General features: G+C 60.2%; 195 protein-coding genes and 5 pseudogenes (1 of these 200 cut by a window edge). 131 read left to right on the plus strand and 69 right to left on the minus strand.

The genetic code is table 11. From position 1 onward, the window contains the following. Together NLM31_RS05090 and NLM31_RS05095 are read left to right on the plus strand one after the other, a co-directional pair. On the plus strand, positions 1-137 hold the 3' portion of the coding sequence (locus tag NLM31_RS05090) for a TOMM precursor leader peptide-binding protein (RefSeq protein WP_254128212.1). The gene continues 2,104 nt to the left of window position 1, outside the view; the window shows 137 of its 2,241 coding nt (coding positions 2,105-2,241); its start codon lies beyond the left edge, outside the window; the stop codon is at positions 135-137. A gap of 93 nt (positions 138-230) precedes the next feature. Beyond that, on the plus strand, positions 231-1,607 hold the full coding sequence (locus tag NLM31_RS05095) for a SagB family peptide dehydrogenase (protein ID WP_254135217.1): 1,377 nt from the start codon (positions 231-233) through the stop codon (positions 1,605-1,607). A gap of 720 nt (positions 1,608-2,327) precedes the next feature. On the opposite strand, the gene NLM31_RS05100 is transcribed toward NLM31_RS05095, so the two are convergent. Further along, positions 2,328-2,609, minus strand: a complete 282-nt coding sequence (locus tag NLM31_RS05100) for a hypothetical protein (RefSeq protein WP_254191661.1) — start codon at positions 2,607-2,609, stop codon at positions 2,328-2,330. Positions 2,610-2,882: 273 nt separating this feature from the next. Between NLM31_RS05100 and NLM31_RS05105 the strand changes: the two genes are divergently transcribed. The 13 genes and pseudogenes from NLM31_RS05105 to NLM31_RS05165 all read left to right on the plus strand — a co-directional run. Beyond that, the gene (locus NLM31_RS05105) at positions 2,883-3,896 is read left to right on the plus strand and encodes a YiiX/YebB-like N1pC/P60 family cysteine hydrolase (RefSeq protein WP_254191662.1); all 1,014 of its coding nucleotides are present in this window, start codon (positions 2,883-2,885) and stop codon (positions 3,894-3,896) included. A 95-nt stretch (positions 3,897-3,991) separates the two neighbouring features. Next, entirely contained in the window at positions 3,992-4,771 is a 780-nt protein-coding gene (locus NLM31_RS05110) for a DUF6088 family protein (RefSeq protein ID WP_254128287.1), read from the plus strand. Continuing rightward, complete coding sequence (locus tag NLM31_RS05115) at positions 4,768-5,841, plus strand: nucleotidyl transferase AbiEii/AbiGii toxin family protein (protein WP_254128288.1); 1,074 nt, start codon at positions 4,768-4,770, stop codon at positions 5,839-5,841. The genes NLM31_RS05110 and NLM31_RS05115 overlap by 4 nt, the downstream gene beginning before the upstream one ends. Continuing rightward, positions 5,838-6,695, plus strand: a complete 858-nt coding sequence (locus tag NLM31_RS05120) for a DNA-binding response regulator (RefSeq protein WP_254191663.1) — start codon at positions 5,838-5,840, stop codon at positions 6,693-6,695. The genes NLM31_RS05115 and NLM31_RS05120 overlap by 4 nt, the downstream gene beginning before the upstream one ends. Beyond that, positions 6,692-7,270, plus strand: a complete 579-nt coding sequence (locus tag NLM31_RS05125) for a hypothetical protein (protein WP_254128290.1) — start codon at positions 6,692-6,694, stop codon at positions 7,268-7,270. Before NLM31_RS05120 ends, NLM31_RS05125 begins: the two co-directional genes overlap by 4 nt. A gap of 1 nt (position 7,271) precedes the next feature. Continuing rightward, positions 7,272-10,676 carry a UvrD-helicase domain-containing protein gene (locus NLM31_RS05130; protein WP_254191665.1) on the plus strand — a complete coding sequence of 1,135 codons (3,405 nt, stop codon included), beginning with the start codon at positions 7,272-7,274 and terminating at the stop codon, positions 10,674-10,676. An 82-nt stretch (positions 10,677-10,758) separates the two neighbouring features. Then, on the plus strand, positions 10,759-11,505 hold the full coding sequence (locus NLM31_RS05135) for a multiubiquitin domain-containing protein (RefSeq protein WP_254191666.1): 747 nt from the start codon (positions 10,759-10,761) through the stop codon (positions 11,503-11,505). Then, on the plus strand, positions 11,480-12,652 hold the full coding sequence (locus NLM31_RS05140) for a ThiF family adenylyltransferase (protein WP_254191667.1): 1,173 nt from the start codon (positions 11,480-11,482) through the stop codon (positions 12,650-12,652). Before NLM31_RS05135 ends, NLM31_RS05140 begins: the two co-directional genes overlap by 26 nt. Then, positions 12,649-13,086, plus strand: a complete 438-nt coding sequence (locus tag NLM31_RS05145) for a DUF6527 family protein (RefSeq protein ID WP_254191668.1) — start codon at positions 12,649-12,651, stop codon at positions 13,084-13,086. Before NLM31_RS05140 ends, NLM31_RS05145 begins: the two co-directional genes overlap by 4 nt. Before the next feature lie 70 nt (positions 13,087-13,156). Further along, positions 13,157-15,721 carry a PD-(D/E)XK nuclease family protein gene (locus tag NLM31_RS05150; RefSeq protein WP_254191669.1) on the plus strand — a complete coding sequence of 855 codons (2,565 nt, stop codon included), beginning with the start codon at positions 13,157-13,159 and terminating at the stop codon, positions 15,719-15,721. Positions 15,722-15,869: 148 nt separating this feature from the next. Further along, positions 15,870-19,175, plus strand: a complete 3,306-nt coding sequence (locus NLM31_RS05155) for an exodeoxyribonuclease V subunit beta (RefSeq protein WP_254191670.1) — start codon at positions 15,870-15,872, stop codon at positions 19,173-19,175. A gap of 155 nt (positions 19,176-19,330) precedes the next feature. Then, a complete protein-coding gene (locus NLM31_RS05160) occupies positions 19,331-19,684 on the plus strand; it encodes a hypothetical protein (RefSeq protein WP_254128296.1) in 354 nt (117 codons plus the stop codon). Between the two features lie 19 nt (positions 19,685-19,703). After that, a pseudogene (locus NLM31_RS05165) lies at positions 19,704-20,519 on the plus strand (IS630 family transposase); the annotation flags it as partial. 96 nt (positions 20,520-20,615) lie between these two features. Here NLM31_RS05165 and NLM31_RS05170 read toward each other — a convergent pair. Both NLM31_RS05170 and NLM31_RS05175 read right to left on the minus strand, forming a co-directional pair. Continuing rightward, positions 20,616-21,110: pseudogene (locus NLM31_RS05170) on the minus strand (transposase); the annotation flags it as partial. A 210-nt stretch (positions 21,111-21,320) separates the two neighbouring features. Continuing rightward, a pseudogene (locus NLM31_RS05175) lies at positions 21,321-21,485 on the minus strand (transposase); the annotation flags it as partial. A 113-nt stretch (positions 21,486-21,598) separates the two neighbouring features. On the opposite strand from NLM31_RS05175, the gene ltrA reads away from it, so the two are divergent. Then, entirely contained in the window at positions 21,599-23,422 is a 1,824-nt protein-coding gene (gene ltrA / locus NLM31_RS05180; RefSeq protein ID WP_254191671.1) for a group II intron reverse transcriptase/maturase, read from the plus strand. Between the two features lie 86 nt (positions 23,423-23,508). On the opposite strand, the gene NLM31_RS43270 is transcribed toward ltrA, so the two are convergent. The 13 genes from NLM31_RS43270 to NLM31_RS05240 form a co-directional block, all read right to left on the minus strand. Next, entirely contained in the window at positions 23,509-23,973 is a 465-nt protein-coding gene (locus tag NLM31_RS43270) for a cytochrome P450 (protein ID WP_375167528.1), read from the minus strand. Further along, the gene (locus NLM31_RS05185) at positions 23,952-24,683 is read right to left on the minus strand and encodes a hypothetical protein (protein WP_254191672.1); all 732 of its coding nucleotides are present in this window, start codon (positions 24,681-24,683) and stop codon (positions 23,952-23,954) included. Before NLM31_RS05185 ends, NLM31_RS43270 begins: the two co-directional genes overlap by 22 nt. Before the next feature lie 416 nt (positions 24,684-25,099). Then, entirely contained in the window at positions 25,100-26,623 is a 1,524-nt protein-coding gene (locus tag NLM31_RS05190; RefSeq protein ID WP_254128302.1) for a malonyl-CoA synthase, read from the minus strand. Further along, positions 26,620-28,029: a malonyl-CoA decarboxylase domain-containing protein gene (locus NLM31_RS05195; protein ID WP_254128303.1), complete on the minus strand. Its 1,410-nt coding sequence runs from the start codon at positions 28,027-28,029 to the stop codon at positions 26,620-26,622. The genes NLM31_RS05190 and NLM31_RS05195 overlap by 4 nt, the downstream gene beginning before the upstream one ends. Before the next feature lie 116 nt (positions 28,030-28,145). Continuing rightward, positions 28,146-29,351 (minus strand): diaminopropionate ammonia-lyase, encoded by a 1,206-nt coding sequence (locus NLM31_RS05200; RefSeq protein WP_254128304.1) that lies wholly within the window; start codon positions 29,349-29,351, stop codon positions 28,146-28,148. Between the two features lie 172 nt (positions 29,352-29,523). Continuing rightward, positions 29,524-30,744: a Zn-dependent hydrolase gene (locus NLM31_RS05205; protein ID WP_254191673.1), complete on the minus strand. Its 1,221-nt coding sequence runs from the start codon at positions 30,742-30,744 to the stop codon at positions 29,524-29,526. 81 nt (positions 30,745-30,825) lie between these two features. Beyond that, positions 30,826-31,983: a M20 aminoacylase family protein gene (locus NLM31_RS05210; RefSeq protein ID WP_254191674.1), complete on the minus strand. Its 1,158-nt coding sequence runs from the start codon at positions 31,981-31,983 to the stop codon at positions 30,826-30,828. Positions 31,984-32,014: 31 nt separating this feature from the next. After that, the gene (locus NLM31_RS05215; protein ID WP_375167529.1) at positions 32,015-33,064 is read right to left on the minus strand and encodes an amino acid ABC transporter substrate-binding protein; all 1,050 of its coding nucleotides are present in this window, start codon (positions 33,062-33,064) and stop codon (positions 32,015-32,017) included. A gap of 296 nt (positions 33,065-33,360) precedes the next feature. Further along, positions 33,361-34,053 (minus strand): amino acid ABC transporter ATP-binding protein, encoded by a 693-nt coding sequence (locus NLM31_RS05220; protein WP_254135223.1) that lies wholly within the window; start codon positions 34,051-34,053, stop codon positions 33,361-33,363. A gap of 161 nt (positions 34,054-34,214) precedes the next feature. Continuing rightward, the gene (locus NLM31_RS05225) at positions 34,215-35,354 is read right to left on the minus strand and encodes an amino acid ABC transporter permease (RefSeq protein WP_254191676.1); all 1,140 of its coding nucleotides are present in this window, start codon (positions 35,352-35,354) and stop codon (positions 34,215-34,217) included. 2 nt (positions 35,355-35,356) lie between these two features. Beyond that, the gene (locus NLM31_RS05230) at positions 35,357-36,556 is read right to left on the minus strand and encodes an amino acid ABC transporter permease (RefSeq protein WP_254191677.1); all 1,200 of its coding nucleotides are present in this window, start codon (positions 36,554-36,556) and stop codon (positions 35,357-35,359) included. A gap of 111 nt (positions 36,557-36,667) precedes the next feature. Further along, positions 36,668-37,675, minus strand: coding sequence for an amino acid ABC transporter substrate-binding protein (locus NLM31_RS05235; RefSeq protein WP_254099488.1), 1,008 nt, complete (start codon positions 37,673-37,675; stop codon positions 36,668-36,670). A gap of 180 nt (positions 37,676-37,855) precedes the next feature. Beyond that, positions 37,856-39,292 (minus strand): M20 family metallopeptidase, encoded by a 1,437-nt coding sequence (locus NLM31_RS05240; RefSeq protein ID WP_254128310.1) that lies wholly within the window; start codon positions 39,290-39,292, stop codon positions 37,856-37,858. Positions 39,293-39,641: 349 nt separating this feature from the next. Here NLM31_RS05240 and NLM31_RS05245 point away from each other — a divergent pair, with 349 nt between their 5' ends. Beyond that, on the plus strand, positions 39,642-40,142 hold the full coding sequence (locus tag NLM31_RS05245; RefSeq protein ID WP_254099484.1) for an Lrp/AsnC family transcriptional regulator: 501 nt from the start codon (positions 39,642-39,644) through the stop codon (positions 40,140-40,142). An 11-nt stretch (positions 40,143-40,153) separates the two neighbouring features. On the opposite strand, the gene NLM31_RS05250 is transcribed toward NLM31_RS05245, so the two are convergent. From NLM31_RS05250 to NLM31_RS05260, 3 genes are all read right to left on the minus strand, one after another. Beyond that, complete coding sequence (locus tag NLM31_RS05250) at positions 40,154-43,072, minus strand: FAD-binding and (Fe-S)-binding domain-containing protein (RefSeq protein WP_254191678.1); 2,919 nt, start codon at positions 43,070-43,072, stop codon at positions 40,154-40,156. Positions 43,073-43,271: 199 nt separating this feature from the next. Further along, positions 43,272-45,062, minus strand: coding sequence for an IS1634 family transposase (locus NLM31_RS05255; RefSeq protein ID WP_254191679.1), 1,791 nt, complete (start codon positions 45,060-45,062; stop codon positions 43,272-43,274). A gap of 284 nt (positions 45,063-45,346) precedes the next feature. Beyond that, on the minus strand, positions 45,347-46,051 hold the full coding sequence (locus NLM31_RS05260) for a GntR family transcriptional regulator (protein WP_254099478.1): 705 nt from the start codon (positions 46,049-46,051) through the stop codon (positions 45,347-45,349). 149 nt (positions 46,052-46,200) lie between these two features. Here NLM31_RS05260 and NLM31_RS05265 point away from each other — a divergent pair, with 149 nt between their 5' ends. The 7 genes from NLM31_RS05265 to acdA (NLM31_RS05295) all read left to right on the plus strand — a co-directional run bounded on the left by NLM31_RS05265 (position 46,201) and on the right by acdA (NLM31_RS05295) (position 54,955). Next, complete coding sequence (locus NLM31_RS05265) at positions 46,201-47,382, plus strand: alanine--glyoxylate aminotransferase family protein (RefSeq protein WP_254128312.1); 1,182 nt, start codon at positions 46,201-46,203, stop codon at positions 47,380-47,382. A gap of 585 nt (positions 47,383-47,967) precedes the next feature. Beyond that, positions 47,968-49,554, plus strand: a complete 1,587-nt coding sequence (gene ggt, locus NLM31_RS05270) for a gamma-glutamyltransferase (RefSeq protein WP_254191680.1) — start codon at positions 47,968-47,970, stop codon at positions 49,552-49,554. 582 nt (positions 49,555-50,136) lie between these two features. Then, positions 50,137-51,147, plus strand: a complete 1,011-nt coding sequence (locus NLM31_RS05275) for an SDR family oxidoreductase (RefSeq protein ID WP_254191681.1) — start codon at positions 50,137-50,139, stop codon at positions 51,145-51,147. 341 nt (positions 51,148-51,488) lie between these two features. Beyond that, positions 51,489-52,145 (plus strand): TetR/AcrR family transcriptional regulator, encoded by a 657-nt coding sequence (locus tag NLM31_RS05280; protein WP_254128315.1) that lies wholly within the window; start codon positions 51,489-51,491, stop codon positions 52,143-52,145. Between the two features lie 2 nt (positions 52,146-52,147). After that, complete coding sequence (locus NLM31_RS05285) at positions 52,148-53,146, plus strand: acryloyl-CoA reductase (RefSeq protein WP_254128316.1); 999 nt, start codon at positions 52,148-52,150, stop codon at positions 53,144-53,146. Between the two features lie 17 nt (positions 53,147-53,163). Continuing rightward, positions 53,164-53,739: a peroxidase-related enzyme gene (locus NLM31_RS05290; RefSeq protein WP_254128317.1), complete on the plus strand. Its 576-nt coding sequence runs from the start codon at positions 53,164-53,166 to the stop codon at positions 53,737-53,739. A gap of 13 nt (positions 53,740-53,752) precedes the next feature. Further along, positions 53,753-54,955, plus strand: a complete 1,203-nt coding sequence (gene acdA / locus NLM31_RS05295) for a 3-sulfinopropanoyl-CoA desulfinase (RefSeq protein ID WP_254191682.1) — start codon at positions 53,753-53,755, stop codon at positions 54,953-54,955. A 51-nt stretch (positions 54,956-55,006) separates the two neighbouring features. Here acdA (NLM31_RS05295) and NLM31_RS05300 read toward each other — a convergent pair whose 3' ends face one another. After that, positions 55,007-55,960 carry a LysR family transcriptional regulator gene (locus NLM31_RS05300; protein ID WP_256561047.1) on the minus strand — a complete coding sequence of 318 codons (954 nt, stop codon included), beginning with the start codon at positions 55,958-55,960 and terminating at the stop codon, positions 55,007-55,009. A gap of 96 nt (positions 55,961-56,056) precedes the next feature. Between NLM31_RS05300 and NLM31_RS05305 the strand changes: the two genes are divergently transcribed. Then, positions 56,057-56,254, plus strand: coding sequence for a hypothetical protein (locus tag NLM31_RS05305; protein ID WP_254191683.1), 198 nt, complete (start codon positions 56,057-56,059; stop codon positions 56,252-56,254). 48 nt (positions 56,255-56,302) lie between these two features. On the opposite strand, the gene NLM31_RS05310 is transcribed toward NLM31_RS05305, so the two are convergent. Further along, positions 56,303-56,461 (minus strand): hypothetical protein, encoded by a 159-nt coding sequence (locus NLM31_RS05310; RefSeq protein ID WP_254191684.1) that lies wholly within the window; start codon positions 56,459-56,461, stop codon positions 56,303-56,305. A gap of 268 nt (positions 56,462-56,729) precedes the next feature. On the opposite strand from NLM31_RS05310, the gene NLM31_RS05315 reads away from it, so the two are divergent. The 10 genes from NLM31_RS05315 (at position 56,730) to NLM31_RS05360 (ending at position 66,566) form a co-directional block, all read left to right on the plus strand. Next, entirely contained in the window at positions 56,730-56,876 is a 147-nt protein-coding gene (locus NLM31_RS05315) for a hypothetical protein (protein WP_254191685.1), read from the plus strand. Positions 56,877-57,436: 560 nt separating this feature from the next. Next, complete coding sequence (locus NLM31_RS05320) at positions 57,437-58,672, plus strand: FAD-binding oxidoreductase (RefSeq protein ID WP_254128321.1); 1,236 nt, start codon at positions 57,437-57,439, stop codon at positions 58,670-58,672. Positions 58,673-58,766: 94 nt separating this feature from the next. Beyond that, positions 58,767-59,609 (plus strand): transporter substrate-binding domain-containing protein, encoded by an 843-nt coding sequence (locus NLM31_RS05325; protein ID WP_254128322.1) that lies wholly within the window; start codon positions 58,767-58,769, stop codon positions 59,607-59,609. Between the two features lie 4 nt (positions 59,610-59,613). Beyond that, positions 59,614-60,585 (plus strand): proline racemase family protein, encoded by a 972-nt coding sequence (locus NLM31_RS05330; RefSeq protein ID WP_254128323.1) that lies wholly within the window; start codon positions 59,614-59,616, stop codon positions 60,583-60,585. Positions 60,586-60,596: 11 nt separating this feature from the next. Then, complete coding sequence (locus NLM31_RS05335) at positions 60,597-61,250, plus strand: amino acid ABC transporter permease (protein ID WP_254128324.1); 654 nt, start codon at positions 60,597-60,599, stop codon at positions 61,248-61,250. Further along, on the plus strand, positions 61,250-62,095 hold the full coding sequence (locus tag NLM31_RS05340; protein WP_254128325.1) for an amino acid ABC transporter ATP-binding protein: 846 nt from the start codon (positions 61,250-61,252) through the stop codon (positions 62,093-62,095). The genes NLM31_RS05335 and NLM31_RS05340 overlap by 1 nt, the downstream gene beginning before the upstream one ends. Before the next feature lie 6 nt (positions 62,096-62,101). Then, complete coding sequence (locus NLM31_RS05345; protein ID WP_254128326.1) at positions 62,102-63,001, plus strand: dihydrodipicolinate synthase family protein; 900 nt, start codon at positions 62,102-62,104, stop codon at positions 62,999-63,001. Between the two features lie 160 nt (positions 63,002-63,161). Next, positions 63,162-64,595, plus strand: a complete 1,434-nt coding sequence (locus tag NLM31_RS05350) for an NAD-dependent succinate-semialdehyde dehydrogenase (protein ID WP_254128327.1) — start codon at positions 63,162-63,164, stop codon at positions 64,593-64,595. Positions 64,596-64,631: 36 nt separating this feature from the next. After that, positions 64,632-66,020, plus strand: a complete 1,389-nt coding sequence (locus tag NLM31_RS05355; protein ID WP_254191686.1) for a PLP-dependent aminotransferase family protein — start codon at positions 64,632-64,634, stop codon at positions 66,018-66,020. Positions 66,021-66,179: 159 nt separating this feature from the next. Further along, positions 66,180-66,566, plus strand: coding sequence for a tautomerase family protein (locus NLM31_RS05360; RefSeq protein WP_254128329.1), 387 nt, complete (start codon positions 66,180-66,182; stop codon positions 66,564-66,566). Between the two features lie 273 nt (positions 66,567-66,839). Here the strand turns inward: NLM31_RS05360 and NLM31_RS05365 are convergent, their stop codons facing one another. From NLM31_RS05365 to NLM31_RS05385, 5 genes are read right to left on the minus strand one after another with little or no spacing between them, the layout of a single operon-like run. Then, positions 66,840-68,186, minus strand: a complete 1,347-nt coding sequence (locus NLM31_RS05365; RefSeq protein WP_254128330.1) for an aspartate aminotransferase family protein — start codon at positions 68,184-68,186, stop codon at positions 66,840-66,842. A gap of 14 nt (positions 68,187-68,200) precedes the next feature. Then, complete coding sequence (locus tag NLM31_RS05370; RefSeq protein ID WP_254128331.1) at positions 68,201-69,394, minus strand: phosphotransferase; 1,194 nt, start codon at positions 69,392-69,394, stop codon at positions 68,201-68,203. Beyond that, a complete protein-coding gene (locus NLM31_RS05375; protein ID WP_254128332.1) occupies positions 69,336-70,127 on the minus strand; it encodes an ABC transporter permease in 792 nt (263 codons plus the stop codon). Before NLM31_RS05375 ends, NLM31_RS05370 begins: the two co-directional genes overlap by 59 nt. Then, on the minus strand, positions 70,124-70,921 hold the full coding sequence (locus NLM31_RS05380) for an ABC transporter ATP-binding protein (protein ID WP_254128333.1): 798 nt from the start codon (positions 70,919-70,921) through the stop codon (positions 70,124-70,126). The genes NLM31_RS05375 and NLM31_RS05380 overlap by 4 nt, the downstream gene beginning before the upstream one ends. Positions 70,922-70,931: 10 nt before the next feature. After that, positions 70,932-71,912: an ABC transporter substrate-binding protein gene (locus NLM31_RS05385; protein ID WP_254099436.1), complete on the minus strand. Its 981-nt coding sequence runs from the start codon at positions 71,910-71,912 to the stop codon at positions 70,932-70,934. A gap of 199 nt (positions 71,913-72,111) precedes the next feature. On the opposite strand from NLM31_RS05385, the gene NLM31_RS05390 reads away from it, so the two are divergent. From NLM31_RS05390 to NLM31_RS05405, 4 genes are read left to right on the plus strand one after another with little or no spacing between them, the layout of a single operon-like run. Continuing rightward, positions 72,112-74,196, plus strand: a complete 2,085-nt coding sequence (locus NLM31_RS05390) for a hydantoinase/oxoprolinase family protein (protein WP_254191687.1) — start codon at positions 72,112-72,114, stop codon at positions 74,194-74,196. Positions 74,197-74,207: 11 nt separating this feature from the next. Beyond that, on the plus strand, positions 74,208-75,944 hold the full coding sequence (locus NLM31_RS05395; protein WP_254191688.1) for a hydantoinase B/oxoprolinase family protein: 1,737 nt from the start codon (positions 74,208-74,210) through the stop codon (positions 75,942-75,944). Beyond that, complete coding sequence (locus NLM31_RS05400; RefSeq protein ID WP_254128336.1) at positions 75,941-76,789, plus strand: sugar phosphate isomerase/epimerase; 849 nt, start codon at positions 75,941-75,943, stop codon at positions 76,787-76,789. Before NLM31_RS05395 ends, NLM31_RS05400 begins: the two co-directional genes overlap by 4 nt. 31 nt (positions 76,790-76,820) lie before the next feature. Further along, entirely contained in the window at positions 76,821-77,495 is a 675-nt protein-coding gene (locus NLM31_RS05405) for a TetR/AcrR family transcriptional regulator (RefSeq protein ID WP_254191689.1), read from the plus strand. Between the two features lie 185 nt (positions 77,496-77,680). On the opposite strand, the gene NLM31_RS05410 is transcribed toward NLM31_RS05405, so the two are convergent. The 4 genes from NLM31_RS05410 to NLM31_RS05425 form a co-directional block, all read right to left on the minus strand. Next, on the minus strand, positions 77,681-78,352 hold the full coding sequence (locus NLM31_RS05410) for a hypothetical protein (protein WP_254128337.1): 672 nt from the start codon (positions 78,350-78,352) through the stop codon (positions 77,681-77,683). A 79-nt stretch (positions 78,353-78,431) separates the two neighbouring features. Further along, positions 78,432-79,688 (minus strand): pyridoxal phosphate-dependent aminotransferase, encoded by a 1,257-nt coding sequence (locus NLM31_RS05415; protein WP_254128338.1) that lies wholly within the window; start codon positions 79,686-79,688, stop codon positions 78,432-78,434. Between the two features lie 8 nt (positions 79,689-79,696). Then, positions 79,697-81,259, minus strand: a complete 1,563-nt coding sequence (locus NLM31_RS05420) for an aldehyde dehydrogenase family protein (RefSeq protein WP_254191690.1) — start codon at positions 81,257-81,259, stop codon at positions 79,697-79,699. 35 nt (positions 81,260-81,294) lie between these two features. Beyond that, entirely contained in the window at positions 81,295-82,701 is a 1,407-nt protein-coding gene (locus NLM31_RS05425; protein WP_375143623.1) for a VOC family protein, read from the minus strand. A gap of 150 nt (positions 82,702-82,851) precedes the next feature. Here NLM31_RS05425 and NLM31_RS05430 point away from each other — a divergent pair, with 150 nt between their 5' ends. From NLM31_RS05430 to NLM31_RS42935, 11 genes are all read left to right on the plus strand, one after another. Beyond that, positions 82,852-83,754, plus strand: coding sequence for a LysR family transcriptional regulator (locus tag NLM31_RS05430; protein ID WP_254191691.1), 903 nt, complete (start codon positions 82,852-82,854; stop codon positions 83,752-83,754). A 542-nt stretch (positions 83,755-84,296) separates the two neighbouring features. After that, the gene (locus NLM31_RS05435) at positions 84,297-85,856 is read left to right on the plus strand and encodes an AMP-binding protein (protein ID WP_254191692.1); all 1,560 of its coding nucleotides are present in this window, start codon (positions 84,297-84,299) and stop codon (positions 85,854-85,856) included. A gap of 12 nt (positions 85,857-85,868) precedes the next feature. After that, positions 85,869-86,678, plus strand: a complete 810-nt coding sequence (locus NLM31_RS05440; RefSeq protein WP_254128343.1) for an enoyl-CoA hydratase/isomerase family protein — start codon at positions 85,869-85,871, stop codon at positions 86,676-86,678. 122 nt (positions 86,679-86,800) lie between these two features. Further along, positions 86,801-87,856 (plus strand): hypothetical protein, encoded by a 1,056-nt coding sequence (locus tag NLM31_RS05445; RefSeq protein WP_254099609.1) that lies wholly within the window; start codon positions 86,801-86,803, stop codon positions 87,854-87,856. A 44-nt stretch (positions 87,857-87,900) separates the two neighbouring features. Then, positions 87,901-88,962 (plus strand): ABC transporter substrate-binding protein, encoded by a 1,062-nt coding sequence (locus NLM31_RS05450; RefSeq protein WP_254128344.1) that lies wholly within the window; start codon positions 87,901-87,903, stop codon positions 88,960-88,962. 113 nt (positions 88,963-89,075) lie between these two features. Beyond that, entirely contained in the window at positions 89,076-89,864 is a 789-nt protein-coding gene (locus NLM31_RS05455; protein ID WP_254099605.1) for an ABC transporter permease, read from the plus strand. A 76-nt stretch (positions 89,865-89,940) separates the two neighbouring features. Then, complete coding sequence (locus NLM31_RS05460) at positions 89,941-90,672, plus strand: ABC transporter permease (RefSeq protein WP_254128345.1); 732 nt, start codon at positions 89,941-89,943, stop codon at positions 90,670-90,672. 10 nt (positions 90,673-90,682) lie between these two features. Further along, positions 90,683-91,801 (plus strand): ABC transporter ATP-binding protein, encoded by a 1,119-nt coding sequence (locus NLM31_RS05465; RefSeq protein ID WP_254128346.1) that lies wholly within the window; start codon positions 90,683-90,685, stop codon positions 91,799-91,801. A 4-nt stretch (positions 91,802-91,805) separates the two neighbouring features. Next, entirely contained in the window at positions 91,806-92,618 is an 813-nt protein-coding gene (locus NLM31_RS05470; protein WP_254099599.1) for an IclR family transcriptional regulator, read from the plus strand. A gap of 71 nt (positions 92,619-92,689) precedes the next feature. Next, positions 92,690-93,619 (plus strand): LysR family transcriptional regulator, encoded by a 930-nt coding sequence (locus tag NLM31_RS05475; RefSeq protein WP_254128348.1) that lies wholly within the window; start codon positions 92,690-92,692, stop codon positions 93,617-93,619. A 357-nt stretch (positions 93,620-93,976) separates the two neighbouring features. Beyond that, positions 93,977-94,108, plus strand: coding sequence for a hypothetical protein (locus NLM31_RS42935; protein ID WP_256562434.1), 132 nt, complete (start codon positions 93,977-93,979; stop codon positions 94,106-94,108). A gap of 744 nt (positions 94,109-94,852) precedes the next feature. On the opposite strand, the gene NLM31_RS05480 is transcribed toward NLM31_RS42935, so the two are convergent. The 4 genes from NLM31_RS05480 to NLM31_RS05495 form a co-directional block, all read right to left on the minus strand. Further along, positions 94,853-96,409 (minus strand): AMP-binding protein, encoded by a 1,557-nt coding sequence (locus NLM31_RS05480; protein WP_254191693.1) that lies wholly within the window; start codon positions 96,407-96,409, stop codon positions 94,853-94,855. An 83-nt stretch (positions 96,410-96,492) separates the two neighbouring features. Next, complete coding sequence (locus tag NLM31_RS05485) at positions 96,493-97,464, minus strand: nitronate monooxygenase family protein (protein ID WP_254191694.1); 972 nt, start codon at positions 97,462-97,464, stop codon at positions 96,493-96,495. Between the two features lie 81 nt (positions 97,465-97,545). Further along, entirely contained in the window at positions 97,546-98,760 is a 1,215-nt protein-coding gene (locus NLM31_RS05490) for an ABC transporter substrate-binding protein (RefSeq protein WP_254196136.1), read from the minus strand. 529 nt (positions 98,761-99,289) lie between these two features. Beyond that, positions 99,290-100,696 (minus strand): short-chain fatty acyl-CoA regulator family protein, encoded by a 1,407-nt coding sequence (locus tag NLM31_RS05495; protein ID WP_254191695.1) that lies wholly within the window; start codon positions 100,694-100,696, stop codon positions 99,290-99,292. Here NLM31_RS05495 and NLM31_RS05500 point away from each other — a divergent pair. From NLM31_RS05500 to scpA, 6 genes are read left to right on the plus strand one after another with little or no spacing between them, the layout of a single operon-like run. Beyond that, the gene (locus NLM31_RS05500) at positions 100,683-101,411 is read left to right on the plus strand and encodes a biotin transporter BioY (RefSeq protein ID WP_254191696.1); all 729 of its coding nucleotides are present in this window, start codon (positions 100,683-100,685) and stop codon (positions 101,409-101,411) included. The two genes, NLM31_RS05495 and NLM31_RS05500, sit on opposite strands and share 14 nt — an antisense overlap. Beyond that, positions 101,404-102,936 carry an acyl-CoA carboxylase subunit beta gene (locus NLM31_RS05505; RefSeq protein WP_254191697.1) on the plus strand — a complete coding sequence of 511 codons (1,533 nt, stop codon included), beginning with the start codon at positions 101,404-101,406 and terminating at the stop codon, positions 102,934-102,936. Before NLM31_RS05500 ends, NLM31_RS05505 begins: the two co-directional genes overlap by 8 nt. 7 nt (positions 102,937-102,943) lie before the next feature. Further along, positions 102,944-104,959 (plus strand): acetyl/propionyl/methylcrotonyl-CoA carboxylase subunit alpha, encoded by a 2,016-nt coding sequence (locus tag NLM31_RS05510; RefSeq protein WP_254191698.1) that lies wholly within the window; start codon positions 102,944-102,946, stop codon positions 104,957-104,959. A 54-nt stretch (positions 104,960-105,013) separates the two neighbouring features. After that, positions 105,014-106,123, plus strand: a complete 1,110-nt coding sequence (locus NLM31_RS05515; RefSeq protein WP_254191699.1) for a CaiB/BaiF CoA-transferase family protein — start codon at positions 105,014-105,016, stop codon at positions 106,121-106,123. 59 nt (positions 106,124-106,182) lie between these two features. Beyond that, entirely contained in the window at positions 106,183-108,069 is a 1,887-nt protein-coding gene (locus tag NLM31_RS05520; RefSeq protein ID WP_254191700.1) for a methylmalonyl-CoA mutase family protein, read from the plus strand. A gap of 46 nt (positions 108,070-108,115) precedes the next feature. Then, entirely contained in the window at positions 108,116-110,269 is a 2,154-nt protein-coding gene (scpA, locus tag NLM31_RS05525; RefSeq protein WP_254191701.1) for a methylmalonyl-CoA mutase, read from the plus strand. Between the two features lie 754 nt (positions 110,270-111,023). Here the strand turns inward: scpA and lipA are convergent. Next, a complete protein-coding gene (gene lipA, locus NLM31_RS05530) occupies positions 111,024-111,992 on the minus strand; it encodes a lipoyl synthase (protein WP_254191702.1) in 969 nt (322 codons plus the stop codon). A gap of 637 nt (positions 111,993-112,629) precedes the next feature. On the opposite strand from lipA, the gene aceE reads away from it, so the two are divergent. From aceE to NLM31_RS05605, 15 genes are all read left to right on the plus strand, one after another. Further along, positions 112,630-115,317 (plus strand): pyruvate dehydrogenase (acetyl-transferring), homodimeric type, encoded by a 2,688-nt coding sequence (gene aceE / locus NLM31_RS05535; RefSeq protein WP_375167464.1) that lies wholly within the window; start codon positions 112,630-112,632, stop codon positions 115,315-115,317. 24 nt (positions 115,318-115,341) lie between these two features. After that, entirely contained in the window at positions 115,342-116,910 is a 1,569-nt protein-coding gene (locus tag NLM31_RS05540; RefSeq protein ID WP_254191704.1) for a dihydrolipoyllysine-residue acetyltransferase, read from the plus strand. 16 nt (positions 116,911-116,926) lie between these two features. Continuing rightward, the gene (gene lpdA, locus NLM31_RS05545) at positions 116,927-118,669 is read left to right on the plus strand and encodes a dihydrolipoyl dehydrogenase (protein ID WP_254191705.1); all 1,743 of its coding nucleotides are present in this window, start codon (positions 116,927-116,929) and stop codon (positions 118,667-118,669) included. A 49-nt stretch (positions 118,670-118,718) separates the two neighbouring features. After that, on the plus strand, positions 118,719-120,062 hold the full coding sequence (locus tag NLM31_RS05550; protein WP_254191706.1) for a dicarboxylate/amino acid:cation symporter: 1,344 nt from the start codon (positions 118,719-118,721) through the stop codon (positions 120,060-120,062). Between the two features lie 57 nt (positions 120,063-120,119). After that, positions 120,120-121,292 carry an acetyl-CoA C-acetyltransferase gene (locus NLM31_RS05555; RefSeq protein ID WP_254191707.1) on the plus strand — a complete coding sequence of 391 codons (1,173 nt, stop codon included), beginning with the start codon at positions 120,120-120,122 and terminating at the stop codon, positions 121,290-121,292. Positions 121,293-121,406: 114 nt separating this feature from the next. Further along, positions 121,407-122,132 carry an acetoacetyl-CoA reductase gene (gene phbB / locus NLM31_RS05560; RefSeq protein ID WP_254191708.1) on the plus strand — a complete coding sequence of 242 codons (726 nt, stop codon included), beginning with the start codon at positions 121,407-121,409 and terminating at the stop codon, positions 122,130-122,132. Positions 122,133-122,186: 54 nt separating this feature from the next. Further along, the gene (locus NLM31_RS05565) at positions 122,187-122,534 is read left to right on the plus strand and encodes an acyl-CoA thioesterase (protein ID WP_254191709.1); all 348 of its coding nucleotides are present in this window, start codon (positions 122,187-122,189) and stop codon (positions 122,532-122,534) included. 21 nt (positions 122,535-122,555) lie between these two features. Further along, the gene (gene phaP, locus NLM31_RS05570; RefSeq protein ID WP_254191710.1) at positions 122,556-122,981 is read left to right on the plus strand and encodes a TIGR01841 family phasin; all 426 of its coding nucleotides are present in this window, start codon (positions 122,556-122,558) and stop codon (positions 122,979-122,981) included. A 67-nt stretch (positions 122,982-123,048) separates the two neighbouring features. Beyond that, positions 123,049-125,325: an NADP-dependent malic enzyme gene (locus NLM31_RS05575; protein ID WP_254191711.1), complete on the plus strand. Its 2,277-nt coding sequence runs from the start codon at positions 123,049-123,051 to the stop codon at positions 125,323-125,325. 49 nt (positions 125,326-125,374) lie between these two features. Next, positions 125,375-126,697 carry an NAD(P)/FAD-dependent oxidoreductase gene (locus tag NLM31_RS05580; RefSeq protein ID WP_254191712.1) on the plus strand — a complete coding sequence of 441 codons (1,323 nt, stop codon included), beginning with the start codon at positions 125,375-125,377 and terminating at the stop codon, positions 126,695-126,697. 35 nt (positions 126,698-126,732) lie between these two features. Next, positions 126,733-128,124 carry a cytochrome ubiquinol oxidase subunit I gene (locus NLM31_RS05585; RefSeq protein WP_254191713.1) on the plus strand — a complete coding sequence of 464 codons (1,392 nt, stop codon included), beginning with the start codon at positions 126,733-126,735 and terminating at the stop codon, positions 128,122-128,124. After that, positions 128,121-129,125: a cytochrome d ubiquinol oxidase subunit II gene (locus NLM31_RS05590; RefSeq protein ID WP_254191714.1), complete on the plus strand. Its 1,005-nt coding sequence runs from the start codon at positions 128,121-128,123 to the stop codon at positions 129,123-129,125. The genes NLM31_RS05585 and NLM31_RS05590 overlap by 4 nt, the downstream gene beginning before the upstream one ends. Beyond that, positions 129,118-131,013 (plus strand): ATP-binding protein, encoded by a 1,896-nt coding sequence (locus tag NLM31_RS05595; RefSeq protein ID WP_254191715.1) that lies wholly within the window; start codon positions 129,118-129,120, stop codon positions 131,011-131,013. The genes NLM31_RS05590 and NLM31_RS05595 overlap by 8 nt, the downstream gene beginning before the upstream one ends. Then, the gene (locus tag NLM31_RS05600) at positions 131,003-132,379 is read left to right on the plus strand and encodes a sigma-54 dependent transcriptional regulator (RefSeq protein WP_254191716.1); all 1,377 of its coding nucleotides are present in this window, start codon (positions 131,003-131,005) and stop codon (positions 132,377-132,379) included. Before NLM31_RS05595 ends, NLM31_RS05600 begins: the two co-directional genes overlap by 11 nt. A 132-nt stretch (positions 132,380-132,511) precedes the next feature. Beyond that, positions 132,512-134,230, plus strand: coding sequence for an alpha/beta hydrolase (locus NLM31_RS05605; protein ID WP_254191717.1), 1,719 nt, complete (start codon positions 132,512-132,514; stop codon positions 134,228-134,230). Between the two features lie 427 nt (positions 134,231-134,657). Here the strand turns inward: NLM31_RS05605 and NLM31_RS05610 are convergent, their stop codons facing one another. After that, a complete protein-coding gene (locus tag NLM31_RS05610) occupies positions 134,658-136,199 on the minus strand; it encodes an acyl-CoA synthetase (RefSeq protein WP_254191718.1) in 1,542 nt (513 codons plus the stop codon). A 262-nt stretch (positions 136,200-136,461) separates the two neighbouring features. Between NLM31_RS05610 and NLM31_RS05615 the strand changes: the two genes are divergently transcribed. The 18 genes from NLM31_RS05615 (at position 136,462) to NLM31_RS05705 (ending at position 154,933) form a co-directional block, all read left to right on the plus strand. Continuing rightward, the gene (locus tag NLM31_RS05615; protein ID WP_254191719.1) at positions 136,462-137,136 is read left to right on the plus strand and encodes a TetR/AcrR family transcriptional regulator; all 675 of its coding nucleotides are present in this window, start codon (positions 136,462-136,464) and stop codon (positions 137,134-137,136) included. A gap of 836 nt (positions 137,137-137,972) precedes the next feature. Continuing rightward, positions 137,973-139,121 (plus strand): acyl-CoA dehydrogenase family protein, encoded by a 1,149-nt coding sequence (locus NLM31_RS05625; protein WP_254191721.1) that lies wholly within the window; start codon positions 137,973-137,975, stop codon positions 139,119-139,121. Positions 139,122-139,150: 29 nt separating this feature from the next. Then, entirely contained in the window at positions 139,151-140,326 is a 1,176-nt protein-coding gene (locus NLM31_RS05630) for an acetyl-CoA C-acyltransferase (protein WP_254191722.1), read from the plus strand. 24 nt (positions 140,327-140,350) lie between these two features. Continuing rightward, entirely contained in the window at positions 140,351-141,112 is a 762-nt protein-coding gene (locus NLM31_RS05635) for an SDR family NAD(P)-dependent oxidoreductase (protein WP_254191723.1), read from the plus strand. Continuing rightward, positions 141,109-142,284: an acyl-CoA dehydrogenase family protein gene (locus tag NLM31_RS05640; RefSeq protein ID WP_254191724.1), complete on the plus strand. Its 1,176-nt coding sequence runs from the start codon at positions 141,109-141,111 to the stop codon at positions 142,282-142,284. The genes NLM31_RS05635 and NLM31_RS05640 overlap by 4 nt, the downstream gene beginning before the upstream one ends. Further along, complete coding sequence (locus NLM31_RS05645) at positions 142,281-143,348, plus strand: phosphotransferase (RefSeq protein WP_254191725.1); 1,068 nt, start codon at positions 142,281-142,283, stop codon at positions 143,346-143,348. The genes NLM31_RS05640 and NLM31_RS05645 overlap by 4 nt, the downstream gene beginning before the upstream one ends. Next, positions 143,345-144,121 carry an enoyl-CoA hydratase/isomerase family protein gene (locus NLM31_RS05650; protein WP_254191726.1) on the plus strand — a complete coding sequence of 259 codons (777 nt, stop codon included), beginning with the start codon at positions 143,345-143,347 and terminating at the stop codon, positions 144,119-144,121. Before NLM31_RS05645 ends, NLM31_RS05650 begins: the two co-directional genes overlap by 4 nt. A gap of 13 nt (positions 144,122-144,134) precedes the next feature. After that, a complete protein-coding gene (locus tag NLM31_RS05655) occupies positions 144,135-145,298 on the plus strand; it encodes an acetyl-CoA C-acetyltransferase (RefSeq protein WP_254191727.1) in 1,164 nt (387 codons plus the stop codon). Further along, the gene (locus tag NLM31_RS05660; RefSeq protein WP_254099543.1) at positions 145,295-146,290 is read left to right on the plus strand and encodes a nitronate monooxygenase family protein; all 996 of its coding nucleotides are present in this window, start codon (positions 145,295-145,297) and stop codon (positions 146,288-146,290) included. The genes NLM31_RS05655 and NLM31_RS05660 overlap by 4 nt, the downstream gene beginning before the upstream one ends. Before the next feature lie 54 nt (positions 146,291-146,344). Beyond that, entirely contained in the window at positions 146,345-147,124 is a 780-nt protein-coding gene (locus NLM31_RS05665) for an ABC transporter ATP-binding protein (protein ID WP_375167465.1), read from the plus strand. Beyond that, positions 147,121-147,834: an ABC transporter ATP-binding protein gene (locus NLM31_RS05670; RefSeq protein WP_254191729.1), complete on the plus strand. Its 714-nt coding sequence runs from the start codon at positions 147,121-147,123 to the stop codon at positions 147,832-147,834. Before NLM31_RS05665 ends, NLM31_RS05670 begins: the two co-directional genes overlap by 4 nt. 13 nt (positions 147,835-147,847) lie before the next feature. Beyond that, complete coding sequence (locus NLM31_RS05675; protein WP_254191730.1) at positions 147,848-148,726, plus strand: branched-chain amino acid ABC transporter permease; 879 nt, start codon at positions 147,848-147,850, stop codon at positions 148,724-148,726. Between the two features lie 2 nt (positions 148,727-148,728). Continuing rightward, positions 148,729-149,748, plus strand: a complete 1,020-nt coding sequence (locus NLM31_RS05680) for a branched-chain amino acid ABC transporter permease (RefSeq protein ID WP_254191731.1) — start codon at positions 148,729-148,731, stop codon at positions 149,746-149,748. Between the two features lie 20 nt (positions 149,749-149,768). Beyond that, the gene (locus NLM31_RS05685) at positions 149,769-150,977 is read left to right on the plus strand and encodes an ABC transporter substrate-binding protein (protein ID WP_254191732.1); all 1,209 of its coding nucleotides are present in this window, start codon (positions 149,769-149,771) and stop codon (positions 150,975-150,977) included. A 164-nt stretch (positions 150,978-151,141) separates the two neighbouring features. Then, a complete protein-coding gene (locus NLM31_RS05690; protein WP_254191733.1) occupies positions 151,142-152,287 on the plus strand; it encodes an acyl-CoA dehydrogenase family protein in 1,146 nt (381 codons plus the stop codon). Positions 152,288-152,361: 74 nt separating this feature from the next. Continuing rightward, positions 152,362-153,339: an NADPH:quinone oxidoreductase family protein gene (locus tag NLM31_RS05695; RefSeq protein WP_254191734.1), complete on the plus strand. Its 978-nt coding sequence runs from the start codon at positions 152,362-152,364 to the stop codon at positions 153,337-153,339. Between the two features lie 23 nt (positions 153,340-153,362). After that, complete coding sequence (locus tag NLM31_RS05700) at positions 153,363-154,034, plus strand: nitroreductase (protein WP_254191735.1); 672 nt, start codon at positions 153,363-153,365, stop codon at positions 154,032-154,034. A 122-nt stretch (positions 154,035-154,156) separates the two neighbouring features. Continuing rightward, entirely contained in the window at positions 154,157-154,933 is a 777-nt protein-coding gene (locus NLM31_RS05705; protein WP_254191736.1) for an enoyl-CoA hydratase-related protein, read from the plus strand. A gap of 252 nt (positions 154,934-155,185) precedes the next feature. Here NLM31_RS05705 and NLM31_RS05710 read toward each other — a convergent pair whose 3' ends face one another. Together NLM31_RS05710 and NLM31_RS05715 are read right to left on the minus strand one after the other, a co-directional pair. Then, positions 155,186-156,364: a cytochrome P450 gene (locus NLM31_RS05710; protein ID WP_254191737.1), complete on the minus strand. Its 1,179-nt coding sequence runs from the start codon at positions 156,362-156,364 to the stop codon at positions 155,186-155,188. A 15-nt stretch (positions 156,365-156,379) separates the two neighbouring features. Then, the gene (locus tag NLM31_RS05715) at positions 156,380-157,588 is read right to left on the minus strand and encodes an ABC transporter substrate-binding protein (RefSeq protein ID WP_254191738.1); all 1,209 of its coding nucleotides are present in this window, start codon (positions 157,586-157,588) and stop codon (positions 156,380-156,382) included. A 98-nt stretch (positions 157,589-157,686) separates the two neighbouring features. On the opposite strand from NLM31_RS05715, the gene NLM31_RS05720 reads away from it, so the two are divergent. Beyond that, entirely contained in the window at positions 157,687-158,166 is a 480-nt protein-coding gene (locus NLM31_RS05720; protein WP_254191739.1) for a MarR family winged helix-turn-helix transcriptional regulator, read from the plus strand. On the opposite strand, the gene NLM31_RS43275 is transcribed toward NLM31_RS05720, so the two are convergent. Together NLM31_RS43275 and NLM31_RS05730 are read right to left on the minus strand one after the other, a co-directional pair. After that, entirely contained in the window at positions 158,108-158,671 is a 564-nt protein-coding gene (locus NLM31_RS43275) for a tyrosine-type recombinase/integrase (RefSeq protein WP_375167530.1), read from the minus strand. The two genes, NLM31_RS05720 and NLM31_RS43275, sit on opposite strands and share 59 nt — an antisense overlap. Positions 158,672-158,989: 318 nt before the next feature. After that, entirely contained in the window at positions 158,990-160,168 is a 1,179-nt protein-coding gene (locus NLM31_RS05730; protein WP_254191741.1) for an aminotransferase class V-fold PLP-dependent enzyme, read from the minus strand. Positions 160,169-160,641: 473 nt separating this feature from the next. On the opposite strand from NLM31_RS05730, the gene NLM31_RS05735 reads away from it, so the two are divergent. Together NLM31_RS05735 and NLM31_RS05740 are read left to right on the plus strand one after the other, a co-directional pair. Next, entirely contained in the window at positions 160,642-161,436 is a 795-nt protein-coding gene (locus NLM31_RS05735; RefSeq protein ID WP_254191742.1) for an SDR family oxidoreductase, read from the plus strand. A gap of 98 nt (positions 161,437-161,534) precedes the next feature. Further along, positions 161,535-161,915: a DoxX family protein gene (locus tag NLM31_RS05740; protein WP_254128383.1), complete on the plus strand. Its 381-nt coding sequence runs from the start codon at positions 161,535-161,537 to the stop codon at positions 161,913-161,915. A 129-nt stretch (positions 161,916-162,044) separates the two neighbouring features. Here NLM31_RS05740 and NLM31_RS05745 read toward each other — a convergent pair whose 3' ends face one another. Further along, a complete protein-coding gene (locus NLM31_RS05745) occupies positions 162,045-162,944 on the minus strand; it encodes a LysR family transcriptional regulator (RefSeq protein WP_254128384.1) in 900 nt (299 codons plus the stop codon). 114 nt (positions 162,945-163,058) lie between these two features. Between NLM31_RS05745 and acdA (NLM31_RS05750) the strand changes: the two genes are divergently transcribed. The 5 genes from acdA (NLM31_RS05750) (at position 163,059) to NLM31_RS05770 (ending at position 169,288) form a co-directional block, all read left to right on the plus strand. Then, positions 163,059-164,273, plus strand: a complete 1,215-nt coding sequence (gene acdA / locus NLM31_RS05750) for a 3-sulfinopropanoyl-CoA desulfinase (RefSeq protein ID WP_254191743.1) — start codon at positions 163,059-163,061, stop codon at positions 164,271-164,273. 262 nt (positions 164,274-164,535) lie between these two features. Then, entirely contained in the window at positions 164,536-165,747 is a 1,212-nt protein-coding gene (locus NLM31_RS05755) for a CaiB/BaiF CoA-transferase family protein (RefSeq protein WP_254191744.1), read from the plus strand. Positions 165,748-166,200: 453 nt separating this feature from the next. Further along, complete coding sequence (locus tag NLM31_RS05760; RefSeq protein WP_254108912.1) at positions 166,201-167,535, plus strand: tetratricopeptide repeat protein; 1,335 nt, start codon at positions 166,201-166,203, stop codon at positions 167,533-167,535. Between the two features lie 221 nt (positions 167,536-167,756). Continuing rightward, on the plus strand, positions 167,757-168,545 hold the full coding sequence (locus NLM31_RS05765) for a CoA transferase subunit A (RefSeq protein ID WP_256562044.1): 789 nt from the start codon (positions 167,757-167,759) through the stop codon (positions 168,543-168,545). Further along, entirely contained in the window at positions 168,542-169,288 is a 747-nt protein-coding gene (locus NLM31_RS05770; protein WP_254191746.1) for a CoA transferase, read from the plus strand. The genes NLM31_RS05765 and NLM31_RS05770 overlap by 4 nt, the downstream gene beginning before the upstream one ends. A 76-nt stretch (positions 169,289-169,364) precedes the next feature. Here the strand turns inward: NLM31_RS05770 and NLM31_RS05775 are convergent, their stop codons facing one another. Continuing rightward, positions 169,365-170,243: an aldehyde dehydrogenase family protein gene (locus NLM31_RS05775; protein WP_375167531.1), complete on the minus strand. Its 879-nt coding sequence runs from the start codon at positions 170,241-170,243 to the stop codon at positions 169,365-169,367. 1 nt (position 170,244) lies between these two features. Beyond that, positions 170,245-170,391 (minus strand): annotated as a pseudogene (locus tag NLM31_RS43280) (hypothetical protein); the annotation flags it as partial. A gap of 103 nt (positions 170,392-170,494) precedes the next feature. Here NLM31_RS43280 and NLM31_RS05780 point away from each other — a divergent pair. After that, positions 170,495-171,208 (plus strand): annotated as a pseudogene (locus NLM31_RS05780) (LysR family transcriptional regulator); the annotation flags it as partial. A gap of 34 nt (positions 171,209-171,242) precedes the next feature. Beyond that, a complete protein-coding gene (locus NLM31_RS05785) occupies positions 171,243-172,247 on the plus strand; it encodes an ABC transporter substrate-binding protein (RefSeq protein WP_254191747.1) in 1,005 nt (334 codons plus the stop codon). Between the two features lie 121 nt (positions 172,248-172,368). On the opposite strand, the gene NLM31_RS05790 is transcribed toward NLM31_RS05785, so the two are convergent. Both NLM31_RS05790 and NLM31_RS05795 read right to left on the minus strand, forming a co-directional pair. Continuing rightward, positions 172,369-173,208 carry a nitroreductase family protein gene (locus tag NLM31_RS05790; protein ID WP_254128405.1) on the minus strand — a complete coding sequence of 280 codons (840 nt, stop codon included), beginning with the start codon at positions 173,206-173,208 and terminating at the stop codon, positions 172,369-172,371. A 321-nt stretch (positions 173,209-173,529) separates the two neighbouring features. After that, on the minus strand, positions 173,530-174,459 hold the full coding sequence (locus NLM31_RS05795) for a LysR family transcriptional regulator (RefSeq protein WP_254191748.1): 930 nt from the start codon (positions 174,457-174,459) through the stop codon (positions 173,530-173,532). A gap of 146 nt (positions 174,460-174,605) precedes the next feature. Here NLM31_RS05795 and NLM31_RS05800 point away from each other — a divergent pair, with 146 nt between their 5' ends. The 8 genes from NLM31_RS05800 to NLM31_RS05835 all read left to right on the plus strand — a co-directional run bounded on the left by NLM31_RS05800 (position 174,606) and on the right by NLM31_RS05835 (position 183,676). After that, positions 174,606-175,781, plus strand: coding sequence for an acyl-CoA dehydrogenase family protein (locus tag NLM31_RS05800; protein ID WP_254191749.1), 1,176 nt, complete (start codon positions 174,606-174,608; stop codon positions 175,779-175,781). Between the two features lie 119 nt (positions 175,782-175,900). Continuing rightward, positions 175,901-176,698 carry an ABC transporter ATP-binding protein gene (locus NLM31_RS05805; protein WP_254128408.1) on the plus strand — a complete coding sequence of 266 codons (798 nt, stop codon included), beginning with the start codon at positions 175,901-175,903 and terminating at the stop codon, positions 176,696-176,698. Between the two features lie 71 nt (positions 176,699-176,769). Next, positions 176,770-177,603: an ABC transporter permease gene (locus tag NLM31_RS05810; RefSeq protein WP_375143625.1), complete on the plus strand. Its 834-nt coding sequence runs from the start codon at positions 176,770-176,772 to the stop codon at positions 177,601-177,603. Positions 177,604-177,643: 40 nt separating this feature from the next. Continuing rightward, positions 177,644-178,639 (plus strand): ABC transporter substrate-binding protein, encoded by a 996-nt coding sequence (locus tag NLM31_RS05815; protein ID WP_254191750.1) that lies wholly within the window; start codon positions 177,644-177,646, stop codon positions 178,637-178,639. A 91-nt stretch (positions 178,640-178,730) separates the two neighbouring features. Continuing rightward, positions 178,731-179,900 (plus strand): CaiB/BaiF CoA-transferase family protein, encoded by a 1,170-nt coding sequence (locus NLM31_RS05820; RefSeq protein WP_256561068.1) that lies wholly within the window; start codon positions 178,731-178,733, stop codon positions 179,898-179,900. Between the two features lie 89 nt (positions 179,901-179,989). Next, entirely contained in the window at positions 179,990-181,234 is a 1,245-nt protein-coding gene (locus NLM31_RS05825; protein ID WP_254191752.1) for a CaiB/BaiF CoA-transferase family protein, read from the plus strand. A gap of 105 nt (positions 181,235-181,339) precedes the next feature. Next, positions 181,340-182,494, plus strand: coding sequence for an acyl-CoA dehydrogenase family protein (locus tag NLM31_RS05830; RefSeq protein ID WP_254191753.1), 1,155 nt, complete (start codon positions 181,340-181,342; stop codon positions 182,492-182,494). A 132-nt stretch (positions 182,495-182,626) separates the two neighbouring features. Then, the gene (locus NLM31_RS05835; protein ID WP_254191754.1) at positions 182,627-183,676 is read left to right on the plus strand and encodes an acryloyl-CoA reductase; all 1,050 of its coding nucleotides are present in this window, start codon (positions 182,627-182,629) and stop codon (positions 183,674-183,676) included. A gap of 194 nt (positions 183,677-183,870) precedes the next feature. Here the strand turns inward: NLM31_RS05835 and NLM31_RS05840 are convergent, their stop codons facing one another. The 4 genes from NLM31_RS05840 to metC all read right to left on the minus strand — a co-directional run bounded on the left by NLM31_RS05840 (position 183,871) and on the right by metC (position 188,344). Next, the gene (locus NLM31_RS05840; RefSeq protein ID WP_256561069.1) at positions 183,871-185,022 is read right to left on the minus strand and encodes an NADH:flavin oxidoreductase/NADH oxidase; all 1,152 of its coding nucleotides are present in this window, start codon (positions 185,020-185,022) and stop codon (positions 183,871-183,873) included. 240 nt (positions 185,023-185,262) lie between these two features. Continuing rightward, complete coding sequence (locus NLM31_RS05845; protein ID WP_254191755.1) at positions 185,263-185,571, minus strand: cytochrome c; 309 nt, start codon at positions 185,569-185,571, stop codon at positions 185,263-185,265. Positions 185,572-185,582: 11 nt separating this feature from the next. Further along, positions 185,583-186,782 carry a molybdopterin-dependent oxidoreductase gene (locus tag NLM31_RS05850; protein WP_254191756.1) on the minus strand — a complete coding sequence of 400 codons (1,200 nt, stop codon included), beginning with the start codon at positions 186,780-186,782 and terminating at the stop codon, positions 185,583-185,585. A 398-nt stretch (positions 186,783-187,180) separates the two neighbouring features. Next, positions 187,181-188,344, minus strand: a complete 1,164-nt coding sequence (gene metC / locus NLM31_RS05855; RefSeq protein WP_254191757.1) for a cystathionine beta-lyase — start codon at positions 188,342-188,344, stop codon at positions 187,181-187,183. A 1,332-nt stretch (positions 188,345-189,676) separates the two neighbouring features. Between metC and NLM31_RS05860 the strand changes: the two genes are divergently transcribed. The 5 genes from NLM31_RS05860 to NLM31_RS05880 all read left to right on the plus strand — a co-directional run bounded on the left by NLM31_RS05860 (position 189,677) and on the right by NLM31_RS05880 (position 194,485). Continuing rightward, positions 189,677-190,708, plus strand: a complete 1,032-nt coding sequence (locus NLM31_RS05860) for an amino acid ABC transporter substrate-binding protein (protein ID WP_254191758.1) — start codon at positions 189,677-189,679, stop codon at positions 190,706-190,708. Positions 190,709-190,796: 88 nt separating this feature from the next. Further along, complete coding sequence (locus NLM31_RS05865; protein WP_254191759.1) at positions 190,797-191,984, plus strand: amino acid ABC transporter permease; 1,188 nt, start codon at positions 190,797-190,799, stop codon at positions 191,982-191,984. A 3-nt stretch (positions 191,985-191,987) separates the two neighbouring features. Then, the gene (locus NLM31_RS05870) at positions 191,988-193,148 is read left to right on the plus strand and encodes an amino acid ABC transporter permease (protein WP_254191760.1); all 1,161 of its coding nucleotides are present in this window, start codon (positions 191,988-191,990) and stop codon (positions 193,146-193,148) included. A 60-nt stretch (positions 193,149-193,208) separates the two neighbouring features. Further along, positions 193,209-193,961 carry an amino acid ABC transporter ATP-binding protein gene (locus NLM31_RS05875; RefSeq protein ID WP_254196138.1) on the plus strand — a complete coding sequence of 251 codons (753 nt, stop codon included), beginning with the start codon at positions 193,209-193,211 and terminating at the stop codon, positions 193,959-193,961. Between the two features lie 170 nt (positions 193,962-194,131). After that, a complete protein-coding gene (locus NLM31_RS05880) occupies positions 194,132-194,485 on the plus strand; it encodes a carboxymuconolactone decarboxylase family protein (protein ID WP_254191761.1) in 354 nt (117 codons plus the stop codon). Between the two features lie 113 nt (positions 194,486-194,598). On the opposite strand, the gene NLM31_RS05885 is transcribed toward NLM31_RS05880, so the two are convergent. Next, a complete protein-coding gene (locus NLM31_RS05885) occupies positions 194,599-195,534 on the minus strand; it encodes a LysR family transcriptional regulator (protein ID WP_256561070.1) in 936 nt (311 codons plus the stop codon). A gap of 96 nt (positions 195,535-195,630) precedes the next feature. Here NLM31_RS05885 and NLM31_RS05890 point away from each other — a divergent pair, with 96 nt between their 5' ends. From NLM31_RS05890 to NLM31_RS05905, 4 genes are all read left to right on the plus strand, one after another. Then, entirely contained in the window at positions 195,631-195,828 is a 198-nt protein-coding gene (locus tag NLM31_RS05890; protein ID WP_254191683.1) for a hypothetical protein, read from the plus strand. 171 nt (positions 195,829-195,999) lie between these two features. Beyond that, positions 196,000-196,458 (plus strand): SRPBCC family protein, encoded by a 459-nt coding sequence (locus tag NLM31_RS05895; protein ID WP_254191762.1) that lies wholly within the window; start codon positions 196,000-196,002, stop codon positions 196,456-196,458. 488 nt (positions 196,459-196,946) lie between these two features. Beyond that, entirely contained in the window at positions 196,947-197,147 is a 201-nt protein-coding gene (locus NLM31_RS05900; protein ID WP_254191763.1) for a hypothetical protein, read from the plus strand. 174 nt (positions 197,148-197,321) lie between these two features. After that, positions 197,322-198,563: a GGDEF domain-containing protein gene (locus NLM31_RS05905; RefSeq protein WP_254128426.1), complete on the plus strand. Its 1,242-nt coding sequence runs from the start codon at positions 197,322-197,324 to the stop codon at positions 198,561-198,563. 219 nt (positions 198,564-198,782) lie between these two features. On the opposite strand, the gene NLM31_RS43165 is transcribed toward NLM31_RS05905, so the two are convergent. After that, the gene (locus NLM31_RS43165) at positions 198,783-199,301 is read right to left on the minus strand and encodes a DUF3732 domain-containing protein (protein WP_309143670.1); all 519 of its coding nucleotides are present in this window, start codon (positions 199,299-199,301) and stop codon (positions 198,783-198,785) included. A 230-nt stretch (positions 199,302-199,531) separates the two neighbouring features. Next, on the minus strand, positions 199,532-200,200 hold the full coding sequence (locus NLM31_RS05915; RefSeq protein ID WP_254128428.1) for a tyrosine-type recombinase/integrase: 669 nt from the start codon (positions 200,198-200,200) through the stop codon (positions 199,532-199,534). Between the two features lie 20 nt (positions 200,201-200,220). Between NLM31_RS05915 and NLM31_RS05920 the strand changes: the two genes are divergently transcribed. Together NLM31_RS05920 and NLM31_RS05925 are read left to right on the plus strand one after the other, a co-directional pair. Further along, on the plus strand, positions 200,221-200,805 hold the full coding sequence (locus NLM31_RS05920) for a hypothetical protein (protein ID WP_254128429.1): 585 nt from the start codon (positions 200,221-200,223) through the stop codon (positions 200,803-200,805). A gap of 41 nt (positions 200,806-200,846) precedes the next feature. Next, on the plus strand, positions 200,847-201,392 hold the full coding sequence (locus NLM31_RS05925) for a hypothetical protein (RefSeq protein ID WP_254128430.1): 546 nt from the start codon (positions 200,847-200,849) through the stop codon (positions 201,390-201,392). Between the two features lie 9 nt (positions 201,393-201,401). On the opposite strand, the gene NLM31_RS05930 is transcribed toward NLM31_RS05925, so the two are convergent. Continuing rightward, a complete protein-coding gene (locus tag NLM31_RS05930) occupies positions 201,402-202,364 on the minus strand; it encodes a hypothetical protein (protein ID WP_254191764.1) in 963 nt (320 codons plus the stop codon). 133 nt (positions 202,365-202,497) lie between these two features. Between NLM31_RS05930 and NLM31_RS05935 the strand changes: the two genes are divergently transcribed. The 4 genes from NLM31_RS05935 to NLM31_RS05950 all read left to right on the plus strand — a co-directional run bounded on the left by NLM31_RS05935 (position 202,498) and on the right by NLM31_RS05950 (position 205,457). Next, positions 202,498-203,082, plus strand: a complete 585-nt coding sequence (locus NLM31_RS05935; protein WP_254128432.1) for a hypothetical protein — start codon at positions 202,498-202,500, stop codon at positions 203,080-203,082. Between the two features lie 129 nt (positions 203,083-203,211). Further along, complete coding sequence (locus tag NLM31_RS05940) at positions 203,212-203,676, plus strand: mobile mystery protein A (RefSeq protein WP_254128433.1); 465 nt, start codon at positions 203,212-203,214, stop codon at positions 203,674-203,676. Continuing rightward, positions 203,663-204,262, plus strand: coding sequence for a mobile mystery protein B (locus NLM31_RS05945; protein WP_254191765.1), 600 nt, complete (start codon positions 203,663-203,665; stop codon positions 204,260-204,262). The genes NLM31_RS05940 and NLM31_RS05945 overlap by 14 nt, the downstream gene beginning before the upstream one ends. A gap of 4 nt (positions 204,263-204,266) precedes the next feature. Then, positions 204,267-205,457, plus strand: a complete 1,191-nt coding sequence (locus NLM31_RS05950) for a restriction endonuclease (RefSeq protein ID WP_254191766.1) — start codon at positions 204,267-204,269, stop codon at positions 205,455-205,457. A gap of 73 nt (positions 205,458-205,530) precedes the next feature. Here NLM31_RS05950 and NLM31_RS05955 read toward each other — a convergent pair whose 3' ends face one another. Beyond that, positions 205,531-206,745 carry a TIR domain-containing protein gene (locus NLM31_RS05955; RefSeq protein WP_254128436.1) on the minus strand — a complete coding sequence of 405 codons (1,215 nt, stop codon included), beginning with the start codon at positions 206,743-206,745 and terminating at the stop codon, positions 205,531-205,533. A 150-nt stretch (positions 206,746-206,895) separates the two neighbouring features. Next, the gene (locus tag NLM31_RS05960) at positions 206,896-208,593 is read right to left on the minus strand and encodes a hypothetical protein (RefSeq protein WP_254191767.1); all 1,698 of its coding nucleotides are present in this window, start codon (positions 208,591-208,593) and stop codon (positions 206,896-206,898) included. On the opposite strand from NLM31_RS05960, the gene NLM31_RS05965 reads away from it, so the two are divergent. Next, the gene (locus NLM31_RS05965) at positions 208,594-208,878 is read left to right on the plus strand and encodes a hypothetical protein (RefSeq protein ID WP_254128438.1); all 285 of its coding nucleotides are present in this window, start codon (positions 208,594-208,596) and stop codon (positions 208,876-208,878) included. A 209-nt stretch (positions 208,879-209,087) separates the two neighbouring features. Here the strand turns inward: NLM31_RS05965 and NLM31_RS05970 are convergent, their stop codons facing one another. The 4 genes from NLM31_RS05970 to NLM31_RS05985 form a co-directional block, all read right to left on the minus strand. Beyond that, the gene (locus NLM31_RS05970; protein ID WP_254128439.1) at positions 209,088-209,342 is read right to left on the minus strand and encodes an ATP-binding protein; all 255 of its coding nucleotides are present in this window, start codon (positions 209,340-209,342) and stop codon (positions 209,088-209,090) included. Then, positions 209,339-209,515, minus strand: coding sequence for a hypothetical protein (locus NLM31_RS05975; RefSeq protein WP_254128440.1), 177 nt, complete (start codon positions 209,513-209,515; stop codon positions 209,339-209,341). The genes NLM31_RS05970 and NLM31_RS05975 overlap by 4 nt, the downstream gene beginning before the upstream one ends. A gap of 400 nt (positions 209,516-209,915) precedes the next feature. Beyond that, positions 209,916-210,662 carry a DCL family protein gene (locus tag NLM31_RS05980; protein ID WP_254191768.1) on the minus strand — a complete coding sequence of 249 codons (747 nt, stop codon included), beginning with the start codon at positions 210,660-210,662 and terminating at the stop codon, positions 209,916-209,918. 237 nt (positions 210,663-210,899) lie between these two features. Beyond that, positions 210,900-211,838: an IS481 family transposase gene (locus NLM31_RS05985; RefSeq protein ID WP_254128442.1), complete on the minus strand. Its 939-nt coding sequence runs from the start codon at positions 211,836-211,838 to the stop codon at positions 210,900-210,902. On the opposite strand from NLM31_RS05985, the gene NLM31_RS05990 reads away from it, so the two are divergent. The 3 genes from NLM31_RS05990 (at position 211,837) to NLM31_RS06000 (ending at position 215,212) form a co-directional block, all read left to right on the plus strand. Then, on the plus strand, positions 211,837-212,847 hold the full coding sequence (locus NLM31_RS05990) for a reverse transcriptase domain-containing protein (RefSeq protein ID WP_375167466.1): 1,011 nt from the start codon (positions 211,837-211,839) through the stop codon (positions 212,845-212,847). The genes NLM31_RS05985 and NLM31_RS05990 overlap by 2 nt on opposite strands. 91 nt (positions 212,848-212,938) lie before the next feature. After that, positions 212,939-214,159: an IS701 family transposase gene (locus tag NLM31_RS05995; protein ID WP_254196139.1), complete on the plus strand. Its 1,221-nt coding sequence runs from the start codon at positions 212,939-212,941 to the stop codon at positions 214,157-214,159. 678 nt (positions 214,160-214,837) lie between these two features. Then, a complete protein-coding gene (locus tag NLM31_RS06000; RefSeq protein WP_254191769.1) occupies positions 214,838-215,212 on the plus strand; it encodes a hypothetical protein in 375 nt (124 codons plus the stop codon). Positions 215,213-215,215: 3 nt separating this feature from the next. Here NLM31_RS06000 and NLM31_RS06005 read toward each other — a convergent pair whose 3' ends face one another. From NLM31_RS06005 to rplQ, 5 genes are read right to left on the minus strand one after another with little or no spacing between them, the layout of a single operon-like run. Continuing rightward, a complete protein-coding gene (locus NLM31_RS06005; RefSeq protein WP_254191770.1) occupies positions 215,216-216,151 on the minus strand; it encodes a hypothetical protein in 936 nt (311 codons plus the stop codon). A 41-nt stretch (positions 216,152-216,192) separates the two neighbouring features. After that, positions 216,193-216,816 carry a hypothetical protein gene (locus NLM31_RS06010; RefSeq protein WP_254191771.1) on the minus strand — a complete coding sequence of 208 codons (624 nt, stop codon included), beginning with the start codon at positions 216,814-216,816 and terminating at the stop codon, positions 216,193-216,195. Further along, entirely contained in the window at positions 216,813-217,643 is an 831-nt protein-coding gene (locus NLM31_RS06015; RefSeq protein ID WP_254128445.1) for an ATP-binding protein, read from the minus strand. Before NLM31_RS06015 ends, NLM31_RS06010 begins: the two co-directional genes overlap by 4 nt. After that, entirely contained in the window at positions 217,640-217,933 is a 294-nt protein-coding gene (locus NLM31_RS06020) for a hypothetical protein (RefSeq protein ID WP_254128446.1), read from the minus strand. The genes NLM31_RS06015 and NLM31_RS06020 overlap by 4 nt, the downstream gene beginning before the upstream one ends. A 3-nt stretch (positions 217,934-217,936) precedes the next feature. Beyond that, positions 217,937-218,383 (minus strand): 50S ribosomal protein L17, encoded by a 447-nt coding sequence (gene rplQ / locus NLM31_RS06025; RefSeq protein WP_254128447.1) that lies wholly within the window; start codon positions 218,381-218,383, stop codon positions 217,937-217,939. A gap of 717 nt (positions 218,384-219,100) precedes the next feature. Here rplQ and NLM31_RS06030 point away from each other — a divergent pair. The 3 genes from NLM31_RS06030 (at position 219,101) to NLM31_RS06040 (ending at position 223,308) form a co-directional block, all read left to right on the plus strand. Next, a complete protein-coding gene (locus NLM31_RS06030) occupies positions 219,101-221,197 on the plus strand; it encodes a DNA/RNA non-specific endonuclease (RefSeq protein ID WP_254191772.1) in 2,097 nt (698 codons plus the stop codon). 141 nt (positions 221,198-221,338) lie between these two features. Beyond that, entirely contained in the window at positions 221,339-222,193 is an 855-nt protein-coding gene (locus NLM31_RS06035) for a S1/P1 nuclease (RefSeq protein ID WP_254191773.1), read from the plus strand. A gap of 14 nt (positions 222,194-222,207) precedes the next feature. Then, positions 222,208-223,308: a hypothetical protein gene (locus NLM31_RS06040; RefSeq protein WP_254191774.1), complete on the plus strand. Its 1,101-nt coding sequence runs from the start codon at positions 222,208-222,210 to the stop codon at positions 223,306-223,308. A 50-nt stretch (positions 223,309-223,358) separates the two neighbouring features. On the opposite strand, the gene NLM31_RS06045 is transcribed toward NLM31_RS06040, so the two are convergent. The 3 genes from NLM31_RS06045 to NLM31_RS06055 are packed head-to-tail and all read right to left on the minus strand — an operon-like array spanning position 223,359 to position 225,852. Next, positions 223,359-224,150 carry a hypothetical protein gene (locus NLM31_RS06045; protein ID WP_254191775.1) on the minus strand — a complete coding sequence of 264 codons (792 nt, stop codon included), beginning with the start codon at positions 224,148-224,150 and terminating at the stop codon, positions 223,359-223,361. A 21-nt stretch (positions 224,151-224,171) separates the two neighbouring features. Next, the gene (locus NLM31_RS06050; protein WP_254191776.1) at positions 224,172-224,792 is read right to left on the minus strand and encodes a hypothetical protein; all 621 of its coding nucleotides are present in this window, start codon (positions 224,790-224,792) and stop codon (positions 224,172-224,174) included. Beyond that, the gene (locus NLM31_RS06055; protein WP_254128452.1) at positions 224,752-225,852 is read right to left on the minus strand and encodes a nucleoid-associated protein; all 1,101 of its coding nucleotides are present in this window, start codon (positions 225,850-225,852) and stop codon (positions 224,752-224,754) included. Before NLM31_RS06055 ends, NLM31_RS06050 begins: the two co-directional genes overlap by 41 nt. 264 nt (positions 225,853-226,116) lie before the next feature. Between NLM31_RS06055 and NLM31_RS06060 the strand changes: the two genes are divergently transcribed. Further along, a complete protein-coding gene (locus NLM31_RS06060; RefSeq protein ID WP_254191777.1) occupies positions 226,117-227,664 on the plus strand; it encodes a Fic family protein in 1,548 nt (515 codons plus the stop codon). A gap of 270 nt (positions 227,665-227,934) precedes the next feature. Further along, positions 227,935-228,975 (plus strand): IS110 family transposase, encoded by a 1,041-nt coding sequence (locus tag NLM31_RS06065; RefSeq protein ID WP_254191778.1) that lies wholly within the window; start codon positions 227,935-227,937, stop codon positions 228,973-228,975. 342 nt (positions 228,976-229,317) lie between these two features. Here NLM31_RS06065 and NLM31_RS43285 read toward each other — a convergent pair whose 3' ends face one another. Together NLM31_RS43285 and NLM31_RS06070 are read right to left on the minus strand one after the other, a co-directional pair. Continuing rightward, entirely contained in the window at positions 229,318-229,737 is a 420-nt protein-coding gene (locus tag NLM31_RS43285) for a hypothetical protein (protein ID WP_375143527.1), read from the minus strand. 66 nt (positions 229,738-229,803) lie between these two features. Continuing rightward, positions 229,804-230,064: a hypothetical protein gene (locus NLM31_RS06070; protein WP_254191779.1), complete on the minus strand. Its 261-nt coding sequence runs from the start codon at positions 230,062-230,064 to the stop codon at positions 229,804-229,806. Positions 230,065-230,686: the final 622 nt, after the last annotated feature.

Genomic DNA, 230,686 nt, shown 5'->3' on the forward strand with positions numbered 1-230,686 from the left:
GGGTGCTCGTTCCGGGCCTGCGGCATTTCTATCGCCGCTTTGGGCCAGGCCGGCTTTACGATGTGCCGGTCAAGCTGGGGCTGCTGGATCGTCCGCGGCTGGAAAGCGAACTGACTCCGTTCCTGCCACACACCTGAGGGCTGGCCTCGTTGCGCGCTCCCCGGAAAAAGCCGACCAGGACGAGCGCACCGATCATCGCCGCGCGACTGAACGGCCGTTTCTCCTTTCAAATGCAGGCCGATGGAAGCATCGCCGCCGTCTCGGCCGACTATTCGGTCAGTCTCGGGCAATTCGGCATGGCGGCGATCGACCGTGCCGGACATCTCGTCACCGGCCTGCCGCTCACCGCCCTTGCCGGCAAGAGCGCGCCGGCCAAGCAGCTTCACGCGCTGGTGCAGCGACTGGCGCGGCACGGGCTGCTCGACTATCGCCTGTACTCTCCGCATGATGCGCAAGATCTCGTGGTCATCGAGCCGCAGGTCGCCGAATACTGGCCGGAGCGCGCAAAGCTTTCGAGCGGCGATACGATCGTGTTGTCACGCTTCGCCTATCTGCGCCGGCGCGGGAACGAGATGGTGCTGGAATCGCCGCGCGCTGGCGCGTTATTCCGGATTTGCGATCCCGCCATCGCCGCGACGTTGGCTCGCTTGTCGCAGCCTCACAAGGTCAACGCGCTTCGCAAGCAAGTGGCTTCCCTGAACTCCGATCTGCTCGCCTTGCTGCTCGATAGCCGGATGCTGATCAAGCTCGGGGCGAAGGACGGCGACGGCACGCGAATGAGCGAAGGGGATGGCAATCTCGTGCTCTGGGATTTCCACGACCTGATGTTTCACACCCGGAGCACGGAGGGCCGCCATGCCGATCCGGTCGGTGGCGCCTACGCCTATGCAGGCGCCGTTCCGCCGCTGCCCGCAGTGCGCCCGCTCTGGCCCGGCAGGAAAATCTCCCTCGGCCAGCCGGCCAAGCCGGAGGCGGTGTCGCCTTTCGCAAGACTGTTGCGCGAGCGCCATTCGACACGGGATTTCGACGACCAGCATCCGGTCACGCTCGTCGAGCTCGCGCAGTTTCTCGGCACCACCGCCCGCGTGCTGTCGGAATGGAAGAGCGGCGCCGATTTCGACGAGGGCGTTGAGGTCACCTACAGTTCGAGGCCGTATCCGGCGGCAGGCAGCGCATATGAGCTTGAATTGTACCTGGCGGTCTCGAACTGCGAGGGGCTGGCTCCCGGACTTTATCATTACGACGCCGGCGGCCACGTGCTGGTTGCGATCGACGCCGCTGCCCAGCACCTGCGGGCCCTTTCAATGGCCGCCGAGTTTGCCATGGGCGCGTCCGGTCCGCCGCAAGTCCTGATCACGATCGCCGCGCGTTTCGGACGGATCTCCTGGAAATACTCCTCGATCGCCTATTCGCTGATTCTGAAGGACGTCGGCAGCCTGATCCAGACATTCTACCTGGCGGCGACCGATATGGGCCTCGGCGGCTGCGCCATCGGCACCAGCAACATCGAACAGTTTGCAAAGATGACGGGGCTCGCATTCGATGTCGAAGGCCCGGTCGGCCAGTTCGCACTCGGACGCGGTAGCAAACCGCACGGCGCGGGCTAGTCGGATATCTCCGGATGTCGCCGGCGCAAACCGTAAGGGAGGTTCACCTTCGCCACGGCTGCGGCGGGACAGCCTTCGCTGCTTCGCCGGATCGGCCTTTGTGCGGCGTGGTTCGCGGTCCGTCTTCGCCAAGAGGCTTCGCCGGACACGCTTCGCCCGTTCGGCCTTGCGTGGCTGCGCCACGCGAAGCCCAACGGGCGAAGCGTGGTGCCCCTGGCCGATAACAGCATAGTGCAGTAATTTGTTGAATTTAAAATGGATTTTTTCGTCGATTGTTGCCGATACCGACAGAAATACCGACAAGCTGATGTGCTGTCTTAGCTTGAAAAAATACTTTCAGCGGGTCCTTGGAAGCAGTCCTTGGAAGCAGGGCAGGCCCATGCCGCAATGTCCCAACCGGAATCGAACCTCAGCCGTGACGAGAATTAGTATGCGGGGTGGGGCAGGGCTTCGGGCCAACACTGTTGCGTTGCGCGAGACCGAGCCAAAAGCGCCTGATCGCGCGCCGCTGAACTGGACGTCCAACGACCAAGGCGTGCCAAAGTCAGATGGCGTACAATGTCTGACGAGACAATTTAAAAAGACGCAGCGGATTGTGGGCTGCAATATTGGCACCGCCGGCGACCACTACGAGATTGCGCTCGATCGTGTCGACCCTACTCAACGAGGAGGGCCCGCTCGACGGCGATTTACCGCCGCATCCTACGCAGATCGGCGGGCCTAATTTGCTCTCGTTTCGACCCTCGGCAGCGAAGCGTGATATTTGTCGACGCTGTCGAGGTCTATCATGGTTTTGCCTCCCATCTTGTAGGCCCTAATCCTGGCGTCGCCGATCAGCTCATAAGCCTTAGTCCTTCCGAATTTGCCATAGCGGCAGCCGTCCTTGAACTCGACGAGCCGGCGCCGGTTGTTCTTTTCATTCTCAACCATGATTCCCGCATTTGCTTCGATGATCTCCACGAGAATAAAATAAAGCAGCTCTGAACAAGAAAGGATGTTCATGGCGCGACCTGCGTACCCTGGCGTACAAATCGGACGGACGCGGAAGCGCTGTTGCTAGGACGTGCCTGCCATTCCCAGTGCTCAGTTGGGCCTCCTTGGGCAACGCCCGGTGCAACAGAACTATTCAAACCCATCGCTTTGCGATGTCGATCGTGGAAGCGACAGGAAGCAAGTCGTAGCGCAGAGTGAACAGTTGCGATGTAACGACGCAATCGTGATCAAAGCTTTGCAACACTGGTCGCTGCGCCGGTGCGCAGACATCCGATTGAGCCAATGAAAAAACTGAACCCTCAACGCCTGCAGGTAGGCGATATCATCCTGACGTCGGGCCCGGGCAAGGTGAGCAAAGCCGTCCGGCGCATGACCAAGAGCGAGATTTCTCACGCGATGGTCTACGTCCAACACTCCTCGCTCATCGACGCAACGGCTCATGGCGTCCATTCCAGCAACCTGCAACGGCTCTTCCTGGAAGACGACGCCATCGTCGTCGCCTTGCGGCATCGAACGCCGTTGAGTGAAGAGGTGATCCGGCAAGTCACCGATTTCGTCAGAGCAGCCACCGGGACCGAATACTCCAAGAAAGAGGCGATGGCCGTTGTCGCACGCACGATGCGGCGCGCCGGAAGTCGCAAGCAATTCTGTTCGCGGCTCGCCGCCCAGGCCTATGCTTTCGCTGGGATTAGCTTGGTTCCGGATCCCGACTACTGTAGCCCTGAAGACCTTCGCACCAGCACGCACCTCGTCGAAATTCCCGACGTGGAGCTGCCTGCGTCTAATCAGGAGGTAGCCTTCTGGGAAGCGAGAGCGAACACGCTGGTGGCGATGTCTGAGGCGACGAATGCGGTTCTTAAAGCCGCTCGCAAGCGGTCCGACAGCATTCAAAGCCTCAACGACATCATCGGCTATTTGCTGGCCCATCCCGAGGAGGATCGGCACCTTCGCCGGGCTTACGAGAGATCGGGATATTTGACGGTTTGGCAGCTCGAACTCGCCAAAAGCGGCTGGCAATACCATCTGGAGCTGATGCGGGCGGCAATCGAGCGCGACCCGGCCGGCGCGCCCTCAATGGAGGAGTATTGCCGAGAATTGCTGGGGGATCCGGAGGGCGGGCGGCGGTTCGAGATCAACTATTTGGGCTATCTGGAGCTTGCGAACCGGACCGGACTGAGCACGTTTCGAGTGCTGGCCGAACTCTATGCGCGACTTATGGCCCTGCACCAAATGCGGGTTGAGGCGGCACGGGCGTGGCTCGCGGAAAATGCCGGGAACCGCCAAAAACCTGGGTAATTTCAGCTGGTTCAATTTAGTTGTCCGAATTTTGTATACATATTTCGGACGACTAATTTTGTGTTAAGTCCGAAAAAGCTATACATTTTTCGGACATGACCGAAGACTCACCCGATCTGAAGGCTGCAATCCTGGAGCGAATCCGGGCCGATGTGCCACGCAAGGTTTGGACGCCAACCGACTTCGTCGACCTCGCCTCCCGGGACGCCGTCGATAAGACGTTGCAGCGGCTGACCAACGCCAAAAACCTGAGAAGGGTTGACCGCGGGCTCTATGATCAGCTCGGTTTCAACAGGCTGACCCAGCAGCTCAACCCGCCCGATCCTCGCTCCGTCATCGACGCCGTCGGTCGGCGCGACCAAGCCCGGATGCTCGTCGACGGCATGACCGCCGCCAACGATCTTGGCCTGACCGACGCCGTGCCGGCCAAAATTGTGGTCCATACCGACGCGCGCAAACAACCGATCAAGCTTGGCAATGTCACCATCACTTTCCGTCTAACCGCAGCCAGCAAGCTGTTTTGGGCCGGCCGGCCGGCCATGCGCGTCATCCAGGCACTTCACTGGTTGCGTGATCTCCTGGCCCGTGAAGGCGAGAGTGATCGGGTTAAACAGAAGCTAGCCAAGCTCTTCGACGACCCGTCGGCAGGGCCGCCGCTCAAGGCCGATATCGACGCCGGCAAGACCGCGCTTCCGACCTGGATGTGGGGGTTCCTCAAGCCGCTGATAGAAGGTGACACCAATGTCCAAGATCGGCATGTCGATGCTAACCATGCCGCCGATGATGATGATCATCTCGCCGCCGGCACCCGGCCCAGGGACGACTCAACAAACAAGGTGCAATCAGCCAAGCGCGTCAGGGGCGAGAAAACATGAATCGGGCTTTTGACGAGGTCCTTGCAGCCGGAACGGACGCGATGTTGAGCGCCTTCGATACGACCGCGCAGCGTCTTGGCACCGCATCCCAAAATATCGAAAAGGATTTCTGGGTCTGCTGGACGCTCGACGCCTTGTTCCATGGCTTGAAGGAGGGAGGGCCCCGCCTGCTCTTCAAGGGCGGAACGTCCTTGTCCAAAGGCTTCGGCCTGATCAATCGCTTTTCCGAGGATATCGACGTTACGGTTTTTCGGGACGACATCGGCGAGCCGGCGACCATCGAGGAGCTTAATGCTCTTAGCAACAACAAGCGCCGCGCGCGGCTTGACGCGATCAAGGCGGCCTGCCAGGCCTACATCAATGGCTCCTTGCGCAACGAACTGACGCAGATCCTCGCCGATCGGCTGAAGGCTGCCGGTCTTGACGCAGGCGCCGCACGGGTGGAAGCCGACGACGCCGACGGCGACAAGCAGACGCTTCTGATCTGGTATCCGACGGCGACCCCGAAATCGGATTACATCCGCGCCGCGATCAAGATCGAGTCCGGCGCCAAATCCGCCCTCGATCCAAATAGCGAAGTGCCGATCAAGCCCTATGTCGACGATGATTTGCCTGCGCTCGATCTGACCGTTCCGGCTGTACGGACCGTCGATCCCGAGCGAACCTTCTGGGACAAGGTCGTCATCCTGCACGGCTTGCGGCGCTGGTTCGACAAGCGCGGCGAGCTGCGCGGCGGCGGCCAGCGCGTGTCGCGCCATTATTATGACCTGCATAAGCTGCTTCCGACGCGCGCCGGAGCTTCCGCCATCAAGGACCCGGAGCTCGGAGCCGACTGCGTCGCGCACGCACGGATGTTTTTCAACCGCCCCGATTTCGATCTGGCCAGCGCTGTGCCCGGCTCCTTTGCGCTCGTACCGCATGACGAGATGATCGAGCAGCTGCGCGTCGATTACCGAGCCATGACCGGCATGATCTTCGGCGACCCGCCGGCCTTCGAGGCGGTGCTAGAGAGCGTCACCACACTCGAGGCGCGCCTGAACAAAAGCGCCGGCGGCAGGGCAGTGCGATGAAACGATCGGACGACAATGCTGGCGTACAGCCCCGGGCGGATACGCCGCCGTCAAGCGACGTCGTCGTAACTCCGCTTCGCAAGCGACGCTTGACCGGTGAACTCTATGAACGCGATCCGAAGATGACCGCGCTCATCGCCGAGCTCGCGCTGCTGCCGCGCGACGACCTCGTCGCCAGGACGGCCATCACCAAACGCTCCGAAAAAGCCTACATTCCCAGCGAATGTCTCATCTATTTCATCCGCGCAAGCCGCCGCGACAATAACGAAATCTGGTTCGAGCGGCTCTATCGGATCCTGACCGAGAGGGTCCTGCGCAGTCTGCCCAAGGCTGAGAGCCGAGACGGTAAAACCGAGTCGCTGACGCGCGGAATCGTGCGTGACAAGGTGTTCGGTCGATTTGTCGAGCTGCTTTCGGCGGATCGCACTGACTATGTCGACAAGCTCGACTATTTCGAGGTGCGGTTCGATGGTGCGTTGGCCAGCCTGCGACGGGATGCACAGGAACAGGCTTGGCGCGACGAGAACCGGTCCCAGCCTCTGGAATACGACGAAGACAGCGGGGAACTCTCGGAGGAGGTCGAGACGGCTGCAGGGGCCTACGATCCCTTCGCCGCATCAAATTTCGACGATCCGGCTTACCGGCTGCGTCTGGAGGCGGCGATTGACGCCTTGCCACCAGAACAAAGCAGGATCATTCATATGCTGAGAGAGGGTTACCCCATCGACCCCAAGGATAAAGAGGTCATGTCCATTCCCAAGGCCCTACGCCGGTCCGAAAAGACCGTCCGGACCTACCGTGACAAGGCCTTTGCCGCCATTCGGGCCGCCATGGCCGAAGGAGATGAGCTATGAGTCCTGCTGGCGCACGGCCATCCCGAGAGGACGTGCTCGACGCGTTTGCCGTCGAAACCATCCCTGATCGCGCGACCTTGGAGCGCTATCTCCGGCTTTACCCCGAATATGCGGCCGAACTCGTAGACCTTTCGCGCGAGCTCGGCCGCGAATGCCACGACGAGACGGGACCCCTGACGGCTGACGATTCGAAATTGCTCGATGCTGTCTGGGCGCGCCATGCGGCGGCGCTGCCGACGGCGGCGACCGAACCCTTCGCAGCGCTGACAGCCGATGACTGGCGCAAAGTCGCCCGCCGTCTTGACGTACCCCGACAGGTCGTCACCGCGTTGCGCGAGCGCCGAGTTCTGCTCATCAGCATCCCCAAACGATTTCTCCAGATGTTCGCTGACGCCGCCGGCAGCACCATCGCGCTTGTCGAGGCGGCATGGGGCTCGCCTGAATCGTACCTGGCGCGGAGCTACAAGGCCGACAGCAAGCCCACGGTCGGTGAGCAAGTAACCCTTGAGCAGGTCCTCATCGAGGCCGGCGTCCCGGCGGAGAAGAGGATTCGATTGTTGTCCGAGGCGGACTGACATGGATTGGGTGGAGGTCGCCAGGCAGATTGCTGCTGAGCTTCACGCTCGCCTTGTCGCGGCTGGCGCTGATCCCTGGTCGCCTTACGAGTTTGCTGTCGCCGAGGCCAGCCGACGAGGGATCGACGTCGAGCCGGCAGCGGCGGGAGCAGCGGTGCTGGACGGCGGCCGCGCGACCTTCGTCGCCGCAGACGATCTGATCATCCATGAGAATATTGGCTCTTGCTTCGACCAGGCCTTTCTCGTCGCGCACGAAATTGGCCATGTCGAGCTCGGCGACGATCCAAATGGGGCTGTGGCGGCAGCGACCATCGATCCAGCTCGGGCCGCCGAACCGTCGCCCGTCGGCATGGACCGCGTGGTCGACTATGGGCGCAAGCAACGCCGTGAAGTCCAGATGGACCTGTTCGCGCGCGAGTTGCTGCTCCCCCGTAGTGTCGTAAGGGCACTCCATGTCGACGAGGGGCTTTCGGCGTCCGCCATAGCCGTCAAACTAGGCGCACCATTCGAGATCGTCGCGCAGCAGCTTTTCGACGCTTTGCTGTTGCCGTCGGTCCCGCCGACGGCCGCAGCAGAACATGTTGAGCGACCGCTCAACGCACTACAGGTTGCGGGGGCAACGCATCGCGGTGAAGCCTATCTGCTCGAAGCGGGACCGGGCACCGGCAAGACGCAGACGCTGATCGCGCGGGTCGAAGGCCTTCTGGAAGAAGGCGTCGATCCGAGGCGGATGTTGTTGCTGACGTTTTCGAACAAGGCTGCCGGCGAAATGGCGGAGCGAATTGCACGCAAGCGTCCCGACGCTGCAGCGGCCATGTGGATCGGGACGTTTCACGCATTCGGCCTCGATATCATTCGCCGCTTCCATGCAGAGCTCGGCCTGCCGAAAGATCCGCGGATGATGGATCGGACCGAAGCTGTCGAACTTCTCGAGGAAGAATTCCCGCGCCTGCGTCTCGCGCATTACCGCAATCTTTACGACCCCACCCAGATCATTGCCGACATGCTCGCGGCTGTGTCGCGGGCAAAGGACGAGGTGGTCGACGCCGAGACTTACGCTTCACTTGCTGCCGGCATGCTGTCAAAGGCGCAGACAGCCGATGCCCGTGAAATGGCGGAACGCGCGGGCGAGGTGGCCCGTGTCTATGCCACGTATGAGCAGATGAAGCGCAACGCGCATTGCGTCGACTTTGGTGACCTTGTGACCCTGCCGGTGCAATTGCTCGACAAGGACGCAGCGATCCGCGCGACGTTGCAGGCGCAATATGATCACGTCCTCGTAGACGAGTATCAGGACGTGAACCGCAGCAGCGTGCGATTGCTTGCCGGGCTGCGGCCAGACGGGCGTAATCTCTGGATGGTCGGCGATGCCAAACAGTCGATCTACCGGTTTCGCGGCGCTTCTTCCTTCAACATGACCCGGTTCGGAAAGGAAGACTTTGCCGGCGGCAAACGTGGTCGATTGAAACGCAATTACCGTTCGGTGCCAGAAATCGTCGATGCCTTCTCCAGTTTCGCGACCAAGATGCTGGCTGGCGATGCCGACAGCGGCCTGGAAGCCGACCGAGATGCCAACGGACATCGATCGGAATTGCGCACCGTCCATCGCGCTGAGCAACAGCAAGTCGCCTTGGCTGATGTGATCGGACAGCTCCGCGGCGAAGGCTATGCGTATCGCGACCAGGCCGTTCTCTGCACCGGCAACGAAAAGCTTTCAAAGATCGGCCAGGAATTGGAGCGGCTCGGCGTGCCGGTCCTGTTTCTGGGCAGCCTGTTCGAGCGGGGCGAGGTCAAGGACCTCCTCGCTCTGCTGTCGCTCCTTGTCGACCGTCGCGCCATGGGCCTGGTGCGCATTGCTTGCTGGCCCGAATTCGCCACTTCCTTTGCGGATGTCGTGGCCGTATTCGATCATCTGCGGACGGTCGAGCATACGCCGGGCAGCTGGTTGCGGCAGGACGAGGCGATCGCCGGACTGAGCGAGCCTGGCCGCGCGGCGCTTGCCGCGCTCTCGGCAGCGCTCGACGGCTTCGATCAGACAGCCTCGCCATGGACCGTGCTTGCGACCATCCTTCTTGAGCGCACCCGCATGGCCGCGCGCCTCGGAACGTCGGCGGACCTGGCCGACCGCACCCGTGGCATTGCCATATGGCAGTTCCTGAATTTTGTCCGGGTGCAGCCGGCGGGCCGCGGGCTTCCCATCACGCGTCTGCTCGACCGCGTTCGCAGGCTCGTCCGACTTGGCGATGATCGTGACCTGCGTCAGTTGCCTGCGGCAGCGCAACATCTCGACGCAGTTCGCCTGATGACCATCCATGGTGCGAAGGGTCTGGAGTTCGGCGCCGTGCATATCCCGGGCATGAACAGCGATACCATGCCGCGGACGCCGCTGGCGCCGCCCTGTCCGCCGCCCGACGGCATGGTCACCGGCGCTGAAGGCAGCGCGATCGATGCGTTCCGCGCCGGTCAGGCCGAGGAGCAGGAATGCCTTTTTTACGTGGGCCTGTCCCGCGCCCGTGACCGCCTGTTCCTCTATGCACCGACCGAGAAGAGCAACGGCCACAACAGGCCGGTTTCGCCGTTCCTCGACCGCCTTGGCGGGCATTTGGCGCGCCGTTCGGTCGTTCCCGCCCGACCGCTCCCGGTGGCAGAAGAAGCGCGTGGCATTGACCTGATCGTCGACGGCAAGCTGCGTTTCGGAGCCCCGCAAATCGCGCTTTATGAGTCCTGCCCGCGCCGTTTTTTCTACACCCACGTCCTGCAGGTCGGCGGTCGGCGCACCGCGACCGCCTTCATGCATCTGCATGAGGCTGTCCGCTCGGTCGTCGAGGCTGTCGTCGCATCGGAGGAAATCTTGAGCGAGCAGGCGCTGCAGGACCGGACCGATGCGGCGCTTGCCGAGCAGGGGCTCGCCTTCCACGGCTATCTCACCGATTTTCGCGATCTGGCGCTGGAGATGTTGCGCTTCTTCCTGGACGATCGCGCCGGCGCGGCCGCCGAGCCGCCGGTCGCGCTGGTTCTTTATTTTGGTGGCGAGGAAATCCTGGTCCGGCCCGACGAGGTGCTGGTCCGACCGGACGGCAAGAGAGCCGTGCGCCGGATTCGCACCGGCCACATGCGATCGACCGACGCCAAGGATGTCGGCGCGGCGGCGCTGATCCTGGCCGTCAAGCAGGCCTTCCCAGGCGCCGCCGCGGAACTCGTCTACCTCTCCGACGGGGACACCCACTCTATTTCCCTGTCTGACCGCGAGTTAAGGGGGCGCGAGGACAAGCTGGTCAAGTTCCTCGCTGACATCCGGGCTGGCCGGTTCCCGGCGGAGATTTCGTTCCGCACCTGCCCGAACTGCCCTGCCTTCTTCATCTGCGGCCAGACCCCCGCCGGGCCGGTGAAAAAAAACTTCGCCTGACCTTACCGGTTGGCCGATGTCGCCCCGATTGGACCTTTGGAGCCCGGCACTCGCCGTGGCCAAACCTAAAGGAACCAATCTGATGAACACCAAAGAACTGCTTGACTATGACGACCTCGGCGACGCCCTGCGCGAAGGCCGGCCGCTGCGTCCGGCGCGGGAGTATCGCTTTCTCCTCGCGCAGGGCGATCTGACCTTCCAGCCCCGCCACGTCAGCAATCCGGTGCCGCTGGGCCGCCAGTTGCTCGACGCCGCGGGCCTCGACCCGCAGGGTGGCTACAGCCTCTTTGCCATCATGCCGACCGGCGATTTTGAGGACGTGACGCTCGACGAGCCCTTCGACCTCCGTGCTCGCGGCGCCGAGCGCTTCATCGCCTTTCAGACCGACCGCGATTTCAAGCTCACCCTCAACAAGGAGGAGCTCCGCTGGGGCAAGCCGGCCATCAGCGGCGCGGTGCTCTACGGTCTCGCCAAGCCCGGCGAGGGAGAGGCCGTCTTCCTCGAAATCCCCGGCGGCGAGGATCGCCTGATTGAACCCGGCGATCTCGTCGATCTGACCGAGCCCGGCATCGAGCACTTCATCACGGCGAAGAAGGGTTACGAGATCATCGTCAATTCACGGCCCCGTACCGTGCCGGCGCGCAAGGTCACGTTCGAGGAAATCGTCCAGTTGGCCTTCCCGGGCCAGCACGCGCCGGACGTCGTCTTCTCCATGACCTTCCGCCACGCGGCATCGGTGCCACACGCCGGCGAGCTCGGCGCAGGCGGCTCAGTCGAAGTCAAAAAGAAAGGCACGGTGTTCAATGTCACGCGAACTGTTCAGTCGTAATCAGGACCTCAAGCAGCTGCGGGACGAAGGTTACTTCGTCCAGCAGCAGGGCGGCTCTCTCGTGATGCGGGAAGTGCCCTACGTCGATGCGCACCGCCAGGTGCGCACCGGCACCTTGATCTCCAGCCTCACTCTGGCCGGCGACCAGACGCGAACGCCGGACACCCATGTGGTCCATTGGGACGGCGACTTTCCGTGCAATGCCGACGGAACCCAGATCCAGGGCATCTCCCATGTCGCCGGCGCTTTCGACCTCGGCAACGGCCTCAAGGCGGCATTCGGCTTCTCCAGCAAGCCCGACGGCGGCTATTCGAACTATCACCACAAGATGACGAGCTACGCCAACATCATCGCGGGGCCTGCCGCGGTGCTAAAGCCCGGCGCTACGCCTCGCACCTTCCGCGCGCCAGAGGAGGAGGAAGACAGCGTCTTCAATTATGTCGAGACCGCCTCGGACCGTGTCGGCATCGGCGTCTTGACCGAACGGCTGGTCAATGAGCGCGTCGCCGTCATTGGCGTCGGCGGCACTGGCGGCTACATCCTAGACTTCGTCGCCAAGACGCCGGTCCGCGAGATCCGGCTGTTCGATAGCGACGAGTTCCTGACCCACAACGCGTTCCGCGCGCCGGGCGCGCCGAGCATGGAGGAACTGCGGGAGGCGCCCAAGAAGGTCGATTATCTGAAAGGCATCTACAGCCGGATGCACCGGAATATCGTCGCCCACGACGTCACCCTCGGCGCCGACAACATCCACCTGCTCGACGGCGTCACCTTCGCGTTCCTGTCCCTCGACGCCGGCGAAGCGAAGCGGTTGATCGTCGAGAAACTGGAGGCGATCGGTGCCGCCTTCATCGACGTCGGCATGGGTCTCGAGCTCGACGAAGGTTCCCTCGGCGGCATCTTGCGGGTGACTGCCAGCACGCCGGAGAAGCGCGATCACGCGCGGCAGCGGATCTCCTTCGTCGGCGGTGGCGCTGAGGACATCTACGCCTCCAACATCCAGGTCGCAGACCTCAACGCCATGAATGCAGTCCTCGCAGTCATCAAGTGGAAGAAGATCCGCGGTTTCTACCGCGACCTCGAACACGAGCATCACTGCACGTACACCACCGACGGCAACATGCTGATCAATGGGGACCTCAAATGATCAGATACAAGAAATTGGAGCATCGGTTCGTCGAGCATACCCCCGAATGCCTTCAGCCGGGCATCCTCTATGTTTCGATGGAGTATGCCACGTCGGCCCACAGCTGCTGCTGCGGCTGCGGCGAGGAGGTCGTCGCGCCCTTCACGCCGACAGATTGGAAAATGACATTCGATGGCGAGACCATCTCGCTTCGCCCATCGATCGGCAATTGGACGCTGAAGTGCCGGTCACACTATGTGATCGACCGTGGCAAGGTGATCGAAGCCGGTCCCTGGAGCGATGAGCAGGTCGAAGCCGAACGGCGCCGTGATCGCGCCGCCGAGGCGCGCTTCTACGGCCAGCCGCCACAGGCGGAGCACCCGCCGCAGCCCGCTCAGCCCAAGGCAACGCCAAGCATTTGGCGCCGCGCCTGGCACTGGGTCTCGGGCAGATAGCGACGGGCCCGGCGGCGACCTGCCGCCGGGCTGCCTTATTTGCGCGATTTGGCGCAGGGCCGATGATGGTGTGGGTACGCTGCGCCAGATATCCAAGTCGGTGGGGTTTTTTGATAACGTTGTTGCCGGAAATGGGGACGAGACAGTGGTGATGAGGAGGACGGTTATTGTCCAGGGCGGGCTGGCTTTCGCCACCCGCCGCGCGGCCGCCGCTCGCGATGGCGAGAACGGTCTGCAGATCATGACAATAACGCAATTGGCGGCGCGGCTGGCAGGCGGCTTCCTGCATCAGGTTACAGGCGAGGAGCTTGAATTTGTTGTCGCACGCGCCCTCGATGCAGGCGGCTTCGAGGACATCGAGACCGTTCGGCATCTTCCCGGGATGACGCGCGCCGTCGCACGAACGTTGAGGGCGGCATGGAACGCGGACACCCGTCTGGCTCACGCTCCGGACATTAACGCGCGAATCCGCGATCTTGCTCTGCTTGAGAACCGCGTGCGCGACTTTCTTGTCGGCGGCGCGCGCCTGCCGACGGATCTCCGTGACGAGGGGCGCGCGCGAATGCAATGGGCGCTTGAGGTGTTGGGCCCGGTCTCCATCATGGGGGTACACTTCATCGAGCCGGTCTGGCGACCGATCGTCCATGATCTCTGCGCCATGGCGCCAGTCGTCTGGACCGCGCCGCCCGGCGCCGACACGGCCTGGTTTCGAGGTGAGGTCAGAACGGTGACTGCCGTGACGGCGACGCCCGTCCAGGTCACATGCGCTGATCCGCGCCACGAGGTGCTCGAGGCTTTTCGCTGGGCGCGCGCCTTGATCGCCTCGGGACAAGCCGAGCCCAGTGACATAGCGATCTGTGGCGTCAGCACCGACGAATGGGACGAGTACATTGTCGCGCTGGCGCAAGAGACCGAACTGCCGGTTAGCTTTCCGCACGGCCGGCCGTGTCTCGGCACCACGGATGGACAGCGTTGCGCGGCGCTCGCCGATGTCCTGCTTCACGGCTTGAGCCAAGCCCGTGTGCGGCGTCTGTTTGCTCTGTCAGCAGGTCAGCGAACGGCGCTTGACGCCTTGCCGCGCGACTGGCTGCGCGTGCCGCGCAGCGCGTCGCTGACCTCGGCCGCGGAATGGGGTCGGGCCCTCGACCAACTGACCTTTTCGGATACCGACCCGCGTCCGATTGTGATGCCGCTGTTGACCTTGCTGGAACGAGGAACGGCCGCTGCCGAAGAAGGAGCGGACGTGTTCCTGCGTGGCCGTGCGCGCCGCCTTTGGGAACGAGCGACACGAAGCGCGCCAGCGGCCGCTCTGGAGCTTTCGCTGCGGAAAATCCGTGTCGAGGATGAGCGAGATGCCAGTGACGCCGTGGTCTGGGCGCCAGCATGGCAGCTAGCCGCATCGCCACGCCCTTGGGTTCGTTTGCTTGGACTGACCGAGCGCGGATGGCCGCGCGCGTCCGGCGAAGACCCTCTGCTGCCGGACCATATCGGACCGCTGGGTCCGCTCGACGCCGATCCGCCCGCTGAAGCGGACCGGCGGGCATTCGCCATCATTGCCGCTTGCGCGACACAGGGCATTGTTCTTTCGCGCAGCCGTCGCAACGCGCAGGGCGGTCGGGCGGGCCCGAGCCCGCTCCTGGCTCCGGGCGGCAATGCGCTCGCGCTAGCGCGCACGCGGATCGCAGAGCACGCGGCGAGCGAATCGGACCGACTTACCGCTCGCCCGCAAGAGATAGCGGGGCACCTCGCGACAGGCTCCGCTCTGCAGTGCTGGCAGAGCTGGCACAGACCAGAGTTGACAGCCCATGACGGGCTGCTGGTCGCGGGGCACGCCGTGATCGCCGAAAGCCTCGCGGAGATCCAGTCGCCGACTTCGCTCGCGCGCTTGCTGCGCGATCCGCTGGGCTTTGTCTGGAAATACGCCCTCGGATGGCGTGCACCGGACGACCGGGAGCGTCCACTGATGCTCCCGCCCGACGAGTTCGGCCGGCTGGTCCATGAGCTGCTGCGCCGCGCCGTCGACGCGCTGGAGCCGGTGCCCGGGTTCACCGTGGCCGGCACGGAGGAGATTGAGGGCGCGCTGGCGGCGGCGGTGCGACAAGTGATTGCAGCATGGCCGCTGGAACGGCCGGTGCCCCCCGAGGTGCTCTGGGTCAACACCGTACGCCAGGCATCGGCCTTGGCGCTGGCTGGCCTGACGAACGAGAAATTCACCGAGAGCGGCACGCGCAGCTGGACCGAGGTGCCGTTCGGTGAACATGCCGATCCGCCAAAGGCGGTGAACCCCGATTGGCCATGGGACCCTACGTTGCGGGTCGATGTGCCCGGTACTGCGGTCGCCATTCGCGGGAAGATCGATCGCCTCGACCTGCGCGCCGGCGGTGTCGCTGTCCGTGTGACCGATTACAAGACAGGCGAGCGGCCGGAGAATGCCGCCGACAGAGTCATTGCCGGCGGCGCCGAGCTGCAACGGGTGCTGTACGCCTTGGCATGCCGCCAGCTTCTGTCGGAGGTGCCCGCCATTCGAACCCGGCTCATCTATCTCAAGGACGAACCAGCGATCTTCTTGTTGCCGGATATCGATGACGCAATTGCGCAAACCGCAGCTTCGTCAACGCGGCCGCCGCCGCCTTGACGCGCGGCCATGCTGTCCCAGGGCCGGCGGCCGATGACCGTCTCAACGATCTTCGGCTCGCGCTTCCTGCATCTCCAGCCTACTTCCGCAGAAAGCAGGCTGCATTTGTCGCCGCCGCCGGCGATCTCGCCCGGTTCTGGGAGTTGCCATGAATGAGCTTGCCGACAGCGCCGACCGGCGGCGCGCGCTCACGGTCCTTGATCAAACCTTGCTGGTCGAAGCCGCAGCAGGCACCGGCAAGACCTCGCTGCTGGCCGGGCGCGTGACAATGCTGCTTGCGAGCGGCATCGCACCACGCAACATCGCCGCCATTACATTCACCGAGCTCGCGGCCGGAGAATTGCGCGTGCGCGTGGAGCGGTTCGTCAACGAGCTGCTGAAGGGAACCATCCCTGAAGACCTGGCGCTCGCCGTCGACAAAGCGCTGACTGCGCCGCAGAGAGCTGCACTCATCGCGGCGCGCGCGCGGCTGGACGAACTGACGGCAACCACGATCCATGGCTTCTGCCACAAGCTGCTTCGCAGCTACGCGATCGAGGCGGGCGTCGATCCTGGCGCTGAGGTTCTCGATGCGGTCCAGACCGAGTTTGCCTTTACGACCGTGTTCGAGCGTTGGCTGCGACGGCGTCTCGGCGAGAACGCCGATCCGACCGATCCGGTCGTTGTCATGGCGCGCCGAGACCCAAGGGAAGCGGTCGACACGCTAAAAAAGCTCGGCAAGTTCCGGCGCGACTTTCGGACTGCAAAGCCTCTGCCCCGCGATCTTGCCGAACATGCCGATCTGGAGTTTGTCGAGAGCGTGCGGGAGTTTCGCCGCTGGATCGACGGCACAAAGGCTCCCGACCGGGCGCTCGAAGACGTTGCCGATCTTGAGAGGCTCGCCGCCTTCTTCGCAGGCGCCTTCGATTCTCCTCCGTCGTTCGAGCGGCTCTGGGAGCTTGCCCATCCGCCTCGCGTCAATGCAATGGCCTGGCGCTCCAACGATCTGCGCCCTTATCGGCGCTTGGGGGCCTGGAAATACGTTGCCGGCAAGGAAGGAACGCGCCTCGCAGAGCAGGCCACATCCCACTATGACCAGTGCGCGGCGGAGTTTCGTGCCCTTCTTGGCAGTATCGCGACAGCGCTAGTCGCGACCTTTTCCAGCGCGCTTGATGAGCTCCTTGAAGACTTCGAGGCATACAAGCGCAACGCTGCCGTTCTCGACTTTGACGATCTGCTGCTCGCCACGCGCGCGCTTTTGCGCGGTCACGAGGCTGTCCGGCAAGCGGCGTCGAACCGCTACACGCGAATCCTCGTCGATGAATTCCAGGACACCGATCCGGTGCAGGCTGAGATCCTGTTTCTGATCGCCAGCGCCCCCGGCGCGGCTCCGGCCTGGCAGGCGCGGAAACTGATTCCGGGCAACCTGTTTATCGTCGGCGATCCCAAGCAAGCGATCTACAGATTCCGAGGCGCGGATGTAGCGACCTATATGGAGGCGCGCAAAGCTGTCGAGCGTCAGTTTCCCGACAAGATCCTGCGGATCACGACGAGCTTCCGGTCACGCGGCGAGATCCTAGACCACGTCAATCGCTGTTTCCGCGATCCGTTGGGCCGACAGGCCCCAGGTTACGTCCCCTTGGTGTCCTCGCTCGGTCCAGCAGAGCACGGTTTGCCTTGTGTTATGAAGGCCACGATCCGTATCAGCGAGAAGAGCCGCGCGGCGTTCATACGTGATGAGGAAGCGCGCGCCGTCGCCGACATCTGCGCCCAGCTCATCGGAAACGTCCGCGTGCGGCGATCCGGGGGAGAAAACTCCTTGATTGTGCCCGGCGACATCGCCTTGCTCGCGCCGGTCGGCACCGAGCTCTGGCGTTACGAACGGGCGCTCGAGGAGCGTGGCCTGCCGCTCGTCTCGCTGGCCGGTCGCAACCTCTTCCGGCGCCAGGAAACGCAGGATTTCGTCGCGCTGATCCGGGTGCTGGCGGACCCAGGTGATACGTTAGCACTCGGCGCCCTGTTGCGCGGACCGCTCGTCGGTCTCACCAATCACGAATTGCTCGATATCACGCGAGCGCTCGCGCCAGATGGGACAGAAGATCGCTCGCCGACGCCGAGGTTGACGCTGCAGACACAGCCAGAGCAGATCAACCATCCGCTGGCGCGGGAGACGCTGATCGTACTCCGAGATCTGCGGCGGCGTGTGCGTCGAACGACGCCATTTCTTCTGCTGAGCGAGGCGATCGATCGGCTGCGCGTGCGAGCCACGCTTGCCGCGCGGGGCAGCGATCAGGCCGCGCGGGCTCTGGCTAATCTCGACCTTCTGATGGAGCGCGCACGCCGCTACGGTGTGCGCGGTCTTAAGCAATTGGCGCAGGACATCGACGCTGACTGGGAGGGCGGACCCCTCGGACCCGAGCCCTACGACGAAGCGCGGCTGGATGCGGACCGCGAAGCGATCGAAATCATTACGGTCCACAGCGCCAAGGGCCTCGAATGGCCGATCGTCATTCCGATCAATATGGGATCTGAACTGAGACGGCGCGAGCCATTTATCCACCGCCGTCAAGACGACACGCTGCACTGGGTGCTGGGCGATGTCGTTCCGCCAGCAATCGCGGATGCCATCAGCATCGATGACCAGGACAGTGCAGAGGAGCACGAGCGGCTCCTGTACGTCGCCTGTACGCGGGCAATCGAGATGCTGATCCTGCCGACGTTGTCGGTGCCGCGCGCCAAAAGCTGGGCACACCTTCTCGATCTGGGGCAGGACGATATCCCGGAATGGGATGCTGCGCACTTCTCTCGGCGTCCTCTGGCAAGGGTCGTGGCAGAAGAAAACCATCAGAGCGAAGAGGCGTTTGCAGCTGAGCAAACCTCGATCACGGATGTGTCCCGGCCGATCCGGTGGGTTCGGCCAAGCGACGGCGACGCCGATCGCCTGGTTGAGGTTGCACGGGTCGACGAGGCCGCTGACCCTGACCCCTCGGGTCTTGTGACGGTCAAGGGCAGCGCAATCCGGGGCGCGGTGCTGCACAAGCTGATCGAAGAGGTGTTGACAGGAGAGATCGAGGAGGCGGCAGCTGTTCTGGAAGCCCGAGCCGGCGTCCTCCTCGCGCAGCTGGGCCCGCTAGAAGCGGGAACGGTGCCCGATCCGGTGGAGATGGCCGTGACCGCCTTACGAGCCCTGCGTCTGCCGGGCGTTGCAGAACACCGAGCCGCGCTCGTACCGGAGATCCCCCTCTATGGCGCCCGCGATGCTGGCAGAACCCTGACGGCCGGCCGCGCAGACGCCGTTGCCATCGCAGCCGGCCGAACCGTTCTTGCCTTTGACTGGAAGAGCGACGTGGCCCCGACTGCCGCCGACCGGCAGGCCTATGCCGGGCAGCTGCTGCAGTATCTGGAGGCAGTCGGTGCACCGCTCGGTGCTGTCGTCTATCTGACGCTCGGCGAACTGGACTGGATTGAACGATAAGACGTTCGGGCAGTTTCGAAGGCAGCTTTCAGTTAGACGTATGAGGCCAGTAGTGTTGCTGAAGATGACGCGAGGCAGAGGAATGAAACGGAGAAAATTGGCAACGTCACCGCCGGAATGGCAAGCCCCATCGTGCAACCAACTACGACGGCGCCATGACAGACCGCTGCAATACGCTGCTGAGGGAGATCGTTTCTGATCCGGCGCGTCGGAGAGACATTCTCGCCGATCCGCGAAATCTCCATCGCGAACTATTTGCATCCTTCGTGCCGCCAGGACACGATGAGTATGCCGGGACCTATCGAGGCACGCCGGACACGTCACTCGTCGACCGCAGGATCGTCACCGATAGCCTGATCCAGCCAGGTAGCTATGAATTCTGCATTCCGGCCGAGGTGCCCGCGCGAATGGACCAATTAATACAGCAGACCCGCGCTTGTCTCGCTGATGCTAAACTCGGCGACTATGGCAGACTTCTCGCTCTAGTATCCGCTTTTCTTGGAACGTGAGTCGTGATTCAAGGTCGGGATGATACCCGAAGCAAGAGAAGTCCACCTTTCGAGGAAAGATCGCAAGGTGCTTGAGGCGTGTTGCCGCTCGCCGGTGACATTGCAGCGCGATTTGAAGCGGGCGCGGATAGTTCTGTTGGCGGCGGATGGGCGCAGCACCCGGTCGATCGCCAAGGAAGTTGGGGTCCAGCCGCGGATTGTCAGCCTTTGGCGGCATCGCTATGCCGATCAAGGACTTGAAGGCCTGCAGGACAAGCCGCGGCCCGGCAAGCAGCCGATCTATACGAAGACGACCGACAAGCGGATTCTGAAGCTGCTGGATAAGCCGCCCCCGCAAGGGTTTGCGCGCTGGACCGGTCCTCTGCTGACCGAGGCGCTGGGCGATGTTGACGTCCAATATGTCTGGCGGTTCCTGCGCAACCACAAGATTGACCTCGCGGCTCGCAAATCCTGGTGTGAGAGCAACGACCCGAACTTTACGGCCAAAGCCGCCGATGTCGTTGGCCTTTACGTCGCCCCGCCAGCGAAGGCTATTGTGCTATGCGTGGACGAGAAGCCCTCGATCCAGGCCTTGGAGCGAGCACAGGGCTATCTGAAGTTGCCCAATGGCCGCGCCTTGACCGGCCAGAGCCACGATTACAAGCGGCATGGCACCACAACATTGTTTGCGGCGCTCGAGGTCGCCACCGGAAAGATCATCGCTACGCATTCAAAACGCCGTCGCCGTGTCGAGTTTCTCGATTTCATGAACAGCCTCACCGCGGCCTTTCCAGACCGAAAGCTCCACGTCATCCTCGACAACCTCAACACTCACAAGAAGAATGAGGATTGGCTGTAAGCGCGCTTTTTGACGCACGGTGCAGCATGATCTCCTCGTCTGCGCAGGGCGGGGATTTTGATTGGTGGAGTGTCCCTGTTGGCTTTAAGGCGATCAGCCAGGGTTGATGGTCTCTGCGTGCTTGGCAAAGTTGAATGGCAACAGGTCTTCGATGTCGGCGTCGGGCGGACGCTGCGGCAGTTCAGCGAGCACGTGACATAGCCAGGCGTAGGGCTCAACGTCACAGGCCCGGCATGTCAGCACCAGGCTGTAGATCACCGCGCTGGCCTTTGCGCCGGCGACGGTGTCGCTGAACAACCAGTTTTTTCTTCCGGTCACAAAGGGTCTGATGTCGCGTTCGAGAACATTGTTGTCGATCGGCGCAAGGCCATCATTGGCGTAGCGGGCCAGATAATCCCATTGGTTGCGGGCATAGGCGATGGCCTTGCCGGTCAGGCTTTCGGGCAGCACGTTCGGCGCCTGATCGTCGAGCCAATTTTTGAACGCAGTCAGGACCGGGACGCTGTGCTGCTGGCGCAGCCGCAAGGCGTATTCGGCGCGCGTTTTGCCGTCGGGCGGCGTCTGGCGCGCCAGCCGCTCGACCTCATAACGCCCCAGCGCTTCAATCACCGCCGACAGCAACTGCGCGTCGCCGCCTTCCAGCGAAAGCGTCACGCCGTTGGGCATCGATGCCGTCAGCCGCCCTGCACAGGATCGCTCCGTCGCGCAAACCGGAATAAAAGCTGGCGCAATCGGCGCCCGCGCCTCCGGCTGGTCATCCCCGTTCTGAAGTTGTCGCTTGGCCACCCACTTGCGCAGCAGGTTCGCGTTCACGCCGTGTTGCAACGCCAGCCCCGCCAGCGACACGCCAGGCTGCAGACAGGCCTCGACCAGTCGCTGTTTGCTGGCCGGATCATAGCGACGCCGGCCATTGCACAACACGCCGACCGTCTCAAGTCTCAAAGGTTCTTCTGGAGTGATCATCGATGGTGTCCACCTCGCTCATGGTGGACACCTCATCCCATCCCCGCGCTCAACTGCATAGGTGCGTAGAAAGGAGCGCTTAGTGCGGCTGCAAAGCCGATGAAAGATAGTTGATGAAAGTTCAATACGGAGAAGAAGTGGCGAATCACTCTGACCCCGAGTCATGCGACGAACGCCGCGAGGTGTGCGTCGAAGCGTTGACAGGGGAAACCGGCAGGCCAGCCATCGAGCCGCGAAATGTTCAATCCGGGATGCCGACGCTGTTAAGCGAAGCGGAAGGCAACACGGTGCATGGCGTCAATCGCAAGTCATGCCCCGATCTCGCGCGGTCGGAGACCCTGAGCATGCTGGGAAGTCTTTCATACGGAAGCAGCGAGATCTCATCAGTGTCCAGTGCATATGGGCTGGACGGGGCTGGGAAGGTCTTTGACCACAAGCCAGCCATCAACGCTGATGAGAAGTCGGATACACCCATATTACCGCGGAAGTTGCCGAACAAGGGAGTCGATCCCGCGGAGGCGATGGAGGGAAGGGGTGTAATCGGAAGGAACGCCGACGAAACCCCAGCGTGCCGGACGCAGAGCCGGACTAAACACGCTTCGATGGGAATCGGAGGCGTACGGGAAGCCGCCAAGCGGAATCCGAAGTTGCGTTTCACGGCGCTGATGCACCACATCACTCCGACGCTATTGGTGGAGAGCTTCCATGCGCTCCGCAAGCAAGCGGCAAGCGGTGTGGACGGCGTAACGTGGTACGAATATGAGAAGACACTCAACGGACGCGTGCACGAATTGCATCGGGAAATTCAGTCCGGTGCGTATCGGGCGCAACCGTCCCGACGGGTCTACATTCCGAAGAGTGACGGAAGACTCCGGCCACTCGGGATTGCGGCATTGGAAGAAAAGGTCGTGCAGATGGCCGTGTCCACGGTTCTGAACGCGATCTATGAACAAGACTTCCTCGGTTTCTCATATGGGTTCCGGCAAGGACGGGGACAGCATGATGCGCTGGACGCGTTGTGGGTTGGTATCGACAAGCTGAAGGTCAACTGGATACTGGACGCGGATATTCGCTCGTTTTACGATGAAATCGATCACGGGTGGATGCTTCGCTTCCTGGCACATCGAGTTGGTGATCGGCGGCTGTTGCGACTGATCCGTAAATGGCTGAAAGCGGGCACGATTGAGGACGGCCGCCGCGTAGCATCAACGCGAGGGACGCCTCAAGGCTCAGTAATCAGCCCCGTGCTATCGAACGTTTATCTGCATTACACATTGGATCTATGGGTCCAGCAATGGCGCAAACGAAACGCCAAAGGCGACGTGATCATCGTGCGTTATGCCGACGACAGCGTGATTGGATTCCAGTACGAAGGAGAGGCGCAACGCTTCCTGCAAGAACTGCGGGAGCGCCTCGCCCAGTTTGGCTTGCAACTGCACCCGGAAAAGACGCGGCTGCTACGCTTTGGGCGGTACGCTGCGCAACAATGCCGGGAGCGTGGCATTCGCAAGCCAGCGACCTTCGATTTTCTGGGATTCACACACTGTTGCGGCAGGAGACGCAACGATGGGGGCTTCAAGATCGTCCGTCTGACGATCAAGAAGCGCATGCGCACGACGCTGACGGCTATTCGGGAAACGTTGATGCGACGACGCCATGAATCGGTGGCAGTAGTCGGGCGATGGCTACGGAAAGTGTTACAGGGGTATTGGAACTACCATGCGGTGCCGGGTAACCTGAGACGGTTGGCCGGCTTCCTATGGGAGGTTGGTCGAGCTTGGCGACACGCACTGTTGCGGCGAAGTCAGCGAAACCGCATGCCTTGGGCTCGCTTCCAGAGGCTGCTTCACAAATACCTGCCACCATGCCGTCTTGCGCATCCGCACCCGGATGCGCGGTTCACCGTCACAACATCCGATAGGAGCCGTATGCGGTAGTGCCGCACGTACGGATCTGACCGGGGGGCGATGGGCAACCATCGTCCCTACCGGGACCGAAAGGCCAACGAACCGTGCAGCCAAATCTAGCGGTGAAGGGAAATTTGAAGTTCTCCATACGCATGAATCATATTATTTGGAGTTGGCGTGGCGGAATGAATTTGAATAGTAGAAACTTTGCGGACCAGTGCGTCGAGCATGCAATGACCTTCGAGCCTCGCTAAGGCTGCTCCCGCGCACAAATGCACGCCATGGCCGAACGATAGATGCGGTGTCCCTCCCCGGGAAATATCAAATTTATCGGGCTCGTTCCAGGCGCGGGGGTCCCGATTGGCTGCTGCAAAGAGCAAGAGCACGCGCGCTCCGGCATCGAGCCTGACGCCGTCGAATTCATATGGCTCGGTTGCGACCCGGCAGAATCCACGGACGGGCGTTCCCAATCGAAGTGCCTCATTGTAGGCGTCGGGTATTAATTCGGGTCTTGCCCGAAGCTTGCGCCATTCACTTTCGTTTTGCCCGAGAAGATGGATTACGTGTTGTAGTGAGGAAATCGTCGTATCGAGAGCGCCGCCAGATAGGCGACCATCAAAGTCGCCCCTTGCTGGTAGGTGAGGCGTCCTTGTCCGACTGCGGCGAAGATATGCGCACCGGCACTACCCGGCAACAGCCGGGACGGAAGATCAGGGCTGAACGCATAGGTGAATACCTCTTGCGTTGGCCCTTGCGCAGCACGCCAGCGCTCATTGGGTGGTCCAAACCCATCGAATAGCGCCGAGGCCCACGGCAAAAGTCGGCCGCGATCCTCTTGAGGAATGCCAATCATGTCGCATACGACGCTCAGGGGAAAGGCTTGTGTCAGTTGCTTAACGGCATCGAAAGGACCTACGCCGAGGAGGGTGTCCACTAAAGCATCCGCCTGATCTTGGATTTGCGTCTTGAATTGGGCGAGAGCTGGGGGGGAAAAACGCTCAAGCAGCACAGACTTGAGTTTTCCATGCAGGGGTTCATCGCTGCCAAGTACGCTTCCTTCGCTTTGAGCGTTAACGGCATCGTTCAAACCAACACCTTTCCCCGAGATAAAGATGTGAGGCAAACGAAGGATATTCCTGCACTCCGCGTAGCGGGTGACTGCTGCGGCGTTCAGCCGATCGAACCAAACTAACGCTCCCTGCTCCTGCAGTTGTCGATAAACTGGCCACGGATTAACCAGAACCGAATCCTCGAAGATATCGATTGAACTGCGCTGGATCATCACGGTCATTCGCCCTCCTCCCCGCTACGTCGGTGGAAGAACAAGCGAAAGCTATGTTACAGTCCTTCCCGCGCCCCATCTTAGGACCGAAGCATCTACTCGAGAAACCGATCGTGCAGATGGTTCGTATTGATACGACCGATATTAGACCTCGACAGGACTCATTCGGCTGCCAATAACGTGGGCGCAACATCTTCGCCCGGATGCGCTCGAGCAACTCGCCCTCCGCGTCGGGCGCGTTCTCCGCCATAGCGGCGACAAAGACGCCGTCCAGCTCAAGACATGCGGTCAGCCCGACGCTCGCAGCATAACCGCCACGTCGCGGTCCTTTCTGAAGCGCATAGAATTGCTTGGCTTCCTTGCCGAAGCGCCGAAGCGACTAGCTCGACGATCATGCGCTTAAGCTGGACGTCGTGGCGCGGCGTTCACCCGACCTTGGTCGAATAAAGATCGCTAAACCGCTCACGTAGCAGGCCCTTCTGCACCTTGCCCATAGCATTGCGCGGCAAAGTGTCGACGAAGATGACGCGCTTCGGCTGCTTGAACTTTGCCAGTCGCCCCGACAACGCGTCGAGAATGGCGCGTTCATCGACGGTAGCGCCTGGCGTTCGCACCACTGCAGCGGTGACGCCTTCGCCGAAATCGGCATGCGGAACGCCGACGACGGCGCTTTCGGATACGCCCGGGATCGCATCGATTTCAGTCTCGATCTCCTTTGGGTAGACGTTGAAGCCACCGGTGATGATGAGATCCTTGCCGCGGCCGACGATGTAGAGATAACCACGCGGATCGAGCTTGCCGAGATCGCCGGTTATGAAGAAGCCATCGGCGCGGAATTCGGTCGCAGTCTTCTCCGGCATGTTCCAATAGCCGGCGAACACGTTCGGTCCCTTCACCTCAATCATGCCGACTTCGTCGGTAGCCAGGCCGGAGCTGGTCTTGGGGTCGGTGATGCGGACTTCGACGGAGGGCAGGGGAAGCCCGACGGAGCCGGGGATGCGCGCTCCTTCGTATGGATTGGAAGCGATCATGCCGGTCTCGGTCATGCCGTAGCGTTCGAGTATCTCGTGACCGGTTCTCTCTTTCCAGTCGCGATGGGTTTCCGCCAGTAACGGCGCGGAGCCTGCGATGAACAGCCTCATGTGGGCGGTCGTGCGATCGCTTAAATTCGTGCTCTGCAGCAGGCGGACATAGAAGGTCGGTACGCCCATCAGCACGGTCGCGCGCGCCATCGCCGCGATAATCTGCTCCGCATCGAACTTTGCCATGAACAGGATGCGGGCCCGCGCGGCGAACGTCACGTTGCAGGCCACGAACAGGCCGTGGATGTGATAGATCGGCAGCGCATGGATCAGAAAATCGTCGCGCGAGTATCGCCATTGCTCGACCAGCGTCAGCGCGTTGGAGACCAGATTGCCGTGGGTCAGCATCGCTCCCTTGGAGCGGCCGGTGGTGCCTGACGTGTAAAGGATCGCAGCCAGATCGTCCTTTGCCCGCGGCACGGTATCGAAATCCGCCGGAAAGCTTGCGGCGGCATCGGCGAGTGAACCGTTGCCCTTGTCATCGAGCGTCTCGACCCGGCCGCCAGCCTTAGCGGCTATCGCGCGCAGCTCGCTCTCTTCCCGCGGGTCGCAAACGATCAATGTCGGCTGCGCGTCGCGGACAAAGTATTCGGTCTCCGCCGCGGTGTAGGCGGTGTTGAGCGGCAGATAGACTGCGCCTGAGCGCAGCGTAGCCAGATAAAGCGCGATTGCCTCGACGGATTTCTCGACCTTTGCAGCGACGCGGTGGTTCGGCCCAACGCCGATATTCGCCAGGAAGTTGGCGAACTTGCCGCTTGCGGCAGCGAGCTCGGCATAGCTAAGCCGGACGCCGTTCTCCTTCTCGATGCAGATCGACTGATCGGAAGTTACGGAAGCAAGCAGGCGGTCATACAGATTCCATGTCATGACGAGATCTTCAGTTGAGAGTCAGCTTGGGGGCTCGGAACCAGGTCGTGGGACGACAGTTTTGCGCGCAGCGACTTTTTCACCTTGTCGGCGGCAACCACGGTGCCGTGTTCGGCAAACGCTTCATGGTTCGCCTCGATACGGTCGAGCGCGTAGAGGTAATTGACCATCAATCCGTAGGATTGCTTGATGCCCTTGCCTGAGGGATCGCCCAGGAAATTCAGGCGCTCCAGCCGAGCGCCGTTGCCGAGATGGAAGCGCGCGACCGGATCGACCGGCCTGCCGGATGGAAGCTTTGCCTTGAGGAAGTAATAGGCGGCGAGCGACGTTACCGCCTCCTTCGCCTGCTCAATATCGCCGCCGTCCTCGAGTGCGGCCAGCGCGCGCCGCGTGTCCACGTCGAGCGCGGTCGAGGCTTCGGCCTTCAGCTCGCGCTTGACCCAGCCGGCGAAGCCGGGGACCGGCGATAGCGTGACGAAGGTCCTCAGGTTCGGCAGCTCGCGGGCGAGATCCTGCACCACCTGCTTGATCAGGAAATTGCCGAACGAGACACCGGCAAGACCCTTCTGGGTGTTCGAGATCGAATAGAACACAGCCGTGGTCGCTTCGCGGGCGTCGATCGCCTGTCGCGTTTTGTCCAGCAGCGGACCGATCGCGCCGGGAATCTCCTTGGTCAGCGCAACCTCGACGAAGATCAGCGGCTCGTCGGCCAACTGGGGATGAAAGAACGCATAGCAGCGGCGATCCGGCGGCTCGAGCCGGTTGCGCAAATCGTCCCAGTCCTGGATAGCGTGGACCGCTTCATATTTGATGATCTTTTCGAGGACGCTGGCGGAGGTGTTCCAGTCGATCGGTCGCAGGACGAGAAAACCCCGATTAAACCAGGAGGAGAACAGATGGACAAAGTCGTCGTCTACCGCCTGTAGCTCGGGATGCTTTGACAGCAGCGAGAGCAGCACCTGGCGCATGCGCACCAGTAGCGCGGTGCCTCCGGGCGCAAGGTTGAGGCGCCGGATCAGCTCCTGCCGGCGTGGCTCCGCGGCGGCGTGGAGAGCTTCGAGTTTGCTGCGATCGCCGCCTTCCATGGCCCGATAGGCGGCAACCGCAAGTTCGATCGCGCGGCGATCCGGGCCGAACCGGTCGGCGAGCGATGCGAGAAACTGCAACCGCTGCTCATCGTCTGCCTGCTCGAACACGACGAACAGCGATTGGGCCAGCGCGACGCCCGAAGCCTCGCCGCGGCGCGACAGCAGGGCTTCGCCCAGGATTTCGAGGTTACGATCCTCCGTTTGGTCGCTTGGCGGCTTCATGCCGAGAACCGCGCGCCCGCGTTCCGTCAGCGTGTCGATCAGGCCCCGGAGGAATTCGGGCGTTGTAATGCGTCCAGATCGGGTGTCGTTCAGCACGGTCTCGTCTCCGCGATCATCGGGAAAGTCTATGCCAATCGCGACGGCCTGCGTGCGCGTAAGGATCGAGTATCAAGACGTGTTATGATTATGAGCCCAGCTTGCCGCAGCGTCCCTCAAGTCTTGTTCAGAACTCTCGCCGTCACGTCCTCAGGCGGAACGCCCACGAGCCGCTCATAAAGCACTGGATCAGTCGCGCCCTCAGTATTGATCAGGAAGACACTCGCATCCGAGCCGAGTCCGATTTCCGCACGTAGCGCCGGGTCACCCGCTACCTTTGCCAATCCAGCGAGACCGACGCCGCCACTTTCGCCGGCGACGATCGCCGGATCACCGTCAACAGGATAGGCGAGATCTTTCATCATCGCGATCGCCTCGTCGTCTTCAATGGTCATGAAGGCATCGGCAACCCGGGACAGAATGCGCCAGGCAACAAGTGATGGCTCATAGCATTCCAGCATTGCCATGACCGTCGGCTTGTCATGCGGAACCTTCACGACATGGCCGGCCTTAGCACTCTCGAGGAGGCAGGCGGCTCGCGCCGGGTCCACCACAGTGAGGAACGGTCTGTCATCGCCGAAGACGAGTGCAAAGTGTGCGGCAACCGCTGCGGCAATTCCGCCGACGCCAGCCTGAATAAACACATGGGTTGGGGGTTTTGGTAGTGCGGCAAGCGCCTCACGCAGTAGCGCGGTATAGCCCTGCATGACAAGGTGCGGGATGCGTTCGTAACCAGGCCACGATGTGTCGGAGACCACGATCCAGCCCCGCTCGCTGGCGACACTCGAAGCCGTCGCAACCGAATCATCGTAGTTGCCCTCAACATGCTCGATGCGAGCACCATAGCGGGCGATCGCTCGGCATCGCTCCTCACTAACGCCCGCATGGACAAAGATGACGCAGTTTGCGCCAACCAGTTGGGCGCCTTGCGCGACCGACCGGCCGTGGTTGCCGTCGGTAGCACAGGTCACCGTTAGTCCCGCGGCGACTGCGGCCACCTCAGGTGAGCGCCACTCGGAAACGTCGACCGGACGGCCGAGTTGTTTCGACGCCAACTCGAGTACAAGCTGGATGACGGCATAAGCTCCTCCGAGCGCCTTGAAGCTGCCGAGACCAAGGCGGTGTCCCTCGTCCTTGAGGTATATGGATTGGACACCCAGGCGACGCGCAAGCGCCGGAAGTGAAACCAGTGGGGTCGGGGTCGCCCCCTCTCGATGTTGGAGAAAGCGTTCCACCGCTTGAGCCGCTTCAATGCCGAGAGCGTCGGCGTCGGAAGGATCGAGTGCAGAACGATAGTCACTGAGAGTATTGCGGAGCAACATGGCGTCATCTTCCGTTGAGCAAGTTCATCATAGATACCGTCCTTAATTTGATCACGGCGCTACAATTTCACCCGGATATCGCAGATTTCCCTCTCGCTCACCCTCTCAAATGAGCGTTTCGCGTCGGCGACGTTACGAGGCGTGCGTCGGGTCAAGCGTTGAGCCGTCTTACTCATTGGCTCAGCTTCCTCGCGACGTCGAGAAGGACGTTGGCGCCCGCGATCAGCTCATGATCGGCCGTGAACTCTGCGGGGTTATGACTAATCCCGCCCTTCGATGGCACGAATATCATTGCCGCCGGCGCAACGCGCGCGATCATTTGCGCGTCGTGACCTGCGCCTGACGTCATTCGCCGGCAGAGTAACTGCCGCTGGCCAGCGGACTCCTCAACGGCGCTCACAATTTCAGGCGCGAATATCACCGGCTCAAAGCGAGCCAAGCGCTCGGTCTTTACCTCGTAGCCTTCGGTGACAAGTCCGTCCAGGAACCTCCGAAGCGCCGCCTCCTGAGATCTCAGCCGATCCTCGTTCGGATTCCTCAAGTCGACAGTGAAGACAGCGGCTGACGGAATCACGTTGATCGCATTCGGTTCGAACCGGATGGTGCCGACCGTCGCCACAGCATTCTGCGTTCTTCGCGCTAGGTCATCAAGGAAAGCGATAACTCGTCCCGCTGCAACACCGGCATCGCGACGCATAACCATGGGCGTGGTTCCTGCGTGGTTCGCCGTGCCGGCTATTGACACCTTTTGCCACGAAATGCCCTGGAGGTTTTCGACAGCACCGATAGGCAGGCCTTCGGCTTCCAAGACAGGGCCTTGTTCTATGTGAAGTTCGACGTAAGCATGGGGGCGCAGGAATCCCGGTTCTCGGGATCCGGCGTAGCCGATACGAGCAAGCTCCGCACCTAGGGTGGTTCCGTCGGTCCCGATGGCAGCCAGAGCATCGTCGGTAGCGAGTCCTCCGGCCGCGACGAGGCTGCCCATCATGTCAGGAGCGAAGCGTACGCCCTCTTCATTGGTGTAGGCGACTACGGCGAGAGGCCGGGCCGGTCGAAGGCTCGCTTGCTGCATTGCTTCGATCACTGCCAAACCCGCCAGCACACCAAAGCAGCCATCGTAGATGCCGGCATCGATGACTGTATCGATATGGGATCCGATGACGACCGGTTCACCTGAAGCATCTTCCGGCTCCCAGATGCCATGGATGTTACCGATGCGATCGACTTCGATGCGCAAGCCCGCTTGCTTCAGCCATTCACAAAGAAGGTCTCGCCCCTCGCGATCGGCATCAGTGCCGGCAACACGGCAGAGGCGACCGGCTTCGTCTCGGCCGATCGCGCCCAGTTCTTTGATACGCTCGATCAAGCGAGCTGCGTCAATCGCAATAGTCATTGCCACCCTTCCATGGAGGCCGCCTTGAGGCTGGTTTATCAGCTGCTGCGACCCGTTTTGATCGTCAGATCGGATCGTTCGTCATGCCACTGGTAGTCGACGCCGCGTGATTGCGACATGGAGCTTGGTGCCGGTAAGAAGCCCCTCGTCGTTGAAGTCGTAGCTTGGGTTGTGCAAGGGAGCAGAGCTCGTGCCATTGCCTACGAACAGAAAGCAGCCCGGCACGTGCGCCAGAAACCGTGCGAAGTCTTCCGATCCAGTCATAGGTTCAAGTGCCGTCGCGACATTCTCTGGCGGAGCGACGGTATGTGCGGCGGCAAACGCTTCCTCGACTAGGGCAGGGTCGTTCAGGAGCGGCACAAACTCGCGCGTGTATGTAACCTCGACGGAAAGATTGTAGGTGCGGGCGGTTCCTTCAGCAATCGCACGCATCTGGGCCTCGATCTCCGCGCTGACTTCGGGGCGGAAGCTGCGTGCATCGCCCAGGATTCGTGCCAATCCTGATAGCACGTTCCGGGTACCGTCGGTAATGAGCTCGGTCACCGAGACAACACCGATGTCGGTCGGGCTCAGCCGCCGAGACACGATCGACTGAATATTCATGACGGTCGCGCAGGCGGCCACAAGGGTCTCCTTGCCATGATGAGGACGGGCGGCGTGGCCGCCGATGCCCTTCAGTACAATTTCGAAGTTGTCCTCTGCCGACATGATGGGCCCAACACGGGTTTGCACGTGCCCGACCGCAAGACCTGGCATGTTATGGAGGCCATAAATTTCCTCAAACGGAAACCGTTCCATCAAACCGTTGTCGAGCATCGCGAGCGCCCCTCGGCCCCATTCCTCGGCGGGTTGGAAGACAAAACGCACGGTGCCATCGAACCCACCTTCTTCGGACAGTAGCTTGGCGGCCCCAAGAAGCATCGCGGTATGACCATCATGCCCGCACGCATGCATAACACCGGGATTGAGCGACCGATGGCCAATCTCTCCTTGCTCAGAGATGCGTAGTGCGTCCATGTCGGCGCGCAGCGCGATGCAGCGATTGCTCGTTCCGCGCCTCAGCGTGCCAACCACGCCCGTGCCGCCGACCCCCTCAGTAACGTCGTCCAAACCAAATTCGCGGAGCTTTGCCGCCACGAAGGCTGCAGTGCGGCGCTCCTCGAACCCGAATTCTGGATGCCGATGGAGATCGCGTCTCCACTCCGTCATTTCACGGTCCAGCGTCGCAAAGTCGGTCATTAGCGTGTCTCCTTGGCGTATCTCGTTGCGATCAACGCATCGGCGGGGCGTACTGCGCGCCGCCATCTTTCACGAGGCGGTTGATGCCACGGGGAATACCCAGCGGTACAATATTGCGATCCCAGATCTCGGCGAAGTTGCCGACCGCCTTAACTGCGTTCACAGCCCATTGGGTGTCCAAGCCCAAAGCTGCACCGAGATTGTTCGTCTCGCCCATGAAACGCTGAATTTGGGGATTAGCGCTCTTACGGAACGTTTCTATATTTGATTGGCTGATGCCGAACTCCTCGGCGGTGAGCAGCGCGACATGCGTCCAGCGGACGATGTCGAAAAAGCGTTGGTCACCTTTGCGGACGAAGATTCCGAGAGGCTCTTTCGAGATGATTTCGGGGAGCACGACATAGTTGTCGCCCGCGGGACCCAGCGTCGCCTTGAACGAACCCAGTTGCGCACTGTCATTCGTGTAGGCGTCGCATCGGTCGCTCATCAGCGCGTCGCGGATCTGTTCTAGCTTCTCAATGACAACAGGTTTTAGTTCAAGCTTATTGGCTCGAAAATAGTCGACGAGATTCACCTCGCCGGTCGAGCCAGGCTCCACACAGACGGATGCGCCGTTGAGATCCAGCGCACTTTTTGCACCAATGCTTTTCTTTACGAGAAAACCTTGGCCATCATAGAAGTAAACTGCAGCGACCTCCAGACCAAGACTGGCCTCACGGGTGAGAGTCCAGGTCGTATATCGCGCAACGAGGTCGACTTCGCCAGACTGCAGTGCGGGAAAGCGCGTAAGACTAGTCAAAGAAGTGAGGCGCGCCTTCGCGGGATCGCCGAAGATTGCGGCTGCGACGGAACGGCAGAGGTCAACATCGAGCCCCTGCATGACGCCCTTGCTGTCGGGGAAACTAAAGCCGGGTTTGTCCCCCGAGATGCCACAGATCAGATATCCGCGCGCTTTGATGGCACCGAGCGTGTCTACCGTACCGGCTGCTGCGGGTGAGTTCTGTGCCTGAGCTTGAGTGACCAACGGCGCGATCGCTAACGCTGCTGCGCAGATCGTCGTACGCAAGGCTCGGCGCAACACGTCATGGCGCTTCGCGGGCGTCGAACAGCGCAAATCCAAATGTCTCATGTTGTAGTCCTCCTCCAAAGGCAGTGTGGTTGTTCGCGTTGATCTTTTCGCGGCCTCTTCGTCTCAAGACGGGATCTGCGCTGGCTAGGCGGCGAGACGTCTTTCGTTCGGACGAGTCGCGTCAATCGCAAGTGACATTGCCATCCATCCATAGAGTCGCTTCCGGGACTCGCCTCGGCGAGCCGCGGCCTCCTGTTGTGTCAATCAATCCATCGGCTCGGTATTTCCCGAGTTGGCACATCGGAAGATCAGTGCTGTCTAAGAACTTGACCTAAGAACAGCTTGAGCCGATCGGTCTTTGGTTGGCCAAACACCGCCTGCGGACTTCCAGATTCGACGATCTGGCCGTGGTCCATGAACACGACGCGATCGGCGACTTCGCGGGCAAATCCCATCTCATGCGTGACGCAAATCATCGTCATGCCATCCTTCGCGAGCGAAACCATCGTATCGAGCACCTCTTTGACCATCTCCGGATCGAGGGCCGACGTTGGTTCGTCGAACAGCATGATCTTCGGCTTCATGCAAAGGGCGCGGGCGATAGCAACGCGCTGTTGCTGTCCGCCCGAGAGTTGGCCGGGGAACTTGTTGGCCTGATCCGGAATACGGACACGCTCCAGGTACGCCCTCGCCTGAGCTTCGGCGTCTGCGCGAGCGACGCCGCGCACGAGCATTGGTGCGAGCGCACAGTTTTCGAGCACCGTCAGATGCGGGAACAAATTGAAACTTTGGAATACCATTCCGACTTCCCGGCGAATGGCATCCAGATGGGCGATGTTGTGGTCGACCTGTATACCGTCCACGAAGATCTTGCCCTGCTGATGTTCCTCAAGATTGTTGATGCAGCGAATAAGCGTGGACTTGCCCGAGCCTGAAGGCCCGCAGACCACGACCCGTTCTCCGGCTGCAACGTCCAGGTCGACGTCGCGAAGTACGTGCATGTTGCCGTACCATTTGTTGACCTTTTGTATTGAAACCGCGATCGCCTTTGTTGGCGAATTAGTCTCGGCGATCGCTGGCTCGACCACTTTAAGTTCCTCTTGATTCATCTGCTGTCTCTCGCGGAAGGAGCGGCTCAAGTTGTCGCCCGACTGGTCAATGGTTAGCGGTGTCTATGCATGTTGAGGCCGAATTCCAGCCATTGGCTGTATCTCGACATCGCGAAGCAGAAGACGAAGTAGATCAGGCCGGCGACGATGTAGGTCTCCACTCCGAATCCCTGCCAGGCTGGCTCGGCGACGGCGACCTGTGCCGAATGCAGGAGGTCGTATAGACCGATGATCAGGACCAGAGAGGTGTCCTTGAGGAAGCCGATGAAGTTGTTGACAAGCGGTGGAATGACCGTTCGCAGGGCCTGAGGAAGTACAATCCGTCTCGAAGTCTGCCAATAGGAAAGCCCCAAGACGTAGGCGGCCTCATACTGCCCCTTTGGAAGCGCTTGCAGGCCGCCACGCACGACCTCCGCGAGATACGCAGCGAAGAACAGGATGATAGCGATCTGGGCCCGAAGAAGTTTGTCAAGATTGACACCTTCGGGCATTAGCAGCGGAAACATGACACTCGCCATGAAAAGGAGGGTGATCAGAGGGACGCCGCGAATAACTTCGACATAGGCCACGCAGAGCCATTTGATGAATGGAAGGTCCGAGCGTCGGCCAAGGGCTACGAAGACTGACAACGGAAACGCGAGCGCGACCCCGATAGTCGCAATGATAAGCGTAAGTGGCAGGCCGCCCCAGCTTGCCTGGGAAACGAATGTGAGTCCGAATACGCCGCCCCACATGAGCAGTCCGATCAGGAGGAGCGTAAGCACCCACAGTGCTGCCAATTCGATGCGCCAGAACCGCTTCATCGCAGACACGACGAACAATCCAACGAAAAGGGCGATGACGATCGCCGGCCGCCAATGCTGCTCGAAGGGGTATGTACCGAACAGGATGAAGCGGTACTTCTCCCTGATGACTGCCCAGCAAGCTCCGCTTCCCAGCGCTCTACAGCTATCGGTAATGGGGCCCTGTGGACCGGCTGGAACACTCCACACGGCGTCAAAAAAAGCCCACTGGAGCAGCGAGATTCCGAACTTCGCCATGGCCACCAGCAAGACAAGTGTCGTGAGCGAGGAAAGCCACGAGTAGAAGAGGTTCTGCCGCGCCCAAGCGAAGAAGCCGCCACCGATCAATTCCGGGCGTTCGCGCGCTTCAATGAGCGTCGGATTGACGATGTGTTCAACCAAAGCGACCATGGTCAGCGCTCCACCAACGCCACGCGGGCGTTGTAGATGTTCATCAGAAGACTGATAGAAAGACTGATCGTTAAATAGACGCCCATGATGACGCCCACGAGCTCGATGGACTGACCCGTTTGATTCATCGAGGTGGTCGCGACGGACACAATGTCCTGGTAGCCGATCGCGACGGCGAGCGAGGAGCCTTTGGTCACATTCAGATACTGGCTCGTCAAAGGAGGAACAATGACGCGCAGGGCCTGCGGAAATACGATCCAAGTCAGAATGTTTTTCGGATGGAGCCCGAGGGCGCGAGCCGCTTCGTGCTGCCCTCGGCCCACCGATTCGAGCCCCGATCGGACGATTTCGGCGATGAACGCAGCATTGTAGATGACTAGACCTACGAGAAGCGCGAAGAATTCCGGAGAAACGGTGACGCCGCCGCGAATGTTGAAACCCTTTGGCTGAGGCATATCAAGGTTAGTCGATGCGCCGAGCGAGAACCCGACGACGAGCGGGATGATGACCAAAAGGGTGATGGCTACCGGCCAGAACGATTTTGCGCGTCCTTCCTCCAGTTGCTTGCGCGACGCTCGCTTCGCGTACAGCGTCGTCGCCAGTAGGCCGAGCACAAAGGCGAGCAGCGTCCAACCATGCGCGGTTTGCCAATCGAGAACGGGGAAGCTCAATCCACGATTCGATAGAAAAACGCCGGCGACGGGATTTAGAGCTTGCCGCACGGGCGGAAGGTTCTGAAGGATGGTGTACCAAAGAAAGAGCTGGAGCAGGAGCGGGACGTCGCGGAACAGATCGACGTAAATGGAAGAAAGCTTGGTGAGCAGCCAGTTCTTCGAAGTGCGCGCGACGCCGATTGCGGTGCCGAGAATGGTCGCAAGAATGATGCTCCAGAACGCAACCGATAGCGTATTCAGAGTCCCTACGAGAAGCGCGCGGAAATAGCTGTCTGCCGGCGTGTAAGCGATCAAGTGTTCGGCAATAGGCAAACCCGCTTCGCGAGTAAGGAAGCCGAAACCCGATGCGATGTTGCGCGCTGCAAGATTGTGGTGGAGATTGCCGGCGAGCCAGAAGACGCTTCCAAACAGGGCAAGCGCTGCGAGCGCTTGCCAAACGAATCTACGAACGGCGACGTTCGAAACAAGCGAGCCCAGCATTGTTGCTCGACGAGTGTGCGTTTGTATGTCGTTGTTGAGTGCCGTCATGTCGCTCTGCTACGAACTGCAAGAAGTGAGTCAAATTGAGAGTACGTCTCCCTAGGAGAAGACGAGAGGATTGCCGGAAGGCCTTCCTCACGCCGCCGCTCGCGAGCGGTATCACCGCATCGGGGGAGCGTATTGAAGGCCACCATCCTTCGCGAGGCGGTTTACGCCGCGCTGAATGCCCAGGCTTGCGATGGTGCGGTCCCAGAGCTCAGCGGTATTGCCGACGGCCTTGACCACATTGACGGCCCATTGCGCATCCAGCCCAAGAGCTGCACCTAGATCGCCGGTCTCGCCCACGAAACGCTGATTCTGTGGGTCTCGTGTCTTCCGGAAGGTGTCGATATTGGTTTTGGTGATGCCGCTTTCCTCGGCGGTCAGCATGGCAATGTAAGTCCAGCGAACGATGTCAAAGAACCGTTGGTCGCCCTTGCGGACGAAGGTTCCGAGCGGTTCCTTTGATATGATGTCGGGAAGAAGAATGTATTCGTCGCCGGCTGGACCCATCGCAAATTTCAAGGAGCCGAGGAGCGTGGAATCGTTCGTATAGGCGTCACATCGGTTGTTTGCCAACGCATCGCGGACCTGTTCGATCTTTTCGATGACGATTGGCTTCAGTGAGAGATTGTGGGCGCGGAAGAAGTCGACCATGTTGGCCTCGCTTGTCGAGCCCTGCGTCACGCAGACGGTGGCGCCATCGAGCTCCAGCGCGCTCTTTACGCCCAGGCTTTTCTTCACCATGAACCCCTGGCCGTCATAGAAATAGACCGAGGCGACGTCTAGACCGAGGCTGGCTTCGCGAGTGAGAGTCCACGTGGTGAAGCGGGCCAGCATGTCGACTTCGCCGGATTGGAGTGCAGGGAAGCGCGTCAAGCTGGTGAGGGAGGTGAAGCGAATCTTCTCCGGGTCGCCGAAGATCGCGGCTGCGACCGAGCGGCATATGTCCGCATCCAGGCCTTGCATCACGCCTTTGCTGTCCGGGAAGCTGAATCCCGGCCGATCGCCTGCCACTCCGCAGATGAAGTACCCCCGTGCCTTGATGGCTCCGAGCGTGTCGACCTTGTCTGAAGGAGGAGCACTCTGACCGGTCTGGGCTTGGGCGCTTCGCGGGACGATGGTCATCGCCGCTACCAGCGCCGCAGCACCAAACGCGATCGCCAGTGTTGAATGCGGCCTACCTGCGCGCGTGCGAGCGGATCCTAAAGTCACCATAGTCGTTCCTTCCCTGTTAAATGCGATGTGTTTGTTTTTCTTGGGCGTGCCTTACGGCATCACCGTTCGTCGAGCGAGGAGTGGTCGGAGTCAGGCAGTCGTCGATGCGACTGGTTGCCTATCCCGGATCGCTGCCTCTCCGAGATCCCAGAACAAGCCCGTCATGATCTGCATTCCTTCTTCCACCACGGAGACGAGCATGTGCTCGTTCGGTGCATGCTGGGAGCAGGACGGATAGGAGTGCGGAATCCAGAGGGTCGCCATGCCGATGATCTCGGCAAAGACTTCGTTCGGCAGCGACCCGCCAAAGTTTGGCAACAAAGATGCTTCGCGACCGAGCGTCGTCTCCATCGACGAGAGAGCGAACTGAACCCAACCGTTGTCGAGGTTGGTCCGGGTCGCAAGGTAAAAGTCTTCCTTGATTTCCTCGATCGTCACGTCGGAGAAACCTCGCGCGTCCAAATGGGCGCGCAGGGCGGGAAGAACTTTCGCCGGATCGACGCCAACGACATAGCGCAGCTGGCAGATCGCGTTAGCGGTACCCGGCACGGCATTGACCGGCGCGTCAGGCCGGCCACAAATGAAGGCCAGGACCTCGAAATTGCACCAGCCGTAGACCTGTTCCGCGCCCGCCAATCCCGGCTCACCCCAGTTGTCGTCGATCTCCGGGTCCTCGGGGCCTGTTTCGAGGGCAATCTTTTTCAGGGCTGCGCGGACCTCGGGCGGCATGCGATCCGGAGTCCATTCCGGAATCGCGATGCGGCCGGTTGGATCGGTAATAGTGGCAATCGCATGGGCAAGCCTGATGCCGGGATTGACGAGCAGGCCACCCCAGTTCCCGGAGTGGTATGCTCCTTCGCGGATCTCGCAGGTGAGACGGAAGCCGACGCTGCCGCGACCGCCGAGAAACAAAGTTGGAGCACCTGCTGCCAAACGGGGGCCATCGGAAGCGATGAGACAGTCCGACCTAAGCAGATCGCGATGCTCTTTTGCGAGTTCGGCCAGCCCGAGCGAGCCGGTCTCCTCGCCCATCTCGATGAGCACCTTGGTGTTGAATCCCAGATGGCCGCGTTTTTCCAAGACGATGCGCAAGGCAGCTAGGTTGATTGAGTGCTGCCCCTTGTTGTCCGCAGTGCCCCGGCCATAGATGCGACCTTCGGCTTCATCCAGTATCCAGGGGTCGCGACCGTCCTTCCAATCGCCAGCCATGCCCCACAGGACGTCGCCATGGCCGTAGATCAGAATGGTAGGACGACCCGGATCTTCGATTCGCTCGGCATACATAGCCGGTAGACGCCGCTCGACCGGGTTCTCGATGACTTGGCATGAAAAACCCATCCGTTCCAGGAGCGGACGCATTTCCTTGTTCAAGTAATGAAGGTTGTCGTCGCGGCTATCCTGGCGCGGGCTTTCGCTGCGGATTGCAATGCGAGGGGCCATCTCGGCCGTGAAGCCGCCGTCAACGACGTAGCTTCGCGCGGCGGCGATCGCATCTTCCCTCGTAGTCGGGTGGGCAACGCTAGACATCAGAACTCCCACGCTGCCGCTCCCTGTGCCGCGGTTCTTATGCTTTAAGAATGTGCGTATTCGGATATGATCAGTATTGCGGCGTGGCCGAGTTGTGCGCTCGGATTCAAGCTTCCGAATGCAATCTTCCCTCGTTTTCTCGGCATTGGCCGAACGAATTGTGGTGGTTCACTCGAAATCGCTCGGAGCGATATTTCGGGGGAGCGCCGAAAGCTCGGGTCGGGGTTGTCGACGAAAGGAGGAGGGGCGAGGGGAGCCCGAGACGCAGGGGATTCTCGTCGAAAAGATATTGCGCGCGAACTCAAAAAGGCTTTTAGCTTGAGAGGCTTACTTGCCGATGGAGGGGTTAATGCCGGAGAGGCTCGGGGTGCAGGACCTCGATCAACATGATCTAGCAATCCTCGAAATTCTTCAGCGCGACAACACAACTCCGCAACGCACTATTGGAGACATGGTCAATCTCTCCGCTGCGGCTGTTCAACGCCGGATCAGCAGGCTTCAGAAGGGCGGCGTCATCCAAAGCAACGTCGCCATCCTTGATCCAGAAACTGTGGGACTACCGATCACGCTTCTCGTGGAAGTCCACATAGAAAACGAGCGTCTTGATCTGCTCGAGGCTGCCAAGAAGGCATTCAAAGCAACTCCCGAAGTCCAGCAGTGCTACTACATTACTGGCGACAACGACTTCTTGTTGGTGATCACCATTGCTTCGATGAGAGACTACGAAGAGCTTACGAAGCGGTTGTTTTTCGAGAATCACAACGTCAAGCATTTCAGGACGATGGTGGTCATGGATCGCGTGAAAGCGTCGATGGGCCTAAAGTTACCCACCGAGAAGACGACCAAGTAGGGGTCTGCTGATCAATCGTCTAGCGCCATCGCGAGGACGCGCGCGACGTGAACGGCTTCCCGGGCGGCTCCGTCCCAGATCTGATGGCGACAACTTGTGCCGTCCGCGACGACGAGATCCTCGGGGGCTGCCTGGCGGACGGCGGGGAAAAGGGACAACTCGCCCATCGCCATCGAGATATCGATCGTGGCTGCTGCGTAACCGAATGCTCCGGACATGCCGCAACAACTGGACTCGATGGGCTTGACGTCGAGTCCCGGGACAGCCCGTAACGTTTTTTCCACCGCGCCCATCGCGTCGAACGCCTTTTGATGACAATGACCATGCAAATGCACGGTCCGCCTCTGTTGGTCCCGGAAAGACAAGGTGGTAGCACCTGTCGCCAGGTCATCGGCCAGCAATTCTTCGATCAGCCTAGCCGCCTTGGCCAAGGGCGCAACTTCGTCCTTCGGCAGAAGGGCGGCGAATTCGTCCCGGAACGTCATCAGACATGAGGGTTCGAGCCCGACGATCTTCGCTCCCCTGGATACGAATGGCGCAAGGGCTTCCGCAGTCCGCCTCGCTTCCAGGCGGGCCTCTTCTACAAGGCCTGCCGAAAGGAAGGTTCGTCCGCAGCACAATGGCCGGCCGCCGTCCTTTGCGGTGACGTGATGCATCCGGTATCCGCCGGCCTGTAGCACTGTTTCAGCCGCTTCCAAGTTTTCGCGTTCGAAGTACCGGTTGAAGGTGTCGCCGAAAAGTACCACGTCGCGTCCGTCGCCCACGACGTCCGATGGTGAAGCTTGACGACGCTTGTCGCGCCAGGGGGCGCGCCACACAGGCAACGTACGTCGCGCCGAAAACCCCAGCCAGCGTTCAGTTAGCCACGCCAGGCCAGGTATGCGGTCGCGCAAATTCATGAACGGGGCGAGCCTCGCAGCAAGTGGAGCATAGCGCGGCAAGTATGCGATCAGTCGCTCCTTAAGCGGCAGGCCGTGCCGACCATGGTAGTGGTGCAGGAATTCGATTTTCATCCGCGCCATGTCGACGCCCGTGGGGCAGTCACGCTTGCAACCCTTGCAGGAGACGCAAAGGTCCAGTGTTTCCTTCATCTCTGGAGAGGTTAGGGCTTCCGGGCCAAGTTGCCCGGAGATCGCGAGCCGCAACGTATTTGCCCGGCCTCGGGTCAGGTGTTGCTCTTGCCGTGTGACGCGCCAAGACGGACACATCGTGCCCCCTGCCATCTTCCGGCATGTGCCGTTGTTGTTGCACATCTCGACGGCGCCGCCGAAGCCGCCCCATTCGGACCAGTCGAGAGCCGTCTTCGTGGGAGCAGAGGCGCGATACTCCGGCGGAAAGCGCATCAAGCTGCGATCGTCCATGTGATAAGGTCGGATGATCTTGCCCGGATTGAGCCGGTTTCCGGGGTCGAAAGCGTCCTTGACCTCCTCGAAGGCGCGTGTGAGCGATCCGCCAAACATCGGCTCGATGAAATCTGAGCGGGAGATGCCATCTCCGTGTTCGCCTGAGAACGACCCTTTGAATTGTCTCACAAGGTCGCAAGCTTCTTCGGCGATGGCTCGCATCGCCTTGACGCCCTCTTCGGTCTTCATGTTCAAGATGGGACGCACATGGAGGCAGCCGACGGACGCGTGAGCGTACCAGGTTCCGCGCGTGCCGTGCTTCTCGAATAGCGCCGTCACCGCATCCGTGTAGTCCGCCAGGTGCTCCAGGGGAACGGCGCAATCTTCGATGAAGGACACGGGTTTCCCATCCCCTTTCATCGACATCATGATGTTCAGACAGGCTTCTCGAACTTCCCAAACCCGCTTCTGTCGCTCTGGTTCGACGACCTCGACCACCGCATCCGCAAAACCGTGGTCGGCCATGCATTGATCCAGTCGTTTCAGATCTTTTCTCAATTCTGAGAGATCATCTCCAGCGAACTCGACCAGGAGGAGGCAGTTCGGTTTTCCTCTCGTGATATCGTTGAGAGTGCGGATGAACAGCGGGATGTCGGCGCCGAGAACCAGAACGTTGTTGTCGACGAGCTCGACCGCAACGGGATTTAGTGCGACGAGATGCTCGGTCGTCTCCATGGCAGCGCGAAAGCTCGGGAAGTGGCAGACGCCCATGACGCGATGCCGGGGCAGCGGCGAGAGGAGCAGTGTCGCTTCCGTCGTGATTGCAAGAGTGCCTTCCGAGCCGACAAGGAGGTGGGAGAGGTTGGGTCGCACCGCCAGCAATTCATCGAGGTTATAGCCGCCGACGCGACGCTGGACCTTCGGAAAGATGGTCTCGATCTCGGATCGATGGAGCTTGGCTAGCGCAAGCATCCTGTTCATCAAATCGCGGGTGCGCGAGGATGAGTTATCGCCGATCGGTCGATCACTTAACGTGAAGGATTCGCCGTCATTGAACATGGCCTTGAGTGCGATGACATTGTCGACGGTCTTGCCATATCTGAGCGAGCGTGCTCCGGAAGAATTGTTGCCTGTCATTCCGCCGATCGTGCAGCGGCTCGCCGTCGACGGCTCGACGGGGAAGAACAGGCCGTCTTTCTTGACGAATGTGTTGAGTGCCTCGAGAACGATTCCGGGAGCGACTGAGATCGAACGGGCCGCGGGATCGTACTCGCGGATCGCATTGAAATAGCGGCTCAGGTCGAGCACGAGGCCATTGCCGATCGGTTGGCCATTCTGAGAAGTGCCGCCGCCACGCGCGATCACGGGGATTCCGTGTTCGGCTGCAATTGTCAGTGCCGCCGCGATGTCTGCCTCGGTTTTTGGGAAGGCGACGCCTTGGGGCATGATCTGATAGATCGAGGCGTCCGTCGCATACCGTCCGCGGGTGAATGCATCGAAGCGGACCTCACCCTCCAATGCGCGAGAGAGCTGCCTCTCGAAGGCGACATCGTACCGGTAGGGGCCTGCATAAGCGGTCTGGTTCATGTCGCGCCTTCATCATGGAGCCCCAGAGACGAAGGAATGGGTGATCATCGGCGGGAATGGCCCGTCTTGACCTCGGTCCCATCCACGCTACCCGTGTCCTTCCCTGTTGGGTTCGGTACCGCGCCGGCTTGCAATTAGCCCGTCTTCGCGGATTGGCGGGTTTTGTAAGCACTCGCTCGTTATAACTCAACGAGTTAGGTCAAAAGGTCTTCACTACGGAGTTTGGGCTGGCGGCGGCGGCGGTGGTGATCCTGGGTGGCGGTTGCGGTGGCAGGCGGAGCTTCAGGCGATCGAGCAGAAGCTGAAGTTCGGGCTCGGGATGGGTGTAGCGGGTGAGCAGGATTTCGCGCCCGTCGGTGGTCGGCAGGTGAACATCGATCATTTGGACGGCGGCAAATTTCTCCAGCGCGCTGCGCGCGGTCAGTCCCGGGGCCAACGCGTGGAGGCGACGCGTCAGCGTGATCTGCATGCAGTAGGCCAGGAACGCGATGAAGATGTGGGCCTCGATCCGCGCCTCGTCCTGATGGAAGACCGGGCGGATCGCCAAGTCGCCCTTGAGGTTGCGGAAGGCCTCTTCGACGGCCGTAAGCTGGACGTAGTATTGCCAGAGCCTGGCTGGATCGTTGTCGGTGAGATTGGTGCGTAGCAGATAGCGGCCTTCGCGCCGTCGCGTTCGACGCAGCTTCCCGCGATTGAGCGAGAAGATGAAGTTCGGTCGATGTCTGTCGACCTCGATGTCGACCAGGCGCCAGGCTGCCGGCGCATGTGAACGCGCACCACCCAGCTTCATCAGCAGCTCTTCGCGCGTCAGCTCCATGGCGGCGATCTGGCGGAGCCGCCTCCACAGCCACTTCAATTGCCGCCGCCGCATCGCGCGCTCCTTGGTGACGCGATCGACACTCTGGGCAAAGACGTAGAGTTCATCGTCCTCGGCCAGCAGCTTGACCTTGACGCCCTCGCGCGCGTCCTGCCACGGCCTGTCCAGCAGGTGCTTCTCCAAACGGTTCAAACGGCCCTTCGGCGTTCCCACCAAGTACTGTATCGGCGGATCGCTGTTGCGCATCTCAGCCAGCACGGCTTCGGTCGGCACGCCGCGATCCATCACCCAGACCCGCCGCGCCTTGCCGTATTGCAACTCGATCTTGTCGAGGAACGTCCGCAGCGTCTTGCTGTCGGCGGTGTTGCCGGGCAGCACCTCGTAAGCCAGCGGCAAGCCGTCGGGCGTCACCACCAGCGCGATCACCACTTGCGGGCAGTCCGGCCGCTTGTCGCGGCTGTAGCCGTGGCGGCGCTTGGCTCCTTCCGGCAGGTCCGAAGCGTTGACCTCGAAGTAGGTGCTGGTCAGATCGTACAGCAGCACGTCGAAGTCGGCATTGAACAGATCGCGCCAGCGCCCGACCAGATGCGAGAACAGCGCGTCCTTGTGCGCAAGCAGCAGATCGTGGCAAGCGTAGAGCTTGTGCTCTTCCGCCAGGCCGAAGTCCGCGCCCAACAGATCGGCCATCGCACTGCTGCCGAACCATTGACGATGCAGTCGCCACTCGCTGCCCGGCGCGATCAGCCGGTAGGTCGCCAGCACCTGCAGGATCTGATCCCACCTCGTCTTCTTGCGGCTTGGCGGCAGCCGATCGGCCCAGAACCGATCGAGCCGAAGCTCCTGCCACAACTGCCCGGCCAGCCAGCAGGCGCCCCATTGACGCGGCCGGCGAAGCTGCATCTGCGATAGGCGAAGCTGTACGACGGATCCATCGCCTGCCACCGCCTCGCATCGATCCTCCGGGAACAGCGCCAACGTCCGCGCGCGGCCGGCGTCCTCGTCGAAGACCTCGATCGCCTTGCGCCAGCTCGCCGCCTGCGAGGAATTGATCTCGCCGAGATACAGCACGTGCCGCTGCACCACCCGGCCATCATCAAGACGCTTGTTCTCAACCACGTTCCAGTAGTGGTGCGTCTTGCCGTTCTTCTTTCGCTCGGTGCGTCGCAGAAACATGGCGCGACGAATCTATCCGCCCCGCCGCCACCTTGGGAATCGGGTAGGTCTTCACTACAGCCGTTTTCGGCCAAAAACGACCATCCCACTCCTTGCAGATCAAACACTTAGCTCACGAAAAAATCCCAAAATCGCGATTTGCGTCCGCGAATCCGCGAACTCGGGTTAGTTGGCGCGTCGGCAGGACACTAGAACGAAACAATTTTGCATGCAATATTGAATTGGACATCGCAGAATATGCCGACACAATGCCGGATGGGCCAAGTGCTCGACATGGGGGCGCCTTAAGTCTGCCCTTGCGCGGCCTTTCGCTTGTTTCTGAGGTGCGCGAACAGAATGTTGGCTAATTCGCCTCCGGATCGGCGGCGGAGCGCGTCCAGGATGGCCTCGTGTTCGCGCATGGCCTCCCCCCAGCGATCGCGATCTCTGGCCAGATTGGCCGTATAGCGAACCCGGCGGATCCGGCCAGACAGGTTGGCGTAAGTCGCCGTTAGGCTGGGATTTCGAGCGGCCGCCAAGATCTTTTGGTGGATGGCCTGATTGCTCTGGAAGTATTCGTGCATGTCCCGCCGAAGATAATCTCGGTACATATCGTGGTGAATCTGCTCAATTTCGGCGATTTCCTCGTCCGTTATGCGCTCACAGGCCAGTCGACCTGCCAGCGCCTCGAGACCTCCCATGAGGTCGAAGAGGTCCCGGATGTCGTCGGAGCTCAAGGCGCGGATGCGCGCGCCGCGATTGGGGAGCAGTTCGATCAGCCCTTCGGCGGCCAGCACCTTCAGGGCCTCGCGGAGGGGAGTCCGCGAAATGTTGAACTGCTCGCATAGGGTTCGTTCGGGAACGCGTGCTCCGTCGGCGAGATTGCCTTCGACGATGAAATCCCGAAGCTTGCCAAGCAGTTCGTCGTGCAACGAGGCGGGGCCTTTGTCGTCCCCGTGAGCTGCTGGGGTTGTCTGATCTTCGGATGGTTCAAGCGCTGTGTCGGTCATCTCCTATCGGTAAGCCCGCCGGGAGAAGTTGTCGACACTCCATAGTCATATTTTGAATTCCAAAATTTGATTGACTTCCAAAAAAATGAATGCAAAAAGAACGGAGCACACCACTGGTCAGCGCTCTAGTCCATTTGGAGGAGGTCATCATGCAAGGTCGCCACTTTTTGCAGATTCCCGGACCTAGCCCGATACCCGACCGCATCCTGCGCGCGATCGCGATGCCCATTATCGATCATCGGAGTGCCGAATTCGCCGAGTTGGGGAATTGCGTGCTCGATGGCTGCAAGGACGTGTTCAAGACGAAGCAGCCCGTCATTATTTTCCCCTCGTCCGGCACCGGTGCCTGGGAAGCTGCCATCGTCAATACCTTGTCGCCGGGCGACAAGGTTCTCATGGTCGAGACGGGGCATTTCGCAACGCTTTGGAAACAGATCGCTACGCGTTTCGGTCTTGAGGTCGACTTCGTTCCCGGCGACTGGCGCCATGGCGCCGATCCAGCAGCAATCGAGGCAAAATTGCTGGAGGACAAATCCCACAGCATCAAAGCGGTGATGGTTGTCCACAACGAGACCTCCACGGGAGCGACCAGCCGGATCGCCGAGATCCGACAGTCTATCGATGCAGCGAAGCATCCGGCATTGTTCATGGTCGACACCATCTCCTCGCTGGCCTCGGTCGACTACCGCCACGATGAATGGAAGGTTGACGTGACGGTCTCCGGATCTCAGAAGGGATTGATGCTTCCTCCTGGATTGGGCTTCAACGCGATTTCTGAAAAGGCGTTGACTGCGTCGAAGGACAACAAGATGCCCCGGTCCTTTTGGGACTGGCAGGAGATGCTGAAGCACAACAATGCTGGGTTCTTTCCGTACACTCCTGCCACCAACTTGCTTTACGGGCTGAAAGAAGCGCTCGAGATGCTGAAAGAGGAGGGGTTCGACAACGTCTTCGCCCGACACAAGCGTCTCGCGACGGCGTGTCGCGCCGCGGTCGAAGCGTGGGGCCTTGAAGTGCTCTGTCAAAATCCGGCCGAGCAGTCGCCTGTTCTGACCGGGGTTTTGATGCCACCGGGCCATGACGCCGATCGCTTCCGCAAGATCGCGCTCGAGAAGTACAACGTTTCGCTCGGCTCCGGACTGGGCAAGGTCGCAGGCAAGGTCTTCCGCATCGGTCATCTCGGCGAATGCAACGAGCCCAGCCTGCTCGGGGCGTTGTCCGGAGTGGAGATGGGCCTGGTGGCTGCCGGCGTGCCCCACCGCGGCGGAGGTGTCGATGCTGCCATGGCCGTTTTCGAGGACAAGCAGCGGATCAATCGAACTGAGCGCTAGCCGTCGGCAAGGCAGTTCCTGGTTTGAGAGATCGCTGATATGAAATCCGCGATCCGCCTGGTCGGAGAGGTGCTCAAGCACAGAGCTGAAGCGCGATGATGATTCACCCCAATCCCATCGCGCCTTGGGTCACGATCGCTACGCGTAGATATTCTTTGGCGATAAGATAGAGCTTAGGAAGACGCGATCGAAAGGGGCCGAGCATGCCTTCGTGCGGAAGACGCACGCTCGCTCACGTCGAAGTTCCTGCACTCATCTCCATGATCGAACGGCATCTCACAAGGTGTCGGCTTTGCGAATTGCGACCCTATTCTGCAACATTCATGCAGAATGCGGGCGCATTTAGACGCGTTTCTGACCGTCAAACGCACTACGTGTAGGAAATACTCTCGTGGCGAAGCTGTAGCTATCCGACGTTCGGCGAGCGCGGTCTTAGCGTTGAATTGAGACCAAGCTCAGCTTCCTGAGACACTGCGTTCGACTCCTTACCTCCCAAACTTACCGGGGCTCGTGCCCCGGTCTTTTTTGGACGTGACTGGTTGGGAGCCAACCGGTATCCCGACACACTTTGAAAGTCTGGCGAACATGAGAGATTTCGAATTCCCAGGACGTTCCGAAGCATTCGGCGTCAATGGAATGGCCGCGACCCCGCACCCGCTGGCCACGCTGGCGGCAATCGACGTGCTCCGCGAAGGCGGCAACGCCATTGACGCGGCGGTGGCGGCTGGAGCTGTGCTTGCTGTCGTTGAGCCAACCCAGACCGGTGTGGGTGGAGACTGTTTCGTTCTACTGAAGCGGGAAGGGCAACCGATCATCGCGCTCAACGGATCTGGAGCAGCGCCGTCGGCCGCGAGTGTCGAACGGCTCGCTGAAGCCGGCGTAACGACGCTCGACCCCGAGAGTGCGCACGCGGTTACGGTTCCAGGTGCCGTACGAACGTGGGCCCGGCTGGCCGAGGATCACGGGACGCTTGAGCTCGCGCGTCTCCTTTCACCTGCCATCGCCGCTGCGGAAAATGGCTATCCTGTCGCTGAGCGACTGGCGAGGGACTGGGGGAGGCATGTGCCGAAGCTCTCTCGTCTGGCTGCTACGACTTCGGTCTTTCTGCCTCGCGGCGAAACGCCGGCCCCCGGCGATTTGCACACGCAGCCTATGCTGGCCCGCACCCTTCGGGATATCGCCGCAAAGGGGGCCGACGTGTTTTACGAGGGATGGATTGCGGAGAGCATCGTAAAGACTCTACGCTCGCTCGGTGGTTTTCATACCGTCGAGGATTTTGCTGCCTTCCAGCCGCGCTACGAGAAGCCAATATCCGCGTCCTACCGTGGTTTTGAACTGTGGGAATGTCCGCCAAATGGCACAGGCGTTGCCGTTCTCGCCATGGCAAGTTTGCTCGACCGTTATAGCGTCGCGGACTTCGCTCCCGTATCGGTGGAGCGCTACCATCTCTTGGCCGAGATCGCGCGCATTGGCTATGCAGAGCGCGACTCCTTCGTCGGCGATCCCGACACCGGGCATGTGCCGGTCGAGCGCATGACCTCGTCTGCCCGTGCCGACATCCTCTCTCGCCGGATATCATTTAGCGGGCGGCTGAGCGACGTCGCGCCGATCACAATGCCGGAACACAAAGATACGGTGTTCCTGTCCGTCGTGGACAAGGATCGCACCGCAGTTTCATTTATCAACTCCGTCTTCGACGATTTCGGCAGCGGCATCGTGGCCCCCGAATGCGGGGTCCTGCTGCACAACCGCGGCTTTGGCTTTGTGCTCGAACCCGGCCATCCCAACGTGCTCGCGGGGGGCAAGCGACCAATGCACACCATCCTGCCTGCGATGCTGACGCGAGGCGGCGAGTGCGTCTTGTCGTTCGGCGTGACAGGAGGGCATTTCCAGCCCATCGGACAGATCCAGGTTCTGTCGAACCTACTCGATCACAAAATGTCGGTGCAGCAAGCGATCGACCAACCGCGTATCTTCGCGCGCGGCGACGTGCTGGACGTCGAAGCGACCGTTCCGGCTAAGATCGTCGAGGGGCTTCGTGCGTTGGGACACCTTCCTACGCGAACTCAGAGTCCGCTCGGAACAGCCCAGGCGATTTGGATCGACCGTAAACGTGGACTTCTCAGAGGCGGGGCTGATTCCCGCCGAGATGGCATCGCCCTTGGTTACTGAGATCAGACGTCGAAAATTCTCTTTCCATTGGTGGTCGAGTGCGGAGATACGGCAACCGTCGCGCAATGTTTGAGTTGAGAGGTTGACGTCTCTGCACCGAAAGAGAGGCAGCGCCCGAGTTTGGTCTCAGCAATGCAGCCTAGCTGTGCGATTTCGGCGCCGACCTAAAATTGCACTCAGCTTGGGAATGGCGTGATTGGCGCCCGCGAGGTGCACGAGTGACGAAATCTAGTTGGACCGAACACTTGCGGTGCCCGAGCTGTGGACGGACCGGTCGCGCACAGCTTTCCGAAATCGAACCTTTGCGAAACCGGATTGATTGGGTCACGGAGGAGTTCGAAATCCGTACGGATAAACGGGGCAGCGATTTTTGGTGCAAGATCTGCAAGGTGCCTGCCGTCCCCTAGTATCACGAGATAGCTCGCCAAGAGGCGTATGAAGCCCGTATGCAGAGCCTTCGTGGAGCTTGTTCAAACCCAACACCGCTCCGCAATGGGCATCTCCTGGGTGTCGTGCCAGAATTGTCACATCCGACGACAGGCCGAGTTTTCAGATCCGTAAGCGACGGTTGTGAGCGTCGGGATGACAGCGATCTTCCTACCCAATTCACCCACGTTCGTTTCTGATTACTTTCCTGAAGGGCACCTCACAGGCAACCGCGTAGCTCCGCGTTCACTCCTCGGTCCACGCCATCCACTTATGTATGCCGGCATAGGAAATTGGGTAATTGCTATTCTGTCCGTCCAAGGCGAAAGGAGCGCCAGAAATGAGGAAAACAAATCAAGCTCCATAAAACGCGCCGTTCACATCGGGCGCGCCAAAGAACGAAATAGGAGACGAAATATGGGTAAACTAGGTGGCAAGGTTGCTGTTATCACCGGCGGCAGCGATGGAATGGGCTTGGCGACAGCCAAGCTGTTCGCACGCGAGGGCGCGAAGGTCATCATCACCGGGCGCGATCAGGCAAGGCTCGATGCCGCGGCGCAGGGCATCGGAAATGGCGCCGACGCGATCGGCTGCGATATTTCGAAGATTGCGGACATCGAAGCGCTGCGTGCGTTTGTCGAGAGGAAGCACGGCCGTGTCGACATCATCTTCGCGAACGCCGGTGCGGCGCGACCGAACATGTTTGAATACATGTCGGAGGAAGAATTCGATTTCACGATCGACTGTACCTTCAAGGGAACCTACTTCACGGTGCAGAAACTCCTGCCGCTCATGACATCCGGCGGCTCGATCGTCCTCAACACCACGACCCTGACCACGAAGGGCATGCCCTATGTCAGCGTCTATTCAGCGGGCAAAGCGGCAATTCGCTCGCTGGCGCGCTCGCTCACGGCGGAACTAATCGGCAAGGGCATACGAGTGAACGCAATGGCGCCCGGCTACATCGACACTGACCAGGCGCGCAAATCGGGTGTGAGCGAGGAGATGATCCAGCAGACCAAGACCCATGTGCATACCCAAATTCCGATGCACCGCAGCGGCACCGTCGATGAGATCGCAAAAGCCGTCCTATTCCTAGCCTCCGATGACTCGTCCTATCTGACAGGCAGCGAACTCTGCGTCGACGGCGGCTGGAATCAAGTCTGATAGTTCCTGCGACCAAGCATGACGAGGTCATCCGCTCTGTTCGAGGCGGATGGCCTTGCGGAATGGATTTGACCATCGCCCATTAGAATCGGCGCGTGATCGTATGTCTGAAGACTCTGTGCTGAAACCCGGGAATGCCAGGCACCGTCATCATTGCGACGGACATCGGAATTCCATGCGCTGCATCGGGAATGCTGGCTGAGGCGACTTTGAACTGCTCATAAATCGATACGCGATCGGCAATCAGCGGAAAGGAACGGCGCTAGCAGCTCCCTCGATGTCCAGGCTCGGCGGTGGCCACGGCTGTTGATTTTACAAGACAGTCGGTCTAATAAATCGCTGTGAAAGTGATTTTGCCATCAACAGGGCCCCGTCGTCGTGGTCGCCCGCCCAAGGACCAGTCACGGCCGGACGCGCCGCGCGCACGGCTAGTACGCACGGGCGTCGCGATCCTGACCGAGAAGGGCTTCAGCGCCGTTGGAGTTGAGGAGATCCTGGAAGCTGCCGATGTGCCAAAAGGGTCATTTTACCACTACTTTGACAGCAAGGACGCCTTCGGTCTCGAGCTGATCGACGCCTATGCTGACTTTTTCGCGCGCAAGCTGGATCGATGGTTCGACAACATGGAGCGTGCTCCCCTCGACCGTCTCCGTGATTTCATTGCGGACGCAAGGTCGGGGATGGCGCGGTACGGTTACCGGCGTGGCTGTCTCATCGGTAATCTCGGACAAGAGATGGGTGTCCTGCCGGAGCCGTTTCGAAAGCGCCTGGCCGCCGTCTTCCGGGACTGGGAAGCGCGGACGTCCCGTTGTCTGCGCTCGGCGCAAGAGGCGGGCGAGATACCCAGTGGCATCGATTGCGAAGGCCTAGCGCAGTTTTTTTGGACAGGCTGGGAGGGCGCGGTCCTGCGCGCCAAGCTCGAACGGCGCCCCGACGCGCTCGACTTATTCGCCGAAGGCTTTTTTTCGATTATCCGGGCAACGTGTAAGGAGAGTTGACAGTGGGGTCGAATTTCAAAGCCGTGCTGATCGAGCATGATGGCAACCGGCAGTCGGTAAGACTGGCTGAGCTTGCTCGCGACCAGTTGCCCGAGGGAGATGTGACGGTACGCGTTGCCTGCTCGACGTTGAATTATAAGGATGCGTTGGCCATCACGGGAAAGAATCCGGTTGTTCGTAACTTTCCCATGATCCCTGGCATCGATTTCGCGGGGACCATCGAAGAATCTTCAAACGCGAATTTCAAGCCAGGCGACCGGGTCGTGCTGAACGGATGGGGCGTGGGCGAGCGGCACTGGGGCGGGTTGGCCGAAGTCGCCCGGGTGAAGAGCGATTGGCTGATCCCTTTGGAGCCGGCCTTTTCCTTGGCTCAAGCGATGAGCATTGGGACGGCCGGTTACACTGCCGCGCTCTGTGTGATTGCGCTTGAGCGCCACGGCGTTACGCCGGGAAGTGGCGAGGTGCTCGTGACCGGCGCGGCAGGCGGCGTGGGCAGTGTCGCAACGGCGCTACTCGCCAATCTCGGTTATGAGGTGGCCGCAGTTACAGGGCGTCCTGAAGAATCGGACTATCTCACGAAACTTGGTGCCAAGCGCATCTTGCCGCGATCGCGGTTCAGCGAACCGGGGAAGCCGCTCGCGAAGGAAGAATGGGCCGGCGCGGTCGATGTGGCCGGCGGACAGGTGCTCGCCAACGTCTGCGCATCGATGAAGTATCGTGGTGTGGTCGCGGCCTGCGGTCTCGCCGCTGGCATGGGCTTGCCGGCGACCGTGGCCCCCTTCATCCTGCGAGGCGTCACACTCGCTGGCATCGACAGCGTCATGTGTCCTCGCGAGGAACGCCGCGAGGCGTGGCGGCGACTTGCCCGTGACCTCGATCCTTCTCTCCTTGATGCGATGACCGAGCGCGTGCCGCTCGAAGCGTGCATCAGCGTTGCAGATCGTCTCATTGCGGGCACGGTGCGCGGCCGCGTAATCGTGCCAATTTCCAACGAGCAATAACCTAGGGATCCAAAGTCATGACCCAAGCCCTTGCAGTCAGTCGCTTCCCCGTTCCCGATCTCGCCGACATGCCCGGCGACATCCGCAGCCGCATCCTGGCCGTTCAGGAGAAGTCGGGCTTCATTCCGAACGTCTTCCTCGTGCTCGCGCACCGGCCGGACGAGTTCCGCGCCTTCTTCGCCTATCACGACGCCCTGATGGACAAACCTGGCAATCTCACCAAAGCCGAGCGCGAGATGATCGTGGTCGCAACCAGCAACCTCAACCAGTGCCAGTATTGCGTGGTGGCGCATGGGGCAATCCTGCGAATCCGTGCCAAGGATCCCCTGATTGCCGATCAGGTCGCCGTCAACTACCGCAAGGCGGACATCACTGATCGCCAGAAAGCCATGCTGGATTTCGCCGTCCGTGTCTCCACCGAGGCTCAGAAGGTCTCCGAGAGCGACTTCGCCACGCTGAAGTCGCACGGATTCACGGAAGAGGACATCTGGGACATCGCCGCGATCTCGGCCTTCTTCGGCTTGTCGAATAGGCTTGCCAACGTCACAAGCATGCGTCCGAACGCCGAATTCTACGCCATGGGCCGCGGCTGAGAGGAGGTACGCCATGGAGCTTTCATCGGAGCAACAGGCGCTGAAGGAAAGAGCCGCGGCGTTCTCGAACGGGCTGCTGCGCAAGCGCGGCGCCGAGGTCGATCAATCGCGTGAATATCCCTGGGACGTCGTCGAAGCGCTGAAGGCAGAGTGCTTCATGGGAATGACCATTCCCAAGGAGTATGGCGGGGAGGGCCGCAGCTTCCTCGACACAGTGCTGGTCATCGAGGAGATGGCGCGCGCGTGTACCGTCTCGGCGCGCATCGTCGTTGAAGCCAACATGGGTGCAATCTCGACTGTCATGGCGTATGGCACCGACGCCCAGCGCAAGCGGGCTGCCGATCTCGTCTTGGCCGGCGACAAGCCGGCGATCTGCATTACCGAGCCCGACGCGGGCAGCGACGCCAGCGGAATGAAGGCCCGGGCCGACAAGCGCGGCAACCGTTACGTGATCAACGGCAAGAAGCACTGGATCACGGGCGCCGGCGTATCGCGCCTGCACCTGATCTTCGCGCGGGTTTTCGATGAGGGCGGTGAGGAGCTGGGCGTCGGCGGCTTCCTGGCTGTGCGCGGGGACGCCGACGGTCTGCGCATGAGCAGGCGCGAAACGACGATGGGACTCTGCGGCATGCCCGAGGGCGAGCTGGTGTTCGAAGATCTGGAGATCACGCCAGATATGGTGCTGCTGCCCCCGTCGGGCTTCAAGCGCGGTTTTGCCGATCTCATCAACGCCTATAACAGCCAGCGCGTCGGCGCGGGCACCGTCGCCATGGGGATCGCCGCCGGCGCCCTGGAGCACGCCGTCCAATGGGCGAAAACGCGCGAGCAGTTCGGGAGGCCGATCGGCGAATTCCAGGGTTTGCAATGGATGCTTGCCGACATGCAGACGCAGCTCACGGCGTCCCGGTTGATGCTGCATGCCGCGGCAGCATCGCGCGGTCCGGATGGCAGCGCGTTTCCCGACCCGATGCTCGCAGCCCAAGCAAAAATCTTCGCGTCGGAGGCCGCGATCAAGATCGTCAACGACGCGCTGCAAATGTTCGGGGCCCGCGGCTATTCGCGCGACTTCCCGCTTGAACGCATGGCGCGTGATGTACGCATGTTCACGATAGGCGGGGGCACAGCCCAGGTGCTGCGCACGCTCGTCGCAAGCAAGGTTCTGGGCTGGAAGCTGCCGCAGACCCGCGATGGCTACACGATATCCGAGAACCAATAAGGTCTACACCTAAGATCAAAGCCATGACCTTGGGATCGTTGGCGGCACCATTCAGGGTTTCTTCGCGCCTTGACTCTTCCTCAGGTCAGAAAACTCTTGCTTGAGCAGGTCCAGAACAGTTCTGACTTTGGGGAGATCCGCCATGCGCTTGTGGCAGATGATCGCGAGTTCTGCGCGGAGTGAGGCTGGAAGCTCGAGCTTGAGCTCCACGAGGTCTCCCGGCCGCTTGAGCCGATGGGGCGTCTTCAGAAGGATCATCGCGCCAACGCCAGCCTGGCAGGCCGCGACCTGTACGCTGTAGTCGTCAGATGCGAAAGTGGGACGAAAGTCTGGGATCTTGGCCGCGAGCTCCGGATTCGGGCTGACCATCTCGAGCTGCCCCGCCCATGCGATCCAGTCGAGGTCGCGAAAGCCATATTTCGCGGGCAGTCTCCGTGCGTAGTCCTTGCTGACGTACGCGCCGATCGGAATCACAGTTTCGCCGACTGTGATCAGATCGGGATCATCGGAGGGATATCTCCTGAGCGCGATGTCCGCCTCGCCACGCGAGAGATTCAAGCGTTCCGTGCTGGCCAACACCTCGAGAGCGATCTGTGGGTGCTTTCTCTTGAGGGTTTCCGCGAACGGCGCCAGGAGATCTAAGGCGAACGTCGGTGCGGCCGTAACGCGCACGCGGCCACTGACAGGAGAGTTCTTCGCATCGAGTGAGCGATTGGCTTCCGTCGCCCATTGCGCCATGCCTTGGGCTGCGGGCATTAGCCTTATTCCAGTTTTCGTTAGGGTGATGCCCTGGTTTTTGCGGACGAAAAGCGGCTCGCCGAGCCCGTACTCCATCTCCGCAATCCTCCGGCTCAAAGTGGGTTGGCTCACCTTCAAGCGCCGCGCGGCGCCACTCATGCTCCCAGCATCGCAAACGGCGAGAAAAATGCGGAGGTCGTCCCATTGTAAGTCCACGTTCGCTCCTCCGGCTCGTTTGTTGGGCCATCCATTTATGTATGGAGACATAGAAAGTTAGACGATTGCTATTCTGGCTGTCCAGGGCAAAGTCATCATCGCTCAAGAGTCTTAGGCTGGGTGCTCAGGCGGTAGGAGGCGACGGTAATGCTCGACCAGCAGGCAGGCGAGGGAGTCTCGTTCATCGTCAATGATTCCGTAGTTAGTCAAAATGAATTAGGCGGGATGACTCCGAAGACGATGAACGCCGGAGCCGTCGATTTTGTGAACGGCTCGGTTGCGGGCGGCTGGATGGCAAGGGCCATTGAGCGCCTTTGGCGCCTCGTCTTTGACCTTAATTACTAGCTGCATGACGCTTTTCAGTGCCGTTTCGCGCGAGAATTTCTAAGAACGCTAGAAATCGAAATCGTCGGTCACCGTAGTGTATCGCACGTCGATGGCCTCCCGCAGCGACCAGTCTTCATAGGAAAGCACGCTCGGATCCACGGTCAACACAAACAAGGAGATCAGACTCATGGCAAAATACGTCGTCGCGTCCGCCGAGCGCACCATCGACGCGCCCGCGCACGATGTCTACCGATACCTCGCAGACATGCACCTTCACGCTCGGTTCCTGCCCCTTCTACGACTTTCAAGTCGAAGAAGGCGGCGTAGGAGCAGGCAGCGTCGTCAGCTTCAAAATAAAATCTGCGGGCGGCGTCCGGAATCTCCGGATGGAGATCACTGAGCCGGAGCGCGGCCGAATCTTGGTCCAGGCTGACACCGGAAGCTCCGGCCTCGTCAGGACATTTACTGTGACCCCCACGGCGAGCAGGCGTTGGTGAACATCACCTCCAGGTTTGATGGCGAGACGGGCATCGCCGGCTTCGTCGAGGGACTCGTCGCGCCTCGCAGGTTGCACCGCGTATACGTCGAGGAACTCACCCGCCTCAACGCTTATGCCCGTGAGCAGCGCGACGCATCCTGAAGTGCCACGGCAAGCTCGCAGACAGTCGGTGTTGCCAAGATCTGTACCCGTCCGACTCTTGGCGGCGGCAGGTGACGAAGCGCCTGCCGTCGGAGAAGTGCCGCACCGGATGGACGTTCTCGAGACCCGAGCGGTGCTCGACCGCCGGCCGTCCTGCCGATGCCCCCGTAAGCGGCAGCAGCATCGCAAACTGACCAGGCCCGCGACCCGCGCCTCGTCGCCCTGGTCAGAATAGTTGCGCGACAGGCCGCGCGAGGCTTCTATTCACGCCCCCATGGGTCGGCCGGGACTGTGCGACCTCCCACACTGTTCGACGCCAAGGATGATCGGATTACGCGTCAATGATCCGTCGTTCGGCCTCGCGGTAACAAGCGTATGCCGTTGCTGCTGACAAAGGGCCCGACAACCAGCTTGGTGAACAAATAATCATTGAACCCCGCCGCGAGTCGTGATTGTTATATGTCAATGACTCGGAAATCGTGCTTATTGAGCTATGTCAATCCTAGGGCAGGCAGTGTGGTCGCGGCGCGGCGGGGCTTAGCGCGAACAGGAGATTTTGCATGGCTGAATCGCATGCTGTCGCGGTGATTGGCGGGGGCGTAGTCGGCGTGAGTTGCGCGCTCATGCTGGCGCGGGAAGGGCACAGCGTCACGGTCGTCGAGGAGGGCCGCGTCGGCCATGGTTGCTCTTGGGGCAATGGTGCCCAATACAATGCGGGATCGGCTCTTCCGATGGCTCATCCCGGTGTCATGTGGCGCGCGCTGCGCTGGTTCGCTGATGCTAATGGCCCAGTGCGCCTCGCTCCGCGTGAGTTGCCTCGCACCCTCCCTTGGCTAGTCCGCTTCCTGCGTACTGGACGTCCGCAAGCTTGGGAGGCGGCGTATGCGGCGTTGCACACTCTCAACCAACCGTGTGCCGCTCTGTATCGCGATATGCTCGGCGATACCGATTGGAAACGATTGTTCCGGCCGAACGGTGCCCTCCATGTATGGCGCGACGAAGCGCCAAGCGCGCTGGAAGAGCGGGTGGACTGTATGCGGACGCAGCACGGCGTAGCTTTTGAGAGGCTGAGTGCCGAGCAGCTGCGCGAGTTGGAGCCGGCTCTGTCCCGCGACTACCAACGTGGGGTCTACTTTCCAAACAGTGGTCATGTGACTTCGCCCCCAGCGCTGGTGGAGGGTTTGATGGAGCGAGCGGCTGCGCTTGGCACCTCAATTCGCACTGCGCGTGTTGAGGCGATAGAGCCGGGCACGGAACATGTAACACTGCAGACGAGTACCGGGCCTCACCACTGCGACACAGTGGTTGTCGCGGCGGGGATTGCTAGCCGCGATCTGGCGCGCTCCCTGGGAGTTTCCCTGTCGCTGGCCAGTGAGCGTGGCTATCACATTACTATGCCCGGTATTTCCGGTGCCATCAGCCGCCCCGTCACCGACGCAGCCTCGGCCTTTGTTGCCACACCGCTCGACGAAGGGCTGCGCGTCGTGGGCATCGCCGAATTCGATGCGCCCGATGCGCCGCGTGATGTGAAGCAGAGCACGAAGCTGCAAGCATACGCCCGCACAATGCTCCCGGACATACCCATCAGTCAGGTGACTGACTGGATGGGCGTAAGACCATCAACGCCAGACAGCCTCCCGATCATCGGCGCCCATCCGAAGCATGCGTCCATCTTGTTCGCTACTGGCCATGGGCACATGGGCATCAGTGGAGCCCCCATGACTGCGGCCATTATCTCCGACCTGGTCGCGCGCCGCGCACCCCGGATCCCAAGCGCGCCTTATCGGCTGCGATAAAGGCGGTAGGTCTCACAAGTTTAGCCTTGCGTCGCTCAGCGATAATGATATGGTTCAATTGTAAATTGACATAGTTCAATAGGAGGAAACCTCAATGAGCCGTTGGATAAGTGCGATCGTCGCTGCTGTCATTGGTGCGGCTTCGCTGCTGGGGCCGGTTTCGGTGCCGGCTCGAGCCGAGAACCCCTCCCTGGTGCTCGACCGCATCAAGGCGAGTGGGAAGCTCAAATTCCCCGTGATGGTCGCGGAGGAGCCCGGCTACATCAAGGATCCGCGCACCGGCGAATGGTCGGGATTCTTCGTCGACTGGGGCAAAGATATCGCCAGTCTGCTTGGCGTTCAGATCGAATATTACGAGACGACCTGGGGCAACCTCGCTGCCGATTTCCAGGCCGGCAAGGTGGATCTTGCGGTGGCTCTCAACCCCAATCCTCGCCGCGGCCTCGTCATCGACTATGTGCCAGGCGCCATCGTCGAGGGCATCTGGGCTCTCGTCGCGCGTCCTGGCTTTACGCCCAAGACCTGGCGCGAGATGGACAAGAAGGAAGTGCGCGTCGCCGTGCAGAAAGGCGGCACGATGCAGGTGATCGCGGAATCCGTGATCCCCAACTCCACCATCGTCGTAGTGCCCACGCGCGACCAGGCGGTGCTGGAATTGCAGTCAGGCAAGGTCGACGCGATGATCGTCGCCGACCAGGACGCCGCGCTCCTCGACTCGAAGGGGGTCGGCAAGGCCGTGGTGCCCATGCCGGTGCTGCGTAACCCCGCAACGATCGGCATCCGCCGCGAAGCCGGAAATGAGGGGTTCTCCAACTTCTTGGCCAACTGGATGTCGCAGCAGAATTCACTTGGTCTCGCCTGCTCGCGCATCACTCACTACATGCTCGAGCGCGGCATCGACATGAAGGTGGTTCCCCAGTCCGGCAAGTATTGCTGACGCCATGCGTACGAGCCGTCTCTTCACGGTTATCGACAGCCACACCGCAGGGCATCCCACCCGAACGGTCATGTCGGGGATCCCTCCGCTGCGCGGGCAGAGCGTGCGCGAGCAGCGGGATGATTTTCGCAACAACCATGACGGCTTGAGAACGCTACTGCTGCATGAACCGCGCGGGCATGCCGCCATGGCGGCGGCCGTGCCCGTGCCCTCGCGCGAGGCGGACCAGGGGCTGTTCTTCATCTTCTCCTATGTCTACGCTGACATGTGCGGCCATGCCACGATCGGTTACATCGCCAGTCTCGCTGCTATGGGAGCCCTTCCGCAGGGCTTTGAGCAAAATGGTATGTCCATCGAGACCCCGGCGGGCATCGTCCATGTGACAGGCACGTTCGAAGCCGGGCGGCTAACGTCTGTCCTGTTACGCAACGTGCCCTCCTTCGTTCTCGCCTCCGGCATCGTCTCGGAGGTCGAAGGTCTCGGCACAGTGACCTGCGACATTGCTTATAGCGGGATCACATATGCGCTAGTCGACGCTGACCAAGTCGATCTTCCCTTCGACATCGACCATGCCAGCCGCTGGTGCCGCGCAGGCATGACGATCAAGCAGGCGCTAAACGCCCGCAGCGGAGCGCCGCAGGTCGGCAGCGTGCTGTTCTATCGCTCCATCGAGGGCGGCGCCCGACATCTGGTCATTTTGGCCAGCAACAAGTTCGACCGTTCGCCCTGTGGCACCGGTACCTCCGCCCGGTTAGCCCAACTCCACGCCCGCGGGCAGTTGGCGGTAGGCGCCGCATACCGGGCCGAGAACATTCTGGGCGTGCCCTTCGAAGCCAAAGTCGCGGGCCTGGCTAAGGCCAATGACGGCAAGCCCGCTGTTATTCCGGAGGTGCGCGGCATGGCTCATGTCACCGCATTTTCCACTCTCGTTCTGGAAACAGACGATCCGCTGCCTTCCGGCTTCCTTCCGAACTGACGGAGAGCGCCATGAAATTCGATCCGTCCATCGTCTTTGCGAACTGGGACATCCTTGCCTACGGCCTGCTCGTCACTCTGAAATACACGATCTACACCTGCGCCATCGGACTCGCGATTGGCCTCCTCGTGGCGCTGCTTCAGCTCTCTCCATGGCCACTGGTGCGATGGACCGGCCGAGTCTGGGTCGAGTTCTTCCGCAACATCCCGCTGCTGGTGTTGCTGATGTGGACCTATTACGCGCTGCCAATCTTCCTTCAGATCCAGATCGGTAAGGAAACGGCCGGTGTTCTGGGTCTCGGGTTCTACGCCAGCGGCTTCTATGCCGAGATTCTGCGCGCCGGCGTCCAATCGATCGACCGTGGCCAGACCGACGCTGCCATCGCGTTGGGCATGGGGTACGTGCAGCGCATGAAGCGCATCATCCTGCCGCAGGCACTCCGCCGCATGGTGCCGCCGCTGATGGGCCAGACCATCATGCAGCTCAAGAACACGACGCTTCTTTCGGTGCTGACCATCCCCGATCTGCTCTATCAGGCGGGCTACATCGCCAGTTTCACCTACCGGCCGATGGAGGTCTACACCGTCATCGGTGCCGTCTTCATCCTCTTGCTGTTCCCCCTCAGCGCTCTTTCTCGCCGATTCGAACGCAAGGAGGCCGCGTAATGACGGTAACATCCACCGAAGTCGTACTGAGCGTACGCGGCATCGAGAAGTCCTACGGGAAGAATCATGTACTTCGTGGCGTCGATCTCGACGTGCATCGCGGAGAGGTGGTCTGCCTGATCGGTGCGAGCGGCTCGGGCAAGACCTCGCTGCTGCGCTGCATGAACCTTTTGATGGAGCCGGACCAGGGCGAGATCCTCATCGAGGGGGCGCCTCTGTTCCGCAGCACCGGTGATGAGCGGCTGAAGCTCTCCGGCAGACAGGTCAGTGCCGTGCGCACCAAGACCGGCATGGTGTTCCAGAGCTTCAACCTGTTCCCCCACCGCACCGCTCTGGAGAATATTATCGAAGCTCCGTTGGTGGTGAAGAAAGTGCCGCGCGCCGAAGCCGAGGCTCGAGCACGCGAGCTCCTCGCGCGCATGGGTCTTCCGGACGCCGGGCACAAATACCCTTCGCAATTGTCGGGCGGCCAGCAGCAGCGCATCGCGATAGCCAGGGCGCTCGCCATGCAGCCCACCATCATGCTTTTCGACGAGCCGACCTCGGCGCTGGATCCGGAACTGGTGGGCGAAGTGCTCGCCGCTATCCGCCAGCTCGCTGCCGAAGGAATGACCATGGTCATCGTCACCCACGAGATCGGCTTCGCCTATGAGCTGGCCGATCGGGTGGTTTTCATGGACCAAGGAGTCGTCGCAGCTAGCGGAGCTCCACGCGAACTCCTGCTGTCGAGCGAAAATCCGAGGCTCGCGGCCTTCGTCGGACGGTTTACCGAACAGGCCCGTCTTCTCGGCCCCCTCACTTCGCCGGCGGCTGCACCTTCAACCGCATCTTCCAACAAAGGATAGTAGATCATGACCAATGTGAACTGGGGCGGCATCTTCCCCGTGCTCGTCACTCCCTTCGGCGCCGACGGCTCCATCAACGAGGCCCGATACAAGGCACTCATCGACGACGCGATCGCCAACGGCGCGCAGGGCGTCGTAGCGGCCGGCAGCACCGGAGAATTCTATGCGCTTACCAAGACCGAGCGCGCGCGCCTCTACAAGTTGACCGTCGACCACGTGGGCGGCCGCGTTCCCGTCCTGGCGGGGGTCGCCGACTTGCGTGTCGAGGATGTGCTGGAAGCGTGCCAGTCGGCCGTGGCGGCGGGCTGCGCGGGCGGCATGATCCTGCCGCCGATCTACGCCATGCCGAGCCCGCGCGAGATCGTGGCCTTCTTCGAGCACATCTCTCGGAACACGTCGCTGCCCCTGATGCTCTACAACAGCCCGCGTCGCGCCGGCATCGACATAACTCCGGCCCTCGTGGAGCAGCTCTCGGCGCTGCCGACCGTCGTCGCTATCAAGGATAGCTCCGGCGTGATCACTCAGGTGACAGAGCTCGTGCAGCGCGTGGGGAGCAGACTTCGTGTCTTCGTCGGTTACGAGACAATGATCGTGCCGGCTCGCGCCGTTGGTGCTCACGGAGTGGTCGCTATGGCGCATCAAATCGCCGGGCCTTTGATCCGCGACTACTGGGACAAGGCCCTGAGTGGCGACAAGGCATTGGATGAGCTCGGCCGCGACGTCTTCGCCTTCTATCGTTGCTTCCAGTCCGGATCCTATTACGCGGCCATCAAGGAGACCATGAGCCAGCTTGGTCGGGGCGCGGGTGGCCCGCGCCTGCCGCTGCTGCCGCTGGCCGACGAACAGAAGGCGGCCATTGCGAAGATCATCGCCGAAGCCGGTCTTGCTCGCTGGGGGAAGGCTTAAGGGGAGGCAATCAGTAATCCGCATCAAAATTGGTGGCGGCCCCTACCAACTGCGCGAGCAACAACGGTTCGCATCGAGCCGCATCGACACAGGAACTCGATCCAATCGGGCTCCCATCCACTCGCGTCTGAGAGCATCATATCCGTCTAAGGAATAGAATATGTACACGAAACTGGCACTCCTCATTGATGGCGAATGGATCGAGGAAACCAATGCTGGAAGCGAAACCGTTCTCAATCCGGCCACGGAGCAGCCTCTCGGCAAGCTGCCGCACGCCGGAACGGCAGAACTCGACCGCGCACTTGCAGCGGCAAGCCGGGCCTTCGAGAGCTGGAAGCGCACCTCGCCTTATGAGCGTGGGCAGATTTTGCGCCGCGCGGCTGGCCTGATGCGCGAGCGTCTGGACCACATCGCGACGGTACTGACCCTGGAGGAAGGTAAGACCCTCGCGGAAGCAAAGGGTGAGATCGCCGCCGCGGCGGAGTTCTTCGACTGGTTCGCGGAAGAGGGGCGGCGCAGCTATGGGCGTGTCATCCCGGCGCGCCTGCCCGATATGCGCCAGACGGTCACGCAGGAGCCGGTAGGGCCCGTGGCTTGCTTCACGCCCTGGAATTTCCCGGCAGTCACACCTGCGCGCAAGATCGCCCCCGCTCTTGCCGTCGGATGTACTTGCATCATTAAGCCGGCTGAGGAAACGCCGGGTACGACGCTGGAAATAGCGCGGGCGCTCACCGACGCAGGGCTACCCAAAGGCGTGCTGAACGTCGTCTTCGGCGTACCAGCGAAAGTCTCCGAATATTTGCTGCGCTCCCCCATCATCCGCAAAATCTCGTTCACGGGATCAACACCAGTGGGACGACACCTCGCTCGGCTCGCTGGAGAGACCCTGACCCTCGCCACCATGGAGCTGGGCGGCCATGCACCGGTGATCGTCGCAAAAGACGCCGACGTGCAGCGCGCCGCGGAGCTCTCCATGGCCATCAAGCTGCGCAACACTGGCCAGGTCTGCACTTCGCCGACACGCTTTTTCGTGGAGCAGCCGGTTTACGAAGAGTACCTCGAACACGCGCGTGCCTACGTCGAGAAGCAGGTGGTGGGCGACGGCCTGCAAGCGGGCACCACAGTGGGTCCCGTCGCCAACACACGCCGCGTCGCAGCGATGGACGACCTGATCTCCGACGCCTTGTCCCATTCGGCGCGCCTTGTGGTCGGAGGTGAACGACTGAAAGGGACAGGTCTGATGTATCGGCCCACGATCCTGGCGGATATGCCCGACCGTGCGAGGGCTATGAGAGAGGAGCCGTTCGGCCCCCTTGCGCTGGTACAACCTGTTGATGACCTAGAACAGGCCATCGCCCGGGCGAATGCATTGCCTTACGGTCTGGCCGGATATGCCTTCACCCGCTCTGCCGCAACGGCCAACCGGATCGCGGAGGAGATGGAGGTCGGCGTCATCGGCATCAATCAGATGGTGGTGACGATACCCGAAACGCCGTTCGGTGGAATCGGCGACAGTGGCTGGGGCCGCGAAGGCGGCATCGAGGGTCTGGAGTCCTACACTGTCAGAAAGTATGTCGGCCATCTTCATGTCTAGCAGGCGATGAGCCCGAAAGGAAAAGGAGCGCGGGACATGAGCCTGGATGGACCAATTTCGGGCTGGAGACCTCGGCAACTCGCGCCCGAGGGGCCGCGCTACCTCGCCTTGGTCAACGCTCTAGAGCAGGACATTGCCGATGGCCGGCTATCGGACGGCGATCGCCTGCCGCCTCACCGCGACCTGGCACGGGAGCTTAGTCTGTCCGTCGGGACCGTGAGCAAAGCCTATCAGGAGGCCGAACAGCGCGGTATTGTCAGCGGCCATGTCGGGCAGGGCACCTTCGTCCGGCGCCGTTCCGCCGCCCGAGCCGAGCCGACGGCAAGACGTGAGCCGGTCAATTTGGCGTTGAACGTACCCGTCGAGGCAGGCGAAACGCAAATCCTGTCCGCGATGTTCAGCGAGGTGGTGCGCGAGCCTGATCTTAAGCCGTTGCTGCGCTACCACCCCCATGGCGGCATCTGGAAGCACCGCGAAATCATCGCTGCTTCGCTGTCCGACGACAGCTTCACCGTCGAACCGGCAAGGCTGTTCCTTTGCAACGGTGCCCAGCACGCCTTAGACATCGCCCTGCGCCTGGTGGCAAAGCCCGGCGACAGCATCTTAGTCGATACCTTTACCTATTCCGGCTTCAAAGCCATCGCCGCTGCCAGCCATCTAAACTTGGTGCCCGTGGAGATGGACGACGAGGGAATAAATCCGGAAGCGCTAAGACAGGCGTGTCGTGCGTCCGGGGCGCGGGTGCTCTATTGTATGCCGACCTTGCAGAGCCCAACGGCCCGTACCATGAGCCTTCCCCGCCGGCGGCGCATAGCTGAACTCGCCGAGGAACTCGATCTCGCAGTCGTAGAGGATGACGTTTACAGCTTCTTCTTCTCCGAGCGTCCGGCGCCAATCGCCTCGTTGGCGCCAAGCCGCACCTTCTACACCACGTCCTACTCCAAATGCCTTGCGCCAGCCTTCCGACTCGGCACGTTGTCGGTACCGACAGACTACATTGCTCAAACCGAGCTCCTCCTGCATGCCTCCGCCTGGTTTGTGGCTCCGATGCTAAGCGAGGTAGTCGTGCGATTAATCGAGAGCGGCAAACTGGAAGACCTTCTGCGTGAGCGACGCCTGCAGGCGCTTGAGCGTTACAGGGTGTTCCAGGACGTCTTTCCCAAGGCCGCCAAGCTTCAGTCCCCGGCCTTCTACGGTTGGTTGCCATTGCCGAAAGGGTGGTCTGCAGATCAATTTGCGGCCGCCGCCCGAGGTCGTGGCATACTCGTGACCCCACGCATAGCATCGGCGGTAGGCGAAGGGGATCCAGGCGCAACCCGCATCTGCCTTGGCGCGCCTCAAGATATCGTCACACTTTCTGATGTGCTTCAGACTCTGCGCGATATCCTGGCTCGCCATCCAATAAACGTGGTTTCTGTGGCCTAGCCATCGCTCGCTCAGCTTTCGGTCCATTCCGGCCCGGTCACCGCAATGTGGTCAAACGGAGCGAATACGAGCCAGCTTCGTTGGAAAGGGCAACGATCGACGATGGCACGAAAGCCGTTCTCGACCCCATGATGGCAAGCCTCTTGAGGAAATCCATAGATGCCGAGTACACGGATCACGACGGGCAGGTGGGCTCGTGGCAGCGAGCAAAAGGTTATCGAAACGGTCCAATCGGCGCTGCTCTCCGCGCTGAAGATACCTGACTACGATCGCGATGTAGTCCTCGACATCTACGATGCGAACGTCCGGATCATTCCCACCGGCCGATCGGACCACTACACGCGTGTCGAAGTCGTGATGTTCTCGGGCCGATCGCTTGAAGCAAAGCATGCACTCTACAAGGCTCTAGTCACAAACCTATCCGCGCTCGGGGTGCCAGCGACAGAGATCAAGATCATCTTGCTTGAAGTGCCAGCGGAGAATTGGGGACTCAGAGGTGGCTACCCTGCATCGGAAATTGATCTGGGCTTCAAAGTTGACGTCTAGTCGAACCGGCAACTCAGCGACTTGGGGACGTGAAGATAAGGGACGTCCAGGCGGCTAGCCTGGGAATCTGCTGTTCTACCAATCGCAACAATCGGGTGTTGCGTGTCTCCGCAACCAATGATTGTTGCGAAAGCTAGGCGCCCAAAGCCCCGGCTTCCCACGGGCGCGGCGGTCTGCGTGCTGGCCCTCGCGTATCAACGTGGATGCGAAGAAGCTCCTTTCGCAAAGCTTCGCTAGTCTAGCGGCTCGATTGCGCCGCTCTTTGAGAGTAGGTCAGATGCTCCTCAAAACGGCGCGCATTTCGGTCAACAAGCGATCGACGTCGCTCTCCGAAAAGACGAGAGGAGGGCGAATTTTTAAGCAGTTCGCATAATAGCCGGTCGCCGAGATCAGGACGCGACGTTTGCGCAGCCCATCGACCACGGCGAGCGCGGTCACCGAGTCGGGCTCCTTCGTGCCTCGATCCTTCACGAACTCCGCCGCGACATAAAGTCCAGCGCCGCGGACGTCCCCGATGCGCTCATCGTTGGCCGCGATCTCCCGGAGACCCTTCTGAATCATGGCGCCGATGCGCGCGGCATTGTGCTGCAGATTATCCTCACGGATGACATCAAACGTTGCCCTTGCCGCCGCGATGGCCACGCTATTGCCGCCAAACGTATTGAAATAACGCATTTCGTTGCCGAAGCGCTCGATGACCTCTCCGTGGACCGCCACGGCCGCGACGGGGAAGCCATTGCCCATCGGCTTGCCCATGGTGACGATATCCGGCGTCTGGCCATGGCGCTGGAAGCCCCACAGCTTGTCGCCCGAGCGACCGAAGCCGGCCTGCACTTCGTCGGCGATGACGACGCCGCCGGCCTTGTGCACGAGCTCGGTGATCGGCCGCAGGATATTCGTGGGATTGGCGTAGATCCCGTCGGATGAGAAGAGCGAGTCCGCGATGAAGGCGGCGATCCCTTCACCCCGCCGTTCAAGCTCCGTGATCTCGTGTGCGACCTGGCGAACGAGAAGCTCGGCAACTTGGCCCGCGGGCAGGCGGTAGGAATCGGGCGCAGGGATCCTGCGGACCCAGGTCCCCAACGGGGAGTTCTTGCCAAGCGACGGGGACAGCCCTGCTGTTAGGAACGAATTCCCCGTGTAGGCCTCGGACGTGATGATGATGCCCTTGCGGCCGGTCTGGTGCATGGCGATGCGCAACGCCAGATCGTTGGCCTCCGAGCCGGTGCAGGTGAACATGATGTGTTCGATCGGCGCGCCGAACGTCGGAATGATCTCGGCGGCAAATTCGAGGATACCGTCCTGCACGTAGCGCGTATGGGTACAGAGCGTCTGCATCTGACGATGGACCGCTTCGACGACGCGCGGGTTGCAGTGGCCGACCGAGACGACGTTGTTGTAAGCGTCGAGGTATTCGTTGCCCTGCGCATCCCACATCTTCGTACCGAGGCCGCGGCTGATCTGGACGGGCTCGGCGTACATCAGCCGGTAGGCCGGTCCCAGCAGCTCGCGGCGCTGGCGGATCTTGTCCTGAAGTGCGGCGTCAAGACCGTCCATGTTGTTGGGGTCGAAGCCGTTGACCATCCCGACATTGACCTTGGGCTTGGTGGGCGCATTCATGATCGTGCTTCCTTTCAGATGCTTTCCAGGCGGATGCTTTGGGGTGCGCCAGCGAATGTCTCGCTGATGTGGTCGCGCGACCGCTCGAGGAAGTAGTGCAGCTGCTTCCAGCCCTGGTGGGTGTTGCGCATGATGTAGCGGGCATTGTCTGGGAATTGTTCAGCGCGCCATGTGGTGATCAGCGCGCGCGCGATTACGCGAGCCATGACGAGGTGTGGCAGGACTTCCAGCTCGGTGCTTGTCAGGCCAGCGACAGACAGATAGCCTGCCAGAAGGTCGCGTCCGGCATCGAACATCGCGTCGTCGCCTTCAGCGTCGAGCTGGTTCAACAACGCAGTCGAGACGTCGACGGCGATATAGGTTCGCACGGCGTCGCCGAAATCGATCACGCCCGTGACGAAATTGGCATTGGCGCGATCGGCGACGATGTTCGAGCGGCTGAAATCGTTATGCAGGACCTGACGGCGGCACCGCTTGAGTAGGTCCTCGATCTCGTGAAAGCGTTGGAGACCGCGTTCCAGCATCCTACGCTGCTCGGGATCGCGAATGCCGCCCAGAAGATAGGCGAGCTTCGGCAGATGCTGGACGTCCCAGGCAATCTCGCGCCCGTCGTATGGATGACTGAAGTCGGCCATGGCCAGACGCAGCTTCGCAAGCACCGCGCCGACCCGGGCGCGATCGGCGGCCGTTTCGTCGACGCGGTCGAGCGGAATGCCCTCCAGATACGTCAGCATGCGCACCAGACGTGGCTGGCCATGGCGATCGATGTGCGTGAAGAAGGTCGCACCATCGCGATCGCGCACCACGCGGGGCGTCGGAAGGCCGCCGTCGTGTCTTGCCAGGTGATCGAGCAAGTCCGACTGAAGCGCCAACTCATTCGGGTCCTCATCCGGGTTGGAGAACTTCACGATGAAGCGCTCTCCCGCGGGCGTTGCCAGACGGAAGGTATCGTCCTTTTCGGTTGCCAAGCGATCGAGCGTGCCGGTGATACCGAAGTGGACGTTGAGAATACCAAGCGCTTCGTCGACGGCAATCGACTTGAACGGTGTGGCCAACCCTCCAGCGGTCAGCAGATTGGGAGAGGACATCGTGGATCGCTTTCGATGGCGGGTACGAGGGAGGGATGCATGCGTCCCTCCCGTTCCGTGATCAGGTTGTCGGCTGGCGCTGCGACGTATGCCAGGGCAGGGCGATGCGCTCCATGACATCGACGGCGTAGAACAGGATGGTGCCCATCACGCCGAGCAGCACCAGGGAGACGAAGACGCGCGTTGTGTCGAACTGACCCTGGGCTGTCAGCACCAGGAATCCCAAGCCTCGCCCACCGGCCACGAACTCGCCGACAATCGCTCCGACCAGCGCGAAGGAAATGCCAACCTTCATACCCGAGAACAGTGAAGGCAGGGCGTTGGGTATTCGTATCTTATAGATAATGTCGAACTTTGAGGCCCGGGTTGCTTTGGCGAGATTCAGCATATCCGGGTCGACGGAGCGCAAGCCCAGCACGGTATTGATGACAATCGGGAAGATCGCCAGCATCACCGCCACCGCCAGTTGCGACGAGACACCGGTCCCCAGCCAAATGACGAACAGTGGTGCCAGCGCCACCTTAGGCACCGAGTTCACAGCGATTAGCAGCGTATAGACCGTGCGCTCGAGAAATCGCGACTGGACGATGCCGACTGCAAGAATCACGCCCAATCCGACGGAGATCGCGAAGGCGATGGCTGTCGTCGACAGGGTGTAGAGCATATTACGGATAAATATCCATGGACTTTGCAAGAACGCCGCCCAGATCGCGGAGGGCGCGGGCAGGATGATGGCGGGCGGATTGAAGATGCGCACGACCGCCTCCCAGAGCAGGATCGAGCCGATCAGGACGAGGACGATGTCCAGTGATCGACTGTCGCGCATGAATTTTGCGATGAAACTGCTTGTCATTCGTGAAGCACTCCCAGTTCGGCGAAGTGGTGGCGAATACGCTGGGCATAAACACCGAATGCATCGGTCTCGCGCACGGAGAGCGGGCGGGGGCGGGGTAGATCGACATCGAACATGTCGACGATGCGGCCCGGTCCGCGCGACATCATCACCACCCGGTCGGCGAGAAACACGGCCTCCGAGATGGAATGCGTGATGAAAATGACGGTCTTGTTGGTGCCCTGCCAGATGCGCGCGAGCTCGACATTGAGATCGTCGCGGGTCATCGCGTCCAGCGCGCCAAAGGGCTCGTCCATCAGGAGCAGGTCGGGGTCGCATAGCAGGGCGCGGCAGATCGAGGCGCGTTGACGCATGCCGCCCGACAGCTCCCACGGATGTCGCTTCTCGTAGCCCTTGAGGCCAAAGCGCTCCAGGAGCTGCAGGGCGCGGTCGCGGTACTGCTCGCGCGGGTGGCCAAGAAATTCAGCCTGCAGCAGCACGTTGTCCAGAATGGTGCGCCAATCCAGAAGCACGTCACGTTGGAACACCACGCCCATGCGATCCGGCGGACCGATCAGAGGCTTGCCCGACACATTGATGCTGCCGGAGGTGATGCTCTCCAGTCCGGCGATGCATTTGAGCAACGTGCTCTTGCCGCAGCCGCTCGGACCAACGATGCTGTTGAACTGGCCGAGGCGCACATCCAGGTTGATGTCGCTGAGCGCAACGACCGGGCCATGCTTGGAGGGGTAGGTTTTCCCCGCGCCTCTGACCTGCAGATAGTTACCGGCGATCCTGTTGGCTATCATGTTCATGGCGACCTCGTCAGCGCGGGACCAGATCGTTGGTGAAATAGTCGCTGGCCTTCCAGCCCGCGGGCACGACGCCGGCGCGCTCCATGCCCTTCAGCGCGGCGTTCCAGTCCTCGGTCGCCTGCCAGCCAATCGGCTTTCCTTCGGTCGCTGGCGTGTTGAAGTATTCGAGGGTCAGCTTGATCTGCTCGCGCAGGACGTCGGGCTTCAGCATTGCGTCTGGACGCTCGGCGAGCATGGCTTTGACGCCGAGGTCGGGATCCTTGGCGATCTCGGCCCATGCGCGCTGTTCGACCTCGATCAGCTTCTTCAGCGTGTCGCCGCGCTTCTGGATCGTTGCGTCGGAGGCGATGAGCCCGTAGCTCGGGAAATAGAGGTCCGCTATGTCGGAGGTCAGGCATTTTGACGGCCGGGTCGCCTGCGCGAGCGGCAGGGCGGAAGCGACAGTCGACATCAGCCCGTCGGCGCGTCGCGACGTGTAGGTGCCCCACAGCGCCGCGGCATCGACGAATTCGATCGTCGTGTTGTTGCGGTCGAGCCCTCCGGCGGCGAGGAACGTGTCGATATAGGGCGCCCATGGGCTGGCGGCGAAAACGACAAGCTTCTTGCCCTTGAGGTCTTCGATCTTCCGGATCGGCGCGTCCTTGTCGACGAGCACACACAGGTCCGTGCGCCTGTCGAACCCCGCGATCGCCCTGACCTTGGCGCCGCCGTGGCGGGCCGCGGGCACGAGGCCGAGCTGAATTTGTCCGACATCTGCTTGGCCCGCGTTCACGAGCTGCAGGGTGTTAGCGGAGCCCCGGCCGTCCTGCACATCGACATCAAGTCCGGCCTCTTTAAACCAGCTCTTTTGTTGTGCGAGGTGCATCGCTGCGTGACTGCCCCAGGGCGAGAAGTCTAGCCGCACCGTCAGCTTCTCGTTTGCAAGGGCGGGCCCGGCAAGGGCCAAAAGCATCGCAAAAGCGGCCGATGACAGAAGTCGCATATTTCTCATTTGTCCTCTCCAGAAGTGGGCTGTGTTGGCCATCCGCCCTTATTGGTTCATTGGCGAATAGTACTATTAGTTAGATAACAAGCAAGAGCCGAGATCGAAAAGTCTGAATTTCAGGCATACAATGCCAAAAAATTACGTTGCCGGCTCTGTTCGTGACGTGATACAGAACTAACCGATTAGTTCAACAAGGATGGCTTGCATGGCGACTTCGGCGATCAGGACCGCGCGGATCGGTGTCGACATTGGGGGGACGTTCACGGATCTGGTGATGATCGAGGGCGATGGTCGCCTACATCACGCCAAGGTTCCCTCGACGCCCGGCGCGCCCGAGGAGGCCGTCATCACCGGCATCTCGCATCTCGTGTCGGACGCGCGGATATCCGTCGGCGACGTCCGTGAGATCGTGCATGGCACGACCGTCGGATCGAACACGCTGCTTCAGAAGGTGGGCGCCAGGGCCGGCCTGATCACGACCGCCGGCTTCCGCGACGTGCTGGAGATCGGGCGGCTGCGCACGCCCAACATGTTCGACCTGCAGTGGGACAAGCCGCTGCCGCTCATCCCGCGCCGCTACCGCCTCGAGGTCAGGGAGCGGATCGCTGCCGACGGCAGCGTCATCGAGCCGCTCGACGAGGCCGGCGTCATTGCCGCGGCTGCCATGCTGGTCGAGGCGGGCATCGAATCCATCGCGATCTGCCTGCTCAACAGCTATCGCAATCCCGCCCACGAGCAGCGCGCTGAGGCGCTGATCCGCAAGCGCTTTCCTGCCGTCCAGATCACGACGTCGGTCTCGGTGCTGCCGGAGGCGAAGGAATACGAGCGGACCAGCACAACGGTTGTGAATGCCTATGTCGGTCCCGTGCTGGCCGCCTATCTCGAGCGCCTGCAGGCCGGCATCAAAAGCCTCGGCATCGATGCACCGCTATTGGTCAGCAACTCGAACGGCGCGCTCGCCTCGGCCGAGACGGCCTGTGCGAAGCCGGTGTTCTTCATTTCCTCGGGCCGCGCCGCGGGAGCCGTCGGCGGGGCGCGTCTGGGCGAGGCATTGGCCCAGAAAAACCTCGTCATCTTCGATATGGGAGGCACCACGGCTTCAGCGTCGCTGGTGCGTGAGGGCGAATTGAGCCGGGTCAGCGAGTATGAATTCCGGGCGGGAATTTCGACGCCCAGTCGCTTCATCAAGGCCGGCGGGTACATGATGAGCGTTCCGACCGTCGACGTTGCCGAAGTCGGCAGCGGTGCTGGATCGATCGCGGCGCTCGACAGTGCGGGACTGATCCGGGTAGGACCCGTTTCCGCCGGCGCCGATCCCGGTCCGGCCTGCTACGGCCTCGGTGGCAACAGGGCCACCGTAACCGATTCCAACCTGGTGTTGGGCTATCTGCCGGAAGAGCTCGCGGGTGGTGCGAGGCGGTTGTCGAAGGCGGCCGCCGAGGCAGCCATCGCCGACCAGATCGGCAGCCAGCTTGGCCTCAGCGCCAGCGAGGCGGCCTATGGCGTGCGCGAAGTAGTCAACGCGAACATGGCGCGCGCCATTCGTGCGGTGACCGTGGAGCGGGGCGTCGACCCACGTGACTTCACACTGGTGGCCATCGGAGGCTCCGGTCCCGTCCATGCCGCCGCCATCGCCTCGCTCCTGTCGATGACCAGCCTGCTGATCCCTGCGACCCCCGGTGTGTTCACGGCAATGGGCATGCTGTCGGGAGACGTCGAACGCTATTTCACGGCTCCGATCGGCGGCGTCGTGGAGACGGTCGATCTCGATAATTTCGCGGCCGTGACCGACGAGTTGCGCCGGCAGGCCGTTGCCAACCTGCGCGAGGAAGGCATCCCCGAGGACGCGATGGAGCTCCTGCCCGAGGCCAACATGCGTTTCCGTGGACAGGAAATGTCGCTGGCCATCCCGTTCGCGGAGCCCTTCGATCCCGAGGCGGTGCGAACCGCGTTCCTCGAGACCTATCGTTCGATCTACAGCTACGTCTCCTCGGATGCCGTCGAGGTCGTCAGCATCCGGATGACCGGCCGTGGCCTGCGCCAGGGCCGTCTGGACTTTCGCCAGCTGTCGGCGGTCGGATCTGAAGAGGCAGGGCCCGTTTCGCGCCGCAAGGTTTACTACGGCAAGGCCGAGGGCTGGATCGATACGCCGATCTACGACCGCACCCGTTCGCCGCGCAAGCTGATCGGTCCGGTTATCCTGGAAGCCAACGACAGCACCGTCGTCGTGCCGCCCATGGCGAGCGTCGAGCGTGACGACTTCCTGAACCTCCATATTCGCCTGTCCTGAGGAACGAAGCCATGGCCGAGATTTCCGCTCACGATCCGATCACCTTCGCTGTTCTGAAAAGTGCCGTCGAATCCATTGTCGATGACATGGCCTACACGGTGATGCGAACGGCCCGTTCGCCCATCGTCCGCGACGTTCTCGATTACTCGACAACGATGTGCGATGCCAAGGGCCGTATCCTCGCGCAGGCGAAGACCGTGGCGCTGCATCTGGGCGCAGTCCCGGACGCCATGGATGCGCTGCTGAAGCGCTTCGGCGGCGATCTGCACCCCGGCGACGTGATCATCTTCAACGATCCGTACGAGGGCGGCATGCATCTGCCGGACATCTTCATGTTCAAGCCGATCTTCCATGGCGACGAGCAGATCGGCTTTTCGGTGGTGATCTGCCATCACTGCGACGTCGGCGGCCGCGTGCCCGGCTCCAATGCGAGCGACTCGACGGAGATTTTCCAGGAAGGCCTGCGTCTTCCGCCGCTCAAGCTTTATGATCGTGGCGTACGCAACGAGATCGTTTTCGAGATCATTGGGCGGAACGTTCGCCTGCCGGATCTGGTGATCGGCGATCTCGAGGCGCAACTCGCAACCTGCGCCATGGGCGAGCGAGAATTGTTGCGCATCGTCGACAAATATGGCGCACCTGCGTTCAACCGCTTCCTGGGAGATTTCCTGGACTATGGCGAGCGTCTGACCCGGAACGAGATCGCAAACTGGCCCGACGGGCGCTACGAGTTCACCGACTACATCGACGGTGACGGGTTCGATGAGGCGCCGATCTCGATCAAGGTGGCGATTACCGTGAAGGGCGACCACCTCGATGTCGACTTCAACGGCAGTTCGCCTCAGGTGAAGGGCGCGATCAACTCGACGCTGTCGTTCGTGAAGTCCGCGAGCTATCTGGCGATCCGCTGCGTTCTCGACGCCGAGGTGCCGAACAACTCCGGCGTCTACCGTGCGATCGACGTATCGGCACCGCTCGGTACGTTGTTGAACCCACACTTCCCGGCACCTGTCGCGGCACGCGCGTTGACCGGCTATCGTGTCGTCGACGCGGTGCTGGGCGCCCTGGCTCAGATCGTTCCCGAACGTGTTGCGGCGGCGGGCGAGGGTGGAAACTCGGTCGTCTGCCTTGGCGGCTATGACAAGGTGACGCGGCTGCCGTTCGTCATGGTGGACATGATCAATGGCGCGCTGGGAGCGCGCGCCACCAAAGACGGCATCGACGCGATCACCAATCCCTCGCAGAACATGTCGAACATGCCGGTCGAGCTGATGGAATCGACCTATCCGATCCGGATCGAGGAGTATGCCCTGCGCGCGGACTCCTGCGGCGCCGGCGAGCGTCGCGGCGGGCTCGGCGTGGTCCGGCAGTACCGCCTTCTGGCCGAAGACGCGGTCATGCAGCTGCGCTCGGACCGTTACCACCATCGTCCCTACGGGCTTTTCGGCGGCAACGAGGGAGCGGCTTCGCGCAACTTGCTCAGCGTCGACGGCAGCAAGTTCGAGCTGCTGGATAGCAAGGTGACGCGTAACGTTTCGCGTGGAGATGTCATCCGTCATGAGCAGGCGGGCGGGGGCGGCTACGGCAACCCGATGAAGCGCCCGCTGGAAGCGGTGCTGGACGACGCGCTTGATGGCAAGATCACACCGGAATTCGCCAGCGAATACTACCGCGTCGTGATCAAGGACGGTCGCATCGACCAAAAGGCAACCGCCGACCTGCGCAACCTGCAGACGGAGATGGCATGATGGCTGACTTGCGTCGTTTCGCGATCAATCAGATCACGACACGGGACTGGACCCTCGAGCAAGCCGTGAACGGCTATGCCCGACAGGGCGTCGCCGGCATCGGTGTCTGGATGGAATACCTGGATGCCTGTGGCGTTCGTCAGGGCGCAAGGCTGATCCGCGATGCTGGTCTGTTCGTGCCCAGCCTTTGCACGAGCGCCTGGGTCAATATTGCGGATCGCGCCGGCTTTGATGCCGCCGTCGCGGAGAACCGCAGGCGTCTCGATGCGGCCGCCGAGATCGGGGCAACGGCCCTGGTTGTCGTTCCCGGGAGCCTTGCGACCGGTGAAAAGGATCTGCCCGCGGCGCGGTCGCGGGTCCTTGGTGCGCTCGAACAGCTCTTACCCTATGCGCTGGAGGTCGGTGTGGTTTTGGGCATCGAGCCCCTGCACCCGATGTATGCCGCAGACCGCTCCTGTCTGAACACCTTTGCTCAGTGCCTCGACATTTGCCGCAGGCTTGGCCAAGGAACAGGAATCGTCGCCGACACCTATCACTGCTGGTGGGATCCGGAATTCGTGCCGGGGCTGCGCCAGGCGGGGCCGGAAAATATCCTGACGTTCCATCTGGGCGACTGGCTTGTGCCGACGCGCGATGTATACCATGACAGAGGCATGGTCGGCGATGGTGTAGTCGACTTTGGGGCTTACCGAGCGGTTCTCGACGAGATGGGTTACGACGGGCCGTTCGAGATCGAACTGTTTTCCAAGTTCGACTGGTGGCTTCGTGATGGTGACGAAACAGTTGCCGTGGCGGTCGACCGCTGCGCGCCGCTGGTCGGTGAACGACAGAAGGCTCCGTGCTGAGCGCACTGTCGGTTGAAACGATGGAGGGCAGATGGCGGAAAAACCCGCTATCCGAGATTCGATCCGAACGCAGGAAAAGATCCTCGCGGCAGCGCAGGTCGAGTTCGCACGCCGCGGATTCGATGGCGCCCGTGTCGACGCCATCGTGGAGCGGGCCAAGATCAGCAAGAATCTGCTCTACCACTATTTTCGCAGCAAAGAGGATCTCTACATCCGCATTCTCGAGCGGACCTATGAGACTTTGCGCAGGCGTCAGAGCGACGTGTCAGTCAATGGCCTCGATCCACTCAATGCGATGATCCGCTTGTGCGAGAACACTTTTCGGGTCTTTGTCGAAGAGCCTGACGTCATCGTGATCCTGAATACCGAGAACCTGCATCGCGCCAAGCACATTGTTAAATCAACGATCATCCGGACGATGTACGACAAGCTATCGGAAAACCTGCGCGAAATTCTGCAAGCCGGGGTCCAGCAGGGAATCTTTCGCCAAGGCGTCGATCCTGTCGAGCTGTACATCTCTATGTCCGCTCTGGGATACTTCTATCTGTCGAACCAGCACACGCTATCCATCCTCTTCAAGCGAAAGCTGGGGGCGCCCGAGAATATCGTGCGCCGGCAGGCCCATCTCGTCGACATGGTTGTCAGCTACCTAATGCGGAAACCCGAACCGGGCGATTGGACTCCGTCGCTAGCGCGCGGGTCCTGAACGGACACGAGGCCACCAACGTCATGGTCGCAGGCAATGCGGCTAAGCTGGGGGCGGTTTTCGGACGAGACACCGGGGCTGAGACTGGAAACCATGCACGACAGCGCTGCTGGCGCGCGGTGAAATGCCTCCCTGGCTGGATATAACTGGCGGAAGGTCTCTCCACGGGCTGCCGTGCGTGCGATTCACAACAATGCTTCGAGAAACGAACTGCCACCGCCCGAGGTCGTGGCATACTTGTGATCCCACGCATCGCGTCCGCGGTCGGCGAGGAGGATCCTGGCGCAACCCGCATCTGCCTTGGCGCGGCAAGAGATATTGTCGCACTCTCCGAGGTGTTCCAGACTCTGCGCGATGTCCTGGCTCGCCACCCAATAAACGTCGTTTCGGTCGCCTAGTCTAACCGTGGTTGGCTCTGCTTTCGGTGCGCTCTGTCTCGTTTGCTGCGGTTCACAGGAAAGTCCAGCCATCGAGCAGCGAACCTCGGGACTTCGCATTCGACCAACTGCAGAAATCTGTTGTTCCGAGCACCCGAAACCACCGGTTCCGACGATTCCAGTTTGCGACCCCATTCCGCAGGGATCGGTGTTACGCCTCCCCGCAACCACCGACGCTTGCGATAGCAAGCCGTTCAGAGCCCCGGCCTCCGAAAGGAAGTCGGGGTTCTTTTTGCCTGCCGCAAACCGCAGGATCGCGGCTAGGTCGCCGCGCAGCACGATCGCGAGTTCCTCCGCCTCGGGCATCAGCGTCACCTGATCGACGAGGGTACGGAGAACCTCCGCTGCTTCCCCTTTGTCGTCTTCGTTTTGCAGGCTTTCGTACAGCGCGGCCACGTGCTGCCGATAGATCTCCGCCATGTTGGGATGTAGGAGAGGCGGCGGCTCTTCTGCGAGATCCGACCAAGGTGATTGCGCCATTCAATGAAGGCGCAATTTGCTAAGCGTCGTTTTTTTCTTTGCAGTCTTTCGAAAGTCTAGCGGTTGCGTGCGCAATGCGCCGGCATGCTTCCTCCAGCTCAACTAAAGACGTTGCGTAGGAAATCCTGAAATAGGGAGCAAGCCCGAAAGCAGAACCAGGCACCACCGCAACGCCGGCGCCGCGCAGCAGATACTCGACAAAGTCCCTGTCGTTCTCCAGCGTTTGCCCGTCAGGAGTGATTTTGCCGATCAGGCCGGCACAGCTTGCAAATGTGTAGAAAGCGCCCTCGGGCACGCGGCAGGTGATCCCGTCGATCCTGTTCAGCGCGCCGACGACAAGATCGCGCCGCTCCTGGAACGACCGGCAGCAGTCGCGGACAAAATTCTGCGGCCCGTTCAGCGCCTCGATGGCTGCGGCCTGACTGACCGACGACGGGCAGGAGGTCGACTGGCTCTGCACGACGGCCATGGCCCGGATCAGGGCACTTGGTCCGGCGCCATAGCCGATGCGCCAGCCGGTCATCGCATAGGCCTTCGAAACACCGTTGATGGTCAGCGTCCGGCTGCGCAGCGCTGGCTCGATGGCTGCTGGCGTGGCGAAGCGAAAGCCGTCATAGACGATGTGCTCGTAGATATCGTCGACCATCAGCCAGACCTGCGGATTTGCGAGCAGCACGTCGAGGATCGGCCGGTAGGCGGCCTCCGAATAGGCCGCGCCGGATGGATTGGACGGCGAGTTCAGCATCACCCAACGCGTGCGAGGCGTGATGGCGCGCGCGAGATCGTCGGCCGAGAGACGAAAGCCATTGGCCTCGGAGCACGGCACCAGCACCGGCGTGCCGCCGGCGATTGCGACGATGTCGGCGTAGGTCACCCAGAACGGGGTCGGGATGATGACCTCATCGCCGGGGTTGATCGTCGCCATCATGGCGTTGAAGAGCACCTGCTTGGCGCCGGCCGACACCGTGATCTCGTCCTGAGCGAAGTCGAGTTCGTTGTCGCGTTTGAACTTCGCGCGAATGGCGGCCTTAAGCTCCGGTGCGCCGTCGAGCGCGGTATATTTGGTCGCGCCGGCGCGCATCGCGCGCTCGGCTGCCTCCTTGATCGTATCCGGTGTGTCGAAATCCGGCTCGCCTGCGCCGAGAATGATAACGTCCCGGCCTTGGCGTTTCATCTCCGCAGCGAGCCCGCTGATCTTCAGGATCTCCGACACGCCGATCGACGAAAGGCGGTGGGAGGGGCGGAACAACGCGGGGCTGTGGAGTGGGGCGTTCATGTGTCCTCTTACGCCACGTCGAACTTGACGCCCTGGGCGAGCGGCAATGTCCGGCCGAAATTGACCGTATTGGTCGCGCGGCGCATGTAGGCCTTCCAGGCGTCCGAGCCCGACTCGCGCCCGCCGCCGGTTTCCTTCTCGCCACCGAAGGCGCCGCCGATCTCGGCGCCGGACGGGCCGATATTGACGTTGGCGATGCCGCAATCCGAACCGCGTACCGACAGGAAGGCTTCGGCTTCGCGCAGATCATTGGTGAAGATCGAGGACGACAGACCCTGTGGGACCGCGTTGTGCAGGTCGAGCACCGCATCGAAGTCACGATACTTGATGACGTAGAGAATCGGCGCGAAGGTCTCGTGCTCGACGGGACCGACCTGGCTCGCGATCTCGACCAGCGCCGGGCGGACATAATAGGCCTCATCGCCGCCGTCAGTGCGAACCCGCTCGCCGCCGAACACTGTGCCGCCCGCAGTGCGCGCCTCGCCCAGCGCTTTCTGCATCGATGCGTAGGCCGCGCCGTCGATCAGCGGACCGACCAGGGTGCCGTCCTTGAGCGGATCGCCGATCGTCACAGACTCATAGGCGCGCTTCAGGCGCGGCAGGAACGTGTCGTAGACGCTGTCGTGGACGAACAGGCGCCGCAGCGTCGTGCAGCGCTGACCAGCGGTGCCCATGGCGGCGAACGCGACGCCGCGCAAGGTCAGGTCGAGGTCGGCCGTCGGCGCGACGATTGCGGCGTTGTTGCCGCCGAGTTCGAGGATCGCGCGCGCAAAGCGTTTGGCCAGCCGCGGCCCGACGACGCGCCCCATCGCAGTCGAGCCGGTTGCCGACACCAGAGGCACCTTGGCGTGATCGACGAGGATCTCACCAATCTCGCGGCCGCCGAACAGAACCGCGGACAGCCCGTCCGGCGCCGTGCCGCCTTCTGCCTTGAAACGCGCGAGCGCGCGATCGAACAGCGCTTCGGTCGCAAGCGCCGTCAGCGGCGTTTTCTCCGACGGCTTCCAGACGATGCTGTTGCCGCAGATCAGCGCCAGCGCAGCATTCCAGGACCACACCGCGACCGGGAAGTTGAACGCCGAGATGATCCCGGTCACGCCGAGCGGATGCCAGCTTTCCATCATCCGGTGCTCGCTGCGCTCGGTCGCGATGGTCAGGCCATAGAGCTGGCGCGACAGACCCACCGCGAAGTCGCAGATATCGATCATCTCCTGGACCTCGCCGAGGCCCTCGGACGCGATCTTGCCGGCCTCGATCGATACCAGCCTGCCGAGCGCCGGCTTGTTGGCGCGCAATTCCTCGCCAAGCAGGCGGACGAGTTCGCCGCGCTTCGGAGCGGGGACAAGCCGCCATTCGAGGAAGGCCGCGTGCGCCTTGTCGATCGCCGCCTGTGCATCGGCGGCACCGATCTCGTTCACATGGCCCGTGATCTCGCCTGTTATCGGCGATCGAGCTGTCAGCTTGCCGCCGGTGTAGCGGCTCCGCTTGACGCCGAGTGCGGCGAGGAGCGCGTCTGCCTCGTCCGCCAGGGATTTGACGGCGCGTGCTGGGGTCTGGGTCGTGATGGTCATGGCGATTTCTCTTGGATAGTTGAAGGGCGGTTCAATCAGGCCATCGCCCGGCATGCAAGGTGCGGTGACCCGAGCTGGCGCACGGCCTGCTCCAGGGAGGTCCTTTCCGCCTGCGCGTACAGCTTCATTTCATCGTGAACCCCAGCACCGAGGGCGACTTCGAACGCAGCCCGGTTGGAGCGCGCCGCGTAGTTTTGCTGCTGGTCGGTGCCGAGATTCGACTGGAAAATTCCTGCCGCACTGACCGGGAGGAAATCTTCGTAGACGATCGGATCGTAGCGCAGAAAACCCGCAGCCAGCAAATCATCGAGGCTGGATGGCGGCGGATGCCGCTTGCATGCATCAATGCCCGCCGACGTCGCCGAATAGCGGAAGAAGGCGAGCCCTTGCGCGCGAAGCTCCGACCAATCGTCCGGGAACATCTTGAAGCGCTCGGCCAGTTCGCTGTCGTAGTCGCGTGCGGATGCGCCGGCCGCACCGGCCTGCCGCACGGAGGCGAGCAATCGGTCGTAGAGCTCGCGACCCTTGGGCGTGAGCGCAACGCCGCGCTGCTCGATCTCGCCGAAGCGGGCGGTATGTGTCCCGGCTGCCATCGTCTCATTGGCCTGCCGGAACAGGATCGGTTCCTCCAGCGCCTTGAAGCTGGTCTGACGCAGCAGGATCGGGCAGTCGCGGCGCGGCGGACCTTCGATGATCGCCTTCGGCGCGATGCCGCGCCGTGGCATTGCGGCCTGGACGGCATCGATATCCAGCGTGCGCGGCGTCAGATGGTTGATGTGCGGGCCGCGAAAGCTCACCACGTCGGCGATCAGTCGATGGGTCGCGTGCAGCTTGCTGTAAACCTCCAGGCTGACCGTGGCCTCGCTGTGCCAGCGGAACGTCTCCAGGGCTTCGCGAACGAACTCATCCGCCTGCGCGATGGTCAGATGACCCGTCGTCTCGAAGGTGCCGACCAGTTCGAGCGCCCGCGGCGTGAAGATGCGACGCCGACCTAGGATTTGCTCCGCCTCGGCGCGCAGGCTCTCATCCTCGATCAGGTCGAGGCGCAGCAGCGAGGTGAAGACCCGGAACGGGTTGCGGCGAAGCGCGGCATCGTCGATCGGCCGGAAGGCCGTGGCATGGACGGGCACGCCGGCGATCGACAGGTCGTAGTAACCGACCGGATGCATCCCCATCACCGCAAAGACGCGGCGCATGTCGCGCAATTCGTCGGCGCGGCCGAGCCGGATGGCACCGTGACGCTCGACGCCCAACCGCTCGAGCTCGTCACTGCGCGCGAGACTCGCCCGCAGCTGCTGGTGCTGCCGCACGGTCTCGCGATTGGTGTCGTTGACGAGTTCCACCAGGGTGCCGTATTGCGGCACTTCGGCCCGGTACATGTCCGACATGGCGCGGGAAAACAAAGTACGGATCTCGTCCGCATCCGCGCGCAGCGCTGGCATCATCATCTCCGTCGACGGCGGATCGGCCGTCATCGACGGACCGATCCCAAGTTCATGCTATTTCGTTATGATCCGGCGATTAGACCTTGCTTGATCGGCCAATTCAAACGATGTTTATTCAGAAGGTCATTCTGAATTGGAATGATAGCAATGGATCCGCAGACACCTCGCCGTTTTCTTCCCTCCACCGCCGTGCTGGCGGCGTTCGAAGCCACCGCGCGGACCGGCAGCATGACGCTGGCCGCGCGCGAGCTTCAGCTGACCCAAAGCGCCGTCAGCCGGCAGATCAAGATGCTGGAGGAGCAGCTCGAGGTGGAGCTCTTCATCCGCGAGCGGCAGACCGTTCGACTGAACTCCGTCGGCGAATCCTATGCGGGCGAGATTCGCGAAGCGCTCCACAAGATCAGCACCGCCTCGTTCAATCTTCATGCGAACCCGAGGGGCGGGAGCCTCAATCTCGCCATCCTGCCGACGTTCGGCACCCGCTGGCTCGCGCCGCGTCTGCCGAGGTTCCTGGCAGCAAATCCCGGGATCACCATCAACCTGGCAACGCGGTTGTCCTATTTCGATTTCCGGGTCGAGTCGCTCGATGCTGCGATTCATTTCGGCCAGCCGGAATGGCCCGGCGCCGAGATGGCTCTGTTGCGGTCGGAACAGGTCATCCCGGCCTGCAGTCCCGGCCTGAAGCGCCAATACCACTTCCGTGTTGCCGGCGATCTCCGAAACGCGCCGCTGCTCAGCATCTCCACGCGCTTTCATGCCTGGGACCGGTGGTTCTCGATTCACGATGCGCCCGGCAAGACCACTCAGGGGATGGTGTTCGACCAGTTTGCCACCGCAGCCCAAGCGGCGATCGCCGGTCTTGGCGTGGCGCTGCTGCCGACCTTCCTCATCCAGGATGAGCTCGCGAGCCGCAAGCTGGTCCGAGCCATCAACCTGCCTATGGAAAGTCCCGAACGATATTACCTCGTCTGGCCTTCCGAACGGGCGAAGTACCCGCCGCTCGCCGCATTCCGGGAGTGGCTGCTCGCGGAGACTGCACCTGACCGTTGATCAAGCGGCGCTGAACCATTCTACGGCGGTACAGTCGCCAGGCTTTGAATGCGTTGTGCGCAGCGTCTATGGCAGCAGCGCTGGCGGTAGCGGTGATTGTCTTGAGCTTCCCGAACTCTTCTCCGGTCGCCGGCTGGCGAACTGAAAATGCTACTACGTACGTGGTCGTTCCGGAGGGGCGGCAGACCTCTATCTCGCGCTTTCCTTGAGTGGATCCTGCAAGAGACGCCCCGTTAAACATCTGTTTTCGTGCAGCACCTAGGTCTGGAGCTAAGCTAAAGCACCACCATCCCAGGTGGATCGGTGTCCAGGCTGCCCTACGATTTCGCTGAGAATCTTAAGGCGCTGATGTGTCGTCGGTCGCCTTCCGAGGCTAAGCGTTCGGCTTCTGCGACGCGTCAGTTCCAAATTCCAAGTGCGGCGCTATCAATTCCAAAACGATATCGATCGAGGTGCAATTGGTATTGGTCGATCAACGGCAATCGCTACACAATCGCTCAACTCGGCCGAACTGAAGCGCCGCGAACCTAGAGACAGGCTCGATGCAGACGATCCCCCAGCTTCTCCTCGCGCGTGCCCAAGACTCAGGCGATCGCGTCTTCTGCAAATTCAAGGGGCAGCAAACGACGTTTCGCAGCCTGCTCGCCAAAGTCCAGGAAATGGCGGGCGCGCTCCAAGAGGCTGGTGTGAAACGTGGCGATCGGGTCGGCTTTATGCTGACCACTTCCGTCGAGCACATTGCCCTCTATCTGGCGACCTCCTGGATTGGTGCTGCGGCAGTGCCGTTCAGCGTTCACCTCAAGAGCGCAGGCATCGAGCTCCAGGTTTCGAGTGCAAAGCCATCCGCTTTTGTGGCCAATCGCGTTCAAACGGATGCGGTACGTGCGGCTTTCGCAACGGTCCCCAAAGCCCCCGTCCTGATCTGGTTCGAGGATGGCGATAACCGAAATTCCGAACACAGTCTCAACGATCTCCTCCGCGCTAGCCGGTCGGCGGTGACCCCCGTTTCGCGATCGCTCGACGATCTTCTTGCGATTAACTACACCTCCGGTACGACCGGTGCGCCCAAAGGCGCAATGTTGTCGGACCGATTTTATTGGATCGGCGCAAAAAACGCAGGCGTATTGTCCGAAGCCAACCGGGATGATGTTTTCTTCCTGTGGGAGCCCTTCTACCATGTGGCAGCTTGGATGACCGTCATGATGGCTCTTCATCATGGTCTGAGCATCTATATGGTCGAGCGGTTAAGTGCCTCCAAACTCTGGGACCAGATCGCCGATGCAAAGGCTACAAAATTTCACTATCTGGGCGGCCTGATCAATATCCTCCTCTCGCAGCTCGTGACTGAGAGCGAGCGTAACAACACCGTGTCTATTGCTTGGGGCGCCGCTTGCCCGAAAGACACCTGGCGTCAGTTCGAAGAACGGTTCGGGCTGATCGTCCGCGAGGGTTATGGCCTTAGCGAAGGTCAGAATTTCACCCACATCAACATGCGGGATGTCCTCGGCTCCATTGGCACACCGGTAGAAGAGTTTGACAGCTGGTTGGTTGATGACCACGGGGACCGTGTTGGGCCAGGCGTCGTCGGCGAAATCGTGCTGAAGCCTAAGATGCCCGGTATTACCATGCTGGGGTATTTTGGCGATCCCGAGAAGACGGCGGAGGTGCTCCGAGCCGATGGCTGCGTCTATACGGGTGACACAGCCTCCACCGATCAAGATGGCAATTTCTACTTCAAGGGCCGTAAGAAGGATGCCTTGCGCCGGCGGGGAGAAAATGTCTCGGCATGGGAGGTTGAGCGGGTGCTCAATGCCGCTCCGAACGTTGAAGAGTCCGCGGTTTTGGGCGTAGCATCGCCCATGGGAGAGCAGGATATCTTGGCGGTTGTGAAGGCCAAGGACGGGGCTGAGGCGGACCCGTTGACTATCGCGCAGTTCTGCAGCGAGCGCCTCGCGTACTACCAAATTCCCCGCTACATTCAGATCGTCGATGAGTTCCCGCGGGGCCCGACTCAGCGCATAAAAAAGAACGATATCGTCGTTGATTTGAACACGGCTTGGGACGCCGAGAAGGCCGGGTTTAAGCCTGTCCGGAACGTCTGAGGGAGCCGGGTCATGTTGGAAGCTCCCCAAAACCAGCCAAACTCCGACGAGCTCTTGAGCGAGGTTCGCGAGGGGGTCTTGATCCTGAAGATCAACCGCCTCAATCGATACAACGCGTGGACGTCTGACGTTCGAGATCAACTGGCAGGCCATCTTACGGCAGCGGGGGGCGATCCAGGCATCAGGGCGGCGATCCTGACCGGCGCAGGCGACAAGGCATTCTGTTCAGGTCAAGATCTTTGGGAGCTACAAGCATTCAAAGATGGGTCGGAAATCGGCTCGTGGCTTGGACGCCTGACCCGCTGTTACGATGCCGTCAGACAATTTCCAAAGCCATTTATCGCTGCGGTGAATGGCGTCGCAGCCGGTTCCGGTTTCCAGGTCACCCAGTTCTGCGATCTCGTCGTTACGCACGCCGGCGTGACGATGGGCCAGACGGAAATCAATTCCGGCCTGCCGAGTATATTCGGGACGTGGCTGATGTGGGAGCGAGTGGGGCGGCGCGCTATTGAGCTCTCTCTGCAAGGCCGCTTGATGAACGCCGAAGAAGCCCGCAGCCTCGGATTCGTTCATGAGATAGTCCCGCAAGAAGGCGTGCTTAGCGCTGCTTTGAGAGCAGCGGAGCGGCTGTCCAAGCAGCCTCAAGTCGCTTACAGCCTGTCAAAACGCGCCAATACTTTGCTTGACGAAGATCGCTATCGAAAGGCGATCGCCATGGCCATGGAAGCCTATGAGCAGGCGTTCAACGTCGGTGCGCCGCAAAAGGAGATCGAGCGCTTTTTCGAACGCCGCCGTTATCGAAAGAAATTGGCCGAAGGCTGATAGCTGAAGCTGGACACAACCCGCGCCGCGAGGCGCCGAGCCACGAATACCCCGAGCGAAGTTCCCCCGGACGGCGTTTCCAAGCGTTGCCCGAACGGTCCCCCATTGGAGATTACCCAATCATGCCTACCGAACTGTCGAGCGTCGAATTTAGCACCTATCTCTGGTCCCGCATGTACGCCGGATTGCAACTGGTCACCATGAGGGAAAAGGGCGAGTCAGGCGTTGCTGACCTCAAGTTCAATTTCATGCGCTCACACGGTGCCAAGCACTTCATCGCTGGTCTTAAGAAGCTCGGCATCGACAAGGATCCGCCCGCGATCGCCGCTGCCAAGTATCACTACCTGTCGAATTGCGCAGTCGGCGCGGTTGATATGGAGTACGCCGAAGAAGGCCCGAAGAAAGCTTGGATCCGCTATCTCGCGCCGGCGTGGGCGTACCCCGGCTCGGGGCTGCTCGCCATCCCGGCCTCGACGCAGATTGGGGCGTTCCGTGCTTGGCACCAGAACAACGGTACCTGGCTCGGTTGTCCGCGTCTGGGGTATGTATGCACCAAGCTTTACCAGCATGGCGCCCCTTACGATGAAGGCTACTTCATCGAATACGATCACGATATTACATACGATGAGGCTCTGAAGTTCGAGACGGTGGACCGTAGTCCGGGTTTCGATCCGGCGATCGCGCCCCGACTGGACGAAGCAGAATGGCCTCTTGAACGGCTGGCTAAGGCGAGGCGCCGCTACGCTGAGGGTTATACCGCCGGACCTGTCGGGGTCTTGGTGCGATCGTATGGCGTGCCTTATGCCGCCTACCTTGTAGCGCAAGCTGCAAGGGGCATCGGAACGCAGTACGCTCGCGAAATCGCCAGCCGGTTCGGCTGCGCTGAAAAAGATGCACCCGCTATGGCCAGGCTTCTTTCGGACATCTTGAGCGACTTGGGCATCGAGCATCAGAGCCGCAGCAAAGATGGCTCGTTCTTTATCGAACGCCGGCAGTTTGCGCCGTTACAGGACGGATTTCCGGACGAGATCCACGACGCAATCGGTGAGCTCTTTCCCGCAATCATCGCGGTGCTGTCCGACAAGGTCGATTTCAGGGTCGCGGTGAACGGCGCTGCTTCAAGCGAGAGCCGTACCGAAGTCTGGAAAATCGAAGGAAGCGCCACGCGCTTACGGTAGTCACCCACCACTTGTGTCATAACCAGAAAGAAGAGGGGAATGCGATGACTAAGACCAAGCTCGGTATGAATCGACGACAAATTCTTGCTGGTGCCAGCGCCATCGGCATTGGTGGGATAGTTGCTCCTGCCATTACCGGTAGTGCCCTGGCTCAATCCAAATCGATCACGGTCGTGAGCTGGGGCGGCTCGCTGGTTGAGGCGATGAAGAAGCACTGGATCGTGCCCTTTACCAAAGAAACCGGCATCAATGTCGCAGTTGCGGATGGCCCGGACCTAGCGAAGCTCAAGGCCCAATCCATCATGGGCCGCTCTGAATGGGATGTGTTCGATGCGTCTGGGGCAGTAGCATTGGCCGGGACGAAACAGGGATTCTGGGCCCCTCTCGACCGCGACGTCATCAAGTCTGACAACCTCAAGCTTCCGGCCTCAGAACACCGCGTCGGCATGTACTTCTTCGCGGGGGGCATCGCGTTCAACCCGAAAACACACCCGGAAGGCAAGCACCCCACGAATTTCAAGGAATTTTTCGATGCGAAGGCTTTCCCCGGAAAGCGAGCGCTCCGGACGCGAGTTTCCGAGATGCTCGAAATCGCATTGATCGCCGACGGCGTAGCGCCGAAGGATCTCTACCCCCTGGATGTCGAGCGAGCGTTCCGAAAGCTCGACACGATCAAGCCGATTGTCACGAAGTGGGTTGAGCAGACGCCCCAAACGATCTCGTTGATCCAGAACGGCGAGGTCGACTATTCCTACACCTACTCGAATCGGGCCAAAGTTGCGCAGGAATCGGGCGCTTCCATCGATTTCGCCCTGCAGCAAGTGCTGCTGGGCGTGAGTTATCTGACGGTGCCCAAAGCGAGCCCCAACAAACCTGAAGCGATGCAGTTCATCGCGTTCATTTTGCGTCCTGATCGACAGGCGGCTTTTGCAGACGAACTCGGTCTCCTGCCAAACAATCAAAAGGCGGTGCCCCTCATGAGCGAAGCTTCCCGCAAGTGGGTCCCAAATCTGGAAGGCCCGAATTCTGCAATACTGAACGATGAGTGGTGGGGAGAGAATTTTGACAAGCTGCAGGCTCGGTTCAAGCAGTGGCTTTTGATTTGAGCAACTGAAAGTCACCCTACTGAAATTTGGTGGGCGGATCACTCCGCTCACCAGGCAGACGGTTCAAAAGCATGTCATCTTTCACATTGCGGCCACTAGAAGGCTGGGCCTACTTGGCCCCCGCGCTGCTGCTTCTCGCGGGTGTCTTCCTTGTTCCACTGATATTCACGCTCTCGTTTAGCTTAGATACCCCGCCGTCGGCCCAGCACTACGTCGCACTTGTCGGCGAGCCGCTTTTCCAGCGCGTCTTAGGCAACACTCTTACGATAAGCCTGCAGGCGACCGCCTTGACGGTGCTGATTGCCTATCCTGCGGCGTTCCACCTGGCGCTCCAACCTCCTCGTAGACGGGCCCTGTTAATGGCACTTGTGATGCTTCCGTTCTGGACCAGCATCCTGGTGAAGAGCTTCGCCTTTATCGTCCTCCTTGGGGACCAGGGCGTGATCAATCGCACGCTGCGAGCTATCTTCGGCAGTGAGGCGGGCGTCACCATGCTATTCAACCGAGTGGGCGTGATGATTGGCCTTACCCACTACCTTGTTCCGTTTGTCATCTTGCCGGTTCTAGCGAGCCTTTTGGGACGCAATCAGAGCATTGAGCGCGCCATGGCGGTCATGGGTGCGGGTCCAGTTCGAATTTTCTGGAATGCTATCTTGCCCGCCAGCCTACCTGGTCTACTGGCGGGTACGCTTATGAGCTTGACGCTGTCTCTGGGCTTTTTCGTAACCCCTGCCCTGCTGGGGGGGCGACAGGATATGATGATCGCCAACCTCATCGATTTTTACACCCGGGAAGTTCTGGACTGGCCAACCGCGTCTGCCATCTCGATCATCCTGCTCTGTCTCTCTGGCTTGCTCATTACCGCACTGCTCCGGGCGAAACGCGGCGAGAGTCTTCTCTAAGGGGGATACAATGGTCTCTGATCTGGCTACGACCCTTTGGCGCCGAATTGGCTCTTGCCTGGCGTGGGCGGTCTACATGTTCCTGCTGCTACCTACTCTGATCGTTATCCCGATCGCGTTCGGCGACAGCGCCGAGGTACAGTTTCCCCCGGCAACTTGGTCACTAGGACTCTTTCGGCGATTCTTCGCTGATGAAATCTGGATGACATCGCTCTGGACGAGCATTGAAGTTGCGCTTGTCAGCTCCTTGATCGCTCTTCTTGTTGGCGTGCCCGCAGCATATGGGCTCGCAAGGGCATGGATAAGAGGCCGCTCGGCGGTGCAGCTGATATTGATGAGTCCGCTGCTTGTCCCAAGTATCGTCCTCGCCCTGGGCGTCTATCTCTATCTAGGGCGAGCCGGCCTGTCGGGAACGAAGACAGGCATCATCCTCGCCCACACGGCCTATGTCCTGCCTTTCGTAGTCGTAACAGCTAGTTCCGGATTGAAGGCGCTTGATGCGCGGATCGAACTGGCTGTGCAGGTTTTGGGCGCCAACCGGTCGCAAGTGCTGCGATATGTCGTTATTCCGCAACTTCGGCCAACCATCTTGGTGAGTTTTCTGTTCGCATTCTTGATGTCCTTCGATGAGGTCGTGCTCTCGTGGTTCTTGAGCGGCACCTCGGCCACCACCTTACCCGTCAAGATGTTCACGGCAATTCATTGGGAAGTGTCACCGGTTCTGGCTGCGGTTGCTACTCTCCTGACCATTGTATCGGCAGCAGCATGCCTCGGCGCAGCGCTCCTCCAGCGAAACCCAACACACTAGGGGCTCATCCGTGAACGCCACCGCGAATTCCGAAGCTGTCCGACTCCGGGTTGATCGAGTTAGCAAGCAATATGGTGATATGACTGCCTTAGCGGCTACCGATCTCGTTATCCGAAAGGGAGAGTTTGTCAGCCTACTTGGGCCCTCAGGATCCGGTAAGACCACGCTCCTCAACATCGTTGCCGGCGCCGCAATGCCTTCAACAGGGCGAGTGCTGCTGGACGGCCGTGACATCACGCACCTGCCGTCACGCGAACGCAACCTCGGCATGGTCTTCCAGCATTACGCGCTAATCCCGCATATGACCGTTTTCGACAATGTCGCCTTTCCGTTGAAAGTGCGGGGTGTGGCCAAGAATGAGATCGCTGACCGTGTGCGGGCCGTGCTGGCCACTGTCCGACTCGACCAACTGACTGATCGGAAACCTAGTCAACTGTCTGGCGGGCAGCAGCAGCGCGTGTCGATCGCTCGCTGCCTCGTCTATGATCCGCCGGTCATTTTGATGGACGAACCGCTTGGTGCTCTGGACAAGGGCTTGCGTGAAGCCATGCAGTTTGAGATCAAGCGACTTCATAGGCAGCTTGGCATCACCGCACTGTATGTCACGCACGATCAGGACGAAGCTATGGCGCTCTCCGATCGGATCTGCGTCATGAACAACGGCTCGATTGCCCAGCTTTCAGCAGCTCGCGAACTCTATTATCAGCCGACCAGCAAGTTTGTTGCGGAATTCCTGGGCGAGTCGAACGTTCTTCCGGGTAAAGTAACCTCATCAGGTTCCACCATTGAAGTTGAACTCGACGAAGGAGCAGGTTCGGTTCGGAGCACTCAGCCTTGTACTCTCAAGCCGGGCGAGCAAGCGTTTGCGATGATGCGTCCTGAGAGCATCTCAATCGTGGCAACCCCTGGCCAGACCGCAGCCGATAACAAGCTGGCTTGCACCGTGGAGGGCGTTGAGTTTATCGGTGGTGTTAGTCGTGTCCGGCTCCGCGCGGCCGGTAATATCGCCTTGAGCGTCAAGTTGTTGTCGAGCCACAAACCGCTCGCCACGCTCGCATCAGGAGACCACGTCTGGGCTACCTGGAGCCCTTCCGATACGATCTTGCTCGACCGCACCCACGATGCGTGAGACCATGGCTTCGCAGAATTCAGCGAGCGGTAGTTTCACGGACTATCGAGACGACCGCCTCTTTGTCGAAGCTATCGAGAAGTGCTTCATCGTCCTCGAGGCCTTCGGGGCGCGCAGCCCCGCGATGAATATAGCGCAGCTGAGCCTCAAAACAGGGTTGGGACGCAGCGCAATCCAGCGGATTGTCTACACGCTAAGTGAGCTCGGTTATCTGCAGCGTGAAGAGGAGACCAAGCAACTGAGTCTGGCGCCTAAGAGCCTCAGCTTAGGTTCGCGATATATCGCAGCAGATAACCTAATTGAACTCGCTCAGCCGTTTTTGCGCGACATTGCTGAGCGGTTCGACGAGACGGTGACCCTCGCTCGTTTGGATCGATCCGAGATTGTCGTCGTTTCCAGTGTCCCGAGTTCGCAAGTTATTAGCGCCTCCGTGCCTGTCGGTGCACGGTATCCTATCGAGGGGTCTGCGTCCGGATGGGTTCTCGTGGCAGACATGCCCGAAATCGCGCAGCTGAAAATTGTCGAGAAGATCCGTTCGCGCACCGGTTCGCGATGGGCGTCCAATGACGAGCTGCTCAGGAGACTGGAAGAAGTTCGCGTACGTGGCTTTTCGCTTATCGAGCCGCCACTGTTCCTGGGTGGGCTGTCTATCGCTGCGCCGATCCTTAATGTGGATGGCACCGCTTGTGCCGCTTTGGCTGTGTCTTGCCCAACAGCCCGATGGTCCATCGAGGAAGCGAGCGCCCGCATCACCCCTATCATCGTTCACGCCGGGCATGCCCTATCTCGATTGAATGGCTGGCACGGCGGCGAGTGACGGCTGTCCAGATCTGGTATACTCAGGCATGGTCGAAAGCGATCGATCGCAGGGCTTGAGGATCGCAGGGAATGGATGTCCGGCATTTCAGATACTTTCTCGCAGTGGCCGAGGCGCTGAGCTTCGCAAAGGCTGCACGAGCACTGCATATGAGCCAGCCTCCGCTGTCCAAGCGCATTGCTGACATGGAGGAGGAAATTGGCGTCAAACTATTTGATCGGACGAGCAAGAAAGTCGAGCTAACACAAGCGGGCGAGGCACTTGTTCCTTACGCTCGCGACGCCATTCTGGCGTTTGACGCGGCCGTACGAGCAGCTCGGTCTCAATCCCCAAGTCGCAGGCACCGAGTGCGAATTGCTCTCCCGCCAGAAACGTCTCGGGTGGTGATAGAAGAATTGGTTCGCCGACTTGAGCAACTCCGGATTGAAGCTGAGCCTGTGGAAGCCTGCACTGCCGATCAGGAGAGCCTCCTGAGAGCAGGCGACATCGACATCGGCGTCCTTCGGCTTCCCTTCGATGATAGGGGGTTTTGGGTATCCCCCCCACTTGCTCAATCCCTTGGGATTGTGATGGATGCCACGCATCCACTTTGTTCCCAGCCAAGGATTTTCCTAGATGATCTTAGCCCATATCCCTTGGTGCAGTTCGCGCGACATTACGCTCCGGGCCTTTATGATGAGTTGCTCAGACTGTGCGCTGAAGGAGGATACTCTCCGTCAAAAATTCTCCATGGCGTTAGAATGACCGCGGCTCTCCTCCGAACGGAACAAGCGGTTACGTTTACGACGCCACGCTTCCTAAAGCGCCGTGGCGATGGAGGCACCAAAGAGCTCGTGTGGCGCTCGCTCCAGAATGATCCAATCCATTGGTGGACGTCGGCAGCATGTCGCCTTGAGGACCATAGGGGTTCCGTAAAAGCCGCGATCGAGGTGGTTTTGGCAACCGTGGAGCAACATGAAAACTGGCTACGGATTCCACGACCTGAAAAATTCGCTAAATGACGGAAGGCGGCTCCTCCTACATCTAACGACGCTTGAACGAGACCCGCGGGTCTTGGAGACTTCCGGCGATGACCTCTTTTTATCAGGTGGTTGCCGGCACCGCGCTAGAAGTATGTCGTCCCGCGCTGCGTCGCGACACTTGTAGACGTGGGCTATCAGCGCAAGATCGCCTCCCGACGGGAATATGTTGTTGTTCCTCGTCTACTGCATCTTGGCATCAGTTTATGTCCGCACAAGCCCAGTGATTGATCGAGCGGTACCGTCCTTGCTGGGTAAGCGCGAATTTCTCCGCATCCTTGCTTTTGAGTGCTCTAGCTAATGCATGAGGTGTCCGCCAAAATAAGTGGACACCTTGTGATGGCGACGGATGATCAGAAACCGCTGGTCCACGGCCTCGTGCCGGAACTGCAACGTCGTGGCCTGTTCCGCACCAAGTACGACGGCCCAGCCCTGCACGATACTCTTGGACTGCTCCAGCCGGAGGGCTGAGGTCGCGCGTGCCCACGCACGCTCTGCTCTTCAGCCTCCGCACCATGATCGTGCTACGACTATCCATCTGCGGCCTGAAAATACCGGCGCGACCAGTAAGCCATTGATAACGGACAGTTCTCAATAGGAGGACGCAGTCAGAGTCTACTCATGCAAAAAGCTTCGGAATCTCTTGTTCAATCAATCGCAATAATCGGGTGTTGCGCCTCCCCGCAACCAACTATGCTTGCGATAGCCAGCCATCCAAAGCCCCGGCCTCCGAAAGGAAGTCGGGCTTTTCTTGCTCGCCGAAAAGCGCAAGGATCGCATCCTTGACGCCAGCCTTCGGAGCATCTGTCCAAAAAAAGCCGCCCGCTGTTTAGTCGTGTGCCGCCGCACCCGGCATGATCCCGACGGCCCAAAAGTGGCCCACGCGCGAGAAAGTCCGCGCCGCCCCCGGACGTTCTCGCAAGCCTCTGGCGCCAACCCGAATTGAGGCCTCTAGCTAGGTCTCGCTTTGAATCATATCTCTGGAGAAGCGTTGAAGCCGCGGGGCGAGTTTCCTCCCCTGCGGCGCAACGTTGAGACCGGTACAGGATTCGCAGTGGCCGGCGCGCCGTACCGCTTCAGTCCACTCGGCTTCGCAGACGAGAAGGGGGTCCTATCCGCGATCAGGGAGACCATCGGTCGTTGGCGTCTCCCAGCAGTCGATCGCGGGCCAACGCGTCAAACGCACACTGCTGAAGCCCTGATGCTGTGGGTGACCTATCCGACCATCCGGTCGTGTCCTGTCCAGAAGTTCGCTCGTAGAACCTTCTTGTCGACCTTTCCGACCCCGGTCATCGGCAACTGTTTGACAAGCTGCACTTGTTTCGGCGCATGAGCAGAGCCTTTGCGGGATTTGACCAAATTGATCAACTCGTCGGGATTGGGGTTCGAACCTTCGCGCGGGACGACGATCGCGGTGACGGCCTCGCCCCATTTATCGTCAGGAATGCCCACTACCGCGACCATCGCGACATCAGGGTGCTCTGACAAGACGTCTTCAATCTCACGCGGGAAGATGTTGAATCCACCGGAAACGATCATGTCCTTCTTGCGATCAAGGATGAACATGTAACCACGCTCGTCCTTACGGGCGATGTCGTCAGTGTGCAGCCAGCCGTTCTTCAACGTTTCGGCTGTGATGTCTGGCTGCTTCCAGTATTCTGCCATGACGTGCGGTGCACGAACGCAGATCTCGCCTGCTTCGCCCGTTTCCACTTCTTGATCGTCGTCGTCGAGAATTTTTACATCGCATACCGATATCGGGAAGCCGCAAGAAAGGAACAATTCGGGCGTATTCGGATCGTGGTCGGCTTTGCGCAGCACCGAAACCGGATAGCACTCTGTTTGGCCGTAGAGCTGAGAGAATACCTGTCCGATTCTCTCGATCCCCTCGACTAGGCGGCTCGTCGACATCGCCGATGCACCGTACAAGACTAGTTCGAGTGACGAGAGGTCGGTCCTTGAGAGCGACGGATGATCGAGTAGCATGTAAATCATGGTCGGTACGAAGAGTGTGAAATTGATGCGCTCGCGCTGTATTGTGTGGAGCACCGCTTCCGGATCGAAGCCCTTCAGCATGTGAATGGTTCCGCCAGTCATCAAGGTCGGAAGCACCTTGGTTCCTGCGACATGGCTGATCGGAGCGACGGCAAGATACCGAGCTGCCTCCGGAATCTCGAAGTCGGCCAGGATTGCGCCGGCGAATCCGCCATATTGGCGGTGGTATCGAAGCGCTCCCTTCGATCTCCCTGTGGTCCCGCCCGTATAGTTGAGAATTGCGATGTCGTCGGGTTCGGCGAAGCTGCGCGGGGTTACGTGTCCGACGGCTTCGATGGTCTTCAGCAGATCGGTACCGTATTGAGCGCGACCTAGGGTAAACACTGCTTTCAGCCCGGCAGCGCTCGCCGCGAGCTCGCCGCCTCGATCGTGGAACGCAGCCGCGTCGACTATCAGCATCGCGGACTCTGAGTCCTCAAGCTGAAAGAGTTGATCTTGAAGGGAGCCGAGCGGGTGCAGCCAAGTGATGCCGAACCTGGCGAGCTGCGCCGCGACGCTCGCGCACCACATGTCTGCCCGGTTGGCGGTCAGGAGTGCGACGCGCGATCCTGGAGGCAGATTCATCTGCATAAAGACGCTCTGCATGCGTCCAATCAGGTCGAAAGCGCCTCGATAGCTTAGGGTCCCCTCCGGCCAGCTAAAGGCTGTTCGGGAGGGGTAGCGTGCGAGCGCCCGCAGGGTTTGCTCGCAAACCGCAGGGAAAGCGTGGAGTGACATGTTTCCACCTCGTCTTGGTTGTTTCTTTTCTGGCCCTGCTCATCCAAGGAAGCTGGGCGAAGTCTTCGTTTGCGGGGCACGGATCATCGCGCCTGGCCGGCGCCGCGGAATTCCGTGATGGTCTGCGCGATCAAATCATCAACGGACAGGATATTTCTGACTCCGGAAGTTGAATGCCCGCCGCTCCAGATGTCCCGCCACCTCGTCGGCCGAGCTTCCCGCGCGGCGATGTCAATGTCGTTCCCGATTTCGATCGAACCATGCGGCGGCAGGTTGTCCGGTTCGAGGCCCGCTGCCTTGATCGACGGCCTCAGCATGTTGGTCTGCAATCCCGTGAACGCGGTAGTCAGAAGGACATCGTCCGCAGAGCTCTCTACGAGCATCTGCTTGTATCTCTGATCAGCCATGCTCTCGCGAGTCGCGATGAACTTGGTTCCCATGTAAGCGAGATCACAGCCCAGTGCCTGCGCCGCTCGCAGGGCGACACCGTCGCTAATTCCGCCGGCGAGCACGATCACACCGTCGAAAAACGTGCGGACCGCGCGGACGAACGCGAATGGATTGAGCCAGCCGGTCTGGCCGCCAGCCCCTGCCGTCAACAGCACGAGACCGTCGACGCCTGCCTCTACTGCTCGTTCTGCGTGCCGAATGGACGCCACGTCAGCAAGAACCATGACGCCGGACTCCTGAAGCGGTCGAAGCACGGGGGTAGGGGATCCGACCGAGGTGATGACCATCTCTGCCTTGTGTTTAAGGACGACCTGCAGATCCTCTGACAGGCGGGCATTGGATTTGTGTACGATCAGGTTCGGACAGACCGGCGCATGGCGTCTCTCGGTTTCGGATTGGTAACGGTGCAGGCGCTCGTTGATCGTAGTTAGCCAATGATCGAGCTCGTCGGCGCTGCGGCAATTCACCGTCGGGAATGATCCTATTACCCCGTTTCGGCTCGCGGCCACGACGAGTTCGATGCCCGAGACGAGGAACATCGGGGCCGCGATCAACGGTAAGGCTAGGCGATCCTGAAACTGTGCCAGTTGCTTCGACGAGTCCACCTTCTCTCCTTCGATCGCACTTTGTAGCCATCTGAGAACGGAAGCCGCACGGACTTCCAAATCCGTGCGGCTCGGATGCTCCTAGTTGGACAACTTGCCTTCGATGATCGGACCAAAAGTGACCCAATTGTCTCCTTCAAATTTCATCAACTGCATCTGTTCGATCGGGAAATGATCGGTAGGCGACGTGTTGAGAGTGATTCCGGGGAGCAAAGTCGAGGGTGCGAAACCATTCAGGCTTTCTGAGACCTTCATGATGTTCTCCCGGGTCAGGTTATCCCCCGCCTGCTCGAGAATATATTGGAGTGTTTGAAGAGCTGCATAGGAGTAGGTAACGAGGCTGCTATTGCGGTCTGCATCAGGTGCGTACTTCTGCAAGAAGCGTTCGCATTCCTGAATGCCTGGGTCGTTCTTCCAACGAGGGTCTGTCGGGTCTTTGTAATACCCTGCGCTGATGATGCCTTGCGCGTAGTTGAGGCCGGCCGGTTTGATCACCGCTCCTACGGAGCTCGAAACGTTGTTGAGGATATGGACAGGCTTCCAATCCAGCTCGCCCATCTTCCGAATCGCCATCGCGGCAAATTTGGGCTGGCTGAGATTGAGCAGCAGATCTGCTCCTGACGCCTTCAGCTTGACGATCTGCGAATCGATCGTGGGGTCGCTAAAGTCGTAGGTCGCCTCAGCGACGATCATCGAGGTCTTGTCGCCGAGCCCATCCTTGACGCCTTTGTATATGTCCTTGCCGTACTCGTCGTTGGCAACGAGGACGGCCACCTTCGCGGCGGGATGTTCCTTCAGAACCCATTTTGCATAGATCCGACCTTCCGATTGATAGGATGCATTGAAGGGCATCGTCCACGGAAACGCTTTCGGATCCTCGCCGAACCTCGTGCCCCCGGTGGCGAGCATGAGCTGCGGCACCTTCTTCTGGTTCATGTACTTCATGATGGCAAGATTCGGCGGAACACCGAGCGTCTGGTAGAGGAATAGGACTTCGTCGCTTTCAACCAGCTTGCGGGCCTGCTCGACCGTTTTCGGCGGGCTGTAGGCGTCGTCATACGAGATCCAATTGATCTTCCGTCCGTGGATTCCGCCCTTTTCGTTGATCATCGTCACGTAGGCAGAAGCGATCTTTCCCACGATGGCGTAGGCGGAAGCGGGCCCGCTGTAGGGCAGGATATTTCCAATCTTGATCTCGGTGTCGCTCGCGCCCGGGCCGTACTGCTTCTGGGCCAATGCTTCCTGCGAACCGATTGTGATGCCAGCGGCGACGGCAAAAAATATCAAACCACGCATATTCAGCGCTCCTCCTGTCTCGTTTTTGCTTGATCGTTTGGACGCCTGGACGTCCCGCAGCTCTCTCAAAGCGGTGCCATTGTCACCGTTGATTTCGGCATCAAAGTTTCTTCTGTCTGTAAATTTATCAAGCAATATCAAATTATTGCCGATATTTTACAGCAGTAAAAATTATGACACTGACGTCATGTTACTAAAGTTGGACTTTTGGTCAAGCCCACGCTCCCCATATGTGTGTTCTCAACTCGCTCCTAACGTGAAGGTGCGGCTGATGATTGCCGCAATCGACAAGCTCGAAGTTCGGCGCGCTGGAGCCAAGCTCGGCGGCGGCGAGAAGCGCATCGAGGCCCAGCATGGCCGCGGCAAGCGGGTGCGTCAGGCGTGATCCGGGCGGCCAGGATTGTCCTACGCGCGAGAAAGTTCGCTCCGTCCCCAACGTTCTCGCAGGCCTGTCAAACGCCAACCCGAATTGACGCCTCTAGGTCTCGCTTCGAGTCTCACGCAGAGGTCAGCGGCCGGTACTCGGGACCTAGGAAATTTCATACGGCAGAACGTTTCGCCGATTGCGATGGACCGTCAACCTGCTTTTCAACGGAGGCACCGCGCGTTGTGCGCAGTCTGCACGTTCGCAAATGCGGCAAGAGATTCCGATCGGATCGTAAGCACCTTTGCTCGTCAGATCGAGCCCATCGGCATACACGAAATCTCGTGCGTAGGAGATTTCACATCCAAGGGCGATCGCATAGCGCGGCCGCAGTGTTCCGAACCCACCGTGGCCTTTAGCGAGTTCGGTCGCAATGCAGAGAAAGCGCACGCCGTCCGGTGTTTCTGCGAGCTGCCGAATGATGCGGCTCGGTGACTCGAACGCCTGATGCACATTCCATAGTGGGCAAGCTGCGCCATAGCGCGCGAACTGCAATTTCGCTGCGCTATGGCGCTTTGTGATATTTCCCGCGCGGTCGACACGCGCGAAGAAAACCGGCACGCCCTTTTGACCCGGCCGTTGTAGCGTGGAGAGCCGGTGGGCAATTTGCTCCAGGCTCGCGCCGAAACGGGCCGCGATCAGGTCAAGATCGTGACGCAACTCTTTAGCGGTCGTTAGGAATGCCTGATACGGCAGGATCAGTGCTCCCGCAAAATAGTTCCGCAGGCCGGCCTTGCATACCTCGCGCGCGTCAGCCGTGCGAAACTCGGCACGTTTCGCAATTTTTTCGATCTGGTCTTCCTGCTCAAGCGCAGCGATCTGAAGCGCCATTTGAAAGCTGCGTGTCGCGGCAGGCAGATATGGGCTCAAGAAGAGGATTCGCGATGCAGGGTCGAAGCGCCTCAAGGAGCTATCGCCAGGATCCGTTCTCCGGATCAGCACGCCGTGTTGGTTCTCCAAATGCTTCGCGAGCGCTGCGTTTGCGTCGCTGTTGGCGATGTCGAGCTCAAGCGCCAGACTCTCGGCTGAGACGTCGAGATCGTGAACATAGTTGTCGGTGAAGTGAAAGAAGTCGCGAACCTCCTCATAGGGGGTTGGTTCGGTGCTCCAGCCGCCGATGTGGTCATCCAGGCTTGCGAGTTGTTCGCTATTGCGCCGGTAGGCCTGATGGCAACTGAGCAGCGCCTGCGCAAAGCTAGGTGCGTTCTGAACGACGAGCTTCAGCTCCTGGAGGCTGGGGGAGTGGGGGGAGAAGACGGGATCGGCCAATGCTTCCGATAGTATTGCGATGAGCCGATCGCCGTCGTTCGTCGATATGGAACTCAGGTCTATCCCAAATCGCTCGGCCAGAAGAACCAAAACCGATGCCGAGACCGATCGCTGGTTGTTCTCGATCTGATTTATATAACTAACTGAAATACCTAATCTTTCCGCGAACGCTGTCTGGGTCAGCTTCGCTGCTTCGCGGACCTCGCGAACCCTTCGTCCGATATAGAGCTTGCCAGTCGACATTTTTTTGCAACTTTGCAATTTTCGTTTTGCAAATTTGTATCATGTGCAGTTGTGCCTCTTCAAGCCTTTCGCGGAGGCGCTTTGCCTCGTACGGAGACCGCTCCCTTCTCCAATCGAGCTCATGATGATGATTTACAATTCAGGCGTGCTCCGCAGCGCACCGCGCCGCATTAGCCTCGACTTGGCGATGATCGTAAGCGCTTCGCTGCTCATTGCCGTCTCAGCGAAGGTTCAGGTCCCGTTTTATCCGGTGCCAATGACCATGCAGACCTTCGTGGTCTTCGGCATCAGCCTAACCCTCGGTCCGATCCGAGGCAGTCTTGCCGTACTCGCCTATCTTTTCGAGGGCATTGCAGGGCTTCCTGTCTTTGCCGGCTCTCCCGAAAAGGGCATCGGTCTCGCCTACATTCTGGGACCGACGGGTGGCTACCTGCTCGCTTGTCTCCCGGCCGCGCTGTTGGCTGGTTACCTCGCTGAGCGTGATCGGAATGGCTCATTCCTGTCGATCGTAGCGAGCGCCGGGGTCTTCCTCGCAACTATTTATGCTGCGGGTCTCCTATGGCTTGGGATCGTCATCGGGTTCGATGCACCACTGCTTCGGCTCGGCTTCTTTCCATTCATCATCGCTGACTTGCTGAAAGTGACTGCAGTCGCCCTCGCATTCCACTTCTGGCGAGGTTGGACGAACAACGGGCGAGGCCAAGCCGATGCTTGAAGTGATCGAAATGCTCGAGGCTCGTCGTGCCGGCGCCAAGCTCGGCGGCGGGGAGAAGCGCATCGAGGCGCAGCACGCCCGCGGCAAGCTGACCGCACGCGAGCGCATCGAGCTCTTGCTGGACAAGGGATCGTTCGAGGAGTTCGACATGTTCGTCGAGCACCGCTCCACCGAGTTCGGCATGGAGAAGACCAAGGTGCCGGGCGACGGCGTCGTCACCGGCTGGGGCACCGTCAACGGCCGCAAGACGTTTGTCTTCGCCAAGGACTTCACGGTGTTCGGCGGCTCGCTCTCCGAGACCCACGCGCTGAAGATCACCAAATTGCAGGACATGGCGATGAAGGCGCGGGCGCCCATCATCGGCCTCTATGACGCGGGCGGCGCGCGCATCCAGGAAGGCGTCGCCGCGCTCGCCGGCTATTCCTACGTGTTCCGCCGCAACGTGCTGGCCTCGGGCGTGATCCCGCAGATCTCCGTCATCATGGGCCCCTGCGCCGGCGGCGACGTCTATTCGCCGGCGATGACCGACTTCATCTTCATGGTGAAGAACACCAGCTACATGTTCGTCACCGGCCCCGACGTGGTGAAGACCGTGACCAACGAGGTCGTTACCGCCGAAGAGCTCGGCGGTGCCTCGGTGCACGCCACGCGCTCCTCGATCGCGGACGGCGCCTTCGAGAACGACGTCGAGACGCTGTTGCAGATGCGGCGCCTGATCGACTTCCTGCCGTCCAACAACAGCGACGGCGTACCGGAATGGCCGAGTTTCGACGATATCGGCCGGATCGACATGTCGCTCGATACGCTGATCCCTGACAATCCGAACAAGCCCTACGACATGAAGGAGCTGATCCTGAAGGTCGTGGACGAGGGCGATTTCTTCGAGATCGCCGATATGTTCGCCAAGAACATCGTCGCCGGCTTCGGCCGCATCGCCGGCCGCACCGTCGGCTTCGTCGCCAACCAGCCGATGGTGCTGGCGGGCGTGCTCGACTCCGACGCCTCGCGGAAGGCCGCGCGCTTCGTCCGCTTCTGCGATGCCTTCAACATCCCGATCGTCACCTTCGTGGACGTGCCGGGCTTCCTGCCGGGCACCGCGCAGGAATATGGCGGCCTGATCAAGCACGGCGCAAAACTGCTGTTCGCCTATTCGCAGTGCACCGTTCCGCTGGTCACCATCATCACCCGCAAGGCCTATGGCGGCGCCTTCGACGTCATGGCCTCGAAGGAAATCGGCGCCGACATGAACTACGCCTGGCCGACCGCCCAGATCGCGGTGATGGGCGCCAAGGGCGCGGTCGAGATCATCTTCCGCAGCGACATCGGCGACCCCGACAAGATCGCCGCCCGCACCAAGGAATACGAAGACCGCTTCCTGTCACCGTTCATCGCCGCCGAGCGCGGCTACATCGACGACGTCATCATGCCGCACTCGACGCGGCGGCGGATCGCGCGGGCGCTGGCGATGCTGAAGGATAAGAAGGTGGAGATGCCCGCGAAGAAGCACGATAATTTGCCGTTGTGAGATAGCAGTGTTCAAAAAAATTCTGATCGCCAATCGCGGCGAAATCGCCTGCCGGGTCATCAAGACCGCCCGCAAGATGGGAATTCAGACGGTTGCCGTCTATTCCGAGGCCGACCGCGACGCCCTCCATGTCGAGATGGCCGACGAGGCCGTGCTGATCGGCCCGCCTGCCGCGGCCGAGAGCTACCTGGTGATCGAGAGGATCGTCGAGGCCTGCCGCAAGACAGGCGCCGAGGCCGTGCATCCCGGTTACGGCTTCCTGTCCGAGCGCGAGGCGTTTCCGCGCGCGCTGGAGGCGGCCGGCATCGTCTTCATCGGCCCCAACCCCGGCGCCATCGCGGCAATGGGCGACAAGATCGAATCCAAGAAGGCCGCCGCAAAAGCAAAAGTCTCGACCGTGCCCGGCTATCTCGGCGTCATCGAGGACGACAAGCACGCGGTGCGCATCGCGGACGAGATCGGCTACCCCGTGATGATCAAGGCCTCGGCCGGCGGCGGCGGCAAGGGCATGCGCATCGCGCATTCGAAATCCGAGGTCGCCGAAGGCTTCAATCTCGCCAAGGCCGAGGCCAAGGCCTCGTTCGGCGACGATCGTGTCTTCGTTGAGAAGTTCATCGTCGATCCCCGGCACATCGAGATCCAGGTGCTGGGCGACAAGCATGGCAACGTGATCTATCTCGGCGAGCGCGAATGCTCGATCCAGCGCCGCAACCAGAAGGTCATCGAGGAGGCGCCGTCGCCGCTGCTCGACGAGGCCACCCGCCGCAAGATGGGCGAGCAGGCCGTCGCGCTGGCCAAGGCCGTGAACTATGATTCAGCCGGCACGGTCGAGTTCGTCGCAGGACAAGACAAGAGCTTCTACTTCCTGGAGATGAACACGCGCCTGCAGGTCGAGCATCCCGTCACCGAACTCGTCACCGGCGTCGATCTCGTCGAGCAGATGATCCGCGTTGCCGCCGGCGAGAAGCTTGCCCTCGCGCAGAAGGACGTCACGCTCACCGGCTGGGCCGTTGAGTCGCGTCTCTATGCCGAAGACCCGTTCCGCAACTTCCTGCCCTCGATCGGAAGGCTGGTGAAATATCGTCCGCCGGCTGAGTTAAGCAAGGACGGCATCACCGTGCGCAACGACACCGGCGTGCAGGAGGGCGGCGAGATATCGATCCATTACGATCCGATGATCGCAAAACTCGTCACGCATGCGCCGTCGCGCGCGGCCGCGATCGAGGCGCAGGCGACTGCGCTGGATTCGTTCTATGTCGACGGCATCAGGCACAATATCCCGTTCCTGTCGGCGCTGATGCATCATCCGCGCTGGCGCGAGGGCAATCTGTCGACGGGCTTCATCGCGGAAGAATTCCCCAAGGGCTTTTCCGTGCGCGTGCCCGAAGGCGAGGTCGCGCGGCGGATCGCCGCGGTCGGTGCCGCCATCGATCACGTGCTTGGCGAGCGCAAGCGCCAGATCTCCGGCCAGATGGGTGGCCGCGTCGTGCAGCGCGAGCTTCGCCGTGCCGTGTGGCTCGACCGCCAGGAGATTTCGCTCGAGGTTGCGCGTGAGGGCGAGGCGATCGCGATCCGCTTCATAGATGCCGAGGGCAAGGTCGGCAACGTGCGTCTGTTGCAATCCGCATGGAAGCCGGGCGATCCGGTCTGGCAGGGCACGATCGACGGCCACTTCGTCGCGGTGCAGGCGCGCCCGATTGCCAACGGCATCCGCCTCGCGCATCAGGGCGTCGAGGTGCCGGTCTATGTCTGGACTGAAGCGGAAGCGGCCTCGGCGCGGCTGATGCCGGTGCCGACGGCCTCCGACACCGGCAAGAAGCTGCTCTGTCCGATGCCCGGGCTCATCGTCTCGATCGCGGTGACCGAGGGGCAGGAGATCAAGGCCGGCGAGACGCTCGCGGTCGTCGAAGCCATGAAGATGCAGAACGTGCTGCGCGCGGAGCAGGACGGCACCGTGAAGAAGATTCACGCCAGTGCCGGCGCGACGCTCGCGGTCGACGCGCTGATCCTGGAGTTCGGATAGCGCATTCTCTAAACGAGCAACCGACGATCAAGAAAATCAGATGGGAGATCCCACATGGTAGCTGCTTCGGGCTCGCAGACGGTCGGAGCAAACGGCCCTCTTGCCGGCGTTCGTATCGTAGAATTCGCCGGGATCGGTCCCGGCCCCTTCGCTTGCATGATGCTGGCAGACATGGGCGCCGAGGTTGTGACCCTTGACCGTGTCGGTGCTGCCAGGAATTTGAAGGGAATTGCGGCGCGTGGTCGCAAGTGGGTCAATGTCGACCTGAAGGATGACAAGAGCAAAGGCGATGTCATCGAGCTTCTCTGTACGGCGGACGCCCTGATCGAGGGCTTCCGTCCGGGCGTGATGGAGCGCCTAGGGCTAGGTCCCGACGTTATTCTCAACCGCAATCCTCGAATTGTGTACGGGCGGATGACCGGTTGGGGGCAGCATGGTCCCCTCGCGAACGCAGCGGGTCACGACATCAACTACATCTCGATCACGGGCGCGCTCGCCGCAATCGGTACACGCGAAAGACCGATCCCGCCACTCAATCTGGTCGGTGATTTCGGCGGAGGTGCCCTCTATCTCATCGTCGGTGTTCTTGCGGCGCTGATGGAAGCGAAGACGTCGGGGAGGGGACAAGTCGTGGACGCCGCAATGTGTGACGGAGCAGCCTCGTTGATGACCATGTTCTTCGACATGAGCGCTACTGGGGACTGGGTCGAAGGCCGCGAGCAAAACATGCTGGACGGAGGTGCGCATTTCTACGGTGTCTTCGAATGCGCTTGCGGCAATTTTGTTTCGATCGGATCCATCGAGCCGCAATTCTACGCGCTGTTGCGACAGCATGCAGGCCTGCTTGATCCTGACTTCGATGCTCAGATGGATGCCGCAGCCTGGCCAAAGCTGAAGCAAAGACTTGCGGCAGTTTTCAAGAGCAAGACACGCGAGGAGTGGTGCAAGATCATGGAAGGGACCGACATTTGCTTCGCCCCGGTCTTGACGATGACGGAAGCCTCGCGCCACGAGCACATGGTTTCGCGGGAGGTCTTTCTTACGCGCCATGGGGTTCTACAGCCTGCTCCGGCGCCGCGGTTCTCGAGGACACCCTCAATGGCCCGCGACCCAGAAGAACTGTCGCTCGCGGCGGTCATGGGCTCCTGGAAGAATCGCCAGTAGGTCAATTTTCGTAGGGGGATTGTCGATGCCGTGCAGACCCGAGCCGGAGTTTTGCGCCGATGTGCAAGGGGGCCCAGACCGTGACGCCGGATGACTTGCCGCTGGCGGCGGATTTTCCCAAGGCGACCGTCGAAGACTGGCGCAAGCTGGTCGACGGCGTGCTGAAGGGCGGGCCGTTCGAGAAGCTGGTCGGCAAGACCTATGACGGCCTCAAGATCGAACCGCTTTATCCGCGCGCCAAGGGCGTTTCGCCGGTAGTCGGACGAGCCGCGGCGGCGCCGTGGCAGATCATACAGCGGATCGACCATCCCGATGCGGCGATCGCGAATGCGCAGGCGCTGACCGATCTCGAGAATGGCGCGACCGGGCTCTCGCTGGTGTTCGCCGGCGGCACTGGCGCACATGGTTTTGGTCTGGAACCTTCGGCTGAAGCCGTTGCAAAGGTCTTGAAGGACGTCCATCTCGATGCCGGCATCGGCATAGAGCTCCAGATCGGGCCGCAATCGCGGATGGCCGCGATCCATGTTGCGGAATATGTGAAGAGCAACGGCCTCTCGCCTGCGGCCTGCAACATCCGCTTCGGGCTCGATCCGCTCGCGGCCGGTGCCGTGTGGGGCCACAGCCCCTTCACATGGGACGAGATCGTTCCCGCCGTCACTGGCGCCATCAAGGGCCTCGCGGCGCTCGGCTTCAAGGGACCGTTCGCATCCGCCGACGGACGCGTGATCCACGATGCCGGCGGCTCCGAGGTGCAGGAGCTTGCCTTCGTGCTGGCCTGCGGCGTCGCTTATCTGCGCGCGATCGAAAGCGCCGGCGTTCCGCTGGAGCAGGCGCAGGGCATGGTCTACGCGCGGCTTGCCGCGGATGCCGACCAATTCCTGACCATGGCGAAATTCCGCGCACTGCGGCTGCTCTGGGCGCGCATAGAAACGGCGTGCGGGCTCACGCCGAAGCCGCTATTCATCGCCGCCGATACGGCCTGGCGCATGCTGACGCAGCGCGACCCTTACGTGAACATGCTGCGCGCGACCATCGCGACCTTCGCGGCGGGACTTGCCGGAGCCAACGCGATCACCGTGCTACCGCACACGCTGGCGCTCGGCCTGCCCGATCCGTTCGCGCGGCGCGTGGCGCGCAACACGCAGCTCCTGCTGCTGGAAGAGAGCAGCCTCGCCAGGGTCAGCGATCCCGCGGCCGGCACAGGCGGCATCGAGACGCTGACGGTGCAGCTTTGCGAGGCCGCCTGGGCGCTGTTCCAGGAGAGCGAGAAAGCCGGCGGCGCCTTCGCCGCGCTTCAGCAAGGCCTGTTCCAGGGCAAGGTGGCGGCTGCGCGAAAGGTGCGCGACGCCAACATCGCCAAGCGCCGGGACGTGCTGACCGGCGCCAGCGAGTTTCCGAACCTGCAGGAGAGCGAGACCGCAGTGCTGAAGGCGACGCCGGTCGCACTCGCGCCTTATGGCGAGCAGAAATACAAGTTCGTGCCGCTGCCGCCGATCCGTTTGGCGGAACCGTTCGAGGCGCTGCGCGACAAATCCGATGCGGCACTCAAAGCGCGCGGCGCGCGGCCGAAGGTGTTTCTGGCCAATCTCGGCACGCCCGCCGATTTCACCGCGCGCGCGACCTTTGCCAAGAGCTTCTTCGAGGCCGGCGGCATCGAGGCCCTCGGCAGCGAGGGCTTTGCCGATCCGGCCAAGCTCGCGGCCGCGTTCAAGGCCTCGGGCGCCGCGATTGCCTGCCTCTGTTCCAGCGACAAGATCTATGCGGAACACGCTGAGGCCGCGGCGAAGGCTCTGCAATCGGCCGGCGGCCGACACATCTATCTGGCAGGCCGCCCGGCCGAGGCGGAGACGGCGCTGCGTGCCGCCGGCGTCGCCGGCTTCATCTTTGCCGGCGCCGATGCGCTCGCAACACTGCAGGACGTCTATCAGTGGACCGAACACGTATAGGGCTAGATTCAGCGCCTCGCGCGCTCAACGGCGATTGGACGAAACGATGACCCGTATTCCCAATTTCGGCGATGTTGCGTTCGAGAAGGTCGCAAGCCCCGCGCCCGCGGGACGCGCCGAACCGTGGCTGACGCCCGAAGGCATTCCGGTGAAGAGTGCTTACGGCGAAGCCGATCTCGCCGGGCTCGAATTCCTCGACACGTATCCAGGCATCGCGCCATACCTACGCGGCCCCTATCCGACCATGTATGTCAACCAGCCCTGGACCGTCAGGCAATATGCCGGCTTCTCCACGGCGGAGGATTCCAACGCGTTCTACCGCCGCAACCTCGCCGCCGGCCAGAAGGGCCTCTCGGTCGCTTTCGATCTCGCCACCCATCGCGGTTATGACAGCGACCATCCGCGCGTCGGCGGCGACGTCGGCATGGCCGGCGTGGCCATCGATTCCATCTACGACATGCGCACGCTGTTCGCGGGGATTCCGCTCGACCAGATGAGCGTGTCCATGACCATGAACGGCGCGGTGCTGCCGATCCTCGCGCTCTACGTCGCCGCCGCCGGCGAACAGGGCGTGCCGCCGGAGAAGCTGTCGGGCACCATTCAGAACGACATTCTGAAAGAGTTTATGGTGCGCAACACCTATATCTATCCGCCCGCGCCATCGATGCGGATCATCTCGGACATCTTCGCCTACACCTCCACGAGGATGCCGAAGTACAATTCGATCTCGATCTCCGGCTACCACATGCAGGAAGCCGGCGCGACGCAGGACCTCGAACTCGCCTACACGCTCGCCGACGGTGTCGAATATCTGCGCGCAGGTCTTGCCGCGGGCCTCGACGTCGACCGCTTCGCGCCGCGGCTGTCGTTCTTCTGGGCCATCGGCATGAACTTCTTCATGGAAGTCGCCAAGATGCGCGCCGCGCGCCTGTTGTGGGCGAAGCTGCTCAAGCCGTTCAATCCGAAAGACCCGCGCTCGCTGTCGCTGCGCACGCATTCACAGACGTCGGGCTGGTCGCTGACCGCGCAGGACGTCTTCAACAACGTGATGCGCACGACGGTGGAGGCGATGGCGGCGACGCAAGGCCACACCCAGTCGCTGCACACCAATGCGCTCGACGAGGCCTTGGCGCTGCCGACCGACTTCTCGGCACGCATCGCCCGCAACACCCAGCTGTTTCTGCAGCAGGAGAGCGGCACCACGCGGATCATCGACCCCTGGGGCGGCTCCTACTACGTCGAGCGGCTCACGCGCGACCTCGCGGCCAAGGCATGGGGCCATATCCAGGAGGTCGAGGAGCTCGGCGGCATGGCCAAGGCCATCGAGGCCGGCGTGCCCAAGCTGCGCATCGAGGAGGCCTCGGCCAAGACCCAGGCCCGCATCGATGCCGGCAAGCAGGCGGTGATCGGCGTCAACAAGTACAAGCCGACCGATGAAGCGCCGATCGACATCCTCAAGGTGGACAACACCAATGTCCGCCGCCTGCAGATCGACAAGCTGACGCGGCTGAAGAGCGAGCGCAACCAGACGGACGTCGATGCCGCGCTCGCCGCGATCACGCGTTCGGCCGGTGAAGGCAACGGCAATCTGCTCGCGCTCGCGATCGACGCGGCGCGCGCCAAGGCGACCGTCGGCGAAATTTCGAATGCGATGGAGAAGGTGTTCGGCCGCCACCGCGCCGAGATCAAGTCCATCACCGGCGTCTACAAGCGGGAGGCGTCCAGCATGGGCAACCAGGTCGAGAAGGTTCAGGCGCTGATCGACGCCTTCGAGGAGGCCGAGGGTCGCCGCCCGCGCATCCTCGTCGCCAAGATCGGCCAGGACGGCCACGACCGCGGCCAGAAGGTGATCGCGTCGGCGTTCGCCGATATCGGCTTCGACGTCGACATCGGGCCGCTGTTCGCGACCGCCGACGAAGCCGCCCGGCAGGCGGTCGAGAACGACGTGCACATTCTCGGTGTCTCCTCGCTCGCCGCCGCCCACCTCACCGCGGTGCCCGAGCTCAAGGCCGCACTGAAGAAGCAGGGCCGCGACGACATCATGATCATCGTTGGCGGCGTGGTGCCGCCGCAGGATTACGACGCGCTCTACGCAGCCGGCGCAGAGGCGATCTTCCCGCCAGGCACGGTGATTGCGGAGGCGGCGGAGGAACTGATCCGTAAGCTGAATGCCCGGCTCGGGCATAGCGAGGCAGCCTAGCGCCCTGGCTCCCAAACCGCCGCTACATTGAGGTTGCGCTTCGATCTATCGGTTCTGAGCAGAAGAATACCCATCATGCCGACTCTTGAATCGATACGTCACGAGATAGATCGCACGCGCCTTCAGGTTGGGCGTCAGCGCAGAGAGATCGCCCGTCTCCGACGCGCTGGGATACGCGTCGACGCGACGGAGGCAATTGTGGAGAGAATGATAGCGAAAATCGAAGAATTGTGCCTCCAACGCAACGAGTTGGCAAAAGCCAGACCTAATCCTGCGAAGGGCAGAGTCGGCCACCGAGGATGCTGAGACGGGCGGGGCCGGTCCGACTGCCTCGCGAATTCGGTTTAAGGACGCGTCCGCTACCAGCACGCACTTGACCTCTTGTCAGGACGCCGCCGAACTGCCCGGGCGGACAAGGATGGGAGTAGACCGGCTAAGGCTCAGGATGAGGAGACGGCGCTATGCGTAGCAATCGTCCAGCTTAGTTGGATATCGGTTGCCGGGATTGGCTCAAACTTACCCATGATGGATCGGAGCGATAGTTAAATATCTTCAAATAGCTAGAGGCCGCGACGTGTGCACCAAGAGATCAGGAAAAATCTCAGGAGGGCCAACGGAATCCATCCGAGAGCACGACAAGCGGATAATGCCCGCCAATCTGTTGCGTCTTGAGCTCCGGCTAAGCCATGAAGCTGGGTGACGGTTTGCACTGCGAGTCCGTTTTGTGGAGTAGCGCGATCCAGCAGCAGAGAAGCTAAACGCGTCGGCGCTCATGAAGCTTGCGGAAGTCATCACCGGCGTGGTGTGAGGATCGCGTCAGTGGCGTGGCGGAGGCCATCAGAAATCCCTTGGCATAGGCAGTCTTCTCATAGGCCTCGAACTCATCTGGAGGCACGAAGCGGACTACGGCATGGTGTTTGCGCGTCGGTTGGAGATACTGCCCGATGGTCAGGAAATCGACGTCGGCGGAACGCAGATCGTCCATCAATTGTAGCACCTCGCTGCGGTCCTCGCCGAGCCCCACCATGATTCCCGATTTGGTGAAGATCCGCGCGTCGAGCTCCTTGACGCGTTGCAGGAGCCGGACTGAATGGAAATAGCGAGCACCGGGACGCACCGTGAGATACTTTGACGGAACCGTTTCCAGATTGTGATTGAATACATCTGGTCGCGCTGCAATGACCGTTTCGAGTGCGCCGTGCTTGCGCAGGAAATCGGGCGTAAGAATTTCGATTGACGTCGCCGGGCTCGTTGCGCGGATCGCAGCAATCGTTGCGGCGAAATGGGCGGCGCCGCCGTCGGCGAGATCGTCGCGATCGACCGAGGTCACGACCACATGCTCAAGTCCAAGCTTAGCCACAGCGTCGGCGACCTTGCCGGGCTCGTCGGCATCGAGCGGGCCGGGCAAGCCGGTGCGCACGTTGCAGAACGCGCAGGCGCGCGTGCAGGTGTCGCCCATGATCATGAAGGTGGCGTGCTTCTTCGCCCAACACTCGCCGATGTTGGGGCAGCTCGCTTCCTCGCAGACGGTGACGAGCTTGTTCTCGCGCACGATACGTCGCGTCTCCGTCCATTGGGCGGAGCCGGGAGCTTTCACGCGGATCCATTCGGGCTTGCTTTGCAGCGGCGTGTCCGGGCGGTTCGCCTTTTCGGGATGGCGCGGCCTCTCGGCCCCCTGTGTTGTGCGCGGATCGTTGTTGAGCAGATCGAGTATCACCGTCATGCACCCATCCCCCTGCGATGTATCAGAGCCGAACATGCCGGCGGCTTCGCTCACGCTGCGTGATACGTCTCGACTCGCGCAAGCAATCGCGCGGTAACAATGGAGCCACGCGTGCTTGGTTGCTGACATTCAGCTATCGCGACGATGCGCGTCAACCTGATTTGTGATCGCGTGTTGTTCGCGCTCGCATAACGGAGCGAACCCTTGCGCGGATGCTCCAGTTCCAACGGGCCGCGCGGGGTGGCAGGCATGGCGCCTCGCATGCAAAACGGTCCGTCCGAGCGATCCGATATTTCGGGTGGTCACTCTAGCCGGTTTTCCGGAGCTTCAGACGGATTTGGTCGAGATGCGCTTTCCCTAGAAACGGGACATCCGGCAAACCCAAGCAAATTGAACGACATCGTTGAGATGCCGTACTTTTCCGTGGACTGGCACGAATGCTGCTTAATAAGCCGTCAAAAGAAGCGACAGCTTAAAAATAGACGATGTGAGGGGACGTTCAGATGCCAGCCAACAATCAACTCACGACCTAACACGACCGGGATACCGCCCGTTCGGCATTGCGCGCGTCCGCATGAGCGGGGGCTGCAATGAACGTTGGCGCTCGACTTCGGCTTGGCATGCAATGGAGAAAGCAATGACGATCGCGGACGCGCACGATCAGGACCCGCAGGAAACTCGGGAGTGGCTGGATGCCCTGTCGGCGATCCGATGTCACCGCGGCAGCGAGCGCGCCGAATTCGTCGTCAACGCCGTTATTGCCGCCGCGCGCAGCGGCGGCCTCGGCATTCAGCAGACGTTGACGACGCCCTATTGCAACACGATCCCGGCGGATCAGCAGCCGGCACTGCCGGGCGACCGCGCCATCGAGCACAAGCTGCGCTCGATCATTCGATGGAACGCGCTTGCCATCGTCCTGCGCGCCAACAAGGAAAGCTCGGAGCTTGGCGGCCATATCGCGAGCTTCCAGTCTGCCGCCACGCTGTACGATATCGGCTTCGGTCACTTCTGGCACGCTCCAACGGAATCGCACGGCGGCGATCTCATTTTCGTCCAGGGACATTGTTCGCCAGGAATCTATGCGCGCGCCTATCTCGAGGGGCGGCTGAGCGAAGAACAATTGCTCGGCTTCCGACAGGAGACCGGCGGCAAGGGCCTGTCGAGTTACCCGCATCCGTGGCTGATGCCGGATTTCTGGCAGTTTCCGACGGTGTCGATGGGGCTGGGACCGCTGATGGCGATCTATCAGGCGCGATTCCTGAAATATCTGGAGAACCGTCTTCTGGCCGAGACGTCGAACCGCAAGGTCTGGGCGTTCATGGGCGACGGCGAAACAGACGAGCCGGAGTCGCTCGGCGCCATCTCGCTTGCCGGCCGCGAAAACCTCGAAAATTTGATCTTCGTCATCAATTGCAATTTGCAGCGGCTCGACGGTCCGGTGCGCGGCAACGGCAAGATCGTGCAGGAGCTTGAGAGTGTCTTCCGCGGTGCCGGCTGGAACGTCATCAAGGTATTGTGGGGCTCGGGCTGGGATAGGCTACTGCAGAAGGACCGCAGCGGGCTGTTGCTCAAGCGCATGGAAGAATGCGTCGACGGCGAGTATCAGGACTTCAAGAGCAAGAGCGGCGCCTACATCCGCGAACATTTCTTCGGCAAGTACGACGAGCTGAAGCAGCTCGTCTCTGACATGAGCGACGACGAGATCTGGCAGCTGGCGCGCGGCGGCCATGATCCTGAGAAAGTCTTCGCCGCCTACACCGCAGCTGTGAACCACAAGGGCCAGCCAACGGTCATTCTGCCGAAGACGGTCAAGGGCTACGGCATGGGCGAATCCGGCGAAGGCCAGATGATCGCGCATCAAGCCAAGAAGATGACCCAGGACGCGCTGCGCGGCTTCCGCGACCGCTTCCAGGTGCCGGTCGCAGATGCAGACCTCGCCAAGGTGCCGTTCCTCAAGTTGCCGGAAGACAGCCCCGAAATGAAGTATTTCCGGGCGCAGCGCGAAAAGCTCGGCGGCGCGCTGCCGCAGCGGCGGCGGAAATCTGCGTCCCTGCAAATTCCACCGCTCTCGACATTCCAGCGGCTGCTCGAAAACACCGGTGACCGCGAGATCTCGACGACGATGGCATTCGTGCAGATGCTCGGCGCGCTCGTGCGCGACAAGGCGATCGGCAAGCATATCGTGCCGATCGTGCCGGACGAATCCCGCACCTTCGGCATGGAGGGTATGTTCCGACAACTCGGCATCTATTCATCGGTCGGCCAGCTCTACCGGCCGCAGGACGCCGATCAGCTGATGTACTACCGCGAAGACAAGAGTGGGCAGGTCTTCCAGGAAGGCATCAACGAGGGCGGCGCCATGTCGAGCTGGATCGTCGCTGCGACGTCCTACTCGACCAACAACGTGCCGATGATCCCGTTCTACATTTACTACTCGATGTTCGGTCTTCAGCGCGTGGGCGATCTGGCCTGGCTCGCCGGCGATATGCGGGCGCGCGGCTTCCTGCTCGGCGGTACTGCAGGCCGCACCACGCTGAACGGCGAAGGCTTGCAGCATGAGGACGGCCACAGCCACGTGCTGGCCGGCACCATCCCGAACTGCGTGTCGTATGATCCGACCTTCGCCTATGAAGTCGTGACCATTGTTCGCGAAGGCATGCGCCGCATGTATGAGGCGCAGGAGGACGTCTACTACTACATCACGCTGATGAACGAGAATTATCCGCATCCCGCGCTTGCCGAGGCGGGCAAGGGAGCGGAAGAGGGGATTCTCAAGGGGCTCTATCTCCTCAAGAACGGGGGCGAGACCGCCAAGAAGGGGCTGCGCGTGCAGCTCGTCGGCTCGGGCACGATCCTGCGCGAGGTGATAGCGGCGGCGGAACTGCTGAAGGCGGATTTCGGCGTCACGGCAGACGTGTGGAGCGCCACCAGCTTCAACGAACTGCGTCGCGACGGCATGGCGACTGAGCGCTGGAACCTGCTGCATCCGACCGAGCCGCGCCGCAAGAGCTGGGTCGAGACCCAGCTTGAAGGTCACACCGGGCCGGTAGTCGCCTCGACCGACTACATGCGCAACTACCCCGACCAGATCCGGGAATACGTGCAGGCCGCCGGACGCCGCTACGTCGTGCTGGGCACGGACGGTTTCGGCCGCAGCGACTATCGCGTCAAGTTGCGGAAGTTCTTCGAGGTCGACCGGCATTACGTCGCCGTCGCCGCGCTGAAGGCGCTGGCCGATGAGGGGGCGATCAAGCCTGCAATCGTCGCCGAGGCGATCGCCAAATATCAAATCGATGCCGGGCGCGCTGCGCCCTGGACTGTGTGACGCAGCGGAGCCGAGGACAGAGCGATGAGTGGTCTGATCGATATCAAGGTTCCCGACATCGGTGACTTCAAGGACGTCCCGGTCATCGAGGTTTTCGTCAAGCCGGGCGACAAGGTGAAGGCCGAAGAGCCTTTGGTCGCGCTGGAATCCGACAAGGCGACCATGGAAGTGCCTTCGCCGCGGGACGGCGTGGTCAAGTCGGTGGTGGTGAAGGTCGGCGACAAGGTCAGCGAAGGCGCCGTGATCGTCCAGTTCGAGGAAGCGGGCGCCGAACAGGCCGAGACGCGGCCGGTCGTCAGCGCGCCGCCGTCACCCGTCAGCGCGCCGGCGGGCGTGGCCGAGGTGCGCGTTCCCGATATTGGCGACTTCAAGGACGTTCCGGTCATCGAGATCTTCGTCAAGCCGGGCGACAGTGTGAAGGCGGAAGACCCGCTCATTGCGCTGGAGTCGGACAAGGCGACGATGGAAGTGCCGGCGCCGCTTGCGGGCACCGTGCAGGAAATCAAGCTGAAGACTGGCGACAAGGTCAGCGAGGGCGTGGTGATTCTCGTGCTCGCAACCGGGTCGGCCCCGGTGGCCGTCGCTGCGGCGCCTTCAGCGCCGGCGTCGGCATCGCCGGCATCGGCCGCGGCCCCCGCGGCGCAAGTCGGGGCGATCGACGAGACCGAATTCGCCCTCGCTTATGCCGGCCCGGCCGTGCGCAAGCTGGCGCGCGAACTCAATGTCGATCTCGGCAAGGTCAAGGGGTCAGGTAATCACGGCCGCATTCAACGCGAAGACGTTGAGGCCTTTGCTAAAGGCGGGGCGTCCTCGGCCAAACCGCAAGCCGCCGCGAGCGCGGGCGGCGGCGTTGGCGGTATCGACCTTCTGCCGTGGCCGAAGATCGATTTCGCCAAATTCGGGCCGGTCGAGCGCAAGGAAATGGGCCGGATCAAGAAGATCTCGGCGGCCAACCTTCACCGCAACTGGGTCGTCATCCCGCATGTCACGACCCATGATGAGGCCGACATCACCGATATCGAGCAGTTCCGGGTTAAGATGAACAAGGAGCTTGAGAAGAGCGGCGTCAAGCTGTCGCTGTTGCCGTTCATGATGAAGGCGGCCGTCGCAGCGTTGAAGAAGTTTCCCGAGTTCAATGCGAGCCTCGACGGCGATACGCTCGTCTACAAGAACTACTGGCACATCGGTTTTGCCGCAGACACGCCGAACGGGCTGATGGTGCCTGTGATCCGCGATGCCGACAAAAAGTCGATCCCGGAAATCGCCACCGAGATGAACGCGCTCGCCAAGCTGGCGCGCGAGGGCAAGATCAAGCCGGACCAGATGCAGGGCGGCACCTTCTCGATTTCCTCGCTCGGCGGCATCGGCGGCATCTACTTCACTCCGATCATCAACGCGCCCGAGGTCGCCATCATGGGCGTGTGCAAGGGCTACTGGAAGCAGCATTCGGCCGACGGCAAGACCTGGACATCGCGTCTGACCTTGCCGCTGTCGCTGTCCTGGGATCACCGCGTCATCGATGGCGCGGCGGCCGCGCGGTTCAACGTCTATTTCGCCAATGTGCTCGCCGATCTGCGGCGCGTGTTGTTCTGAGGTTGGGGAGCGCAGTATGGCCCAGATCGAAGTCAAGGTTCCTGACATCGGCGACTTCAAGGACGTCGCCGTCATCGAGGTGATGGTGAAAGCCGGCGAGACCGTTGCGGTCGACACCAGCCTGATCATTGTCGAATCCGACAAAGCGTCGATGGAGATCCCGTCTTCGCACGCCGGCGTCGTGAAGGAGGTCAGGGTCAAGGTCAATGACAAGGTGAGCGAGGGATCCGTGATCCTGATGCTCGAGACCACAGGGGCTGCCGCTGCGCCGGCACCCGCGCCGGCGTCGCGGCCGGCTGCGTCGCCACCGCCTGTCGCCCCTGTAGCGGCTACGCACGCCGGCAAGGCCGATATCGAATGCGACATGCTGGTTCTGGGCGCCGGTCCCGGCGGCTACTCCGCCGCCTTCCGTGCCGCCGACCTCGGCATGAAGACCGTGCTGGTCGAGCGCTACGACACGCTCGGCGGCGTCTGCCTCAATGTCGGCTGCATCCCGAGCAAGGCGCTGCTGCACACGGCATCCGTGATCGACGAGGTCAAGCATCTCCCCGACCATGGCATCACCTTCGGTGCGCCGCAGCTCGATCTCGACAAGCTGCGTGGGTTCAAGGATGGCGTCATCAAGAAGCTGACCGGCGGCCTTGCCGGAATGGCAAAGGCTCGCAAGGTCGAGGTCGTGACCGGCGTCGGCACCTTCCTCGATCCACATCATCTCGAAGTCGTCTCCGCGGGGGCCAAGAAGACGGTCAAGTTCGCCAAGGCCATCATCGCCGCGGGCAGCCAGGCCGTGAAGCTGCCGTTCCTTCCCGAAGATCCGCGAATTGTCGATTCGACCGGTGCGCTGCTTCTGAGGTCGATCCCGAAGCGCATGCTGGTGATCGGCGGCGGCATCATCGGGCTCGAAATGGCGACCGTCTATTCGACGCTCGGCTCGCGCATCGACGTCGTCGAGATGCTCGATGGCCTGATGCAGGGCGCCGATCGCGATCTGGTCAAGGTCTGGGAGAAGATGAACGCGAAGCGTTTCGACAAGGTCATGCTGAAGACCAAGACGGTAGGTGGAAAAGCAACTGATGCCGGCATCGAGGTGAGCTTCGAGGGCGAGCAGGCGCCTGCCGGACCACAGGTCTATGACCTCGTTCTGGTCTCGGTCGGCCGTAGCCCGAATGGCAAGAAGATCGGTGCCGAGAAAGCAGGTATCGCCGTGACCGATCGTGGCTTCATCAATGTCGACCGGCAGATGCGCACCAACGTGGCGCACATCTTTGCGATCGGAGACATCGTGGGACAGCCGATGCTGGCGCATAAGGCTGTCCATGAGGGGCATGTCGCCGCCGAGGTCGCGCACGGCGAAAAGTCGTATTTCGACGCGCGCCAGATTCCATCCGTCGCCTACACCGATCCCGAAGTCGCCTGGGCGGGCAAGACCGAGGACCAATGCAAGGCCGAAGGCATCAAGTTCGGTAAGTCCGTTTTCCCCTGGGCGGCCTCCGGCCGCGCCATCGCCAATGGCCGCGACGAGGGCTTTACCAAATTGCTGTTCGATACGACGACGCACCGGGTCATCGGCGGCGGAATCGTCGGTACGCATGCAGGCGATCTCATCAGCGAAATCTGCCTTGCGGTCGAGATGGGATGCGAGCCGGCTGATATCGGCAAGACTATTCATCCGCACCCGACGCTCGGCGAGTCCATCGGCATGGCGGCAGAGGTCTTTGAGGGGCACTGCACCGATCTGCCGCCGCAGAAAAAGAAATAGCTCCGTCTGCCTCTAAGCAGCGGGCAGCGAAATAAGGGAGGGAGAAACAATGTCTGGAGCGACCATTGCGACGTCCGGAACGATAGCTGCGACGCAGAAGAAGCCGTTCTACCGGGTTCTCTATGTTCAGGTGCTCGCGGCGATCGTGCTCGGCGTCATTGTCGGCTGGCTTTGGCCGGATCTCGGCAAGAACGACTGGATCAAGGCGATGGGCGACGGCTTCGTCAAGCTGATCAAGATGGCCATTGCACCGATCATCTTCTGCACGGTCGTCTCCGGCATTGCCCACATTTCGGAGGTCAAGAAGGTCGGCCGGGTCGCGATCAAGGCACTGGTCTACTTCGAGGTCGTCTCGACCTTTGCGCTGGCGCTGGGGTTGATCGTCGCCAACGTTCTGCACCCCGGATCAGGTTTTCAGGGTCAGTCGAACGCCGCAGCCGTCGCCGGTTACGCGAAACAGGCGAGCGAGATGAAGTCGGTGGACTTCGTTCTGCACATCATTCCGGATACCGTCGTCGGGGCATTCGCCCAGGGTGAGATTCTCCAGGTCCTGCTGTTTGCCATTCTGTTTGGCTTTGCGCTGATGGGGCTCGGCGAGCGGGCTCATACCGTCAGGGCGTTCGTGGACGACGTTGCCCATGCGATGTTCGGCGTCATCTCGATCGTGGTCAAGGTCGCCCCCATCGGAGCCTTCGGCGCGATGGCCTACACGATTGGTCGCTATGGCCCCCAGGCGCTTGGCAATCTCGCCGGACTGATCGCCACTTTCTATCTCACGGCGTTCCTGTTCGTGATTGTTGGGCTCGGCATCATCGCCCGGATCGCCGGCTTTTCGATCTTCAAGTTTCTCAAATATATCAAGGACGAGCTGCTGATCGTGCTCGGCACCTCATCCTCGGAGAGCGCATTGCCGCAGATGATGGAGAAGCTCGAGAAACTCGGCTGCTCCAAGTCCGTCGTCGGATTGGTGGTGCCGACCGGCTATTCCTTCAACCTCGACGGCACCAACATCTACATGACCTTGGCGACGCTCTTCATCGCCCAGGCAATGAACGTCGAGCTGTCCTTCGGCGAACAGATGACGATCCTCGTCGTTGCGATGCTGACATCGAAGGGCGCATCCGGCATCACGGGGGCGGGGTTCATCACGCTCGCCGGCACGCTTGCGGCCGTCAGGCCCGAACTGCTGCCCGGCATGGCGATCGTGCTCGGCATCGACAAGTTCATGAGCGAATGCCGCGCGCTCACCAACCTCTGCGGCAACGGCGTTGCTTGCGTGGTGGTGGCGTGGTGGGAGGGCGAGCTCGACCGCGACAAGCTGCGCTCCGGGCTCGAACGGGAGATCGATGTAACGGACTTCGAGACCGCCGTTACCGAGGGACGAGGTCTCTGACGGCGGCGCGGCATAAATGGCCATTCGTTCAAACCAGAAGAAAGCGGGGAGTTGAACATGACGGACGTGGTAATTGTCTCTGCGGCGCGAACGCCGGTTGGCTCCTTCAACGGAGCATTGGGCTCGCTACCCGCCCATGAGCTCGGCGCTGTGGCGATCAAGGGTGCCCTCGAGCGCGCCAAGGTCGCCCCTGAAGAGGTTGACGAGGTCATCCTCGGGCAGGTCCTCGCCGGCGGCGAGGGGCAGAATCCGGCCCGGCAGGCCGCGATGGCAGCCGGCATTCCGCAGGAGAAGACGGCGTGGGGCATGAACCAGCTCTGCGGCTCGGGCCTGCGCTCGGTCGCGCTCGGCCTGCAACAGATTGCCAACGGCGACGCGAAGGTCATCGTGGCCGGTGGCATGGAGTCCATGTCGATGGCCCCGCATCTGTCGCATCTGCGCAACGGCACCAAGATGGGCGACGTCAAGTTCGTCGATTCCATGCTGAGGGATGGCCTGCTGGATGCGTTCCACGGCTACCACATGGGCGTCACGGCGGAGAACATTGCGGCCCGATGGCAGATCACCCGGGAAGAGCAGGACGCGTTTGCCACCGGCTCGCAGAACAAGGCCGAGGACGCACAGAAGGGCGGCCGCTTCAAGGACGAGATCGTTCCCGTGACGGTCAAGACCAGGAAGGGTGACGTCGTGGTCGACCAGGACGAATACATTCGGCCCGGCACCACGCAGGATGCGCTCGCGAAGCTGAAGCCGGCCTTCAACAAGGAAGGCTCGGTGACCGCCGGCAATGCGTCGGGCCTGAACGATGGAGCCGCGGCCCTGGTCTTGATGAGCGCTGATGAAGCCAACAAGCGCGGTCTCACCCCGCTCGCCAGGATCGTCTCCTGGGCGACCGCGGGCGTCGACCCCGCCGTGATGGGCTCGGGGCCGATCCCTGCTTCCCGCAAGGCGCTCGAGAAGGCCGGGTGGAAGGTCGGGGATCTCGATCTCGTCGAGGCCAATGAGGCCTTCGCGGCCCAGGCGATCGCCGTCAACAAGGACATGGGCTGGGATCCGTCGATCGTCAACGTCAACGGCGGCGCCATCGCCATCGGCCATCCGATCGGCGCCTCCGGCGCGCGGGTGCTGACGACGCTGCTGTTCGAGATGCAGAAGCGCAATGCCAAGAAGGGTCTTGCTACGCTGTGTATTGGCGGCGGCATGGGCGTCGCCCTGACCGTCGAGCGCTAGGCCGGGGGCCGATCCATTCGGCTGGAACGAGACGCGGACGATAACAGGCCGTCCGCGAACGACGACGGCTCCCTGGAGCCGGCGAATACAACATGAACCGATCAGGAGGGGATAATGTCCAGAGTTGCGGTGGTGACCGGCGGAACACGCGGCATCGGCGAGGCGATCTCGGTTGCGCTCAAGGCGGCCGGCTACAAGGTGGCTGCGAGCTATGCAGGCAATGACGAAGCGGCCGCCAAGTTCAAGGCCGAGACCGGCATCAACGTCTACAAATGGGACGTATCGAGCTACGAGGCCTGCGCCGCTGGCCTGAAGCAGGTTGAAGCGGACCTCGGTCCGGTGGACGTGCTCGTCAACAACGCCGGGATCACCAAGGACGGCATGTTCCACAAGATGACGCCGGAGCAATGGTACGCGGTCATCAATACCAACTTGAACTCGCTGTTCAACATGACCCGGCCCGTGTGGGAAGGGATGCGCGAGCGCAAGTTCGGCCGGGTGATCTGCATCTCCTCGATCAACGGCCAGAAGGGCCAGATGGGGCAGGTCAACTACTCCGCCGCCAAGGCGGGTGACATCGGCTTCGTCAAAGCGTTGGCGCAGGAGGGCGCACGCGCCGGGATCACCGTCAACACGATCTGCCCAGGCTATATTGCCACCGAGATGGTCAAGGCGATCAGTCCGGAGGTGGTGGCCAAGAACATCCTGCCGCAGATCCCGGTCGGCCGCCTGGGCGAGCCGCAAGAGATCGCGCGAGTGGTTGTATTCCTGGCATCCGATGATGCCGGCTTCATCACAGGCTCGACGATCTCGGCGAACGGCGGCCAGCACATGGCTTGAGCGACTGCGATGTCGATCCATCCACGAGGGGACCTCACGACGCGAACGCTCGCCATGCCCGCGGACGCAAATCCGAGCGGCGATATCTTCGGCGGATGGGTGCTTTCGCAGATGGACATCGCGGGCGGCATCCATGCCGGCCAGCGCGCGCAGGGACGGGTCGCAACGGTGGCGATCGAGGCGATGCATTTCATCAAGCCAGTCCATGTCGGGGATGTCCTGTGCGTTTACGCCTCGCCCGAGCGCGTCGGGCGCACGTCGCTCGCGATCCGCCTGGAAGCCTGGGCGCTGCGCAGGCGCCTGGGGGAACGTGTGAAGGTGACGGAGGGAATCTTCACCTTCGTTGCACTGGACGCCGAGGGACGACCTGCGCCGATTCCGGCCAGTCGAGACGAGCAGTAACGACTAACGAAGGAGAGGGAAATGTCCGACGGAAAATCGAAGGCAGGCGCGACCGACTGGGGCCTTCCGGGTCTCGACTTCGCCAAGCTCATTGAATCCTGCCAGATCAGCGGCGTCGATATGAAGGCGCTGCTTGATATGGAGAAGAATAACATCGATGCCCTGATCGAGGTCAACCGCTCGACCTATGAGAGCTGGCGGGATCTGATGGCGCGGCAGGCCGAGGTCTTCCAGGAAACGATGAAGGCGATCGCCGCCGAGACGAGCAACGAGGCCGTGGCGGGAAGGCGCACCGAGATCGCCCGGCAGGGATTCGAAACAGCGCTCGCCAACATGCGCCAACTCGCCGAGACCGCGACGGAACAGCAGAAGCAGACGGTTGAAATCCTGCGGCGGCGTTTCGAGGAGGGAATGGCTGCGATGCGTGTACGTGGCGGACGCACCTGAGGTCGACCGCCGCATCGCGCAAGCGCGGCTCATCTGCCTATCGAACAAGGTAAAATCGGGGAATACGATGGATCAGGATCTGAGGGAAGCCGCACTCGAATATCATCGCCTGCCGAGGCCGGGAAAGATTTCGGTCGTGCCGACCACGGCGATGGCGACGCAACGCGATCTGTCGCTGGCCTATTCTCCCGGCGTGGCGGAACCTTGCCTGGTCATCGCCAAGGACCCGTTACAGGCGGACCAGCTGACCGCGCGCAGCAATCTGGTGGCCGTCGTCACCAACGGCACCGCTGTGCTCGGGCTTGGCAATATCGGGGCTCTGGCGGGCAAACCCGTCATGGAAGGCAAGGCGTGCCTGTTCAAGAAGTTCGCCGGCATCGACGTCTTCGACATCGAGCTTGCCGAGGAGGATCCCGATGCGCTGATCGAAACCATCGCCAGGATGGAGCCGACCTTCGGCGGCATCAACCTTGAGGACATCAAGGCGCCGGAGTGCTTCTACATCGAACAGCAGCTCCGCAAGCGCATGAAGATTCCGGTCTTTCACGACGACCAGCACGGCACCGCGATCATCGCGGCGGCGGCAATCCTCAACGGATTGAAACTCGTGAGGAAGGATATCGCTGACGTCAAGCTGGTATGCTCCGGCGCCGGCGCTGCCGCGCTGGCGTGTCTTGATCTCATCGTCAGTCTCGGCCTGCCGCAGGACCATATCATCGTCACGGACGCGAAAGGCGTCGTCTATGCCGGCCGCACGGAAGGCATGGACGACAACAAGGCGCGCTATGCGGTGAAAACGGAGGCGCGAAAGCTGGACGAGATCATTGACGGCGCGGATATCTTTCTCGGCCTGTCAGCCGGCAAGGTGCTGACGCAGGACATGGTCAAGAGGATGGCACGGGATCCCCTGATCTTTGCCATGGCCAACCCGATTCCCGAGATCATGCCAGAAGACGCATTGGCGGTTCGTCCAGATGCGATCATCGGCACGGGGCGGTCCGACTATCCCAACCAGATCAACAACGTCCTCTGCTTTCCCTTCATCTTCAGGGGCGCGCTCGACTGCGGCGCGACCACGATCAACGAGGAGATGAAGCTCGCGACGGTTCGAGCTCTGGCGGATCTGGCCATGGCCGAAGTGCCCGAGGTGGTGGCGGTTGCGTACAAGGGCGAGAACCTCCGCTTCGGCCGCGACTATCTCATTCCAAAGCCGCTCGATCCGCGTCTCATCGAGGTCGTGGCGCCGGCGGTTGCCAAGGCGGCGGCCGACAGCGGCGTCGCGAAGCGTCCGATTGCGGACATGGAGGCCTATCGCCAGCAGCTGAGCCGGTTCGTCTATCATTCCGGCAATGCAATGCAGCCGGTCTTCTCGGTGGCGAAGGGAAGCGGCAAGTCGCTGCTTCTGGCGGAGGGTGAAGACGAGCGCGTGCTGCGCGCGGCACAGGTAGTCGTCGACGAGCGGATCGCTAGGCCGTTGCTGGTCGGCCGGCCGTCGACGATCGAGGAACGGATCAAGTCGTTCGGTCTCCGGCTCAGGCCGGGTGACGACTGCGAGATCGTCGATCCGCACGATTCGGAGGTCTACTCCAAATGCGCGGACGTCTATCATGAACGCAGGAAGCGCGACGGTGTCTCGGCCGCATTGGCGCTTTCGGAGACGCGCAGCAACGCCACGGTCCTCGCCTCCATCCTCCTCGAACGGGGCCTCGGCGACGCGATGCTCTGCGGAGTCATCGGCCGGACGTCCGATCACCTGACCGCCATACGCAACGTGATTGGGGCGCGTGACGGAGCGCGAACGCTCGCCGTCATGCAGATGCTGATCCTCCAGCAGCATCAGCTTTTCATTTGCGATACCCATTGCAATCTCAATCCGACCGCCGAACAGGTCGCCGATATCGCCTTGATGGCCGCGGCGGAGGTCAGCCGGTTTGGCATTACGCCGCGGGTGGCGCTGCTGTCGCATTCGAGCTTCGGCAGCTCGGCCGTGCCGGAAGCTCACAAGATGCGGGAGGCGCGGGCGATCATCCTCGCGCGAACTCCCGGTCTGGCGGTCGAAGGCGAGATGCGCGGCGACGCCGCGCTGTCGCCCACCGTGCTGCACCACGAGTTTCCCGATTCAGGTTTCGAGGGGCCCGCGAACGTGCTGGTGATGCCCAATCTCGACGCCGCCAACATCTCCTACAATCTGCTCAGGATGGCGGCGGGGCAGGGACTGACGGTCGGCGGCATCCTGCTCGGCGCCGCCAAGCCGGCTCACATCCTCACGCCTTCGTCCACGGTGCGGCGTATCGTGAACATGGCGGCGGTCGCGGTGGCGGACGCCCTGTCCGAGAGAGTCTGATCGACAGGAGTAGATTGGGCGGGTGTGAACTCGATTGGTCGAGGCCATCATGAGTAAGCCGCAACTGGAAAAACCCCGGATTGTTATCGTCGGAGGCGGAGCCGGCGGGCTGGAGCTCGCGACCCGCCTAGGTGACAAATACGGGCGCAAGGGCAAGCTCGACGTCACGCTGATCGAACGAAACCGCACCCATGTGTGGAAGCCGAAACTGCACGAGATCGCCGCCGGCAGCATGGATATCTCGGCCCACGAGGTCGACTATCTCGCGCAGTCCTACTGGCACGGCTTCCGTTACCGCATTGGAGAGATGATTGGGATCGATCGGGATCGCCGCCAGGTGCTGGTGGCGCCCTATCTCGACTCCGAAGGCCGTGAGGTCACTCCGAAGCGGACCTTCGACTACGACGTCCTTGTCGTTGCCGTCGGAAGCCAGAACAACGATTTCGGCACGCCCGGCGTTGCCGAGCATGCGATCAAGCTGGAATCGCAGATTGATGCGAAGCGGTTCCACGAGCGCATGGTCAATGCCTGTATCCGCGCCCATGCGCAAACGCTGCCGCTGGGGATCCATCAGTTGAAGGTCGCCATCATGGGCGCCGGCGCAACCGGGGTCGAGCTGGCCGCGGAGCTCCACAGGACGACGCGGGAAGTGGTGGCGTATGGCCTCGACCAGGTCGATCCGCAGAAGGACATCAGCATCACCCTGATCGAGGCCGCCGACCGGGTGCTTCCCGCGCTGCCCGAACGAGTTTCGAAGGAGACGGAAAAGCTGCTCGCCAGGCTCGGGGTGAACGTGCTGACCGGCGCCAAAGTATCCGAGGTCGGCTCCGACCGCGTGAACCTGACGGATGGGCGGACGATCCCCGCGGAACTGATCGTCTGGGCGGCGGGGGTCAAGGCGCCCGATTTCCTGAAGGATATCGCCGGCCTCGAGACCAATCGGATCAACCAGCTTGTCGTCCGGCCGACGCTACAAACGACGCGCGACGACGCCATCTTCGCCATCGGCGACTGCTCGGCCTGCGCGTGGGGCGAGCGTGGCAACGTGCCGCCGCGCGCGCAGGCGGCGCACCAGCAGGCTTCCCATCTCTATTCGCAGATACCGCGCTACCTGCGGAGCGAGCAGCTCAAGGACTATCGCTACCGGGACTTCGGATCGCTGGTGTCGCTTGGCGAGTTCAGCACGGTCGGCTCGATGATGGGAGCGCTCGTCGGCGGCAGCCTCGTGTTCGAAGGCATGTTCGCGCGGATGATGTACTTGTCGCTCTACAAGATGCACGAACACGCGCTGCATGGTTCGGTGAAGGTTACGCTCGACACGCTGGCGCGGCTGATTACCCGGCGCACCGAGCCGCATGTGAAGCTGCACTGACCGGCATTTGGTCGCGGGAAGCGGGAGGAAGGTTGATGGACGCCATATTCCTTGCGCGCATGCAGTTCGCCGCCAACATCACGTTCCACATCCTGTTTCCGTCTATCTCGATTGCGCTCGGCTGGCTGCTGCTGTTCTTCCGTTTCAAGTACCTGCGTGCGACCGATCCACATGAGAAAGTCGATTGGCTGCGCGCGTATCGCTTATGGACCAAGGTGTTCGCCCTGACCTTTGCGCTCGGCGTCGTCAGCGGCGTCACCATGAGCTTCCAGTTCGGCACCAACTGGCCCGGTTATATGGAGCGCGTCGGCAACATCGCCGGCCCGCTGCTCGGCTACGAGGTGCTGACCGCCTTTTTCCTCGAGGCAGGCTTTCTCGGCGTCATGCTGTTCGGTCATCGTCGCGTCGGCGAGATAGTCCATCTCGGGGCGACCGTCCTCGTCGCCTTCGGGACCTTGATGAGCGCTTTCTGGATACTGGCCCTCAATTCATGGATGCAGACGCCCGCTGGATACGAAATCGTCAACGGGCAGTTTCACGCGCGCAGTTGGCTGGAGATCATCTTCAATCCGTCCTTCCCGTATCGTCTGGTCCATATGGTGCTCGCGTCTGCGCTGACCTGCGCGTTCCTGCTGATCGGGATCAGCTCCTGGCAAATCCTGAAGGGCGTCGCTGTGGCCAGCGCGTCACGCGTGCTGCGGGCCGGGCTCGTTTTCGCTGCGCTGGCCGCACCGGCACAGATAGTGGCGGGCGACTTTCACGGGCTCAATACCCTCAAGCATCAGCCGCAGAAGATCGCGGCGGTCGAAGGCATCTGGGAAACGGCGCGGGGCGTGCCGCTGCTGCTGTTCGCGATCCCGGATGATGCGGCGAGGACAAACCGTTTCGAGCTGGGCGTGCCGAGGCTCGCAAGCCTGATCCTCCGGCATGACCTGGATGGGGAGCTCAAAGGACTGAACGAGTTTCCATCGGCCCATCCGCCGGTCCTGCCGCTATTCTGGTCGTTCCGGATCATGGTCGGGATGGGCACATTGATGCTGCTCATCAGCTGGCTCGGGCTGTGGCGGCAATGGCGCGACAACTGGGATATCGCCAAAATGCCGCGACTGATGCTCAGGGTATTCGCGGCGATGACCTTTGCGGGTTGGGTTGCGACCGTTGCCGGCTGGTACGTCACGGAGATTGGACGCCAACCCTTCATCGTCTCCGGCCTCATTCGCACCGCCGACGTCGCTTCACGGGTCCCTTCGTCGAGCATCGCGGTGACGTTTGCCATCTATGTTGCGGTCTATCTGTCGCTGCTCGTGGCTTACGTCGGCGTGCTCAAATACATGGCGGAGACAGCGGACAAGAAATCGTACGGCAATATGCCGGCGAGCCTGGTGGGAGAGCCGCAGGAATACCAGCGCGGGGGAGAATTCGCATGACATCGATGTCGTTCGACGAACTGCTTCCGCTGATCTTCATCGGGCTGATGGGCGTGTCGCTGCTCGTCTACGTCGTGAGCGACGGATATGATCTCGGGGTCGGCATGCTGATGCATCGGGCGACGCCCAAGGAGCGGGATACGATGGTGGCTTCCATCGGCCCGTTCTGGGATGCCAATGAAACCTGGCTGGTGCTGGGCGTCGGTCTGCTCCTGATTGCCTTCCCCAAGGCGCACGGGCTGGTCTTGTCGGAATTGTACCTGCCGTCCGCGCTCATGCTGGTGGGACTGATCCTGCGTGGCGCGGCGTTCGATTTCAGGGTCAAGGCCAAGGCCGGCCGGAAGGCGATGTGGGACCGTCTGTTCATTGCCGGCTCAATGCTCGCGTCAGTATGTCAGGGCTGGATGCTCGGCCGCTATATCAGTGGCTTCGGAGAGGGCTGGAACTATCCGATCTTTGCCGGCGCCATCGCGGTTGCGCTGCCGATGGCCTACGCGCTGCTTGGTGCCACATGGCTTGTGATGAAGACGGATGGCGAACTGCAGGCCAAGGCGATCGAGTGGAGCAAGATCGCCTGGCCGCCCATGGTCCTCGGCCTGATCCTGATTTCGATGGCAACGCCCTGGATCAGCGAGACCGTCCGTGTGCGGTGGTTTAGCCTGCCGGCGATCATTGCCGTGGCGTCGATCCCGATTACCGCGGGGATCGCGCTCGTGACCGTGCGCGTGCTGCTCGGCTCATCCGCCGTGCGTGGCGCCCTCTGCTGGTTGCCGTTTGCCTTGCTCGTGCTGGTGTTCCTGCTGAGTTTTCTCGGGCTCAGCTACAGCATCTACCCCTTCGTGGTGATCGACAGGCTCACCGTCTGGGAGGCGGCCAGCAGTCCCGACTCGCTCAAGATCATCCTGATCGGGGTCGGCGTCACGCTGCCCGTCATCGTTGCCTATACTGGATTTTCCTATCGCGTATTCCGGGGCAAAACCATAGAGTTAGACTATGCGTGAGCCATCCTTTGCCATGGCCCGCGCTCCGCGGTTTGACTTGGTTCACACGATGACGGAGCTTGCATCTCTGGTGAGCGTCAAGAGGAGTCCGCAAGCCGGTTCGGTGAACTCCACGTCGATGCGTTGGCTTGCGCGCCGAACGGCTGCCACGGCGCTGGTTGTTGCCGCGTCGTGGCTCGGATATGCGGTGGCTTTTCATCGCGGACTGGATCATCTGCACATGGCTGCTCACCAGCGGCTCGCGGTGGAAGCTGCCAGGCTCGACGGCTACCTCTCCAGATTTGAATATTTACCGTCGTTGCTCGAGACGTCTCCCAGCGTTTTCCGCCTGCTCAGTAATCCCGACGATGCCGCGTTGCAGCAATCGGTGAGCCGGTACCTGAAGTCGATCAATCTGCTTGCCGGAGCGGACAACCTCTATGTTCTCGGCGCCTCTGGAAAAGCATTGGCCGCGGCTGATTTCGAGGATCCGGGCACTCCGGTCGGTCGAAATCTGTCCTATCGACCCTATGTGAGCGAGGCTCTCGCCAGTGGCCGGGGCGGGTTCTTCGGTGTCGGCATTACCAGTGCGCGCGCCGGCTACTATCTCTCCTATGCGTTGAAGGACGGCGGTGCCAACAAGGGGATCGCCGCCGTCAAGGTCAATCTGGGATCGTTCGAGCGCGGATGGCGCGATCTTGAGGGCGATGCGCTCCTCGTCGACGAACGGGGAGTGACGATACTCGCCTCCCGTGACGAATGGCGTTATCGCCCGACGGCGCCGCTGTCGCCTGACATGCGCGACGAAATTGCCCGATCGAAACCTTACGCCGATTACGACCTGAGGCCGCTCGGATGGACGATCGTGGCGCCGTCCGAGGGCGGTACTGCACGTATCACCACCGACAACGGGACGGCTTATACGCTCAGCGAGCTTCCCATCAACCGAGGTCTCTGGCGGCTCGTTCTCCTCGATGACGAGGCACCGATCCGGCAGACCGCGTTGATCATCGGCGCGGTGTCGGGTCTTGTCGCCGTCGTTGCCGTGCTCGCGCTTGGGCTCGTGGTGCAGCGCCGCAGAGAAATCAGGCAACGGCTGGCCAACCAGGCGGCGCTGCAGGCGGCGAATGATCAGCTCGAGACCCGTGTGCAGGACCGGACCGCCGAATTGCGGGCGGCACAGGATGAGCTGGTCCATGCCGGCAAGCTGGCTGCTCTCGGCCAGATGTCGGCCGGAATTGTGCATGAACTAAACCAGCCCTTGGCGGCGCTGCAAACCGCAGCCGACAACGCGATCCTGCTGGTTGATCGCGGGGCGGTCAGCGATGCCCGTGGAAACCTCACCCGTATTGGCGAGTTGGTACGCCGGCTCGGGCGGCTGACCGGTCAGCTCAGGGTTTTCGCTTACAAGTCGAGCAGCCCGCTCGACGCAGTCTCCGTCGAACAGGCCGTGAGCGAGGTGCTCAAGATACTCGCCGCGCGCGTCAAGGAGGGGAGCGTTAGCGTCGTGACGGACATCGACGGCGACCTCAACGTCGTTGCCGACCAGACGCGGCTCGAGCAGCTGTTGTGCAACATTGTGGCGAATGCGCTGGACGCGGTAGAGGGCATCGAACGCAAGTCGATCGTGATCCGGGCCGCGAGGGAAGAGGGCCATTCCGCGCGATGCCGCATCGCCATCAGCAACAGCGGCCCTGCGATCGCCTCCGATGTTCTCAAGCGCATGTTCGAGCCTTTCGTGACGACCAAACCGGCGGGCAAGGGCCTCGGCCTTGGCCTGATGCTCTCCAATCACATCGCGCGTTCGTTCGGTGGCGAATTGCTTGCACGAAATCTGCCAAATGGCGCCGAATTTGTCGTGATCCTTCGTTTGGCTGACGTAACAGAGGCGGCTTCGCATGGGCGATGACCAATCAATCGGCGTGATCTACGTCGAGGACGACGAGGATGTCCGGATCGGCGGCGTTCAGGCGCTCGAACTCGCCGGATTCTCGGTCGCTGGCTTTGCGTCGGTCGAGACCGCCAAGGCATCCGTGCGCGCCGACATGCCCTTTGTCGTGGTCTGCGACGTGCGGCTGCACGGCAAGAGCGGCCTTGAATGGCAGTCCGATCTGCGCAGGCTGGATCAGGACCTGCCCGTGATCCTGATCACCGGACATGGTGATATCTCCATGGCCGTGCAGGCGATGCGGAACGGTGCCTACGACTTCATCGAGAAGCCGTGCTCGTCGGAGCAGCTCGTTTCCGTGGTGCGTAGGGCCGCTGAAAAGAGACGCCTGACCCTGGAGGTCCGCTCGCTGCGATCCGCGCTGTCGGATCGCCAGGGGATCGAGGCGAGCCTGCTCGGCCGGTCGCCGCAGATCCAGGAGGTGCGCAGGCTCGTATCCACTTTGGCCGCGACCAATGTCGACGTCACAATCTACGGCGAGACCGGAACCGGCAAGGATGTGGTCGCGCGCTGTCTGCACAATCACAGCGGGCGCCGCAATGGCAATTACGTCGCCGTGAACTGCGGCGGCCTGCCGGAGTCGCTGGTCGAGAGCGAGCTGTTCGGTCATGAAGTCGGAGCTTTCACCGGCGCCACGCGCCAGCGTATCGGAAAGATCGAGTATGCGAACGGCGGAACGCTGTTCCTCGACGAAATCGAAAGCATGCCGCTGAGCGTGCAGGTGAAGTTGCTGCGGTCGCTGCAGGATCGCTCGATCGAACGCGTCGGAACCAACAAGCCAATCTCGGTGGATTGCCGCGTCGTGGCGGCGAGCAAGACGAATTTGCTCGAGCTAAGCGAAAAGAAGCAGTTTCGCGCGGATCTCTATTACCGCCTCGGTGTCGCGTTCATCGAGCTGCCGCCGCTCCGGGAGCGGCGCGAGGACATTCCGCTGCTGTTCGAGCACTTCACGCTGGACGCCGCAAGACGCTTCGAGCGTGATGCGCCGATCCTGGATGAACGGACGATGTCCGCCCTCCTTGCCTATTCCTGGCCGGGGAACGTGCGCGAGCTTCGCAACGTTGCCGACCGCTTTGTGCTGGGTGTTCTCGACGGCAAGGCGATCAACAAGTCCGGATTCGGCACGTCGGACCTGTCGTTGCCCCGGCAGCTCGAAAACATCGAGCGATCGATCATCGAGGACGCTTTGCGGCGCAAGCAAGGCGACGTCCAGGCGACCGCTGCGCTCCTGGGTATTCCGAAGCAGACATTGTACGACAAGATCAAACGTCTTGCCGTGAACGTCGACGGTATCCGGGAAGGCTCGGTCGTTCGCTCCGGAGCCTGACGTTCCGGAGTGACAGTGCCATGCAGGCCGCCAGAATCCACGTGTGCATGGCAACGGAAGAAGAAGGGCGCCGGATAGAAGCCGCCCATTGTCAAAACGCAATACACCTTATTGCAGAGTGAGGGAAATCCAATGGACCGCCCATTCAATATGCCTGATGAGTTTGTCGACGCGTTCGCGAAGGCGGGCGCGAGCCTGTGGCGATCGTTGGGGTGGCCGGAAAATGGTGAACGCGACGGCGCGATGATCAACTCGCCGCTGGCTTCTTCGGGACGCATCGCCGAGTTGCAGGCTGACTATCTGAAGGGCCTGTACCAGCTCACGGAGCACCTCATGATCTCGGCGGCGGCCGGGCAGGGCAACGGGGGCATTGAACCTGCGCGCGGCGATCGCAGGTTCAATAGCACGGAGTGGCGCGAGAATTCCCTCTACAGCCTGCTGAAGCAGTCCTACCTGCTGAATTCGCGCTATTGTACCGAATTCGTCGAAGCCCTGGACATGGACGAGAAGGAAAAGAACCGGCTACGCTTCTTCATGCGCCAGCTCGTTGAATCGATGAGCCCGACCAACTTCGTCGCCACCAATCCCGATGTCATCAAGATTGCGACCGATACCGACGGTCAGAGCCTCAAGGCGGGCTTGGACAATTTGATGGCGGATCTGGGCAAGGGCAATTTGACAATCACGGATGAGAACGCATTCGAGGTGGGCAAGGACGTCGCAACTTCGAAGGGCGCGGTCGTTTTCGAAAACGACCTGTTTCAGCTCATTCAATATGAGCCCGCGACGGAGCAGGTGAGCGCCCGGCCTCTGCTGATCGTTCCGCCCTGCATCAACAAGTTCTACATCCTTGATCTCCAGCCGGCCAACTCCTTCGTCCGGTTTGCGGTCGAGCACGGACTGACAGTCCTCATGGTTTCCTGGCGCAATCCGGACGACTCTTGCGGGCACTTTGGCTGGGACGATTACATCGAGCATGGCGCCATGCGCGCCATCGAGGTCGCCCGGTCGATTTCAGGGGCCGACAAGATCAATGTCGTCGGCTGGTGTGTCGGAGGGACCATTCTTTCGTCAGCACTCGCAATCCTGCGAACGCGGGGCGATGAATCGGTCGCCAGCGTGACATTGCTGACGACCATGCTCGATTTCCGGGAGCCGGGTGATCTTGGCGTGTTCGTCGACGAGGAGAGCGTGCGCCAGCGCGAGCAGACGATCGGGAAGAATGGCATCTACCGCGGTGCCGAACTCGGCTTCGTGTTCCAGACCTTGCGCTCGAAGGAGCTGATATGGCCGAACGTGGTCAATCACTATCTGAAGGGAAAACCGCCTGAACGGTTCGATCTTCTGTTCTGGAACGCCGACGTCACCAATCTGCCGGGGCCGATGTACTGCTGGTACATGAGGAACATGTACCTGGAGAACAATCTCCGGGAAGCAAACAGATTGACGATGTGCGGCACGCCGGTCGATTTGAGTCGGGTCGACGTGCCGGCCTACGTTCTGGCGACGCTCGAGGATCACATCGTGCCGTGGCGATCGGCCTACCGCACCACAGGCCTGTTCGGTGGCAACACCCGCTTTGTGCTCGGAGCAAGCGGTCATATTGCCGGTGTGATCAATCCCGCCTCGAAGAACAAGCGGAGCTACTGGGTGTCGACCGAAAGATGCGACGATTCGGCGGCATGGCTGGCGAGCGCGGAGGAAAAGCCGGGTAGCTGGTGGAACGACTGGATCGGCTGGCTCAAGCCGCGGGCGGAAGACAAAATGCCGGCACGTGCGCAACTCGGCAGTAACCTCTATCCGGCTGGCGAACCGGCGCCCGGCCGATACGTGAAGGAGAAGGCAGGCTGATTGCTCCGGCGTGAATTTTGGCCGTCGGCGCCAACGGGGGGACGTGCTGGCCGCGCTTTCTTGATAGATTGGACCGATTTGGGTCTCGTTGGGTCAAATTGGCTCAAGATGGACTGGCGCGAGAGTTCAGGTTTTTCAGTTGGTTGGAAAACCGCGTGTACGCGACGTGCACACCGGGAGATCAAGAAAAATCCATCGCTGGCAAGCGTGGGCGGTCGCTGTCGCGAAGGGAGTTAGGTTGATAGGGTAGTGCACTTGCGCGACTTTCGGCTCGAAATGTGTCACGCACCGAGCTCTGTGTTCGGCCTATCAGATCGCTGCAAAGTAAGAGAGGATGGCTTAGCTCAAAACGTCGCTCACCGTCCGACTTGGAGCCGCATGCGATCGATATCTTTGTGGCTATGTGCGGCCGAGGTGAAGATGATCCTCAAGCTGCCTTCTCCGGCCAATATCGCTTACGCAACTCCTGCTTCATAAGCTTGCCCGTCTGTGAGCGCGGGACCTCATGCACGAAGTCGACGCTCTTGGGCGCCTTGTAGCTCGCAACCCGAGCCTTCACAAAGTCGATGACTTCTTGCGCCAAGCTGTCGTTGCCTTCGATGCCGGGCATGAGTTGCACGATTGCTTTGACCTGTTCGCCCATTTCAGTATCGGGAATACCGATAACGGCTACGTCTGCGATCGCAGGATGAATGACGAGGACGTTCTCGATCTCTTGAGGGTAGATGTTGACCCCACCGGAGATAATCATGAATGCCTTGCGGTCGGTCAAGAACAGATAGCCGTCGGCATCGACGTGTCCGATATCGCCGACCGTCGTCCAATACGGATGTGCAGGATGTTGCGCGGCTTGTGTCTTCTCGGGCTCGTCATGGTAGACAAACGGCATCCCATCGCGTTCGAAATAGATGATGCCCGTCTGACCCACTGGGACTTCGCTGCCTTCCTCGTCGCAGATATGAATTTTCCCGAGCGCGGCGCGACCGACGGAGCCGGGTTTCCTGAGCCACTCCTCGGGCCCAATGACGGTCATCCCGTTCATTTCGGTGGCGGAGTAGTACTCCCACAATACCGGACCCCACCACGTCATCATCTCTCGCTTAACTTCAACGGGACACGGTGCGGCGGCGTGAATGGCGACCTGCAGATTGCTGACGTCGTATTGAGCTCGGACTGATTCAGGTAGTTTGAGCATCCTCACGAACATGGTCGGGACCCACTGACTGTGGGTCACCTTGTAGCGCTGGATGATGGCCAACGCCGCTTCGGCGTCGAACTTGTCCATGACCAAAGCGGTGCCCCCGAGCGCTTGGACGGTGGCACAGGTTCGGAGCGGTGCTGCATGATAGAGCGGCGCAGGAGACAAGTAGATAGTCGTCTCGTCGAAACCGAAGTTCGAGGAGAACATCTGCACCATCGTATCGCCTGGATCGGAAACCTGCCGCTCCGGCAGCGCATGCTTTACGCCTTTGGGCCTGCCGGTTGTGCCGGAAGAATACAGCATGTCGGCGCCACGAGGTTGGGAAGATGGCATGGTGGCGCGCGCGGTTTTCAGTAGATGCTGGTATGGCTCGTAACCAGGCAGATCCCCTTCGAGACTGATGCGACGCTTGAGCTGGCTGTGCGTGCCAAGTCTCGAGGCCGTCTCAACTCCACCGCGACCCACGAACAACGCGGCAGCGCCAGAGTTGGCGAGCATGTAGTCGACTTCATCAGAGCTCAACCGATAGTTTATCGGCATCAGATACAGACCCGAACGCTGAGTGGCCCAATAGATGTCGAAAATCCAAGAGCTGTTGTCGGAGAGTACGCCGACCACATCGCCAGGCCGCAGGCCCGCGTCAAAGAGCCAATTTGCAACCCGCCGTGACCGGTTCTCCAATTCGGCATAGGTCACGACCTCACCGGTCGCTGTCATGATGAGGGCAGGGCGGTCCGGATTTGTAAGTGCATGGGTCCCCGGATACATAATCACTCCTTGGATGCCGCCCTTCTGAGGAAGACGCGGAGTTGATATCGAGCGGAATTTGCTGGCGGTTCGTGAATCTGGCCGCCTGAGGTCAGCCTGACCTGCAAGGTGATTCACTGGCTATGTCGGTAAGTCAGGCCGCGCCTTTCGCTCTTCCCACCCTTGATTTGCTTGAAGTTTGAGCTTGATCAAGAACTGATATTGATGTCACATTACCGATTGCGGGCTAGTGGTCAAGGGACCGCGATGCTATGGATGGCAAATGCTGGAGACCGATGATTCTACTTTAGAGCCGCTGGCCCCCGCGACGGCGAAGGGAGCCGCGATGCGTGAGCGGCTGCTCAACGCCTCGGCGCGTGTATTCGCGCGCAAAGGATATGAGGCCACGCGGGTCGAGGACATCGTGAAGATTGCCCGCACCTCTTACGGCAACTTCTATCGGCACTTCCGAAACAAGGACGAAATTCTGCTGGCCGTGTTGAAGCCTCTGGTCGACGAGATCTACGTCGCAAGCAAGCGCAGGATTGGCCGCTCGTTGAAGGCAACCGAAGCAGAGTTCGTTGAGAATACCATCGCTTATCTCAAGATCTATGCCAGGCATCGTAAACTATTGCGTGTCATGCGGGAGGCGGCAGCTCGCGGCGAGAAGGCGACATTTCTGTCTCTCTATGTCACGGAACGTAGCCGCTTCGTTAGGCGTACCTCCACCTGGCTGACACGGCTTCAAGGGTTAGGCGAATTAAGTCGCGAACTCGATCCTGAAATGGCTGCCGAAGTGCTCGGCGCTACGATGGAGCAGGTTTCCTATATGAAGTTTGATCTCGCCTCGGAAGATCCAGACGACGCCGAGGTCGAGCACATAGGATCGCACTGCGCGAAGATCTGGTATCGAGGTGTGTTTGGCGCGGTCAAAGAAGATTCAGCTGCTCCAAACTAGGGCGTGCGTCCACGAACGCTGGCTTCCGATGGCAAGGCGGAAGTCCCTCCGTTTGGCTGCATCGGCGGTTAAAGAATTGTCATCTCTCAGCGCGAGGCCGGTGTGACATGAAAAAGAGCGACGTCGTTTGTTCTGAGTGCGGCGCTGGTTTTCGACGTCTCGAATTATCGTCACAGCCGGGCGAAATAGGCGAGTACCGCTGTCCGGTCTGCGATTCCTCCCTGGAAGTTTTCGACGGTAGCAAGTTAGTTGCCTACCGCCTGACAATCGAACCGTGCACGAGAGCCATACGCGATTGAGGCGGCCTAACCGGAATTTCGGATTATAAATCAATCTCCGTAGCCGGCAGCCTATCGCCGTCGATTGATCCAGTCGCCAGCTCACTGTTGTGCATGGGTTCAATTGGTTTGTCTTCCTTGCTCGCTCTAGCACCGTGCCGTCTTAAGTCGCTGCATCAACTATTCGGTTAGGCCGCGGATCGACCGGTCGATACGACTGTCGCGTGCCGCTGCCAAACAGGTGCGTTGCGCTTCGTCGTGAACGCCGCCCAGGGACCGCGAGCAAGCGGTCGAGTGCTCATCATTCCAAAGCGCCGCGTGTTTGGCTCGCTGCAATGCGCGAAGCCTTGACGGAACAGATCATCAGTAATATGACGTCAATATCACTTTTAAGCGCCGATGTAGAAGCGCCGGAAATTCGATAGGGGAGGAGCCGATTTAATCGGCGTAAAACTCAATGAAATCAGCTATTTCGTTGCTTCGCTCCCTCGTTCATGGCGCGGTCGCACTCGTTCGCCGTCTACCCGTCATTGGCGGATATTCGGCGGGAGCTTCGTCATGATCCTGAATGAAACTCAAGCCGCCATCCGCGACGAGGTGCGCAAGTTTGCTCAGGAGCGGATTGCTCCCCGCGCCCGCGAGTACGAAGAAGCCAATGGGTACCCGCCGGAGCTATTTGAGGAGCTTGCGAGCCTTGGTCTGATGGGAATGACGGCTCCCGAGGCTGTCGGCGGAGCTGGCGCGGACTACGTGGCCTATGCGGCCTCACTCATCGAGATCGCAGCGGCTGATGGCGCGCTGTCTACGATACTGAGCATTCAAAACAGTCTGATCGTATCAGGCTTGTTGAAGGACGGTACGCCGACGCAGCAAGCGAAATTTCTGCCCTTGCTGATATCTGGACGAATGATCGGCGCATTCGCGCTAACAGAGGCGGAAGCGGGCTCGGATGCTGCCGCGTTGAGGACGTGCGCCGTTCGAGCGGGCGATGGCTACAATCTCAACGGAGCGAAGCAGTTCATTTCGTCGGGGCGCACTGCCGGTCTCGCGATCGTGTTCGCTGTAACCAATCCTGCAGCGGGCAAACGCGGGATCTCGGCCTTTCTGGTCCCTACTGACAGCCCCGGGTACAGCGTCGAGAGGGTCGAACGCAAGTTGGGGCAGGCGGCGTCCGACACTTGTGCCCTTCGGTTCGATGACGTTTTCGTCGAAGAGGGGCTGCGGCTCGGGCCGGAGGGCGCGGGCTATTCCATCGCGCTCTCCAATCTTGAGGTCGGCCGCATCGGCATTGCGGCTCAATGTGTGGGAATGGCACGCGCCGCTCTCGATGCGGCGGTGAGGTACGCCGGCGAGCGCAAGAGTTTCGGAGCCCCAATCATCTCGCATCAGGCCGTCGGGTTTCGTCTAGCGGATCTTGCCGCAAGACTTGAGGCTGCACATCAGCTCGTGCTGCATGCGGCCGCGATGAAGGACGCCGCTCTACCCTGTCTCAAGGAAGCGTCCATGGCCAAGCTCGTAGCCTCCGAAACAGCGGAAGCGGTGGTTTCCGGCGCGCTCCAGACATTCGGTGGCTACGGCTATCTGGAAGATTTTGGCATCGCGAAAATCTATCGGGATGTGCGCGTCTGTCAGATCTACGAAGGCACATCAGACATTCAGCGAATGGTCATTGCGCGCGATCTAGCGAAAACCGCGGCAACAACGTGACCAGCAACGAAATGCATTGAGGAGCGTCCATGTCCGATCCAGTTGTCATCGCGAGCTACGCGCGTACGCCCATCGGGTCGTTCCAGGGATCGCTCGCTCGCTTCAAGGCCACCGAGCTGGGTGCTGCAGCAGTGAAGGCGGCGGTCGAACGGGCCGGCGTCGCGGCGGAAAACGTAGACCAAGTGGTCATGGGCTGCGTATTGCCGGCGGCTCTTGGTCAGGCTCCCGCTCGACAAGCTGCGCTCGGGGCGGGGTTGGCTCTGAGCGCTCAGGCAACGACCGTCAACAAAATGTGCGGTTCCGGGATGCAAGCCGCGATCCTGGCTCACGACGCGATCGCGGTGGGCTCCGCGGACGTTGTCGTCGCGGGTGGCATGGAGAGCATGACGAACGCGCCGTATGCGCTGCCCAAGCATCGCGGTGGCGCACGCATCGGGCATGACCGTATCATCGACACGATGATGATGGACGGACTGGAGGATGCGTACACTCCAGGCAAGGCCATGGGCGTCTTTGCGGAAGATGCTGCATGCGAATTTCAGTTCAGTCGCAGTGCGCAGGACGAATATGCGCTCCGGTCCCTGGACCGGGCCAAGGCCGCAATTTCAAGCGGAGCATTCGCTGACGAGATAGTGGCCCTGCCGGCGGTAGCCAAGACTGGATCGGTCGTTGATACCGATGAACAGCCCGGAAAGGCGAAGCCGGAGAAGATACCCTTCCTCAGGCCCGCGTTTGCTCCTGACGGCACGATCACACCTGCCAACGCCTCGTCCATTTCCGATGGAGCCGCCGCCTTGGTGATGACCCGCCGAAGCATCGCCGAGAGATTGGGGCTCCCGATCGCCGCGACGGTCCGGGCGCACGCTGCTCACGCCCACGCGCCGGCTCTGTTCACAACCGCCCCCGTGCCCGCAATCCAGAAGGTGCTCGCCAAGGCCGGATGGTCGGCCGCGGACGTCGATCTCTACGAGATCAATGAGGCGTTTGCCGTGGTCGCGATGATCGCCGCGCGCGAACTCGATATTCCGGCTGAGAAACTCAACGTCAATGGCGGTGCGACCGCCCTTGGCCATCCCATCGGCGCCAGCGGCGCGCGCATCATTGTCACCTTGCTCGCTGCGCTCAAGGCGCGCGGTCTCAAGCGAGGCGTGGTCAGCCTCTGCATCGGCGGCGGCGAAGCGACCGCGATGGCGATCGAAGTTTAAGCATCTAAGACAGGAAAGATAAGCATGCACATCAAGGGAACAGCCGCGATCGTCACGGGCGGCGCATCCGGTCTCGGGGGCGCCGCGGCAGAGCGACTCGCGGCAGCCGGCGCCAAAGTGACGATCTTGGATCTCAACTCCGAGTTGGGGGAGGCGCACGCCAAGGCTATCGGTGGGCACTTCGTCAAAGTCGACGTGACCGACGAGGATGGCGTCGAGCAGGCGCTCGAATCCGCGGAGCGCTTGGGCGGCAAAGCGCGCATCCTGGTCAACTGCGCCGGCCTCGGCCCGCCCGGCAAGGCTATCGGCCGAGACGGCAAGGCGCTGCCGCTGCGCGACTTCGCCAGAACGATCAACATCAATCTGATCGGCAGCTTCAATGTCCTGTCAAAGTTCGCCGCGCGTCTTCATGCGGCCGAGCTGGCCGATGAGGAACGGGGCGTCATCATCAACACCGCGAGCGTCGCCGCATTCGATGGCCAGATCGGCCAAGCCGCCTATTCGGCATCCAAGGGCGGCATCGTCGGCATGACGCTGCCCCTTGCTCGTGAATTCGCACGCTACGGCATCCGGGTGATGACGATCGCACCTGGTATCTTCCTGACTCCCCTGCTGATGTCGCTCCCTGAAGAAGCGCAAAAGTCGCTGGGCAAGCAGGTACCCTTCCCGAGCCGGCTCGGACATCCGTCTGAATTTGCTCAGATGATCGAATCCATCGTCGCCAATCCAATGCTGAACGGCGAGACCATCCGCCTGGACGGCGCAATCCGCATGGCGCCGAAATGACCGGGATCGGCCCAGAGCGTACTCAAGAGATTGCGGATCGCGTTGAGCGCTTCGTTCGGGATGTCGTAGTCCCGTTCGAGCGCGATCCTCGCCGTGATCATCATGACTGTCCAAAGGACGAGTTGGTCACCGAACTACGTGAACTGGCGCGGGCGGCAGGCGTATTGACGCCGCACATACTGCCCGACGGTTCACATCTCTCGCAGAGCGAGACGGCGACAGTCCTGGCCAAGACAGGCCTATCGCCGCTTGGACCGCTCGCATGCAACACGGCGGCCCCCGATGAAGGCAATATGTACCTTCTGGGCAAAATCGGCTCGCCTGAGATCAAGGAGCGGTTTCTAAAGCCGCTCGTCGAGGGGCGCGCGCGGTCCGCGTTCTTCATGACCGAACCGGCCGAGGAGGGCGGAGCGGGATCCGACCCATCGATGATGACGACGACCTGCCGTCCGGACGGCAACCAGTGGGTCGTGAATGGACGCAAAGCGTTCATCACGGGAGCACGCGGAGCCAAGGTCGGCATCGTGATGGCAAAGGCCGAGGAGGGCGCATGCATGTTCCTCGTCGATCTGCCCGATCCTGCAATTACCATCGATCGTGTGCCCAACACGATCGACAGCTCCATGCCGGGCGGCCACGCCGTCGTGACCATCCGTAATTTGCGTATTCCTGCCGATCAAATGCTCGGGCAGCCGGGTGAGGGGTTCAAATATGCCCAGATCCGGCTTTCGCCGGCCAGGCTGTCGCATTGCATGCGCTGGCTGGGTGCTTGCATCCGCGCCAACGAGATCGCGACCGGTTACGCCAACCGCCGGAAGGCGTTCGGCGAGACGCTGATCGATCACGAGGGCGTCGGCTTCATGCTTGCCGACAACCTCATCGATCTCAAGCAGGCCGAACTGATGATCTCGTGGTGTGCGAGCGTCCTGGACGCGGGGGCACTCGGAACCAACGAGAGCTCGATGGCCAAGGTCGCGGTGAGCGAGGCGCTCATGCGCGTCGCCGATCGCTGCGTGCAGGTGATGGGTGGATCTGGCGTCACCAACGAAACCATCGTGGAGCAGGTTTTCCGTGAGGTTCGCGCGTTTCGAATCTACGACGGTCCGACCGAGGTGCACAAATGGTCGCTCGCAAAGAAGATCAAGCGCGACTGGCAGAAGGCAAACCCGTGAGCGCTCTCGACGAAGCGGCAAATTCCGGACTGGCTGAACCCTCCGAGGGTTATCGTCTCGACGAGGACGCCTTGTCGCGATGGATGACGGCCAATGTCGACGGATTTCGAGGACCTCTCAACGTCTCGAAATTCAAGGGAGGTCAGTCGAACCCGACCTACCGTCTTCAGTCCGCAGACGGCGTCTACGTCCTTCGGCGGAAGCCGCCGGGTTTGCTGGTATCCGGCGCGCACGCAGTCGATCGCGAGGCACGCGTACAAAGCGCGCTGTCGCAAATCGGGTTTCCGGTGGCGCGCATCTACGGATATTGCGCCGACAAGGCCGTTATCGGCAGCGAATTCTATGTGATGCAGCTCGTCGAAGGCCGCATCTTCTGGGACGCAACCTTTCCCGAGGTGAGTCGTGAAGAGCGTCCTTCGTACTTCTACGCTATGTGCGACGTCATCGCGCAACTGCACTCCATTGGTCCGGCTTCGATTGGTCTGGGCGATTACGGAAAGCCGGGCAGCTACTTCGCGCGGCAGATCAGTCGCTGGTCACGGCAGTATCAGGAAGATCCTGAGGCCGGGCGCGACGCCAACATGGACCGCCTCGTCAAAGCGCTCCCGGAACGCATTCCCCAAGGTGAGGAGGTCGCAATCGTCCATGGCGACTTTCGCTGCGACAATCTCATCTTTCATCCCCGAGAGCCGCGAATTATCGCCGTACTCGATTGGGAGCTTTCGACCATCGGACATCCGCTGGCGGACTTCGCCTATCACGCGATGATGTATCGCATGCCTCCTCATATCGTCGCCGGTCTTGGCGGAGCCGATCTGGCGGCCCTCAACATTCCGAGCGAAGCGGAATATATCAAGAGGTATTGCCGAGCGACCGGACGCGAAACGATTCCGGACTGGCACTTCTACGTTGCTTTCAATTTCTTCCGGCTCGCGGCGATCATGCATGGCATTGCTGGTCGCGCGCTGCGCGGCACGGCCTCCTCGACGCAGGCTAACGAGCGCGGCAAGACCTTTCCAGAACTGGCTGCGTTGGCTGTTCGCGCGCTGGAGAACCTCCCATGAGCCCCCCTATCGAGTTCTCCTGCGCCGAGAAGATCGCGACCGTGACCCTGTCGCGCCCGGACCACGGCAACACGATCGATCCCGCTCTGGCTCGCGCTCTTCTGGAGGCCGCCAAACGTTGCGACGAGGACGATGACATCCGGTGCGTTGTTCTGACTGGGCGCGGCAAGCTCTTCTGCGGGGGCGGGGACGTCAGCGCTTTCGCCGCAGCCGGCGCCGACGTCTCGGCCTTCCTGGAGGATCTGGCGGAAACGCTGCACGCGGCAATCATGCGCCTTATGCGCATGAGAAAGCCGCTGATCACGCTCGTGAACGGCCCCGCAGCCGGAGCCGGCATGAGCCTCGCGATGATCGGCGACTTCGCGCTGGCAGCCCGCTCGGCTCACTTCAGCCCGGCCTATACCGCCTTGGGCCTCAGCCCGGACGGTGGAATGAGTTGGCTGCTGCCGCGGGTGGTTGGCCTCAGGCGAGCTCAGGAGATCATCCTGTCCAACCGTCGCGTGCCGAGCGACGAGGCGGAGCGAATTGGTATCGTCACGCGCATCGTCGATGGCGAGCAGCTGCTTGCCTCCGGCGCCGAACTCGCTGCGAAGCTGGTGGCTGAGCCGGTGGCAGCATTCGGTGCGGTTCGGCGTCTCCTCCTCGAAAGTTACGATAGCACGTTGGAGGCCCAACTCGAGCGGGAGATGCGGAGCATTGCCGCGCTGGGTAACTCGGAAGAATCACGTCGTCGCGTAGCGGCCTTCGTCGCTCGTCGAAATTCAAACGGATGAAAGGAATTGTTCCATGGCCGAAGCTTATATCGTCGAAGCTGTACGAACGGCAGGTGGCAGGCGCAACGGCAAGCTGGCCGGCTGGCATCCCGCCAATCTGGCGGCCGAAACGCTCAACGCGCTCGTGGACCGCTCGGGGATTGATCCTGCCGCCGTCGACGACGTGATTCTGGGCTGCGTGACGCAGGCCGGCGAACAGGCGTTCGCCTTCGGACGGAATGCGGTGCTTGCCTCCAAGCTCCCCGGATCCGTTCCGGCCGTGACGATCGATCGGCAATGCGGGAGCTCGCAGCAGGCGGTGCAGTTCGCCGCCCAGGCAGTGATGTCCGGTACCCAAGACGTCGTGATTGCCGCTGGCGCGGAGAGCATGACCCGCGTGCCGATGTTCTCGAACGTGTTGTTGCACCAGAAGGAAGGCATCGGGATCGGTCCAATCAGCGATCGCATTCAGAAGCGGTTCGGTGTGGAATCCTTCAGCCAGTTTGAGGGCGCCGAAATGATCGCAAAGAAGTACGGGTTTGATCGACTGACCTTGGATCGGTTCGCTCTTGAAAGTCATCGTCGCGCCGCAGAGGCGACGAAATCCGGAGCCTTCCAGAACGAGATCGTGCCCCTCAAGATCGAAGGGGGCGAGCACACCGTGGACGAAGGCATTCGGTTCGACGCCTCGCTGGAATCGATTGGCTCGGTCAAGCTTCTGAAAGACGGTGGTGTCGTCAGCGCCGCCAACGCAAGCCAGATCTGCGACGGCGCATCCGCCGCGCTGGTCGTAAGCGAGAAGGCTCTCAAGGAGCACAATCTGAAGCCGATCGCGCGCGTCGTCGGTCTTACGGTGACCGCCGGCGACCCAGTCATCATGCTTGAGGAGCCCATCAACGCGACCCGACGGGCTCTCGCGAAGGCAGGAATGAAGATCGGCGATATCGACCTGTACGAAGTCAACGAGGCATTCGCACCGGTGCCGCTTGCCTGGCTTCAGGCGATCGAGGCCGACCCGGAAAAGCTCAATGTCAACGGGGGCGCGATTGCGCTCGGTCACCCGCTCGGCGCCTCGGGCACGAAGCTCCTTTCCACTCTGGTTCACGCTCTCAAGGCGCGGGGCAAGCGATATGGCCTTCAGACGATGTGTGAGGGCGGCGGCATCGCCAACGTGACCATCGTTGAGGCTTTGGGATGACCTTCCAAACCCGCTTTACGGAGCTCGTCGGTATCAGCCACCCGGTCATGCAGGGCGGCATGATGTGGGTCGGGCGTGCGGAGCTCGCCAGCGCGGTCTCCAACGCTGGCGGGTTGGGTATCATCACGGCTTTGACCCAGCCGACCCCGGACGATCTGCGGAGAGAGATTGATCGCTGCCGATCGATGACCGATAGGCCTTTCGGGGTCAACCTGACGATCCTTCCCTCGGTAACGCCTCCTCCTTATGCAGAGTATCGAAAGGCCATCATCGAAAGCGGGATCAAGGTGGTCGAGACGGCTGGCGCGCGGCCACAAGAGCATGTGGATGAATTCAAGTCACATGACATCATCGTCATTCACAAGTGCACTTCGGTTCGACACGCCCTTTCCGCCGAGAAGATGGGGGTCGACGTTGTGTCGATCGATGGCTTCGAGTGCGCTGGCCATCCCGGAGAGGATGACGTGCCTGGTCTCGTATTGATCCCCGCTGCGGCAGACAAGATTTCCATTCCGATGTTGGCCAGCGGCGGCTTCGGTGATGGTCGTGGTCTCGCAGCTGCCTTGGCTCTCGGGGCCGACGGAATCAACATGGGCACGCGTTTCTGCGCGACGGTTGAGGCTCCGATACACGAGGCAGTGAAGCAGTTTCTGGTTCAGAACGACGAGCGCGCAACGAACCTTATCTTCCGCAGGTTTCGGAATACGGGCCGGGTCGCCAAGAACAGCGTGTCCGACAAGGTCGTTGAGATATCGAATGTACCTGAAGCCGCGTTTGATGATGTCCGGCCGTTGGTCTCGGGGGCGAAGGGACGCGTTGCGCTCGAAACCGGTGACCTTGACGCTGGGTTGATCTGGGCAGGGCAAGTGCAAGGGCTCATTCACGATGTCCCGACGTGCCAGCGCCTGATCGAGCGGATCGTGGCTGACGCCAAGGTTACGATTCGTGGCCGGCTCGCGGGATTGCTGAAGTCCGAAGGTCTCCCGGCCTGAAGAGAGTGCCGGTGCTCCGGCGTTGTGGGGTAGAGCATGGTTCAAGTGAGGCAAATGAAGGATCAAGGGGTTCTGCTCTCGGTTCGTGGCGTGACGGTCGCTTTCGGCGGCATCACCGCGCTCAACGGCGTGTCCTTTGACATGCACAAGGGCCAGATCCTCGGCTTGATCGGCCCCAACGGCGCCGGCAAGACCACGTTCTTCAACTGCCTGTCCCGGCTCTACCAGCCGTCGTCTGGCGACATCCTGATGGAAGGCGCGAGCATCCTGACGCGCCCGCCGCACCGGATCGCCGAGATCGGCATCGGCCGCACCTTCCAGAACGTGGCGCTGTTTCCGAACCTCTCGGTGATGGACAACGTCCGCGTCGGCACGCATGCGCGCACCTCCAGCGACATCATCAGCGACTCGCTTCGCCTCGCCTGGATTCGCCGCAGCGAGAGCGACGTCAACAAGAAGGTGCACGAGATCCTCGCCTATCTCGATCTCGAGGATGTCGCCCACACCACCGTCTCCGGCCTGCCCTTCGGCACGCAGAAGCGCGTCGAGCTGGCGCGCGCGCTCGCGGCAGATCCGAAGATCCTGCTGCTCGACGAGCCGGCCGGCGGCCTCAATCACGAGGAAGTCTACGTGCTCGGCGACCTCATCCGCCGCATCCGCGACGACCGCCACATGACCGTGTTGCTGGTCGAGCATCACATGGGTCTCGTGATGTCGATCGCCGACCACGTCGTCGCGCTGAATTTCGGCAAGAAGCTCGCGGAAGGCACGCCGGCCCAAGTGCAGGCGGACCCCGACGTCATCAAGGCCTATCTCGGGAGCAAGGACCAATGACGAATCTGCTCAACGTCAAGGACCTGCGCGCCTATTACGGCCAGGTCCAGGCGCTCCACGGCCTGTCCTTCTCGCTCAACGAGGGATCGCTGACGACGCTGCTGGGCGCCAACGGCGCCGGCAAGACCACGACGCTGCGCGCGATCTGCAACATGGTACGCTCCACCGGCGGCATCGAGTTCGACGGCAAGCCGCTGAACAACCGCTCCACCGAAAGCATCGTGCGGTTCGGCATCGCGCATGTGCCGCAGGGTCGCGGCACCTTCACCACCATGACGGTGGAGGAGAACTTGCAGCTCGGGGCCATCACCCGCAAGGACAGCGCCGGCATCGTCTCCGACATCGAGCGCATGTACGCGCATTTCCCGGTGCTGAAGCAGCGCCACACCCAGCAGGCCGGCACGCTCTCCGGCGGCGAGCAGCAGATGCTCGCGGTCGCCCGCGCCCTGATGCTGCGGCCGCGGCTGATGCTGCTGGACGAGCCCTCCTTCGGCCTCGCGCCGCTGGTGGTGCGCGACCTGTTCGGCATCCTCGGCAAGATCAACCGCGAGGACAAGGTGTCGATCCTGGTGGTCGAGCAGAACGCCCAGCTCGCGCTCGAGCTCGCCGACCAGGCCTATGTGATCGAGACCGGCCGCATCGTGATGTCGGGCAATGCCAAGGACATCGCGAACAACGAAGAAATCCGCAAATCCTATCTGGGTTACTGAGGGAGCCGGGACAATGGAGCTGTTCACCAACCAGGTCCTGGCCGGCATCGCCACGGGCGCGATCTACGCCTGCATGGCGCTCGCCGTGGTCATGATCTACCAGGCCATCGACCATCTCAACTTCGCGCAGGGCGAGATGGCGATGTTCTCGACCTTCATCTCCTGGCAGCTGATGCAGTGGGGCGTGTCCTATTGGGCCGCCTTCGTGATCACGCTGATCTTCTCCTTCATCGCCGGCATCGCGATCGAGCGCATCCTGTTCAAGCCGCTCGCCAAGGCGCCGGTGCTGACCAACGTCGCCGGCTTCATCGCGCTGTTCGCGATCATCAACTCCTCGGCCGGCCTGATCTGGGACTTCACCATCAAGCAGTATCCGACGCCGTTCGGTTCTTCGCCGTTCCTGGGCAGCCAGCTGATCTCGACCCACCAGGCCGGCATGATCGGCGTCACCGTGCTGCTGCTGCTTGGCCTCTACTTCTTCTTCCAGTACACGAGGATCGGCCTTGCGATGCGGGCCGCGGCTTCGGTTCCTGAATCCGCCCGCCTCGTCGGCATCAACACCTCTTGGATGATCGCGCTCGGCTGGGGCATGGCGACCGCGATCGGCTCGATCGCCGGCATGCTGATCGCACCGGTCGTGTTCCTCGAGCCCAACATGATGGGCGGCGTGCTGATCTACGGCTTCGCCGCGGCAGTGCTCGGCGGGCTGTCGAGCCCGTTCGGCGCCGTGGTCGGCGGCTTCCTGGTCGGCGTGTTCGAGAACCTCGCCGGCACCTACATCCCCGGCGTCGGCAACGAGCTGAAACTCCCGATCGCGCTTGCGCTGATCATCTCCGTCCTGGTCGTCAAACCGGCTGGCCTGTTCGGCCGGCACATCGTCAAGCGAGTTTGATCATGAGCGCAGCAGAAGAAGTCGTTGCCGAAGGCCATCAGGCGGTCGAGGCCGTTCCGAAGCGAGCCATGACGTTGGGCACCGGCACCTCGCTGTTGGTGCTGCTGCTTCTCATCGCCGTTCCGCTGGTCGCGAAGAACTTCGTGATCTTCCAGCTGACCCAGCTCCTGTATTTGGGCCTCGCCGTGCTGGCGCTGAACATCCTGACCGGCGGCTCCGGCCAGTTCTCGCTCGGCCAGAGCGCGTTCTACGCTATCGGCGCCTACGTCACCGCTGTCATGATGGAGCAGCTCAACGTCCCGTACTTCCTCTGCCTGCCGGTCGCGGGCGTGCTGTGCTTCGGCGCGGGCTTCCTGTTCGGCCAGCCGGCGCTGCGGCTCTCGGGCGTGTATCTCGCGCTTGCGACCTTCGCGCTGGCCACCGCGATGCCACAGCTGCTCAAGCTGAACTTCCTCGAGCACTGGACCGGCGGCGTGCAGGGCCTCGTCGTCACCAAGCCAGATGCGCCGTTCGGCCTGCCGATGTCGCAGGACATGTGGCTCTACTACTTCACGCTCGTGATCGTCCTTGCGATCTACCTGCTCTCGGTGAACCTGCTGCGCTCGCGGTCGGGCCGCGCCTTCATGGCGATCCGCGACAACGAGATCGCAGCTTCCGCCATGGGCATCAACGTCGCGCTGTACAAGACGCTGGCCTTCGGCGTTTCGGCCGCCATCACTGGCGTCGCCGGCGGCCTCAGTGCGATCGCCGTGCAGTTCGTCGCACCCGACAGCTTCACCATCACGCTCGCGATCCAGCTGTTCCTCGGAATGGTCGTTGGCGGCGTCGGCTGGCTGCCGGGCTCGATCGTCGGTGCGGCCTTCATCATATTCGTGCCAAACATCGCGGAGGGCATCTCCAAGGGTCTCTCCGGCGCCGTGTTCGGCGTCCTCTTGTTTCTCGTCATCTATCTTGTGCCACATGGCGCAAGGCAGGTCGCGATCCTAAGCCAAGGCTGGGTCGCCAAACTAAAACAGAAGTGAAACTCACAAGGAGACTTCATATGCTTGCTAGGATTATAGGGACGACCGCTCTGGCAACAGCAGTGATCGCGCTCGCGTCGGGCACGGCGCTCGCCCAGAAGAAGTATGATACGGGGGCCAACGACACCGAGATCAAGGTCGGTAATCTCATGCCGTACAGCGGTCCGGGATCTGCCTACGGCGTCATCGGCCAGGTGGAGGCCGCATACTTCAAGATGATCAACGACAAGGGCGGCATCAACGGCCGCAAGGTCAACTTCATCAGCTATGACGACGCGTACTCGCCGCCGAAGGCCGTCGAGCAGACGCGCAAGCTGGTGGAGAGCGACGAAGTTCTGCTCATGTTCGATCCGCTGGGCACGGCCAACAACACAGCTATCCAGAAGTATCTGAACTCCAAGAAGATCCCACAGCTTTTCGTGGCGGCGGGCGCCACCAAGTTCAACGATCCCAAGAGCTTCCCCTGGACTACGGGCTGGCAACCCTCCTACCAGAGCGAGGCTCGCGCCTACGCGAAGTACATCCTCAAAGAAAAGCCAAACGCCAAAGTCGCCGTTTTCTATCAAAACGACGATCTCGGAAAGGACTACTTGAAGGGCCTCAAGGATAAGCTAGGTGCTCAGATTGTTGCTGAGGAAAGCTACGAAACGTCAGAGCCGACGATCGACAGTCACATCGTCAAGCTCAAGGCGACAGGGGCCGATACCCTGGTCGATATCAGCTCACCCAAATTTGCGGCTCAGGCAATCAAGAAGATTGCCGAAGTTGACTGGAAGCCGCTGCACATCCTGAGCAACGTTTCGGCGTCGGTCGGCAGCGTGATCAAACCTGCTGGCTTTGAGAACGCACAGGGCATCATCTCCGCCACCTACTTGAAGGACCCGGCGGATCCGCAGTGGGAGAATGATCCCGGCATGAAGGAGTTTCAGGGCTTTCTGAGCAAGTATTATCCCGAAGGCAACAAGCGCGACATCTTGCTGATCACCGGCTACGCGCTTGCGGAGACGCTGGCCCAGACGTTGAAGCAATGCGGCGACGACCTCACGCGCGAGAACGTCATGAAGCAGGCTGCGAACCTGAAGGATTGGCGGACCGAGGCGCTCTTGCCGGGAATCTACCTGAACACCTCGCCGACCGACTTTGCTCCGATCAGCCAACTTCGGTTGATGCGCTTTAGCGGCGAAAAGTGGGAGCTCTTCGGAGACGTGATCAACGGGGACACGGAATAGACCCCCACTCAGAGAACCGCCGCGCATGCTTTCGACAGCAGATGAAATCGAAGTGTTGTCGAAGAAGAGCGCGGCGGGTTCAATCGATCACGTTTGGACGAAAATGCGGAACCCAGCCGGAAGCGAAAGCGATGGTTGCTTTCATAGGAACGACGAGTAGGCGCATGATTGACTATCGACCCTCCTGGCTCGATTCCGACCTTGAGATGTATCGCGAAACGGTCACCCGCTTCGTCGACAAGGAAATGGCGCCATTTGACGAAGAGGCCCGCGAGCGAGGGAATGTCGGGCACGAACTCTGGCTTAAGGCCGGCGCGCTTGGACTTCTCTGTTCGGACATCCCGACCGAATATGGCGGCGCCGGAGGCGATTTTCGGCACGAAGCTATCTTTTACGATGCAATGGCGCGCCGCGGCCTGACGGGCATGAATCCCTCCGTCCACACGATCGTCGCGCATTATGTGCTGAACCATGGCACCGAGGAGCAAAAACGCGAATACCTGCCGCGCTTGGCGAGCGGAGAACTCGTCGGAGCCATCGCGATGACCGAGCCGGGTGCTGGCTCGGATCTCCAGTCCATTCGAACCCGTGCTGAGAAGCGCGGCGATGACTACGTGATCAACGGCTCAAAGACGTTCATTTCCAACGGTCTTCTTGCCGGCCTGGTGCTCGTCGTTGCGAAGACCGATCCGGCCGAGCGGGCGAGCGGAATGTCGATCATCCTGGTTGAGACAGCAAAAGCTCCAGGCTTCAGGGTCGGACGCTTGCTTGATAAGCTCGGACTGAAGGCCCAGGATACTTCCGAGCTGTTCTTTGACGAGGTCGTCGTGCCAGCCTCAAACTTGCTCGGTGGAGTGGAAGGTCGTGGCTTTTACCAATTGATGTCGGACTTGCCCTATGAACGCACGATCATCGGCGTCATGGCGGTGGCGGCAATGGAGGGCGCACTCGAGGCGACGCTTGCCTTTGTTCGGGAACGCAAGGCGTTCGGAAAGTCGATCGCTGACTTCCAGAACACAAAGTACCGGCTGGCCGAGTTGGCAACGATCACGAAAGTCACGCGCAGCTTTGTCGACGAATGCGTCGAGGCGCTGGTTTCCGGCACGCTCGATGCGGCAACAGCCTCGATGGCCAAGCTCTGGGCATCGGAGCAACAGGGTAAGGTCATCGACGAGTGCTTGCAGTTGCACGGCGGATACGGCTTCATGAACGAGTACCTTATTGCACGGATGTATGCCGACGCACGCGTGCAGCGTATCTATGGCGGAACCAGCGAAATGATGAAGGAGGTGATCTCTCGGGCCCTCTAGAGTTTGGAGATCTCTGCACTTAATCGCGCGAATTCGACGGCCGATCGAGATCGGCGCTCGCTGAAGAGGATGTCATGAAAGCAGTCCTGGTCGAAAACTACGATCGCATCGAAAATATCGCCATCAAGGAAGTGGCCAAACCTGAATTGTCGCCGGGAATGGTCCGCGTTCGAATTCAAGCAGCCGCCGTCGGTTTCGTGGACGGCTTGAAGGTGCAGGGGCTGTATCAGACCAAGGATCCTCTGCCATTTACGCCGGGGTCGGAGTTTGCGGGCGTCGTCGACGAGGCGGCGGAAGATGCTAAGGGCTTCGCACCCGGTAAACCGGTCATCGGGATGGTCAGAAATGGTGGCCTTGCCGAATACATTTGCGTGCCAGCCGAGGACCTTTTCTTCACGCCGAAGGGCATAGAGCCGGAGGTCGGCGCCTCGTTCTTCGCAAATTACCTGACTGCGCTGTACGCGCTCAGCGCTCGGGGGAAGCTACGGAAAGGCGAGACTCTTCTGGTTTTGGGAGCCGCTGGTGGGGTTGGAATAGCTGCTGTCCAGGTTGGAAAGTTGCTGGGAGCCCGCGTCATTGCGGCGGCTTCGACTGAGGAGAAACGGCAATTTGCGATCAGTCATGGTGCAGATGCGGGCCTGGACTACACGCGTGATGGGTGGCGCGACGAACTTAAGGACCTCACCGGCGGTCACGGGGCGGACGTGATCTATGATCCCATCGGCGGAGATCTGAGCCTGCAGGCCTTCCGTTCGATCGCCTGGAATGGACGGCACCTGGTGATCGGCTTTGCTTCAGGGACGATCCCGGCCCTGCGGTTCAATCTGCCCCTTCTAAAGGGGGGCGCGCTGCTGGGTGTCGACCTGGCACAGATCGGGCGTCGCGAGCCGGATGTGCGCGATCTCGTCATCGCCCAACTGTTCACTTGGTTGAGCGAGAAGACGCTTGCTCCTGTGGTGGGACGGGTCTTTGCATTTGAGGAATTCCACGAAGCGTTCAAAGCGATGACGACGCGCTCGGCTCTAGGAAAGATGGTCGTCCGGATCGGATGACAGAGGTATTCGGAGAAATTTTCATGAAAGTTTCGGACGCGTTGAACTCGCGCACCTCCGTGCGGGCATTCTTGGACGTTCCCGTCCCCGGCGAGGTCGTCGAAGACATCCTGCTTGCGGCCAGCCGTTCACCTTCCGGCGGCAATCTACAGCCTTGGCATGTCTGGGCTCTAGGAGGTCAAGAACTCGCTCGATTCAAGGCGCTAATGGCCGAGCGGATCAAGATCAATCCGAAGGGCGAGAAGCCGGAATACAATATCTATCCACCAGAACTGAAGGAGCCGTATAGAAGCCGACGCTTCAAGAACGGTGAGGATCTCTATCGCACGATCGGGATTCCGCGCGAGGACAAAGCTGCTCGTCTCAATCAGCTTGCAAAGAACTTCACCTTTTTCGGTGCGCCTGTCGGCCTGTTTTTCGCCATTGATCGCCAGATGGAACCTGGGCAATGGGCCGATCTCGGCATGTACATGCAATCCGTTATGCTGCTCGCGCTGGAGAAGGGGTTGAGCACCTGTCCCCAAGAGGCGTGGGCGCTCTGGCATGGGACCGTTGCGGATTTTATCGGATTGCCCTCCCATCTCATGCTCTTTTGCGGCATGGCTCTTGGTTACATGGATCGAGAACATCCGATCAACAGTTTGCGCGCAGATCGTGCCGACTTGTCAGAATTCGCGACTATCAGCAGATTTTGATCGCGAGAAGCCAAGAAACTGCACTGATAATCGATTTGCCGAACCTCGATTGTTTGCAAACTGATCGTCTCGGACAACAACTGTGCCATCGGCATATTCCACTTCGAAAGGCTAAAGCCGCAATGACCTACGAACATGTCAAGGTCGCCCGTGAGGGGAGGCGTACAATCGTCACGATTGATCGGCCTGAGGCACATAACGCCTTGAATGCTGATTGCCACGCCGAGCTTGAGGACGTCTTCGATAAATTTGCTTCCGACGACGAGCAGTGGGTGGCGATCATTACGGGGGCCGGACCGAAAGCGTTCTGTGCAGGTCACGATCTCAAGCAGCAGGCGGCCGGCGGAGGGCTGACGACCCCAGCCAAGGGCTTTGGTGGTCTGACAAGGCGCTTTGATCTGGCGAAACCAGTGATCGCAGCGGTCAATGGGGTCGCGATGGGTGGCGGATTTGAGATCGCACTGGCATGCGATATCGTGGTTGCCTCGGAGAACGCCGTGTTCGCGCTGCCGGAGCCGCGCGTTGGCTTGGCGGCGCTCGCTGGGGGAATTCAGCGACTCCCTCGGGAGATCGGCCTCAAGCGAGCGATGGGCATGATGCTGACGGGACGTCGGGTCAGCGCGGAGGAAGCGTTCTCGTTAGGTCTTGTCAACGAGGTAGTCAGCGGGAACGTTCTGGATGCCGCCAGACGCTGGGCCGACGAGATCCTTGCCTGCAGTCCCATGTCGGTCCGGGCCACTAAGGAAGCGGTTCTCCGAGGGCTGTCACGCTCCATTTCCGAGGGAATTTCAGAGGAGTGGGAATACCCGGCTATGAAGGTGATGCTCGCTTCTGCGGATGCGGTGGAAGGACCACAGGCCTTTGCGGAGAAGCGCAAGCCGAATTGGAAGGGGAACTAAGCCTACTTCACAGTGGATTAGTGTCTCAAAGGATTTGCCGTTTTCTTAGCTTCAGCCGTGATCGTAACTCGTTCACACGACGCCTGGAATAATCGCAGATGTCTGTGTTGTTCCTCCCAAGACTTGCCGGGCTGTTGCAGCTCAGGTTGCAACAGCCCGGCACTTTTTCCTTGATCCAGAAGTCTCGCAATTGGCCAGAGGTCGTCGCGACAATTTGACCTTAAAGCGGGCCGACCGCGCGCGTGATACAGCTCATGCGGCCGTCACGCGAACCGGCATGCTCTCCAGTCCGCGCAGGGAATTGTTGAGCCTGCGCTTCGGCTCTGCGGTGAGCTCGATGGACTTAACGCGCCTCGCAAGCTCGCTGAAGATCAATTCGCCTTCCAGACGCGCGATCATCTGGCCGACGCAGGCATGAATACCGGCGCCGAAGCCGACATGGCCTGTTGCGGTCCGCTCGACGTCGAACCGATCCGGATCGTCCCAGCGCGCGGAGTCCCGGTTGGCCGAGGCCATGAACAGCAGCACTTTGCGGTGCGCCGGGATCACGCCGCCTGCGATCTCGACGTCGCGCGAGGTGGTGCGAAAGAAAGTCTGCACCGGCGAGTCGTAACGCAGGCCTTCCTCGAAGGCGTTGCGCGCCAGCTCTGGTCGCTCGTGCAGCTTGCGGTATTGATCCGGATGGGTGGCGAGCGCGAGCAGGGTGTTGCCTATGCCGTTGACGGTCGTGTCGACCCCGGCGGTGAGGAAGGGCCGCACCAGATGCGTGGCTTCGTGCTCGCTGATCTCGCCCTCGTCGGCGGCCTGGTAGATCATCATGCCGAGGCTGTCGGGCCGCAGCGCATCCCGCGCGCAGCATTCCATGATCCAGCTCTGTGCGGCGAGGCCTTCTTTCCGTGACGCCGCGAGGATCTCGTTCTCGGGGCCGAAGCTGTTGAACACGAACGTGCTCCAGGCCAGCAGCTTCTCCCGGCCGTCCGGCCGGATGCCGATCGCATCCGGGAACACCTTCATCGGATAGGCCTCGGCAAGATCGGTCACGGCATCGAAGGTGCCCTTGTCGATCAGCTCCGTGACCTTTCTCTCCGCCTCCTGCTGGAACGTCTCGCGCAGCTTGCGTGCCACGCCCGGAGACAACGTCCGGCCGAGGACGCGGCGGCCCTTGTCGTGGTCGGGCGGATCGATCTGCAGCGTGAGCGGCTTTGGCAGCGCCGGGTTCATCCCGTTGAGCCCGACGCCTTCGCCGCTGATGAAGGTCTTCCAGTCCTTCAGGGCCGGCTCGACCTCGGCATAGCCGGCCATCGCCCACACGCCGTAGCGCTCGACCTCGAATATCGGCCCGAGCGCGCGCAACGTCTCATAGGCCGGATAGGGGTCGGTCAGGAAGTCAGGTGCAAACGGATCGATCTGACTGGCTGCAATGCCGCTCATGGTCTGCTCCCTCCGCTATTGCCTGGCGAGCGCGCACTGGCCATCGCTCTCGGAGCGGAACGCGTCCTCGCCCTTGATCGTGGCGACGACCTTCAGCAGATCCCAGGTGGATTTCGACTCCTCGGGCGATTTGACCTGGAGCAGATAGAGCGGGTGGATCTTGCGTCCGTCCTTGCGGATATAGCCTTTGCCGAACAGCGGATCGTCGGTCGGCAGCTCCTTCATCGCGGCGACGACCGCCTTGCCGTCCTTGGCGCTGCCGGCCTTGTCCACCGCCTTGAGATAGTGAATGACCGAGGCGTAGACGCCGGCCTGCATGTCGTTCGGATAGGCTTTCGAGGGAATGCGCTCGGCGAAGCGTTTTGCGAAGGCGCGCGTGCCGTCGTTCAGATCCCAGTAGAACGGGTTCATGATCTGCGCGCCTTGCGCAAACTTGAGGCCGAGCGCGGGAAGGCCGTTCATGCCCAGGATCAGTCCGACCAGCTTGTGGTCCTTGGTCAGTCCGAACTCGGCGGCCTGCTTCATCGACGTGATGGTGTCGTCGCCGGCATTGGCGAAGCCGATGACATTGGCGCCCGACGCCTGGGCCTGGAGCAGGAACGAGGCGTAGTCGGCCGTTCCCAGGGGATGCCGCACGCTGCCGAGCACCTCGCCACCGGAGGCCTTTACGGCTTCCGCGGCCTGCTTCTCCAGGTCATGGCCGAAAGCATAGTCGGCGGTGATGAAGAACCATTTCTTGCCGCCCTGCTGCACGATCGCCTTGCCGAGGCCGCGGCCGTAGGCATAGGTGTCGTAGGTCCAGTGCACCGTGTTCGGTGTGCACTTCTCGCCGGTCAGCAGCACCGTGCCGGCGCCCGATCCGACGAACACCTTGTTCTTCTCGGCGCTCATGCCGGCCACCGCGAGCGCGATCGACGAGTTCGGAATGTCGAAGATCGCATCGACGCCCTCGTTCTCGTACCAGCGCCGCGCGATGCCGATGCCGATGTCGGTCTTGTTCTGGTGATCGGCGGCGACGACCTCGACCGGTTTGCCTCCGGCCTTTCCGCCAAAATCCTCGACGGCCATCTTGGCGGCGACGACGGAGCCGACGCCCTGATAGCTCGCGAACGGGCCGGATTGGTCGTTCAGGATGCCGATCTTCACCGCGTCCTGGGCGAAGGCCGGCGTCGCGGTCAGCGCTACGGCCAAGATGCACAATTTGTGCAGGAATTTGCTGTTCATTGTGTCCCTCCCAAAGCGGTCTTGGTGCCGCTGAATAATAGTTATATTTTATATCTATTCTTTAGAGTGTCAATTCGGCGGCCCAAGGATCGAGGACCATGAGTGCGAAAGCGTTGAGACCCGGAGCCAACTCGGCTCAGCAAACGGAGCGATCGCTGGACCTGCGTGCGCTGCAGCGGACGCCCGGCTTCATGATGCGCCTTGCCCAGCTGAAGTTCTTTGAGGGCTTTTACGAAGAGTTCGCCGCGCTGGGCCTGACACCCGCGACCTACGCGATCTTCGTCGTCATTCGCGACAATCCCGGCGTGCCTCCGAGTAGCCTTGCCAGTCTGCTGCGGCTGCGCCTGCCGAATCTGATCAAGATCCTGAACGAGCTCGAATCGTCCGGATTCATCAAGCGCAACCGCTCGAAGTCCGATCGCCGCGCCGTCGAGCTCGTGCTTACCCCGAAGGGAGCAAAGCTCATTGCCGATGGGACAAGGCTGACGGAGCCCTACAATCGGAAGATGCTGGCCCCGCTCACCGAGACCGAGAAGCGCACGCTGCTCGAGCTGTTGAACCGGATGCTGCCGCTTTAGGACGGGTCAGCGAGCTGGGACGTTGCGACGCCCCGCCGTCGATACGGGGCCGATCCAACTCGCCAGGAGCTTGGCCGTCTCGCGGCGAAGCGGAGTGGCACGTTATTTCCGCCCCTTCCCCATGCAACGGATATGGGCGCCGGTTCCGATCGCCGCATCTGAGGCCGACTAGTTCGGAAGCCCGCAGACCCGTCTGCACAGCAAGCAGAAGCAGCGCATGGTCACGACGTCCGGTCCACGTCGTGCGGTCCGGCGCCGCCAGCAGGGCCGCGATCTCTTCTCCGTCGAGGAACGTCACCGCACGCCGCACATTGCGCTTATTCGGCATGGCGAGGATGCGCTGGCAATGCAGCAACCAGGTCGGATCGCTCATGGCGAGGTACCGGAAGAACGATCGGATCGCGGCCAATCGGGTGTTGCGGCTACGCGCGCGGTTGCCGCGTGCAGTCTCGGTGTGAACGAGGACGTCGGCGACGAGATCGGCATCAATCTCCTCGATCGTCAGCTTGACCGGCGGCTTACCGTGCCGGGCGCTTGCCTATCGCAACAAAAGGCGGAAGGTGTCGCGATAGCCGGCCACGGTATGGCGGCTCGCTTCCATCTGCACGCACAGTCGGTCGGTGAAGAAACGCTGGATCAGCGCGGGCAAAGTGGCGTTGCTCATCGGCTTGCCTCCCTGCTGTCGCCACTCGCTCGCGCCATGGCCAAATCGAGCAGTTCGGGGACCGCTTCCAGATACCGGTATGTGTTGGAGGGATCGCTATGGCCTAGATAGGTCGTCAACCGGATCATCTCGCGCGCCAAATGCAGTCATCACCCTCCATCAAGTGGGAATAAGGCTGGACACTATTTCCACGAAACGTTCGATCTCCTTCTCCGTGTTGAAGTAGTGCACGGAGGCGCGAACCAGCGAGGAGAGCCCCCGCCCGCCAAGATCAAGCCGGGCATAGGGCACGCCGGACACCGAGACGTTGATCTGCTGGGCTCTCAGGCGCTCGGCAATGTTCTGCGGTTCGAGACCTTGCTTCTGGAAGGTGACGATGCCGCACTTCGTCCGCCCGAGGTCATGAACGGAAACACCCGCCTCACCGCAAAGAGCATCCCGAAGCGTGGCGGCCAAGGACGACACGCGCTGTTCGATCACCGCGATGCCGATGCTCCGCGCATATCGGACAGCAGTCATGAGACCGACGCGGCCGCCGACATAGCTTTCCCAGTTCTCGAAACGCTTTGCGCCCGCCGCCAACTCGTACTGATCATTGGTCGTCCAGTTGGCCGACAGAAGGTCGATAAATGGCGGGTCGAGTTTTTCGACAATGGCGTTGCTGACATAGAGAAAGCCGGTGCCGCGCGGCCCCCGCAGAAATTTGCGGCCGGTGCCGGAAAGGATGTCGCAACCAATGGCCTTCACGTCCACCTCAAGCTGGCCGGCTGACTGGCATGCATCAAGCAGGTAGAGGATGTTGTGCTTCTTGGCGACTTGGCCAACTGCGGCTGCCGGGTTCACCAGCCCACCCTGTGTTGGGACATGCGTGATGGCGATAAGCTTTGTGGCGGGCCTGATCAGAGTTTCGAGCGCAGCGACATCGAGTTGCCCGCTCTCGTCGGAAGGCGCTATGTCAATCTCGATCCCACGTCTTTTGGCCTGATGCAGAAATGCCAGGAAGTTCGACGCATATTCTGAACCGTGTGTAATGATCCGGTCGCCCGATTGGAGGGGGAGAGCATAGAACGCCATATCCCACGCACGAGTGGCGTTTTCGACAAAGGCGATTTCATCCGGCCTGGCATTCAAAAGGGCCGCGAATTCGCTGTAAAATGACTGCAAATCGTCTGCTAGGCGCCGCTCGGCTTCGTAGCCGCCCACGCTGTTTTCCAGATCCAACACGCCCTTGACCGCCTCGTAGACCTGACGAGGCATCAATGAAGCCCCCGCATTGTTAAAATGCAGCACTTGCTCGCAAGCGGGGGTATCCGCCCTCACCTTGTCGATATCGATCATGTGGCAAACTCCCTCGAAGATGACGGCACATTTAGTAGCCCACGTTTGGCTCATCAAGCCGGGAAGCTCCCGGTTGGAACAGTGCAAAGCAATTGAGCGTAATGGCTGCTTTTGCCAACAAAACTCAAAAACACGACCGTCAGCGTCCCACCCCATTTCTGCCGGGTTAGAGGCGATCGAACTCGCTGTGCGTAATAAATCCGATTATGCCGAACTGACGAGCGGCCAGAACCAGCTCTGACAGCCGCCAACGTTGGTCATCGGCATAATTCGGGTTACGGCATTATGCACGTTATGCCGATATCGGCATAAGACCCATTGGTCATCCCACCGCAACTCCACGTTCACTCCTCGGGTAGGTCCGCGCCATCCATTTCTGTATGCCGGCCTAGAAAATTAGGCGGTTGCCATTCTGTCTGTTCAAGGCGAAAGGAGCGCCGGAAGTGAGGAAAACAAATCAAGCTTCATAAAACGTGCGGTTTACATCGGGCACGCCAAAGGACGATAGGAGACGAAATATGGGTAAACTAGGCGGTAAGGTCGCTGTCATCACCGGCGGCAGCGATGGGATGGGACTGGCGACAGCCAAGCTGTTCGCACGCGAGGGTGCGAAGGCCATCATCACCGGGCGGGATCAGGCGAGGCTCGATGCCGCGGCGCAGAGCATCGGAAACGGCGCCGCCGCGATCGGCTGCGATATTTCGAAGATGGCGGACATTGAAGCGCTTCGTGCGTTTGTCGAGAGAAAGCACGGCCGCGTCGACATCATCTTCGCGAACGCAGGTGCGGCGCGACCGAACATGTTTGAATATATGTCGGAGGAGGAGTTCGATTTCACGGTCGCCTGCACCTTCAAGGGAACCTACTTCACGATCCAGAAGCTCCTGCCGCTCATGACATCCGGGGGCTCGATTGTCCTCAACACCACGACCCTGACCACCAAGGGCATGCCCTATGTCAGCGTCTATTCGGCAGGCAAAGCTGCCATTCGTTCGCTGGCACGCTCGCTCACGGTAGAACTCATCGACAAGGGCATACGAGTGAACGCCATGGCGCCCGGCTACATCGACACTGACCAGGCGCGCAAATCGGGTGTGAGCGAGGAGATGATTCAGCAGACCAAGACCCAAGTTCATGCCCAAATTCCGATGCACCGCAGCGGCACCGTCGATGAGATCGCAAAGGCCGTCCTGTTCTTGGCCTCCGATGACTCATCCTATCTGACAGGCAGCGAACTCTGCGTCGACGGCGGCTGGAACCAAGTCTGATAGTTCCTGAGATCACGCATAACAAGGTCATCCGCTCTAGCCGGATGACTTTGCGGAATTGATTTGACCATGACTCATTAGAATGGGCGTGTGATCGTATGTCTGAAGAGTCAGTACTGAATCCCGGGAAAATGAGTCTTTGGGTTCTGCGTGGCCTCATGGGCTTTGTTTTCATTGCTACCGGTGCGATGAAATTGGTGGCAACACCCATGATGATTGAAGATTTCAACCATCTGGGCCTGGGGCTCTGGTTTATGTATTTCACTGGGGCTTTGGAGGTTATCGGTGGGGTTGGTGTTCTAGTGCCGCGTCTCTCGCCGTGGGCCGCCCTACTTCTGTTGGTGCCGATCGACATCGCAGCCTTCGTCCTGCAGTTGATGGTCTTTCATCACGACTGGATTCATCCAATCGTCTTCGGTCTGATCCTTTTTGGGATCATATATCTTCAACAGAGCGCTCTCCGCTTGAAGGTGACTTGATCGGACCAGAGGCCGATCCCAGAGCTGCGATACGAACTACATCGCTTTGGTTCAGCTCGCCTCGATCAGGCTATGGCTTCGCGTTAACGAGTTAGAGCAGCGGGAGTTCAAGTCGAATAGCCGCTCCGACTATCGCTTACGTTTGCGGGGCGTGGAGCGAGGCGCCGTTACGAATGATTTGAATGCGTCAGCGACCGCGCGAACGGTAGGGGCATCAATCGTCCCACGACGAGCCAAAATCCCGATTCGTCTATGAACCGGTGGATCGAACGAAATCGACTTTAGAGCGTCGAGGTCGGGAGAAAACAGACCGACTGGAATAATGGTCACTCCGAGCTTGAGCCTCACAATGCTGATCATTGTCTCGATGGAGTCGAACTCCATGAAGTCATTCACCAGAATTCGACGTGCGCGCAACGTCGAATCGATTACTCGTCCAACTCCCATGGCAGGATTGAAGCGAACGAATGGGTATGTTCGCAGCAGTTCCCCGATCGAACCGCGGGCCAGATCCTTGTGAATGACAACCTTAAGCTCTTCTTCCGATATCTGCTCAAAGGCGATCGACGGATCCAGGCGCTCCAACTCCGTAACGATTGCAACATCCAAGCGCTTTTCCTCAACCTTAAAGGCAAGTTCGGGAGACAGGCCGCTTTGAATTTGAATTCTCAAGCTCGCGTGCTCGTTCCGCAATTTTGATAGCGTTTGAGGAAGAAGGTGCGTCGCAACGGAGGGAATAACGCCAAGCCGCAACGAACCCGTAAGGCCCGTCGAAGGAGTCGATGCAAGCAGCCGAAGGGCATCGTAGCGTTCGATAATCTGTCTGGCTTCGTCGACAAGGCGCCATCCATTGCTATTGAGAACCGGCGGTCTGATGGTGCGGTCGAATAGCTTGGCTCTCATGTCGACTTCCAAGGCCTTCATCTGCATGCTGACCGCCGACTGGGTCATGTAGAGCCGCTGGGCGGCTGCGTTAAAGCTACCGCCATCTGCAATGGCCACGAGTGTGCGAAGCTGTCTGATGCTCATGCCAGACAACTTAACATATTTTGAAGTCTGGCTCGCAAAATATTCGTTTGCCTTTCGATAGTCTGCGGAGTGAAAACGGCTGACCGTCCCGTACCCGAAGAGGATTCACCCCCTATGGATATGAAGCTCTCGCCTGAGCAACAGAAGCTGAAAGCCGCTGCGCGCGAGCTTGCAGAGTCCAAATTCGCCGAAAAGGCTGCAGAGGTAGACCGAACGGAGGCCTATCCCTACGACAACGTGAAGGCGCTGACCGAAGCCGGGTTCATGGGGTACACGGTGCCTAAGGAGTATGGCGGTCGCGGCGGTAGCTTCTTTGAGGCCACCCTCATCATCGAGGAAATGGCCCGCGTATGCGGTGCTACCGGGCGTATTACGGTCGAAGCCAACATGGGCGCGATCTCAGCCGTCATGCAGTACGGTACCGAGAAGCAGAAGCGGATGGCGGCGGAGCTGGTGCTCGCCGGCGACAAGCCCGCGATCTGCATTACCGAACCGAATGCCGGTTCGGCCGCTACCGAGATGACCACGCGTGCAGACAAGCGTGGCGGCACGTATGTCATCAACGGCAAGAAGCACTGGATCACTGGCGGCGGTGTGTCCAAGCTGCACTTGATCTTTGCCCGTATTTTCGACGAACGGGGATCGGAGCAGGGGATCGGAGGGTTCTTGGCCGTTGCTGGGACCCCGGGTTTGAAGGTCGGCAAGCGCGAGCCGGCGATGGGCCTTCGCGGAATTCCCGAAACAGAGATCATTTTCGAAGACCTGGAAGTCAAGGACGATATGCTCGTCCTGCCGCCGCGCGGGCTTCGTCGTGGCTTCGCCGATCTCATTGACGCCTACAACAGCCAGCGCGTTGGTGCAGGCACTGTGGCGCTCGGCATCGCGCAAGGCGCATTCGAAAAGTCTCTTGCTTTCGTGAAGGAGCGTGAACAGTTCGGTCGTCCCATAGCGGAATTTCAGGGATTGCAATGGATGGTGGCTGACATGGCCGTAGCCGTGAATGCAGCGCGCCTTTCATTGCATCAAGCCGCTTTGAGTGCGAATCCATTTCCGGACCCTCTCTTGGCCGCCCAAGCGAAGATCATCGCTTCCGAGACCGCCAACAACGTCACCAACCAGGCATTGCAGCTCTTCGGCGCTCGGGGATACTCGCGCAATTATCCCATGGAGCGCGCGGTGAGAGATGCTCGCATGTTCACCATTGCCGGCGGGACCGCTCAAGTGCTCAGAACCTTGGTGGCTTCGCGCGTGCTTGGCATGAAGATGCCGCAGACACGTGACGGCTATGCCCACATTGAGCGAAGCCAAGGCCGCGATGCTGCTGAATAGCATGCCCGTCTGAGGGCTGGGCGCGGTCCGATCGACTATCTCGCCGGATGAGGCCTAGGAGCCTCGTCCGCCTCGGAAGAGGCTCATGACGGTGCGTGCCGCTCGCTCGAAAGCGGCGATACGTTATTCGGCCGTCCTCCCGGTCGGATCAGGGGCTCGCAGGCCCGCTACTCGAGCCCGGCGTGTGCAAATGTACATGCCGGGCTCTTTTCGAAAGCGTCGTGTAATCGACGCGTCGCATTTTAAGTGGGACACTTCCATCATGACGACTTCCTTCGCAAAGCCGCTCGCCGGGACGCGTGTGATTGAGCTAGGGGAGCTCATAGCTGGACCTTTCGTGGGGACGTTACTTGCTGACAACGGAGCAGAGGTCATCAAGATCGAGCGGCCAGGACGAGGCGACGTACTTCGGCAGTTTGGACCCATGGTCAATGGAACCAGTGCATTTTGGCAGGTAAACAGCCGAAATAAGAAGTCGGTCGTACTCGACATTACCCGCGACGGTGGCCTTTCTATCTTGCGGGATCTCTTGAAGACCGGTGACGTGCTCATCGATAGCCTGCGGCCCGGCGTACTGGATAAAATTGGCCTCAGCGACGAAGCGCTCAAGTCGTTGAATCCGAGATTGATCGTCGTGCATGTTTCTGCGTTCGGCCGAATTGGACCCAATTCAAGGCGGGGTGGATACGATCCAGTCGCGCAGGGATTTTGCGGACTGAGCAACCTGACGGGTGAACGCGATGGACCGCCCATGAGGGCAGGCGGTGCCGTCCCAGTCTGCGACTTCATGACGGGGGTGCTTGGCGCGTTCGGCGCGGTCTTGGCGCTCTATCAACGAAAGGGCGGAATGGAGCCGATGTCGTCGGTCGATGTAGCGCTCTATGACGTCGCGTTCCGAATGATTGCGCCGCTCATTTCCTACTATGAAGCCACTGGAGAGGCCTGGCAGCGAGACGGCAATCATAGTCTTGGTGGGGCCCCAACGGGGCATTTCAAGACGGCGGACGACAAATGGATATGTCTTTCCGTTCAGAATGACGAACAATTCGCGCGCTGTGCGGCATTGGTCGGCCGTCCTGATTGGGCTTCCGACGCCAGATTCGCGACCCTTTCGCAGCGCACCGCTCATCGCGACGAGATTGAGGCTTGGGTCGCGACCTGGATAAGGGAAAGAGATCGGACAACCGTTACCGCAGCTTTCGAATCGAAATCACTTGGCGTCGGGCCGATCCAATCTATTGAGGATATGGCCAGCAACGAACATCTGAGCGCCAGAGATTTGCACGCTGTCGACGACCCGATCTTGGGCTCGGTAAGAATGCCACAAACTCTCCCAATCAATGTGAACGCTGGGAAGCAGTCTCCCGCTCCGGCGCTGGGTGAACACACTCGCCAAGTCTTGTCTGAGGTTCTTGGATATTCGAGCGAGACGATCGCACAAATGATAAGCCACGGCCACGCTGCCTCGGCGTAAGCGACCGTTAGAGTACGCCGAATGAGCTCTCAGGCTGCTCGTTTCAATGGCGAATGCAGTCGGACGAGAGAGCCCGATGCCGCCGAGCAACTTATCTCTGCACGGTGGCCGGCCGCCATCTTGACTTCATTATTTTTTAACTACCGCGTGAATTTATCTCGTTTGCTTAAGTTGGCAAATGGCGCGAAATAGGGGCGCTCCAACCGCAAACGAATGAGCGTCGCAAATGCAATCCCGGGAACAGGCAGCGAAGTGCAGATTTGCGCGCGACGTGCGGGAGATCGTGCGCACAAGCAATAACTTCGTAGGGCCGTCTCCGAGCTAATCCGGAAGCGCGCTGCCGCCTGTTTGTTTGAGAATCCCTTTCACTTTGTGCCTGTCGCGCCCGAGGCGGAAGGGCCTCGAACGTTGGCAGCGACTATCTTCAACAGAAACGACTGAGTTAGAGGTCCTATGTTCGACGATCGAGGTTTGGAACTTAGCAGCCAGAACGAGGCCGCAGTGACTTCCTACAATCGGGCGGTCAAGAGCTTTCTCGAGTACCGGACGACGGCAATGCCCCTGACAAAGGAAGCGTTGGATGCCGATCCGCAGTTCTGCCTGGCGCATTGCTTGCGTGGCTATTTCTTCATGGTCTTCGGCACGTTCTTGGTCATGGACAAGGCGCGTGCTGCTTTCAAGGATGCTCAATCGACCCTAGGCAATGCAAACACCCGCGAGCGACGCCACGTCGAAGCGTTGGGCCTCTGGATTGCCGGCGATCTTATGGCCGCCAACACCTGCTGGGAGCAAATTCTTTTCGAGCACCCCCACGACCTTCTTGCCTTGCGGCTTCATCACTTCAACTGCTTCTGGATGGGGCAGACCCGCGCTCTGCGCGCGGTCCCTGCATCCGTGCTGGCGAGTTGGAGCAAAGACATGCCCGGCTACGGTAACGTTCTGGGCATGCTTGCGTTTGGCTTTGAGGAGAACGGTGAATACGCGAACGCCGAACGTTGTGGACGCGAGGCCGTCGAGATCTGCCCAGACGACTTATGGGCATTGCATGCCGTCGCGCACGTGCTGGAGATGCAAAGTCGTCACGGCGAGGGGCTGAAATGGCTCAATCATCCTCTCGACCAGTGGAACGATAGAAATCCGTTTCGTCGTCACCTGTGGTGGCACAAGGCATTGTTCAACATCGACGCGGGACGTCTCGATGGCGCGCTGCAGCTCTATGATGAGGCCATCAAAGGCGACAAATCCGACTTCTATCTCGATATTCAGAACGCCGCGTCTCTTCTCGCCCGGCTCGAGTTCTGTGGTGTCGATGTCGGGAACCGATGGGGGGCTCTCGCCGATCACGCCGAGACGCACATCGATGATCATGCGCTGATCTTTACCGATGTTCATTGTGTGATGTCGTTGGCACATGAGCGTCGCTTCGAGGCGGCCCAGAAGGTAATCGAATCGATGAAGAACTATGCCGGCGACGAGACCCGCTACGCAAGCGGCGTTATCCGTAGGCTCGGCGTTCCGCTCTGTGAGAGTATCATTGCATTCGAGCAAGGTCGATATGACGATGTCGTGGGCGGAATTCTGCCGCTGCGTCACGTCACTGGTCCGATCGGTGCAAGTCACGCTCAGCGCGACATCTTCGATCAGTACCTTCTTGAGGCGGCTCTTCGCGCGAACAAGCTGCCACTCGCCCAGAGCCTGCTCCAGGAGCGCAGCCTCTTGAAGCCAGGCAGCCACGAGAGCGAATACAAGCTGGCCAGACTGCAAGGATCGATGGCGTCGCGCGCGTAGAAGCGCGAGCTGTCTCGAAGGTCTGCGCAGATCATTGCGGGTAGTCGCCGCTTAGCGCAGTGATCAGTGCCGGCTCACTCGGCGCTGATTGCAATTTGTACGCTGCATTGGCGTGACCTGGGGTGACCTTGGCCGATGATTGGTCGCTCGCCGACAACGTCCCGTACGACGTACCTACTGTGAAGCAAGCGGAGGCATCTTTGGCGAGCTCTCTTGGCGAAATGGCGAAATGTATCGAGCGTGGAATGACCATCGCGCTGCCGGTAGACTACGCCGGCGTATCGATGGCCATGACGCGCGAAATGATCCGGCGGGGTGCGAATGACCTTCATCTGGTCTGTGTGCCGACTGGAGGCCTGCAAGTTGATCAACTCATCGGAGCCGGCCTGGTCGGGACGGTCGAGACGAGCGCTGTCTCATTGGGGGAGGCAGGCGGCGCGCCTCGATTCAATGCCGCCGTGAAGGACGGCTCGATTCGCCTGAAGGACGCGACGTGTCCGGCGATTCATGCCGGCTTGATGGCTGCACAGAAAGGCATTCCATTTCTGCCGATGCGGGGGCTGATCGGCACGGACCTGCTTCGGCACCGGGAAGACTGGCGCGTCCTCGACAATCCGCTTGCTGATACCGCCGATCCGATTGTCCTGATCCCAGCCATCAAGCCAGACGTAGCTGTCTTTCACGCTCCGATGGCTGACCGTTTCGGGAACGTCTGGATCGGTCGTCGTCGCGAGCTCGCAGCCATGGCCTATGCGTCAACGACGACATTAGTCACAGTTGAGCGCATCGTGGAGGAGAATCTACTGGCGGATGAGCTGACGGCGGCAGGTGTGTTGCCAGCCCTCTACATTGGGGCTGTCGGACAGGCCTCGCGAGGCGCATGGCCATACGGCTTGTGGGGCGAATATCCCTCGGACGTGACAGAACTCAATCGCTATGCGAAGGCGGCGCGAACGGCCGAGGGGTTCTCCAGATACATGGCTGACGTCGGGTCGGAGACAGTATCATGACTGCCATCCATCCCCGCGAGATACTGATCTACGCCATCGCGCAGCTATTGGACGGCGTCAAACACGTAGCTGTAGGCGCCTCGTCGCCGATCCCCGCCGCTGGGGCCATGCTCTTGCGCGCAATGAAGGCTGCCAAGGGAGAGCCTGTCCCCCGCATTTCGGTACTGGGCTCCGTTGAACACAACTTCTTCACCAACGGCTCGGCCGAGCTGTTCGATTGCGCAGCGCAGGGACGCATTGATGCGTTCTTCCTTGGCGGCGGCCAAATCGATGGGGTCGGCAACGTCAACCTCGTGGGCGCGGGCGGCTATCCGCAGTCGGACGTGCGCTGGCCCGGATCTTTCGGGTCGGCATATCTGTATTTTGTCGTTCCTCGGGTCATACTCTTCCGCGAGGAACATTCGCCGCGCGTTCTCGTCGACAAAGTTGATTTTGTGAGCGCACCCGGCGTGAGCGAAAGGGGGGTCTTCAGAAGTGGGGGGCCGATCGCACTGCTAACAGGCAAGGGCCTCTTTCGCTTCGACAAGTCGCATCCGGGATTCATTCTCGACAGCATTCACCCCGGATACGATCTCGATGAAATCAAGGCTTCGACCGGCTTCAAGTTCCAGCACGCGGATCGACCTGGTCGAACGGCACCGCCCGATGCATCAACATTGGGCTTGCTGCGGGGCAAGATGCTCGATGAGCTTGCCGAGACGTATGGCGAGTTCGCAACGAAGATGCGCGCTGAACTCCCCTGATGCTCTGTTGAGGGGCCTCTCACTACTCGGCCGAAAGGCTAGGCGAAGACCGATGCGATCTTCGCCCGCCGTGAGATCAACGCATCGTTGGCATAACGAACTCGGCACCCGATCGTATGCCGGTGGGCCACCGCGTGGTGATGGTCTTGAGCTTGGTATAGAAACGTACCCCCTCGGGACCATGCATGTGATGATCGCCGAAGAGAGATGCCTTCCAGCCACCGAAGGAGTGAAATGCCATTGGCACGGGGATTGGCACGTTAATGCCGACCATGCCCACCTGAATCTGATGCGCGAATTCACGGGCCGCATCGCCGTCTCGCGTGAAAATGGCAGTGCCGTTGCCGAACTCGTGCTCGTTGATCATCTCGGCTGCTTCGTCATATGACCTGGCGCGTGCGATGGCGAGCACAGGTCCAAAGATCTCCTCTTGGTAGATCTTCATATCGGTCGTGACGTTGTCGAAGAGTGATCCGCCGATGAAGTATCCCTTTTCATACCCCTGACGCCGGAAATCCCGGCCGTCGACGACAAGCTTTGCACCTTCGTCGACGCCAGCATCAATGTATCCGCGGACCTTGTCGAGGTGCTGCTTGGTCACCAAGGGGCCCATCTCGGCTTCAGAGTCCGTCCCCGGACCGATATTCAGAGCGCGGACCTTTGGCGCGAGCTTTTCGATCAATCTGTCGGCGGTGGTGTCGCCGATCGGCACCGCCACCGAGATTGCCATGCAGCGCTCGCCGGCGGAGCCATAGGCCGCCCCCATCAGCGCGTCGACAGCCTGATCCATGTCGGCATCTGGCATGACGATCATATGGTTCTTCGCGCCGCCAAGCGCCTGGCATCGCTTTCCGTGCTGGGTCGCCGTCTCGTAAATGTAGCGGGCGATCGGGGTCGATGCGAGCGCGTCGTAGAGGAGGTGTATTCGCCCAAGCCGGGAATGCCTTCCGAGCAGCGATCACCGCGGATCGAACATCTTGTGCTGATGCTAGTCCCAGAATTCCCGATTGTTCGCCGGTGGCCGGATTGTAAACGGCCGTGGTGCGGGGGCCCTGGCTTGGCACCAACTCACCATTGATGAAATTCGGAATGGTCGCCTGCATGGTCTTGTTTCTCCAAACGAAGCTTGATCGTTTGGGTATGGAGCGCCTAAAATCGCACTTCAACGGCCGAATTCGCGGCTCCGTTGTGCGGAAATTGTAGTCGATGGATTGGGAACGGGTTCGGATATTTCTTGAAGTCGCAAGAGCGGGACAGATCCTGAAAGCGTCGAAAAGCTTACGGCTCAATCATGCGACCGTTGCGCGACAGCTTACGGCGCTCGAGCGGAGCCTGAACGCCAGGCTGATCGAGCGACACACAACCGGCTGCACTTTGACCGCAGCGGGGGAAGCGTTGGTCGCTGCCGCCGAGCGCGCCGAAAGTGAGTTTCTGAGAGTCGGCTCCAGCATTGGAGGAGCCACGGAGGCGATCACTGGCACCGTGCGCGTCGGCGCCCCCGACGGCTTGGGAAACTACTTTCTCGCGGATCGTCTCGGAGCGCTCGCTGCGAGCCATTCAAAGCTGGTGGTTCAGCTCGTTCCGTTGCCTCGAACATTTTCGCTGTCCCGGCGCGAGGCGGACATCGCGATTACGTTGGATCGTCCCAAGCAGGGGCGGCTTATCCTGTCGAAGCTGACGGATTACACGTTGAGCGTCTACGCCGCAGAGAGCTACCTCGAGCGCGAGGGACCCATCGCCAGCCAGGCCGAATTGGCCGGCCGCTTGTTCGTAACGCATGTCGAGGATTTTGCTTACAGTCGCGCTCTGGATTACGCCTCTGTTCTCGGTCGGCTGATGTCACGTCGATACGAATGCGGAAGCGTGGTCGCACAAATGGAGGCCGTCCGGGCCGGGCATGGCGTTGGCATTCTTCACGACTAAGCGAGAGGCGACACGAATGGGAGGACAAACAGTGAAATCCAGCTACCTGGCGCTTGTCGCGCTCGCTCTGGCGAGCGTGCTGACGCCAAACGTTTCAAGGGCGGAAGTTTCGACGATACGTCTCGCCAAACAATATGGCCTAGCCTATCTGCCGCTGACCATCATGCAGGAAGAGCAGCTTCTCGAAAAGGAGGCGGCCAAGAGCGGTCAAACCGTCAAAACGGAGTGGCTCCAGTTTTCCGCTGGCTCGGGGATGAACGAGGCGCTTCTCTCTGGCAACCTCGACGTAGCGTCGGGCGGTGTCGGCCCTATGCTTACGATTTGGTCGCGGACATTGAAGAACTACAAGATCAGAGGCATCTCGGCGATGGCTTCGCTGCCTCTGTACCTCGTAACTGTCAACCCAAAGGTGAAGTCGCTCCCGGACTTCGGTGCCGCAGACAAGATTGCGATGCCGACGGTGAAAACCTCGATTCAGGCGATCACGTTGCAGATGGCTGCCGAGAAGCAGTTCGGGAAGGGGCAGGCGACCAAGCTCGATCCGCTGACAGTCTCCTTGAGTCATCCCGACGCTCAGGTTGCGATGCTGGGTGGTAAGGCAGGCATCACTTCGCATTTCGGATCGTCTCCGTTTCAGGAGATGGAGCTCAAGGATCCCAGGGCGCATCGAGTTCTCGACAGTTATGAGGTCCTTGACGGACCTCATACATTCAGCGTCGTTTGGGCGACGGACAAGTTCGTAAGCGAGAACCCGAAGATCGTTGCGGCGTTCTATGCGGCGCTCAAGGAGAGCATCAGTTTGATCAACTCCGATCCGAAGGCTGCCGCGAGCCTCTGGATCAAGGGGGACCGCCTCAAGCTCTCGGAAGAGGATGCTGAGGCAATCATCAAGAATCCGGAAAACAAGTGGACGACCGAGCCTCAGAAGCTGCTGGTCTTTCTGAATGGAATGCACGCCGCGGGGCTGATCAATGACACGACCAGCAATTGGAAGGACCTCTTCTTCACCTATGTCCACGACACAAAGGGGAGCTGAGGGGCAGGGACCACCCGGGTGAGGCCGTCACCAGCTTAGCGCGCGGCGCAGGTCTGCCTGTTGGATAGTTCGGCGTCGAAACACCGTGTCAATTCTCCGCGCAGTGTCACGTGTCGGCCGATTAGTCTAGCTTGAAACCGATGCGCTTGACGTAGGCGCCAAAGTCTTGGCGCTCCGGAAACGCGTATTGCCGCGCCTTGTCCTCGGACCAGCCGTAGCTCTCGGACCGGCCGAGTTCGTTGACGTATCGTTGCGTTACATAAGGCTGGTCGGCCGACCTGCGTCGATCGTATTCCTCGATCGCGGCGTCGAGTGTATCGTCGGTATAGGTGTTGTGATGAATAGTAACGGGCAGAGGTAGCCGCAGACTCCTTGGTGGCTGGTCATCTGGATACCCGACGGCTAGGCCTGCCACGGGAAAGACGTGTTCGGGTAGATTCAGCAACTCTGCGAGCCGGTCCGGGTGATTGCGCACCGCGCTGATGGGGCAGACGCCAAGGCCTTCTGCTTCCGCCGCGACCACAAACGATGAGAGTGCTATCGCGGCATCGACTGTGGCATTGAAGAAGGCATCCAAATGGTCGTTGACAAAGGGCCTAGCCCTCAGCGCATGGAGGCGCCGCTGCCGCCGATTGTTGCCGCAGAAGATCAGAAGGTTCGGGACTTCCTCGAGCCAGTTCTGGCCCAGGCGGCCGCTTGCCAAAAGCACGCAGATTTCGGATCGCAAGGCAGGCGAATCGATAATGATGATATCGCGTTGCTGCAAATCGCTCTTGGTTGGGGCACATAGCGCGAGCGCGCAAAGTCGCCTCAGGACATGATCAGGGATTTGTTCTGGACGAAATTTCCGAACAGAGCCGCGCTTGACCAATTGTTTGTGAACGGCAGGCGCGCCGTCTTCGAGCTCCAGATCCGCGGCCTCGGGGCCGAAGCGGTTAGAGAGCAGATGAAATTCATCCATGTGGCGATCCAGGTCCGATTGCTTTGAAGCTTGTGCAATCCCGTCAGGTTAGTCGATCCGGATTCAAGAGTCGCGGAAAATGTCTTCAACTCCAATGTTCAATGTTCTTGCGTGCGCCGGGCAAGCGAAGAAATGCAGCAGTCGATTGAGAAGCAGGCGCGTTGATTCTCTTGCGCACTGCATATCTTTTCCTTCGGGCGGGCCAAGGCGCCTCCGCTGGAGGCAGCAGGTAGCTCAGGCTCCAGAGATGGCGTTCCCAAAGCTTGGAAGGCTCCTCCGGGAGTGATAGTTACGCCCGATCGTAGCTAGCTCACGGAGCGATCAAGGCTTGCGCGTCGTGCGCCTTGTTGTAGGCGAGCGGCGTGACGGATGGCGGTTCGAGAAGGACTGTCTGAGAGAATTGGCAAGTTCTTCCACTTCGGTCCTCCAGCGCATAGTCGGGTCCCAAATCGCGGTTAGATCCATGCCGAGAGCAACACCGTTTGCCGTGATCTTCGTCGTATAGAGATCCGTCCGAGTGCTCGATGGCATGACCGCTGTACCGAGGCCGACGCGAGCCAAAGCGAGGATGACGCTGGCGGAACTGCCCTCGTGCATAATGTTCGGCGTTAGTTGTAGAAGCCGTAATGCGGCGTCGAGAGTTAAGCGAGACTGATAGCGTCGGTCGAGAATTAGTAAGTCCCGCCGACAGAGTGCTCTAAGTTCAATGCCGTTTTTAACCTCGCCAGGAGTGAAGGGCTCCGAGGAGCCGGCGAGAATATTCAAGCGCACAATCGGACGATCGATAAGCCCGGTATCAAAGCGAGGGCGGGCGGTGATGCCGAGGGAAGCTTTGCCACTCAAAATGAGATCTTCAATCTCGACCCCGCCGGCTTCTAGAAGACCTATCCTGACGTTCGGATGAGTTCGCACGAATTCGGCGATACAATCCGCTACTACCGTCTCGATCATATGGGCCGTCGCCGCTACGGTTAGGTGAATCGCTGGGCGCACACCGTTCACGCGTGCGGCGGCCTCCAGCGCCGTAATTCCTTCCAACGCCGCCAAGGCGAGGGGGAGCAGATTCTGGGCCTCGCTCGTCGCCGCCAATCCCCGTCCAGAGGATTCGAAGAGAGGCAGGCCCAGCTTGTGCTGGAACTCGGTGATGCGTCGCGACAACGCCGACTGCGAGATGTTGAGGCGCTCGGCTGCCTCCACGAGTGAGCCCGATCGGTAGACGGCAACGAAGGATTCCAACGACCGCTTATCCATCCTTGCAAGATCCTCAACGATTTCTCGGAGTTGCAGAGATCGCAACAAATGACCTGCAAATATTGCACTTTATGCATGATGTCAATTCGGTTAGCGATAGTGCAACGAACATCAGCTGCTTACGGGCGCGCTCAGGAAGGAACCAGATGACAGTTTCTGTCAGTTCTTGTGTGTTTTCGCACGAGGAGATCCGAGAGCGCGTCAAGCATCTTGCCGATAGCGTGCTCAGGCCAGCGGCAGCAGAGATCGATAGAACTGAAGAATACCCATATGCCCATGCCCGCGCGCTCCGAGATATCGGCATCGCGGGGATGACGATGCCGAAGGCCTACGGAGGCCGCGACGTCGACTTCCTTGGCGTGACCATTGCCGTCGAGGAGGCGGCCAAGGCCTGCGGGATTTCCGGCAGAATTGTCGTTGACACCAATATGGGTGCCGTCCCCGCTATCATGGCATACGGCACGGAGACGCAGAAACGCCGCGCGTCGGAACTTATTCTCGACGCCGACAAGCCGGCGATCTGCTTTTCGGAACCGCAAGCCGGCTCCGATGCGGTCAACATGACCACCAAGGCTGTACGCCGGGGCAATAGCTACATTCTCAATGGGACGAAGCACTGGATCACCGGCGCGGGCATCACGCGGCTCTATCTCGTGCTCGCCCAGGTCTATGACGGCGAAACCTACCAAGGTATCGGCTCGTTCATGATCGAAGCTGGACATCCGGGCTTTCGTGTCGGCAAGCGCCTTCCTGCAATGGGCCTGCGTGCAATTCCGGAAGGAACGTTGCACCTGGAAGACTGTGAAGTCCCCGCCGATGCTTTGCTCGTCCCGCCCGCAGGGTTGAAGAAGGGCTTCGGACAAATCATGCAGGCGTATAACTCGCAGCGCATTGGCGCGGCCTCGGTGGCGCTCGGAATTGCTCAGGGCGCGTACGACGCCTCTTTGGCCTATGTCGACGAGCGCGAGCAGTTCGGACGGACGATCTCCGAGTTCCAAGGCGTGCAATGGATGCTGGCAGACATGGCGATCACGCTACGCGCCTCGCGACTCCTGATCCAGGACACGGCGCGTAATGCGAATCCGTGGCCGGATGTCACGGCATCGGCGCAGGCCAAGATATTCACCGCGGAGGGCGCCATCAAGGTGACGAACGATGCCCTACAGCTGCACGGCGCCGCCGGGTATGGCCGCGATCTGCCGCTCGAACGAATGGCGCGGGATGCACGCATGTTCACCATCGGCGGGGGTACGACCCAAATCCTGCGCAATATGGTCGCAGGCGGCCTGCTCGGTCGCCGCCTTCCGCAGACAAGGACGTAGACCGAGACGCGGCGACCCAAAAATAATCGGGCGACGCGGAATTTAGAAGACTGGGATTTGGAAACGCAATTGTCGTCATGCGGATCGGGCCGCGCATGACGGTCGGATAGGAGTAGGTGATGCTGTCGACGCTCCAGGTCGTCTCGAATCCGCGCCCTGCGCAGATTCCTCAAGAGCCGCTCCTCCAGGTCTCGGGGGTGACGCTCCAGTACAAGACCACCGAATACCTGGTTACGGCGACATCGCAAGTTAGCTTCGATATCCATGCCGGAGATCGCTTCGTTCTGTTGGGGCCGTCTGGTTGCGGCAAGTCGACGTTGCTGAAGGCGATTGCCGGCTTCATCAAACCGGTTGAAGGAAGGATGACCCTCAAGAACCGTCAAATCGATGCGCCCGGTCCCGATCGGATGATGGTTTTCCAGGAATTCGACCAATTGCTGCCGTGGAAGACCGTCAGACAAAACATCGAGCTGCCGCTCAAGCTAAACAAGCGCGCGGATGTCGCTCGCTCTGCAGAAGAAATTATCGAGCGGGTCGGGCTGACAAAATTCGCAGATGCATATCCGCATACGCTTTCGGGTGGCATGAAGCAGCGCGTTGCTATCGCGCGAGCCATGGCAATGAAGCCCGACGTCCTCCTGATGGATGAGCCTTATGCGGCGCTTGATGCCCTGACCAGGCGGAAGATGCAGCATGAACTTCTGCAACTCTGGGACAAGACACGCTTCACTTTGATCTTCGTGACGCACTCGATCGAGGAGGCGGTTCTCATCGGGAGCCGGATTCTCGTGCTTTCGCCGCATCCCGGCCGGGTGCGCGCCGAACTCAATGCGCACCAGTTCGGTCCGGATAGCCAAGGCGGATCCGAATTTCAGGCGCTCTGCAAGAAGATCAACGACATGCTGTTCGAGCATTAAGCGTACCGGAAGGAGATCGATCTATGAGCTCGATGGTTTTAACGCCCCCGGTTCGCGACGAGTACGAACTTATGGTGTTGCCTGCCAAGGACCCGAGTGATGTAGAGGTGAAACTTCCCCTGTTCACGCGGCTTGCCGAAGTGACGCTGCTACGCAGGTTCACTGTCCTCGTAGTTCTTGCAATCATCTGGCAAGTCTACGCGACCCGGGTCGACGTACCGATCCTCTTCCCGAGTTTTGCGGATACCATGCGAGCGCTTGGGGAAGGCCTTTCGAGCGGGGTAATTCCCGCGCGGCTTCTCGTGACTCTCAAGACGCTCTTAGTGGGCTATCTTCTCGGGCTCGCGATTGCTTCCGCGTGTACGATTCTTGCCGTTTCTACTCGGATCGGCACGGATATCCTCTCAACCCTGACCGCGATGTTCAACCCGATGCCGGCGATAGCTTTGCTGCCGCTGGCCCTGCTCTGGTTCGGATTAGGCAATGTAAGCCTCTTCTTCGTCATCGTGCACTCGGTAGTTTGGGCGGTCGCGCTGAACGCCCATTCCGGCTTTTTGGGTGTGTCCGAAACTCTGCGGATGGCTGGGCAGACATTTGGTTTGCGCGGAGTCAGGCTCGTGTTCCACATCCTGATTCCCGCTGCGCTGCCGTCAATCGTTACTGGTTTAAAGATCGGTTGGGCTTTCGCCTGGCGGACGCTCATTGCTGCGGAGCTTGTCTTCGGCGCTGCATCGGGGCAGGGCGGGCTCGGTTGGTTCATTTTCGAGAAGCGCAATTCGCTGGAAACGCCCAGCGTCTTCGCAGGACTACTGACCGTGATGATCGTCGGTCTGATCATCGAAAACGGGATATTCCGACAAATCGAGAAGAGGACCGTCATCAAGTGGGGGCAGGTGCGCGCTTGACGCCTGCCGGCCAAAGAATGAGCGACATGAGAGGATGAACATGAAGATTCTAGCGTCTCTGATGGCGGCGGCCTTCGCATTTACCGCATTTCAAGCACATGCAGAGGTCAAAGAAGTCAAGTTGGCGCGGCAGTTTGGCCTTCACTATTTGCCGTTGGTCCTCATGGAGAAACATAAGCTGGTCGAAAAGGCCGCCGCAGCTGCCAACATCGAGCTGAAGACAAACTGGTTGCAGATATCTGCATCGGGGATCAACGAGTCGCTGTTATCCGGGGCGATCGACATCTCAGCCACAGGTACCGGGCCGCTCGTACTTCTTTGGGACCGGACCCACAGCAATCTCGCAGTCAAGGGCATTGCCGCCGTCAGCGAAGTGCCGATGATTCTGACGTCCAGGAATCCATCGTTTAAGTCTCTGAAGGATCTCAGCGCAACTGATCGTATCGCGATGCCCGCCATTGCGCTGGGTTCAATGCAGGCTGTTACGCTGAAGGCGGCAGCTGTCCAGCAGTTTGGCAAGGATGCTGTGACCAAGTTCGATTCCAATGTGGTCGCTATGGCGCACCCCGATGCTGCGACCGCGCTTCTATCCGGGAAGAGCGAAGTCAACGCTCACTTCACGGCCGCTCCTTATTCATACATGGAGCTTCAGGCCCCGCAGATCCATAAGGTCTTGAGCTCCTACGACGTGTGGGGCGGACAGTCGACCCTCATTACGATCAATACGACGACTAAATTCTACGAACAGAATCCTAAGGTCGTGAAAGCCGTCTTTGACGCCCTCAAGGAGGCGTCGGCCATGGCGAACAATGATCGGAAGGCTGCGCTGGCGGACTACATCGCCGTGACGAACGAGAAGCTAACGCCGGAGGTCCAAGACGCCTTCTTGAAGGACAAGGAGATCAACTTCCAGGTCGCGCCGCGCGGTCTGCAAAAGGTTGCTGAGTTCATGCTCTTTGCGGGCGGCGTGAAGCAAAAGTCGACCAATTGGAAGGATTTGTTCTTCCCTCTCGTTCACAACGAAAACGGCAGTTAGTGGCGGAGGCGAAATTGGCGCACAGTCAAAAAATGACTGTCGCTGCCACAGGACGAATGAAGGTGGATGTGCTGGTGAGCATGGGTGGCAAATGGGCCCGCTTGGTGGACTGAAGATCGTCGAATTGGCGGGCATAGGACCGGCCCCGATGTGTGGCATGTTGCTTGCCGACCTGGGAGCTTCCGTCCTTCGAATTGACCGGCTCGAGCCTAGCGGGCTCGGCGTGGAACGGCCGATCGAGTTCAATCTGATCATGCGGAACCGAGACACTGTGGCGCTCGACCTCAAGTCGAAGCGCTCGATCGAATTGGTGTTGCGGTTGGTGCAACAGTCGGACGTGCTGATCGAAGGATTTCGTCCAGGGGTGACAGAGCGGCTTGGACTTGGGCCGACCGAGTGCATGGAGCGAAATCCGGCTCTCGTATACGGACGAGTTACCGGATGGGGACAAGACGGCCCCCTTTCCAAGTACGCGGGGCACGATCTGAATTATGTTGCCATCACCGGAGCACTTGCAGCCATGGGTCGCGCTGGCGCTCCGCCCACGCCTCCGCTGAACGTAGTCGGCGATTTTGCCGGAGGAGGTCTCTTCCTAGCGCTCGGCATTCTAGCTGCAGTGATTGAGGCCAGGCGGTCCGGGAAGGGGCAGGTCGTCGATGCGGGAATCGTAGATGGGGTTGCATCGATGATGACGCAATTCTTCGGAATGAAGGCCGCCGGGCTCTGGACGGAGAGGCGCGGAGACAACATCTTGGACTCCGGTGCGCCATTCTACGACGTCTATAGGTGCGCAGACGATCAGTTTATCTCGGTCGCACCGATCGAAGACAAGTTCTTTCTTGAACTTGTGCAACTCATCGATCTGCCGGCGTCGACGATCGAGCTGAAGAAGGACAAGCGGCGATGGGGGGAACTCCGCACCGTCCTCGCCGATACTTTCGTAAAGAAATCGAGCCAACATTGGCGAAATCTTCTCGAGAACACGGATGCCTGTTTCGCACCGGTGTTGACGATGGAGGAGGCGGCCAGCCATCCTCAATTGAAGGCGAGAAAGACGCTGATCGAGGTTGCGGGGGTCGTTCAGCCCGCGCCGGCTCCGCGCTTCAGTCGGTCCGTTCCTGACATTCCGAGACCACCGCGCGCTCATGATCCTAAGGACTACGAGGAAATCCTTTCGCGTTGGCTTCCCCGCGAAGAGCTGGCTCCTGCGCTCGAATTAATCGCGGCGAGTAGCAAGGGTGTCTTGCAGGCTGCCAGGTAGCACCGCCTTTCGCGAATACGAGTTCTTAGCTGCGATGATGCAATCATAAGTAGATTAAATACAATGACGCTCATAAGGATTGTAAGCTGATGAAATCTTCCCGGAACCGCTCGGATATGTCGAATGGTCCGCTGGCTGGCTACCGAGTTCTTGATCTCGGATCGACGGTCGCCGGCCCCTTCTGCGCGAGGTTGCTCGCCGATTTCGGTGCGGAGGTCGTCAAGGTCGAGGATCTTGCGGGAGATCCACTTAGAAATCTCGGAGAGACTTTCCGGGGTAAGTCCCTCTATGCAACTACGCTGTTGAGAAACAAGCGGATCATATCGATCAACCTGCGCTCAAAGGACGGACAAGACATCGTCCGACGGCTGGTGTCGCACTTTGACATTGTGGTCGAGAATTTTCGTCCCGGAATGCTCGAGAAGTGGGGCTTGGGGTACGAAGATCTGCGAAAGGTGCGCCCCGATCTGATCATGACGAGGATCAGCGGATTCGGCCAAACTGGCCCAATGTCGCAGCGCCCTGGCTACGGCGTCATTGGAGAGGCAATGAGCGGCTTGCGGGAAATGATTGGGGATCCGGACCGTCCTCCGTCTCGCGTCGGCTTGCCGCTCACGGATTATATCACAGCGATATATGCGGCTTTCGGTACGGCAATGGCGGTGATCGCTCGCGAAAGCACCGGCGAAGGGCAGTGCGTCGATGCGGCTCTTTACGAGGCCGCCTTCAGTCTGATGGAAGCCTCCGTGCCGGCGTTTGAAAAGACTGGCAAGCTTCCACGCCGGGCCGGAGCCCGCTTGCCGAACAGCGCACCAAACAGCTTGTACCCGACACGTGACGGGAAATTCATCCATATCGCAGCGCTCGCCGACCAGGTGTATCGCCGCCTGTGTAAGGCGATGGGACGGCCGGAGTTGGGGGCTGATCCGCGATTTGCAGAGCAGGCCACGCGAGCACGACACGTGGAAGAGATTGATGCGATCGTCGAGGCGTGGACCCGTTCGCACGACCTTGATCAGGTTGAAGCGATCTTGGACGCAGAGGACGTTCCTGCGAGCCGCATCTTTACGATGGAAGACATTTTCGCAAGCAAACACTATCGCTTCCGGGAAATGATCCTAGACGTCCCGGACGAGGATCTAGGCTCAGTCAAGCTGCCAGGAATTGTGCCGAAGTTATCTCGAACACCTGGCCAGGTTCGTTGGTCGGGACATCGGAACGGTCAGGACAGCCAGGCAATCTTGAGAGAGTATCTGAACCTGGACGATGCTGAAATCGAACGCCTCCTAAGCACAGGTGCCGTCGGCGCTGATGTCCTGGAAGCGATGGCATAAGCGGCTAACGGCAAAACGCGCGAAGTAAATCGAGGAGATGAGCGGTCGCTTCGCGAGACCGCGTAGGCCGCGGGCGACGACGAAGAAAGGATAGAGGCAGTCAACATGGACTTCTCCCTAACTATTGAGCAACAGATGATCGTGAAGGCCGCGCAGCGCATGGTCGAAACGGACATTCAGCCCGTGCTTGATGCGAACGACAAGGATAGGGCGCTTTCGAAGGACGCTATTCTCAAGATATTCGCAAAGGCCGCCAACCTGGGCATGACATGCGCGAGGATTCCGGAAGAAGGCGGCGGAGCGGGCATGACCATGGTCGACTGCGGGCTAATTACGGAGCAGATCCCGCCGACCGTTGGTCTGATCCTTCAGCCGCATGAAGCGACGACGACCCGGATCTACTTCGGATGCACGCCCGAGCAAAAGGAACGCTACCTCGAAGACTTGATGACAGGCAAGAGGATTGCCTGCACCGCGAGCACCGAGCCGGACGTCGGCTCCGACCCGAGGGGGATCAAGACGCGGTTGAAAGAGGAGGGGGACGAGCTCATCCTGAATGGTGCGAAGCAGTGGATATCCAACGCGACCGTTTGCGACGTGATGAACGTGACATGCCGCCTCGTGAAGGACGACGGCAGTTCGAGCATGGTTCGTGTCCTGGTCGATCCGACCGAGTCGAAGTTTCACGCGCGGGAAGTGGACATGCACGGGCTCCGGCAAGCACCGCTTGGAGAAGTGACATTCAGCGACTGTCGCGTACCTAATGGCAACCTTTGTCCGGACACGGGGGAAACAGCCAAGTTGCTTACAGTGACGTGGCTCGCCAATCGGCCGCTCGTCGGTCTAATGGCCGTCGGCCTAGCTCAGAGGGCGCTTGATGCGGCGCGCGATTATGCGGGTGTTCGCAAGCAGTTTGGCAAGCTGATCGGCGGCTTCCAACTCGTGCAACACGATCTCGCAGAAATCGAGACCTGTGTGCTGAGTAGTCGGCTCCTCTGCTTCAATGCGCTTTCCGCTATCGATCGCGGCGAACGAGCGAACGGCCTTTCTGCAATGGCGAAACGATACGCTGTAGATGCCTGCGACCGAGCGATTGCACTCGCGATGAGGCTTCACGGTGCTATGGGTCTCAGCAAAGAGCTGGGTCTGGAGCAGATGGCGCGGGATGTTCGAACTCTCACCATTCCTGACGGAACGCCGGGTATTTTGACGCTCATCCAGGGGAGAGAAATCACGGGTCTAGATCCCTTCAGATCATAACCGGTATTGGCCGAGCCGTAATCGCGGCTACGAAAGACGAAATAGTGTTCTGCGAGAGTTCTAGCGAGTAGGGCGCACAATATCTGGTTGCAGTGTCCTGAGCGTCAGGGGCGGCTCTAGCGAGGAAAAACGATGACAACATTCAAAGCTTATCGAGTGCACACCGTTGGCGGCAAACCCGTCTGCAAATTTGAACAGTTGACAATGGACGACCTGGATCCGGGTGATGTCGTCATCAAGACCGCATATTCTGCGATCACATACAAGGATGCGATGGCGGCCCGCGGCGTCGGAAAAAACGTCCGAACCGATAGGCCCTGTGTCACTGGCGTCGATCTCTCGGGCGTCGTCGTTTCGTCTTTGGACCCTCGCTTTCGCGAAGGGGACAAGGTTGTTGTGACCAACTACAAGTTAGGCGTCAACCAGGACGGCGGGTACGCCGACTACGCGAGGGTGCCTGGCGACTGGATTGTGCCGCTGCCGGACGGGCTTGATCTATACGAAGCCATGGGACTCGGGACGTCGGGTCTCACTGCGGCGCTCGCCTTTGATCGCCTCGAAAAGGCTGGCCTGAAGCCCGAAGATGGAGTCATGGCAATCTCCGGCGCGACCGGCGGAGTTGGTTGCCTAGCCGTAGATATGTTCGCCAAGCGAGGATTCGAAGTCGCCGCAATTTCAGGTAAGGTGGAGCAGGAGCCGTTCCTGAAAAGGATCGGTGCGACGAAGGTCATTTCCCGCCAGGAACTGCTGGCTGACAAGGCGCCGCTCGCGCCGCCATTGTTTGCCGCGGCCCTCGACAACGTTGGCGGCGTGTTCTTCGACCGTCTGGCGGCACGTCTGCAACCCTACGGCAAGCTTGCGGTCGCGGGAATGGCGGTAGGCGCCGAGCTTAATACGACAGTCCTTCCGTGGGTGCTCCGCGCCATTGACGTGCTTGGCATCAATGTGTCTCGTCAGTTGCACATGGAGGAGCGTAAACGGCTTTGGAAGCGTCTGGCTACCGATCTGAAACCGAATCATCTCGCCGAAACATCGCGGCCGATCCCTTTCGAAGAACTCGATGAAGTGATGGATCAATTCTTCAATGTGACGGTGGTTGGCCGGATCGTCGTTGAAGTGGGGTCAAAGGCGCCCAAGGCGAGAGGACAGGATGCTCCTGTGCTGGAGCGACAGCAGAGCTGATTAGGTGCCGGAGGGGGCGGATGGAGCCCGTCACCCTCCGGGCCAACTCGGGAATCGGGTTCTGGCGTGGGTCAAAGCAAACCCGTGTCATGGCCATATCAAAAGATATCCGCTTGGCAGCGGGCGATTGGTTCTCAATCATCCGCTTGTCGGGCGGTTGTCTTGGCGGTCTGGTCCGCCGAACCGTTTCGACATCAAAAGCTAGATGTGAAGCCTAGACCGGTTTCGCGGCGCTTAAGCCGCCAAGCGTAATCGGCCGGAAAAAGGTCGAGGTAGTCGCTTAGGCCGAGCTCCTTCGCTGCTTGGACAGGCCAGTCACCACGCAGCATTAGTTCGCGCGCGAGGGCAACAAGGTCAGCTTTGCCTTCCCTGAGGATCAGCTCGCAATGACGCGGATCGCTGAGAAGTCCGACTGCCATCGTCCGCGCTCCGGCATCGCGCCGGACGCGCTCGGCAAAGTGGACTTGATAGCCGGGCACATTGGCCAGCTTCGGCATCGCCGAGTCTCCCGAGATGCCACCTGAAGAACAATCGATCATATCGACGCCGCGCTGAACGAGCTCGCGAGACAGTGCGACAGTATCGTCTTCATCCCAAAGGCCGCCTTTTCCATCCACGGCGGACAGGCGAAAGAACAACGGCTTGTCCACGGGCCAATCTCGACGCACCGCCTCGACGACCTCAAGGGCGAAACGCATCCGGCCGGCGCGGTCTCCGCCGTATCGATCGGTCCGTTGATTGGACACTGGCGACAAGAACTGATGGAGTAGATAGCCATGCGCACCGTGTATTTCGCAGATGTCGAAGCCGGCAGCGGCTGAGCGCTTTGCGGCTTCGGCGAAGGCCTCGACGACAATCTTGATGTCGTCGACTCGCATCTCGAGCGGTGCGGCCATGTCGGGGGCTCCGCGCAGGGGGCTCGGAGCAATTCCGGTCCATGGCGGACGTCCAATTTTGGCATCGGCGTCCGTTAAGACGGCGAAATTCTGCATCGGGCCGTGCGTACCTGCCCGTCGACCGCAGTGGCCCAGCTGAATCGCGGGGATGGATCCAAGTGAGCGAACGAAGTCGGTAATCCGTCGATAACCCTGAACTTGCCGCTCGTTCCATATTCCGGCGCAATCGTAGGTCTTGCGTCCTCGAGGCTCAACGGCTGTCTCTTCAGTAAAGACGATACCAGCGCCGCCCAGTGCCATTCGTCCCAAATGCACCAGGTGCCATTCGTTTGGACAGCCATCGTTGGATCGATACTGACACATGGGGGAAACAACGATGCGGTTGCGCGTTGTGACGCCTCTCAGAGTCAGCGGAGTAAATAGCAGTGGTTGGGCCAAGTTGTTGGTCATGATAGAGACGGCGATGGACCCATTCGCCGCGGAAGTGCCGGAGGGCACAATTAATCGAGCGAACGGTTGAGAACCGATTCATCCCAATCATCCTGGAATTTGTTCATTGAATCAAATGCATAATTCCGAGTGACATATATGCATAGCTTGCACGAATGTCTCGCGTGTTTCGGCTCGACTGGCGAGAACGCATGCGGACACAAGTTGGACAGCGGAACTTCGACGGCGCCTCACCCTTGTTCAGTAAGTTGCGGCCAGATAGTCGACGATCTTGCCGACGTCGGCATCGTCGATCGGGGCGCCATAGACCTTGATCATCTTGGTCACCTCGGCCTGCCAGAAGCCTTTCTTGTCCTTCATCGGCGGCTGCGAGGCGATGTAGTCGGACGAGTGGCAGGCGGCGCAATTGCCCTGCACGACCGCGAGATTGGGTCCGGGCTTGAAAGCTGCTGTCTCGTCCGGCGTCTTGTAATCGACCGGTGCGGCAAGCGCCGAGCCGACCATTGCGGCGACGGCAAGTGTGATCGCGAGGAGAACGGTGCGCTGCATGATAATGCTCCTCAGGCCACGCTGACGCAGACGGTTTCGACGACGTTGCGCAAATAACCCGCCGGGTTCCAGCGCGGCGTCTCCGGCTGCGTCTCGCCCGAATTGCTGGTGGCGCGCACCTTCAGCGCGACGTTACCCGCCGCAAGCTTCACCGGCAGCTTCCATTCGCGGAATGAGTAATTGCCGAGATCCTTGCCGAGCTTGGCGGAAGTCCAGGTCTTGCCACCATCGGTGGAGATCGAGACGTCCTTGATGCCCTTGCCGCTGTCGAAGGCAATGCCGCGCAGCGTCGTGCGTCCGGCCTTCAGCTTGGCGCCGTCGGTCACGCTGGTGATGAAGGAGCGGATAGTGAAGCGGTTGATCGGGATCGTCGCCTTCGGCGCGGTGCCGGGCTCGACCGAATTGTCAGGCGTATCGGGGATGCGATAGGCCGACTTCATCCAGAAGCCGTCATAGACGCTGTCGACGACGGTGATCTCGTTGAGATGCTTGACCCAGTATGTGCCGTAATAGCCGGGAACGACCAGGCGCAGCGGGAAGCCGTTGAGGAACGGCAGATCGTCGCCATTCATGCCATAGGCCAGCATCACCTCGCCATCGGTGGCGTGATCGAGATCGAGCGCCTTGGCGAAGTCAGGCGTCTTGTCGAAGACCGGGCCATCCATGCCGCCGAACACGACCTGCTTGGCGCCGGCCTGCACGCCCGCCATCTCGAGCACGGTCTTCAGAGGCACGCCGCGCCAGCGCGCATTGCCCATTGCGCCATTGGCGAGCTGGCCGCCAGCGACGCGCGGCTCGGAGAAGCCGCGGCTGTTGCCGGAGCATTGGTTGACGGCGACGATCTCGGTCGCCTTCATCTTGCGGATGTCCTTCAGCGACATCTTGAGCGGCTTGTCGACCTTGCCCTTGATCTCGAGCGTGAACTTATCAGGGTCGAGATCGTAGGGCAGGCCCGCGAGGTGATAGCGCACGAAGAAAGCGTTGTTCGGCGTGATCGGACCGTCGTTGAAGACCGCGAACGGTGTCTCGAGCTGCGGCGGCCGGCTGGTCAGGCCGATCATCGGCCGCTTCTGCGGATATTTCACCAGCGGACGCTCGCCGCTGCCGAACGGCAGGGTGACGGTGTCGAACGCCAGTGCTTTGGTGGAATTCAGTGTCGCCGCCATGGCGGCAAGACCCGCTCCTTTGAGCAGGTCGCGTCTGTCGATCATGTGTCTCCCTCCGGAGCGAATGCTTTTGAACTGCAGTCACCACTGCAGCACAACGATCATCGATTGCATTAACGGTACGAACTGATCGGAAGCATCCAGTAGATCGTGATGCCTTCGTACCATTGACGGTGTGAGGCGCGGGAAAGCCGCCGTTGGGAAAACGGTGCTGCGCGCAATCCATGAGATCATGCCAGTACCGCCGCAAAGTCGGGTAATGAAAAATGCTAACGCCAGCTGTAAGCGTGACTATCTGAACCCTATTGCCGCGCTCCTAGGTTTGCCTGGCCTCGGCGCGACGTCTTGGAGAAGAGTGATATGTGCGCGAGTTCGCGGCAACGACAACGGGGCGCCACGATGCGAGTTTTTGCGGAAGGGCTCATCGCCGATTCGCTGCCCGCTTATATTGCACTGGCCTCCGCCGCTCGCATGGCCGCGAGAGCCTTTGTGAGGTCGGCAATGAGATCGGTAGGATCCTCAAGGCCAATATGCAGCCGCACCAGAGTACCCGATAATAGGAACGGGCGGTCAGTACGGGTGAAACGGGCCGGCAGGGCAAGGCTCTCATAGCCTCCCCAGCTCGAGCCGATCCCGAACAGCTCCAGCGAATCCATGAAGGCGGTCAGCCCGAGTTGAGAACGGGAGGCAAGCTCGACGCCAAAAAGTGCAGAGGATCCACTGAAGTCGCGTGACCAGAGCGCGTGCCCCGGATCGTCGGGCAGGCCGGGATGCAGTACGCGCAGTACGTCCGGCTGTGTTTGAAGCCAGTGCGCGACAGTGAGCGCACTCTCCATCTGATGGCGCATGCGCACACCGAGTGTGCGCATGCCCCGTAAGACCAGATAGCAGTCATCCGGACTGGTCGAATAGCCCAGGTCAGCCACGACGTCGCGAATTCGTCGCCACCAGACCTCGGTCGTGGCGATCGTGCCCATCATCACATCGGAGTGGCCGCAGAGATATTTGGTTGCCGCCTGGATCGAGATGTCGACGCCCTTAGCGAGCGCGTCGAAGAACAGCGGGCTGGCCCAGGTGTTGTCGAGCAGGACGGGGATCGATCTCGCGTGCGCGGCTTTCGCGATGGCAGGTACGTCCTGCACCTCGAAGGTAAGCGAGCCGGGGCTTTCGCAGAATACTGCTCGCGTATTGTCACGAAACAGCGTGGCGATTCCATCGCCGATTGAAGGGTCGTAATAGGTTGTCTCGACGCCACTGCGCGCCAGCAAGCCATCGCAGAATGAACGCGTAGGTCCGTAGACCGTGTCCACCATGAGGAGGTGATCACCGGCCTTAAGAACGGCAGTGAGAGCTGCCGCAATGGCAGCAAGCCCGGACGGCACCACAATCGCGCGATGACAACCCTCGAGCCTCGTGATTGCCTGCTCGAGCGAGAATAGTGTGTCAGTGCCGTGGATACCGTAACGCAGCGCCGCGAACCGGTCGGCACGCGTTGCGTCGAAGGCGGCAAGATCCTTGAACAAGATCGTGGAGGCCCGTGATACTGGGGGATTCACCGGACCGGTGGGCGCGCGGCCGCCGCGGACGAGCAGCGTGTCTTTTTTCATGGTGCAAACCTTGACGTAGGGGAGATCAACCGCGCGCGACGAAAGGCAACAAATCTTGCGAAGAAGCAGATTCAAGACATCGGCTTGATGTGGAGACCGATATTCGTGGGCGCTCCGAGAGTGCCGCCCCGCATTATGCGAGGCACCGTATGACTACGCCTAGGGCGTAAGCTTCACAATCCAAATTTGTTGACGATATTCATAAGCGAATTTGTTGTTACCGGTCCGTGTTAGTTAGCGCCGTGTATAGACCTGACCTGCCATTCGATTGCTGGCACCAGTAGAGGCTGGCCAGAGGGGGTATCGGTGGCATGCGCCGGCGGAGGTCACGCCGTTTATTGGTGAGGCCTAGCAGCGACGAGCATGATAGCTCTACGATCTGTCACGCGAAATCGCTCTCCTGCGAATGGAAGATGGCGGGGCCGATCGGGCGCCCCATCGAGAATCGATCCGATATCCGAGGGCACGCGCGGACGTCGAAGTGTCCGCTTTACGGGCGGCTCTATATCACTGAAATCAAACTCAAGCATTCGTGCGACGGCGGGCACTTAAAAAAAATTGAACCCATCCGTGAATATATCTCGTTTGCTTGATTCAAAAAACAACGCGATGCTGGGTGATCAGGAAATCGCGAAGCTTCGAGTGTGCACTCACAAAGGCGCAGATGTCGAACGGGATGGAGATGCTATGGACGCGGCTTTACCGCCGGCACAAGCAAATATCTCGATTTCCGGTCGTGTTGCCGTCGAAATGGAATATCGCCTTCAGATGTTTCGAGACAAGAAACGAGACTTTCTGGATCGCTGCCCCTGGCATCGGAGCCACAATGGTAATGGCCACCATAGTGCTGCTGATTGGGAGGTAAGGTCGCTTATGCCAGTCTTCTTGGGGCAGTACATGCGAGGCCGTTCTGATCTGTGTACTCAGTATTACGAGTACACGGTCTGGCGAGCGAGTTGAGTGGGGGGCTAGTTCGCAAGGCGCGGATCGCTTCGGATTAACCGCCGGATGCGCGCTGGCGTAAGCCAAGCAGGGTGCGGTCTAGGGTATGTGGGATCATTCCCAGAGCTATGCACGTGCCGATCGCGATCGGTCGTTCGATGGGCAGCTGCGTCTGGTCAACACGTGTTCCGTAATCAGTTGCAACGCATGGATCGCGTTGACGTTCGGGTGTGGGGCTAAGAAGCAATCAGCTCCATAACGGATCTGGCACGAGCAAGTCTCGCCGAGATCCCATTGGCTGTAACGATCCGAAACGGCTCTCGTTGCCGAGTTAGCTCACGGGTTGGAAGTCCGTGGCGAAGATATTTGACGAAGAAGAGGGGGGAGACCATGAGAAAGAAATCATTGGCAATCGCAGCAGGTGTGGCGTCGCTTGCGCTGACGGCATCGGTAGCGTCGGCGGACACGTTGTCCAATATCAAGTCAAAGGGCTTCCTCCAGTGCGGTGTGAACGTAGCCTTGGCGGGCTTTTCGGCTTCGGATGACAAGGGGCAGTGGACCGGTCTCGATGTCGACTTCTGCCGTGCGGTCGCGGCCGCCGTATTCGCTGACCCCAGCAAGGTCAAATTCACCGGGCTGACAGCCAAAGACCGGTTCACCGCGCTTCAATCTGGCGAAATCGATGTCCTGTCGCGCAACACCACCTGGACGGTGAGCCGCGACACGTCGCTTGGCATCAGCTTCGTTGGCGTCATGTATTATGACGGCCAAGGCTTCATGATCGACACACGGAAGTTGCCCGATGTCAAGTCGGTCAAGCAACTGTCGGGCGCGGTGATTTGCGTCGCGGCGGGGACGACGACCGAATTGAATCTTGCCGACTACTTCAAAGCCAACAAGATCGACTACACACCAGTGGTCTTCGACACCCTCGAGGAGGCGACCGCGGCCTACAATGCGGGTCGATGCGATGCCTTCACAAACGATCAATCCGGTCTTTACGCAGCTCGCCTGCAGACCTCGTCGCCGAAGGACTTCGTGGTATTGCCGGAGATCATTTCGAAGGAACCGCTCGGGCCTGCCGTGCGTCAAGGGGACGCGAAGTGGCTGAACATCGTGAAGTGGACCTACTTTGCGCTGCTTGATGCCGAGGAGGCTGGCATTAACCGGTCGAATGTCGATGAGATGAAGGGGAGCAGCAATCCCGACATCAAGCGGATACTTGGGGCCGAAGCCGGAACGAAGATCGGTGCTGATCTGGGCCTGTCAAGCGACTGGGTCGTCAACATCGTCAAGGCGACCGGAAACTATGAGGAAATCTTTGAGCGTAACCTCGGGTCGGGTAGCCCTTTGAAGATCTCTCGTGGTGTCAACGCATTGTGGACCAAAGGCGGCATCCAATACGGCGTCCCGATACGCTGATAGCCCTACGATGAGCTGGGGCAATTCAGCATAGTTCTGGGTCCTGGCACGCCACATCGGCATCAAGAATTCACGCGAGGGGAGCGCAGTGTCACAAGAGGTAGTTGTCGATGTCGCGCCGACGAAGGCGTCGCCGTTCTATGACCCGAAGCTCCGGAGCATCGTTGTCCAGGTCGCAATTATCGTTCTGCTGGTGCTCGCGCTCTGGTGGATCTCCGACAATACCATCGAAAATCTCCGTCGTTCCAATATTCCGACAGGATTTGAGTTTCTGAACTCACGCTCCGGGTTCGAGATTCCTGATCGGCTTATTGATTACAGTTCGGAGTCATCCTACGGCCGGGCCCTGCTGGTTGGCATTGTGAACACCGTGCGTGTTGCCGTCTTGGGCATCATCGTCGCAACAATCATAGGCTTTGTGGTTGGTATCGGCCGACTATCGAGCAACTGGATGATACGCAAGCTTGCGACCATCTACATTGAAGTCTTCCGCAATGTACCCCTGCTGCTCGTGATTCTATTTTGGTACCAAGGAGTGCTTGCGTTGCTGCCGAACGTGCGCAGCAGCCTGGCGTTGCCCTTCGGTTCATACCTCAACAACCGCGGTCTCTATCTCCCGCGCCTGATCTGGAGCCAGGGAGCTTGGCTGATCATTGCAGGGCTCATGATAGCCATTGGGCTGTCATGGTACGTCGCGCGAAGAGCGCGTGCCCGCCAGATGGCAACGGGGCAGCAACTCCCCGTCTTCTGGGTTTCAGTTGCACTCCTCATAGGTTTGCCGCTGCTTGGTTGCGTGCTGGCAGGGTTTCCGATGACCGTCGAATTCCCGCAGAAGGGCACCTTCATGCTGACGGGAGGGCTGGACGTGAAGCCCGAATTTCTGTCGCTACTTTTGGCGCTATCCTTCTATACGGCATCGTTCATCGCAGAGATCGTTCGCGCTGGTATCCAGGGTGTGCCGAAGGGGCAGGCGGAGGCTTATTCCTCCCTGGGCATTCGCCCTGGGCAGGGATTGCGTCTGGTGATCATTCCGCAGGCACTACGTATCATCATCCCACTGCTGACGAGCCAATATCTGAACTTGACGAAGAATTCGTCGCTTGCAGTGGCAGTCGGCTATGCGGATCTGTACGCAGTCGGCGGAACAATCCTTAACCAGACCGGGCGCGCCATCGAGGTCGTCGTCATCTTTATGGTGGTCTATCTCGGTTTGAGCATTCTGACCTCTCTCGTCATGAACTGGTTCAACGTCAAGCTGGCACTCAGGCAGAGGTGAGGCATGAAGCAACATGACACTGCCTGGGTGCGGACCGACATGGCTCCTGCGCAACCTGCGCCGAACTCCGAGGTCGGGCTTCTAGCTTGGATGCGCAAGAATCTGTTCGCCACGCCGGCGGATATGCTCCTGACGGTTGTTGCTGTGATCATAGCCGCGTGGGCGTTGCCACAGATCCTGGGCTGGTTGTTCTTCAATGCCGTCTGGGTTGGCACCGATCGAACTGCCTGCCTCACCATCGAACAGGGCGGCCAACTGCCGGCCGGTTGGTCGGGTGCGTGCTGGCCGTTCGTATCCAACCGGTTCGGCTATTTCATGTTTGGCCGTTATCCGTTGGAAGAGCGCTGGCGCGTGGTCTTGGCGGGCATCATTTTTGTGGGGCTGCTCGTCCCGCTGCTCATTCCGCGACTGCCACTCAAACGAGCCAATGCGATTCTGTTCTTCGGCATCTATCCGTTTGTCGCCTTCGTGCTGTTGGTTGGTGGAGTTTTCGGGCTGCCCTACGTCGAAACCCCGCTTTGGGGTGGACTTATGGTCACTCTCGTCCTAGCCTACGTTGGTATCGTCGTCTCGCTCCCCCTGGGCATTGTCTTGGCTCTTGGCCGTCGATCCAGGATGCCGACGATCAAGCTACTCTCTGTCATCTTCATCGAAACTGTGCGCGGAGTTCCGCTGGTTACGGTGCTGTTCATGGCAGCGTTCATGCTTCCGCTTTTCGTGCCGCCGGGTACGACATTTGACAAGTTGCTCCGCGCGCTCATCGGCGTTGCGCTGTTTTCATCAGCTTACATGGCGGAGGTGGTGCGGGGAGGGCTTCAGGCCATGCCCAAGGGCCAATACGAAGGAGCGGATTCTCTTGGGCTCAGCTATTGGCAAAAGACCGGGCTGATCATCATGCCACAGGCCCTAAAGCTCGTCATTCCAGGGATCGTCAATTCTTTCATCGGACTGTTCAAGGACACGACGTTGGTCCTCGTCATCTCGATGTTCGATCTGCTTGGGATCGTCAAGCAGGGAATTTCCGGAGACGCCAATTGGGCGACACCGCAAACCGCGAGGACTGGTTATATTTTTGCCGCAGTGATCTTCTGGATCTTCTGCTTCGGCATGTCTCGATATTCGCAGTATGTGGAACGGCGTCTTGAAACTGGGCATGGGCGGTGAGAAGGGAGCCTGCAGATGAGCACAAAACGTACGTCCGGCGCTGCGAAGGTAGATCTCAGCATGACGCAAGTCCCGACGAATGAAGTCGCAGTCGAGATTATCGGCATGAACAAATGGTACGGTGGCTATCACGTTCTAAAGGACGTGAACCTCAAGGTTATGTGCGGTGAGCGCATTGTTATTTGTGGGCCTTCGGGATCCGGCAAATCGACGATGATTCGCTGCATCAATCGCCTAGAGGAGCACCAGAAGGGCAAAATCATCGTCGATGGAAAGGAGCTCACCAGCGATCTCAAAAAGATTGACGAGGTCCGTCGTGAGGTCGGCATGGTGTTTCAACACTTCAATCTCTTTCCGCACCTCACGATCCTACAAAACTGCACACTGGCGCCAATTTGGGTTCGCAAGATGCCGCGCAAGGAAGCAGAAGAAATCGCGATGCATTACCTGCGCAAGGTAAAGATTCCCGAACAGGCTAATAAGTACCCCGGTCAACTGTCCGGCGGTCAGCAGCAGCGCGTCGCGATTGCGCGTTCTCTCTGTATGAAGCCGCGGATCATGCTGTTCGACGAGCCAACCTCGGCGCTCGATCCGGAGATGGTCAAGGAGGTCTTGGAGACGATGGTGAGTCTGGCCGAAGAGGGGATGACCATGTTGTGCGTCACTCACGAGATGGGGTTCGCGCGCAAGGTAGCTAACCGTGTCATTTTCATGGATTCCGGTCAGATCGTCGAGCAGAACACGCCGGCCGAATTCTTCGGAAGCCCGCAACACAACCGGACAAAGCTGTTTCTTAGTCAAATTCTACACTGAGGGGATGCCTCTCAAGCGTGTCGCGGAGGGCCGCGACGAGATAGCCGAGAGGAACGGTACCTATAGCACTCGCACGACTATCGAGCGCGCAAAGTTTGGCGCGTTTGTTGACAACTTCGTCTCATATGATGCGGCGATGTTCTGAAGAGCAGAAGAGAAGAGGAGAACACATGTTGGACTGGTTGAAGTATCGCGCTGCCGTGAAGTCGCGGGTTGGTGATCTGGCGAAGCTCGCGCCGGAAACGGTCAAGGGATATCTGGCTCTGGCCAGCTCCGGCGATAAAGCGCAGCATCTCGACGGGAAGACGCGCGAGTTGATCTCACTTGCGGTTGCCGTCACTACCCACTGTGATGGCTGCATTGCCAGCCACGTTGAGGCCGCAATGAAGCATGGCGTGACGAAGGCTGAGATTGCCGAGGCACTTGGCGTCGCCATTGCAATGAATGCGGGCGCGGCGCTGGTCTATACGGCTCGTACCCTGGATTGCTTCGATCAGATGTCCGGTACGAACGCTGCTGCATAGGGAACGGCCGGTTCCTCCCCTGGATAGTTGAATCGTCGCCCGGTTGGAGGCCATCCGACCGGGCGCCGTCTTAGCCCGCATTCGGGCCGCACTATTCAATGTTCGCTCGCGTCTCAAGCCTTCCTCAGATTCGCGAATTCCTGCCTGAGCAGGTCCAGGACGGTTCTAACCTTGGGGAGATCGGCCATACGCTTGTGACAGATGATCGCGAGTTCTGCGCGGAGCGAGGTTGGAAGGTCGAGCTTGAGCTCCACGAGTTCTCCCGGCCGCTTGAGCCGATGGGGCGTCTTCAGAAGGATCATCGCGCCAACGCCAGCCTGGCAGGCCGCGACCTGTACGCTGTAGTCGTCAGATGCGAAAGTCGGACGAAAGTCTGGGATCTTGGCCGCGAGCTCCGGATTCGGGCTGACCATCTCGAGCTGCCCCGCCCATGCGATCCAGTCGAGGTCGCGAAAGCCATGTTTCGCGGGTAGTCTCCGTGCGTAGTCCTTGCTGACATACGCGCCGATTGGAATCACAGTTTCGCCGACTGTGATCAGATCGGGATCATCGGAGGGATATCTCCTGAGCGCGATGTCCGCTTCGCCACGCGAGAGATTCAAACGCTCTGTGCTGGCCAACACCTCGAGAGCGATCTGTGGGTGCTTTCTCTTGAGGGTTTCCGCGAACGGCGCCAGGAGATCTAAGGCGAACGACGGTGCCGCCGTAATGCGCACGCGGCCACTGACAGGAGAGTTCTTCGCATCGAGTGAGCGACTGGCTTCCGTCGCCCATTGCGCCATGCCTTGGGCTGCGGGCATTAGCCTCATGCCAGTTTTCGTTAGGGTGATGCCCTGGTTTTTGCGGACGAAAAGCGGCTCGCCGAGCCCGTACTCCATCTCCGCAATCCTCCGGCTCAAAGTGGGTTGGCTCACCTTCAAGCGCCGCGCGGCGCCACTCATGCTCCCAGCATCGCAAACGGCGAGAAAAATGCGGAGGTCGTCCCATTGTAAGTCCACGTTCGCTCCTCCGGCTCGTTTGTTGGGCCATCCATTTATGTATGGAGACATAGAAAGTTAGACGATTGCTATTCTGGCTGTCCAGGGCAAAGTCATCATCGCTCAAGAGTCTTAGGCTGGGTGCTCAGGCGGTAGGAGGCGACGGTAATGCTCGACCAGCAGGCAGGCGAGGGAGTCTCGTTCATCGTCAATGATTCCGTAGTTAGTCAAAATGAATTAGGCGGGATGACTCCGAAGACGATGAACGCCGGAGCCGTCGATTTTGTGAACGGCTCGGTTGCGGGCGGCTGGATGGCAAGGGCCATTGAGCGCCTTTGGCGCCTCGTCTTTGACCTTAATTACTAGCTGCATGACGCTTTTCAGTGCCGTTTCGCGCGAGAATTTCTAAGAACGCTAGAAATCGAAATCGTCGGTCACCGTAGTGTATCGCACGTCGATGACTTCCCGCAGGGACGGGCCTTCATAGGAAAGCGCGCTCGGATCCTCGGTCAACCCACAAACAAGGAGATCAGACTCATGGCAAAATACGTCGTAGCGTCCGCCGAGCGCACCATCGACGCGCCCGCGGACGATGTCTACCGATACCTCGCAGACATGCACCTTCACGCTCGGTTCTTGCCGCCCCCCTTCTACGACTTCCAACTCGAAGAAGGCGGCATAGGAGCAGGCAGCGTCGTCAGCTTCAAAATCAAATCCGCCGGCGGCGTCCGGAAGCTCCGGATGGAGATCGCTGAGCCGGAGCCCGGCCGAATCCTGGTCCAGGCTGACACCGGCAGCTCCGGCCTCGTCAGGACATTTACTGTGACCCCCCACGGCGAGCAGGCGCTGGTGAACATCACCTCCAGGTTTGATGGCGAGACGGGCATCGCCGGCTTGGTGGAGGGGCTCGTCGCGCCTCTCAGGTTGCACCGCGTCTACGTCGAGGAACTCACCCGCCTCAACGCTTATGCCCGTGAGCAGCGCAACGCATCCTGAAGTGCCACAGCAAGCTCGCGGACGGTCGGTGCTACCAAGATCTGCACTCGTCTGACTCTTGGCGGCAGGTGACAAAGCGCCTGCTGTCGGAGAAGTGTCGCACCGGGGGACGTTTCTCGAAGCCCGAGCGGCGCTTGACCGCTGGCCGGCCCTCCGAGTGCGCCATGCAGCAGATGCTCAGCCTAGCGCCGCCCCGGAGGCGCCCCTTCTCGCCGCAGACCTCGCAGGTCACGGCGCTGCGGGCTCCGCCAAGGCGATGGCGTCCTTGATCCACTCGTCGCCCTCCAGAGAAATGGCGCCGTCCCAGTAGACGCGGAGGGTCCCGTACTTCTCCTTGATCTGGTCGAACTGGAGGGGGCCGCCGTCGGCTTGGACGGCCGTCCGGGTCCGAACGTATAGATGCTCGAGAAGGTCGTGCCAGCCGGCACCGCATTCGGGCGAGCCTTGGGCTGCGCCGGGGAAGTCGGCGGCGGCTGGAAGAGGTCGCGGTGAGCCTCGATGGGCTCAAGGCTCCAATTTCCAACGATGAGTGTCTGCTGACTGGCGGCATTTGGGCCCATGTCGACATGCGTTCCGAGTACGACGAGGAGGGCAAAAAGAACAATCCGTTCTTAGTCGATGTGACGGGCTGGGATTTCATCGTTGAATCCCCCGGAATCGGCCCTGTGGGACGCGGCTGGGGCAGCTGACGCACTGGGCGATGTGCAGATAGGTGAAGCCGAGTGGCCGTCGGTTTTTGGCTTTCGGTCGCTCCGTAAATTTGCGGGTGATGTCTAGCGGTCCGCATCGCTGCGTTGCTGGCACCCATTCTTAACCTCTCCCGGACCACTATCGCGTGACTTTTCAATGAGCTTGCCGCCTTCATGGATCGTACCGATTTCGAGAGCGAGATTGCGCGCGCGTCTTGTTGGTCCTTTCAGCCTGAGCTGGAGGGCACGTACGCGCTTCAACGCGGACGTTCGATGGCTCGTCACATGGCGCGCTCCTCGGCGGTCTGCGCAATTCTGATGCTTGGCGCAATTGGCTTTGACCGTTCAAATAGTGTCGAGGTCTTCGCCGCGGCATGGCATTGGAGATGTCTGGTCGCACTCTTTTGCGCCGGTGTCGCGGTCTGCGGGTTGCGCTCGCGCAACGCCCTGCAGATCAGCTTCGCCTATGGTGCCGCTATCATATCGATCATGGCTGTCATCGAGTTCGCTGGAACATCAGCGCCGCCGGCGATGATGGAGAACTATATGCTCGCTGCGATCATGGTATTTGCCATATGTCTCGCAGCCGTACCAATTTCGTTTTCCGCGGGACTTGTTACCTGCCTTTCTGCGGCAATCTTGCACCCAACCCTGCCACTACTCTTCGGAACGGATTCGAGTTCTTTCGTCAGCGATACGATCATCGGTACCGCGGCGTCCCTGACGGTGCTCCTGGTGATCCGAAAGAACGAGATTGATCGGAGGCGACGATTTCTGGAAACGCTCCGCTACGAATATGCGGCGATGGAATTGAGCCTGGTCAATCGAGAGCTTCTGCGCATCTCCAACACAGACGCATTGACCGGGCTTCCAAACCGCCGTTATTTCGAGGCCGAAGCCGCACGTCTGTCCGCGGAGAAAGAACGTAAGAGTGTCGGCGCTATCCTGATGGATGTCGACCACTTCAAGAAGTATAACGATTCCGCCGGGCATATTGCCGGCGACGTCTGCCTTCGGACGGTGGCGCAGGCACTCGCTTGCAAGGCGGATAAAGAAGGCATTTCGATTGCTAGGTACGGTGGCGAGGAATTCGCTGCGATAGTTCCCTCAATCACGGCCCTTGAACTGGAGCGTGTTTGCGAGGAATTGCGGGCGGCCGTCTCCAGAGTTGACCTGCCTCATCCCGGCTTGCCGGGACGCAGCGTAAGTATCAGTGCAGGACTGGCTTGGTGGGATGCGTTTGCTGGTGATCCTCATCTATTGCTGGAAGAGGCGGATCGGGCGCTATACGAAGCAAAGGCCGCCGGGCGCAATTGCGTTGCATGGGCCGGGAGAGTGACGAGCAACGCCTCACCGAGCATCGTTCCAGATGAGGTCGTCTCGGGCACTATCCTAAGCGCGCATCCGGGCCCGTGAAGGACGGCTTGCCGTGGGTCTAGCCATGTAGCGGACCCGTGAAGACCCATCGATGATGGTCATCACGTTTTCCCAACGTTGCTCGAAATTTGCTTCGCCGTTCCGACAATAGGAAATTGACTTGGAGGTTCACTGCAGACGTCAAAGACGTTTGTCGGAATGCACATTGAACATGTCGCGAAGTACAGGTTTGGGTCTGGACGGCTATGCGGCGTCATATCAGTTGTCCTTGTCAGTCTCCTCAGGGTCCTGAGACTGTGGAGGACTCCACGAGGTCGGGATAAGGAAGCCCTCGTCATCGCGCCAATTGGCAACTCCGACCACACCATCCACTTTACCCCAAGCTAGCAGCGCGGCCAGATGGTACGCCATCCAATTCTCTCCGCTACCGATCTCCCAGAGATAGTCAGGGCGATTGCCGCTTCGGCCAGTAGTCGCTGCTTCTCTGCGGCTAAGCTGAGCGATACCTGCAGCAGTAGTCAGATCCAAACACAGCCCGAGATCAATGGCCGCCCCTACGACCGCGGGCTTACGTATCCTTCTTCGGCCTCTGATTTTTAGTTCTTCAGCGAACTGAATTCCCCGGACCGGATTGGACTCCCAGAAGTAAATCCCTGGGCCCAACCAATCGTACGCGTTAGTGCTTTTCTTGAAGTCATCGCCTGCCACGAATCTCTCGGCGACCGAAGCGCCACAGCCATGGTAGCCGAGGACGAATGACGTTGTCAGCGTATGCACGGGTTGACAACTAAGGCACGGGCTGCGGCAACGCGCTTCGCGTAAGTGGTATAGTGTCCTTAGCGCCCAACCTGTCTCTTAATCAGCGCCCCGGTCGGACTCCGCTTATGCGACAAGCTTAGGGATCTCCCGTTCCATCAATCGCAACAATCGGGTGTTGCGCCTCCCCGCAACCACCGATACTTGCGATGTCGGCGCAGGCGATCCGGAAGGGGCGCCTCTCAGGTGACTCAAGCAGCGTCTCCCTTGATCGGCATCACCTTCTTTGGATCGAGCCAGTTGTCGATCCGATCAGCCCAATGCTGCATCAGCTTCGTGCGCGAGCCGATCAGGGCGAGCGGTCCGTGCTTCTTGTACAGACGTTCCACAGTCGAGTTATCGAGATGGGCAAGCTGCAGCTCGACCGCATCGCCATCCCATGACTTGGCATCCTTGATCTCTTCGTGGTGGGACAGGGTCGAGAAGGTGGTCCGGAATCCGTGGGCACAATGATCAGTCTTGGTGTCAATGCCAAGCAGCCGCAAGCGCTTGTTGAGCGTGTTGTTCGATAGCGGCGCGTCCTTGGAGCAGGAAAACGCGTATCGGCGATGGCCGGTTAGCTTCTGAACGCTCCGCAGGATTGCGAGTGCCTGCCGTGACAAGGGCACGACATGGTCCCAGCCGGTCTTCATCTTGGCGGCTGGAACAGTCCAGCGTTCGGCGTCCCAATCGACCTCGCTCCGCTCCATTTTATTGACCATGCCGGGGCGGGGAATGGTCAGTGCATCGAAGCGCAAGGCGAGGCCAACAACGTCACCAAACCTCCCTCTCGTCCACGGTGCGCTGATGAGCTTGAAGACGCGCGTCACGTCACGTGGTTCGGTGACGCCGGGACGTGGCGTCGAAATGTTGGCGATCATCTGCCCCTTCAGGTTGCGGAATGGATTGTAGCCGTCGCCTTCGAGCCTTTGGAAAGGCCTCCGCCGAAGAGCAGCGATTCATCGATACGGAAAGGGCCGCGTATGACGGGTGGTTTGCCTATCGGTTGCTCTACAATCTACGCAACTATGGCCAGCACCACGATATGCCGCTTTCACTTGTTCCGGTTAGTGCGCGGCGGGAAGCAGACGGCAAATTTGCAGCGACAGCAAATCTGTTGATCGACCCGACCGAAATTCTGGAGAGTGATCTAATACAGAATTCGTTTCGCAAGAAGGAGCTGTCTAAATTAACTGAGCAGCTAGAGCTGATGCCAATGGTGCAGCAATACATGCAACTCCACGGGCTAATGTTGAATCTTATCGTCTCGATACACCTGCCGCGCTTGGTTCAATTGCAAGAGTACGAAGCGCTGTTGCTCGAAAAGACACGCATTCCGCCTGGCGCAATCCCTATGATCTACGAGGAGAACGAAAAAGGGGAGATAGGTCGCTTCCATCATTTTTCGTTCGACGAGGTCTTATTTCTGCGGGAGCTTGCGGGGTCAATCCAGAAGCCGGAGCCAGATCTCGTCGTGAATACGTGAGTTGCGTGATTTTCAGCCCCTTGGACAATAGGGAGATATCCATGAAAACCGAGACAATCAGCTGCCGCTTTATCGGCGACTTCAAGGTCGGCGACAATATGGTCTACAACGCCGGCCTCCTCTGCAAGCTCGCAGAGTCGGGCAGCACATTCAACAAGCTGATGCTCTTGCAGGCCGGTGCAATTACCGAAGCGGCGCTGTGGGAGATCATTTACCGTGCGCAGAATTTCAATCGCGAGGGCGTACCGAACATCTCCGAGGAGGACCGGGCGGAAATCGAGGGTAAGAAGGTCGAACGCTTCAGGGCGATCATCGACGTGATGAAGAAATACAAGATTCTCGATAAGGCCGGTGCCGACATCTACGACGAGTTGGATAAATTGCGTGAGTACCGCAACAAAGTGCATATCCAGCTCGATGTGAAGCTGGAGGGTGTGCCGCGCGACGAGGACAAGGCCTTTACCGATCCGGTGCGTGACTGGGCGCTGAAGCTCAATGTGAGGGTACTCAAGTTCCTGACCGAAAACTTTGCGCGCCCCGCAGATCTGGCGCAGTTCGCGCATAGCATAACCGTGCCCAGCCCCTGACTTCCGGGGTCAGGCACCCGCTTGGGTCCGGGTCAGATCGCGGCCAACATCCTCAAGGCAGGAGTCGCTTTCTGAGCTGAGCTTATCCCAGAGGATGTGGGCCTGGTCTACGCGATCGGCGCGCATGACCGGTTGATCGAGTTTTTCAAACCGATCGAACTGCGCGGTTGGCATCAGGCCGTTCAACCGCCCGCTCGCGAACAGAATATAAGCGGACACCGCTTCGGTAACGCGCGCCAGCGCCTTAATCGCGTGGGTTATCTTATTCGTTGTAACCAGCAAATGAGCCACTTCTTCACGTTTCTGCGGTGTGCCGGCGTGGGCAAGATAGGCATGGCTCCATTTCGCGAGTTCGTCCGCGCCGCTATTGTTCAGCCAGCCCTCAACCGTATCGATGAGGGCTAACGGCAATTGATCCTCACGGTTGCGGTTGGTCGACGCGATTCCTGACAGTCTGTCGAATTGTTCGTGGGCCATTTGCGAGGTGCCCCACGCCTTTGGACCCGATGTATGGCCCCAAAACGCGCCGGAGCCCACGCGCTCCAGCATTTCGTTGTGTTGGACCACTGCGTAGTCGTAGGGCAGCCCGTTGTGGCAGACGTAGTTTTCCCGCGTGAACAGATTGAAATTTCGCCGCACATCCTTGATGAGGCGCCGCAGGGAAATAACATCGGAGCCGCCATCGACGAAACGGCGTATGGCCAGCACTTGCGTTGCGACATGGCCGTTTATGATGGCAACCAGTGAATTGCCAAGGCAGCTGGCCTCATCATCGATGGCGAATTGAGTCAGCGTCCGGAATGAGACATCTGTCCACACCATTGCAGATAGGGTCTGCCAGATCGCGTGATGTTCGTCCGTATCTATCCAGCTCAGCCATACCTTGCGCTTGCCACGATAAGACTCCAAAGCCGGTCTTCGCTCAGGCGGCACATCACATTGCGATAAGGGCGTCTCATTGTCTTCGGTCATTGGGGCCAACATATAGCGTCACGGCAGCACGATCAGCATCAAAGAGTTCGTTCAAAGCGGACGCAATACCTGCGTATGGCGCTATACTCGAAGGATGCGAATCGAAAGCGCGATAGTGCGAACACTGGCAATTGTGGACAAGGCGCTCCGCAGTGAGTTCGCGGACGATTTTGACAAGCGTTGCCTCTATGCGGCTTTTGCCGTTTTTGCGTTGTTGCAGGATGAAGGTTTCGACACCCGCCTTGCCGGCGGGGATTTCGTAGCGTTCGTTGTTGCCCGCTCGGAGGAGCGAGCCGGTCTGCAGGGGTTTGGCTACGGCAGCGACCAGCCCTCGCATTTCTGGGTCGAGGTTCAGGATACGATTGTCGATCTGGGGCCGCATTATCTACCGCACGGCTCGTCCTTCGCGGCGGCCGCCATGCCACTGGTGGCGTGGCAGCTCTCTGATGGGCTGCCGGTGTATCTGCGGTATCGCACGTATATGCGTTACGATCCCGCCGTACAGTTGCAATCCTTTCCCGACGTGATGGCGCGGAAGGATCGCTTCGTTGCCGGATGCCGCGCGAAGTATGCTGCCCAGCGTGGTCAGCCGCGGCTGCCATCCTGGCTGATGACTGGCCCCGCGGCATTGGAACTGGCCGCGCGTGAGGGGGACGTCTGGGCCAGGAACGCCCTTAGGTTCGCGGTTGGAATCGACAGAAGCCAGCTCCCCTTTTGAATTTCAAAGGGTTGGCGGACGGGCAGGCTATGACCTGATTTACGTATGGAATATCAGTCTATGACCTGATATTATGGCGATAAGATAAGGCTAGGACCTGAAAATAGTCTTCTGAAATCAGGCTACACTATGAAAACCGGTACACGTCACCGCGCCCGAGAAAGGCTCGACGATCGTCTCCAGCGGCTCAAGCCCGTGGAGCGGTTCCACGCGCCGCCGAAAGGGTGGGTGCGAGCCATCCGTGATGCCCTCGGCATGACGGGCGTGCAATTTGCACGAAGGCTCGCCGTCCGGCCGCAGAGCGTCGAGACGTTAGAGCAATCGGAAGAGAGTGGCAGCATTCAGTTGAAGACGCTGCGGCGCGCAGCAGAAGCCCTCGACTGCACGCTTGTCTATGCGCTCGTACCAAACGACTCCCTTGAAGGCGCCGTACTCGGGCGGGCGCGCAAGATCGCAAAGCGCGAGCTCGGCCGGGTTGCGCACACAATGAGGCTCGAAGCCCAGGAGACGGCCGACGCCAACACCGACGAGCGGATTGACGCCTATATCCGTGACAATGTGAAGGAGCGGGATATCTGGAATGACCGAGACTGATCTGTTTCAGGAGCCGAACGACGCGACGCCACTCGATCCGGCGCTGCGCGGCGACCTGATTCAGACATGGGTCACAACGCGCGCCGACCTCAATGAAGCCGAGGAAGAAAACATCCTGAAAGGAGCGGTGTGGGGAGGCCGTCGCCGCGGCGGCGCCGAGGCGCTGCTCGACGAAGGCTTCTCAAAGAACCTGCACAAGCAGATGTTTGGCGAAGTGTGGAAGTGGGCGGGAAAGTATCGCCAGAAGGAACTGAACATCGGCATTGATCCGCACCTGGTTGCCGCCGAAATGCCGGTGATATTCGATAACGTACGCTTCTGGGTAGAAAATAAGACCTTCCCGCCCGATGAAATCGCGGTGCGGCTGCATCATCGCCTGACGCAGATTCATGGCTTCCCGAACGGCAATGGCCGGCATGCGCGCATGATGGCCGATTTGTTGATCGAAAAGCTCGGCGGCAAGGCCTTTACTTGGGGCAACGGCACCATTCACGAAACTGGCGCATTGCGCGACGCCTATGTCGCCGCCCTCCAGGCAGCGGACAATCACGATATCGCTCCGCTTATGAAGTTCGTGAGGTCGTGAAGGGATGGTGACGAAGTCGATTCCGACGAAAACGACCGGTCCTTTGCATTTCGAGGATCTGGAGCCCCGCCGGTTTGAAGACTTGGTGCGCCGTCTCCTCTACGATTTCAGGCAATGGCGTGAGCTTGAGGCTACGGGGCGAACCGGGAGTGATGAAGGGTTCGACGCGCGCGGCAATGAAGCTGTGCAGGGTGACTTCGGCGATGGAATTGATGGCGACGACGATGATGATGACGGCGGTGGGAACCGAACCGATAGCGACGTAAAGGACCGCGTCTGGCTAATTCAATGTAAGCGCGAAAAATCCATTCCGCCGAAAAAGCTGGCGGCATATCTGGATGCGCTTCCTCGCGGCCAACAGCTCTATGGAATCATCTTCGCCGCCGCATGTGATTTCTCCAAAGCAGCGCGCGATGCTTTCCGAACCAGGGCCCAGGAGCGTGGATTCCAGGAAGCATATCTTTGGGGCAAGGGCGAGTTGGAAGATATGCTCTACCAACCCAAGAATGACGACGTGTTGTTCACGTTCTTTGGCGTGTCAAAACGGATTCGCCAGCGTTCGTTAAGCGCAGAGGTGCGCCGAAAGCTTGTCGTCAAACGTAAGGCGCAACGATTGCTGCAGAGCTTCGGCCTGGAAGTGCTGGTGAGAGACGCCAGCGATGACCGCTATCCATATGCCGATGAAACACAGCGTGAGAAACTCAGGGCAAGGCGCTGGTGCATCTATCGGTACGAAGGCTGTCACCATGACGGACTGCACGTCCTAAGACACCGCCATCTCGCATTCATCGATGATGATAGCGTGGCTTGGGATTTTGCCGAATGCATGGACGACTCCGCCCCGCACAAAAATCCCTGGCGCACGGAGGACGACGAGAAGCTTATGGATCAAGTCGCGGCCGCACGTGCCAATGCTATGACCATTTGGGACGCGCTGCCGGAGAAAAACAGGGCATGGTTTGAGGAGTACCTGGTGCTTCCATACGAATCGGTCATCGACATCGACGACAAGGGCGATGAGTGGTTCGAAGGCCCGCACATTTACGTGGGCGAGTTCGATCCGGTGCGAGGTCCATTTCGTGACTACCGACGAGTGAGGCTCTGTACCATCGGGCAATGGTCGGCGCGGCATGCAGAAGCGAACCCGGAAGCGAGAGTGAAGAAATTTCCTCGCGATGAAGCGCTCGGTCCGTGAACGTGCAACTGCGCAAATATGAATTTGCGATCATTGGCACCCACGCTTGCACGGTCTCGATGCCCGCAAGTAGTTATCTCTTCATAGCGACATTCCAATCGATATCGAATCCCGCAGCCTGCAATTCACGGCTCAGGGCCTGTTTCCACGCGCCGCCGGCATCGAATGGTTCATAGACAACGCCTCCAAAGTCGGAGGGTACCTCGATATCGCCGCGCTTGAGCGCGCAGACGCGTGCTCGTCCAAGGCGGCCGATGAAATACCCTAATTCGAGCAAGACGTTCTGACGCGCGCGGGGCTGGAGATCATCACTATTCATTATGCCGCCGATATCATCTGGCGTCAGCAAAATGACGGCAAAGCCGACTTCGCCGTGTGCTTCAATCTTCTCAATGATGGTGCGGCCTTGGTTGGCCTGTTCGTGCAGAATGATCGCCTCAAACCCGAGCTGTTCAAGAAATCGGGCGACGGACTCGCGCGCGCCCTCATCGTGGCCGTGGACGATGAAGACCTTGCGTGCCGCCGGACCAGATCGGACCGGCAGCAGAGTGGCTTCTGTCGTACCCGTGGCCGTCTTGACATGCTCGATGTAATCTCGCGCAAACGGCACGATCATCTGTGCGGCCATGTTCTGCACGTTGGCCGTCAGCTTGTTCCCGGCATAGTAAAACGTGTGCGAGAAATCCATGGCCGCGTCAGGAATTTGGGCGAATCTGTCGATCAGGAGAATAACCAGACCGAGCTCTTTCTGCGGATCGCTCGGCCATTCCAGCGTGGCGCTACCGACCATGCCGCCTTGTGTCGCTTCTCCTGACTTGATCCAGGCATCAAGATCGACATCCGCAATCAGAGCGCTCGAAATCGGTTCGAGCGTTTCCGAATGAAGCAGGCGCGACAGCTTCTTGATGTGCCGGTCGAACGTATTGAATTCGGCCGAGCGCAGATCGTTCACGGTGTTTTCGATCTGCCTGAAAATGCCTTGGTCCACGTTTTCGCCCACCGTCTTGTCTCCGTCCGTCAGTCTCGCCGCCGCTGCACGCGCTAGAATGTCTTCCTCATATTTCTGCTTGAGCTCAGCCACCAGGTTATCGACCATGGTGCTGCTCCCAAAGCCGCTTACCCTTTGGTCAATCGCCAGTTTCATGTCGGCGATGGCGCGCTCGACGCTTGTTTGATCGTGGGGATCAAAGTTGACGGTCGTGAGCTTGCCGTCGAGCGCTTCGGCGACCTGGCCGAGAAGCGTCATCTCCCGCTGAAGATCATCTAGTCCCTTGATCTTGAACCCCATGGGTGCTCCTGCGAATTACGCCGCAGCATGACCCAATCCCGATATTGAAGGGAGACATCAGCACTGAGCAAGTGAAGGTTTGGTGTCCGTAAGTGAATGCTCGAGATAGTGAATCGCGAGGGTGACAATGCATTTACGAGAAATACGCGTTTACTTGGGTTTCGATTTGAGATTTAGGGTCACCTTGTTGCAGGCGCAACGCAGAGACTCGGGGATTGGTTTGGGCGAAGCGTAGAGCCAGGAGCCGCAGTCATCGCAGCGAAAGCATTCGAGCAGGTTCTTGAACGCGGCGATGACGGGTTCGAAATCCTTTTTGCCGAAATTGGCCCATTCGTTGTAATGCACGGCCTTGTTGACGGCCCACTGTTCAACGCTGCGTGCGCCGTTTGACTCGGATAGCGCCGTCTTGCGGTTAAGAGCCTCCTCCTTTGCCGCGGTATTGCCCCAGGATTGGGCGGCATCCGCAGCTTTGCCGCAGAGTTCTTTCATGCGAACCAGAACGCTCGGCAGGAGTTCACCAAGCTCGTAATTTCCGTTGCTGCGGAACGCAGGCCGCGCCGCCAGCTGGTCTGCCAGGTGCCGAGACGCATATTCAAGATGATGCCGCAATCCATGGGCGGCGGTTTCGACCTTGCCGCGCGAAAGTGCGGCCGCGATTTCGTCCCAGATTTCTTCATTTGATTCGACAAGCGGACCTGTATCAACCGTCCAGCTGTGAAATGCGAGCGATGTCTTCGTGGTAACCAGACCAGCCGAGCGCATCTGCTCCGCCCAAAGGCGGTCGTGGGTCGTAATGATAAACTGGGTATTGGGGAAATACGATCTTAACAGCTTGCAGAATTGATAGCGATGTCCGGAATCGACGGACATGACCACGTCGTCGAGCAATGCAAGCGTGAAGCGATCGCCGAACAGACGCTTCATGAGTGCCAGATAAAGGCACACGCCCATCCCGTCCTGATGGCCTTCACTGTGATAGGCACCCGGCGGAAACAGGCCGCGCTCGTAGAAATTGACGTTGAAATCCAGCTTGCCCTCGCTTGGGCTGAGCTTCGCCGTGAATTTCACTTCGTCGTCTTCGTTGACCGCCTTATAGTAAGTGCTGAAGTCCGTTTCGACGCTGTCATAGAGCGCATTGAGTTCGGTCTCCATGACATCGCAGTAGGCGTCATAAGCGGCTTTGCCGAGTCTGGCTGCTTTTTGGGCTGCGGTGCCTTTACGCATCGCCTCGCGATAATCATCGAGGCGCAACTGTGCCGTCGTAAGAAAGGTATGCGCGTCTACATGAGCTGTCTGGTCGGGTTTCGCGTCCACGGCGGCCCCAATAGCAACGAGCACTGTTGCGAGCTGACCCGGTAGACCATGCCAGCCGCGTTCAAGCCGCGACTTCATGCCGACAAGGCCCTGCAGGTCGGAGAGACCGCCTTTGAAGGTCTCAAGATCTTGCGCCCAGCGATCAAGCAGCAGGCGGGCGGCATCATTGTGCTCGGCTGCGATTTTGACAACTGGCGCAATGAGCCCGCTCAGCCGCGCGCTGTACTGTACGAGAGTCGAACCAGCGCCGAGCATCTCAGCCTGAAGCGTGGCGGCTTCTCCAGATTTCGACAGCTTCGTTTCCAGATGCTTGCGTAGGTGATCTTCGTCATCCCAGGAGCGATCACAGAGTGGACACTCGGCGCCGTCCAACAGTTCAAGCCCCTTCTCGATCAGAGCGCGGCGCTGAAATGCATCCAGGAGCGAGGGATCGTCTTCAAGACGAGCGATTGCTGCCAGAATGACTGTGGCGGGTTCTGCACCGGCAGGCCCAATCTTCTCCAACGCGCGGGAAAGGGCTTCAAGATCGCGCAATTGGGATGCCTTGTTGAACTCTGGCAGTTTATCGCCGCCGGAAAGTCCCGCATCGAGCTTAGTATCCGCTGCAAGCGTAGCGATCTCCGGCAGCCCGAGAACCTTTCGCCGCGCATTGACCGCGCTGAGGAGGTCAGGCGCGCGGAATTCCGCAATCTGCAGGTGCCGCTGCAGCGTGTTCCGACTGGTATCGACCTGTGTCGCCGCGAGCTTTTGTGCGGATTGAAGTCTGTTGGCAGCGGTGTTCAGGGCTGCGCGCGTCTGGCCGACCTCGTCAAGCTTTAAGATCGTCTGAATCTCTTCTGACCGTTTAGTGGGTTCGATCAGGTTGAAGCGCAGAATGTCGCGGCGCGACAGCGTGTTTTCGGGATGCTCGGCGATTTCGTCGAAGGCCGCCCGAATATCAGGCTCGTTGGGATTGATCGTCGGCTTTTTTGGAGCGGAAACTTTGCGAGTGATGGTCGCCGTCTTCCCAAGTTCTTGGAAATGAACGGTCAGGCTGACGAATGCCGCGTCCGGAATTTAGTCTTATCGACATGGGGCCCGTGCTCGGCCACGGACAGGCCCTTGGTGCCCGCACCGGTCAGACGACTCATCTTGCCTGTGAGCGCGAACTCGATTGCATCGATCACGCCGCTCTTACCCGATCCATTGGGGCCGGATACCGAAAACGTATCCTTGCCGAACGTGATATCCAGCTTGCGGATACCACGTACCTCTTCGATATGGGCGCTCTCGAGCTTGATCATTCGATGTCGCCAGCGTCATCAGACGCGAACACCTTGGCGAAATCGTCGGCTTTGGGCTTCTTATCGGCCGCCAAGAGATCGGTAATCTGCTCGATCTTTTTTGAATCGAAGTCCTCGTCCTCGGCCAATTTGGCGAGGAACTTGTCTGCAATCGTCTTCTGCAACGTTTTCATGAACCAATCTCGGCGATTCGTAGGTGTGACCGCTACCGAAAAAGATATCTTGGTCAGGTTCTGCCGCCATTCGAGGATGCGCGGATCCGCTGAGGCATTGTCACAGTACCACAGTGGGCATTAAGAATGGCCGACGGCGACCGGTTTGCCGCAAAGATCCGGATTGTCGCGTTGCTCGACCGATGCGGAGAATGCATGCGAGAGGACCGCCCACCCTCGATTGAGATCCAGCTCGGCGGCTGAGAATTGCGCAGCAGAGCCTTTGTTTGGGCACTCCAACGTCCATCACGGAGCGGAGCAATAGCGCGAGCCCTTCATCCGCCAGCCGCGTGCTATCAGGGATCGCAAATGTGACCGTGTAGCCAGCGTCTTTTTCCGATGAGTCCATTGCGCGGACACCTCATCCTAAAATCTGTACTGGCAACTTCACTCTCGGTCGCCGCTGACCCGCTGCCATCGAGAGGTTTCGGTGTCGTGCAACGATCCGGAGCGTCGCTGCGCCGTGATGAAATAACCGGAAGGCCTGCGCGACGGCGCTGTCGACAAAGGTCGAGGTAGTCTGCGCGTCTGCCGGCAAGGTCAGCGTTCCCTTAGGCGCGCCATGCTGCCAACCACGCGCGGCGCGGAATGTTATGACCAATTGCCCAAAAGTCGGATAAGCATGATCGAGATGGGCGTCAGGGAAAGCAAGCAACTCGCCGGTGAGGTCGCAAGGGACGCGGCCCGTACTATCCGCGAAAGCGGTGAAATGACGTTTCTTCGCCGCGAGAAGATCGGCCGCCACGGCGGCACGGCAGGCATCATAGAACTCCTGCGCATCCGACTTCGGTTGCCCCTTTACGGCCTGGATGTAACTGAAGTCCGTTTCGCTGCCGTCGACCCGACGGACCCAAAAGCCAGGCGTTGAAAAGCCTTGGCCGGCATTTTGGCGCCGGAAAAAATAGTCTATTCCACGCCCAATCTTTGTCGGTCCATCGATGATGACGGCATCGTAACGCTCGAGAAGAGCGACAAGATCATCGTGATCAAGATAGTGCTCGACAGTTTCCTCGTCGGCATAGCGCCTGAGCATGTCCTTGAAGTGATCGAGAGCGGCAGTTTGCGCCTTCCAGAACCGTCCATTCGGAAGGGAAACAGATTTGGCCATCGCATGGAGCCTATCTTAAGCGGAGGTCGACAAAGCGCCGCAGCATGAACGTAAGAGATGCGCAAGATGACACAAATTATATCGCGCTCCTGCGGCCTTGATACCGCCGGCGGACTTCACTCATGTTCCATATACACAGGCGCCCGCAGTCCAGTAACGAACTCGCCGATACGTGCACGTACGAGTGCTTATCGCTGCAGCCCCCGCATTAACCAGAAATCCGCACCACTCATTGGATCAGGCCGGCTCCTCTAAGTTGTTTAGTCCCGGCATTTGCTGGAGCGGATTTAGTTTGAATCGTTCTGGCTGCGAAGTCCAGCATTTGCAGATGTATTCGTAAGGAGTGAGGCCCTTCAGGGTTTTCAGCCGCCGAGCGTAGTTGTAGGCGTTTATGAAGTCGGCGAGGTGGCTCTCGAGCTGGTCGTGACGGTCGTAGTGATAACGTTTGACGGTGGCTTCCTTGATCGTCCGGTTCATGCGCTCGACTTGGCCATTGGTCCAGGGATGCTTGATCTTGGTCAGCCGGTGCTCGATGCCGTTTTCTTTGCAGCGCATATCGAACATATGCGTCGCGTATCTTGCCGTCGGGCCGTCCGCGTAGCGCGGCGGGAAGGTGAACTGGATGCCGTTGTCGGTAAGAACTGTGTGAATCTTGTAGGGCACAGCAGCGATAAGAGCTTCCAGGAATACTGAGGCCGAGGCTCTACCGGTCTTCTTGACCAGTTGGACGAAGGCGAACTTGCTGGTGCGATCGATAGCGACATAGAGGTAGAGCTTGCCTTCAGCGGTCTGAAGCTCAGCGATGTCGATGTGGAAATAGCCGATCGGATAAGCCTTGAACTTTTTCTTCGAAGGCTTGCTGCCCTCGACCTCCGGCAATCGGCTGATGCCGTGTCGCTGGAGGCAACGATGCAGGGATGATCGCGTCAGATGCGGGATGGTCGGCTGGAGCGCATAGAGGCAATCGTCGAGCGGCAGTAGCGTATGCTGCCGGAAAGCGACGATGATCGCCTCCTCCTCGATGGAAAGCACGCTCGATTTGGCCGCCTTGGGACCTGTCGGGAGGTCGGTGACGGTCTCGCGCTCCTTCCACTTCGCGACAGTCTTCTGGTTGATCCCGTAGCGCTTGGCGATCGCGGCTTTGGAGGACAAAATCGTCCAAGGCGCGACCGTCATGGTGCTCAACGCCATCTACGAAGGCGACTTCGTCGGTTTCTCCTACGGGTTTCGACCCGGTAGGGGCCCACATGATGGGTTGGACGCCCTGGCGGTAGCGATCACCACGCGGAAGGTGAACTGGATACTTGACGCCGACGTGCAAAACTTTTTCGGAAGTGTGAACCAAGACTGGCTGGTCCAGTTCTTGGAACACCGCATCGGCGACAAGCGCATCATCCGCCTGATCCGTAAATGGCTGAAGGCGGGCATTCTCGAAGACGGGGTCGTTACCGTGGACGACAGGGGCACGGGGCAAGGATCGGTGATTTCGCCGCTGCTCGCCAATGTCTACCTGCACTACACGTTCGATCTTTGGGCCGAACGCTGGCGACGGCAAGAGGCCCATGGCGACATGATCATCGTGCGCTATGCCGATGATCTCGTGGCTGGCTTCGAGCATGAGGACGACGCTCGCCGTTTCCTTGATGCAATGCGTGAACGGTTTGAAGCATTCGCGTTGACACTCCACCCAGACAAGACCCGCTTGATTGAGTTTGGTCGCCGTGCGGCGGTCAACCGCAAGGGGCGCGGCCTTGGCAAACCGGAGACCTTCATGTTTCTGGGCTTCACCCACATCTGCGGTAAGTCACGCCGGGGGAACTTCCTGCTCGAAAGGAAGACCCGTCGCGACCGTCTGCGGAGGAAGCTTCAGGACATCAAGGAAAAGCTGCGGCGTCGGATGCACCAACCGATCCTCGTCCAGGGTGCATGGCTGAGACAGGTCGTCGCCGGCCACTTCGCCTACTACGCGGTTCCTACAAATGGGCGGGCGCTCTCGGCGTTCCGCTACTATGTGACCGATCTCTGGCGTCGAACGCTTCGGCGCCGCAGCCAACGAGACGGCTTCACTTGGGATCGTATGACGAAGTTGGCGGATGACTGGCTTCCTCAACCCCGTATCCTCCATCCATGGCCGCAACAGCGCTTCGCCGTCACACACACCCAAGGTAGGAGCCGGATGCCTTAATTGGGCTCGTCCGGATCTGTGCGGGGGGCGCTCAGCAATGAGCGTCCCTACCGCGATTGTTTCTTGTGGATTTCTGAATCCATGGGCAACCATGATTCGAATGTCGTGGGCGCGGGCCGCGTCGGTTGAGGAGACGCTTGCGTTATGGGCGGCGTCGCTTCGAGAGATCAAGAAGCGGATACGTCCGTTGTTCACGCAAGAGCGTGTGGCGACGAATGCGGGCCTGTTCCTGGAAGGCCTGCTCGGAGATGAGCAGCGCAAGACCGGTTGGATGCGGGCGGAGGCGGCTGGCGATCCTGGCCCATGGCGGCAGCAGGCGCTTCTTGGTCGTGGGGATTGGGACGCGGATGCTTTGCGCGATATCGTGCGCGACTATGTCATCGAGCATTTGGCGGATGACGACGCGGTGCTGGTGATCGACGAGACCGGCTTTCTCAAGCAGGGAAAAGCGTCATGCGGAGTGGCGCGGCAATACGCTGGTTCGGCAGGCAAGATTGCGAACTGCCTGATCGGCGTCTTCGCTACCTACGTTTCGCGTCATGGCCATGCGTTCATCGATCGCGCGCTGTATCTTCCGAAGGAATGGACCGACGATCCAGATCGTCTGGAGGCCACATACGTGCCTGCCGACGTTGGCTTTGCGACCAAACCAAAGCTTGCGACGAGAATGATCGCACGCGCGATAGCCGCGTCTGTACCATTCAAGTGGGTTGCCGGTGATACCGTCTACGGTGTTGGCGACATCGAACAGCAACTACGTCGGGCAGGCAAAGGCTATGTGCTTGGGGTCAGTAGCGCTCATGTATTCCGATCCTGGGGCAAGCGACCGCCGGTCGCCGGGACGGCTGCCGACCTCGCCCGGACGCGGCGCTCATCCGACTGGAAGCGCCTGTCGGCGGGAGCCGGAACCAAAGGACCGCGGCTGCACGATTGGTGTTATCTCGAATTGGCCGATCTCGAGGCCGGGCAGTTCAGCAGTGCAAATGACGGTTTATGGACACGCGGTCTACTGATCCGTCGTCGCATCGCCGATGATGACCTCGCCTTCTTCACCACTTGGTGCCCAGCAGGAACAGCCATTGAAACGCTGGTCGCAGTCGAAGGCCACCGATGGGCAATCGAGGACAGCTTTGAAACCGCGAAAAACGAGTTCGGGCTCGATCACAACGAGAGCAGATCCTGGCATGGCTGGCACCGTCATGTGTCCTTGGTGATGCTCGCCTTCGCCATGATGGCCGCGATCCGACATCGCGCTAATCCGCCACCGCCCAAAAAAACGAAACGGCGCCCCCCAGCAAAAGCCAAAGCATAACCACCCCACAACTGATCCGTTGGTCAATCCAGGAAATCCGACGCATTGCCATCAAACTTAATCGAAAGCGAATTCAACCCGCACACATCATCGCATGGTCTTTCTGGCGCAGAGCTCACCAGGCTGCCGCTCAACGCGCTCACATCAAATCAAAAAAGCAACTGTAATGCTAGATCCCCGAGGCACGTCTTGGCGGAGTTCTTCCGCTGGCGTGCGTGCGGCTTGCGCCGCATCGGGCGCTTGTGAACCGAGCCGCTGTGCGTCTCGGCCACCGGCGTCGATCCCTCGCGCGAACACTGCGGAGCTCCTCGCCGGGGGCACTCGGGAAAGGGGCTCGCCTTCGGCGATCGCTATCACTGCCCCTGTCCCGGGTGCCCTGTTAACCGGTCTCGTCGCAGCACTCGGACCCGCGTGCCCCTTCGGGTCGCTATGCTCACGCTCCTGCGGGTGCCATTTTCCGTTTAGGCGATGCGCCGTTGGCGCACGCCTGGTCGGCCTGCGGCCCTAAGCACCTCAAGACCAAGTCCAATGAAGAATCGGACGGAAGGCGGGCCGCGTCGCAGATTTCGCATTCTCTCATGCAACAGCTTCGGTCCGTACACGATCTGCAATAATCGCTTAGGTTCGCTCCCGAATAGCGGGCGTACGGATCCGCATTATGAACGCCGGCAGGCGCTCATGATGCTCCCCAGCCAAACCATCGGCATCTCGATTGTAAATCGATCGTCCGCTTCGAAGAATCATCCACAGGATGAATCAACAATTAACCAAATAACGTTAGTATCCAACCCGAGTAGCACTTCTTCCGAATCACGCTTTGTGGTCATGCTGCGTAAGGTAACGATGGAGGAAGACTTGGGCAAAAAAGCGCAAACTGGCTCCAAATCGAACGAGCCAAAGCTCACATTGCGTGCCGCAAGCTCGAGCCGAGGCGAAAGCAAGAAGTCGGCTCGGGCAACTGCGCGGCCGCGGATTGACTCCACGTTGTATTTCATTGAACGAGAAAGCGACGATCTGCCGCTTAGTCACTTCGAGAAGTTTGACATAACTTGAGGCTCAGGGACCGCCTTCGAGTTGTTCGATGGCCCGAGCGCGGCCCTCGAACGAGCCGGATATGGTGCTGGCGCCTCTCGATAACCGATGATTGAGCAGCTTTAGTTTTCTGATTTCCTGCCGAAGCTCGTCATAGCGCGTTCCCTTTCGAAGCAGTCTTGCTTTCACCTCGCGCGCATTGAATAGCCCATAAAGATCCGACCCACGCCTTTTTTCAATGCGGTGTATGGCCTCGGTCGCGAGTGCAATTCCCTTGTCCAAATCGGTAGACTGAACCCGCCACTCCCGCTTGGCGCGCAAGATGAGCGCGTTGATCAAGCCGCTTTCGCTATGACCGCGTTCGTGCTCGAGCTCTGCCTCCTCTAGCAGGCGCTGCACGTGCCCATCATCGAACTCATCTCGATCAAGCAGACAAGAGACATGCATATTGAGTATGTTGCCCCGCCCAGTGGGATCGATCATTTTTGCGAAAATGGGCTCGACAAGCTCTAGCAGCTTGACGACAGCTTCATTGTCACTATCGGGTCGCTCACTGAGGATCTTGGCCTTTTTGAAGACTGCATTTGCATATTGATACAGAAGTTCATTCTGGGAGTAATATTCAATGCAGACATCGATAGTCTCGCTTGCGCGATCAAAATCACCCATCAGTCGGTATAGATCTGCGGAAATCTCCGCCAACTTGATCTCGCCCGCCCGGTTGTCTGAATCCTGGTCCTTCAACAGATTGCGGGCTTTTTCCAACGCCTTCTCGCAGAGCCGATACTCGTCCTTGTGGAGGTAAGCTCTGGCCTGATATCGGATAGCGAGGCCTTGCCAGTCGAGCAAATTGGCTTGGCTCGCGGTTTTTTCCAATTGCCTGGAAACGCTCAAGACTTCTTCGATATCGCGTTTCTTCAATAGCGCCTGCAGCAGCTCCTCGCTCAGAAGGAGATGCAAGGCCTCGCTCGACCGCGGGTCGAGAACCGCGGTAATCCTCTTTATCCGGTCCGCAGGCGCGCTTCGCCAAGGATTTGTCGTGCACGTAGCGCTTCATGAATCAAAAAATCGTCTTTGGTTGCGAACAAGGAATCTTGCTTGAAATCGTCGAACGCGCGGACGAGGCGTCTTAACGTGGCTCTGAGCTCAGGCTGTAGTGCTGCGCGGATATACGCGTTCGTATACCGCTTCATCGCCGAGGCCGGTTTCAGAAAATACTCCAAGTAGGTTACTTCGGCTTCATACTTTCCCTTCAGTGCGGGCTCGATCGTCGAAACGCGATCCTGAAAGGCTGAAAGGACAAGCTCAAAGTCCCGTAATTGCTCCGAGGGAGCAATTTGGTTTGCGAAGACGTATCGTAAGACCTTGCGGATTGGTGTTGCGATAGAGAGTTCGCGATCTTTCTCGTAGCTCTGAAAAAAGCTCTCGATATTGCTTTCGAGGACGTTATGTCTCTCGCACAATTGTTGATAGGTCTCTCTTAAAAAGAATCTGGGGAATCCAAGAACCGATAAGGATGCCAATTCCTCCCCGGCATGAGTGGTCAGCAACTGCAGGAGAACGTCGTCGAGCGTGCCGATATATGCTTTGGTTTTAAATCTTGCAAAGGGTGCTTCGCTGCTCATCGTGTGGGGACCTCATTGGCCGCCTGAACTCGAAGCCGTCTTGGAGGAAGCAATATTTTTATGGCAGCCGCCATGCGCATCGGATCGGTGGAATAGTCCTCAAGGGCTCTCTCCACGATGCTCTCGATGCTCTCGTCGATCCTGCGGCCGTGTTCGCGCAGCCATTCAAATAGCTCTTCGCGATCGGTGATTGGACCTAATGTATACTCGCAGCAAACGCGTTTGGTAGGATAGTCGAGATTCTCTTTCTCGAAGCTCTGGCAAAAAAATGCGATCTTGGCAGAAGGGATTAGCCTGGAGACCTTCAGAAGGTGCTTGTACGTCCAGGTCCGGATGATGGGATCGCACTTTTCGTAGTTGTCAATGATCAAGACGAACTGCCGCGGGCCAAAGTAAGCCGCGAGGTCCCGCACAAATGCGTCAAAAAGATCAGAGTAATACAGCCAGAGATTATCTTCTGACTGAGCTCTGCTGATGGCGTCGATCTGAACCTGCTGCGAGTTATTCACCTGCACACCCTGTACGAAGCTCAGAGAGACCGACGCCGGCGTTCGGCAGGCCTGCAGGTTCCGCTGAAAAGTGTGTCCGACACCTAAATCGTTGAGGATGGTCGAAATGATGTCTGGCGGCTTCTCGAGACTATTGAGCTGAACGAAGGCAGACATGTGACTGTCCTTGATCTGCTCGTACAGCCACTCGCAGAGCATCGACTTGCCATAGTCTTTGGGGGCACTGATGACGCAAAGCTTCAGCGCGTCATTGACCAGAAATGCCTGTAGCCTTTCACGCCCTTGCTTGTGGTTGACCAACGGCGAGGGCTTAGTCATTTGGTGGACGAGCTGATCTTGACGTTTTTGCTGGTGGGATCGATCGAAACATCCTCGATGCTGGATCCCTTGCCGACCGCCCCGACTTCTACGTCCGTGCCGGCCGCTTCGATTCGCCGAACCGTTGAAACGTCCGACGGGCTGTGCGTTTCAACCGATGCGCCGCTCAGTGGCGACCAGTTGATGCGCTTCAGTCTCGATCTCAACAAGATGACTGCGACAACGGCGAAAAGTACCAGCGCGGCGATAAGAACTGTCGTGTCCGATAGCTTTGCGGCAATCGTTTCCATCTTCTACCCCTTCACATCATCTGGATCATCTTCCTTGGTGCCGTAGCGATATTGCCCCGGCCCGTTATAAGCGGCAGCTCCCTTGGCGCTTGCGTCGCGATCGACAAACTCGATGACAGCCATGGGAGCGCTGTCGCCGTAGCGAAAACCAGCGCGGATGATGCGCAAATAGCCGCCCGGACGCTGTGCGTAGCGTGGCCCGATGTCTTCGAAAAGCTTCTTGAGGACGTCTTTGCGAGTGAGGACGGCAGCCACTTGCCGCCGATTATGCAAATTGTCGTCTTTGCCCTTGGTAATCAATTTTTCGACGATCGGCCGAAGTTCTTTTGCCTTCGGCACCGTCGTCAAAATTTGCTCGTGAAGCAGCAAGTTGGACGCGAGATTCCGAAACAGAGATCGCCTGTGGGCGGATGTCCGGCCCAACTTGCGATGCCCATCTCCGTGTCTCATTTGGACGTCCGAGCCGAATCTTGATGAAAAGGAATTCTTGAGAAAAAAATACTGACTCCTGATGGGTCAGTGGAACCACAATGTCAAGTGGCAAGTTCCGATCACAAACGCAGGAATAGCGGGAAAATCAACAGGAAGAAGATGCCTCAGGATCAGGAGGCCTCAGCGCGCCGAGTTCGCATGATCAAGCTAACGTCTTTGACGAAGTCGGCCTGTTACTGCCTGTCAAATGTGTACCAGGATATGGCGCAGCATTTCATCGGATTTGTCCTGTCTCGCGCGCAACCCTGAACATCTCTGATCTTTTGTGCAGCATTGCTGTGTCGAACGCGTCGCCCGCTACTAAGATCGCTCCGTCCCCCAGGACGATACCTTCGCGGCTGTCTCAGGCTAGCATGCAAGCCAAGAGGCTATATCATTTGCAATTTTGTCTTGCATGCGAACGCCCTGCTTGACCGGGCACGATACGTGTGTAGGATCAACAATCAGAGATTGTGCGAAGCATATTGATCCGGCATTTTGGAAAAGTCATATGTTCAACCACGAAGCCGGCGACCGCGAATTCATCCTCAAGCCGGCAGGCATCCGCACGCAGTAAGTCAGCCGCAAGCTGCAGATTTGCGACGCTCACATGACAGTGTGGCCGGGCGATGTTCTGGCGCGTGTCGGAGCGATGAATGAAAAATATGTTGCTGGTAGGGCGAGGCCGTGCGGGGCATGGAAATTGACAGGTCGCGATTTAGGCAGATCGTCGAGCAATCGCGCGAAGATCGTGATCGGGTGCGCAGGCTCGTCGACGACAAGCGGTGGCGGGAAGCCGAACCCGACCGAACGCGGATGGCCATGTATACCGCGCGTACCACTCGGCAGACGATGCCGAGGGGCGCGGAAGCAGTGCAGGGACCGGACGATATGCAAGCGTCCTCGTTCCTGCCAGAGGGCGCGACGGCTCGGCGCGCAGTCGGATTCGTCGAATCCACAAACGGTGGCAAATGGACCGCCGGCACCGGGTTCTTGATCAGCCCCACCTTGTTCATAACGAACCAGCATGTCGTGCCGGATGAAAACGCCGCGCTTGCGACGCAAATCACCTTCGATCGGGAGATGGGCGAGGACGGATCGCTCCTGCCGACGACCGTCTTCAGGCTGGCGCCCGAGCGGCTTGCTCTATTCTCGCGCCAGGAAGAATTGGACTACGCCGTCATTGCACTGGGGCAAAGAGTTGCCGGTAACGGCGACCCGCGGGATTTCCGCTACTGCGTTCTATCCGACCGGCCCGACAAGCACGTGATCGGCATGAACATGAACATCGTGCAGCATCCGAACGGGCTGCCGAAGATGATCGCCATCAGGAACAACATCCTGCAGTACCGGACGGAGCGCACGCTTCTGTACGAAACGGACACCGATCACGGCTCGTCCGGGGCCGCGGTGTTCAACGACGCGTGGGAACTGGTGGCGCTTCATCATTTTGGCGAGCCGTTCCTGGAGCGCGTCGACGAAAACGGAAATCGCATACTTGCGAACGTGAACGAGGGCGTGCGGATCAGCGCGATCTACCGTCATCTTTCAGATCGTCTCGGCAGCCTTGATGGGGAGCGCCGCGATCTGTTGCGGGTCGCCCTCGAACTCTCGAAGACGGCGATCGCGCAAACCGGCGGCAAACGGCTCTCGCCGCCGCATCCGTCCAACGAAGCAGAGAGCCTGGTGATCGGTGAGGAGCACGGCATGGCGAATGACGTCGGCGGAAACGAGATCAGGGTAACCATTCCGATAGAGGTCAGCGTTCGTGTCGGCGGCGCCTCCGCACGCGGTGTCCCGCTCGCGCAGGTGCCGACGCCTCAAAAGACACTGGTGCGTGCAGCGGAAAAGATATCGATCGATCAGGACTATTCCAACCGCGACGGTTACAGCCCGCAGTTCGTGCGCGGCGTAACATTTCCTCTGCCGACGCCGGTCGGGAAGCTGTCGCGGCAAATCGCGCCGTTGAGGGCCGGCGAGGCCAACGCGGAGGCCGGTGAACTCAAGTACGAGCACTTCAGCATCAAGATGAACAAGGTTAAGAAAATGGCTTTGTTCACGGCCACGAATATCGATGGCAACCACTTCTTGAACGTCGATCGCAATACTGGGGAGGTTACCGACGGTGCGGAAGGAGAGACCTGGTTCAGTGATCCTCGCATCAGCGCGAGCTTCTTCATCGATCAGACCTTCTACTCGGGGTGGTCTAATCTTTTCGACCGGGGCCATCTGACGCGCCGCATGGATCCGGACTGGGGAAACAAGGAGCAGGCCGAGCGCGCGAATGCGGACACGTATCATTTCACGAACTGCACTCCGCAGCATTTCCGCTTCAACGAGAGCACCAAGTTCTGGCAGGGGGCCGAGCAATACGTCCTCGAGAACGGGGCGATCGCGGAGGAAAGCGCCAACCGCATCTGCGTCTTTCAAGGGCCGATCTTCGACGACAAGATTGATCTGTGGGCCGACGACATCCAGATACCCTCGTCGTTTTACAAGGTGATCGCTTGGAAGCGCAGAAACGGCGTGAAATCCGTCGGGCTGGTGGTCGATCAGCGCCAGCTGCTGTCCGAGCAGCGTCACGGGGGCATTCCTCCGAAGCCGCCTGCATTCGTCGACGTCTCGCAATGGCGTGTCGCCATCAGCGAGATCGAACGCCGAACAAGCCTGGACTTCGGTGATCAAATCAGGTCGGCCGACACATTTGAAACGAAGGATCAGCCGGTCGTCGGCGAGGCGCGCCCGGCGGTTCCGGTCAAGTCCCTATCCGATCTTCTGCCCAAGAACCTGTGATCCAAGCCTTCGGGGGAGCCTATGCTTGATCTATCTGCCAGGAGATCGTGGAGATCATTTGGTAAGAAGGCTGCGGGTATTTTTCTCTGCCTTCTCGCTTTCGTCCCCCACAGCGCGTCCGCGTGGTGGGACGAAGGTCACATGCAGATCGCCTACCTTGCCTACAAGCGGCTCGATCCTTCGATCAAGGATAAGGTCGACGGCCTCCTGAAGCTCAACCCTGATTACCCGAACTGGATAAGCAGTGCGCCGGATCAGGCCTCACGAGCCGTCTATGCTTTCGTGCACGCGGCGACCTGGGCTGACGACATCAAGACCAAAGGAGACTACCACGAAGATCGCATTACAGATGCGACTGCCGGACAGAATGTTGCATATGATAAGTTGAAGCCCGCTTATTGGCACTACAAGGATCTTCAGTTTTCGCCAGACGGCACGTCCCTGCCTACTTCCGATCCGGTCGATGCCGCAAAACAGGTGAAGCTCATCATCGCCACCCTGCCGGCGGCCTCCGGAGCATCGGATCAGCTTCGTGCATACGATCTTGTGTGGCTGCTTCACCTCGTCGGAGACCTTCATCAGCCACTTCATGCGATCGCCAGGTACACCGCAGAACTTCCTCACGGAGATCGCGGCGGCAATTCAGAACTGGTGGTGCCGGCGAGCGGCGAGACGATCGAGCTGCACGCGTACTGGGACCGTATCTTCGGCGGGTATTCATCTGTATTTGGAGCCATGTTCGACGCGGACGACAGGACGGGGCTTGGATCGGTCCCTGTTCCCGCCGGCGCCGAGACCGTGCTCGATCCCGACCAGTGGGCGGCCGAGAGCTTTGAATTGGCAAAGACGTACGCCTATGCGGCTCCTGTCGCAAACGGGGCCGCAGCGGTTTCCCTTACGCGTGAATACGAAACTAACGCGCGCAACGTGGCACGCTCTCAGGCAGCCCTTGCCGCAGCAAGATTGGCAAGAGTGCTCAACGAAACCTTGCGATAAAGATCAGGAAAGCCATGCTTCCGACAATGCGACAAAGACTATACAGCGCGGTCGATCTGATCGACGGATTCAACCCCTTTGACGCGTTAGGCTTTACGCTCACGCGGGATTTCGAAGTCTTCCGCCAGTTCGTATCGGATGGAGGACCGGTGCCGTCTTCTCTGGAAACGCGACTTCTCCAGGCACAGCACGACGCTGAGATTGCCGACGCGCTCAGGAGGTTCCTGAAAGACGTGGATCGCCCGCTCGTCGGATTCATGGGTGGTCATGCGGCCAAGCGGAATTCGCCGGCGTTTGCCGACATCGCCAGGCCTGCCTGGAGCGTTGCCCAGGAAGGCTACCTCGTCGTCACTGGAGGCGGCCCGGGCGTCATGGAAGCCGCACACGTTGGAGTCGCCTTTAGCCGGAACGATATGAGCGACCTGGATCGGGCACTGCAGCGCCTTGCAGGAACACCGGACTACGGCGACTTGGACGATCTCTTCGAGTCCGACGGCCGCGTCCGGAAATCGAAACGCAAGGACGTGGCGGCAGCCCGGGATTGGCTGGCGGTAGCTCTCGAGGTGCGGTCGGCGGCGCCCTCGACGATGCCGTTGAGCTTGGCCATTCCGACATGGCTCTACGGAGCAGAGCCGACGATGCCGTTTGCCACCCACTATGCCAAGTATTTCCAGAACAGCCTGCGCGAGGAGGCGCTCGTCAATAATTCGCGGGCCGGAATCATCTATGGTCAGGGTGGTGGCGGAACGTTGCGGGAGATCTTCGTCGAACGAAACTACTACGCCAAGGATGTCGACAACTTCACGCCAATGATTTTCTTCGACAAAGGCGGCTATTGGCTGCGCGCTGCGACCTATGAGGGAACCACTGTCAGGAGCTACGGCGCGAAGCTCGACGAAGCAGTACCAGACATGCTGAAGTTTGGAATCTGTGCGCGTCTGAAGCCAGACGACGCCAGGTCGTCACTTTTTCTAGAAAAGGTCGCCTTTACAAGCGAGGTATCCATCATAAAGGACGTGCTAGCCAAGCATTCGGGTGTCGCCAGGCGGAACATGACATTTGCACTTGCGGGTGAGCCTCTTAAGGTGCCCACCTTCAGGATGAATAGGGCCTAGGATCGCGCTCAATTGTTTGCAAACTGCCGCCGGCCTTCCTGCCGTCTATATTATGGCGACTTAGCCGGAGGTGGAGGGACTGGAGCTTGACTCGGCGCCGCGCCTGTGGCGCGGCTCGAAGGCGAGGGCGTTACATCGTGCAGCGTGTGCACGCCCGCTGCAACGAGAACTCCAATCAAAAGTATGTAGACCCCAAACAGTACGCCGCGGGTTTCCCGGTAGTTCTTCATCGCTTCCTCGATCGGCGTTTCAGCGATTTCTTCCCGCTCGCGAACGGAGATATAGCTGTAAAGACTTTGCATCCAGCTCCGCCGGGAGGAGGCCTGACTTTGGAAGAACGCGCCATTGATACGCCACTGCAAAACAAAGGATACGCCGATGAACACGGCGGCAGCAAAGTAGAAAAGCGAAGAAACGAGGGTGTCCGAGGTTTTGGCCGCGTCGCCAAAGATTTTTAGTATGAACGGCGCTGCCGAGACGGCTAGGTCGCGCCAAAGCGTTGCTGCGAGATCTTGCGCTCGTTGGGCTACTTTTTGAGTTTCATCAATGACCGTCTTGCGGAGATCAGCGAGCGCTTTCAGCGTCTCGCGACTGGATGATTGGACGTGAGCTTCATAGGCAGCTTTGGCCGCCTCAAGCGCCTGGTCCAAGGTCGTGGCCAGATCCTGCTGAGGACGGCTCGCCCGAGCCAACTCGCCCGAAAAGAGCAGATGGCGTGCCTCGATGTCGGTTCCAGAAAGAAAGACCCAGTGCGCGGCTTCAGTCAGTTGAGCACGAGCATCCGGCAGGGCAGGATCATCAGCCTTGATGCGATAGATCGGAGGCGTCGCTGCTGCTTGCAACCAAACCTGACCATCCTCGAGCTAGGCACGGGAAACAAGACCACCGAGCAATCGGCGGGCAGCCACCGTTTCCCAGGCTCGATACGCGGGCGATGAAACTGCTGGCGCGGCCACGAGCATCCAGGGACCGAGATCGGTAACGACTTCACGATCCGGCACAAAGTCGCGGACATACCCGCTTGGGTCGATCGGGCCGAGAGGGGATTCTGACGGTTTGGGCGGCTGCGCCAAATCCCATGCCGCGACCTCCAATCCTCGCGCGCGAAACCCCTGAGTGGAAGGGAAGTCGGCAATGGCGAGGCGCGGGAGGACAGTCCGTTGCGTCAGATAGTGCGGAACGCCGGATTGGAAGATAAAGAAGACGCAACCCTCGGCGACTGGCTTTCCAAGCGTGATCACCACCTCGCGCGTCGAATCAAAGACGTCACTTGCAACGAGATCGCCACCGACAGCAGGATTATAGACCTGCAATGCCGAGAAGGGGGCCGGGATTTCGTCGACGAATACGAGCCAGGCCGCCTGCGCGTCGGCCGACGGCAGCCGCCCTCGCAAGACGAGAGCATCAACACGCTCGTCCGCCCATGCGCCGTTCGCGACTAGCTCACGAACGCGCTCGACCAGATGTGTTGAGCTCAAGGTCATCGAGTGTGATCTTGTCTTTGATGATGATCTGGCCCTTCTCGCGATCGACCGAGATGACAGACGGCGTCAGGGCCGCAGGAAAGGTCACCTTCACTCCGCTCGCCGTCTCGACCCGACGGTTTCGAGGCGCCGGAATCGCATTCTTTTGCAGCACAAATGATTCGCCCGCCATTCCTTCGCGCTTCAGCCTGGCCTTGAAGTCCGTTACCGCAGGGCTGTCGTCGGGCAGCGGTCCGAAAATGCTCTTGAGCCAATTTTCAGCGCTTTCGCCGTCGACGGATCCACCTGACTGGCTGGCATCGTAAAGGCGTTGCGCGAGATTCTTCATCGCGTCTTGCGGAAGTATGTCTTTGTGCTTTTGCGCAATGTTGCGCGTGACGTCGATGATGGCCTTGGTCAGCTCTTCTTCCGTCCGCTGCCGTCGCACGAGCAGGAACTGTTCGAAATAGGCCGCAGGCCGCTGCGGATTCTGACGATCGACAACGCAGATCTCGTCGCCGTCTTTGCGCAGCTTGACCAGCGCGGCCTTCTGCAAGGCGTTGCGGTTTTGGACGAATGTCCGCTCGATTTCGCCGAAGGTCGGCTTCGGCTTGCCTGAGCGCCCACGGGTGACGTCATAGTCATAGCTGAGAACCTTTTCGTCCTCGAATTTCAACAGCGCAAACAGCCGGCCGCTGGAACAGGACAGGGAGAAGATCAGGAAAGCCCCCACAGCCGTGCTACCTCCATGGGCGTTATTGAAGGCAGTAGCGAGCTTTTCGCTTTCCTCCTGGAAGGTCGCTTTGTCCCGGCTGATGCGCGCAAGTTGTGCCCGGACTGCGGCGTCTTCCAGAAATTCGTATCGGTTTCCGCTGTTAACCGAGCGGACGCGGCCCAAGAAAAAAGGCGCGTGGCGACCGGCATCGAACGCTGTCAGTAGCTGAAAGTGTTCCTCTCCCGGGCCGACGATATGGAAGACGCTCTGATCGATGCGCAGGCTTTCGAGTTCCTGCTCCGTAAGGAAAGCCATAAAACCACCATAGAACAAAAAGAGAACAAAAGCAATTGAGCCAGTCTTCAAGACCAGTTACGCCGCATTCGATGAATTAATCCTGCATTTTGGTCAGTTTCCATCTGGAATTGCACCTTTTGGTACGCCTTTTTGGTGGTTGAGCGACGCGGCGGCCATCGGTTCCCCTCGGTCCACGAGGAAGCAGGCTCGTGAAAACTTTTCATACCTTTTTTATTGCGAGAGCGTTTTTCGTAGCCGAAGATTTGTTTTCAACCTAAGGAGGAGAACGGGAAGGAAATTCACAGTCGAAAGCGCTTTTCAGGAACAAAGCCCATGAAGACAGACTTTTCAGGACCCGTGAATGTTTTTCGTGATCGAAGACTCCCCGAGGTGGCCACTCCGGCTGGCTATGCGGCGCTGATTGACGCCTACGACCTAGCCGTCCCGGTCCCCCGGATCCTTTCCGCCATTGGGACAAAGCACCGGATCATCGAGCATGGGGGATGGCGCATCTTTACGCCACGGCATGCGCCGGACGCTACTCTTGAGGGACACCTCACCTTCGCGCTGAAGAACGAAGGACTGGACCTTGCAATCCTGAAGAGACTTTTCCTCGCCGTGACGGAGAACGAGATTGCTGAGCTTGTGCGGCAGAAACCGACGGGGCTCTACACACGACGTCTCTGGTTTCTCTATGAATGGTTGCTGGAGCGCCAACTTGATTTGCCTGCGGCAGACAAGGTCTCTTACGTCGATGCCGTCGATACAGAACTTCAATACACCGCCTCCGGACAGAATTCGGTACGCCATCGTGTCCGCAACAATCTTCCGGGAACGCCGGGCTTCTGTCCGCTCGTCTTCAAGACGCCGGCACTGACGCAATTTGTTGCGCAGGATCTTAGGGAGCGGGCCCGGGTCGTGGTGAGCCAGGTTCCGAAAGATCTGCTCGCGCGAACTGCCGCCTTCCTTCTTCTCAAGGACTCAAAGTCCAGCTACGTCATCGAAGGCGAGAGACCGCCGCAGGACCGCATCCAGCGGTGGGGCAGGGCCATCGGTGAGGCGGGACGGGCAGCGCTCGATGAGGCAGAACTTTTACGCCTCCAGCGCATCGTGATCGGCGATGAGCGCTTCGTGAAGCTTGGCTTCCGTGCCGAGGGCGGCTTTGTCGGCGAACATGACCGCGAGACGCAAAGACCCATTCCGGACCATATCAGTGCGCGCCCGGAAGACATCGACTCCCTCGTCCGCGGACTGATCGCATTCGATCAGGCAGCGGAGAGCGAACTTGATCCTGTCGTTGCTGCCGCCGTGCTTGCCTTCGGGTTCGTCTACATCCACCCGTTCGAAGACGGCAACGGTCGTATTCACCGATACCTCATGCACCATGTTCTGGCGCGGCGCGGGTTCAATCCCGCCGGGATCCACTTTCCTGTCTCGGCAGCAATTCTCGACAAGATCGGCGAATACAAGGAAGTGTTGGAAAGTTATTCGAATAGATTGCTTCCTATCGTTGAATGGGAGCCGACCCCAAAGGGCAACGTCAAGGCCTTGAACGATACCAGCGATTTTTACCGCTTCTTCGACGCGACGCCGCACTCAGAGTTTCTGTACGAATGTGTGCAGAGGACGATCGAACAGGATCTTCCAAAGGAAACGCGATTTTTGCGAAGCTTCGATACGTTCCGGGCAGGCGTCGAAAACATGATCGATATGCCGGAACGGACGCTTAACAATCTATTTGGATTCCTCCGGCAGAACGAAGGACGCCTCTCCAAGCGTGCTCGCGAAAGCGAATTCTCACAATTGACGTCAGATGAAATCACAAGGATTGAGGAGCTTTACCAAACGGCGTTCGTGGAGGGCTCGGCAATACCTGAGTAGTCGTGCCAGATTGACATCTCGCTCAAGCGAATATCGCTGTCACCTAAGACTGCCGAACACGCGAACAGTGAACGTCCTCGTCGAGAAGCGATCGCAAAAGAAGGCGCTTCCGCAGCAGGGTTTTAAGATTGGGAGGCTATAGTCGCGCCTTCCGCTTGCGCGCGTGCGGCTTTCGCCGCATCGGGCTCTCGTGTTGGGGTGGACGGCCCCCTTCCGCCACACTGCGTGGCAAGATGAGGTCGTCGCTGACCTCAAACGAAGGAGCCGCCTGTGGAAACGATTGTTCGCATCGGTCTGGATACGTCGAAGAGTGTATTTCAGCTGCATGGCGTTGACGGGACCGAGCAGCCGGTCTTACGGCGTAAGTTGAGGCGCGGGCAGGTTTTGGAGTTCTTCAGTCGCTTGCCGCCTGCGCTTGTCGCGCTGGAGGCGTGCGGTGCATCGCACTACTGGGCGCGGGAGCTCCAAGCGCTTGGGCACGAGGTGGCGATGATCCCGCCGCAATATGTCAAACCATATATGCAGCGAGGAAAATCGGACGCTGCAGACGCCGAGGCAATTTGCGAGGCGGCAAGCCGGCCGAAACTGCGTAAGAACTTTGTGCCTATCAAAAGTCCCGAGCAGCAGGGCGCACAGATGCTCGCGCGTGTGCGCAACCAGTTCATCGCCAGGCGGACCCAACTCGCCAATTCGATCCGTGGCTACGCCGCGGAATTCGGCTTTACCGCGCCCAAGGGGCTTTCCCGGCTTCAGCAATTGCTCATCGACATTCGGGCTGACGCGACAGTACCTGACTTGGTGAAGGAGTTGGTAGACGCTTTGGCAACAGAGCTCGCGCGCGTCGATGACCAGATCGCCAAGCTCGACAAGAAGCTCATGCAACTCCACCGGAGTAACGAGATAAGCCGGCGGCAGGCGGCTATCCCGGGCGTTGGTCCGATCGGCGCGACGCTGCTGTCAATCAAGGTCGTGGATGCACGCGGGTTCAAGTCGGCAAGAAACTTTGCCGCCTGGCTTGGCCTGACACCAAAGAATCACTCGACGGCCGGAAAGAACCGGCTCGGCGTGATTACACGCGCCGGCGACGGCATGTTGCGTTCCGTTTTGGTGGCTGGCGCGACGGCTGTGATCGCAGACATGCGCCGACGGGAAAGTCGCTCCTGGCCCTGGCTGAAAGACATCATCGCACGCAAGCCGCCGAAGCTGGTGGCCATAGCGTTGGCAAACAAGCTGGCGCGGATCGCCTGGAAACTGATGGTCAGCGGCGAGCGGTACCGACCCGCAAGCAGACTCATGCCGATGCCGACATAAACTTGAACGAAATGCAGAGCTTGGCGCCAGACCGGCAGGTTTGACGCTGGGGGCGGAACTTGCAGGACAGAAAGAGGTGGTACGTTCGGCGCGAGCCGGTCAGTGAAATGCTCCGCTCGGTTTACCGGCAGAAAATGCCGCTCTCGTGTTTGGATCTCACTGTCCGCGAAGCCCATCTTGGCCGGTGGTCGCAAGACCCGAAAACAGGCCGGACATATGAGCGCAAGCGATCCGAGCATGCTGCCAGAGCCAATCCTTGCAAGTCGGGGACCGTCCACATATGAACCGAGCCGCTGTGCGTCTCGGTAGGGTAGGCGTGGAACACCTCCGCGGAGGATGTCCCTACGCCTCCCCCCAAACCGTGCGGGCACCTTTGCGATGCACACGGCTTTCCATATGCGTATGCTCTCGATTGGAGACGGCCACCCGGCACAACGGGCACAGGACGATCGTCTTGCGCCGCCAACCGGACCGTTTCCAGACTATCAGCGACCCACTCTGCAGGTCTCGCACGCGGCGGAGGTGATGCATCTCGAATGGTCCCGTCGTGCCGCCACATGCTTCGCATGGGCGAGCGTGCAGGCGATCGATTAGGTCATTCGAGTTTATGACCCACCACGCGCCTCTTGTGAGATCGCCAATTCCTTGACTTATCCAAAAGGTTCGCGTGAGGTGCTTCAGTCTCCACAGTTTGATCGTGCGAAGCTTGCTTCGGACTACGGAGGACACCTCGTAATCCGACCCTTTCCACAGACGGGCCATGATCTGTGCCCTCGTCGTTCGATGGTGCAACGCCAGCGTCTTGATGAGGCTGCGGAACACAACGAGCTACAGCACTCCCAAGGCGCGTTTGTTGTCATCGGCAAACGAGTAGTTGTTGGCAAAACCACGGAACTCTGAGTTATAGGCGAACACGGTCGCAGTGTCGCTGGTGACCAAGAACTGCTCACGAGCACGGCCGGTCTTCCTGGCGAGGTCGCCATAGCCATGCCGTTTGCAGAACTCGCGAGCGGCTTCGAGACTCAACGTGTCGGCGTCCGCGGTCGTGAGCGGAGACCGGTGGTCGGGGTGCTCGTTCAGGAGAAACATGGTTCGGCCGATGCTAGCGGTGGGAAGGAGTGCGTGGTTCGCCTTCTTTAACAATAGCACAAGCGCCGTATCCGCTGATGGCGCATCAACTACTCATGGAGCACAGATCATCCTTCTGCTGGGCATCTCCCCTGGCCGATAACCGCATAGTGCAATAAGCAATTTAATCTAAAATGGCTTTCATCGTCGATTGTTGCCGATACCAACAGAAATACCAACAAGCTGACGTGCGGTCTTAGCTTGCAAAAATATTTTCAGCGGGCCTTGGAAGCAGGTCAGGCCCGACGCCGTTCCGGTCTCCGCAATGTCCCGACCGGGAATCCAACCCTGGCCGTGACGAGAATTAGTAAGCGACGAGAATTAGTAAGCGGGGAGGGGCTGGGCTTCGGGGCCAACACTGTTGCGTTGGCGCGAGACCGAGCCAAAAGCGTCTGATCGCGCGCCGCTGAACTGGACGTCCAACGACCAATGCGTGCCAAAGTCAGATGGCGTGCCAATGTCCGACGAGACAATTTAGAAAGACGCAGGGGATTATGGGCTGCAATATTGGCACCGCCGGCGATCACTACGAGATTGCGCTCGATCGTGTCGACCCTACTCAACGAGGAGGGCTCGCTCGACG

This window comes from Bradyrhizobium sp. CCGUVB4N (assembly GCF_024199945.1).
Taxonomy (GTDB): Bacteria; Pseudomonadota; Alphaproteobacteria; order Rhizobiales; family Xanthobacteraceae; genus Bradyrhizobium.

What these genes read in the sequence shown, in the direction of transcription:
- NLM31_RS05800 (WP_254191749.1), top strand. Translation starts at nt 174,606, where the DNA reads ATGACAGTTTCTGTCAGTTCTTGTGTGTTTTCGCACGAGGAGATCCGA.
- NLM31_RS05160 (WP_254128296.1), top strand. Translation starts at nt 19,331, where the DNA reads ATGACAGACCGCTGCAATACGCTGCTGAGGGAGATCGTTTCTGATCCG.
- NLM31_RS05350 (WP_254128327.1), top strand. Translation starts at nt 63,162, where the DNA reads ATGTACACGAAACTGGCACTCCTCATTGATGGCGAATGGATCGAGGAA.
- NLM31_RS05415 (WP_254128338.1), bottom strand. Translation starts at nt 79,688, where the DNA reads ATGAACGCCCCACTCCACAGCCCCGCGTTGTTCCGCCCCTCCCACCGC.
- NLM31_RS05680 (WP_254191731.1), top strand. Translation starts at nt 148,729, where the DNA reads ATGAGCGCAGCAGAAGAAGTCGTTGCCGAAGGCCATCAGGCGGTCGAG.
- NLM31_RS05470 (WP_254099599.1), top strand. Translation starts at nt 91,806, where the DNA reads ATGGCTTCGCAGAATTCAGCGAGCGGTAGTTTCACGGACTATCGAGAC.
- NLM31_RS05410 (WP_254128337.1), bottom strand. Translation starts at nt 78,352, where the DNA reads ATGGCGGAGATCTATCGGCAGCACGTGGCCGCGCTGTACGAAAGCCTG.
- NLM31_RS05970 (WP_254128439.1), bottom strand. Translation starts at nt 209,342, where the DNA reads ATGATCAAGCTCGAGAGCGCCCATATCGAAGAGGTACGTGGTATCCGC.
- NLM31_RS05760 (WP_254108912.1), top strand. Translation starts at nt 166,201, where the DNA reads ATGTTCGACGATCGAGGTTTGGAACTTAGCAGCCAGAACGAGGCCGCA.
- NLM31_RS05360 (WP_254128329.1), top strand. Translation starts at nt 66,180, where the DNA reads ATGCCGAGTACACGGATCACGACGGGCAGGTGGGCTCGTGGCAGCGAG.
- NLM31_RS06010 (WP_254191771.1), bottom strand. Translation starts at nt 216,816, where the DNA reads ATGAGCAGCGAAGCACCCTTTGCAAGATTTAAAACCAAAGCATATATC.
- NLM31_RS05480 (WP_254191693.1), bottom strand. Translation starts at nt 96,409, where the DNA reads ATGTCACTCCACGCTTTCCCTGCGGTTTGCGAGCAAACCCTGCGGGCG.
- NLM31_RS05405 (WP_254191689.1), top strand. Translation starts at nt 76,821, where the DNA reads ATGGCGGAAAAACCCGCTATCCGAGATTCGATCCGAACGCAGGAAAAG.
- NLM31_RS05980 (WP_254191768.1), bottom strand. Translation starts at nt 210,662, where the DNA reads ATGGCCAAATCTGTTTCCCTTCCGAATGGACGGTTCTGGAAGGCGCAA.
- NLM31_RS06030 (WP_254191772.1), top strand. Translation starts at nt 219,101, where the DNA reads ATGGAAATTGACAGGTCGCGATTTAGGCAGATCGTCGAGCAATCGCGC.
- NLM31_RS05660 (WP_254099543.1), top strand. Translation starts at nt 145,295, where the DNA reads ATGACCTTCCAAACCCGCTTTACGGAGCTCGTCGGTATCAGCCACCCG.
- NLM31_RS05825 (WP_254191752.1), top strand. Translation starts at nt 179,990, where the DNA reads ATGAAATCTTCCCGGAACCGCTCGGATATGTCGAATGGTCCGCTGGCT.
- NLM31_RS05185 (WP_254191672.1), bottom strand. Translation starts at nt 24,683, where the DNA reads ATGACCGTGATGATCCAGCGCAGTTCAATCGATATCTTCGAGGATTCG.
- NLM31_RS05395 (WP_254191688.1), top strand. Translation starts at nt 74,208, where the DNA reads ATGGCCGAGATTTCCGCTCACGATCCGATCACCTTCGCTGTTCTGAAA.
- NLM31_RS05430 (WP_254191691.1), top strand. Translation starts at nt 82,852, where the DNA reads ATGGATCCGCAGACACCTCGCCGTTTTCTTCCCTCCACCGCCGTGCTG.
- lpdA (WP_254191705.1), top strand. Translation starts at nt 116,927, where the DNA reads ATGGCCCAGATCGAAGTCAAGGTTCCTGACATCGGCGACTTCAAGGAC.
- NLM31_RS05565 (WP_254191709.1), top strand. Translation starts at nt 122,187, where the DNA reads ATGCCCGCGGACGCAAATCCGAGCGGCGATATCTTCGGCGGATGGGTG.
- NLM31_RS05625 (WP_254191721.1), top strand. Translation starts at nt 137,973, where the DNA reads ATGATCCTGAATGAAACTCAAGCCGCCATCCGCGACGAGGTGCGCAAG.
- NLM31_RS05325 (WP_254128322.1), top strand. Translation starts at nt 58,767, where the DNA reads ATGAGCCGTTGGATAAGTGCGATCGTCGCTGCTGTCATTGGTGCGGCT.
- ltrA (WP_254191671.1), top strand. Translation starts at nt 21,599, where the DNA reads ATGAAAGTTCAATACGGAGAAGAAGTGGCGAATCACTCTGACCCCGAG.
- NLM31_RS05990 (WP_375167466.1), top strand. Translation starts at nt 211,837, where the DNA reads ATGGTGCTCAACGCCATCTACGAAGGCGACTTCGTCGGTTTCTCCTAC.
- NLM31_RS05495 (WP_254191695.1), bottom strand. Translation starts at nt 100,696, where the DNA reads ATGTCGACTGGCAAGCTCTATATCGGACGAAGGGTTCGCGAGGTCCGC.
- NLM31_RS05385 (WP_254099436.1), bottom strand. Translation starts at nt 71,912, where the DNA reads ATGAGAAATATGCGACTTCTGTCATCGGCCGCTTTTGCGATGCTTTTG.
- NLM31_RS05290 (WP_254128317.1), top strand. Translation starts at nt 53,164, where the DNA reads ATGACCCAAGCCCTTGCAGTCAGTCGCTTCCCCGTTCCCGATCTCGCC.
- NLM31_RS05365 (WP_254128330.1), bottom strand. Translation starts at nt 68,186, where the DNA reads ATGAATGCGCCCACCAAGCCCAAGGTCAATGTCGGGATGGTCAACGGC.
- NLM31_RS05515 (WP_254191699.1), top strand. Translation starts at nt 105,014, where the DNA reads ATGGTAGCTGCTTCGGGCTCGCAGACGGTCGGAGCAAACGGCCCTCTT.
- NLM31_RS05460 (WP_254128345.1), top strand. Translation starts at nt 89,941, where the DNA reads ATGTTCCTGCTGCTACCTACTCTGATCGTTATCCCGATCGCGTTCGGC.
- NLM31_RS05540 (WP_254191704.1), top strand. Translation starts at nt 115,342, where the DNA reads ATGAGTGGTCTGATCGATATCAAGGTTCCCGACATCGGTGACTTCAAG.
- scpA (WP_254191701.1), top strand. Translation starts at nt 108,116, where the DNA reads ATGACCCGTATTCCCAATTTCGGCGATGTTGCGTTCGAGAAGGTCGCA.
- NLM31_RS05740 (WP_254128383.1), top strand. Translation starts at nt 161,535, where the DNA reads ATGTCTGAAGAGTCAGTACTGAATCCCGGGAAAATGAGTCTTTGGGTT.
- NLM31_RS05120 (WP_254191663.1), top strand. Translation starts at nt 5,838, where the DNA reads ATGAAACGATCGGACGACAATGCTGGCGTACAGCCCCGGGCGGATACG.
- NLM31_RS05665 (WP_375167465.1), top strand. Translation starts at nt 146,345, where the DNA reads ATGAAGGATCAAGGGGTTCTGCTCTCGGTTCGTGGCGTGACGGTCGCT.
- NLM31_RS05795 (WP_254191748.1), bottom strand. Translation starts at nt 174,459, where the DNA reads ATGGATAAGCGGTCGTTGGAATCCTTCGTTGCCGTCTACCGATCGGGC.
- NLM31_RS05930 (WP_254191764.1), bottom strand. Translation starts at nt 202,364, where the DNA reads ATGACCGAAGACAATGAGACGCCCTTATCGCAATGTGATGTGCCGCCT.
- NLM31_RS05590 (WP_254191714.1), top strand. Translation starts at nt 128,121, where the DNA reads ATGACATCGATGTCGTTCGACGAACTGCTTCCGCTGATCTTCATCGGG.
- NLM31_RS05145 (WP_254191668.1), top strand. Translation starts at nt 12,649, where the DNA reads ATGATCAGATACAAGAAATTGGAGCATCGGTTCGTCGAGCATACCCCC.
- NLM31_RS05105 (WP_254191662.1), top strand. Translation starts at nt 2,883, where the DNA reads ATGAAAAAACTGAACCCTCAACGCCTGCAGGTAGGCGATATCATCCTG.
- NLM31_RS05355 (WP_254191686.1), top strand. Translation starts at nt 64,632, where the DNA reads ATGAGCCTGGATGGACCAATTTCGGGCTGGAGACCTCGGCAACTCGCG.
- NLM31_RS05985 (WP_254128442.1), bottom strand. Translation starts at nt 211,838, where the DNA reads ATGACGGTCGCGCCTTGGACGATTTTGTCCTCCAAAGCCGCGATCGCC.
- aceE (WP_375167464.1), top strand. Translation starts at nt 112,630, where the DNA reads ATGACGATCGCGGACGCGCACGATCAGGACCCGCAGGAAACTCGGGAG.
- NLM31_RS05635 (WP_254191723.1), top strand. Translation starts at nt 140,351, where the DNA reads ATGCACATCAAGGGAACAGCCGCGATCGTCACGGGCGGCGCATCCGGT.
- NLM31_RS05380 (WP_254128333.1), bottom strand. Translation starts at nt 70,921, where the DNA reads ATGAACATGATAGCCAACAGGATCGCCGGTAACTATCTGCAGGTCAGA.
- NLM31_RS05715 (WP_254191738.1), bottom strand. Translation starts at nt 157,588, where the DNA reads ATGAACAGCAAATTCCTGCACAAATTGTGCATCTTGGCCGTAGCGCTG.
- NLM31_RS05520 (WP_254191700.1), top strand. Translation starts at nt 106,183, where the DNA reads ATGTGCAAGGGGGCCCAGACCGTGACGCCGGATGACTTGCCGCTGGCG.
- NLM31_RS05155 (WP_254191670.1), top strand. Translation starts at nt 15,870, where the DNA reads ATGAATGAGCTTGCCGACAGCGCCGACCGGCGGCGCGCGCTCACGGTC.
- NLM31_RS05630 (WP_254191722.1), top strand. Translation starts at nt 139,151, where the DNA reads ATGTCCGATCCAGTTGTCATCGCGAGCTACGCGCGTACGCCCATCGGG.
- NLM31_RS05425 (WP_375143623.1), bottom strand. Translation starts at nt 82,701, where the DNA reads ATGCCAGCGCTGCGCGCGGATGCGGACGAGATCCGTACTTTGTTTTCC.
- NLM31_RS05230 (WP_254191677.1), bottom strand. Translation starts at nt 36,556, where the DNA reads ATGACGGCACTCAACAACGACATACAAACGCACACTCGTCGAGCAACA.
- NLM31_RS05710 (WP_254191737.1), bottom strand. Translation starts at nt 156,364, where the DNA reads ATGAGCGGCATTGCAGCCAGTCAGATCGATCCGTTTGCACCTGACTTC.
- NLM31_RS05845 (WP_254191755.1), bottom strand. Translation starts at nt 185,571, where the DNA reads ATGCAGCGCACCGTTCTCCTCGCGATCACACTTGCCGTCGCCGCAATG.
- NLM31_RS05125 (WP_254128290.1), top strand. Translation starts at nt 6,692, where the DNA reads ATGAGTCCTGCTGGCGCACGGCCATCCCGAGAGGACGTGCTCGACGCG.
- NLM31_RS05370 (WP_254128331.1), bottom strand. Translation starts at nt 69,394, where the DNA reads ATGTCATGGAGCGCATCGCCCTGCCCTGGCATACGTCGCAGCGCCAGC.
- metC (WP_254191757.1), bottom strand. Translation starts at nt 188,344, where the DNA reads ATGAAAAAAGACACGCTGCTCGTCCGCGGCGGCCGCGCGCCCACCGGT.
- NLM31_RS05130 (WP_254191665.1), top strand. Translation starts at nt 7,272, where the DNA reads ATGGATTGGGTGGAGGTCGCCAGGCAGATTGCTGCTGAGCTTCACGCT.
- NLM31_RS05345 (WP_254128326.1), top strand. Translation starts at nt 62,102, where the DNA reads ATGACCAATGTGAACTGGGGCGGCATCTTCCCCGTGCTCGTCACTCCC.
- NLM31_RS05975 (WP_254128440.1), bottom strand. Translation starts at nt 209,515, where the DNA reads ATGAAAACGTTGCAGAAGACGATTGCAGACAAGTTCCTCGCCAAATTG.
- NLM31_RS05490 (WP_254196136.1), bottom strand. Translation starts at nt 98,760, where the DNA reads ATGCGTGGTTTGATATTTTTTGCCGTCGCCGCTGGCATCACAATCGGT.
- acdA (WP_254191682.1), top strand. Translation starts at nt 53,753, where the DNA reads ATGGAGCTTTCATCGGAGCAACAGGCGCTGAAGGAAAGAGCCGCGGCG.
- NLM31_RS05600 (WP_254191716.1), top strand. Translation starts at nt 131,003, where the DNA reads ATGGGCGATGACCAATCAATCGGCGTGATCTACGTCGAGGACGACGAG.
- NLM31_RS05765 (WP_256562044.1), top strand. Translation starts at nt 167,757, where the DNA reads ATGGCGAAATGTATCGAGCGTGGAATGACCATCGCGCTGCCGGTAGAC.
- NLM31_RS42935 (WP_256562434.1), top strand. Translation starts at nt 93,977, where the DNA reads ATGGCGACGGATGATCAGAAACCGCTGGTCCACGGCCTCGTGCCGGAA.
- NLM31_RS05445 (WP_254099609.1), top strand. Translation starts at nt 86,801, where the DNA reads ATGCCTACCGAACTGTCGAGCGTCGAATTTAGCACCTATCTCTGGTCC.
- NLM31_RS05265 (WP_254128312.1), top strand. Translation starts at nt 46,201, where the DNA reads ATGCAAGGTCGCCACTTTTTGCAGATTCCCGGACCTAGCCCGATACCC.
- NLM31_RS05690 (WP_254191733.1), top strand. Translation starts at nt 151,142, where the DNA reads ATGATTGACTATCGACCCTCCTGGCTCGATTCCGACCTTGAGATGTAT.
- NLM31_RS05420 (WP_254191690.1), bottom strand. Translation starts at nt 81,259, where the DNA reads ATGACCATCACGACCCAGACCCCAGCACGCGCCGTCAAATCCCTGGCG.
- acdA (WP_254191743.1), top strand. Translation starts at nt 163,059, where the DNA reads ATGGATATGAAGCTCTCGCCTGAGCAACAGAAGCTGAAAGCCGCTGCG.
- NLM31_RS05840 (WP_256561069.1), bottom strand. Translation starts at nt 185,022, where the DNA reads ATGACCAACAACTTGGCCCAACCACTGCTATTTACTCCGCTGACTCTG.
- NLM31_RS05695 (WP_254191734.1), top strand. Translation starts at nt 152,362, where the DNA reads ATGAAAGCAGTCCTGGTCGAAAACTACGATCGCATCGAAAATATCGCC.
- NLM31_RS05920 (WP_254128429.1), top strand. Translation starts at nt 200,221, where the DNA reads ATGGATTGTAGCCGTCGCCTTCGAGCCTTTGGAAAGGCCTCCGCCGAA.
- NLM31_RS05200 (WP_254128304.1), bottom strand. Translation starts at nt 29,351, where the DNA reads ATGTTGCTCCGCAATACTCTCAGTGACTATCGTTCTGCACTCGATCCT.
- NLM31_RS05140 (WP_254191667.1), top strand. Translation starts at nt 11,480, where the DNA reads ATGTCACGCGAACTGTTCAGTCGTAATCAGGACCTCAAGCAGCTGCGG.
- NLM31_RS05585 (WP_254191713.1), top strand. Translation starts at nt 126,733, where the DNA reads ATGGACGCCATATTCCTTGCGCGCATGCAGTTCGCCGCCAACATCACG.
- NLM31_RS06060 (WP_254191777.1), top strand. Translation starts at nt 226,117, where the DNA reads ATGAAGACAGACTTTTCAGGACCCGTGAATGTTTTTCGTGATCGAAGA.
- NLM31_RS05650 (WP_254191726.1), top strand. Translation starts at nt 143,345, where the DNA reads ATGAGCCCCCCTATCGAGTTCTCCTGCGCCGAGAAGATCGCGACCGTG.
- NLM31_RS05875 (WP_254196138.1), top strand. Translation starts at nt 193,209, where the DNA reads ATGACGCAAGTCCCGACGAATGAAGTCGCAGTCGAGATTATCGGCATG.
- NLM31_RS05905 (WP_254128426.1), top strand. Translation starts at nt 197,322, where the DNA reads ATGGATCGTACCGATTTCGAGAGCGAGATTGCGCGCGCGTCTTGTTGG.
- NLM31_RS05580 (WP_254191712.1), top strand. Translation starts at nt 125,375, where the DNA reads ATGAGTAAGCCGCAACTGGAAAAACCCCGGATTGTTATCGTCGGAGGC.
- NLM31_RS05955 (WP_254128436.1), bottom strand. Translation starts at nt 206,745, where the DNA reads ATGGGGTTCAAGATCAAGGGACTAGATGATCTTCAGCGGGAGATGACG.
- NLM31_RS05435 (WP_254191692.1), top strand. Translation starts at nt 84,297, where the DNA reads ATGCAGACGATCCCCCAGCTTCTCCTCGCGCGTGCCCAAGACTCAGGC.
- NLM31_RS05995 (WP_254196139.1), top strand. Translation starts at nt 212,939, where the DNA reads ATGATTCGAATGTCGTGGGCGCGGGCCGCGTCGGTTGAGGAGACGCTT.
- NLM31_RS05790 (WP_254128405.1), bottom strand. Translation starts at nt 173,208, where the DNA reads ATGGATGAATTTCATCTGCTCTCTAACCGCTTCGGCCCCGAGGCCGCG.
- NLM31_RS05440 (WP_254128343.1), top strand. Translation starts at nt 85,869, where the DNA reads ATGTTGGAAGCTCCCCAAAACCAGCCAAACTCCGACGAGCTCTTGAGC.
- NLM31_RS05595 (WP_254191715.1), top strand. Translation starts at nt 129,118, where the DNA reads ATGCGTGAGCCATCCTTTGCCATGGCCCGCGCTCCGCGGTTTGACTTG.
- NLM31_RS05210 (WP_254191674.1), bottom strand. Translation starts at nt 31,983, where the DNA reads ATGACCGACTTTGCGACGCTGGACCGTGAAATGACGGAGTGGAGACGC.
- NLM31_RS05475 (WP_254128348.1), top strand. Translation starts at nt 92,690, where the DNA reads ATGGATGTCCGGCATTTCAGATACTTTCTCGCAGTGGCCGAGGCGCTG.
- NLM31_RS05335 (WP_254128324.1), top strand. Translation starts at nt 60,597, where the DNA reads ATGAAATTCGATCCGTCCATCGTCTTTGCGAACTGGGACATCCTTGCC.
- NLM31_RS05330 (WP_254128323.1), top strand. Translation starts at nt 59,614, where the DNA reads ATGCGTACGAGCCGTCTCTTCACGGTTATCGACAGCCACACCGCAGGG.
- NLM31_RS05095 (WP_254135217.1), top strand. Translation starts at nt 231, where the DNA reads ATGCAGGCCGATGGAAGCATCGCCGCCGTCTCGGCCGACTATTCGGTC.
- NLM31_RS05830 (WP_254191753.1), top strand. Translation starts at nt 181,340, where the DNA reads ATGGACTTCTCCCTAACTATTGAGCAACAGATGATCGTGAAGGCCGCG.
- NLM31_RS05950 (WP_254191766.1), top strand. Translation starts at nt 204,267, where the DNA reads ATGGTGACGAAGTCGATTCCGACGAAAACGACCGGTCCTTTGCATTTC.
- NLM31_RS05835 (WP_254191754.1), top strand. Translation starts at nt 182,627, where the DNA reads ATGACAACATTCAAAGCTTATCGAGTGCACACCGTTGGCGGCAAACCC.
- NLM31_RS06070 (WP_254191779.1), bottom strand. Translation starts at nt 230,064, where the DNA reads ATGTTTCTCCTGAACGAGCACCCCGACCACCGGTCTCCGCTCACGACC.
- NLM31_RS05375 (WP_254128332.1), bottom strand. Translation starts at nt 70,127, where the DNA reads ATGACAAGCAGTTTCATCGCAAAATTCATGCGCGACAGTCGATCACTG.
- NLM31_RS05110 (WP_254128287.1), top strand. Translation starts at nt 3,992, where the DNA reads ATGACCGAAGACTCACCCGATCTGAAGGCTGCAATCCTGGAGCGAATC.
- NLM31_RS05730 (WP_254191741.1), bottom strand. Translation starts at nt 160,168, where the DNA reads ATGATCGATATCGACAAGGTGAGGGCGGATACCCCCGCTTGCGAGCAA.
- NLM31_RS06050 (WP_254191776.1), bottom strand. Translation starts at nt 224,792, where the DNA reads ATGACCTTGAGCTCAACACATCTGGTCGAGCGCGTTCGTGAGCTAGTC.
- NLM31_RS05870 (WP_254191760.1), top strand. Translation starts at nt 191,988, where the DNA reads ATGAAGCAACATGACACTGCCTGGGTGCGGACCGACATGGCTCCTGCG.
- NLM31_RS05675 (WP_254191730.1), top strand. Translation starts at nt 147,848, where the DNA reads ATGGAGCTGTTCACCAACCAGGTCCTGGCCGGCATCGCCACGGGCGCG.
- NLM31_RS05850 (WP_254191756.1), bottom strand. Translation starts at nt 186,782, where the DNA reads ATGATCGACAGACGCGACCTGCTCAAAGGAGCGGGTCTTGCCGCCATG.
- NLM31_RS05100 (WP_254191661.1), bottom strand. Translation starts at nt 2,609, where the DNA reads ATGAACATCCTTTCTTGTTCAGAGCTGCTTTATTTTATTCTCGTGGAG.
- NLM31_RS05915 (WP_254128428.1), bottom strand. Translation starts at nt 200,200, where the DNA reads ATGATCGCCAACATTTCGACGCCACGTCCCGGCGTCACCGAACCACGT.
- NLM31_RS06035 (WP_254191773.1), top strand. Translation starts at nt 221,339, where the DNA reads ATGCAGATCGCCTACCTTGCCTACAAGCGGCTCGATCCTTCGATCAAG.
- NLM31_RS05555 (WP_254191707.1), top strand. Translation starts at nt 120,120, where the DNA reads ATGACGGACGTGGTAATTGTCTCTGCGGCGCGAACGCCGGTTGGCTCC.
- NLM31_RS05940 (WP_254128433.1), top strand. Translation starts at nt 203,212, where the DNA reads ATGAAAACCGGTACACGTCACCGCGCCCGAGAAAGGCTCGACGATCGT.
- NLM31_RS05925 (WP_254128430.1), top strand. Translation starts at nt 200,847, where the DNA reads ATGAAAACCGAGACAATCAGCTGCCGCTTTATCGGCGACTTCAAGGTC.
- NLM31_RS05575 (WP_254191711.1), top strand. Translation starts at nt 123,049, where the DNA reads ATGGATCAGGATCTGAGGGAAGCCGCACTCGAATATCATCGCCTGCCG.
- NLM31_RS05135 (WP_254191666.1), top strand. Translation starts at nt 10,759, where the DNA reads ATGAACACCAAAGAACTGCTTGACTATGACGACCTCGGCGACGCCCTG.
- NLM31_RS05275 (WP_254191681.1), top strand. Translation starts at nt 50,137, where the DNA reads ATGACAGCGATCTTCCTACCCAATTCACCCACGTTCGTTTCTGATTAC.
- NLM31_RS05300 (WP_256561047.1), bottom strand. Translation starts at nt 55,960, where the DNA reads ATGTCTCCATACATAAATGGATGGCCCAACAAACGAGCCGGAGGAGCG.
- NLM31_RS05820 (WP_256561068.1), top strand. Translation starts at nt 178,731, where the DNA reads ATGGGCCCGCTTGGTGGACTGAAGATCGTCGAATTGGCGGGCATAGGA.
- NLM31_RS05755 (WP_254191744.1), top strand. Translation starts at nt 164,536, where the DNA reads ATGACGACTTCCTTCGCAAAGCCGCTCGCCGGGACGCGTGTGATTGAG.
- NLM31_RS05890 (WP_254191683.1), top strand. Translation starts at nt 195,631, where the DNA reads ATGCTCGACCAGCAGGCAGGCGAGGGAGTCTCGTTCATCGTCAATGAT.
- NLM31_RS43285 (WP_375143527.1), bottom strand. Translation starts at nt 229,737, where the DNA reads ATGGCCCGTCTGTGGAAAGGGTCGGATTACGAGGTGTCCTCCGTAGTC.
- NLM31_RS05205 (WP_254191673.1), bottom strand. Translation starts at nt 30,744, where the DNA reads ATGACTATTGCGATTGACGCAGCTCGCTTGATCGAGCGTATCAAAGAA.
- phaP (WP_254191710.1), top strand. Translation starts at nt 122,556, where the DNA reads ATGTCCGACGGAAAATCGAAGGCAGGCGCGACCGACTGGGGCCTTCCG.
- NLM31_RS05255 (WP_254191679.1), bottom strand. Translation starts at nt 45,062, where the DNA reads ATGTTTCTGCGACGCACCGAGCGAAAGAAGAACGGCAAGACGCACCAC.
- NLM31_RS05225 (WP_254191676.1), bottom strand. Translation starts at nt 35,354, where the DNA reads ATGGTCGCTTTGGTTGAACACATCGTCAATCCGACGCTCATTGAAGCG.
- NLM31_RS05770 (WP_254191746.1), top strand. Translation starts at nt 168,542, where the DNA reads ATGACTGCCATCCATCCCCGCGAGATACTGATCTACGCCATCGCGCAG.
- NLM31_RS05220 (WP_254135223.1), bottom strand. Translation starts at nt 34,053, where the DNA reads ATGCACGTACTTCGCGACGTCGACCTGGACGTTGCAGCCGGAGAACGG.
- NLM31_RS05720 (WP_254191739.1), top strand. Translation starts at nt 157,687, where the DNA reads ATGAGTGCGAAAGCGTTGAGACCCGGAGCCAACTCGGCTCAGCAAACG.
- NLM31_RS05450 (WP_254128344.1), top strand. Translation starts at nt 87,901, where the DNA reads ATGACTAAGACCAAGCTCGGTATGAATCGACGACAAATTCTTGCTGGT.
- NLM31_RS05640 (WP_254191724.1), top strand. Translation starts at nt 141,109, where the DNA reads ATGACCGGGATCGGCCCAGAGCGTACTCAAGAGATTGCGGATCGCGTT.
- NLM31_RS06000 (WP_254191769.1), top strand. Translation starts at nt 214,838, where the DNA reads ATGATGCTCCCCAGCCAAACCATCGGCATCTCGATTGTAAATCGATCG.
- ggt (WP_254191680.1), top strand. Translation starts at nt 47,968, where the DNA reads ATGAGAGATTTCGAATTCCCAGGACGTTCCGAAGCATTCGGCGTCAAT.
- NLM31_RS05250 (WP_254191678.1), bottom strand. Translation starts at nt 43,072, where the DNA reads ATGAACCAGACCGCTTATGCAGGCCCCTACCGGTACGATGTCGCCTTC.
- NLM31_RS05615 (WP_254191719.1), top strand. Translation starts at nt 136,462, where the DNA reads ATGCTGGAGACCGATGATTCTACTTTAGAGCCGCTGGCCCCCGCGACG.
- NLM31_RS05810 (WP_375143625.1), top strand. Translation starts at nt 176,770, where the DNA reads ATGGTGTTGCCTGCCAAGGACCCGAGTGATGTAGAGGTGAAACTTCCC.
- NLM31_RS06020 (WP_254128446.1), bottom strand. Translation starts at nt 217,933, where the DNA reads ATGGAAACGATTGCCGCAAAGCTATCGGACACGACAGTTCTTATCGCC.
- NLM31_RS05320 (WP_254128321.1), top strand. Translation starts at nt 57,437, where the DNA reads ATGGCTGAATCGCATGCTGTCGCGGTGATTGGCGGGGGCGTAGTCGGC.
- NLM31_RS05945 (WP_254191765.1), top strand. Translation starts at nt 203,663, where the DNA reads ATGACCGAGACTGATCTGTTTCAGGAGCCGAACGACGCGACGCCACTC.
- NLM31_RS05240 (WP_254128310.1), bottom strand. Translation starts at nt 39,292, where the DNA reads ATGTCTAGCGTTGCCCACCCGACTACGAGGGAAGATGCGATCGCCGCC.
- NLM31_RS05115 (WP_254128288.1), top strand. Translation starts at nt 4,768, where the DNA reads ATGAATCGGGCTTTTGACGAGGTCCTTGCAGCCGGAACGGACGCGATG.
- NLM31_RS05705 (WP_254191736.1), top strand. Translation starts at nt 154,157, where the DNA reads ATGACCTACGAACATGTCAAGGTCGCCCGTGAGGGGAGGCGTACAATC.
- NLM31_RS05550 (WP_254191706.1), top strand. Translation starts at nt 118,719, where the DNA reads ATGTCTGGAGCGACCATTGCGACGTCCGGAACGATAGCTGCGACGCAG.
- NLM31_RS05805 (WP_254128408.1), top strand. Translation starts at nt 175,901, where the DNA reads ATGCTGTCGACGCTCCAGGTCGTCTCGAATCCGCGCCCTGCGCAGATT.
- NLM31_RS05670 (WP_254191729.1), top strand. Translation starts at nt 147,121, where the DNA reads ATGACGAATCTGCTCAACGTCAAGGACCTGCGCGCCTATTACGGCCAG.
- NLM31_RS05700 (WP_254191735.1), top strand. Translation starts at nt 153,363, where the DNA reads ATGAAAGTTTCGGACGCGTTGAACTCGCGCACCTCCGTGCGGGCATTC.
- NLM31_RS05860 (WP_254191758.1), top strand. Translation starts at nt 189,677, where the DNA reads ATGAGAAAGAAATCATTGGCAATCGCAGCAGGTGTGGCGTCGCTTGCG.
- NLM31_RS05400 (WP_254128336.1), top strand. Translation starts at nt 75,941, where the DNA reads ATGATGGCTGACTTGCGTCGTTTCGCGATCAATCAGATCACGACACGG.
- NLM31_RS05605 (WP_254191717.1), top strand. Translation starts at nt 132,512, where the DNA reads ATGGACCGCCCATTCAATATGCCTGATGAGTTTGTCGACGCGTTCGCG.
- NLM31_RS05610 (WP_254191718.1), bottom strand. Translation starts at nt 136,199, where the DNA reads ATGTATCCGGGGACCCATGCACTTACAAATCCGGACCGCCCTGCCCTC.
- NLM31_RS05815 (WP_254191750.1), top strand. Translation starts at nt 177,644, where the DNA reads ATGAAGATTCTAGCGTCTCTGATGGCGGCGGCCTTCGCATTTACCGCA.
- NLM31_RS05310 (WP_254191684.1), bottom strand. Translation starts at nt 56,461, where the DNA reads ATGGTGCGCTCGGCGGACGCGACGACGTATTTTGCCATGAGTCTGATC.
- NLM31_RS05655 (WP_254191727.1), top strand. Translation starts at nt 144,135, where the DNA reads ATGGCCGAAGCTTATATCGTCGAAGCTGTACGAACGGCAGGTGGCAGG.
- NLM31_RS05235 (WP_254099488.1), bottom strand. Translation starts at nt 37,675, where the DNA reads ATGACCATCGTCCCGCGAAGCGCCCAAGCCCAGACCGGTCAGAGTGCT.
- NLM31_RS05390 (WP_254191687.1), top strand. Translation starts at nt 72,112, where the DNA reads ATGGCGACTTCGGCGATCAGGACCGCGCGGATCGGTGTCGACATTGGG.
- lipA (WP_254191702.1), bottom strand. Translation starts at nt 111,992, where the DNA reads ATGACGGTGATACTCGATCTGCTCAACAACGATCCGCGCACAACACAG.
- NLM31_RS05885 (WP_256561070.1), bottom strand. Translation starts at nt 195,534, where the DNA reads ATGTCTCCATACATAAATGGATGGCCCAACAAACGAGCCGGAGGAGCG.
- NLM31_RS05245 (WP_254099484.1), top strand. Translation starts at nt 39,642, where the DNA reads ATGCCGGAGAGGCTCGGGGTGCAGGACCTCGATCAACATGATCTAGCA.
- rplQ (WP_254128447.1), bottom strand. Translation starts at nt 218,383, where the DNA reads ATGAGACACGGAGATGGGCATCGCAAGTTGGGCCGGACATCCGCCCAC.
- phbB (WP_254191708.1), top strand. Translation starts at nt 121,407, where the DNA reads ATGTCCAGAGTTGCGGTGGTGACCGGCGGAACACGCGGCATCGGCGAG.
- NLM31_RS05880 (WP_254191761.1), top strand. Translation starts at nt 194,132, where the DNA reads ATGTTGGACTGGTTGAAGTATCGCGCTGCCGTGAAGTCGCGGGTTGGT.
- NLM31_RS05340 (WP_254128325.1), top strand. Translation starts at nt 61,250, where the DNA reads ATGACGGTAACATCCACCGAAGTCGTACTGAGCGTACGCGGCATCGAG.
- NLM31_RS05685 (WP_254191732.1), top strand. Translation starts at nt 149,769, where the DNA reads ATGCTTGCTAGGATTATAGGGACGACCGCTCTGGCAACAGCAGTGATC.
- NLM31_RS05505 (WP_254191697.1), top strand. Translation starts at nt 101,404, where the DNA reads ATGCTTGAAGTGATCGAAATGCTCGAGGCTCGTCGTGCCGGCGCCAAG.
- NLM31_RS05745 (WP_254128384.1), bottom strand. Translation starts at nt 162,944, where the DNA reads ATGAGCATCAGACAGCTTCGCACACTCGTGGCCATTGCAGATGGCGGT.
- NLM31_RS06040 (WP_254191774.1), top strand. Translation starts at nt 222,208, where the DNA reads ATGCTTCCGACAATGCGACAAAGACTATACAGCGCGGTCGATCTGATC.
- NLM31_RS05190 (WP_254128302.1), bottom strand. Translation starts at nt 26,623, where the DNA reads ATGACATGGAATCTGTATGACCGCCTGCTTGCTTCCGTAACTTCCGAT.
- NLM31_RS05895 (WP_254191762.1), top strand. Translation starts at nt 196,000, where the DNA reads ATGGCAAAATACGTCGTAGCGTCCGCCGAGCGCACCATCGACGCGCCC.
- NLM31_RS06015 (WP_254128445.1), bottom strand. Translation starts at nt 217,643, where the DNA reads ATGACTAAGCCCTCGCCGTTGGTCAACCACAAGCAAGGGCGTGAAAGG.
- NLM31_RS05305 (WP_254191683.1), top strand. Translation starts at nt 56,057, where the DNA reads ATGCTCGACCAGCAGGCAGGCGAGGGAGTCTCGTTCATCGTCAATGAT.
- NLM31_RS05260 (WP_254099478.1), bottom strand. Translation starts at nt 46,051, where the DNA reads ATGACCGACACAGCGCTTGAACCATCCGAAGATCAGACAACCCCAGCA.